This is a genomic window from Pseudarthrobacter sp. NS4 (assembly GCF_024758005.1).
In the GTDB taxonomy this organism is placed as follows: Bacteria; Actinomycetota; Actinomycetes; order Actinomycetales; family Micrococcaceae; genus Arthrobacter.
On record NZ_CP103288.1, the window covers coordinates 3247102 to 3474039 of the forward strand.

A 226938-nucleotide genomic window follows, 5' to 3' on the forward strand; every position below is an offset into this window, starting at 1 on the left:
GTCGCCGAAAATATTGTCAAGGCGGTGACCGGCGGGATGCCGGCAGCCCGGTTTGATCTGCCGGCCCTTGCGTAGGCGCAGTGCATGTGGACTAAACAGAGCCAGGGTTTCTGCCCGGCATGCGGCAGGACCACCAACCACGTGACGCACTATCACAAGGACGACGGCGGTACGCTCGTAGCCCGCGTCCATTGCGCGGAGTGCCGGGAACCTTCCGGGATGACGGCCAGACACCACAGTTCCGGGCTGCAGTGGAAATCCACCGGCGTCGGGCAGTCTGACATGAGTACTTGAAGCAGGGTTTGAGTCCCTACCTGACAGTTATGGGTGCCGGCGCACCTTGCACGTCCGGTTAACGCAGCCGCGTTAGCCGTTCGATGAAGTCGTCAGCCTGCGCCAGGTTTCGGGCCATCTTTGCTCGCTCGTGCACCGCCCTTTCCAGGAACTCCGCGAGGCGGGCCGGGTGACCCGCATCGGGGGGCGCTTCAGAAAGCGAAGCGAGCATCGCCAGGATCTCCGCCATCTCCTCCAGCGAGAAACCCAGCGGCTTCATCTGCTTGATCACCATCAGGCGCTCGAAGTCGTCCTCGCTGTAGACGCGGAAGCCACCGTCGGTGCGGGCCGTCGCCGGCAGCAGGCCGACGTCGTCGTAATGCCGGATGGTCCGCAGGGACAGCCCTGTCCGTTCCGCCAACTCGCCGATATGCATGGTGTCGCTCCCGGTCCTGGCCGTCATAGGGCCCTCCGTTCCTTGTCCGGGGTCAAACTCTACCATCACGTTAGGGTAGAGTTTTTGGTGAGCGGTGAAACCTTCGAGGGTCATTCCCCTCTTCCGGCGCGCTGCCGCGCCCCCTTCATTCTTTGAAAAAAGCGAAGACACCGTAGTGTCTTCCTGACCATGAACGGAGCCAGCAATGGCCGTCAAAACCGCCGGGGAAGCCCCTGCCTACACGCCCGAACAGCTCCAGTCGGTCCGGGAAACCCTCAAATCGCCCAGAAGGCTCAAGACCGAAGTCCTCGCCGGCCTGGTCGTCGCGCTGGCGCTGATCCCGGAAGCGATCGCCTTCTCGATCATCGCCGGCGTCGATCCGCGCCTGGGACTGTTCGCCTCCTTCACCATGGCCGTCACCATCGCCTTCGTCGGCGGCCGGCCGGCCATGATTTCCGCCGCCACCGGCGCCGTCGCCCTGGTCATTGCCCCGCTGGTGAAGTCCCACGGCGTGGATTACTTCATCGCCGCCGTCATCCTCGGCGGGATCTTCCAGATCATCCTGGGCCTATCCGGGGTGGCGAAGCTGATGCGCTTCATTCCACGCTCGGTGATGGTGGGCTTCGTCAACGCCCTGGCCATCCTGATCTTCATGTCCCAGGTCCCCGAACTGATCGGCGTGCCGTGGCTGGTCTACCCGCTGGCGGCACTGGCCCTGCTCATAGTCTTCGGCCTGCCCAAGCTCACGAACGTCGTTCCGGCCCCGCTGGTCGCGATCGTGGTCCTCACGCTCATCACCGTCCTGGCCGCCATCGCCGTTCCCACGGTGGGCGACAAGGGCGACCTGCCCGAGTCGCTGCCGTCGCTGTTCATCCCGAACGTGCCCTTCACGCTTGAGACCCTGCAGATCCTCTTCCCCTTCGCCCTGGCCCTGGCCTTCGTTGGCCTCCTCGAATCCCTGATGACCGCCAAGCTCGTGGACGACGTCACGGACACCCGCTCGCACAAGACCCGCGAAGCCTGGGGCCAGGGCGTGGCCAACATCGTCACCGGCTTCACCGGCGGCATGGGCGGCTGCGCGATGATCGGCCAGACCATGATCAACGTCAAAGCCTCCGGCGCCCGCACCCGCATCTCCACCTTCCTGGCCGGCGTCTTCCTGCTCATCCTCGTCGTCGCCCTCGGCGGCGTCGTGTCGGTGATCCCGATGGCAGCCCTCGTCGCGGTGATGATCTTCGTCTCCTGGGCCACCTTCGACTGGCACAGCATCCATCCCCGCACCCTGAAGATGATGCCCAAGAGTGAAACCATGGTCATGGTCGCCACCGTCATCGTCACCGTCGCCACGCACAACCTCGCCATCGGCGTCGGCGTCGGCGTGCTGGTGGCCATGGTGCTGTTCGCCCGCCGCGTGGCCCACTTCGTCACCGTCGAACGAACCGTAACCACCACGGACGGACACGAAACCGCCACTTATGTGGTGGACGGCGAACTGTTCTTCGCCTCCTCCAATGACCTGTACACCCAGTTCGAATACGCCCTGGACCCGGACCACGTCATCATCGACATGCACGCCTCCCACCTCTGGGACGCCTCAACCATCGCCGCCCTCGACGCCATTACGGAGAAATACCACCACCACGGCAAGGACGTGAAGATCATCGGCCTCAACGACGCGAGCATCACCATGCGTGAACGCCTCGGCGGCAAGCTCGGCGCCGGGCACTAGTGCAACACGTACGACGGCGGCACACGGCCGCCGTCGTACGCCTCTGGTTCAGAAAGCACGGGTACAAGGCCCGCCGCTGCCCGGCCGGCGTATCCGCCGCTGATGGACAGGGGCCAGGGCCAGGTTCACAATGAGGGTGTGGTGCACTGCCCCTGATGTTCACATTACCGGCGGCCTCGGATGCAGCTGGTCACGGAGGAGGACTAATGCGGACGACACTGTTGAGCGCCGCTGTTTTCGCTGCTTTTCTTGGAAGCATGTTGTGGATTCCCGTTGCGGCCATCGCCTCCGGGGGCTTCGGAAGCACCACTTCCCAGGTTTTGTCCGCCTCACCGGGAGTTGGCCAGGGACAGCAGCCTTCTCCTACTGACGCTCCGACGGGCCCCACTCCTGCGCCGACCGGAACGGCAACTCCGCCCGAATCTTCGCCGCCTCCCCCGGAAGGTGCAGGTGGCTCCGGAACGGTGCAGGCGGACAACAGCACGGCCCTCGTGATCGCGGGTGCGGTCATCCTGGTGGTTCTGCTCGTGGCGTTTTACCTGTGGCGGCGCCGGGGTTCGGTGCGAGATCTGTAAACGGCACAAGCGTGAGGCGGAATAGATGAAAGCGTTAGTAGTGGCGATCCTGGTTGTCGCCGCGGTTCTCTTCATCGTCGGTTTGACGGTCAGGACCCTGGGGTTCCTCCTTGGGGTGGCCCCGGTGCTGTTGCTTGTAGCCCTGGTCCTTCTGCTCCTGAGCCGGTTCAGGGGACGGCGTATCCCGCGCTGACCGAGGTCACGTGAAGCTCAGACGGGATGGTTGCCGTCCTGTTCCTCAGGGTCCTGGTGCTCTCCGTAGCCCGCCGCCGAGGCCAGCCCGGCCACCTGCTGGCCGGCATTCGTCTGGCCTGGCGTGAAGTCTTTATCGGGCAAAGGAGCCTGCTCTTCGGCAGGTGCGGCGGAAATGTCCTCCCGCAGGTGGTCGTCGGTGGGCAGGTTCTCGGTACGCGGATCCTTTTCGCTCATGCCTCCAGCAAACCATCTGAAGCGTTCCTCCGGAAGGAGGAGGCATTGTGGTCAACCACAAATTTGCAGGCCCGTTCTTCCCTTTGACCGCAGGGTCCGTATTATTCATGCATGTGGACTAAACAGCACCAGGCCTTCTGCGCTTCCTGCGGGAGGGTCACAAATCATGTGACGCACTACCAGAAGGACGACGCCGGCTCCCTGCTTGCCGAGGTCCGCTGTGCTGAGTGCCGCAAAGCATCCCAGGCCGCCGCCTGAGCTATCAGGCGCCCGGCACCAAAAGGGAAAGCCCCTCCTAGGAGGGGCTTTCAACGTAGTGGTCAATTGTCTTTCGGTCTAGGTCAGCGGTGATGCACTCCCCCCTCCCGGACGCCCCCTGGCGCCCATCCGGACTATGACAAGAACTGACTTTAGTAACCGATTCCTGCGCAGTAAAGGGTTTCCCACAAAATTTTTCGGGGCGGCCCTGCTCCTCGAGCCAAAATCGGTGCCCTTCGTGGTGCCGTTCATGCACGCTCCAGGAAGCGCAGGCATATGCTGAGTCGGATGAACGCCGGAAAGTCCAGGAGATGATTGCCTCGTTCCGCGAGGGCAACGACCAGGACGCTTCCCCCTACCTGGAGTTACCGATGCCCCTTCCACCCGCCAGCAGGACCAGACGCTATGCAGTGCTGTCCGCCGCAGCGGCAGCCCTGCTCGCCCTTGCAGGATGCACTCCCGCCACAAGCCCACCCGCCGGCACCACGGCCACCAGCGGCGCCGCCGGGAGCGTGATGCCCAGCTCCCACGTCCACGGACTGGCCGTCAGCGGCGAAAGCAGCCAGGTACTCCTGGCCACCCACGACGGCCTGTTCGACGTAACCACCGTCCCGGCCAGAAAAATCGGTGAGACCAACGACCTGATGGGGTTCACCCCTGGCCCCTCGGACGGAGTCTTCTACGCCTCCGGGCACCCCGGTCCGGGCTCGGACCTGCCCAACCCGATGGGCCTGATCAAATCCTCCGACGGCGGCAAAACCTGGGAACAGCTCTCGCGGCAGGGCGAATCCGACTTCCACGCGCTGGCCGCCACGAAGTCAGGAATCGTGGCATTCGACGGAATATTGAGGACCAGCCCTGACGGCAAGGTGTGGGACACCGTCGCCGCAAACTTCGCCCCGGCCGTCCTCGCCGGGCACCCCGACAGCAACACGGTCCTGGCGACCACGCCCGAGGGAATCCAGCGCTCCACGGACGGCGGTACCACCTGGCAGCCGCTGGCCAACGGCCCGGTGATCCAGTTCGCGGCGTTCGCCCACCCGGCAGAAGCCGTCGGCGTCGAACCGGACGGCACCGTCCACTACTCCGCAGATGCCGGAGAGACCTGGACCAAAAAAGGCCGCATCGACGCCGAGGTGATGGCAATCGCTTCCATCAAGGGCGAGGACGGCCGCCCTTGGGTTTGGGCTGCCACCCCGGACGGGGTGGTCGTCTCCACCGACGGCGGGATGACCTTCCGGCCCATAACTGCGGACTGACGCCGGAAAGCAGGAGGCCGACGGCGGCGCGCGCCCGCCGTCGTCGGCCTCACCTTGTGCCCCCTCCGGTTGGACTCCTTGCCGGTTCTTGGGCTGGTGTTCAGGTTCCGTTCGCTTTTGCCTGATAAGCAGAACCCGTGGCCCTATCCCTTACGTTCCGCCCGCGCTTTGAAGCCGTCCACGCCCACGCTGGGTGATCTCGGCTTTGAGGCGATGGTCCTGCGGGGCGACACGCCCTCGGGAGAGATTGAAGCGTTGTTCCGGGCCGACCGTGGGCTTCGGGCTGTCGTTGTCGAGGTCAAAGGTGAGTTAGCCCTGTTGACCCGGGACCAGCTTGATCACCGCATGACGGGGCGGCTGGGCTACGGGCGGGCGCTCAACGCCCGCGCGACAGCGGAAGCGTTGCTGCCACGCACCACCTTCAGGCTGCCTCCGTCCTTGGACCTTCGGGCGGCCGCCGCCGCGCTGCTGGACCGGCCCGAGGAAAGCAGGTACCAGGATGTGCTTGTCGTTCCCGCATCAGGGGCGCCCCGCGTCGTTCCGGTTTCGCAGGTTTTCGAGGGTCTTTCCGATGTGTTCCGGCATGCGGCCGTCCATGACCCGCTGACCGGCCTCGCGAACAGGCTGGGGCTGGAAGAATCCTGGCAAGCCTTGCTGACCGGCAACGGTTCAACCCGTACGGCGGCGCTCTACATCGACCTGGATGATTTCAAGGTCATCAACAACACCTTCGGGCACAGGGCCGGCGACAGCGTGCTCACCGCCTTTGCCGCCAGGCTCAAGGCCTGCACCAAACCGGCGGACAGGGTGGCACGTCTGGGCGGGGACGAATTCGCCGTGTTACTGGCCGACGTCGACGAAACCATGGCCCGCACCCTCGCGGACCATATCCTCCATGACCTCAATGAGCCCTTCGCCCATGACGGGCACGCGCTCCGGGTTTCCGCCACCCTGGGGCTGGCCATGGCCAGCGACGTCGACGCCGACGGGCAGGGCCCCGGGACACACCTCGAAGACCTGCTCCGCCAGGCGGACGCTGCGATGCTGCAGGCCAAACACGAAGGCAAACGCCGGCTGGGCCGGATCGACCCCTCGCAGCCTGCCAGCCATTTCGCCCGCCAGGCCCTCATCCGCCGCCGCCTGCCGCACGCCCTCAGCAACGCAGGTTTCAGCCTCCGCTACCAGCCGCTGATGGACATTCCCACCGGCTCGTGCCACGCCGTGGAGGCGCTGCTGCGCTGGGAAGACCCGGAACTGGGCGCTGTCTCCCCGGACGAGTTCATCCACGTTGCCGAACACACCGGCATGATTCACGCGGTGGGCCGGTGGGTCATCGACGAGGCCTGCGCGCAGGCCCGTGCCTGGGAGGACGCCGGCACGCCCCGGGCAATTTCGGTCAATATTTCGCCACTGCAGCTGGCCGCCGGGAGCCTGGTCACGGATATTCGAGCATCCCTGCAGCGGCACGGCGTGCCAACGTCACTGCTGAACATCGAGATCACTGAAAGCGCCGCCATCGTGGATCTCCCGTCCGCCGCGGCACAGCTGCGAACGCTGATCGATTCCGGCATCGGGGTGGACCTGGACGACTACGGGACGGCCTATTCCTCCCTGTCGCTGCTGCGGGAGCTTCCCCTCACCGGCTTGAAGCTGGACAAGTCGTTCATCGATGCCATCGATACCGATCCCACCTCGGCGATCCTGGTGGCTGGCGTCATAGCCCCTGCCAAGGCGCTGGGCCTCAAAACCACCGCGGAGGGCGTGGAACGCGAAACGCAATTGGCGGTCCTGCGTGAACTGGGCTGTGACACCGCACAGGGATACCTGATCTCACGGCCGCTGGCTGCGGCGGATTGCGGCAAGTCCTGGCCTGCCGGACCTCCACGGCGGGCAGGTTGGTCCGCCTAGCGTGTCAGGGCGACGGCCGCGACCGCCAGGACAACCAACAGGAGGGCGGAATCAGGCCCTGGCTCTCCGCTTCATCCAGCCCCATACCGCCGTGGCTGCGAACAGGACCAGGCCGATGACGGCCAACCAGAGCAAGCCCTCGAGGATGAAGCCCAGAACCGAAAGAACGAGCCAAATGATAAGCAGTGTGATGATAATTCCCATGCCTGAAAGCCTACGCCACCCGGGAACCGCAGAGACGGTCCATAACGGGAGAGTAAATCTGCCGGGAACCCTGTTGCATATCAGTTACATGCGTTGATAAGGCCGCCGCCCCTGCCTAGCGTGGAAAGTGTCCTCAAGCCTGATTCAAAAAACCGAGGAGGGGCTCCCATGCCGCTGTCGGATGAAGAGCGCAGGCGCCTTGAAATACTTGAACAGGAACTAACCTCCAGCGATCCGGACCTGGAGCGCAAGCTGCACTCCGGAGCACCCGGCCACTTCCAGAATTCAGCGGCGAGCACTGTCCGGGGAGTTCTGATTGTCATTGCCGCTTTCGCACTCGTCATTGCAGGAATTGCGACCGAGATCACCATCATCGGAGTAGTCGGCTTCCTGCTGATGGTTGCGGGCGCGTACTGGTTCCTTAAGGACTTCGGCCCCCAGGACGGGCCAGGAAAGCCCTGATGAACTACTGCTTCGGCGCGGGTGTTGCGCTTCGTCCTTGACCTTTCGAGTCGAGGGCGGTGTCGCGTTCGGCCCTGGAAACATCCCCGCCGGTGCTGCCGCTGTCGGGGTTTTCATTCCACGCTTTGATGGCGGCCCAGCCAACGGCTGCTGTGGGGACTGCGAGGATGGCGCCGATGATGCCTGCGAGGATGGTGCCGGCGGTGAGGGCCAGCAGTATGACCAATGCGTGCACACTCAGGGTGTGGCCCATGACCACTGGTTGAAGGAAATTGCCTTCGAGCTGGTTGACCAGGATCACGGCAATGATCACTATCACCGCGGTGGCCGGCCCGTTGGCCACCAGGGCCACGAGTGCGGCCAGGGCGTCAGCCACGGTGGCCCCAACAAGCGGGATGAAGGCACCGGTGAAGACGACGGCGGCCAGCGGCAGCGCGAGCGGAACCCCGAGGATGATCAGGGCCAGGCCGATGAAGAATGCGTCAACGGTGGCCACGATGGCGGTCCCGCGAAGATAGCCGCCGAGTACGGCCAGGCTTTCCTGCCCTACCCGCCTGGCCCTGACCAGGCGGGTCCCCTTGAACGCGCGCAGGACGAAAGCCCAGATACGTTCGCCGTCCTTCAGGAAGAAAAACAGGATCACGGCCGTGAGCAAGGCGCCGGTAAGGAACGTGCCTACCGCACTAAGCCCGGTGACGACACCGGAAGCGGCGGTGCTGCTGGTGACGAAGTCAAGGACGGCTTCCCTCGCCTGATCAACCTGCTGGTCATCCACCGGAATGGGGCCGTTCCGAACGAACGCGTACAGCTGGTCAAATCCTGCAACAGCGCTGCGCGCAAGTTCCCCTGCCTGTCCCATCACGGCGAAGACCACGGCGGTCACCAGGAAACCGAGCACCAGCAGCAGTAACACAAAGGAAGCGCCTGTGGCAGCGGCACTGGGCCACCCCCGCTTGCGCAGCCAGTTCACCAGGGGTGCGATGGCCGCAGCGAGTATCAGGGCCAACATCAGGGGAATGACCACCAGCCGCACCTGGACCATCGCGTAAACGAGCACCGCCGCGAGGGACAGCAGCAAGAGCGTCTGACCCGCCCGAATGCTCACGCGGCCGTAGCCATCCTGCCACGGGTTTTTCCGTTCCAGATCCTGCATTTGTTTGTCTCCCCTGAATCCAGGCGTCGCTGTTACGGGCCGGATACAGGCACTACGCACAGTTCAGCAACCCGTCAACCGTCTGCCGGCCCAGACTCTAAACCTCTCATGGAATCCGCAATTTCCACGGCTCGTCCTGCCTTGCCGGCGGGCCACGTCGATCTGCCCCGGGCCTGCGGATATCCGCAGACTTCCAGCATTTTCCTTCCGTCAATTACTCGCGTTCGTATGATTCATACATGCATGACCGGTTCAGGAACGTGCAGGGTTGTTGGTCCTCCATCCAGGCAGGAGCGGTAATTGATGCTGAAAAAAACTGAAACCCAGGCGCTCACGGATGTGGTGAACCGACTGGCCGAGCGCTTCCCTGGTGAGCCACGCTCCGTCATCGAAGACCTCGTTGCCCACGAACACAGCCTTTTTGATGAAAGCCGTGTTCGTGACTACATCCCGATCCTCGTTGAACGCGCCGCGAAGCTCCGCCTTGTTCACCGACAGCTGCCCGTGACCCACCCGGAACCACTCCGCGTCTAGCTGGCGGCACCAGGCCGTCCCCGAGGCGCCGTGGAGGCGCACAGGGACGTCCTTTGCCGCGTACTGCGGCGGCACTGTCAGTGCTGCTGGCCCAAGAACGTCCGCTGGCTAGCTTTTCGTCCAGATCCCTACCCAGTCCACATACACATGGCCGCTGGTTTCAGGTGCAGGACAGCCTGTCAGGCAGGCCTCCGTCTGCAGGATGTAGTGCATTGGCTTGTCCGGCACGGGTGAAGTGACAACGCCAATCGATTTTCCATCAAGGAAAAACTCGATCTTCCCGGGACTCCACTCAGTGGTGGCTGTATGCCAGGAAGTGAATGCGGCATTGGGGCGAAGAACTTCGATTACGTGCGTCCCGCTTGCGTCAAGGCCGTGCACGGCAGCGTAGATGACCTTGGACAGGTCCCCCTCCGGAAAATCGATTTCCCCGTCCTGCGGCCACTGCTTGCTGTCGGGCCAGAGCAGCCAGGCCAGCTTGAATCCCGGCAGGGCGTCAGCCTTGAAGCGTACGGAGATGCGCCCATACACCAGGCTGTTCCAGGGCCGCTGGGTGGCTCCGCCGACTATGGGGGACGGTGCCGCGCCCATTGCTACGCCGTTTTCCGAGTGCAGATACATGTCCAGGACGCCGTCATGGACACTCAAGACCTTTGACGGGTAGTACCCGGACGTTCGCTGCCCCTTTGGTTGCTGCTGAGCAGCCGTGTCCGGCCAGCCGTCCTTGTAGTTCTCGCTCCACCTCGTGCCATAGATGGGGCCCGGGAAGCCGCCAAGGGGGACATCTCCCTCGGTGAAGTCTTCTGCAAATACCTGCGTCCAGCCGGGCAGGTCGCCCACCGGCAAGGCATCGGAGGAGGAAGAACCGGTAACTGCAGTCGGCTCCGCAGAATCGCTTTCCTTAGTTGGCTCTGGTGAGCCGGGCTCCGCAGGACCGGCATCCGCAGTGGGCTCCGCAGAACCGGCATCGGCACTTGGCTCCGGTGAGCCGGAATCAGCACTTGGCTCCGGAGAAGCAGCTTCCGCAGTGGGCTCTGCAGAACCGGAAACGGGGGCCACCGGGTTCCCGCCTTCCGCTTCAGCACCTTTGCTCCGCGAAGAATCTGCAGCAACGCTGATCGTGCCGCCGGCGAGAGCCAGCAAAGCGATAAACACGATGAAAATTCGAATTCGCGAACCGCGCTGATTTGCCTTCACGGATGCCACTGCACCGTCATCGAGAGGAGGCCGCGCCTTCCGGGATGCGCCCAGCCAGGCAAATAGGGAGTTGCGACGACTGCTTGCCAAGGTGTCCTCCCAGGGTGGTCCGGCAGGGATTACGGGCAAGAACGGAGTGCCAGCCTCATCCCCTTTTGTTCAGCCTAGGAGTGGGGTCACAGCATGTCACGAGTACCGAGTACTCTATTTCGCTACTTACGCTCGGCCAAATACTTGTTTTGCCTCCCCATCTGCCGCTGTCGTCCACCCGTCTTCCGGAGGACGTGGGGTTGGATGGCGGCCAGGAGGGTGGTGCAAGTAGCGCCCCAGGTGGTGCGGACATCGATGAATTCTATATTCAAGAGCAGGTCCGGGGTGGCGGGCCGTGATGCAGAAACGTCGGGTCAGATGCGGGTAAGTGCAGCGGCAACGACGGTTGCAGTGAGGACCAGGAGGATGCCCAGGACGGCGTAGCCCTGCCACTTGGGGCGGCCTTTATGCGGGTTGATGTCAACGTACGGCATGGCTAGCGGCGCATACCTCGTGGCGCGTCGGGGACCGAAACCCGGATAGCGCGGCGCTTGAGCCGGAGCATCTGGTACAGGACGGCAAAAGGAATCAGCAGGGTGCCCAGCAGCATGCAGAGCGCCAGGACAAAGTCGGTTACAGCCACAACAGACCTCCGGTGGTGAGCAGTGATCCCCCATGTCAGATCCCTTCGGACGGTACCCGTCCGTCACAGCATTGACAAGTACAGTCAAGCCCGGAGCATCAACCGCTCCATTCCGGTCGGCGGTTCGCAGCCCACCAGTTCCGCGGAAACACAGGGAAGTAAGGGTACTTCCCTGTTCGTTGCATAATGGGGCAGCGGGATCAAGTCATGCCCTGGATGACGCGTCATCGCTGCCCAGTGCATGGTCCTGCAGGGATGCGCTTTATGAACTCAGTGCCATCAGCACGACAACCAGGGTTGCCACCGCAAGCAGTGCCAGCAGAACGTAGGAAAGTAACCGAAACTGTCGCTGGCGCAATTCCCGCCGCGATTGACGACCGTAGTAGGTGCCCCCATATCTACCCATGCCGAGATGCTACAAAACCCAGCCTCAAGGATTGATCAAGTCACACTGTTTGTGACGGACTTCAACGCCGTGTCAGTGCTCCCGGCGGGTCTCCTGGAGCCGCTTGATGAACCAGCGGGACTGCTCGGGCCCGTAGGGCAGGACCGGGATGGCCTTGGTGGCGTCGCTTGGGGTGTCCCGGATGGACTGGCGTGCCTGGCGGACTGCGGTGCTCATGGTGTTGGCCATGGTCTTGACGAACTGGTCGCCGCACGGTTTCCCGTGCCCGGGAATCAGGAACTCGTAGCGGTGGCGCAACGCTGAAATGTGCCGGAGCGCATCCGCCCATTCCTCGGGGTAGGAGTCCTCGAAGGACGGGTGGGCGCCCTGCTCCACGAGGTCGCCCACGAACAGGGTGGTGGGGGTGCCCACCACCAGGTCGCCGTCGGTGTGTCCCCGGCCCAGGTAGAACAGGGTTGCGGTGAGCCCGCCCAGGTTAACCAGGACGGGCTGGTCCTTCACGATGGCGTTGGGGACCACGAGTTCCACGTTTTGGCCTTCACCGGCGGACATCTCCGGTTCCAGCGTCCCGACGAAACGGCGTTGGAGGTCCCCGCGCTCATCGATTTCGGCGGCGCAGTTCTGGTGCGCCCAGAATTCAGTGACGCCGGCTTCAGCGAACACCGCATTGCCGAAGAAGTGGTCGTAATGCGCGTGCGTGTTCACGACGACGAGCGGCAGCCCGGTCTTCTCCCGCACGGCGTCCAGGATCTCCCGGCCCTGCCGGGGACCACAGCCGGTATCGATCACCATGGCCCGCTCGGATCCCACCACCAGTCCCGTATTCAGCAGCGATCCTTCGGTGACCAGCACGTAATTGTCCGCGCCGACTTCGAGCCATTCTGACATTGTTTCTCCGTACCTCCGGGTAAAGGAGTGTTCGTTCGTCCAGGCGTCGATTCTACCCAGCGGGCCTCGGAATTTCCGGGAGGCAGAGAGAGTACGACGGCGGCACGCGGCCGACGTCGTACGCCTTACGTTCCTGGGGCGGCCGGTTTCGACGCACAAACCATCACTCGACGCGCAAAGTGGATGACGCTACCCATATACGGGTAGCACCATCCACTTTGTCTGTCGGAAAAATTTATGCGCGTCGAAAACGACCGGGGTCAGATGTTCGGGCGAACCTCCACGAGGGGTGCAATAAGGGCACCTTGCCGCCCGCTCAACGCCGGCGGTAGCCTGAAAAGCGGATGACGGGCGGCGCCGCCACTACCAGTTGGGCGTACCGCCCGGGGCGGCGTAACCCAGGGGTTCGGCCCGCCGCCGGGAACGGGAGACGCGATGTCCGCACTCGCAGATGGCCGGGAAGCCTACGCCCAACGGCGCTGGCCAGACGCCATAGGGCTCTACACCGCTGCCGAGCAGGATGCCGAACTGACCGCCGGTGACCTTGAACGGCTGGCCATCGCCGTCATCCTCACCGGCCGGGGCCCGGACGGGGTGGACATCCTGGGCCGGGCCCACCTGAGGTACCTCGCCGACGGCGACCACTCCGCCGCCGTCCGGTGCGCCGCCTGGACCGGACTGAACCTCATCCTGCTGGGAGAACCGGCCCGCAGCGCCGGCTGGCTGGCCCGCGCCCGCCGGATCATCGACGACGTGCCCCAACCGTGCCCCTACGAGGGGCTGCTGTTTATCCCCGCCGGGTTGGGCGCCCTCTATGGGGGCGACGGCACCGCCGCAGCCGAAGCCTTCACCCGGGCCGCTGACCTCGGGCGGGAGCGTGGCGATGCGGACACGGCGGCCCTTGGCACGCTCGGGCTCGGGCAAACCAAGATTCTGCTCGGCCAGTTCCCGGACGGCCTGGCCCTGCTGGACGAAGCCATGGTGGCCGTCACCCTTGGGGAAATTTCCCCGGTCCCCGCCGGGATCATCTACTGCGCAGTCATTGAAACCTGCCGCCTCGCCTTCGACCTCAACAGGGCGCACGAGTGGACCCGGGCGCTGGACCGGTGGTGCGGCGCGCAACAGAACCTGGTGTATTTCAGCGGCCAGTGCCAGATGCACCGGGCCGAGCTGTACCGGCTGCACGGCGCCTGGGCCGAGGCCCTGGACGCGGCCCGGGCGGCGCAGGAGCTGGCCTTCCGCGGCGACCGGATGGCCACCTACGGCGGGTTCTATGAACAGGGCGAAATCCACCGGCTCCGGGGCGACTTTGACGCGGCCGAAACCGCCTACCTGCACGCTGAGGAGACCGGCTTCCCGGCGCAGCCCGGGCTGGCGCTTCTGCGCCTTGCCCAAGGCAGGCCTGACCAGGCCCAGTCCCTGCTCCGGCAGGCCATGGACACCGTGGACCCCGCGTACCGGCGGCGGATGCTGGCCGCCCGGGTGGAAATCGAGCTGGCAGCAGGCGACGCGCGGGCAGCACGGGCCGCCATGGAGGAACTGGCTTCACTCTGCGCCTCGCTCGACATGCCCATGCTGCACGCCCTCGCCGAGCAGTCCGAGGCTGCCGTCCTGTTCCACGAGGGCAGCCCCGAGGCTTCCCTGGTCCTGCTCCGCCGCGCGTGGTCCCGCTGGCTCAGCCTCGATGCCCCGTTCGAAGCGGCCCGCTGCCGCGCCCTCCTGGCCAGCCTGTGCGCTGCGCTCGGCGATGAGGAATCCGCGAGGCTGGAGCGTGATGCGGCCCGGGCGGTATTTTTCGAACTGGGGGCCGTGCCGGCGCTGCCGGTGCTTGAACGATCGGCGCCCGCCGGGCTGGCAGCCCCGCCGGCTCCAGTACCAGTCTCAAGGAACCGCGGCGACGACGCCCCCGCCGGTCCGCTCACCGCCCGCGAAACCGAGGTTCTCCGGCTCGTCTCCGCCGGACTGGGCAACCGTGACATCGCCGCGGAGCTGTTCATCAGCGAGAAAACGGTGGCCCGGCACCTGAGCAATATCTTCACCAAGCTGGATCTCACCTCGCGGACCGCAGCCACGGCCTATGCCTACCGGCACGGGCTCGTCTGACCTTGGCCCCTGCATAGAATTACCCACTCGCTCCACCGGCTTTCCCATGGAAATGGGTAATTCGCCCGATCCGCCCCGCCGGGACCGTAAATAGCGTTAATGGCATGAATGTTGCAGTACTCGCAGGAATGGTCTCCACCACCCTCTTCGCGGTGAGCTATGTGCCCATGCTGCTCAAGGCCCTGCGGACCAGGGATCTTGACTCCTACAGCCTGGGTTACCTGGCGCTGAGCAACGTGGCCAACGGGGTACATTCCGTGTACGTTTTCAGCCTTCCGCTGGGGCCGATCTGGCTGCTGCACTGCTTCTATGCCGGCGCCTCGCTGCTGCTGCTCATTTGGTACCTGCGTTTCCGGTCCAGCCCGTCCGGCCGTCCGGTGCCACAGCAGGCACAGCGTTCATGACCCACCCAACCGCACATGCTTTACAAGGAGGCACCACCATGAACACCACCCAGGCAGCTGGCACCGGCGGCACCACCGGCGCTGCCGCCGTCGACACCGTCATTATCGGAGCCGGCCAGTCCGGGCTGGCGCTCGGCTACTACCTGGCGCAGCAGCACCGGACCTTCGTCATTCTTGACGCGGGGGCACGCGTGGGCGACGCGTGGCGGAGCCGCTGGGATTCGCTGCGCCTGTTCACGCCCGCCAAGTACAACGGCCTGCCCGGCCTGCCCTTCCCCGGCGACGGCCTCGCCTTCCCCACCAAGGACGAGCAGGCGGCCTACCTGGAGGATTACGCCAAGCAGTTCCACCTGCCGGTCCTGCTCAACACGGCCGTCACCCGGTTGACCCACGACGGGCAGCAGTTCCACGTCGCGGCAGGCGCCCGGCGCTGGGTGGCGGCGAACGCTGTCCTGGCCACCGGCGCCTGTTCCCTGCCCAGGACGCCGGGCTTTGCTGCCGAACTGCCCTCCGGCGTCGTGCAGCTCCACTCCCACGAGTACAAGAACCCCGCCCAGCTCCAACCCGGCCCGGTCCTGGTGGTGGGGGCAGGCAATTCCGGGGCGGAGATCGCCCTGGAGACCAGCCGAACCCATGAGACGTGGCTGGCCGGCAAGCCAAGCGCCCAAATTCCGTTCCGGCACGGCCGGACAGCGGCCCGCTTCTTTTTCCCGGTGGTCCGCTTCGCCGGATTGCACGTGCTGAACACCAGCACTCCGGCGGGGCGCAGGATGCTGGCCAGGACCACTGCCCAAGCCACTCCATTGATCCGGACCAAGCTGGCAGACCTCACCGCCGCGGGCGCCCAGCTGGTGCCGCGGGTCAGCGGCGTGCAGGACGGCCAGGTACTGCTCGACGACGGCCGGTGCCTGCCCGTAGCAAACGTCATATGGTGCACCGGCTTCAGGGAGGATTACCCATGGCTGGACATCCCGGCCCTGCCGGCGGACTGGCGGCAACGGCAGCACCGCGGGGTCGTGGAAGCGCTGCCGGGCCTGTACCTGCTGGGGAAGGCCGCCATCTTCGCGGAAGCATCGGAAGCCCTTCCCGGCGTTGGCCGGGACGCAAAGTACCTGGCGAGGCGGCTGGCCGCCGCTTCAGCCCTACGGGACGAAACGGCAGCCAAGACCCGGGTTGCGGCATGACAGCGCCCTGGTGATAGAGGGTTTGAGTTAAACCGGCATCAACCGATAGAGGGTTTTGAGTTAAACCGGCATCAACCGATAGAGGGTTTTGAGTTAAACCGGCATCAACTGATAGAGGGTTTTGAGTTAAACCGGCATCAACTGATAGAGGGTTTTGAGTTAAACCGGCATCAACTGATAGAGGGTTTTGAGTTAAACCGGCATCAACTGATAGAGGGTTTGAGTTAAACCGGCATCAACTGATTGAGGGTTTGAGTTAAACCGGCATCAACTGATTGAGGGTTTGAGTTAGACCGGCAGTAAGTGAGAGAGCGTTGGGGTTGGTTAAATGTCCGCCAGGAGTGAGTTCGGGTTTTCGATCGCATCCGCCACGAACCGCAGGAAGCCGGCCGCCGTCCCGCCGTCGCAGACGCGGTGGTCGAAGGTCAGGGTCAGCTCGGTGACCTTCCGGACGGCCAGTTCGCCGTTCACCACCCAGGGCTTGTCAATGATCCGGCCGACGCCCAGGATGGCCACCTCGGGGTGGTTGATGATCGCCGCGGACCCGTCCACGCCGAACACCCCGTAATTGTTGAGCGTGAACGTTCCGCTGCCGAGTTCGGTGGGGGTCGCCTTGCCCTGGCGGGCTACGTCGGTCAGGCGGCGGATCTCCGCATCCAGCTCGCGGGCACTCAGCTTCTCCGCTGCGCGGACAGACGGCACCATCAGGCCCCGGTCGGTCTGGGCGGCGATGCCCAGGTTGATCCCGTCAAACGCGACAATCTCCTGGGACCCGTCCTCCGCGGTTTCGATGCGCGTGTTCAGCTCCGGGAACTTTTTCAGCCCGGCGGTAACGAACCGGGCAACGAACGCGAGCAGGCCGGGCACCTGGGAGGTGCCGGACTTGAGTCCCTCGCGAAGCTCCAGAAGCGCGGTGGCATCGACGTCCACCCACACAGTCGCCTCGGGGATCTCCGAACGGCTGCGTGCCATGTTGGCGGCAACGGCTTTGCGTACTCCCCGGACAGGTGTCCGTGCAGAAACGGCCAGGCCGGTCCGCGCATCCACGCCTCGGCTTTCGGCGGGCTTGGCCCCGGCAGGCTCCGCCACGGGGGTCGGTTCAGCTACCGGGCTCGGTTCAACGTCCGGGGCAGCCGCAGTATCCGGCTCGGCGGGGTGGATTGCCGCTTCAACGTCGCGGCGCATGATCAGGCCGCCCTCGCCGGAGCCGGGGAGCTCGCCAAGATCGACGCCGTGTTCCCGCGCCATGCGCCGGACCAACGGTGAGATCACCGCGCCAAGCCTGCCGGGGACCCGGGTGCGCAGGAGCGAAAGGTCCACGTCGGCATCCGCCGCCGGACCGGCGTCGGCCGCCCCATCCTCCAAGGGATCGGCGGCCCCGTCCTCCAAGGGAAGGGTATCGACAGGTCCGGCCGCAGATGCTTTCCGCGCCCGGGTGCGGCGGGCCACGCCGTGCCCGCCCGGGGTTCCGTAGCCAATCAGCACATTGCCGGACCCCGCCTTTTCCTCCTCGCGGTAGGTCTGGGCCGCCGCGGAGGTTCCGGCGGGCTCAACCACCCGTTCGGGAGCCTCCCCCAACTCAGTTTCCTCAGGCTCCACCTCCGGCTCGGCAGGCTCAGCCACGGGAGCAGAAGGAGCGGCAGCAGCCCCCATCGGCGTCACGGAAATCAGCGGCTTTCCCACGTCCAGGGTCTCCCCGGGCTGCCCGTGCAGTTCGGCAACTATCCCGGCGTACGGGGAAGGCACCTCCACCGTGGACTTGGCGGTTTCCACCTCGGCGATGGGCTGGTCCACGCGGATCTCGTCCCCCACGGAAACGTGCCAGGCCACCAGTTCGGCTTCGGTGAGGCCTTCGCCCAGGTCCGGAAGCAGGAATACTTTGGTTTCACTCATGGTCAGTTCTCCCACTGCAGGTCGTCGACGGCGTCGAGGATGCGGTCCACGCCGGGCAGGTAGTACTTCTCTAGTTTCGGTGCCGGATAGGGGATGTCGAATCCGGTGACGCGGCGGATGGGGGCGGCCAGGTAGTGGAAGCAGCGTTCCTGGACCCGGGCCACGATCTCCGAGGACACGGAGGCGAACCCATGGGCTTCGGCGATCACCACGGCCCGGCCTGTCCGCCGCACGGACTCACACACCGTCTCGTCGTCGAACGGGACAATGGTGCGCACGTCGATGACTTCCAGCGAGCGCCCTTCCAGGGCGGCGGCCTCGGCAGCGGCGAGCGCCGTCGGGACGGAGGGCCCGTAGGCGATCAACGTCGCGTCGGTGCCGGGACGGGCGACGGCGGCCCGGCCTTCCGAGGACTGCCCCGCCCGGGCAGCGGAAGAGTGGGCGGAACGGAGCTCGTCCAGGTCCACCATGTCCTTGGACCAGTACAGCTTCTTGGGCTCCATGAAGACCACGGGGTCGTCCGAGTCGATGGCTTCGCGGAGCATCCGGTACCCGTCCGCCACGGTGGCCGGGGTGAAGACCTTCAGGCCGGCGGTATGGGCGTAGTAGGACTCGGAGGAATCGCAGTGGTGCTCCACTCCCCCGATGCCGCCGCCGTAGGGAACCCGGATCACCATCGGCAGTTTCACGGCGCCCCTGGTGCGGTTGTGCATCTTGGCCACGTGGCTGAAGATCTGCTCGAACGCCGGGTAGGCGAACGCGTCGAACTGCATCTCGATCACGGGGCGCATCCCGTTGATGGCCATGCCCAGCGCCATGCCCACAATTCCGGACTCGGCCAGCGGAGTATCGAAGCAGCGCTGCTCGCCGAAGGTCGCGGTGAGCCCGTCGGTGATGCGGAAGACCCCGCCCAGCGTCCCGACGTCCTCGCCGAACACCAGGACGGAGGAATCAGCGTGCATGGCGTCGGCCAGTGCGGTGTTGAGGGCCTTGGCCATGGTGACCGGCTGGGGGCCGGAAGCTTCGGCGGTAGCGGCGGCGGAGGCGGCTGCGCGGGCGGTGGCGGCGCTGACGTTGCCGTTGGCCTCGGACGAGGTGGTGATGGTGGGGCTCACTTTGCGGCCTCCTGGGATGCGGGGTTCTGGGATGCGGCGTCGCGGGCGAGTTCGTCGGCGAGCAGGGCGGACTGTTCCTTCAGCTGCGGTGTGGGCTTTTCGAAGACGTGGCGGAAGAGCTCCTGCGGGTCCACCGGAACCTCCTCGCTGAGTCCGTCACGCAGCTGCGTGGCCACGGCTTCGGCATGCTCGAGAATCCGTGCCTCGGCCTGGTCGTCCAGCAGACCGCGGTCCGTGAGGTAGGTCCGCATCCGGTTGACCGGGTCCTTGGCCTGCCATTCGGCAACCTCGCTGTCCTGCCGGTAGCGGGTGGCGTCGTCGGCGTTGGTGTGGGCCTGCATCCGGTAGGTGTTGGCTTCCACCAGCAGGGGGCCGGAGCCTTCCCTGGCCAGTTTCACGGCCCGGTCCAGGACGGCGAGGAGCGCGACGACGTCGTTGCCGTCCACGCGTTCGCCCGCCATGCCGTAGCCCACAGCCTTGTGGGCGAGCGACGGCGCCACGGACTGGTGTGCCAGCGGCACCGAGATGGCGTACTTGTTGTTCTGCACGAAGAAGATCACCGGCAGGTGGAAGACCGCCGCGAAGTTCAGGGCCTCGTGGAAATCGCCTTCGCTGGTGGCGCCGTCGCCGCACATGGCCAGCACCACGGTGCCCTCACCGCGGAGCTTGGCTGCGTGGGCAACGCCGACGGCGTGGAGCAGCTGGGTGGTCAGCGGGGTGCACTGGATCCCCACCTTATGCTTGAGGGGGTCGAACCCGCCGTGCCAGTCGCCGCGGAAGATGGTCATCACCTGGACGGGGTCCACGCCGCGCGTCATCACGGCGACGGCGTCGCGGTAGGTGGGGAACATCCAGTCTCCGTCGGAAAGGCACAGCGCGGCGGCCACCTGGCAGGCTTCCTGGCCGTGGCTGGAGGGGTATACGGCCATGCGGCCCTGCCGGACGAGCGCCGAGTTCTGGTCATTGACCCGGCGTCCGACGACGAGCTGTTCGTAGGCTGCCATCAGTTCGTCATCGCCGGGCAGCGGGTACTCGTGGCCGGGTTCTGTGCCCTGTTCCTCCTCAGGCTTGAGCCGGCCGTCCGGGTCCACCATCTGGATCTGGTGCCGGGCCGGCAGCATGTAGTCCTCAACCGTGATGCCGAACTTCCGGACAGCTTCGGAGACGGCGTCCACCGCCGGTGCCGTGCCGGCCTGGTTTGCGTTGGCAGTGTCCCTTGCGGTGTGGTCTGCGGAGATCGTCATTGGTCCATCCTTAGAAAGCCACTATTTACTCCCAGTATTGACCCGCGGAAGGTTTCGTATCCAGCTTCTGCGGAAACCGTGGAGAAGCTGCCTGATTCTGGCTGCGCTGGAAGACAAATTGCAGGTGTGACCCACATTACGCGCAAGGACTGTGGACAGAATGACAACCCCGGCTATCGAGGCCTGTTCCGGATGGGCTTCAGCACCCGGAGCCAGGGAGGCTGCGGGCTGCCCGAGGTACTGGTTTGACTGTTTTGGAAGAGGTCTTGACCTCACCCTCCCGGGGGGATCACACTCTTATGACCGCGATTGACGATAACGTCTATCGGTCAATGTTCGGCAGGATCTTTTCCGCTCGTCACAGGGAGAAGATTCCGCACCAGGTGGCAGGGTTCCCTTTGATGGGGGCTCCTGGCGCGGCGGCAGACGCGGAGGGGACAGTGCGGTCCCCTCCGTCTCCACATCATTCATGCACAGCAAAATTACAAAGGGTGGGGTATCTGTAATGGACATTGAGAAGCTGTGGGACCGGCTCGAACCAGAAACGCGGCAGTGGCTGGTGGATAATCCCGGGTGCCGCATCCTTCCCCGAACCATTGCGGCAGAGATCAAAAAGGCCACCGGAGCCCAGTTCGAGCAGGACCGGCACGGTGAAAGTGTCCTCTCCCCCAGCGACTGCGACTTCATCCGCAGGGCAGCGGGACTCCATGATGCCCAGCGGCAGTGAATCCCCGCTTCCGCGTCCCTGAGGGGATTTGTATTCAGCTTCTGAGCTGTTCACAGCAAATGTGTCCGGTTACACCTACACTGAAAGACAAATTGTAGGTGTGACCTAGACAGGGGCCGTGGAACATTGGCTACCAGGGATGCCGGGACGGAGCCCGTTCCGCTGGACGACATCGACCGCAGGATCATCTCGGAGCTGACCCGGGACGGCCGCATGTCCGTTACGCAGGTGGCCGAGAACGTCCACATCTCGCGGGCGCATGCGTACACCCGGATTGCCAGGCTCACCGGCGAGGGGGTGCTGTCCAGGTTCACGGCGCTCGTGGATCCGATCAAGGCCGGGCTCCGCTCATCCGCCTACGTGACCTTGAAACTGAAGCAGGACTCCTGGCGCGAACTTCGCGACCAGCTGGGAGCCATCCCGGAGGTGCACCACATCGCCCTGGTGGGCGGCGACTTCGACGTGATCCTTCTCGTCCGCGCCGTGGACAACATAGACCTGCGGCGGGTCATCTTCGACCAGCTGCAGTCCATGCCCGGCGTGCTAGATACGCAGACGTTCCTTGTATTTGAGGACGTAGACACTCGCTGAGGTGTTGCTCGGCGCGGGCTCCCCTCCCCCGGGCCGACGCTGGCCTATCTTGGCACAGCAAGTAGTCGGCTGGGCAGGCAGGACATAGGTTTACTCGTATTTTCCCCGGGGTACATCTCAGATTCGAATAAAGGGCCGCAATGCTGTAGTGCGGGACCGACCGTCGAGTGGGGCAGGGTGGGAGTACAACTGGCAGCCGAGAGCACGAGGACGGAACGCTCTGGGTTCCTGCTGACCTGATCACAGGCGCGAAGGCGGACCTGGATTCGGTGCAGCGGGCGGCGGATGCCACTGCGCTGGGCCTCGAGTGATCGGCGGGAACGGAGGTTGGCTGTGCCACCACAATAGTGTTCGCGAGAAGTTCCCCCTCACCGCCGCCAGTACCAGCACGGCCGTAGATGTAGCGTCCTCGGAACCCCGCTATGGCGACAGTCCCATGACTGCCCCGTCCCAGCGGTGGCAGGTGTACCAGCGCCGGCTCGTTGGAGCGGGATATGTTGGGGCTTGCTGTTCCGCTGGAGCTTGAGGCCTACTCGTCCTGCACCTAGTGTTCCTGCGACTGGCAGGATGCACGCCTGAACTGTGGGCGAGGCACGTGGCTGGCAAGGGTTGTGGCGTAGAGGTACTTCAACGGCCGAAGGGTAAGTGACGATCTGTCCTGATGACGAGGCCTTTTTGATGCCTACAATGCGTTTCGCCTGACTGGCGGAGCGGGTAGGCGAATGAGGGTTCTCGGACCGATTTTCCTTCTACAGTGCGGGGTGGGGAGGACAGTTCATTGCGACCTCGTTGAGCTTGACCCAGATGGCGTGCATGAATCCGTCGCTGTGAGCGCGGACATAGGCGCAACGTACCCCTTGCCTGTCCAACCGCTCAACCAGTAGGGTTCCGCCGTCGCAGCGAGTAACGAACACGTCGTCAGCCACCCAAGCCGCACCATCTCTGAAACCAAACAGCGCATCAGGCGCCCCCGATTCTCCACTCATAGCCTCAAAGTAGATCCTGCTCCACAGCCTCCACACCCGTGCTCACTACCTGCATTTCAAAGATTGGGACACTCGGATACTCAGTACAAGCGACAGGGTGAAAGGGCCGACAAGACCGGTTACTTGAGCCCAGCAGGTCATGACCGCGTCATCCCAGCATTCAACCAGCAGATGCCTTCTTAGCGATCCTGCGGCTTGCAGATTCCGGTGATTACTCGACGTCGATTGGGGACACGTTGCACGAGAGAAGGAGCATTTTCGGCGAGGAGGCTTTACCGGTACCCGTCCACAATCGCCGCGGCGATCTCTTTGTAGGCGCGGCGGGTCTCAGGTTTCAGAACATCCAAGGTCACCAGATCACCGTCGGCCACACCGCGGTCATGCGGAACGGCGATGAGTTCACGGCAGATGCCAGCAAGGTGCTCCTCGATTGCGTCCTTGTCCACGCGCGAAGAAACCTCGTCCTTGTCCGTAATCACCACGATCGCGTTCCGGGCCAGGTCCTCGTACCCGTGGCTCGCCAGCCAATGCAGGGTGCTGCGGGCACGCTTGGCTCCGCTGACTGCGTAGCCAGCGGCAATTACGAGGTTGTCCGCGGACTGCAGTATTCCGCTCATCGCGTTGTGCGTGACGCCGGTGCCGCAGTCAGTCAGGGCCACGGAGTAGTAGGCGGCGATGAGCTTGCGGATCCGCAGGTACTCTTCGGCAGTCAGCGAGTCAGAGACCTCCGGGTCCTGCTCTCCTGCAATCAAATGCAGCCTGCCCGCATGGTGCATGTATCGGGCGAGGGCTGTTAGGGAATCAACGGAGTCGATGTTCCGGAGCAGGTCCGAGATGGTCCGCGGACTGGACTGCTGGTAGATGCCCTCGCCCAGAGCCCGCTCCACCAAGTCGCCCGAATCCGGGTTCGCATCGATGGCGCAGGGCGCATCACCCCGGAATTCAGCCAGCGTGAGGCCTACTCCCACAGTGGTGGAGGTCTTGCCGATGCCGCCTTTGAGGCTCAGTACGGCGGTATTGTAGCTGCCCTGCAGCTGGCGTGAAATGCGGCGCCCCAGTTCTTCTTCCTGACGCTGCTTTGCACCCGGTCCCATATTCCAGGCACCGCCGGTCATGTTATAGATGGCGCCACGGAAACCCCCGACCGGCCTCGGCTTCTGTTCCTTCACGAAGAGACCTGGTGAGCTGATGAAGTCCGACATGGGTGTGTCGGCAATGACCTCGGCCATGGTCGGCCGGGCCCGGCGGAACGCAGCCGTTTCAACAGGGGCAGACGACGGCGCCGAAGCGGTTTCCACCTCAGGCGAATTGGGGACGAAGGTGATGGCGTCCTGCTCCTCCACTTGCGCCGGTACCGGCGTGAAGGCCGGCGCCCGGGTGGGAACCGGAACGCGAGTAGCAGGCTTTGCGGCATCGGCTGCGGCGGCCGCCTCCGCCCAGGAGGCCCGGCGCGTTGTCAGGTTTCCCGCGTCGGGCGTGCTGGATGGGCTGGGAGTTACAGCTGGCATGGTTCCTGTCCGGACATCCGTCAGCTCACCGTCGGCGCGACGAACGTCGCGGCGTCGGCGCGGCAGCGGCTGCCCTGTATCGTCTGCATGGGCGCGTGCGTTCTGATCCTCCGGATCGGGCATGTCTGTCCCCCAGGACGTCTCGGCAAAAGGTTCTGCGGCACTGGTTCAAACAGTAAGTCTAAAGGGAGAACGCCGAAGCCAGGCTCAGATGCGGGTGAGCGCGGCAGCAACCACGGCCGCAGTGAGGATCAGCAGAAAAGTCAAAACGGCGTGGCGCTGCCACTTGGGTCGTCCTTTGTGCGGGTTGATGTCAACGTACGGCATGGCTAGCGTCGCCCTCCTCGGCATGCCGCGGCAGGAGCGGCGATTCGGATGAGGCGGCCCTTGAGCCGGAGCATCTGGTGACGGACGAGAAAGGCAACCAGCAAGGTGCCCAAGAACGCAACGAGAGCCAGGGCAAAATTGAAAACAGCTATAACAGCCTCCATTGGTTACAGTGATCCCCATCGCCATGAACTAATCACGAGACAGCTTGAATGACAAGTCACGTCAAGAGTCGGTCATGCCAATCAATGACTGACGGCCAGAAGACTCACGGCCAGCAGAGCTAGCAAATCGCGTTGGCCGGCGGCTTTCGTAAGCCCCCCCGATCAACCTGTCCGCGCGAAGGTGAAGTGTGTGCATCTGGCCCCCCTTACCACACAAGGCGAGACTCGTGCCCTTCGCCTGCTTAGTCACGAACATGGTTGGAAGAGTGCCAACGTGCTCACCATGCAGTGTCACACAACACGACCACGGATCATACTTCGGCGTTGTTTTACGGGCGATCTGAGAATGACAGCCCAACGACAAAATTGGCCATTGCTGGCACCACACAATTCCAAAAAATCGTGGGCCTATCGCTACACAAACGAGGCCGCAGCATTCGTCAAGGGGGTCGTCAACAACAAAGAGTGCTGATGGTACGGCGATAAGGAACTGCTGAACGGTAAAGCGGGTTCCCTAGATAGCCAGTGCTCGGCCCGGCGTAAGATGCTCAATTACGAATGCTGCCTAGCTGACAAAGGGTGCCAAACAAGCGGAAATGGTCAACAACAGGTGGCGGAACCTCCGAATAGCTCCTAGCGCTGCATTAACTAAGCAAACTCTATTAGCAAGGCATCACCTTCGTAGACCTCTGAATTATGCCTTTGTAGCTGATGGTCTAAGGTATAAAATTCTGACGGTCTTTGTGGGTGATTTAAGTTCCGATAGCTGAGCGCAAAGCGGTCAGAATTCTTCCAGTTGTAACGTGTGCAGAGAGGTTACTCTCGTAGTAGCTAAGCCCAGACTTGCCGTACGATGACAAAGCGCCCTGGCCTGACCTCGATAGCCGCAAGACGGCCTCAGCAAGTCCAGTAGCATCACCCGGGTCAACTGCCACGCCCGCACCTGCATCTCGTATCAGCGCAGCTCCATCGCCGGCGAGCTGCCCTATGATCGGCAGCCCTGATGCCATGATCGACGAAATCTTGCTGGGAGTAGTGAAGCGAAGAAAGTCATCGTTAGCGAGGGAAACAAGTTGTACATTAGCAGAGGCCATCATTGAGGGAACTTGCGCCTTTGGGATACGGTCGTGGAAGACCACACTTGAAATACGTTCAGTCGTAACTCGCTCCTGCAGCCGTCGCTTTGCGGTGCCGTCTCCCACGATGACAATCCGAACATTATCACTGGGGGCAAAGAGCTTTGCTGCCTCCAGTACCGTGTCCAGTCCCTGAGCTTCTCCGACCGCCCCCATGTACATAACACTAAAACTGCTTTGCCAGAGGTGTCGGTGGCTCCCGGTGTCTTCGGTTACCTCCGGCAAGAAGATCGTTTCGTCCGTTGGATTCGGCACATAGACGATCCTGGAAGGGTCCACATCGGGATTACGTTCCAAGATGAGGCTTCGCACCGATGGCGAAATCACGCCTATGTACGCAGCACGATTTTCCATCAGCCGGACGACCGAACTGATTCGTCTGCTGATCATTTGGCCCAATAATCCTCGAGGAACCATCTTGCTGTTTATCAGCGAGTCCGGCCAAAGGTCTTGCACGTGCAGGAAATATGGCTTTCTCCCCAGCCTCGTCTCGGTCATGAGTGGCAAAGCCACACTCACAGGAGAGTTATACACCCACACTGCATCCGTATTGGACAATGTGCGTGCCCCTAAAATTGCAGCGGACAATGCGAAGCTTGAGTAGTTGACTGCACGGCCCAATCCTGACGAGTCATGGCTTGCGTATAGCGGAACCCTCGTTACTCTGGTTCCGCCTTCTGTCCGCGTGCTGCGCGGACGCTGGCTATAGCCATCGTAAAGGCGCCCCTGCGGGTAGTTGGGAAACCCCGTTAGGACCGAAACCTCATTGCCTTGGCGGATCATCTCGCGTGCGAAGACGCCAGGAAGCGCAGCAGGTCCCGTTTCAGGGTCAAACCACTGAGTGAGCATTCCGACTTTCATGAGTCCCTCCAATTTGGTTCTCGGATTGAAGAACCGGAAAGAGCGCGAACAAGACTGTCAGTCATTCCACAGTTTGCCGATAAGGTGCCATCCTGAGCCTGGCCAAACCACATCAACTCCAATCGGCGGATATGTCCTGATAGCTGGCCGCCGAGAACGCGGGAAAGGTTTCGTCCTACAAACAACACAGACCTACATAATCCAGCAGGGAGCACTAAGGGCTGTTTGCCTCCACTGGCCGCAGCGAGGACAGAGGAAACAGTTCCACCTTCCCAGGGCTGTAATTGAATTCTGAGTAAACCATCAGGGCTAAATGCAGTCCTGATGACAAAATCGACGAGGCCATCGATGGAACTCACCGACGTCGGCTGCGTTCCCGGCGCTGCAACGCAGGCAAAGGGCGAGCGTGCAACAGCCTGCAAATTCTTGGTCGTCTTTCGATCGGAACCCTGAACAGAGGTCGCTCGCACTATCGTTGTGGCCAGATTCCCAGAAACTGCGGAGACAACAGACTCCCCGAGGGCCTTTGACCTCGAATAAGGTGAGAAAGGATGCGTCGTCGGTGAGGCATCGAGAACGCTCGCGTTTCCTTGGACGGCCGCCGAACTCAGATGGACGTAGTGTAGTACCCTTGATTTTTTCGCGGCCAATGCCAACACGCCTGGCAAGAGTGCGTTAGCACCGAAGAGTTGAGGCGTGGCGGCAGAACCTGGTTCAGCGAGTCCAGCAGCATTGATGACAATATCGCCCGGCAGTAACTGTTCAGAAAGCTCCTCGACCTCCTTCTTGAACATCGCCAACCTTGCAACGTAGTCAGGCAGCAAGAGCCCACCGGGCGCTTCCAACCTAGGAGCACGGAGACGTACGACTCGTGCTTTTTGGCTTTCGAGCTCGGCGCTCAGATGACGCCCAACGAATCCGCTCGAACCGAAAATAACCCAACGCTGGGCGGAGTCTCTTGGATTGATGTACAGACTCAATATCAGTCCTTATATTTGGATTTAATTAACTTCAGGCATCTTGTGACGCAGATGTCGTCTAATCGTCATAGGCATCAGCAGATACCCGACGGTCAAAGCAAGCAAAAGGATTACTGCAGTAGCTGACTCAATCAGTCCCCCACCGAGAGCCAGGAGACCAACCATCCCGGCGATCAAGCTGAAAACACTCACTATTGAGGAGACAGTTATGTGTGATAGAGATTGATCGGTCAGGCGCTGATATACGTGACTTCGATGCGCTTCCGCCCAATTCTCACCGGCGCGGATGCGCCTAATTAACGTGCTAGCTACATCGGATATATAAATAATTAAGGGACCCGCGACTGAGATTGGATTTATTCCGGTGAGCAATGCAGCGATGGCAATGGTGGCTATCGAAGCTCCCAGCAGGTAACTCCCGGCATCGCCCAAGAACATCCTGCCACCCATGAGGTTCCAAGGAAGGAAGGCAGTAAAAACTGCGGCAATGAGTACTCCCCCCACCAAGAGCCAATCTTGATCCGACCGTGCCCCCAATAAAACAAATATTGTACCGACGACTAGCCCATGTAGAGCCGAGATACCGTTTATTCCGTCCATGAAATTTGCAGCATTAGTGTAGGTGGCAAATGCAAATGCGCCGAAAACGATCCACCACCATTCCGCCCCCGTAAGCGCCACAAGGAACGCGCTCGAGGTGATTCCAATCCCAAGCTGGGATAGAAAGCGCAAAGTAGCTCTCAATCCCCACAGGTCCTCCACAGCTCCTACAACAGACGCGAACACGGCAGCTAAGAGGCATATCGTCAGCAGCCAACTCGCGTCGATGTGCTGTCCGTTAAGCGAGATGTAGATAGTCATGACCAGTACTGCGGATGCAAGGGCCATGCCGGCCCCCCTCAGTACGGGGACAGTATGGGACGAGCGATGGTTGGGAACGTCCACCACACCCAGCCGCTGCAAAATCGGTCGGACTAGGGATAGAGTCCCGGACGCCAACAGAAACGTGGCGCCTGCCACGAACCATATATATCCGCTCACGAGGTGAATCCTGACAAGGATGTTTTATTCTTAACCATTGCCCTGCAATCTCCGTACTAAGGCCTTCGTAAATCGAGTAACCAGTGGTCGTCACCGTAGTATCTAGCAGCGACGGCGCGAGTTAATTATTGGACCGGCACTAATTTGTTTGAAACTCGTCGCGGGTGCATCCGGAGCTCTTTCCTGTGCGCACAACCCGATCGGCAGTCGTTTAGCCTCGCCAACGGTAGGCGCATTGGAATCAAAGGAAAGCATGATTTCGTCGGTTCCCGGCGCATCGGCACTACTCTACGGTGACGCTTTTGGCGAGGTTGCGTGGCTGGTCCACGTCGTAGCCCTTTGCGGCGGCGAGTTCGGCGGCGAAGATCTGCAGCGGGACGGTGGTCAGCAGCGGCATCAACAGGGTGGGGGTTTCGGGGACGTAGAAGACGCGCTCGGCGTAGGCCTTGACGGCTTCGTCGCCTTCCTCGGCAATGACCAGGGTGCGGGCGCCGCGGGCGCGGACTTCCTGGATGTTGGAGACCACCTTGGCGTGCAGGGAATCCCTCCCGCGCGGGGACGGGACCACCACGAACACCGGCTGGCCCTCATCGATCAGCGCGATCGGGCCGTGCTTGAGCTCACCGGCGGCGAAGCCCTCGGCATGGATGTACGCGATTTCCTTCAGCTTCAACGCACCCTCCAGGGCCACCGGGTAGCCCACGTGCCGGCCCAGGAACAGCACGGATGTTTCGTTGGCCATGCTCCTGGCGAGCTCGCGCAGCGGGCCGGCGTTGTCCAGGATTTTCTGGATCTTCGCCGGGATCTTGTTCAGATCCGCCAACACGTCCTTGATCTGACCGGAGAAAATGTTCCCGCGCAGCTGCGCCAGGTACATCCCCAGCAGGTACGCCGCGGTGATCTGGGCCAGGAACGCCTTGGTGGAGGCCACCGCGATTTCCGGCCCGGCATGGGTGTACAGCACGGCATCGGATTCACGCGGGATGGTCGAGCCGTTGGTGTTACAGATCGAGATGGTCTTCGCGCCCTGCTCCCTCGCGTACCGGACAGCCATCAGGGTGTCCATCGTTTCACCCGACTGGCTGATGGACACCACCAGGGTGTTCGCATCCAGGATCGGGTCACGGTAACGGAACTCGTGCGCGAGTTCGACCTCGGTGGGGATCCGGCACCAGTTCTCGATCGCGTACTTCGCCACCGTCCCGGCGTACGCGGCGGTGCCGCAGGCCAGCACGATGATCTTGTTGACCTGCTTCAACAACTCCGGATCGATCCGGACCTCATCCAGGGTCAGCTTGCCGTTAAGGTCCGAACGGCCCAGCAGGGTCTGCGCCACCGCGTCAGGCTGGTCATGGATTTCCTTCTCCATGAACGAACTGAAACCACCCTTTTCCGCCGAGGCCGGATCCCAGTCCACATGGTATTCCTTGCCCTCGGCCGGGTTGCCGAAGAAATCGGTGATCTCCACCGTCTCCGCGGTGATCGTCACGATCTGGTCCTGGCCCAGCTCCACCGCACGGCGGGTGTAATCAATGAACCCGGACACGTCCGAGCCCAGGAAGTTCTCCCCCTCCCCCAGGCCCACCACCAGCGGAGAATTCCGGCGCGCGGCGACGACGACGTCGGGCTGGTCGGCGTGAACCGCCAGCAGCGTGAAAGCACCCTCCAGGCGCTGGCAGGCCAGTTCCATCGCCCGGGTCAGACCGCCCTCGGAGATGTCCCCGCCCAGCTTGTTCCGGAAAATATCCCCCAGCAGCGCAGCAGCCACCTCGGTGTCCGTCTCGGACAGGAACTCCACGCCCTTATCCAGCAGCTCAAGCTTCAACTCGGCAAAGTTTTCAATGATGCCGTTATGAATCACCGCGAGCCTGCCCCCATCAGCCAGGTGCGGGTGCGCGTTCCGGTCCGTCGGCCCGCCATGGGTCGCCCACCGGGTATGGCCGATACCCGTCACCGTCTCCGGCAACGGCCGGGCCTCCAGCTCGGCAATCAGATTGCTCAGCTTCCCCGACTTCTTCCGCGACTCAATCGAACCTTCAGACACCACCGCCACCCCGGCGGAGTCATAACCCCGGTACTCCAACCGGCGCAACCCCTCCAGCACAACATCCAAAGCACTGTGACCGGCAACAACACCGTCAACCCGACGGCCCACATAACCCACGATTCCACACATAACAAACCCTTAATAGTTCTTCCACAGCCGAATCCAAAAAAGATAATACAACAGATCTGAGGCATGAAATCTATTACGTCGACATACGGCTTCAGCGGGTACTTACTAAATGTTTTACTTAAGAAAATATGGCCTTTGCACTCAGAGAATAGGCCACTGATCTGTTGCGGGCCGTTTTAGGAAGTGCCTCGATCACACAAGACCATAGACTTTCAAAGCCTGTTTATACCAGCCAGACTATGCGACTTATCGCGTAGTTTATCGCCGTAAATACGGAGCTGGTTCAAAATCGGCAACGCGGTCCCCCACATTCAACAAATGGGCAATAGCTGCGATTGATCTTTCAGCAGCCTTCCCATCACCATACGGATTGACAGCATTGGCCATCCGAGCAAAATGATCCTCATCATGAAGTAGTATATTTACTTCTTCGACGATCGTGTTCTCATCGGTGCCTATGAGTTTTACCGTTCCGGCTTCCACCGCTTCAGGACGTTCGGTGTTCTCTCGCATTACTAGCACTGGCTTTCCCAGGCTAGGGGCTTCTTCTTGAACTCCACCGGAGTCGGTCAGAACAATGTGCGCGATTGACAGGAGTCGCGTAAATTCGCCGTACCCCAGGGGTTCAGTCACAAGGACGTTAGCCTTGCCAGACAATGCGGGCAGCAACGCTTCCCGCACCACCGGATTCTTGTGGGCCGGGAGTACGATAACCAGATCGCGTTCTCTGTCAGCGATTCGTGCCAAGGCTCGTCCTACGCCCTGCATCGCGTTACCTTGGTTCTCCCGTCGATGGGTAGTGACCAACAGGATACGTCGCCCGCTTTCTGCAACTGCCTCTAAGCGAGGGTCAGAAAAGGAAGCTTGCTTGCCCACGCTGTCGAGCAGAGCATCAATAACAGTGTTACCGGTCACGACAATTGCACTTGAGCTGACCCCCTCGGCAACCAAGTTGGACCTACTTTCAGACGTAGGGGCCAAATGCAGACTAGCGAGTTGGCTTGTCAGCTTTCGGTTTGCTTCCTCCGGAAACGGAGAAAGAAGGTTCCCACTCCGTAAGCCTGCCTCAACGTGAACTATTGGAATCCCATGATAAAAGGCAGCTATAGCTGCTGCCGTGGAAGTCGTAGTGTCGCCTTGCACGATAACGGCATCAGGCTTGGAAGCAGTAAAAAGTTTTTCTAGTCCGTCCATGGTTCGGGTCATTATCCCGGAAAGAGACTGACGCTGCTCCAAAATGTTCAGGTCGTAGTCCGGAACCACGTCAAAAAGTTCGTTCACTTGATCCAGCATCTCGCGATGCTGCCCCGTGACGGTTACTACTGAATCAAGGGCGTGGGAACGCTTGAGCGCGCCTACGATCGGAGCCATTTTGATGGCCTCGGGTCGTGTACCGAAGATCGACATAACAGTGGGCATGTATTGATCCTTGAAATTCGCAATAGCTGTTGAGATCAGCTCTTTGGAGGTGGTATAGGCAGTCTAAAAATGAGTGCAACTTGTTCAGCGAGAACGTCCGGCAGCTGGCGGCCTCACGCTCAGCGGTGACGGTGCAACTAATTCCATATACCGCGAGTGTCAACAAGATGCTTGCCGCTTAGTTCTTCCTTGTGAATTTCCTTAAAAGAATCATGATCCACGAGCAGCACCACGGCATCCGCCGCCGCTAGTGAGGGTCCAAGATCTCCCAGCGTAACGTTAGCGAGTCCCGCGAGAGTGCGAGGGAGAGACTGGACATGAGGTTCTACGACGAGTATTCGAGAGCCATCCAGCTTGCGACTCAGATTCTCCACGATGTCGACTGCAGGGGATTCTCGAAGATCATCAATATTTGCCTTGAATGCCAAGCCTAGGACAGCAACAGTAGGCGAAATATAATCGGCAAGCAGATCAGCGACCTTATTAACAACCCAATTAGGTTTCGCATCGTTAGTCTCCCGGGCTTGGCGAATCAGTCGCGCTTCCTCAGGCGCTGCAGCAATGATGAACCAAGGATCAACCGCAATGCAATGTCCTCCAACACCCGGCCCAGGCTTCAAAATGTCGACGCGAGGATGATGATTAGCAAGTTCAATCAGCTCCCAAACGTTGATACCTAGTTTGTCACTTATTACCGATAGCTCATTAGCGAAGGCAATATTAACGTCGCGATAAGAGTTTTCGACCAGTTTTGCCATTTCAGCCGTCGCTGCGTCGGTTAGTAATATCTTGCCTTGGCAGAAAACTGAGTAAAGGGATTTTGCGAGTTGGGCGGCGGTAGCCGTTAGTCCTCCGACAATGCGATCATTAGTTACGAGCTCTACCATAATGCGACCAGGTAAAACTCTCTCCGGGCAATGAGCGACGTGAATTTCGGGTTTGCCATCTGCACCGTCAAGCGTGAGGTCCGGACGGAGATTCACTAGGAAGTCCCCTAGGAACTGCGTGGTTCCTGGCGGGGACGTTGACTCAAGTATGACCAGCTCGCCGCCGCGCAGTTTAGGCGCTATCGCCTCGGCAGCAGCCCTGATGTAACTCAGGTCTGCCGAACGATCGGTTTGGAAGGGAGTGGGTACGGCCACAATGTAGGCCTGCGCCGCGGGCATCTCCGTCGTCGCTTGAAGGTTTTTCAAGCTTACAGCGCCCGAGACATAGGCGGCCAAATCTGGCTCGACGAAAGGAACATCTCCACGATTAACAGACTTTACCGTTTCTTCATTAACGTCTACGCCAACTACATTTAAACCGTTGCTTGCCAAGATTGCCGCCGTGGGCAGCCCAATATATCCGAGGCCTATAACGGCAACAGTATCGATATTATTCACAATTCCCCCATACTTCTGAAAAACGGCGACACCTCATCCACAACAGCATCGTCGTACCAAAGGTCCGACAATCGCCATGGACAGGGCGCGGTTTTCGTCGAATCCAAAAACGCCACCCGGGCCGTGCTTTCGTCGATGCTTTCCAAAGTATCGACCCTGCGCATATACCGCCAACCAAGCGAACCAACTTGCAGCGTGAGAGACCTCAAGGAGACGAGCGAGCACCGGTTAGCAGAATCACCCCGTGGAGCATCGTAGCAAACAAACAGTGAAAGTCAGACCTGAATGTCAACGTCCTCCAGCATCTCGTCGAGGCGGCCTCGACCAGGCTCTGCTGGCTGTGTCGAATTCGGTTGACTTAGGTGCGGAAACCTTCGTTGCATAGAAGAAGCATCGGTACGGCTTGATCTAGGTACGTCTAGTCCAAAGCCGCCATACCAGAGTGAGAGCAAGTAAAGAATTTGCCAACAACACTCCCAAGGAAGCCCCCGCGGCTCCAGCTGCTGCAGAGAAAAAGAGCACAAGAACAAGAGCCAGCGCCACCTGAGCGGCTAGAGCGCCAGCAGCAAACTTATCGTCGTTCCAACCTTGTATGACAGCGACTAACACGCGGCAAAAAACAATCAACAGAACGTTGAGTAACGCTAGCCTTACAACCCAAGTTGCTTCAACATATTCGTCCCCCAAAAGGAAGGGAACCCACCAGTCAGCCGCGACAAGTGTGACGACTAGAGCCGCCAGGGCCAGCGCTGCGAGAGATGCGCTCCTAAGAGTCCAGCTGACATTGATGCGTCGCCTCCCGCTTGTAGCTGCTCTCGGCAGAACTACGGCAGTGACCGAAGTAGCTAGAACGTTCAACGGTGCAACAAGTCTAGACGCAGCAGCGTAAAGTCCGGCCTGAAAAGCTCCTGCTGAAAACAATACTACCGTTACATCCAGCAGCATTACGGATGGAGAAACAGTCGAAATACCAGTGTAAAAAGAGTGCCAAAGCTTCACGGGCTTCGTTGTCAAGTATCGACAAAAAACCGAGAAACTTATGCCGTAAAAGTAGAGACTCAGGGTCCCACCGACGAGAGCGCCCGTGCCCTGAAGCCAGGGAAGTGTTAAGTAGGTGGCACCGTATAAGGCTGAAAGCAGCATGAAAGCAGCAAGGACAAAAATCTTTTCGGCCAACAACACGACTCCGGCACTGAAGTAGCGTTTGCGAGCTGCTAGGTATGCTCCGTTGCTCAGGCTCACAAAGGCTCCACAGGCGACAATTATTACGGCTCCCGCGAAAGGGATGCTCCATGAAATGATCCCGGCCGCTACTAGCGCTACGTAGGCGTACCGCAGCCTGGTCGTCGTGTCTGCTGCAGCCATGCCGCGTGCTTGCAAGCCTTTAAGCCGACTGTAAATACGCAGCTTGTCGATAGAAGATCCAAAGTTCAGCATCGATCCGATTACCTGGCCCACGCCCAGAATCGCCGCGCTCTGTGCCCAGTCCTGCGGGGAAAGCGAGCGAATTGCAACAACGAGCACCACTCCGCTTAGTAGGGACGCAAGGATGTTGAACGCGAAGGTAGTCCGTAAAGACCTCCAAAGTGAATTCACAACTTCCTCAACGGGGGGGTGTAGGTTGGTCAGGCCGGCGCTCAGGCACCTCCGTAAAGGCAATAGAATGGAGGCTCGGTGTAACAGTATCCGAGGGCAGTACGGAGTCGAAACTGAACTCCTAGTCCTCGTCGCGACGAAGTTCCGGTTATGAACCACCTCGGACGCAAGGGTCAGCGCAAGCGAACTCCAGGCCACCGATACCTCGGACTGCTCGTGGTAGGTGCCTTAGCCACTGCGTGGTAGCTACACGGCACACCGTAAAATACTTTTCGACACGTGCATCGAACCTGCCCCTGGACTGGTGGATGGAACGAGCTATCAGACTTCACGGTGTAGGAGATAATTATGGATATAGGCGCTTCAGTTTCTAGACTCGTAAGAACCACTCTGCTCGGACTAATTCGGTCCTCGCGAAGATACGTATTTCATTTGAAAGCTGCAGGCGGAGCCAGAGTTGGCCAACGATTTGTCGTCGGTCCCGGTTGCAGAATCGCACCGAACGTCCGGCTAGAAATTGGAGACCGAGTAAATATCGGCGCGGACTTTACATGTCAAGTAAATCTCGTAATCTCTGATGACGTCATGATCTCGTCAGGAGTCGCCTTTATAGGCAATGATCATCCATTCTCAGATCCAGGTAGAACCATCCAAGAGGAGCATCCCAGTCCACCACGCTCCGTTCGCCTTGGAGGCGATAATTTGATAGGACACGGAACGATCGTCATAGGTGACGTTAGCATCGGTAGAGGCGTCATCGTAGGTGCTGGCTCACTAGTAACCCACGATCTTCCCCCAAATACGATATGTGTAGGACGGCCTGCCCGACCTGTACGAGGCCGTTACGAAGAGAGTGCTTAGTGGAAGCGGAAAAGAAGAAAGTCCTCGTAGTTTATCCATGGTTGCCGCATTACAGGTACGGGGTATTTCATTGCCTGGAAAGTTCGACTGACATCTCCTATCATTTTGCGTCTGATGTGACATCAGAAGGCGGCATAGCGACGATCCCTCCCACATATGTACGCAGTCACATACTGCTTAAGAATGTAGGGATCGGGCGGGGCATGTGGCAGCGAGGGCTGTTGGGACATCTAACGCGACATCGCTATAACGCCGTTATATTCTTGGGTGATGCGTCTACCCTTAGTACTTGGTTTGGGGTTTTGATTGCGCGGCTTAGAGGATCGACGACTTACTTTTGGACCATCGGCTGGCACCGCCCCGAAGAGGGCCTAAAAAGGTTGTTGCGTCTGTCGTTTTACCGCCTAGCCGATCACCTCCTGATATATGGCGACGTGGGACGTAAAATCGGCATCGATTTGGGATTTAACCCCGAACAAATGACGGTCGTATACAACAGTCATGAGTCGCATGCAGCGGCTACACAGAGCACTCCGCGAAAAGTTGATGATTCGTTTCTTGAGAGCCTTTGCCTTCCGGTGATCGGCGCAGTAATTCGCCTCACACCGGCCAAAAATTTGCCGCTGCTGATCGAAGCGGCTCGGATCCTGCGTCAAAGAGGTATCCCCGTAACGGTCGCGATTGCTGGCGAGGGCCCTATGCGTGAAGAGTTGGTCACGGCAGCAGAGCAAGCAGAAGTAGACCTCAGGCTCCTAGGTGCGGTCTATCATCCGGAAGACCTGCAGGCTATATATAAAAAGCTGGCCGTAACTGTAGTCCCGTCAACCGCTGGTCTAACGACGGTTCAAAGCATGTCGTATGGCGTGCCCGTCATCACCGACGACGACATATACGGTCAGGCTCCTGAATCTGAAGCCATAATCCCGGGTGCTACTGGGGACACCTATACCAAGGGAGATGCCAATGACTTGGCGAACAAAATCGAGCATTGGCTCCAAAAAAGTGACGAAGAACGTCTACAAGTCCGCGAAGCCTGCAGGGCCGAGATTTCTGCAAAGTGGAACCCGGAGAGCCAGTCACGAATCATTGAGCGCGCGATTAGGAGTGGATTCAAGGACAGTAACGGGCAGGGATCATAGCAACCCACAAACTGGCTCGATGCACCAACGATTGCTAACGCTGGCCTTCGTGGCCCTAGGAATGGGTAACCTCGTATTGCCTGCTCAGTTTAAAGCAATTCTTCCAGTCGATTACCTACTGCTGTGCCTCGCAATATTTGCCGCGACGATGCTCTTCAACCTCCAAAGGATGGTAGCCCTCCGAGGCGTCACCTCCCCGATAGTGTACTTTGGATTGTCGATTGTTCCTGGGTTTTTTGTCGGCCTCGTAACGACCTATGGGCAAAGCAAACTGACCGCCTTCCTAATCTTTTTCTTACTTCTTGGCGCATTTGCTGCGGCGAAAGAAAAAGCTTGGATTTCAAAGACGCTCGTTATATATTTTGCCGTCGTATCACTGGCGATTTGTCTGTTGGCATTGACGTTCGGCGAATCAGGTGCCGGTGGTAGAACGATACTTTGGGACCTAAATCCCATCGGTATTGGACGAGCTACAGGTCTTTTGGGTACCGTATGCCTCACTGCACTATTGGTGAGCAGAAAAAGAAACATTAGTTTCAGAATATTAATGCTTTGCGGTGCTACATTGAGCTTCGCGCTAACTGTTTCAACTGGTAGCCGAGGGCCTCTACTATCCGCCGGGCTGGCTTGCGTAGTCGCCTATCTGTCGATGATCGCCTTGGACGGACTAAGTAGGGCCAAGTCGTCTCTTCTACTTGGTACCACCGCGGTATCAGTCGCAGCTTTCGTACTCCTTGCCGGACCAGAGAATGCGGGTCTCGTCCGCATTCAAGAAGGCGGTGACTCCGGTCGGCTCTCACTCTTGTCCGAGACTTGGCGGGTTGTTGCGGAGCACCCGCTCGGAATTGGTTGGGGCAACTATGCGCGACACATACATGGCTTCGTGTCAAACGATGGGATTCTCTACCCGCACAACATCTTTGTCGAGTTTTTAGTTGAGGGCGGCGTTTTCGGCCTCCTGGGTTTTACATTCCTCGTAGTTATCGGGCTTAGGCGCGCTTTTCGTTTATGCCGGTCAGTTCGAACGTACGGCCTCATGATGCTAGCCTTACTAGTTTTTTCATTAGCGAACGCTCAACTATCAAGCGATATCGTCGGAAACCGTATGCTCTGGGTGTTTTTGGCTGCAGCGATAATATTTGGCGCGCCCACGAAGTCTAATGCCCGAAATTTACGTTTGCATCCAACCGCCGAAGGGGAACCCTTTTCACGATTGAGTACGCCGTAGTTAGTTCTTCGTGCCTTGGCAGCAATTCAGCTCCGTGTCCTAAAATCTAAAGGGCTTGTTTCTACTAGCATTGATCAAGCCTACGGCCCCGCGCCTGGACGGTCGCCGCCACCTTCAACTTGCGCGACTGCCGTGTCCACGACACTGAGATACTGGCTCTTCAAGGTTCCCGGGGAATGGTCTGCTGAAATGAATGCTCATGCTGCCATTCGGGCGGCACTTCTCAAGAGGATGCGCGATCTGTAGTTGTCCCGATTTCTATATCCTCGAGCGGTTCGCTTGATGTGTTTTATTGCAGTGTTGTTGGCTTCTACTTGGGCTGTGGTTGCACCGGTGACGATGAGGACTTTGATCTCGCCCACCAGCGGCACACAGTCCGGTAGAGCCTGTTTGTTTCCAGCATCATGGCGCGTGCCACGAGGGCAGCAAGCGCGTTGAGGAGCTGCTGTTCAGCAGGGTACGGAGCTGTTCCTTGACCTGCCCTGCGGCTTGGAGGCTGTCGGTCGGATCATCGGCGGGGAATACGCCGGCCAGCCGGCGCTGGCCCCGTTCTGAAAGGTTCTCGTCCGCTTTCAGCAGCAGCATCCGGTTCGCCCACGCCGGATTCGTGGCCCTGCCCGGCGGCCCCGGACCTGCTTTACAGGCCCTGCCGGACCGTGGTAAACATCTCGTTGGCCAACATGGTCATGTGGAACAGATCCACCGAGACCGCGGTGCGTGGCAGCACATCCGCAGCGTCTTCCGGAACGCCCCGGACGGGTCGACTGGGACGATTTGCAGGCCGAGCCGCCACTCCAGGGGCCGGACGAAGAGCCAGTCGCCGACGCCTTTGTGGTCGCGTCCGTCCACGATGCCCCGGACCTGGCCGGTGTGCAGATCAACGATCGTGATCGTCCACCGCTCGTACCGTGTCCAGACCTTCCTGGCAGGGTCCTGGAAGAACGGCACGGACCGGTATCGGTGCGCATCGATACCCAGCATCCTTGGCGCCAGGAGGTCCACGTCCGGAAGGCGGAGAGCGGCGTCACCGATGACCTGCAGGACCAGCCACCACGAGATCCCTAAGGTCGTGGCTGTCTCGGACACAGCACGTCCGGAATCGATGGCCGCGCTCATCAGCGTCTCCCGGAGCCTACGTGTAGATCGTGCCCGTCGCGGGACCTGGGGTGTCGCTTCGCAAAACGATTTCCGCTCACACAGGTACTCGTCACAGAACCAGCACCGCTGCCCCAGAGAAAGCACTACCGCTCCGGCGACGGGAATGTCACGCAGTTTCTGGCAGCGGCGCTCCTTCACCCGGGAAGCGATCATTCCGCAGCTCGGGCACCCCGGCGGGGACGTGGACTCCACGATGCCGTGGCGGATCGCGTCAAGGAGCAGGACGGTGCTGGCGACTCGGTAATCGGGCAGGTTGAAGATCATGCTGACAGCGTCATGGCCAGATCCAGTAGGCTCTAACAAGGCTAGTGGTTCCTGTTCAGGTTGAATGCGTAGTAACACTCAGCCCAGCAGGACCGCGAGTCCTCTGCTAGCTACAACACGAACCTATTTCCCCTGGGAACCTTGAAGAGCCGGCATTGACGAGCACCGGTTCCGGTCCGTGCGGTTCTTCAGGAACCCGGGAACGGGCTCCTGGGTTCGGTATGAGCCGTGGATGACCACCATCGTGGACCTGGACACCGGTCAGGTCCTGGGGGTTGTAGACGGGCGGGACCACAAGGGCGTCGGGGACTGGCTCTTCGCCCGGCCTCTGGCCTGGCGGTTGGGCGTGCAAGTCGTCGCGATCGACCCCTCGGCGGCGTTCCGGAAGGCGCTGCGGATGTGGCTTCCGCGCACTGCCGTGGCCGTAGACCACTTCCATTTGGGGCTCTTCGCAGATGAGCATGGGTAGGGCGGTCTGAAGCTGGCGCTCGTACGTTGGCTGCGGCGTGGTGCAGGGGGAATGAGGTCAGGGCCTCTTTGAATTGGTAGCGACCAAGCAAACCAATACGCAAAGAGACCCTGACATGAATAACTCTATGTCTTGTTCCGGCGGGCGCTGGTGCATGCGGGCAGATGCCTTGCTCGATGTCGAGGGCGTCCACATCAGTGCCGTCACTGCAACCGTGACGGGCTTGCTTCTGCACGTCGAGACCGGCGAGGACCTCACCGGGTGCCCTGACTGCGGCGTCGTCGCTGTGGGGCACGGCCGCCGCCAGGTCCGCCTCCATGACATTCCGTGTTTCGGCCGGCCAGTGCAGCTGCTATGGGCCAAGCGCGTCTGGCGATGCCCCGACAATGACTGTCCGCGAACGACGTTCACCGAGGAGCATCAGTTGGCCGGACCTAGGGCGAAGCTCACGGCCAGGGCCGCCAGATGGGCAACCGATGGGGCTGCAGCGTTTCGATACGTCTGTCTCTGCCCTGGCCCATCAGCTCGGCGTTTCGTGGCATACAGCGTGGGACGCCATCAGGGCAGAAGCCACACGGCGCATCGCTATCACCGAGCGGCTGTCCGGGGTGAACGCGCTTGGTGTTGACGAACATGTCTGGTCCCACACAGGTCCGCCGGGGTCCGGCATGGTCACCGGGATCGTGGACCACACCCGTGACGCCCACGGTCGAGTTCATGCCCGGTTGCTGGACCTCGTTCCGGGCAGGTCGGGGAAGGCCTACGCTGACTGGCTAAAGGACCGAGGCGCCGGGTTCACCGCCGGCATCAAGACCGCGGCGCTGGACCCGTTCCGCGGCTACGCCAACGCCATCCGCGACGAGCTGCCCGAAGCGATCACCGTCCTGGACGCCTTCCACGTCGTGAAACTGGCTCTTCGCAGATGAGCATGGGTAGGGCGGTCTGAAGCTGGCGCTCGTACGTTGGCTGCGGCGTGGTGCAGGGGGAATGAGGTCAGGGCCTCTTTGAATTGGTAGCGACCAAGCAAACCAATACGCAAAGAGACCCTGACATGAATAACTCTATGTCTTGTTCCGGCGGGCGCTGGTGCATGCGGGCAGATGCCTTGCTCGATGTCGAGGGCGTCCACATCAGTGCCGTCACTGCAACCGTGACGGGCTTGCTTCTGCACGTCGAGACCGGCGAGGACCTCACCGGGTGCCCTGACTGCGGCGTCGTCGCTGTGGGGCACGGCCGCCGCCAGGTCCGCCTCCATGACATTCCGTGTTTCGGCCGGCCAGTGCAGCTGCTATGGGCCAAGCGCGTCTGGCGATGCCCCGACAATGACTGTCCGCGAACGACGTTCACCGAGGAGCATCAGTTGGCCGGACCTAGGGCGAAGCTCACGGCCAGGGCCGCCAGATGGGCAACCGATGGGCTGCAGCGTTTCGATACGTCTGTCTCTGCCCTGGCCCATCAGCTCGGCGTTTCGTGGCATATACAGCGTGGGACGCCATCAGGGCAGAAGCCACACGGCGCATCGCTATCACCGAGCGGCTGTCCGGGGTGAACGCGCTTGGTGTTGACGAACATGTCTGGTCCCACACAGGTCCGCCGGGGTCCGGCATGGTCACCGGGATCGTGGACCACACCCGTGACGCCCACGGTCGAGTTCATGCCCGGTTGCTGGACCTCGTTCCGGGCAGGTCGGGGAAGGCCTACGCTGACTGGCTAAAGGACCGAGGCGCCGGGTTCACCGCCGGCATCAAGACCGCGGCGCTGGACCCGTTCCGCGGCTACGCCAACGCCATCCGCGACGAGCTGCCCGAAGCGATCACCGTCCTGGACGCCTTCCACGTCGTGAAACTGGGATCGGCCATGGTCGACGAGGTCCGCCGCAGGGTCCAGCAGGAGACCCTGGGCCACCGGGGCCGCAAGGGAGATCCGCTCTACGGTATCCGGCGGACTCTGCAGACCGGCGCGGAACATCTGACCGAGAAGCAGGCCGCCAGGCTCGATGCGAAACTCACCGCCGGGGACCACGGCCACGAAGTCACCCTGGCCTGGCAGTGCTATCAGAAGCTACGGAACATCTACCACTCCCGCCCGGAACGCGGCAGGGGGCTCGTCAACGAGGTCATCGCATCGTTCCCGTCCTGTCCGATCCCGGAAGTCGCCCGGCTCGGTCGAACACTCAAACAATGGAAGGCCGCGATCCTGGCCTACTTCGACACCCGCGGCGCCTCCAACGGCCCCACAGAAGCAATCAACGGCGTCATCGAAACCACCCGCCGTATCGCCCGTGGGTTCCGTAATTTCCCCAACTACAGACTCAGATGCCTACTTGCCGCCGGCGGCCACCGACCCTACCGAATCAAACAGACGAACCATGCCTAAATGCGAAGACCCGTGAAACTGGGATCGGCCATGGTCGACGAGGTCCGCCGCAGGGTCCAGCAGGAGACCCTGGGCCACCGGGGCCGCAAGGGAGATCCGCTCTACGGTATCCGGCGGACTCTGCAGACCGGCGCGGAACATCTGACCGAGAAGCAGGCCGCCAGGCTCGATGCGAAACTCACCGCCGGGGACCACGGCCACGAAGTCACCCTGGCCTGGCAGTGCTATCAGAAGCTACGGAACATCTACCACTCCCGCCCGGAACGCGGCAGGGGGCTCGTCAACGAGGTCATCGCATCGTTCCCGTCCTGTCCGATCCCGGAAGTCGCCCGGCTCGGTCGAACACTCAAACAATGGAAGGCCGCGATCCTGGCCTACTTCGACACCCGCGGCGCCTCCAACGGCCCCACAGAAGCAATCAACGGCGTCATCGAAACCACCCGCCGTATCGCCCGTGGGTTCCGTAATTTCCCCAACTACAGACTCAGATGCCTACTTGCCGCCGGCGGCCACCGACCCTACCGAATCAAACAGACGAACCATGCCTAAATGCGAAGACCCCCATTTGGTCTCGCTTGCGAACCAGACAGTGACCGAGGCCCGACAGAACCTGTCCCAGCAGGTCAAGGGCCGGCGGGGACGCGATCGACAAGGCCTGGGCGCACCGCATGCTGCTCCTGCGCGCCGGCGACACCCTCACGGACAACGCCGTCATCCGGGAATTAGCTTCCCCATGAACCACGAAGAGCCGGTAAACAGATCTAGGGAAAACATTGGAGGGGGCCATGAGCCTGCATGGCAGCGGGGCATCTAAGCCCCCCGTCATGGCCGGTGGCCGGCGAGTGCACGAGTGTACTTGAAGCGACCACAGAAAGGGCCGCCTCCTGCATTCCCTGCAGATGGGACTACACCTGTGCCTGCCTAATACCGGCCCGTTGACGGTGGCTGTGAACCGTTGAACGGATGAAGTTGACAGTGCGGCGGGAGACATCAGGTACTGAGTACTCCCAAGGGGCCTCGGGAGTACCGTGCTGGTCAAACTGATCTAATGCCACTCGCACCGAATCAGTAATAGCAGCCGCACTTACTCCAGTAGTGATCATTCCCCCCACGTCTAGAGATTCCGGCCGTTCAATAAAATCACGTAGTGTAACCGCGGGAAACTTCAAAATAAGGGATTCCTCACTGATAGTTCCGCTGTCGGATAGAACAAGCTTCGCTGCTTTTTGAAGTTTGATGTAGTCATTAAAACCAAACGGGGCGTGAAAGCGAAGGTTCCTTTTCAGCTCCTGCGGTTGTGACTCTAGCCTCTTTCGGGTACGAGGATGTGTAGAGATCAGTACTGGTAGGTTATAGCAGCGGCCCAGTTCATTTAGCGCCTCAAGAACTTGTTGCAGCCTTTCCGGGTTGTCCACATTTTCTTCGCGGTGAATGCTTACCAAGAAATAGGCATTAGGAGCCAAACCTTCGCGGCTAAGCACATCGCTCTGATCAATATCCGCGCGATTCGCTTCTAGCACCTCAGCCATCGGGGAACCAGTCAGGAGAATCCGGGAAGGATGAATCCCCTCTGAAAGCAAGTTACGCCGAGCATGTTCGGTGTACACCAAGTTATAGTCAGCGACATGATCGACGAGGCGCCTGTTAACTTCCTCCGGTACGTTTTCATCGAAACATCTATTGCCTGCTTCCATATGGTAGACAGGTATTTTCATGCGTCTTGCCATTACTGCAGAGATGCAACTATTAGTGTCTCCAAGTACCAACATCGCATCCGGCTTCTCTGCGGACAAGACCTTTTCAATCGACACCAATATGGTCCCAAGTACGGCACCTAGGGATGAAACATCCGCTTCAAGGAAATGGTCCGGCCGACGGAGGCCCAGATCGTGGAAAAACACCTCATTGAGTTCGTAGTCGTAGTTTTGTCCTGTATGCACCAGAACGTGATCCATATATTTTTCGAGGCTTTTAATCGTTGCGGCAAGCCGAATGATTTCGGGCCGAGTGCCTACCACGGTCACCACTTTCAGCCTACGTCCTGTCATCGTCATACGTCCTCCGCGAAAGTGTCTGGTTCTTCAGGATCGAATACTTCGTTGGCCCAAAACAGGGTATAGAGAGTTTGCGAGCCTGTGTTAGTTATGTTGTGAGCCCACATCGTGGGCATGTCGATGGCAATCGGGTTGGCCCCATCGACATCAAAGTTAATAGTTTCACCAGTAAATAGCCGTCTCATGGAGATGCGCGCTGACCCGGATAGCACACTGAAGCGTTCAATTTTCCTGAGGTGGAAGTGATTTCCGCGAGTAACACCTGGGACAGTGGTGGAAAAAGATGTTTGACTGCTACTACCAGCGGCCCTAACAACCTCAAAAAAAGAACCACGGGCATCCGCTTTAGGATCTAAAGCAATTGCGCGGCGTTCGGATGGCAGATATGACCTATACGTATTGAAAAGATCTCTTTCAAAAGGAGACCCCAACTTTGGAATGGTCCCCGTCCGGTAACTGGCGGCCATCGAACTAACACTACCCAACAAGGAACTGACGGTCACACGTGTCTGAAGCGCTTCCAACTCCTCGACGCGCAAAGTACCAAGCAAAATTTCAGCAGCGCGTTGTGCGTGCAGCAGCGACAACTCTTTGTCGTCTTTTACTTGTGCGGTTTGTTCTCGTGCCGCCAGATGACAAAAAGTCGCTGTTACCGAATTATAGAAGGGCTGGCCATGTTCGCCGAACAAATTGGGTAGCCGAATCTCAACAAATGACGCACCGACTCTTTCTGCAGCAGTGCGTAGAATCTCGGCAGCATGCTGCTTAGCATCGCCATACGATGTCCCATTTCCGGACTGGATTGAATTCGCGAAGACGACAGTCGGTGGTGGAGCTGAACATTGGAGAAGGATGCCAGCTAACTGCCTGGCAAAGGTGACGTTTCCTTCCCTAATTTCAGCCGCGGTCCCCCGGTTTACGCCAGCCAGATGAACCAGGCGGGAAGAACCATCAACAGCGGACATGGCGGTCCTGGCATCGAATGAATCTCCCAGAGGGATGGCTACCACACCGGCACTCCTCGCGCGAAGGGCTGCACGAACATGGAAGCCGAGAAATCCTTGGGCACCCGAAACGGCCACTTTTTGAAGCGACATGGTCATACCATTAGGCCAATTCTATCCTCAAGTCCCGCCGACTTGAGCTCTCTTCGAACCTCAGGCAGCGTCAGGAGTAGCTCCTCTATTTCGGGAATCGTCAACTGACTTGTCGTATGAGAGTCATAATCCACGTAGGAGGATTGTTCTGGAACGCCTTCACTAAAGTACAGCTTGTAGTTGAGATCACGGTTGTCAGCCTTTATCCGAAAATACTCGCCCATGTCTTCGGCTCGAGTAAGTTCTTCCCTGCTTGCCAGCGCCTCGGACATTTTTTCAGCATGTCTTGTGCCAATAATTTCAATATCTGGAGCAACCTCAAACAAGTTACAGACAGCGGCAGCAAGATCCCCAATAGTGGAAGCTGGCGCCTTCTTAACGAACAAGTCTCCCTGCTCAGCGTTATGGAAAGCAAAATCCACGAGGTCGACCGAGTCTGCTAAAGACATGAGAAAACGGGACATAGCCGCATCGGTGACAGTGATCCTCTTCCCTTCCTTGATTTGGCGTATGAACAGTGGGATAACGGATCCGCGAGAGTACATGACGTTGCCATAACGCACACATGAAACAATTGTGTTCGTGTCGGGGTTGTTTAGTCCGTACGACTGCGCGACTTTTTCCATAAGCGCCTTCGTCATTCCCATCGCGTTCACGGGGTAAACGGCTTTGTCGGTACCGAGACAAACCACGGATTTAACATTATTTGCATCTGCCGCACGTACAACATTCTCGCTGCCGATTATGTTCGTGCGCACCGCTTCCATCGGAAAAAACTCGCAGGACGGCACCTGCTTCAGAGCTGCTGCATGGAAGACGAAATCTACGTCTCTAGAAGCCCGGCTGACACTGTCAAAATCCCGAACATCCCCAACGTAGAACTTAAGGCGGGAGTCTCCCATTTCATGTCGCATTGCATCCTGCTTAGCTTCATCGCGGCTCAGGATACGAATCTCGTCGACCTCGCTCTGCAGCAACTTGTTTGCCACCGTATGCCCGAAGGATCCTGTTCCTCCAGTGATTAATAGCTTTTTGCCGGCATACTCATTTCGGTTCATTTTTTCCCCTTCTATGCATGGTGCTTGACAAGCGGTATAAAAAATTCAATGGAAGAGCACTTTTAGCAACAGCTGCTATGCTTCCAGGAAATTTTAGAGTATTTGCCTACCGCCTTGCCTTACTTGGTTTTCGGACTATCGTCCGCGCTATTTTGATAAGTGCATCAGGAGTAAAGCCTACTTTTTAGGAACCTTGACGCGCCGAGATCGGAATTCTAGTACTCGGTGAATCCCACACTGCGGGCTCCCGCACTGTCGTGGGCCCATTCCTCTACTAGCCTTCAATGGGAGTCAGCGCTGACGCCGAATATGGCTTCGTGGTCATGACGTTCTTAATGGCACTTGCTTTCCACGTCTCGTGGTCGAGAGCAGCGGGGGCAAGGGGAGGAACTGCAGTATGACTAATCTTTGAGTGGAACGGCCGTTCGTCATGCTCATTACTACTCATCAACTCTTCGTGTAGCTTCTCCCCCTCCCGCAATCCCGTGAAGACGATATCCACGCTTCGGCCAGACATGGAGATCATGCGCTTCGCTACCTCGAGAATCCGGACGGGAGTACCCATGTCGAGGATAAGAACTTCTCCAGGGCGTCCAATTGCCCCCGCTTGTATAACCAGTTGGCAGGCCTCAGGAATGGTCATAAAGTATCTGGTCACATCTGGATGTGTCACTGTCACTGGACCGCCAGACTCGATCTGCGCAATGAAGGTTGGCAGCATCGACCCTCGGCTTCCTATGACATTTCCAAATCGGACCGACAGGTACTCTCCGTCGAAGTCACGAGCCGCCCAGGCTGTCAGTCTTTCGGCAACTCTCTTCGAACGGCCTAATACGCTGGTCGGATTTGCCGCCTTGTCGGTGGAAATATTAATAAAGGTCTTCACACCAACCTGTCGAGCAGCCGTCAGAACATTGCGTGTACCTAAAACGTTTGTCTTCCAAGCCTCTTCTGGATACTGCTCTAGCATGGGCAGGTGTTTTAGAGCAGCGGCGTGAAAGACAACTTCCGGTTTACGCTTCTCGAATATACTTATCAATGCATCTGGATCTCTTATATCCGCCAATACGACATCATCGCTGTCAAGTAATCCGTGACCTGAGATACTCATCTGAACGCCGTGAAGGCCAGATTCATCCCTGTCGAGCATAATCAGCTCGCGGGGAGAAAATTTCGAAAGTTGGCGGCATAACTCAGAGCCAATAGATCCTCCTGCGCCCGTCACAAGAACCCGTCGATCTGAGATGTAGCTCGCAATTGAGTCGATTTCAGTGTCTACAGGGTGACGCCCGATGATGTCTTCGATTGCCACGTCACGGAGGTCACCCAGCTTCATCCCGCCGTCCAGAATTTCGGACAACAGGGGGAGCACGTACATCCGAAGGCCACTCCTATCCGCTTCGTCGGAAACCTCACGGATGAAGTCCGCATCAGCGCGCGCAATACATAGAACAATGGCGGTGGCTGCGGATTGTTCCACAATGCGATGCAATTCCCTCCTAGTTCCGAGTACGGGCACATTCGACAGCCGTAGCCGACGTTTGAGTGGATCATCATCAACAAGGCCTACAGGAACAAAGGGGGAATTAGGGTCACTTAACATGCGCCTAACGAGGTAAGCACCCATCTTTCCAGCGCCAAAAATCAGAGCACGTTCAGCAGATTCACGTGGCCTAACTTTCCGCTCCGCGACTAGCCTTTGCAGATATCTACTTCCACCCATCAATACGAAAGCAACCGGAAGTGCTACAACAGACGTACTGCGAGGCAGCCCTTGCGGATCCAGCCAAAAAAAGTTAATCAAGAACAATGCAGCGGCAACGATAAGCAATGTAGCCAAAAGAGTCTGAGCCTCATGAAACGCTGCATGCTGGTGACGACCGCGGTATAGGGCCAACAGCCATCCCACAATCGCCTGAAGCGCTATGGCCGCTATAGTAAGCGCGCCCAAGGACCACCAGTTCACCTGGCTCGCAACAAAGTCAAACCTAAAAAGCACCGCGAACGTCAGGGCAATTAGCCATGCTTCGGCATCAACTGCGTACTGAAGCAGTCGAGAAGCCCACCTTTCAGCGCGATCGCCAGTAGATTGAACAGGCGCGGCTTTCCCTACTGTTCCCATACAAAAATTCCCCCACATTCATGACTGCCAAGTCCACCCAGACATTGACCAGATAGAGCATGCCACCAAGCCCATCATCGACGATACGAGTTGGGCGGCCGTCTAAGTGGCTGTCAAGCGTCGAGACTCATACGCCCTGGGCGACATGCTCAACCATTAAAGCACTTTGTGGTTCCTCTCCGAGATCGGCGAGGAACAATTTGACGGCCTGGCAGTCCGCAGTCAGTGTAGTTTCGGTCCCAGATTCAGGACTTCGTGCTCGGGAAGCGTGCGCCGCGCCTTCGCAAGGAGCATGAAGACTGCAAGGACACAACCGGAGAATGACGCCAGGCCTCAACAGTAGTAATTGAGGCAGCAAGAGCAACTGCGGTTGATTAGCAACCTAATTAACCGTGGTTCGATGACCACGTCGGTCAGTACCAGTACCCGCCTTTCAGTACGACTGTGCCTAAAATCTGCTTCCTAACCCGCCGTTAGCGCTTGTGCCCGCAGGCTTCCCAAACAGCCCCCACCGTGCGGTGGTCCAGCGCTTGTACAAGTGCTGCTTCTCCTTCAGTCGAGCGTTAGAGGAGTTCCCTAGCGAGTAGGATGAGGGAAACCACCCCCGAACCAACTACCCACCTCCGAAGGGGTTCGATTTTGGAGCTTAAGGATTACTTGCGCATTTTGCGGCGCAACTGGATTACGGTTGTCGCCTGCGCGCTCATCGGCCTCTTGGGTGCCGGTTCGGCGTCTCTCCTTACGAGGCCGACGTATACGTCTGAAACTAAGCTGTTTGTCGCCCTGCAGAACTCTCAAACAGTCTCGGAGCTTCAGCAGGGAAACGTGTTCACACAGGCGCGCGTTCAGTCATATGTAGAAACCGTAAGCACCCCCACGGTGCTTCAACCTGTAATCGACAGCCTTGGTCTGGACGTAAGTCCGCAGGTCCTTGCCCGAAGCATAGTTGCTAATTCGGATCCAAATACGGTCCTAATAACCATTTCCGTATCCAATGAATCTCCAGTCCGGGCTGCGGCTATAGCTCAGGCTGTCGGCGGCAGCCTAGTTGATGCGGTTGACCAACTGGAGCGGCCTTCACGGGGTGGCGACTCCCCTGTAAGGCTCTCCATCGTTACGCCGGCCAGTGCCCCAACGTCACCTACGGCCCCGAACGTGCGTCTTTATCTTGTTGTGGGTTTGCTCGGAGGCTTAGGAATGGGCTTCGGATTTTCGGTGCTCCGTGCCCTACTCGATAGCAGGGTGAGGGGCGAAGCAGACTTACGCAGGGTTAGCGACGCCCCCGTTCTCGGAGGAGTAAGTTTCGACTCCGACGCAGCAAAAAAGCCGCTGCTCACACAAACAGCCCCACAGAGCCCAAGGGCTGAGTCTTTCCGACAGCTAAGGACTAATCTTCAATTTGCTAGGGTCAGCCACACATCCAAGGCAATTCTCATGACGTCGTCCCTTCCTGGCGAGGGAAAAAGCACAACCGCTACTAATCTCGCCATCGCCCTTGCTCAGGCAGGCCAGAAGGTGGCTCTTGTCGACGCCGACTTACGGCGGCCCATGATAGCCGATTACTTGGGCTTAGAACGAAATGCGGGTCTAACTACTGCCCTCATAGGAAGAGCGGAGGTAGATGACCTCCTGCAGCCGTGGGGAACGGATCAGCTCTATGTATTGACGGCTGGGCAGATACCTCCTAACCCCAGTGAGCTGCTTGGCTCAGAAGCAATGCAAAGCCTAATAGCTCGGCTCGAAGCAAGATTCGACGCGGTTATTATCGATGCCCCGCCGCTCCTCCCAGTCACTGATGCAGCCGTATTGGCGCAGCAAGTTGGTGGCGTAGTTCTAGTTGTAGGTGCCGAGAAGGTTCGCCTGACAGACCTTCAAAAGTCGCTGGCAGCGCTAGATATGGTTGAGGCCGATGTGATGGGTGTGGTCCTTAATATGCTCCCGTCCAAGGGGCCAGATGCATACACTTACGGCTACTACAGCAGTGTCAATTCCCCGCAGACAAGAGCAAGGGACACAATGATGCCCGAGCAGTCCACACCAGCATCAACCGACTCCTATAGTGATCAAACCCTGCAATTCCACGACTCCTCGCTGCCCGCTAGATTGCGAACAAACAGGGATCGCAGTGCCCGATAGAAAGCCAAAAGCATCGGTCACAGCGGTACCAACCCGCGATGATACAAAAGGACCTAGCAAATCAGCTCGCTTGCGCAAGCATCGTTGGAGCGTTAAGGCTCGACTCTTCGTCTTTGCAGGAATTTTGCTTGCCGCGGGAGGAGCGGGAAGCATTTGGCTTACCTACAACGGGATGTTACTTCGATCGGAGTTGCTGACTGCCAGTTCGCTTATCCCGTCGTTCAGAACCCAGGTACTTCAGAAAGATTTCGTTTCAGCAGAGGCCACGCTCAACGACATCCGGGAACATGTAAAAGTTGCCGAGTCAGCAGCCACGGACCCCTTGTGGAAAGTTGCCACTGGTCTGCCATGGCTTGGACCGAACCTGTCCGCTGCTACCGAGATTGCGCTCTCAGCAGATGATGTGGTCGTAGGTGCTGCGGCCCCGCTCCTACGGGTGGCAGACTCACTCGACTGGGACGCGCTAACGCCGCGCAATGGAAAAATTGATGTTAGACCGCTAGCAGGAGCAGCACCGGATGTTGCCTCCGCCGCCCATACCGTACAACTCACCCATGCAAGACTATCCAGCATCGACGATGGCCAATTGCATGCCGAGGTGGCAGGTCCCCTTCGTCAGATGACTGACATTATGGCAGATCTGGGGCGGGGTCTGAAGGACGCGGCTAACGCCTCTGCACTACTCCCCCCGATGTTAGGAACTACAACAGACCCGCGAAATTACCTCGTGCTCATGCAGAATAGCGCCGAAGTCCGGGCAACCGGGGGACTCCCCGGCGCTCTCGCCGTGATTCGGGTTGAAGACGGAGCGCTGGAACTCACTGCCCAAGTTAGCGGTGCAGCCTTGGGTCGCTTTGTGCCGCCCGTAGAAGTCGATGCTAGTCAATCTGACATTTACAGCAGCAGACTTGGGGCCTACATAAGTGACGTTAACTTAACCCCCGACTTTCCTACGGCGGCGCTAACCGCGAAGTCGATGTGGGAGGATCGTTATGGAACGGTAATTGACGGTGTCATAGCTCTAGATCCAGTCGTCCTGGCTTACTTTCTGGCAGCGTCTGGTCCCGTCTCGGTTCCTCAAGTGGTGGCGCTCCCGGGCCAGGAAGGGTTACCCTCAACTCTTACTGCCGACAATGTCGTCCCAACTTTGCTTTCGGACGTATACCGGCTAGTTGACAAGAACGAGCACCAAGATGCCTATTTTGCTAGTGTGTCCCGCGCGGTCTTTGACGGAATCTCTTCCGGAAGCATCTCTAGTCACGCGCTTGTCGACGCAGTAGTTAAGAGTACTGCCGAAAATCGACTTCGCGTTTGGAGTGCACGAAAAAATGAGCAAGAGATCCTGCAGGAAACAACTCTTGGGGGATCTATTTCCGGGCCGGCTGCTGGGAGTGCGTCATTTGGTGTTTATTTCAACGACGGTACCGGCGCCAAGATGGACTACTACGTTCGCCGCACGGTACAGCTTGAGCAGGCCTGTCCGGTCGACGGGTATTCGCAGTACAGGGTTAAGATCACTTTGACGAACACGGCTCCTTCCGATGCTGCAACAGTCCTGCCTACGGCAGTAACGGGTGGAGGTGGGTTCGGCACTGCGCCTGGGTCTGTCCAAACCAACGTGATGGCTTACGGCCCAACGCTGTCCCACGTGGACAGCGTCTCGCAGGACGGAACGAGAGTGAGTTTCGGGTCCCACATTCATAGCGGGCGGCCGCTCGGCATGGTGGCTGTGAAGCTCGGCCCCGGCGACAGCACCACCGTGGAGATGGTCTTTGTGAAGGTCGTGCAAGAGGGAGCTCCCTCCCTATCTGTGACTCCTACAGTTGAACCTGTCAAAGACGTGACACTGCCGACAAAAATTGCACAGTGCGCGGCATAGTACGAACCTTTGCTTAACACCAGCTAAACCTTCTTGATTAACATTGCTGGCAACGGCCAATGGATGGTACCTTCTCTGTTGGGATATATATCCGTAATTCTGCGCAGGTCTCGCGCAGCGGGGAAGTTTCCTCAAAACGGGTACATCAAAACTTAAACGTCTCCGGGGGGACAACAATGAAAAAATCACTAGCAGCACTCGCGCTTGCCGGTTCCATCGCCCTGATCGGTTCAGCGCCCGCCATGGCAGCCACCTACCCGCCTCTTCCGCCGCAGGCTGCAGTTTCTGACGGCGTCGTCGGCCCAGGTGAAACCTTCATCTTCCGTGGCCAGGGCTTCCTTGCCGGGGAATCACTCACAATTCGCGTCACGCCCGGTAACCCGCCAGCCGCCTCTGGCGCCAACATCGCTGGTGGCCGTGCGGTTGCCGCTCGGATCAGCGTTGTGACCGAAGCGCAGACGCTGAAGGCGACAGCCGATGCCAACGGTGCGTTTGCTGTTCCGGTGGCAATCAACGAACCGGGTACTTACCTTCTGACCGCAACCGGCGACACCTCCGGCATCACTGTTGGTCCCGTCACCGTTACCGTTGCAGCTACGCTCGCCAACACGGGTGGCGCTCCTTTGGCTAACACCGGCGGAACCCCTCTTGCCAACACCGGTACCGACGCCAGCCTGCTCCTCTGGGGTGCAGCAGGCGTAGGCGCTCTGGGTCTGGGCGCGGCGGGCGTCATTCTCGTCCGCCGTAACAAGTCGGAAGCTGCTGCCTAACCGCAACATCTCCTAGTACCAAAGAAGGTGGGGGTCTCCGGGAAGCCGGGAGCCCCACCTTCTGTCTTTTAACCGTAATGCCCGCCCCAGTGGCTGAGGCTGTGGTACTTATAAGAACTATGGGGAGACATTGGCGACGAGTACCACGGCAATACGACTTCTCCCTACCCCTCCCAAGTCCTCAGGTGCTCAGCTACGCTCTCCTGGTGCTGCTAGCGGTTGCCGCCCTTGGCGTCGCGGCGTTAGCCCTTCTACAGAGCGCCTGAGGGCTAAGTGAAGCTCCTCCACAACCACCGGCTGTGGCGTGTAGTCCTCGTAGCCATGATGGTTCCCTTGGCCCTCATCGCCTTCTGGCCCAGCCCGGTGGACGAACCGATCCAAGGCCTGCTGGCCCGCATCCTGAGATTCCTCCACCGCAACGGAATTCCGGACTGGTTCAGTTACAGGTTTGTAGAGGCTTCGGCCAACGTTGCGCTTTTTATCCCCATCGGATTCGTAAGTTCGCTTGCTTTTCCAAAAAAGGCTTGGTGGCGGATAGGCGCTTTTGGCCTGCTGATTTCCGGCTTTATCGAGCTGGGACAACTCCTGTTTCTTCACGACCGATTTGCAAGTCCTGGAGATCTTGTAACAAATGCGTCAGGGGCTGTCATCGGGGGGCTGTTGGCCATTGTGGCGCTTAAAAAAGTACAGGTCCGCCGCCTTTCGGCAACGGACCTGTAAATAGTAAGGAGCGTCAGTTAGTTGACGAAGCCCTTCATCCAGGTCTTCAGGTCCTCGCCGAACTCCACGCGCTCGGACGCCAGGGTGATGACTGCCTTGAGGTAGCTCAGCTTGTCGCCGGTGTCGAAACGACGGCCCTTGAAGACCACGCCGTACACGCCGGAGCCTTCGCCCCCGCCGGCTGCCAGGGTCTGCAGGGCATCCGTCAGCTGGATCTCGCCGCCGCGGCCGGGCTCCGTCTCCTCCAGGATGCCGAACACGGACGGGTGCAGCACGTAGCGGCCGATCAGGGCCAGGTTGGACGGCGCCTCCCCTGTGGCAGGTTTCTCCACCAGGCTGTTGACGCGGACGTAGTCCTCACCGTCCACCGGGGTGATGTCTGCGCAACCATAAGCGCTGATCTGGGACGGGTCCACCTCGATCAGGGCGATCACCGAGCCACCAGTCTTCTGCTGCACCTCCATCATGGTGGTGAGCAGGTCCTCGGCCTCATCGATGAGGTCGTCGCCCAGCAGGACGGCGAAGGGCTCATTGCCCACATGCTGTGCAGCGCACAGCACCGCGTGGCCCAAGCCCTTGGCCTCGCCCTGGCGGACATAGTGGATAGGACCGAGCTCGGACGCGTGCTCCACAGCGGCCAGGCGATCGGTGTCGCCCTTCCTCTCCAGTGCACGCTCCAGGCCCGGCTCGCGGTCAAAGTGGTCCTCGAGGGAGCGCTTGTTGCGCCCCGTGATCATCAGCAGGTCGGTGAGGCCGGACTTGACGGCTTCCTCCACCACATACTGGATGGCCGGACGGTCGACCACCGGCAACATTTCCTTCGGCATTGCCTTGGTGGCGGGCAGGAAGCGAGTTCCCAGTCCGGCAGCAGGAATGACGGCTTTGGTTATAGCTTTGCCCGTTGTCATATGTGAACCTTACAAATCGGCCATGGCGGATGGCAATTTCCTGCCGGTACATCTCGGCTCACGCACCGTGCGGCGGGCAGGGCTGGTTGTACACCCTACACGCTCCGCGCCGGGGGAAGAAGGATCTTCGGCACCTGGCTCTAGCCTTGGCGCGCCTTCATTCGCGGGTTTTTCTTATTGATGACGAAAGTACGGCCCCGGCGGCGGACGAGCTGCGCACCCGGAATTTTTTTCAGTGCCCGCAGCGAGTTTCTTACCTTCATGTTGTGCTCCTCAGTGGTGTTTCCGTTGGTTGGTTTAGGCCGAAAGGATCAGGGAACGAGGCGGTGCCGGATGCCATTTCCGTATCGGTTAGTTCGCATGCCTTCAGTAGTGCGCCGATTTCTGCGGCGTCGAGGTCGTCGCCGGTGATGGCCAGGACGGTTCCCCGGTCGCCGAACTCCGGATGCCACCCCAACGCGGCGTCGCGGGATTCAGCCGCCGACACACCGGGCAGGGAGGTTCGCCCGGCCTGCCAGGGGCCCGTGTTTTCCAGCCAGATGCGTGGTCCGACGCCCTGGACGGAGATCCGGCAGGCCGGTGCTGACGCCACCCAGATCCGCCCCCGCAACCAGCAGCACCCCTGGGCGAGGGCTGCCAGGGCATGCCGGAAACGTTCCGGGTGCAGGGGACGCTCAACCCGCTGCACCACCGTGGTGAAAGGTGCAGACGAGGCAACAGGGACACGTACCGAGCCGGGTACGGTCCGGGCTAATGCGTCCGCCAGGTCATGCCTGCCGAGCCGGATGTCGCCGCTGGATTCGGTAACTTCAGCGTGCGGCGCCAACTCTTTGATGAGCTGGACACCGCGGGCGCGCTCATAGGCATCCACCGGCACCAGGGCTGGATCGGCCAGCACCACCGAATCGTTGAACAACAGCTCCCCCATCAGGAACTCCCCCGGGGTACGGTCATCCTCGGGGACGGGAGTAAAACCGGATTCGAACAGCGTGTGGTGGTCCCAGATCTGGTCCTCCACTGCGTCAGGTGCGCAGGCCAGCACCACTGAATCAATGACCAGGGAATCCCCAAGACCTTTCCGGAGGGCCTGCACCGCGGTTTGTGAGGCCACTGCCGGAGGCAATCCCAGAATGATGCGCGGACCTGCCCTCAGCAGCCGGGCCACAGCGGGCACGACGTCCAGCCGCACGGTGCAGCTAAGGCAGCCGTGCTCCAGCGTGGATTCCTCCCGCTCAAAACACCGGCCATCCTGATAAACCCGGCGGACGACCACGCCGTCCTCCAGCAGGTCATGAAGGACGACAAGCGCGCCGGGCGACCCCGCCGCCAGTGCGGCGCACGCCTGTTGGCGGCTAAGGATGTCAAGGGAGCTCACAACAGTCACATGCATAGCCGAAAGCATACATGAGAAAGATTCTCATTATCAACAGCTCGATGCCGCACTCCGGCCCATCAGCCCCCTGAGCCGGTCCAGACCTCGGAGCAAGGCCTTCATAATTGACACTGATTCTCATTTGCATGAGAATCGCTGTCATGAAATCCCGTACACGGCTTGTTCTTGCCATGCCCCTTTTGTCCGCTCTTTCACTGACAGCCTGCGCTTCCGGCGCCGGGGAGGCTTCCCCCTCGGGCACGTCCGGGGCTGGGGCTGGGGCTGCGCCCCTGAAGGTCATGGCGTCCTTCTACCCCCTGCAGTACGTGACGGAGCAGGTGGGAGGGGACAAGGTGGAGGTTGAATCACTTACCCCTCCGGGGACCGAGCCCCATGACCTTGAGCTCTCCCCGGCAGCCGTGGCGTCCCTGGAAAACGCCGCCGCCGTGGTGTACCTGTCCGGGTTCCAGCCCGCTGTGGACGAAGCCATCAAGCAGGCGTCCCCCGCCCGCGCCCTGGACGTCTCGGAGGAAGCAACCCTGCCCGCCGGACACTCCGAACATGACCACGGCACGGAAACACACACCGAGGCCGCCGCCGAGGAAGAAGGGCACGCGGAGGAAACGGAAGCGGGCCACTCCGAGGAAGCGGAAGCCGGCCACGCCGAGGAAGGCCAGGACCTGCACTTCTGGCTGGATCCTGAGCGCCTGGCCCACACCGCCCACGCCGTCGCCGAGGAACTGGCCGAAGCCGACCCTGCGAACGCCGCCGCCTATGAGGCCAACGCCGAAGCCCTGTCCGGGAAATTGACGGCACTGGATGGGGACTTCAGCCAGGGCCTGAAGACCTGCAAGAGCCGGACAATCGTCGTCTCCCACGAGGCCTACGGCTACCTCACGGCCAAGTACGACCTGAACCAGGCCGGCATTTCCGGCCTGGCACCGGATACCGAACCGTCACCGGCACGGCTGGCCGAAATAGGCCAGGTGGTCAAGGATGAAGGGGTGAGCACCATCTTCACCGAAACCCTGGTCAACCCCAAGGTCGCCGAAACACTCGCCGCCGACCTGAACGTCAAGACCGCGGTCCTGGACCCGCTCGAAGGGCTGACCGACAACAGCTCCGACTACGAAAAAGTGATGCGCAGCAACCTCGAAGCCCTGCGCACCGCCCTGGACTGCGCCTAGACCGTGACCGCTGACCAGCCGCCGATCCGGACACGGCAACTGCATGTGTCCGTGGAAAGCGGGACCATCCTGCACGGCATCGACCTCACCGTCCCGGACGGCGAAGCCGTTGCACTGCTGGGAGCCAACGGGTCGGGCAAATCCACCCTGGTCAAAGCACTGATGGGCATCGTCCCGGTGACCTCCGGCACCGCCGAGATCTACGGCGCGGATGTCACCGCAGCCCGCCGCACAGTTCCCTGGTCCCGGATCGGCTACGTCCCGCAGCGGCTGGGGCCAAGCTCCGGGGTCCCGGCAACCGCCGTCGAAGTGGTGGCCTCCGGGCTGCTGGACAACAGGCGGCTGCGGACCGGCCGCGCTGCCCGCCGGAAAGCACTGGAGGCGCTGGAGCAGGTGGGACTGCTCGAACGCGCCCATGACAGTGTCCAGGTGTTCTCCGGCGGCCAGCAGCAGCGGGTGCTGATCGCCCGCGCCCTGGTGCGGGAGCCGGATCTGATCATTCTCGATGAGCCGCTGGCGGGAATCGACCGGGCATCCAAGGAGGCCCTCGCCCGCACCCTGGAGCGGATGCGTGAAAGAGGCACCACCATCCTGGTGGTGCTTCACGAGCTGGGCGAACTGGCCGGCATGGTGGAGCGGGCCGTGGTGCTGCGCCGCGGACGGGTCATATTCGATGGCCCGCCGCCGGCCGCCGCACCGGGACACGACCACCCGGACCATGACCACGTACACGCCCACGGAGACCCTCCCCTGCCCGGACATACCGTCCCTGACCTGCGATCGGAGTGGTAGTGGCTTTCTTCGACGCTATGGCCACCATGCTTTCCAGCCCGCTGATGCAGCGCGGCCTCATGGTCGCCGTGCTTGTTGGCATCTCGGCGCCCGTCATGGGCACCTACCTGGTCCAGCGGCGCCTTGCCCTGCTTGGTGACGGAATCGGGCACGTGGCACTGACCGGCGTGGCCATGGGCTGGCTCGCCGGAAGCGCTGCAGGGCTCACCCCCCACGACCTGCTCGCCGTACCGGGGGCCGTCATCGCCGCCGTCATCGGGGCGGTGCTGATCGAGCTGGTGCGGGAAAAGGGCAAAACCAGCGGCGACGTGGCCCTTGCCCTGCTCTTCTACGGCGGCATCGCCGGCGGAGTGCTCCTCATCGGGATCGCCGGCGGTACCGCGGCCAACCTCACCGGCTACCTGTTCGGATCCATCTCCACCGTCACGGCCCTGGACGTCTGGCTCGCCGCCGGCCTGGCCGCACTCATCCTGGGCATCGGCCTGGGACTGCGGCCCGCCCTCTTCGCGCTGAGCCATGATGAGGAATTCGCCCGCGCCACCGGCCTTCCCGTCCGGGCACTGAACATCCTCATCGCGGTGCTGGCAGCCCTGACGGTTTCCGTGTCGATGCGGGTGGTGGGAGTCCTGCTCGTCTCGGCGCTGATGATCGTACCGGTCGCAATCGCCCAACTGACCGCCAAATCCTTCCGTGCCACGATGGGCACCGCCATGATCATCGGTGCCGCGGTCTGCGTCACCGGGCTGTCCATCACGTACTTCCACCGCCTGTCCCCCGGGGCCACCATCGTGGTCCTCGCCATCGGCGTCTACGCTGTTGTGGCCCTCGCCCGGCCCTTCCTTCCGCGGCCCAAGCATGCCACCGGCCCGCACCTGGACGCCGAGGACGACCTGCGGCTGCACGAGGCAGCCTAAGGTGGAGCGCCGGACCCGGCAGCGCTCTGCCCTTGATGAGCTGCTGGAGCGCACACCGGAGTTCCGCAGCGCCCAGCAGCTGCACGCGAAACTGCGCGAGAACGGCGAATCGGTGGCCCTGGCCACGGTTTACCGGCTTCTGCAGTCCATGGCCCGCGAAGGCGAAATCGACGTGCTGCGCAGCGAAGACAATGAAAACCGGTACCGCCGCTGCCAGCGCCAGGAACACCACCACCACCTGGTATGCCGGCAGTGTGGATACACCGTGGAAGTCACGGAGACCACCATCCAGCGCTGGGCTGACGCGACCGCCCGGGAACACGGCTTCACGGTGGTCTCACACGCCGTAGAACTCCTCGGTGTCTGCGCCGGCTGCGAGGACAGCAGCAAGGCGTAAGCGCCAAAGCACCGGCTCACTCCAGCTGCCGGAAGCCTGTAAACCCTGCACGCCCTCCCCTAAGTCCCCGCAGCGTTCTTGGGCAACGCATTCATGAGCATTTGGTAATGATAATCATTTGCAAGTAGCATGGCGCGTTGGAACTTGAACATTTGGCAATACAAAAAGGAGCGGACCATGCTTGGGCGCACGATGAGAATGGCCGGGGCGTCAGCGGCCGCGGTATTGATGATGGCCGGATGCGCTGCGGAAGGCTCGTCAAAAAACCAGGCCCCGCAGCAGCCATTGAAGGTGGTGGGGCAGTTCGAGCTTCACGGCCTTGACCCCTCAACCACAGGGGGGTTCTTCACCCGCCTGCAGGTGGTCGAAACCCTTGTGGACGCCGACAACCAAGGGGTACTGCAGCCAGGACTCGCCACCGGCTGGGAGGCCTCCCCGGATAATCGTTCCTGGCGTTTCACCCTCCGCGAGGGTGCCAGCTTCCACGACGGAACTGCCGTCACCGCAGAAGCCGTCGCCGCTGCGCTGGAAACCGCCCGGAGCAAGGCCGCAAGCCCCTTCTCCACCGTCCCGGTAAAGGCCGTAACGGCCGAGGGCGGCGCGGTCCGCGTGGACCTGACGCAGCCGTACGCCCCGCTGCCCGCCGTGCTGGCCCACACCAGCACACAGATTCTGGCCCCCAGCTCGTATGCGGCGGACCGGACGGTCACCGACGTGGTGGGCTCCGGCCCTTACAAGGTGACCCGCCTGGAGCAGCCGGGCACCATCGAACTGGCTGTCTCCGAGCAATGGCAGGATGAAAAGCCGCCCATCACCGAAGTCCACTACCAGGCAGTAGGCAGGTCCGAAAGCCGCGCACTGATGGCCGAAAGCGGCCAGGCCGACGTCACCTTCGGGATGGACCCCACCAGCCTGCAGCGGATCAAGCAGGCCGGCAAGCAGGACATCGAACAGGTAACCCTCCCCCGGACCATCCTGTTGAAGGTCAACGCGGGCCACGAGATCCTGGGTGACGTCCGGGTCCGCCAGGCCCTGAGCCTGGCCCTGGACCGCGAAGCGATGGCAACTGCCTTGCTCAGGGACCCCGAGATGGCCGCTACCCAGCTGTTCCCGCCGTCGCTGCCCGAATGGCACCAGGACAACGTCACGCCGCTGACCCACGACGTGGAGGAAGCCCGCAAGCTGCTCACCGAGGCGGGCTGGGTGCCGGGAAGTGACGGCACCCTGGAGCGCGAGGGCCGGAAATTCTCGATCAGCCTGCGCACCTTCCCGGACCGGCCCGAGTTGCCTCTCCTGGCCACCGCCATCCAGGCGAAACTCAAAGAACTGGGCGTTGCCGTTGACGTGAAGGTCGGCAACTCCAGCGAAATCGCCGCCGGCCACCAGGACGGTTCCCTGGAACTGGCACTGTTTTCCCGGAACTACGCACTCGTACCCGACGCACTGGTAACCCTCGCGGACGACTTCGCCCCCAACGGCGCGGACTACGGTTCCATGGGCTGGAACAATGCAGACCTCACCTCGACATTGAACACCATGGCCACGGGCGCCGGCACCGGCAGCCTGGAGGAGAACCGGCGGACGGTGACCGAAATTATGCACGCTGAACTGCCCGTGATCCCCGTCGCCTGGTACCGGCAAAGCGCCGTGGTGAGCAAGCGGGTTGACGGCCTGGTCCTTGATCCCCTGGAACGCTCCTGGCGGCTCACCGACCTCAGCTGGGCAAAGTAAAAGGGGAACGAAAGTCCGTGCAAACACCCACAGCGAGGCTGCAGGTCCCTTCCGGACCTGCAGCCCGCATCCTTCGCCAACGCACCGTGCAGGCAGCCGCCGTCGTCCTGCTGGTCTCCACCGCGTGCTTCGCCATCGTGCAGAACCTGCCCGGAGACATTGCTTTCCGCATCGCTGCCGGCCGCTACGGCTACGACCAGGTCACCGCAGCATCAGCGGACAGCGTCCGCGCTGAACTGGGACTGGACCGGCCTATCTGGCAGCAGCTCCTGGACTGGATCGCCGACCTGCTGACCTTCAACCTCGGAAACTCCCTGGTGACCGGGGCCGACGTCGCCGGGGAGCTGGCCTTCTATCTCTCCAGCAGCACCCAGCTTGCCGTGGCAGCGCTGGCCATCGCCTTCGTCACGGGTGCCACCGCCGGAGCCCTTGCCGCCGCCAGGCCCGGCGGAGCGATGGACCGGATCACCAACCTGTGGGTCTCCGGAGCACGTGCACTTCCGCCGTTCCTCCTCGGGCTGGTCCTGATCCTGGTTTTCTCCGTCCACCTTGGGGTGCTGCCGGCCGCAGGCCACGGTGAAGCAGGCAACATCGTGCTGCCGGCAGCCACCCTTGCCGTGGGCCTCTCCGGGCTCTTCGCCCGCGTCACCCGCGACACCGTGGTGCAGGTCAGGGAATCCGGGTACGTCCACTTCGCCCAAACCAAAGACCTCAGTGCCCGCCTGGTGTTCTTCCGGCACGTAATGCGGAATACCGGAGTGACCCTGATCGCCTATGTGGGGGTGCAGGTGCTGATCCTCATCGAAGGCGTCGTCATCGTCGAAAGCCTCTTCGCCTGGCCGGGCCTGGGACACGCACTGGTGCACGCGATTTTCTGGCGGGACATCCCCATGATCCAGGCCACCGCCGTGGCACTGGCCCTCCTCGTCGTCGCCCTTAACACGGCCGTTGACCTGGGCTCGGCCGCCATCGACCCCCGTCCCCGCCGCCGCGAGGTGGTCCTGTGATGACTCCCTCCACCCTCAGCAAGCGGCCGCAGCCGGCCAGTGCAGTTACCTCCGCACCGGTCCGGGACCGGACCGGCTGGCTTGCCGCTGCCTCCGGGGCCCAGCGTGCAGCGGCCGTGCTGCTGGCCGCGCTGGTGCTCTTTGCCCTGGCCGGCCCGTTGCTCTGGCCGGGCCACGCAGTCCAGGACCTGTCCCGGTTCCTGGAAGCCCCCAGCCTGGCCGAGCCACTGGGCCGGGACCACCTGGGCCGCAGCGTCATCGCGCGGCTCGCCCACGCCACCCGCCTGTCCTTGCTGATGGCCCTGCTGTGCGTCGGGACGGCGCTGCTGCTCGGAACACTGGCCGGCATCACAGCCGCCTGGCGGGGAGGATGGGCAGACACCGTCCTGCACGGACTCTCCGAAGCGTTCATCGCGCTTCCGGCGCTCCTGGTGGTCCTGATCTTCTCGGCCCTGGCCAACGGTGAGCTGTGGTCGCTGTACATCGGGCTGGCCCTGGCCCAGTGGGTGGAGTACTTCCGGATGATCCGGTCCCGCAGCGGCCTGGTGCTGGCCGGTCCGGCCGTTGAGGCAGCCGGCCTGCTCCAACTCGGACCCGTGCACATCGTGCGCCGGCACCTCTGGCCCGAGCTGCGGCCCCTGCTGACCACCATGGCAACCTTCGGCGTCGGATCCTCGATCCTGGCCCTGTCCACCCTCGGTTTCGTGGGCGTCGGAGTCCGGCCGCCCACACCGGAACTGGGGCAGATGATCACCGAAGCCTTCCCCTACTACCATGAGGCGCCCTGGATGTCCCTGGCACCTGTCCTGGTTCTCATCACCATCCTCACTGGGCTCCTGGGCCTGCGAAACAAGGAGTCCCGCCCGTGACGATGCGCCTGAAGAACCTTGCAGTAACCCACGGCCAGACAACCCTGGTTGAGGCCGACAGCCTGCACTTCACGCCCGGGCGTCCCGTGACCATCGTTGGCGAAAGCGGTTCGGGCAAGTCACTGCTCGCCCACGCGATCATGGGGACCCTCCCGGCAAACCTCACGGCGCAGGGAAGCCTCAGCATGGACGGGCAGGACTACGACCTGTCCGAGCCCGGCAACAGGCGCAAGCTCTGGGGCCCGGTCATGTCCCTGCTGCCGCAGGAACCCATGCTGGCCCTGGACCCGACAATGCGGACCAGGGAACAGGTGGCCGAAGCGGCGGCCACCTTCAGGACCGACAGGAAAAACGCCAGGAGTACCGCCGGGAGCCTGTTGGCGGCCCTGGGCCTGGCCCACGCGGCCGGCGCGTTCCCGCATACCCTCTCCGGCGGCATGGCCCAGCGGGTGGCTTTCGCCGCCGCCACCATCGGCGGAGCACAGGTCCTGATAGCGGACGAGCCCTCCAAAGGCCTGGACGAGCGTGCCCGGACGGAGTTGGCGGCACTGCTGAAACGGCATGTCACTGACGATGGCATCCTCCTGACCATCACCCACGACCTGGAACTGGCCCGTGAACTGGGCGGCGACGTCCTGGTGATGAAAAACGCCAACATCATCGAACAGGGGCCCGCCGGGCAAGTCCTCACCGAACCTGACCACCCCTACACCCGCCGCTTGCTCGCCGCGGAACCCTCGAACTGGCGCCACCCCTGGGCAACAGCACCAGCAGCGGCACCGGAGTCAACGGCTCCCGCCCTTATCCAAGGTGAAGGGCTCGCGAAGGCGTTCGGGAACCAACAGCTCTTCTCCGGCCTCGACGTGGCCATCCACCCCCGGGAACGGCTGGCACTGAGCGGGCCGAGCGGCAGCGGCAAAACTACCCTGGGAAACGTCCTGCTGCGCCTGCTGCCCCCCGATGCCGGGAGAGTCCAGCACTCCGAGGCACTCCAGGGAGGACGGCTGCAAAAGCTCTACCAGGACCCCGCCCTGGCCTTTCCATCCCGCGTGGCACTGAGCGATTCCTTCGGCGACCTCATCCGGCGCCACCGGCTGGACCCGGAACGCCTGGAAGAGCTCATGGCCTCGCTACGCCTCGCGCCGATGCTGTTGACCCGCACACCCGGGCAGGTCTCCGGCGGGGAACTGCAGCGCCTGGCGATCATCCGGTCGATGCTCCTGGAACCGGCCCTGGTCTTCGCCGACGAACCCACCTCGCGCCTTGACCTCATCACCCAGGAGGAAACCATGGCCTGCCTCATGGAACAGGTGGAACGCCAGGGCTGCGCCCTGGTACTCGTCACCCACGACAGCAGCCTGGCCGGCGCCGTGACCCACCGCAGCATCCCACTGGGAACAACAGAAGAGTCCGTGGAAAGGACCAAAGCCTTCGCCTAGGCAGCAGACGCGGCCGCGCACCGTTTCCCGTTGCTGGAGACGGTGCCCGGCCTGGGTTTGCGTGCCCGCAAGCAGAAGGGGTTATCCCTTGAACGCAGGCTCCCGTTTCTCCTGGAAAGCCCGGAAACCCTCGGCGTAATCGTCGGTCTTGCAGAGTCTTGCCTGTTCGGCGTTCTCCTCCTGCATGGCCTCCCACAGGCCCAGGCGCTGGTCGCGGATGTGCGCCACCAGCTCCTTGCTGGCGGTGAAGGCGCCGGTGGCGCCTGCGGCAACCCGTTCCACGATCCCCCGCGTCCTGTCCAGGAGTTCGTCCGCAGGCATGGCCCGGCTGAACAGCCCCTGTGCCACCGCTTCGGCGCCGCTCATCAGCTCGGCCGTGTAGATCAGGTCCAGGGTGCGGTGCATGCCCAGCCGCTCGGTGAAGTACCAGTGCCCGCCGGAGTCCAGCGTTGCCCCCAGCTTCGCGAACGGGGACCCGAACTTCGCGTTCTCCGCCACGTACACCACATCCGTGGCCAGCAGCAGGCCCAGCCCCACGCCCAGGCAGGCACCGTGTGCTGCGGCGAAGGAGGGTGCCGGGAACGCCGCCATCTTCTTCAGCAGCGGCTCCACCAGCCCGCCCAGGTACGCGGCGGCGTCGTCGCTCTCCGGCGTTACGTTCTGGATGTCCCGGCCCGCGCAGAAGGCGCGGCCCTCTCCCCTCAGCAGCAGCGCCCGCACCTCACCGCGTGAGGCGGCGGCAGCAGCGTCGTCGTACGCCTGTGCTAAATCCGCCAGCGCCTGCTCGTCCAGCGAGTTCAGCTTGTGCGGGGCGTTCAGGACCACCTCGGCAACACCGTTGCTGATGGAGAGGGAAATCATGGGGCTCCTTGGGGTTGAAAAGACTTAGACGTCGAAGTCGACGGTGACTTCCTTGCTGGTGGGGTGCGACTGGCAGGTCAGCACGTAGCCCTTGTCCAGCTCATCCTGCTCCAGCGCGTAGTTTTCGTCCATGGTCACGCTGCCGGTGACCAGCTTGGCCCGGCAGGTGCCGCACACTCCCCCGGCGCACGCGAACGGCACGTCCGGGCGGACCCGCAGCGCGGCGTTGAGGATGGACTCGCGGGCGTGCGTGGGGCTGGCCACCTCGCCCTGCAGGCCGTCCAGCTTGAACGTGATCTTGTACGTCTCCTTGGACTCGTCCACCACCACGGGACGGCCGGCGTTCCCCTCCGGCCGGTCCGGCTTGCCGCTCGTGAACAGCTCGAACCGGATGTTCTCCGGCTTCACGCCGCGCTCGGCAAGGGTGTCCCGGCACAGCTGCACCAGCTCGAACGGCCCGCACAGGAACCACTCGTCCACGTCATCCGCGTGGATGGCAGTGCCCAGCAGCTGCTGGAGCTTCCCGGCGTCGATCCTGCCGCTCAGCAGCGGCGCGATCCGCTGCTCGCGGGACAGCACGTGGTGGATGGCCAGCCGCTGCGGGTACTTGTCCTTCAGGTCCGCCAGCTCCTCCAGGAACATCACGTCCATGGCGGCCTTGTTGGCGTAGATCAGGTCGAACCGGGACTCCGGGTTGGCGGCCAGCAGCGTGCGGGCGATGGCGATCACCGGGGTGATGCCGGACCCGGCGGCGATGGCCACGAAGCTGGCTTCCCCGTTGGAGGCCACATCCCCCGCCAGCTCCTCCGGGTTGTTCATGGAGTTCATCCGGTTCTGCTCCACGGCTTTGCCGTCCCGGCCGTGCCTTGACACGAACGCGCCCATGGGGCTCATGACGTCCAGCGTGTCCCCCGCCTTCAGCTCCGAATTGGCCCAGGTGGAAAAGACACCGCCCAGGTCCTTCTTCACGGCAACCCGGATCTCGCTGCTGCCGTCCTCGAAGCTGCGCGGCTCGGCGCAGATGGAGTAGCTGCGGCGCACCTCGTGCAGCTCGCCGGTCTCATCCGGCAGCTTGGTGCGCAGGGCCACGTACTGGCCGGGCAGGTAGTCGAAGTGGCCGGCAAGCTCCGCCGGGACATGGAAGGAGACCTCGATAGCGTCCTCGGTGAGCCGGCGCACCTCCTTGACCGTGAGCGTGTGGAAGGACGGACGACGGCGGCCGGCGGCCTGCGCCTCTTCGGCGGCGGTCTGGCGGACAACAGGCATGGGGCTTCCTTACAGGACCTTGAAGTAGTCGAACGGTTCCTTGCAGTCCTGGCACACATACAGCGCCTTGCAGGACGTGGAACCGAACCGGGTGAGTTCCTTGGTGTTCAGGCTGCTGCACTGGGGGCATTTCACGGCCAGGCTCAGCCGGACGGGGCCTGCGTGGCGGGCGGCTCCTGCTTTGCCCGTCGGCGGCGCGATGCCGTACTCCTGCAGCTTCGCCTTTCCGGCTTCGGTCATCCAGTCCGTGGTCCAGGCCGGGGCGAGCACCAGGTCCACGTGGACGTCCTGGTAGCCCTCCTTGGCGAACGCGGCCTTGAGGTCGTCGCGGATGGCGTCCATGGCCGGGCAGCCCGAGTACGTGGGCGTGATGGTGACTGTCACTGTTCCGCCCTTCCCCACCTGCACGTTCCGGAGGATGCCGAGGTCCTCGATGGTGAGGACGGGGATTTCGGGGTCGCAGACGGTGGCGGCGATGTCCCACGCCGTCTGCCGCGGCGTCCGGGTCCGGGTTTCGAAGTCCGAGATGTACATGGCGGTCACCAGCTTGCTCCGGGGTACTCGCGGGCGAGGACCTGCATCTCCGCGAGGATGTAGCCCAGGTGCTCCGAGTGCCTGCCGTACCGGCCGCCGCCGGGGGCTGCCGGAACGTCCGGCACGTCCAGTTCCGCTTCGGCCAGGACCTCGCCGGTGAGCCGGTCGAAGTCCTCCCGCAGGCTGGAAGGCGCGACGGCGGCGCCCGCCCCGGCGAGGCGGCGCGTCAGGTCATCGTCCTGGAACAGTTCGTTGACGTACGGCCACATCAGGCGCAGGCCGTGGATCATCCTGGTGCGGGACTCCTCCGTGCCGCCGGCCAGGCGCAGGATCCACTGGGCGCTGTGATCCCGGTGGTAGTCCACTTCCTTCACGGCCTTGGCGGCAATGGCTGCCAGCGTGGCGTCCGTGGATCCGGTGAGGCGGCGGTACAGCTCGAACTGGTAGTAGCTCACGATGAACTGCCGCGCGATGGTCACCGCGAAGTCGCCGTTGGGCTGCTCGAACAGCTCGGCGGAGCGGAACTCATGCTCGCGGCGGAAGTAGGCCAGGTCATCCTCGGATTTATCCCAGGCGCCGCCGGCGTAGCTGAGGAAGCTCCGGGCGTGGCCCAGCTGGTCCAGGGCGATGTTGCCCAGCGCCACGTCCTCTTCCAGCTCGGGGGCGCGGGAGATCCAGTGGCCCAGGCGCTGGGCGAGGATCAGGGCATCGTCGCCCAGGCGCAGGGCATACTCGGCCACGTCCTCGCTCGGCCTGGTGATTCCGGTGCGGACCTCGAGGGCGATGTCCTCCGGGCGGAGGGCGTTGCCCGGGGTGATGCGGGTGGCACTGGCGTTGGAGTCGCCGCCGGCCACACCGTTGGAAATGTCGCCGTGGCCAGTTGTCTCTGGTGCATTGGTGTTCGTTGGGGGTGTGCTCACAGGTGCTTCACCCCTTCGCTCTTGGTGTAGTACGTGGCGTGCCGGTAGTCCTTGCCCTGCGGCGACTCGAAGAAGGATCCCTTGGAATCCGGGTCGCTGGCGGCGATGGCCTCGGCCGGGACAACCCAGATGGAGACGCCCTCGTTGCGGCGGGTGTAGAGGTCGCGGGCGTTGCGCAGGGCCATGGCGGCATCCGGTGCGTGCAGGGAGCCGGCGTGGACATGGCTGAGGCCGCGGCTGGACCGGACAAAGACCTCCCACAGGCCCCAGGCGCCGCGGTCTGTGTGGTCAGCCGCGGGCTGGTTGTCCGTGACCTGGGTTGTTGCGGCGGCCTTGGCCTCGTTGGCGGCTGCCTCCGGGGTGGGGGCGCCGGCCGGCACATGCTGCGCGCCGCGGATCACTTCACTGGCCGAACTTGCGGGAACTTCCGGGTTGCCGTGGGGACTCATGCTGCGTATTCCTTCGTCTTCTTTGACTGTTTTGCCCGCTGCTTGTCCGCATACGCGGACGCTGCCTCACGGACCCAGGCGCCGTCGTCGTGCGCTTCCCTCCGGCGCTCCAGGCGCTGGGCGTTGCAGGGGCCGCGGCCGGCCAGGACTTCCTGGAACTCGTGCCAGTCCAGCGGGCCGTGCTCCCACTTCTTCGTGTCCTCGTTGAAGCGGATCTGGTCATCCGGGAGCGTGAGGCCCAGGACCCTGACCTGCTCCACCATCATGCCCACGAAGCGGCTGCGGAGTTCGTCGTTGCTGAAGCGCTTGATGTTCCAGGCCATGGACTGCTTGGAGTTGGGCGAATCGTCGTCCGGCGGGCCGAACATCATCAGGGCCGGGGCATACCAGCGGTTCACGGCGTCCTGGGCCATCTGCTTCTGCGCGGGGGTGCCGTTGGCGAGTTCCAGGAGGATCTCGAAGCCCTGGCGCTGGTGGAAGGACTCCTCCTTGCAGATGCGCACCATGGCGCGGCCGTAGGGGCCGTAGGAGGCGCGGCAGAGCGGGACCTGGTTGCAGATGGCTGCGCCGTCCACCAGCCAGCCGATGGCGCCCATGTCCGCCCAGGTCAGCGCAGGGTAGTTGAAGATGCTTGAGTAGCGGGCCTTGCCGGCGATGAGGTCCGCCATCATCTTGTCGCGGCTCTGGCCCAGCGTCTCGGCGGCCGAGTAGAGGTACAGCCCGTGGCCGGCCTCGTCCTGGACCTTGGCCATGAGGATGGCCTTGCGCTTGAGGCTGGGGGCGCGGGAGATCCAGTTGGCTTCGGGCTGCATGCCGATGATCTCGGAGTGGGCATGCTGGGAGATCTGGCGCAGCAGGGTCTTGCGGTAGGCCGCCGGCATCCAGTCCTTGGGCTCGATGCGTGAGTCCTCGGCCATGACGCGGTCGAAGTTGGCCTGGGCTTCCGCCTCCAGTTCCTCCTGCCCGACTTGCTTACGGGGGGTTGGCTCGGCGGGCACTGACTGCAGGTTCTGCGCTGCCATGGTTGCTCCTATGCAATGACCTTCTGGGACGTGCGGAATTATTTACCGACCGTTCGTTCAGGATATGCGGAAGCGTTTGGGGGCGTCAAGCGCGTGGTGTGTTCCCCTCCCTCGGAAGGTGCGCGCCGCCGTCGTACCCTCCCTGCGTCTTGCCCCCTCCAGCTCCTCCCTCCCCGCGACTGGCAAATCCGGTTTCGACGCGGACATTCCCCTGCGCGGCCCACATATCGGGTGCGTCAGGGCATGTGCGGGTCGGGAGGGAACAACCGCGTCGCCAGCACTTCTGCACATAGCGGCAGGCACCACTTCCACCGGGTGGCGCACAGCTGACAAATTCGGTCCATGCCGGATCTTCCACCACTCCTGTTGTCCCGCGACCGTCTCCTGCACGGGCTGACCCCGAATGAACTCACCAAACGCGTGAAGGCCGGAACGCTGGTTCGCGTCCGGCACGGCGTCTATGTGAACGGGGTGGTGTGGCGGAATCTGAAACCGTGGGAGCAATACCGCCTTCGCGTCCAGGCGGCTGCTGAAACGTTCGAGAAACCCACAGTCTTCGCCCGGCGCTCTGCCGCCAGCGTGTGGGGAATACCCACCGTTGGCCTGCACCACCCGGTCCAGGTCCTCACGACGAAGAACGACGGCGGGCGGTCCCGTGCCGGCGTCAGCCGCCACTTTGCGACACCTGCGGGCATGAACGTAGTCAGGCGGGAGGGCCTGCTGGTCACCGACCGCATCCGCACCGTCCTGGACCTGGCGGCGTTCATTCCATTCGCCGAAGCCGTAGCGCCCATGGACCATGTGCTTCAGCCGGACCGTGCCCGGCGGCTGCCCGCCTTGACGAAGGCGGAACTGGAGGCCGGCATCGGATCGATCTATTCCGCTGCCGCGGGGCGGAGGATCCGGACGGTTATCGATTTTGCTGATCCTGCTTCCGGCTCGGCCGGGGAGTCGTTAAGCCGGGCACTGATCCACCTGGCCGGCTTCGAAGCCCCCGCACTCCAGCAGGAGATTTACGACGCCAGCGGCCTGGTGGGCTACGCAGACTTCCACTGGAAGCAGTCCAGGGTAGTTGGCGAGTTCGACGGCGAGACGAAGTACGTCAAACCCGAATACCTCAACGGCCGGACCCCGTCCCAGGCTGTTGTGGCCGAAAAGAACCGCGAAAACCGCATCCGCGCCACGGGAACGGGCGTGGTCCGCTGGGACTGGGCGGATCTCATGGCGGGGACGCTGGAACGTAAGTTGGCAGCGGCCGGTGTGTCCCGCCGTCGTACGCGCTCCGCCGTTATCGACGCGCAAATGCAACGGTGACGCGCAGATTCCCTCGCGCTACCGGTATTTCGGTCTCGTGAGGGAATATGCGCAGCGAAGGCCGCAGATTTTGGGGTACCGCGTTGCAGAAAGTTGGAAGGCTTGCGCCTCACCCAGGAGCCCCGAGTACACAGCCACCCGCTCGGCATGGAAGAAGGCACGAGGCTTCCTGCCGGAGGGGACTACACTGTCGGCCGCAGAAGGTCCAGGTCCTGTCCCATACATGGAAGAAAATCTCTGGACCTCAGCAGACACCCGGACCCCGGGCTTACGTCTGCAGGCGTGCTTAGACGCCGAACTCGTTGTCCGCGGTGTTGAGCAACCATCCGCCAAAGCGTGTGCCGTTCGGCTTGATGACCGGGTTACCCAGCGTGCTTCCGGCCTGCTCCAGGATGCCGATGCCCCAGGGGCTGGTCACCAGGATCTCCGCCCGCCCGTCCCCGTCGAAATCGGAAAGCGCACCGGGGCGGTTGTCAGCGGTGTTGAGCAGCCACCCGCCAAAGCGCGTGCCGTTCGGCTGAATCACCGGATTGCCCAGGGTGTTGCCCTGTTGCTCGAGGATGCCGATGCCCCACGGACTGGTCACCAGGATCTCCGCCCGCCCGTCCCCGTCAAGGTCGGCCACCGGGCCGAACTCGTTATCTGCCGTGTTCAGCAGCCACCCGCCGAAGCGGGTGCCGTTGGGCTTGATCACCGGGTTGGCCAGGGTGTTGCCCTGTTGCTCGAGGATGCCGATGCCCCAGGGGCTGGTCACCAGGATCTCCGCCTGCCTGTCGCCATCGAAGTCGGCCGCGGGACCGAACTTGTTGTCAGCGGTGTTGAGCAGCCATCCGCCAAAGCGGGTGCCGTTGGGCGCGATCACCGGATTGCTGAAGGTGTTGCCCTGTTGCTTCAGGATGCCGATCCCCCACGGGCTGGTCACCAGGATCTCCGCCCGCCCATCGCCGTCGAAATCCGCCACCGCAGCGATGTGATTGTCTCCGGTGTTGAGCAGCCACCCGCCAAAGCGGGTGCCGTTGGGCGCGATCACCGGATTGCTGAAGGTGTTGCCCTGTTGCTTCAGGATGCCGATCCCCCACGGGCTGGTCACCAGGATCTCCGCCCGCCCATCGCCGTCGAAATCCGCCACCGCAGCGATGTGATTGTCTCCGGTGTTCAGCAGCCACCCGCCAAAACGGGTCCCGTTCGGGGCGATCACCGGATTGCCCAAGGTGTTCCCTGCCTGTTCGAGGATGCCGATGCCCCACGGGCTGGTCACCAGGATCTCCGCCCGCCCGTCGCCGTCGAAATCCGCCACCGGCCCGATGAGGTTGTCCGCAGTGTTCAGCAGCCAGCCGCCAAAGCGGGTCCCATTCGGGGCGATCACCGGGTTGCTGAGGGTGTTGCCCTGTTGCTTCAGTATGCCGATGCCCCACGGGCTGGTCACCAGAACCTCCCCGCGGCGATCCCCGTCAAAGTCCCCTGCCCGGATACTCAGCCGTTTCATCCCCGTCAGAAGGTGTTTGGCGTCAGGCCGGTGGCCGATGCGCTGGGTGACGGGACGCGAGGGAGCTGCCTGTTGGGGCGATCCGAGCATCCTCAGCAGTGACCGGGCCCGGGCTGGCGTCAGGCGCAGCGGTCCCCGCCCGGTGGCGATGCCCTGCACAGCCGCCAGGGCGCCAAGCACAATGGGGGACGCGCTGGAGGTTCCGGCAAATCCGGCGGTGTACCGGCGCTGCGGATCGCCGCCCTGCAGGTCCCCATAGCCGGTGGTTACGACTTCCCGGCCCCAGCCCTGCGCGTCCACCCGGCTCCCGTAATTGGAATAATCCAGGCGCGACCGGTCCGGGCCCCAGGAACTGCCGTTGAAACCGGCCGGTGGTGCGCCCGCCCCCACCATGACAGCCCCGGACTGCGGGTTTGCCGTGTTGAACGGGTTGCGCCAGGTGGACGGGAACCCGCTCCGCGGGGTGTTGTAGACAGCATCATCAAGGTTCTGGAACCCGTTGCCGGCGGCCTCAATGACGATGATGCCGCGGTTGCTGGCTGCGCGGATGGCGGCAAACAGGTCCGGCCACCATTCCAGGGCGATCAGGCCCACATCCGAATTCGAATTGGTGTGGTTGGGTCCACCCAGTTGGCCTTCAAGGAGCAGGAAATCTCCCGGCCTCAGCCTGTTTGCGGCTTCGGTGATGGCGGTGGCCGCCGCCTGGGCAGTCCAGGACGACGCCGCCAGCCAGGCGTCGGCCGCAATACCAGTGACTCCCTTGGCATTCCGGTCTCCCCCGAGGATGCCAAAAACGGCGGTGCCATGGTCATTGGAGGCGTTGTTGGTCCCGCTGACAACGCCCCCGTTGTTGACGATCAGGTCCTCGTGGTCCAGCAGCCAGCCGTGCTCGCAGTCCACAATCCGCAGCCCGGCACCCCGGCCGCCTGCGATGGTCCAGGCAAACCGTGCGTCCACCCCGGCCGGCGGGGGATCCAGGTAGCCCTGGCGCGGAGTGAAGTCCGGGGTGGTGGGCGCCGGCTCCTCAGGCCTGGGAACCATCGTGTTCAGTGGAGCAGCCGTAGCCTGGATTGTCGGCAGCAGGATGGGCGGCCGCACGTACGCCCCTGCCACCCCGTCACTGCCCCGGAGTTCCTGCGCGATGGTCTCCAGCTCCTCGGCCGGGGCTTCGACGCGGAAGAAAGTCTGCAATTCCTCGTTGCTTTGCGTCCCCGGCACTGCCGGGCTGCCCTCGTCGATGCCCTCCGGGGTTTCCTCTGCCGGGTCCGACGGCGTCCGGCCGCTTTCAGCGAAAGCCTGCGGGAAGAGGGGGATTAGCGCAGCATGATGTGAACCCAATACATCCGACAGCGGCCCTGCCAGGGCGGAGAGCCCGGATTCAGGCACCGGCCCTGGTCCCTCTTCTGCGGCAGCTTCTGGGACAGCTTCGGCAAGCCGGCGCGCGTTCCCCGGCTCAAGCACGACGATGAGCTCCGGCTCGGAACGAGGAAGTTCCCCCTGGCCTTCGCTGCTAAGTGTGTTCACGGCGTTTCTCCTGTCCATACATCTGTTTCCCCTGGCACCCGGGCCATCGGGCCGGGTTCGGCGGCCACGCGCACGGGGCGGGAGGTCGCTTCCGCCTTTGCAGCGGAATCGTTCCAGGAACAGGCTGCCAAGGGGCGCGTTACTGCGCCGTTACTGGAAATTGAGGTCGCGGCTTATTACCTGAACCACCTCAGGAAATGTTCTTTTGCCTCACATTCTGGCCATCGTCATGGGCCTGGTGTTGTTCGTCCCCGCCGCCCTGGAGACTCCGTGGCTCGCGCACCTCGAACCCTAAAGTGTCTTCGCGAAGCTCATCGTGCGTGCACGCTCATAGGCCGGCGAGTATCCTGGCTATCGGCTGCCCGACCGGGCCGAGCCAGGCGATCAGGGTTTGGATGGGCCCCCCGAGACTTGCAAGTGCACCTGCCGCACCCGCGATTTCCGTAATTTTCCTAAGGGGGTCCACGACTTTCTCAGGCTCGGGATGTGTGCTGCTGACTTCCGCCTTTATGTCCTTGATGTGCCCCGATAGTGCCGCGAGCTGACTACTAGGGAGGCCTTCCCGCGTGCTGGTTCTCTACCTCGTATTGACCCTGTATGCGCACTTCGCGCGGCCGTGGACGCGGTTCCCCCTGAACGGGCAGGGCAGCCGTGGCTTCCACGTTTTCGATACTGGAATCGTGCTCCGCCGAAGGAGACAACATCACCTGACCGGAGGAGAACCCGCCCAGATGCGAGACGTCCGTTGACGGCCGTTCCGGAGCTGGAGCCAAGATCCTGAACGGACACACGTCCGTCAGGGTGCACTGCCAGTGCCGCGTGCACCCTGCTCACGGTCGGGTCTCACTGCCCACGGTGCAGGCCGCCAGTCTGTGGAGCATGCTGGGCCGCGCTCCGGGGCCACGGTAACGCAGGAATAACGCGGCGGGTGGTGCACTCGATGCACGAAGGCCTGCACCACAGCGCGCAGGCCTTCACGGCAACGCGGCCTTAGCCAGAACAAGGGAGATCTGCCATGGGCATTGATGCGAGGTTGAATGTCGACTTTCTGAAGCGGGCGTGGTGAGGGCAGGGGAAAGGGGCTATCCCATGGAACTGGGGAGCATCAAGTCCGGGGGGATCAGCACCGCTGCCAGGCCTGTTGAAGGGGGGACGGCCGGGACGAGCCCCGGGCACTTCGGTGGGGCCGCACTGGAACTTCGGCTCCTGGGCGACTTCCGGCTGCGACTTGGCGGGACAACCGTGGACTTGGCCCCGCGGGCTGAGCATTTGCTCGCCTTCCTGGCGTTACGGAACGACCTGAGGCGAACCGCAGTCTCCGGGCAGCTGTGGCCCGACCTGGACGATGTGCAGGCGCGGGGGTGCCTGCGGTCGACACTGTGGAGGCTGCCACGGCCCGACGGGCTCCCGCTGGTGGCAGCATCGGGTGACAGGCTGTACCTGGCTGCCTTTGTGCAGGTTGATATCCTCTGGCTGCGCGAACGCCTGGATCAGTGGTTGTCCGGTGAGGCGCCCCCCGTGGAGTTGGGCCCGCTCAGCTGGGATCTGCTGCCCACCTGGTACGACGACTGGCTGGTCCTGGACCGCGAACGTCAGCGTCAGATCCGGCTCCACGCCCTGGAACGAATGTCCGCCTGGTACGTGGGCGCAGAGCGGTTCGACAGTGCGATAGAGGCGGCGCTGCAGGCGATTGCTGGTGATCCGTTGCGGGAGAGCGCGCACCGCTGCCTCATTCGCGCCCATCTGGCCGAAGGAAATGTGAGCGAGGCCCGACGGCAGGTGAACAGCTACGTGGGACTCCTTGCCGACGCTGGAATCCCGACTCAGCTCTCCGAACGCATGCACGAACTCCTGTTGACCGCCGCCGGCTCAGCCAGCGCCCGCTGAAACCGTGAGCGCAATCCCAGCGGCGCCTGCAGGAAGGGGTCTGGTGTGCAGCCACATGCCGATGTAGCGATCATCGGCGGCGGGCCGGCCGGGCTGGCCGCCGCGCAGGTGCTCGGCAGGCAGCGCAGGCACGTGACTGTCGTCGACAATGGCCAACGGCGGAATGCTGCCGCTTCGAGCGTGCACATGCTGTTGGGACGGGAGGGTATGACGCCGGCGGGGCTGGTTCACGCGGGCCACCGGGAGCTTTCAAAATTCCCCACCGTTTCACTCCTGCTGGCGGAAGCTACCAGGGTCCTCGTGGAGGATTCGACGTTCGTGGTGTCGACAGCAGGGCACACATTCTCTGCGGACTACCTGATCCTTGCCACCGGAGTTGTGGATCAGCTCCCCCTGATCCCCGGCATTGACGCGGCCTACGGCACATGGCTGTTCCACTGCCCGTTGTGCGACGGCTACGAGGTCAGGGATCAACCGCTGGTGGTGCTCGGCGGCACAGAACAGGCAGCCTTCATGGCCGCCTACGTGCATGACCGCATCAGCCAGGATGTACAGCTCTGCTGCAACGGGGAGCAACGCCTATCCCCCGGGACACGAAGCAGGCTCCAACAAAACAACATCCGCATCATTGAAGACGAAGTCACCGGCATCCAGGCCGCCCGCAACAGCTTGGTCCTGAGCATGGGAAGTATCACAACACTGACCTACCGTGCAGGCTTCGTCGCTGCCAAATACTGCCAGCGATCCCAACTGGTCCACGAACTCGGATGCACATTGCGGGACGATGGCCGCGTGCGGGTGGATCATTTCCAGCGGACTTCCGTGCCCAACGTCTTTGCCGTGGGGGACATGGCCAAGGCGTCACCGGCGGGCGGGAACATGGCCTTCGTAGCCACTGCCATTGCCAGTGGCGTCACGGCGGCAGCATTCCTGGACGAGGACATCTTCGCGAGGAGTTGGGACAGCCAGGGAACCTCAGGGGAAAGCTGAACTGCTGCTACGCCAACAAGGGATCAGATATCGAACTCATTGTTCTTGGCGCCGGCCAGGAACGCACGCCATTCTTCCGCGGAGAACGCAATCCGGGGTCCTGGGTCCTGGGAATTGCGTACGAAAACCCTGCCCGCTTCAGGTAGCAGGGCAACCTCAAGGCAACAACTGTTGGCACAATAGGAAGAGCGTTCAAAGCTCAGTTCGTCATCCACTTCTACTCCCTTGAATGTTCGTGGCGCTTTAATTCGTGGGGGCCGCCTGTGCCGACCCAGGAGCGGCCCGGGTAGTTGCTACTGCTCCCCCGGGCCGTTGTGGAGGCTGCCCTGCAAAGGCGTGACGTCAGACGCTTACGGGAAGCACTTGCTTACGATCTGTTCGCCGCCGACATAGAGCTTGACACACACGCCGGTGGGAATGCCCCACTTGGTGCGGGTGCTCAAACAGGCGCGGACTGCGGTCCCGTTCCGGACATCGAACGGCACCGGGACGCATACCTGCCCGATCCCCAGTGGAAGCTTCAGGCAAACTCTCTGGTTGCCGGAAACGACGGAAATGCAAGAGGCGCGGAGTTCCAGCTCGCCGCCATCCACTGCGGAGAGATCGGCCGCCGCCCGCGCATCCCTTCCTTCAAACGGCTGCCTCGCCGCCTCAAGCGTTGCCGAGACTGCCTGCTCGTCGAACTCGGAGTACTCTTCGTTGGTTTCAGTCGTGGCATTTGTCATGGTTCTCCCCTTCGCGCGCCTTGTGCGGACCCGAATTGACCCGCTTATGGCATGGTGCCAAGGGCTCGTCACCGCAGCGTCACGTCCCAACCACGGTGGTCCGGGCGGCATCCGGCATCCACACCGGTGACGCGAACGTGATGCTGATGTGACGCGGACGCGGCAGACTTTTTTCTGATCACTCAGTCCTTGACCTGGGACGAGGCAGAGACCAGGAAACTACAGTGGTCAGGACCGGCCCGACCACTGAATGGAGGTGGCACATGATCCCGGACGATTATCACGCCCTTTATGACCGCGGGGTTCAAGTAGCACGCAGCGCCGAACGGCCGTCCGCGGAGTCCACCACCAGCGGACGGGACCAGTTGTCCGCTGACGTACCGGACCTGGTCATCGAGGAGGATGAAACCACCGGGCTCCCCAACCGGATCATCAGCCGGCAACCCAGCGGCCGCCTGTCTGCCCCCGGTCCTTCGGACCCGGGTGAAGCTGTGCGTCAGTTCGTCCAGGACAGGCGTGCCGTCTGGAACCTCGCGGAAGAGGACGCGGCGGCTGTGGAGGTACGGTCCGTCAGCCGCACAGGCCTTAAAACGGCGCAGCTGCTCCAAACTGTCGGCGGGGTTGAAGTATTCAATTCGGACGTGACGGTTGCGCTCGATGACGCGAACGGCGTGATCTCATTATCCGGGCAGTTCTTTCCGGGGGCGGCCGTCGCTGCCCGGCAGTCCCGCGCTGCGCGGGCAAGGACCCCGGAAGATGCGATCGCCCGGGCAGCCTTCGACCTGACCCGGGTGGTTTACCAGGCCGCTGATTTTGTGCGTGCTGAAACGCAGCCGGACAGCGGTCCGTACCTGCATTTTGAGTTCAGGGCCGGTGAGAACGACCCCCGGCCCCGGTTTGAGCGGCCGATCAGGCTGAAAGAGGTGATGTTTCCGCTGGGAAACCAGCAGTTCGCCGCCGGCCACTACGTTGAGCTGTGGATTGTCGGATTTCCAGCGTTCAGCTACGTCATCGATTCCGTGGAAACCCCATTCGTCCTGTTCCGCAAAAACCTGTCCAGCGAAAGTGCCTCCTTCACCTATCGCGTGCATAACACCGGAGACACGCTGTTCAGGCCCCATGACGGGCCGGCTCCAGGGACCCCACACCCCACTGGGAAACCGGACGGCTTCCAGGCAGACACGGTCGCGGAACGTCTGGTCACGCTGGAGAGCCTCCCGGGCCGGGACCCATGGCTTCCACCGGAGGCAACCACAACCCAGGGAAACAACTGCGTCGCCTACGCCGACCTGAAGGCGCCAACGGGACTGGACCACGGCGATATGTTGGGAAAGATTTCCGGACCCGGCACCTTCGACTACACCTACGACCACACCCGGGACGCCAGCGACCCGACAAACCTCCAGAACAGCCTTGTGGGCATGTTCTTCCACGTCAACTGGCTCCACGACCGCTGGTACGACGCCGGCTTCGACGAGGCGGCCGGGAACTCCCAGGCTGACAACTTTGGCCGCGGCGGCATCGGAGGCGATCCGATCCTGGCCGAAGGCCACGATTTCAGCGGCACAGACAACGCGAACATGTCCACCCCGGCAGACGGGGCAAGCCCCCGCATGCAGATGTACGAGTTCCTCGGCCCGCAACCGGACAAACCCACCCGCACCAGCAACCACGAGGCGCTGATCACGTTCCACGAGATGGGCCACTACATCACGAACCGGTTAGTGGGGAATGCCAATGGCCTGACCAACCAGCAAGGCCGCGCCATGGGCGAGGGCTGGGGTGACTTCTTCGCCATCTGCATGACGTCCCAACCCGACGATGACTTCACCGGCGGGATCTTCCCGGTGGGTGGCTGGACCGACTTCACCCCCACCTTCAACGACAACTACTACTACTCGATCCGGCGGTACCCCTACAGCGCGGACATCTCCAAGAGCCCGTTGACCTTCCGCCACATCAGCGCCGGACAATTGCTCCCGGCCGGTCCGCCCATCAGTCCGAACGCCGGCGGTTCGAACAGCGCTGTGCACAACGCCGGAGAGGTCTGGTGCGCAGCACTATGGGAGATCTTCGTGAACCTGGTGGCCAAGCACGGACACGAAGAAGCCGAACGGCGGATACTGCTGGACGTAGTGGGTGGCCTGAAGCTGACGCCGTCGCGGCCAACGTTCATCCACGCCCGCGACGGAATCATTTCGGCGGTAACCGCCCTCGACCCCGGGGACCTGCCCGAAGTCTGGGAAGGCTTCGGCAAACGCGGAATGGGAGTGGGGGCAGTTGCACCGGCTCAAAACTCCACCGACCTGACCGGTGTGGTGGAGAGCTTCGAGATACCGGACAATTAGCGGCCCACAGCCGCCACATTCCCTCCACCAGCCGATCACGGGGAGCGCCATGAAAGTACCAGTGCCGCCTTCAAGTTGCCGCCGAAGGTTGAACGGGCGGCCGCGCCCCGTACTGCTGCCGCGGCAGGAGCCAAGCCCGCGGCGCGAAGCCGGAATGGCGGCAACCGGGCTGGTGGATGAGGTATCCGCCGACACCTATCGGAAGGTCCTCGAAGACCTCACCGCCCACCCGACCCGGCATTCGTTCTCGACGACGTACCGCGAGGCGGCACGAACGGTCGCCGACCTGTTGACCGGGCTTGGCTACGCCACCCGCGAAGAGCCGGTCGCCGTCGGCAGCCGCGAGACGCTCAACATCGTCGCCGAAAAGCCCGGCACCGACCCCGACGACGAGCGGCGGCTGGTATACGTCGTCGCGCATCTCGACTCGGTCAACGAGGCCGGCGGCGTCAACGCACCGGCACCCGGGGCAGACGACAACGCCTCGGGCGCCGCCGGAGTCCTGGAAATCGCCCGCGTGCTGGCCGCCGTCACCGCCCGGCACGACCTGCGCCTGGTGGTGTTCGGCGGGGAGGAACAGGGGCTGCACGGAAGCCGCATCCACGTGGCCGGCCTGACGGAAGCTGACCGGTCAAGGATCACCATGGTGGTCAACATGGACATGATCGGCCGGCTCAACACCGCCACGCCCTCAGTCCTGCTGGAGGGTGCAGCGGTTTCCCAACACGTCATCGACGCCTTGGCACAAGCGGCCCAGGACACGTCGGACCTGCAAGTCTTCGTCTCGCTTGAGCCCTTCGCTTCGGACCATGTGTCCTTCATCGACGCCGGTCTTCCTGCCGTGCTGACCATCGAGGGCGAGGACCAACTGAACATCGACGAGCACACCCCCAGGGACACCCTCACCGGACTGGATGTTTCGCTGGCCATCAGCATCCTTCGGATGAACACTTCCGCGGTGGCGGGAATGCTCGGTGCGTCGGCCTGAACACCGCAGGGATTGCACCCCTATGGCCCGGAGACTGCTTCATCCCACCATTCGACTGAGAGGCAAGCACATGGAGGACCTTATTGGCCGGCTCAAGGCCGCCAACGCCCGGATCGAACGTCGGGACAGCGTGCTGGGCGAGGAAATGCTCGAACGCCGCGCAGCAACGGACGTAGCCCCGGAACCAGGCAGCCGTGTCCTCGAAGGAGCTGAGCCGGGTCCCGGACCGACGCTCGAGGTGGATGGACAAACGGTCGATCGGATCCAATTCGCGCAGGAGACCATCGTCCTGCGGACCGGGCGGCCCGTGCTCGCCGTCGTCGACGATGAAGCGCAACTCGTCTTCTCCGATCCGGAAAGCAGCGTGTGGGAGTCACGCCTCCGGGACGCTTCTCCGCGCCTGGTGCGCGCAGCGCGGGCGGTGGGACGCATCGAGGTCGAGGGACATTCCCTGGCCTGGCTCGGCACAGGCTGGCTGGTGGGCCCGGATGTTGTGGTCACGAACCGCCACGTGGCGGCCGAGTTCGGGCGCCACGACGGCACAACATTCGTGTTCAAGCAGGGAATTGGCGGCAGCAGGATGCAGGCATCAATCGACTTCCTGGAAGAAATCGGAAGCACCAGCGAACGGACGTTCCGGCTGAACCGCATCCTGCACATCGAGGATGCAAACGGACCCGACCTGGCCTTCGTGCGCGTCACCCCCACCAGTGCGCACTCCCTTGCAACGCCGATAGGCCTTTCCACCCATTCCGACGACGACGGGATGGTGGCAGTGATCGGCTACCCGGCCCGGGACAGCCGTATTCCGGACCAGCAGCTGATGGCCGAAATCTTCGGGAACGTCTACGACAAGAAGCGGCTCGCTCCGGGACAGCTGATCGGGTCGGATTCGACGTCGGTCCGCCATGACTGCTCGACGCTGGGCGGCAATTCCGGATCTGTGGTGCTGTCCCTCACGACGGGCGAGGCTGTGGGTTTGCATTTCGCGGGCCGTTTCCTTCGAAGCAACTTTGCAGTACCCAGCACCATTGTGGCGGAGCGGCTCGACGAGGTCCTGAACGGCAGGAGCCGGCCGGCTCCTGCCCATCAGACGGTTCCGGACCGCCCCACGCCGGCACTACAGCAGGCGTCCGTGACTCCCCCGGCGGCCACATTCTCGTTCGTGGTTCCCCTGCGGGTGACGGTGGAAGCCGGAACCCCATACCCCGACGATGGCAACGGCCACCGCGGCCGGGCTACCGACGGGTCATCAACAGCGGCCGATACCAGTGATGAAGTATTCACGGAAGGCGTTCCGGCCGACTACCGGGACCGGCTGGGCTACGAGGAAACTTTCCTCGGCGCTACCGTACCCCTGCCCTCGGTCACCAGCCGGGGCGATGACGTCCTCACGTTCACCGTCGACGGAAAAACCGACGACGTGCTGCGGTACGAACATTTCGCCGTCATGATGAGCAGGAGCCGCCGGCTGTGCCTGTTCAGTGCCGTGAACATCGACGGGCTGCACTCCATCTCGATGCCCCGCGTGGGGTGGCGCACGGATCCGCGCGTCCCCATCGGCGCGCAGATCCACAAGGAGTGCTACGGCGCCGAGCCGAAGTTCTCGAGGGGCCACATGACCCGGCGCGAAGACCCGGTGTGGGGTCCCCTGGAGTCGGCGTCGACGGCGAATGCGGACTCCATGCACGTCACCAACGCTGTCCCCCAGATGCAGCCCTTCAACGGCGGGATCTGGCTCGAACTCGAAAACTACGCGCTCCAGAACGCCCGCAAGGACGACATGAGGATTTCCGTCTTCACCGGCCCGTTCCTCACAAGCGAGGATCCGATCCGGTTCGGGGTCAAGATCCCCACCGAGTTCTGGAAGGTCATCGCCTTCATCCACGACGAGACCGGGCAATTGTGTGCCACCGGCTACACAATGTCCCAACAGGATTTCCTGCGGGAAGAGGAGTTTGTGTTCGGCAAGCACAAGACTGCCCAGCGGTCCATTGCCTCGATCGAACAGCGCACTGGCCTCTCGTTTGGACCGCTTGCCGCACTCGACCCCATCGAGGACGTTGAAGGCGTGGTTTCCGAACTGACCGACGTCCGGCAGATCCGGTTCATCGGACGCTAACGGCGTCAGAACCAGGGTGGAACCTTGCCTGGAAGAGCCATGAGGTCCGTAACGCCGGAGTAACGCCCGCTATCTACAGTCTTTGCATGATGTGTGGATGCCCCGTCGCAGGGACCGGCCGCGTTCCTGCCTGGGAAAGTGGAGGTGGGGCGCATGAACCCGGACACAACGGTTGAGCGGGTTGCCTGGCACGCGGCCGACGCTCTGCGGCTGGACCTTCTGAACCGCGCCTCCGGCCACTCCGCTGACGCCGGGGACAGTGCATCCGCGGCCATCTCATACCTCCGCGCGATGATCGAGGACGCAGCAAAGGAGCAGGGCTTACTTGCCACACCATGGGCGGAACTGCAGCGAACGCCCGCTGATGATCGAGCTCTTGACGCGTTCTCGCATGCGCTCGAGGAGGTGTTGCGGCAGGATCATGCCCTGGCGCAGCGCCTCGAAAACTGGATCGGGCAGAATGCCCCGCCCAGCCGCGCTGAATACGGCAGCGACGAGGGCGAAGTCCTGGAAGGGATGCCGGGTGGTGAAGAAGCCGCGCCGCCGCCGTCGAACCCGGTGCAGGCGTGGCTGAACGCCGAACTTGAGGATGCTGACCCCTCCCAACCCCTGGCTATCGGCGACACCTACACCCTCGCGTTCAGCCTCGACCAGGCGGCTAAACATACGTTCATTGCTGATGGGGCGCCCTTCAAGTTCCTGTTTCCCCCGGAAACTGACGAGGTCATCCTCACTGTGCAACTGGACAGCGAAAATTTTGACGTCCTCGAGCGAAGCCGCCCCCTGCGCTTCCGCCGGCCGGGCGTCGCCCAGGGCAAGGCCAGATTCGACATCATTCCGCGCAGGAACGGGCGGCACCAGCTGGTGGCGACCGTACATCACGCAGGAAACTTCCTGCAGCAGCTGACTGTGACCATCGATGTAGGGGTCGCTGCTGACCATCCCCTGGAGACGTCCTCGCTCGGCCGGCCCATTGCAGATGCCGCCGTGCTCCAGCCACGCGACATCGGTCTCGCCATCGAACCGGCGCCTGGGGGAGGTTACAACTGCACCGCGTGGGGAGCGACGGCGGCCCGCGTACACCTTCCGATCCAGGAGCAGGAGCTTGCATCGGCCATCGACCAGGTGCGCCGTACGCTCCTGGACGTCGTGGGCAAGCAAAAATTCCGGACCCAGCTCGACATCCCTCCGGAGGACCGCGAGGCTGCCTTGCGGCTCCTCGCCAGGGAAGGATTCCGCCTCTATCAAAAAATCTTCTACCACCCCGCCGGTGGTGCGGACGCCCGGCGCCTCGGGGACTGGCTGCGCCAACAGACCACCGGCACGGACGAGGTGCTGAAGATCCAGCTCGTGACCCGCAACTTTCCGGTGCCCTGGGGACTTCTTTATATCGACGACGGGTGGAAGGCCGACGCCATCGACTGGCAGCGGTTCCTGGGGATGAGTCACGTCATCGAGCAGATTCCGCTTCAAACGACCTTGTCGACGCTCAACGGTGTCATCGACAGCGGGTCGGCAGGGCTGTCCGTCAGTGTGAACTTCAACGAGAGCATCGACAAGCAGATGCACGCTGATTTCGTAGCCCGCCAGGTGTCCTACTGGGGAACCGCCGTCGACTTTGAACCACCTGTCAACGTGGTCAGCCGCACCAAACGCGAGGAGCTGGTCAATGCACTAAAAGACGGCGCGACGCCGGACCAGATTCTCTACATCTACTGCCATGCGGTCGCGGCCGGGCTAGTCGCCGACGGGCCTGACGCTTCGTACATGGTGCTCTCCGGCGATGAACGCGTCACACTCGGGGACCTGAACCTGGAAGCACCCACAAGCGTGCAGCTGGTGGGCAACCCGCTGGTGTTCATCAATGCCTGCGAATCCGCGGAACTGTCACCTCTGTTCTACGACGGGTTCGTGCCGTATTTCATGGCCAAGGGTGCTCGCGGCGTCATTGGAACCGAATGCAAGACTCCTGCCCTGTTCGCCGCGGAATGGGCCAGGACCTTCTTTGACCGGTTCCTGGACGGTGGCTCCCTCGGCCAGGTTTTCCTCGGCATGAGGCGCGAATTCTTTGAGCAGCACGGCAATCCGCTCGGTCTCATCTACGGTGTGCACTGCGACGGCGACACACGGGTGCAGCCCGCCATGAGCCGCACCAGCACCTAATTTCCTCTTCGAACTATTCCCCAGCCCCAGAAAGGACACCCCATGGCAATCAGGCGCATCCCTGACAGGACCGACCTGTCCTACCACCTTATTCACTACGACAAGCACGGTTCTGAAATCCTGCAAAGCGGAGACACGCTGGACAGCGACGCCGTACGCACCGAGCTGGCGTCCGCGGGGGCTGGTATCACCGACGTCTTCCTGCTGAGCCACGGCTGGAACTCCGATGCCATGGGCGCCATGGCCCAGTATGACGCGTGGGTGGCGATGAGCAGGGACTGCCGTCCTGCCTCAATAGCACGCCCCTTTCGAGCCCTGATCATCGGGTTGCACTGGCCGAGCAAAGCATGGGGCAACAACACGCTCACTGCTTCCGGACATAACGGATTACTGGGCGGGGAAACGGCAGCACCACCGGATGCGATTACCGTGGACGATGCCGTGGACAGATACGCCAACATCCTGACCGATACGCCGGAAACGCGGGTGGCCCTGCGCACTATTTTTGAAGCCGCCGCAGCTGATCACAGGGACGACGCGCATCTGGCCGACGAGGTCCAGGCCGCGTACTTCACGCTCCGGCGTGAGCTGCAACTCGGTGAAGTTCCGGATGAGGACCACGCGCCCGCCGGTGCGTGGGATGCGGAGAAGGTTTTTCAGCAAGCGCTTGAAGACACCGACAGCGCGTCGGGCCTTCTCGGCGACGACTTTTCATCCGACCGGATAAAGGACGCCATCCTCGCTCCTTTCCGGCAACTCTCGTTTTGGACAATGAAAGCCCGCGCCCTGACGTTCGGCGAGAACGGTGCGGCGCAGCTGCTTCGCGAACTGCAGCGCACGGCGGACGAGAGCGTGCGCTTCCACCTCATGGGCCACAGTTTCGGTTGCATCGTGGTCAGCGCAGCGGTGGCAGGCAAGGACGGAGCCGGTGCAGTCCGCCCGGTGGATTCGCTGTTCCTGGTACAGGGTGCCTTGTCCCTCTGGGCCTATGCGCGGGCCGTGCCTGACGAGGTACAGCCCGGACATTTCCACCGGATCGTGCGCGAGGAACTGGTGAGTGGCCCCATTGTCACAACCCGGTCCACCTTCGACTACGCAGTGGGGCGTTTCTATCCTATGGGCGCTGGAATTGCCGGGCAGGTCCTCCTCGGGGACCTCCCCCGCTACGGCGGCCTGGGGGCCTTTGGCATCCAGGGCGTGAAAGACGCCAACAACGCCGGGATCGGCGACGAAAACACCGATTACCGGCTGAAGCCCGGAGGAATCTACAACATCGACGCGTCGTCCGTGATCAGCAGGATCAGCGGTCCGGGCGGCGCACACAGCGACATTACGCACCCGGCCATGGCAGCCTTGGCCTGGCAAGCCGCCCTGGCCCGGAACTGAGTGCCCGGAACTGAGTGCTGTGTTCCCCGGACGAAGCCGAGCTGGCCCGGGGAGCACAGCTACCCCGCGCTCCTGCCCTCCAGTTCGGCCAGGAGCCGGTAATGCGCGTCGTCCCAGCGGTTGAAGGCCCGCACCAGGGAGCCAAGGCGGCGCGGCTGCGGGTGCGCTTGCTGCGCTGAGTCCAGGAATTGCCGCATGATGCGTGAACGGTCCACGTATTCCACGAGGGTGACGAGCGTTTTCCGGGAAGTGGGTTCGGACAGCAGCGGAAGCGCATCCGGGCGCAGGTCCAGCACCGGAACCGGCAGCAGTGCCGCCGCGACATCCCCCAGCGTCTTCAACCACTCGTCGCCCGGCGCCACAGACTGCAGCACGTGCCGGATCGCCGGACGCAACTCCGGGTTGTCACCACGGAGGGCAGGTATTGCGTCACGGACCGAAATGTCGTCCAGGGACGCCGGCGACCCGAACCGGTTCTTCGCGATCCGCGCGGCCAGGGTACCGAGTACGTCGTGCGACTGCACACCGGACGTGTTTCCCCGGCGTTCGGACTTTGCGCGGGAAGCGAGGTCTTCAAGTTCACGGGCCACCCGGTCAAAACCCGAGTTCACAGTGAGCGAGCTGAATGCCTCCATCACCCGCGGATCGGGCACCAGCAGGCCGGCCAGGTCGGGGAAGACCGGGGTTTTACCGCCGCGCCAGGGAAGCGGGGCACCGGTGAGAAGGTGGACGATGAACTGCCGGAGCTGGTCGACAGGAAAGGCCAGCGACGGGATGTCCTTCCGACGCGACATCGCGGGCGGCCGAACCCCGTGCACGCCCCGGCCTGCCTGTGCCCTGCCCAGGGCGACCATGAAGGCACGGAGGAAGCCGCCGTCGTCGTCCGTTGATCCGTCGTCTGCGGGCAGGAGCAGCCTTGCCCGCGCGGACTCATCCCCAGCGACCATCAGGTTCACGAAGTCGTGGCGGCCTGCCGGGGCGATGTCCCACATGTTTGCCGTGGCAGCGTAATCATCCCACCGGGCGCTGTCGCAGAACGCTTGGGCAAGCCAACCTGGCCGGGCTGCAGAACCCGGCCTTTGCCTTTGCAGGTAGAGCTCAATGGCAGCGCCCGGCTCATCGAGCTCAACAAGGGACGCTCCGGTCAGCTCCACATGGCGTTCCCATAGGAAATCCGGGAGCAACTCCGCCAGCTCGGGCGTCAGCCGTTCATCGCGGAGCAGGCGCAGCTGCGCTTCAACGGCCGGAGACATTTCAGCCACGCTCTCACCGAGCGCCCATGCGAAGCGTGCGTGATGATCCTGCTCAGCCGATGGATAACCGCGCAATGACCAGTCTCCAACGATCGGCGGCTCCCCGGTGCTCAGCATCATCCGGTGGTAGAACGCCTCTACGGTTCCCGTGCTTGGCTGCTCCATGAGGTCCGGGTGCGGGTTGTACCAGAGTGCGGCGCGCTCATGGATGCTCCTGATCTGTTCCCGCATCTTCGGATCGCGTGACATCATGGCGAGCATCGGCCGCCGCACTTCCGGCTGATGCTTCAGGCTGCCGTCGTCGGAACGCCGGACCAGCCATACCTCGTCTGCCAGCCGGTCAACAAGCCGCTCGGATTGCTCCTCACTCATGCTCTTGAACCCGCAGGGCCCGGCCAGCACTTCCTTGACGATCTGTGGGGTAACGCGCCGGATCAGCAGCCCTGGATGGGCGAGCCGCTTGACGTCCTCGTCGCCGATGTGGTGCAGGAACCGGTCGTAAAGCACGGCCCGCCGAAGCACTTCATCAAGTGCCGGATCGAGCCTGCCGCCGCCCAGGAAGGACTCACGCCCGCCCGCCTTCAGCCTGCGCACGAACCGCGCCGCAACATGCAGGCTGAGCGGGTTGCCGCCCACCATGGCTTCGAGCCGGGGTGCCGCATCCTCTGCGACGCCGAGCCGCACCAGGAGGTCCCTGGCTGATGGAGCGTCGAGATCGCTCAGCTCGATGTCCGCACCGGGCACAGAGCCGAACTGCGCACGGCCGGATACGATGACGCGAAGTCCTTCAAGGCCCATGTTGTAGCGCAGGCCCTGCAGCCATTCAGTCATCACATACTCGGGATTGTTCCAGCTGTCCCGGGGGCCGGCGAAGGGACGGGTGCGCTGCCACTCCTCCAACGTGTCCAGGATCAGTGTCACCGGCTCAGAGCCGCGGTCCGACCCGCTCAGGACTTCCCTGATCCTCCACTCGAACGAGGAACCGCTGCGGGAGGAGGTCTCGGCGTCGGGGCTCGCACCGGCGGCGAATTCCCGGCGCTCCAGACGCAGTTCTGTCTCCGCGGCCCTCGCCTCGGCCATCTTCTTGGCAAGCTCCGGCCAGGCGACCTCAAGTTGCCGGCTCACCTCATAGCTCAGCTCCGTCTCGGCATGCGGGCGGAAGGCCAACCGATCGAGGTCGATGACGACGACGCCTGAGGTCCCGGCCCCGGAGAGGAGCGCTGTGAGGCGTGGGCGGAGGATATCGGCCAGCAGCGTTGACTTCCCGACGCCGCCGATTCCGGTCAGCGTGAGGATCGGGACGTTCCAGTCCCCGGTTTTGCGGGGGGCGTCCATGAACGCCTCCACTTGCGCTTTTGCCTGCTCCCGCCCCACCAGGCCGTGCTTGAGGAGGCCGGCGTAGCTGTTGAGGATCGTTTCGGTGTGAGCCCGGCTGGTTGCCCTTTCCAGGTCTGCGCCAAAGTCCCCGAAGTCGGCTGCCCACAGCAGCACCTGGGCGAGGTCGGCATTCGACACGCCAGCCGTCACTTCCTGTGGGAGCTGCCCGCCGTGCCAACGATCCGGCGTTCGCTCGAGCAGGCGCCGCAGGAGCCGCCCGGCCGGGTCAGTCTCGATCCTGGTGGCCTGGTGGAGGACGTCGGCGAGTTCAGTGCGGTGATCGCGCAGCCGACGCAGCACTGCGGACCGCGGCTGCAGGCGGAGTGTCCACGTCATGTGGCCCGCCACCACGGAGCGATCAAATTCGTCCGCAATTTTCCCCAGGAGTTTGGCCCCGTCCGACGGGTCCTGATCCGCGATCAGCGCACCGGGCCGCACCGCTCCGCTCACCGCCGCGACCGCCCGGACCCGGTCGGCGTCGGAAGATCCCACCCTCTGCGGCGTCTGCGGCTGCACATCCAGGGCCAGGCTCGCCGCGAAGGCCGCGATTTCCGCGGGTGGCCGCGCCGACCACGCCTCTACGAACGCCCGCAAGGCCGGATCTGCCGGCATCGGTTGTCCCTGGGGTCCGATGCCGCTGTGGTTCTCCCTCATCTGGAATCACTTCCGGGTACGTCGAGCAATGCACGGAGGAGGGCGCCGGCATCACCGCTGGCTACTGCCGCCCGGGCATGCTCGGCGAGCTCGTAGGGACCCGCCGCCGGAAAGGATTGCCGGGCTTCGGCGAGCTTGTGCTCGATGAGCGAACGCAGTGATGCCAACATGTCCGGTGACGCTGTTGCCGGCAGGAGCGTTCGGGCAATGTCATCAGCCGATGGCTCATCCAGATACTCGGCGCTGGCCTCGAAGCCGCTTGGCAGTGACTCCTGCCACCCGACGAGGACGAGCCGGACCCCGGGCATCCGTGGCAGGTCCTGGATCAGCTGCCGTACCAGGTCAATCACAGCTGCGGACGGGCGGGAGGCTGCCCTGTTGAATCCTTCGAGGACCAGCCAAACCCCTCCGTGCTTCGCGATCGCCGCCAGCGTCTGCGCGAGGGCGGGGGCCGTCTGGTTCCTCACCTCACGCTGCTGGGTCGTGAGTCCGCTGGTGGCACGGACCCTGGTCTTGGCTGCGAAGGCACCTGCGATCTTGCCCGCGAAGGTCACGGCGTCGTCGCTCTGGCAGTTGGCGACATCGATTGATGCGTAGGCTCCTCCGATCTTCGTAACGAGCGCGTGTACGAGGTACTTGGTGAAGCGCAGCCCCAGGCCCGGTTGCCCGAAGACGGCAACGAGCCGCTCCGCCGGGGTGGCGAGCGGGGACCCGCTGCGCCAGATCCGCACCTGGGTCTCATGCCGGCCGATGACGTGGCGGGTTACAGTGCTGCCGTTCTCGTCCGTTGCCTGCACCGTCATCACGGCCGGTGGCGTGTCGGGGAGTTCCAATGCGGTGAGCATTGGTGCCCAGCGGAGGATCGGCACGGCCCGGTTGCACGCCTTGTCCTCGGCGCCTTGCCCGGGAGGCATCCCCCCTTGATGCAGCCCGATCACCCGGAATTGGGCGTCGAACATCGGCGCACCTGAAGAACCTCCTGCTGTGTTGGCTGAGTGGAGGAGCCGCAGGGGCGGTTTGCCGAGCCTGCGGTCCACCCGGCCGGTGGACCACAGCAGGGGCAGGCTCTTGCCTGTGCCGTCGTCGGGATGGTGCAGTACGTGCACCTGGAAGGGGCGGACCGGGAGCCGCTGGCTCGGTGCCATGGGACGAACCGTTTTCGCTTCCGCAAGCCGCAGGATAGCAAGGTCCCAGGGCCCCAGTTGCGGGTCGATGCCCTCGATGCTGTCCAGGACGAAACCTGTACCGGCGGTCTCGTGCGAGGTGGGAGGGCTGTAGAAGGCGAGCCAGTCCGTGGCCAGTGGCGCAACCGTGCCAGGGAGACGGATCGGCGGCTGCTGGCCGTCCAGCAGGTCGGCCACATCCCCGAACGTCACCGTAATCTGCCTCGTCGAGTCGGACGTCGCCGCCGCGACACCGTGCTCGTCGATTTCAACCAAATCCTGTACAACATGACCGGCGGTGGCGATCAGGGTGGGTGCCACGAGGATGCCGCTTCCGTGTGTATCATCCACGTCGATGCGGCAAACGAGGTCGGACGCCAGGAGCATCCGCCGTGCGGCCACCCTCGCGTCCACCGGAGTGAACACGCTGGAGGAGAACGCCTGGAGCGAGGCGAGCCGGTCGAAGAGCCCGCGCTCGATATCGACCGGGCCTCGATGCGCACCGCTTTTTGTCAGGCCCGCCTTGACGAGCGCCGCTTGGAAGGCCAGCGCCTTCCCCCTGCCCGCTGCGTTGACGAATGCGCTCGCAACGTAGTCGGCGGGGTCTTCGTAATCGGCATTGAGGATACCCAGCTGGTCAAGGACCGCTCTGATGCGTGGGATGTCGGGCTCGACCGACCGCGACAATTTGAGGACGTCTTCAGGCCACGATGCCGGCATGCTGATCACTGTCCCGGGAGGACTGCGGCGAGTTCTGATGTGGCCCCTTCGAGCCCGTGGGCCCAATTGACCCGGCCCGGCAATCCGGCGAAGTGGAGTCCCAGAACGAGCCGTCCTTCTGCCTCGAGGTCGACGACGAGGGACCCGGAGCTGCCGCCCAGGGTGCTGGAGTCGTGTCCGATGATCCAACGCCTCGGATCGTTTTCCACTTCGCCGCGGCCCTGCGACAACAAGCCAGGGGTCAGTCGCTTAACGCCCTTGACACCGGCGAACAAACTCCCGAACACGTCGGGCGTGGTGGATGCCGGGTTGCCTGGGAACCCCACGACATAGATGCTCCGCCCCCGCGAGGCCAGCGCACCGTGAGTCGCAGGATCGTCGCCCCGCGCGACCTCAACGGGCGTCGGGAATGACTGTCCGCTTACCTCACCCAGCTCGAGCACCGCCAGGTCCAGGCCGTCGAAGTTGATTCCCGGCAGGGTGGGGTGCGTGTGCTCCGGTGCGCCCGGAGGACCCACTGCCAGCACACGGCGGACGGGGAACCGCCGGTCCGGAGGCCCACCGCCCACCTCGGCCCCGAAGTCCACCGCGATGCCCGGCTTCAGCGCGCCCGTGAACACGCCGTTAGCCCGGAATGCATTGGTGGTGACCGCCTCCAGGACATGGTAATTGGTGACGACGACGCCTTCGCCGATCGCCCACGCAGTGCCTTGGTATCCAAGAAGGGAGCCAGGGTCGTTCACCCTGCCGGCGGCCTGGCAAGCGATCCTGACTTCATCCTCCACCCTGGACAGGGCCGCCGCGAAGTTGGCGGCGGCAGGCGCGCGCACATCGATAAAGTCGTCCTCCACAAAGAGCACCGGCCGGGACCCGTCACTGTGCACCACAGCCTCGAGTCCTGCCAAGTCCCGGCGGTCGAGCCTGGCTTCCGCACCATGGTGGGCTACTTCCTGCAGCCCATGCTCCGCTCCGTCGATGAGGCGGGCCAGGATTTCCGGATCTGCGTGTTCCCCGAGCCGGTCCTCCAGGTAGTGGATATCGTTGATCAGCTCCCCCACAAGCAGGTCCTCGTCCAGACCGCCTTTATCGCCATTCCCACCGGCTCTTTCGAGCACGCCGGCGCCCGGTCTGGAAAGCAGCTGTTCGTACTCGGATCCGGCAGACATGATGCACCGCCATTGACCTCAGTCGGCTGCCCGGGCCTGGGCGCCGATGAGGTCTTTGGCCCTTTCGCGATAGGCGCCGGCGATGCCGTCCCCGGTCCCCGGCAGTCCTTCGTTCCCGGCCGTGATCGATTCCAGTGCCGTCTCCGCGCGGGACTGCAGGTCCGCCAGCTCCGCCGCTACATGCGGGTACAGCACGTTCAACCCACGCTTGTCGCCCTCAGACAGATTGATCCCGTCGCCGCTCGGCGCGCAAGTGCTCGGCGTCGATTTGTAGAAGAAATCCGGGAACCGGTACAACATCACCGATTTCGGGTCGAAGGGACCGGCGATAACGTCCGGATCGTCTTCGGTCCGCAGGTTGTGGTCCACCTTCGCCCGCGACCATCGGTTCGGCGCACCAGCAAGATAGGTATAGATGCCAGGGCGTTGCCCACCGGCGTCGGGTATGAATACGCCGCGCGGATCCTGCGTCGGGATGTATCCAGGGTCATCGTCCCAGCGGAACTCTCCTTCGCAGATGCCGCGCATGTTCTGGTGTGAGTGGTGGAAAGCGAGGGCGTGCAGGAACTCGTGGCGGACGGTGCCCTCCCAACCAGACGGCCGGTTCACGGTGTAGCCGCCGAGGTTGAGGCTCCGTTGGCCGGGGTTGCCCCCAACCGGGCCTCCCGCCGCCCCGATGGTCCGGTCCGTGCTGTCAGTGCCCACCAATGAGAAGTAGCCGCCCAAGTCGAAGCTGACGCGGATCTCGGCGGCAAAATCTGCATCACCCAGTGTCCATCTCCGGTATTCGCCGCTTGATGTGTTGAGGCCGAAGTCGAGAACGAGGTTGCAGGCGTTGGAGATCTGCTCTGTGGCAGCTTCGATGTCCGCGTGCAACCGGCTATCACCATCGAGGAAGGCAACCCGCACGGTGGAACCAGGCCTCCATCTCGCGATGTCGGAAACCAAGAATTCCAGTCCTCCGCCAGCAGACGTCCTGCGGCGCCAGCGGTCCCTGACTTCGATCGCCGCGACTATATCGTCCGGAAGTGATTCGAGCTCCATGATGCATCCTTTCGCAACTTTTCGCTCCCACCAGTAAACCGGTCCCCCGTTACTGCAGCGTTATTGCTTGGAGCGCGGCCATGTCGATTTTCAGCCGGTCGTCGTTGTTCGACCAAGGCGCCGTTCCCGGCGGCTGGCCTGCCGCCCGGGCAGCAGGGCCGGATTTTGGAGGCACCGTCCGCACGGTCGTATGAGTCCAGCGCACCGTCGCGCCTTCCTGCTTGCTTGAAAACTTGGGCCTATGTCTTATCGACGCGTAAATGCGACGGTGAGGCGCAGATTCCCGCACGCGACGGTATATCGGTCTCGTCAGGGAATATGCGCAGCGCAGGCCGGTTGTTCCCGGCGGCCGTGCCCTTCCCCGCCGGAACGTCCCGGCCTACGATGAACTCCTGAGGGGCCCCAGATTCCAAGGGATAGCCGCGAACATGAGAGCTGACACCAGAAAGGGAACATTCACCATGGCCGAAACTCCCAACCCGATCCAGATTCAAAAGTTCCTCGGCGGCGTGGACTATCCCGCAAGTCGCGGGGCCTTGTTGTCAAAGGCCAAGGACTCGGGCGCTGACAGCAACGTGATTGAGGCCCTTGAGGCCATCCCCGACCGGGAATACGACAGCCCAACGGCCGTGAGCTCAGCGGTTTCAGACAACAACTCGTAGGCAGGTCCAACTGGGAGTTCCCGGCAGTGAGTAACGGAGACCGCGGTCTTCACGTGGTCCGGCCGTCGTCGCTCCCGCCCGGTTACCTCTCGTGCCTCACTGGCGGCGCGCAGTTCACGACGGCGTGTCCCGATGATCAACCGGGCCGGAACGCGCATCGCCGCCTCAAGGCCCGGGCGTGACCAGTTAGAACGGAAAACCACCGGGCAGGTCACCTGCCCGGTGGTTCGCCGGTGGGTTGCCGGCAGCGTCTGCCTGTGGTTTGGCTCTAGTAGCGGTTCCGCGGGGGCCGCCGGGTCTGGGCGGCGCGGGCCTGCTTGGCCTTCCGGGCCTGCATCACCCGGCTGATGATGGTGGGGAGCAAAGCGAAGAGCAGTTTTTTCATGGCATGGTCCTTTAGGTTGATGGCGTCTGCGCTGTGATTCTCTGCATTGAGCGTTGGCTCTTACGGCTGGCGCTCTGCGCCCCGGACCTCACTGTAGGGATCATCCGGATCCCGTAGCGGAACTCCGCCCTCCACAGTGCCCGAGTAGGCGGGCCGACCAGGTTCGCCGTAGATGGTTTCGCCGTAGGTCACGGGCGCCGAAACCTGTTCCCGGTACACGGGCTCCTCGCCCCATGGCGCAGCAGTTGCCGCGGCAGCCGGGGCCTGCGCCGGCTTGGGCGGGATTGCAGGTTGCGTGCCCGGAGCTCCGGCTTGAAGTCCCCGTGCAAGGCGGCCCACCAGGACGCCGGCGCCGGCAGCGAGGAGCAGGAACGTACCCGGCTTGCGGCGGGCGAAGGACTGCACGTCATTCAGCAGCGCCCCGGGTTCCTTGCCCTCGATCCAGGACGCGACCGAGGATGCACGTTCCGCGGCCTGCCTGACGAGGTCGCTGGCGGCGCCCTGCTGTTCCGGAGCATCAGCCATGGTCTGCAGCTGGCTGGAGATGGTCCTGATACCGTCGGCGGCCTTTTGCTGCTGCGCGCCGGCCTGGCTGCCCAGGCCGGATTTCGCCTGGTGCAGGAGGCCCTGCGCCTGGGACTTCGCCTCGGAAGCTACATTCCCGGCTTCGAGCCTGGCGGCCTGAGCCACATTTTGGGCTCCACCGGCCGCCTGCCCGGCAACCTGGGATGCCTCTTCCTTGGCTGCTTCCTTCTTGGTGACGTAGGTTTCCGGCTCCGCCGAAGCATTGGCGGGCGCCTTCCCGTACTGGTCGAGAGGGGGCCGGGCAGAACCCTCTGGCCACTGGTTCTCAGTCATCGTCACTCGCTTCCACTGGTCTGGCAGCCGGGCCTGGAACCCGGCGCGACCAATTAGTAAGTAGGGTTACTAATTAGATAGTAAGCACACTTTCTACCTGTCGCGCAAGGTGGTCGTCGAGATTTAACGGGTTCCGGGCCAGCCCGCCGCACGGCGTGACTAGCCGCGAACCTTGCGCCAATCTTTCAGGAAAGCCAGCGCGTTCCTGATGCTTGTGCCGCATGATCGGGGCAGGTTCAGGAAGGAGGACTGGGGACATGAGGATGGACGACGGCGGCGCGGCGGCTGGCGGGACGCTGGTCATCCGGACCTGGTTCGAGCTTGGCCGCGAGCCCGGCTTCCGGGCACGGATCACGTACAGCCACCCGGCGGGCAGGCAAAACAGTGTTGCCGCCGGCGATCCGAATGAGGTCCTGGAGGTTGTCCGCCAATGGCTGGAAGCCCAGCACGCCGATCGCGACACCGGGGGCAGTATCCAGGATCCCCCGGCCGGACTCTAATTTCCCCGACGCAATACCTGCATCGCTGCCCGTGGCTAGAGTGAATGCTGAACGGAAGGCGGGCAGCATGAGCGAACACACGGAAACCGGTATGGCCGGAACCGTCCTGCACGAGCGTTACCGCGTTGAAGAAGTGCTGGGGCGCGGCGGCATGGGAAGCGTCTACCGGGGAACTGACCTGGTTCTCAGCCGGGAGGTGGCACTGAAGATCTTCCGTGACGACGTCACAGATCCGGAGGAATTGGCCAGGCAGCAGTCAGAAGCCCGGATGCTGGCGCAGTTGAACCACCACGGCCTGGTGACGCTCTTCGACACGGGGACGCTCCTTCGCGGCCAGCGGGAAGTGCCGTTCCTGGTCATGGAGCTTGTCCCCGGAACCGACCTTCGGCGCCATCTTGCAGCCGGACCACTCACCGGGGAAGAGGCCGCGCGGCTGGGAGCTGAACTGGCTGAAGCGCTGCACTACATCCACCACCGCGGTGTGGTGCACCGCGATGTGAAGCCGGCCAACATCCTGCTCACCCGCTACGCCGCGGATTCCCCGCTGCGGCCCAAGCTTGCGGACTTCGGGATCGCACGGATGCTCGACGGCGCCCGGCTCACCGCAACCAACATGGTCCCCGGAACAGCTGCCTACCTGAGCCCGGAACAAGCCCGCGGAGACAAGGTGGGACCGCCGGCCGACATCTACTCCCTGGGCCTGGTCCTGCTGGAAGCCCTCACCGGGACGGTGGCATTCCCCGGACCGCCGCTTGAAGCCGCCGTGGCCCGGCTCTCCCGGCTTCCCGACATTCCTGATTCCCTCGGCCCCGAGTGGAAATCCCTGCTTACCGCCATGACCGCCCGGGACCCGCAGGACCGGCCGGACGCAGCGGACGTCGCCAGGGCACTTGCCACCGCCGTCGATTGGAGCCTGCCGGCTGCAGAAGCACGTGGGGCACAAACCGCCCGGATACCGTCCCACCCGGCTACGCAGGTCCTGGACGCGGCCAAAGCCGGGACTTCCCGGCCGGGGGACCCCGTTGAACCGCCGGGCACCCGGCTGCCCGCCCTCCCGGACAGCCATGCGACCAATGCGACGTCGTGGCAGCCCGCCCCGCAAAGGCCATCGCGGAAACCAGCATCAGCGGACCCGAAGCCTGCCCGCCAGCGTCCCCGGGAGAAACCCGGGCACGTCCGGGGCCGCCGGCTGTGGGTCCTGGCTGCGGTCGCCGTCGTCGTGCTAATCCTCGCGGCAGTGCTGCTGGCGTCCATGCAGGGGCCGTCGCCCGCGCCGGTGGACCCGGGGCCGGCTATCCCCGGGCAGTTGGGCGAACACTTCAAGGAACTGGAAGAAAGCGTCAGGCCATGAAACCATCCCCCCTCCGAATGTGGCTGACGGCCGTCCTGGGCGCATGCCTTGGCGTGTCACTGCTGGCCGGCTGCTCCCCTGCCCCTGACCTGGACGGCGCGGTGGCCGGCCAACTGCAGACGCGCGTGGCTGCAGCAAAGCAGCTGGCCGCGGCGCAGGATTTCCCCGGTGCGCTGGCCGAGCTTGAGCAGCTGAACCAGGACGTGTCGGCGGCGGCGGACCAGGGCAAGGTGTCCCAGCAGCGGAAAACCCGGATCGAGGCCGCCATCAGCACCATCAGGAACGATTTGGAAACAGCACTGGCGCCGGCTCCCCAACCTGTGCCAACAACCCCTGGGGCTGATCCCCCGCTCACCGAGGACGAAAAAGAGCGGGCGGAAGAGGCACAGAAGGAAGCCCGGAAGCAGCGCGAGGAAGCCCAAAAGGAGGCTGACAAGCTGCTGGAGGAGGCCGAAAAGGAAGCCGAAAAGCAGCAGGAAGAAGCCGAGGAGCAGCAGAAGGACTGACCTCCATGAATGAAGCAGTGGCGGAAAGGCGCATAGTTGGACGATGACTAGTTCTTATACGCGGGGCAACTCCATCAGCGGCGGGGCTTCCCGGGAACATATCGAAAGGGCGCTCCTCGCATACGGGGCGACGAATGTCCTTTTCAGTCAGCGTGGAAACCGGAGCGCTATCGCGTTCAGGGGTGACGGGAGGCAATTCCGCATCGTCCTTTCATTGCCGCAGCCGGACGGGACCTTGACAATCCGGGGGGATACAGCGGAGACCCCTGCCCAGGAAGCCAAGGCAAAAGTCCTCGACCGCGCCACCCGAAAGTTTTGGCAGGCCCTGGCACTGTCCATAGACGCCAAACTCGGGGCCACGGCGTCGGGCGTTGCCACTCTTGAATCCGAATTCCTGGCCCATGTGGTCCTCCCCGGGAACCGGACCGTACTCGAAGAACTCGAACCAATCATCGATTCCGCCTACCGGTCCGGCCGGCATCCCTCATTCGGGGAATCGACTCCCACTTAGCCTTCCCGAACTGTCAGCTAAGGCTATTGGCGACATGATCCTGCTGCTCTGTACAACGCTGTAGGCTCGCCCCATGAGTGACAGCCGGATTGCGATCGACTGGGATTCTGCGCGTGCGGTCAACCGTGACAACTGGGAAGACCGCGTTCCCCTGCACGAACAGGCGTACGGGGTCAGCGAGCTGGACGATCCCAACTATTTGACCGGCGTCGTCCGGACGGACCTGGCCGCACTCGCGCCCTTCCTCCCTGACGGTACGGTTTCAGGCTTGGACGTGTGCCATCTTCAGTGCCATATAGGCACGGATACGCTTTCATTGGCCAGGGCAGGGGCGCGGGTCACCGGCGTGGACTTTTCCCCGGGAGCCTTGGCATCCGCTGCCAAGCTGGCGGAACGCCTGGGCCTTACGGCGACATGGGTGGAGACCGACGTCCTCGAGGCCCGTGCCGCCGTCGACGGTGACTTTGAACTTGTGTACACCAGCATCGGAACCATCAACTGGCTGCCAGACCTGAACCGCTGGGCGGCCCAGGGGGCCGGGCTTTTGCGGGCCGGTGGAACGTTTTACATCCGGGACGGGCACCCTGCCCTCTATGCCATTGATGAGCATGCCGACGGGCTGCAGCTGCGGTACCCGTACTTTGGCAACGGCGGGGCCCAGCTGTGGGACGACGAATCAACCTACGCCGGAGACGGCAAGGTCACCCACTCCCGGACGTATCAATGGGCGCATCCCTTGTCCGAAATCATCAATGCCCTCATCGGGGCAGGTCTGCAGATTCTTCATGTCAATGAGGACAAAACAATCCCGTGGAAGTTTGCGCCCCGCATGGTGGAGGTACCGGGGGGCTTCGCCTGGCCGGAATCCGAGCGGGAGCTCGTGCCCTGCACCTACACGATTCTTGCGCGGAAGGCGCACGGGTAGTTGGTGACGGGCCCGCCGGGCTTCGGGCCCTGTTAAAGTCAAGTCATATGATGAGACAATGACGCCCCCAGCTGAAAATGACCATTCAAACCAGCTTCAGTCCATTCTGGTGGGCACGGAAGACGCAACCGAATTCCTGTCCGGACTCTCCAAGCTCGCCGCAGCCGCGGTTTCCGAGGCTGCCGGGGATCGTATCGACTGCGCAGTTACGGTCAAGATGAACCGCAAGCCTGCTACTGCAGCAGGCAGCAGCCAACGCGCGGTGGACCTGGATCAGCTGGAGCAGGCCATCGGCGATGGCCCGTGCATCAAGGCGCTCCGGGACATGAACCCGGTGGTTATCGATGACGTCTCTTCGGATCCGCGGTGGCCTGAGTTGAACCGGAAATTCGCGGAGTTGAACGTCTACAGTTCGTTGGGCGTGCCCCTGAAAATCAGCAGCCAAGCCAGCGCCGCGCTGAACTTCTTCGCAACCAAGCCCAGGGCGTTCACGCCAAACGTCTACGACAAGGCTTTGGGCTTCGCCGCTGCCGCGCACGACGCGCTGCTTCTGTCCGTCCGTATTGGGGCTGCCCAGGGGCGGGCAGAGGACCTGGAGGCAGCCATGGAAAGCAGGACCGCCATCAACCTGGCATGTGGAGTGATCATGGGGCAGAACAGGTGCTCGCAGGCCGAGGCGATGGAGATCCTCACCAAGGTCTCCAGCAACCGCAACCGCAAACTGCGCGATGTGGCGAGCGAACTGATCGAGCAGTTGTCCGGCACGAACGTCCACACCCACTTCGACGCGTAGACCAGCCGCAGGCGGTCAGGCCGGCGGGAAGGCGCTAGGTCCGTGCGTCTATGTCGATTTGGATGATCGCGGCGAGTTCCCGGAGTACCTGTTGCTCGGACGGGCGGAAGGTCCTGGGTTCCTGGTCGATAATGCACAAGGTTCCGATGTTCCAGCCGCGCGGCCCGTGCAGGGGATAGCCGGCGTAGAACCGGATGTAGGGCTCCCCCACCACCAGCGGGTTTGAAACGAACCGGCCGTCGGTGTGCGTGTCAGGGACCACCAGCATCGCGTTCGCCTCCACGGTCTGCGTGCAGAACGCTATGTCCCGGGGCGTCTCCTCCCGCAGGGGCCCGACTGCTGACTTCAGGAACTGGGCGTCTTCGGCAATGAGTGACACAGAAGCAGTACTCACCCCAAAAAATTCCTTGGCCGCGACCACAATCCGGTCATACATTTCCTCCGCGCCGGAGTGCAGGAGTCCAGTCTCACGCAGGGACTGCAGACGTTCCGCCTCTGCCCGTTCAGGGGTGAGGAGACCACGTCCCGCGGCTCCCAAGGCCGCCAAAAGATCCTCGTCAGCCACCTTTGGACCCTGTGATGAACGTGCGGGGCTGTCTGCACTGCGCTCCGTTGCCGCCGCCGGCTGGCTGCCCTTGCCGGGACCCCCGCCCCTCACAACGCCATGAGGATGCTCGGAACCGGGCAAGGACAGGGCTCCATGAAGGTACGCGGACAGCTCAAACTCCGAGCACCTGGCCTGGCTGAAATAGGACGGCCACAGCATGGCCGGGTCCAAACCGGCATGCACCACGGCCGCGAGTTCCCGGCGCCGGCCGGCCTGTTCATCCATGCCGGCGACCCCGCGCCCCAATGCGGTCAGGGGAATGTGCTGGCCAACAGTTACAAGGCATGGTGATCAGTATACTTACTACTTTGTCTGGCGGGTATACACAGTGCCGGAGGAGTTCGCCCACGGCGCACAGGCGCCCGGAGCTTCTGCGGACACCGTAAAGTGAAGGGCATTATGGATGACCCTCCTTCACATATGCCCAGGCCCCTCAACCTTTTGACCGGTTCGCCGGTTACCACGGGAGAGGGGCGCCCGAATGTATGAATGGATCATGCTGGGCATCGGCCTTGTCCTCACGGTCGGTACCGGATTTTTTGTTGCTTCCGAATTCGCGCTGGTCAACCTTGACCGCAACGACCTCGAAGCCCGCCAGGCGCGCGGCGAAAAGCGCCTTGGGCCCACCATCAAGGCCCTGAAAATCACCTCAACACACCTCTCTGGTGCCCAGCTCGGCATCACGCTCACCACGCTGCTGACCGGATACACGTTCGAACCAGCCATCAGCAGGATGCTCAGCGGACCCCTGTCCGCCGCCGGACTTCCTGAAGGCCTCGTGCCCGCGGTGGGCTCCGTCGTCGGAATTTTCCTCGCCACCATCTTCTCGATGGTGATCGGTGAACTGGTTCCCAAAAACTTCGCCCTGGCGCTGCCCCTCGCCACGGCCAAAGTGGTGGTGCCGTTCCAGGCACTCTTCACCGCCGTGTTCAAGCCTGTGATCCTGCTGTTCAACAACACGGCGAACACGATCATCAGGTCCTTCGGCATCGAACCGAAGGAAGAACTCTCCGGCGCCCGCAGCGCCGAGGAACTCAGCTCGCTGGTGCGGCGCTCGGCACTGGAAGGCATGCTCGACGCCGACCACGCCGTCCTGCTGCACCGCACCCTTCGCTTTTCTGAACACTCCGCGGCGGACGTCATGACGCCGCGCGTGCGGATGACCGCCGTCAACGACGATGACACCGCCGAACAGATCCTGACGTTGGCCCGGTCCACGGGATACTCGCGGTTCCCGGTCATAGGGCAGGACCGCGACGACGTCCTGGGAGTCCTGCACCTTAAGCAGGCTTTCGCCGTGCCCCTGGACCAGCGGGAGACTGTGAGGGCTGCCGACCTGATGATCGAACCCCTGCGGGTGCCGGAATCCATGGGCGTCGATTCGCTTCTGGTCCTCTTGCGCAAGCAGGGTCTCCAGGTGGCAATCGTCTCCGACGAGCACGGCGGCACCGCAGGCATCGTGACGCTCGAGGACCTGGTGGAAGAGATCGTCGGCGAACTTGAGGACGAGCACGACCGCGCGCGCGTCGGCGTGGTCCGGGTGGGACGCTCCATCACGTTTGATGCTTCCCTGCGCCCGGACCGAGCTCCTGGACCGGACTGGCATCGCCGTGCCGGATGGCGAGGAATACGACACCCTTGCCGGTTTCGTCTCGGACCAGTTGGACCGCATCCCGGAACTCGGCGACGAGGTGCCGGTGGACGGCGGAACCCTGCGCGTGGAACGCGTGGTGGGCACCCGTGTGGAGCGGCTTCGGTTCACGCCCGACGAATCGCTGGAACCGCCCAAGAGCGCCCATGACCGCCTCGTCGACAACCTCACCTCGGAGCTGACCCAATGAGCGAATATCTCCCCGGCATCATCTGGCTGGTGGTGCTCCTGATGGTCAACGCGTTTTTCGTGGGCGCCGAATTCGCCGTCATCTCCGCCCGCCGCTCCCAGATCGAGCCGAAGGCAGAGGCAGGCAGCAAGGCCGCCAAAACCACGCTGTGGGCCATGGAGCACGCCACCCTGATGCTGGCCACCAGCCAGCTGGGCATCACGGTCTGTTCCCTGGTGATCCTGAACGTCTCCGAACCAGCCATCCACCACCTGCTGGAAATCCCGCTGGGCCTGACGTCCCTGTCCTACGGGACGATCAGCATCATCGCGTTCGTCACTGCACTGCTGCTGGTGACCTTCCTCCATGTAGTCCTGGGCGAGATGGTCCCCAAGAACATCTCCTTCTCCGTCCCCACCCGCGCGGCGCTGATCCTGGCCCCGCCGCTGGTGATGGTTGCCCGGGTGTTCAAACCGGTGATCTGGACGCTGAACGGCCTTGCAAACTCCATCCTGCGGCTGTTCAAGGTTGAGCCCAAGGACGAAGCCACCAGCGCCTACACCCTGGATGAGGTGGCAAACATCGTGGAGCAGTCCACCCGCGACGGCATGCTCACCGACACCAGCGGCACGCTCACCGCAGCGTTTGAGTTCACCGCCAAGACCGTGGCGGACGTGGAGGTGCCGATCAACGAGATGGTGCTCCTGGCCGAATCCGCCACGCCGGCGGACATCCAGCGCGCCGTGGCCGAGCACGGCTACTCCCGCTACATCCTCACTGATGACGACGGCGGCCCTTCCGGCTACCTGCACCTTAAGGATGTGATGGACCTGGTCACTCCGGAGAAGTTCGTCCGGCCCGTCCCGGCCAAGCGGATCCGCCGCCTCGCCTCCGCCTACAGCGGCGGCGAACTTGAGGACGCCCTGGCCACGATGCGCCGCACCGGAGCCCATGTGGCCCGGGTGTTCGACGCCGACGGCAACACCACCGGTGTCCTCTTCCTGGAGGACATTATCGAAGAGTTGGTGGGCGAAGTGCAGGACGCCACCAGCGCCTGACCGCCTGCTATCCCGGCGGGCCGCCGCCTCACACTTGGGCGGTTGATCAGTCCCGGGATTGGGAAAGCAGGGAGTTGATGGCGGAAGCCACGGTTTCAGGGTGGTCTTAGGGGGTGAAGGAGGACGACGGGCGCGCCGGCCCCCTGTTCAATCCATTTGCCCCGGAGGTCTTCCTTCACGGGTAGGGATTCGGCCATAGCTTTAGCGCGGCTTTCTTTTGGTGCCGTTGTTCTGGCGTCCGACGATGGCGGGGAAGCCTAACCAGAGGAGAGCGGCGACACTCAACAAAATGACCAGCACCGTTACCCCTGCTGTTCGATTAAGCGCGACGTCTACCACCAGGGCCGCACCGCCCGCTGCAAGCAGTGCCGTTCCCAGCAGGGCCAGGCGCACCAGTCCCGCGCTGTGCTCGACGATTTCCCATTTGAGCCGTTGCCGGAACAATGACCGGTGAAGACTGATGGGCGCAAGGAGCAGAATCGTCATCAGCACGGCGAATATCACCAGGACTATGTAGCTGACACGCTGGACGTCATCAAGGTCGGCGAATTTGGGCTGGAACGGGATGGTGAACAAGAAGGCGACAAGGATTTGTGTTCCTGTCTGCATGACGCGCAGTTCCTGCAGCAGTTCATTCCAGTTCCGGTCCGACTGTTGTTCCCGGGTTTCCTGCCGGTCCTCATCCACCACGGGCTTTTTCACGGGTTCCTTCATGCTTGCCTTCCTGTCAGTCATCCAGCCAAGGAAAGCGGAACCGAACGTGATCGGGGCCAGCCGAAGGGGCAGGAGACGTCAGCGGGGATAGTAGGGGTATGCGGGGTAGGCGTAGCCGGGGGTCCAAAACGGTGGAACGCTGTAATAACCGTAGACACCCTCGTAGTACGACCGGGTGTCTGCCAGCTCCGGGTCATAGTCGGGAGCTCCCGCAATGTCTTCCCGGGTCCGGTCAATGAGGACTTCCCCGTCGCCCGCGTTGATGCTTTTCACGGTGTCGACGGGGATAAATGTCTTATCCTTCCCGATCCCCAGGAACCCTCCCGAAGCGATGACGAGGAAACGGACTTTTTCCTCCTCCTGGTCAATCAGCAGCTCCTCCACCTTGCCGATTTCCTCGCCTGACCGGTCCTTGGCGGTGTATCCACGGATATCTTCCTGCTCGGCCGCCACGGTTTTGCCGGTATCTTCCAGCTTCACCAGTTCGCGGGTTTCATGGGTGGCCATGATTTTTCTCCTTTTCAGTCGTCCGCTGCCACCGATGTGTCAATGGTTGATGCCTGCAGGTAGGGCTCACCGTCCCAGTCCTCAAAGAGGGCGTCGTCGAGGTCCACGTCAAGGTCCTTCTCAACTGCCATAAGATCGAACGCAGTGTGGACGGTGCCGGTGACCTTGACAGTCAACTCAGGCTGCAGCTCAGGCTGGGCATCTTTGTGCACAACCAGCAATGGATCGACGGTAGTGTCTTCGGTTCCTGCGATGGTGAACGCTTCCGGAGTAATAATGCGGTTTACATTCGCGGACACGGTTACTTCCTGTCCTTCACGCAAATCCAGGTCATCGAAGAATTCCTGGTTGTAGGGGCCGTCAAAGGGGTTGGCGGTGTTGTTGGTCTCTGTCTGTTCAGGGAGTTCCTGAACGTCTTCAACATCGACTCCGGTTTCGGGGCCTTCGGTACCACAGGAGGTAAGTCCTAATGCGGTGAAGGATAGGGCGCCGGCCAAAGCCCACCTCGCGAGCAACTGCGGCTTACGGTTCAACATGGGATCCTCCTCAAGTTTCTGCAGACCGCCGGTTGCCGGACTGCTTCGGTTTTGGGACTCCCCCCGCTTTCCACGCTAGGCAGGGCTAACGAGGCCGATCAACGCATGTAACTGATATGCAACTGGCTTTCCCGGGGGATTTACTCGCCTGTAATCCGCGCTGGGCTCGACCCTTAAAACACCCCTCCGCCTCCCTCCCGGCTCCGAGGTAACGATCTGCGGAATCGGGGTTTCAGTGCGGTTGCAGTTGGGCAGCCGGCATTGATACCACGCTCTAAGCCTGCTTACGGTCGAGATGACGAGGCCCACCCTCAACCCGGAACGGTCCCCAGCCTGGGTCTCGCCCGTTCCGCACCCAGCATCAACACCAATCCATAGCGAGCGAACAAAACAATGTCTGCGTCACCAGCACATCCGGGCGCACATGCCCGCCACCATCGAACGCCGATCGAGACTGCAGCCCTTGCACTGGCAGGCGTTTTCGCCCTTGTGGGCTTCCTCGGTTTCATCCCCGGCATCACAACCAACTATTCGGAGATGGCCTTTGCGGGGCCTGGCTCCAGCGCCTTGCTCTTGGGGATTTTCCAGGTTTCCGTTCTGCACAACACCGTCCATGTGCTCTTCGGTGCGGCAGGGCTAATCCTGGCCAGGACCGCAGCGCAGGCGAAGTATTACCTGATCGGCGGGGGCGCCGTATACCTGGTGATCTGGCTGTATGGGCTTCTGATCGACAAGGCCTCCGCCGCCAACTTCATCCCGGTCAACACGGCGGACAACTGGCTCCACGCAGTACTGGGAGTTGTCATGGTGGCACTGGGCCTTGTTCTTGGCCGCAACAACGCCGGTCGCGGCCGGGAGCTGTGAGAACAGGGGCACACTGTGCTCCCCCGCCGACGCTGGGTCAACTCCCCGGAGCTGTAGTTTCCGTCTTTGCCTGCCGTTTGCTGAATTGCCGGGCTATCACAACGTCCGTGGAGGAATGGGAGAGGATGGAGAGGACGATGACCAGCGCAACCAGGTGGTAGATCTGGTCAGCCAGAGCAATGCCTGACTCAAGGATGATCAGCCCGTACACCACGGAGGCGAAGCCCTTCGGACCGAACCACATGGCGGTGACCTGTTCGCGGAAACTCAACCGTGCCCCGATGAAGGACACCAGGAGGGCAAGAGGGCGGGCAAAGAACAAGGCCAGAAGCGCAAAAATCCAGCCGTTGAAGGGGATCTCCTGGAAAAGGAAGGCAGGGGTAATCAGCGCGCCGAAAACCATGATGGCGGCCAGTTTCAGCAGCTCGGTGACCAGTTCCCCGAATTGTTCGAACTCGTGCCGGAGCTCCCTGCCCAGGCTAGCAACGGTGATTCCGGCAGCAAAGGCGCCCAGGAAGAGGTTGGCATGGGTGGCATGGCAAATCGCAAGCACCAGGAGCCCGATGGATACCGCCAGCAGTGGCTGCAGGGAGGACGTTGCCTGCAGGAAGGGCAGGCGTTCGAGTGCAAGCACGGCGGCGGGCACCACCACGCCAACCAGGATGCCCAGGAAAATTTCCAGCAGCAACTGCTCACCGTGTGCGTCATGGCCGCCTGTTGCGGCCAGCAGGACGAGCACGATGGGCAAGGCCATGCCGTCGTTCACACCGGACTCGACATTCAGCAGATGGCGCAGCCGGCCAGGTACTTCCTCCCTGCCCACGATGGCGGCAGCGAAAACGGGATCGGTGGGGGCCAGGACGGCGCCAAGGAGAAAGGATTCGAGCCAGGGCAATCCGGCGACGTAGTGGGCGAACAACGCCGTCAGCGCCAGGGTCAGCGGCAGGCCGAGCAGCAGGGCCCGCCCCGGCAGCCGCCAGGCCGAGCGCAGGTCCCGGTAGCCGACACGCATCCCGTCCGTGAACAGGACCGCAAACAGCGCAAGCTCTGCCAGGCCGCCCACGATGGGGTCGCCCGTGGACACGGTGACCACGCCGAAGGCTCCCTGCCCCAGCAGGAATCCGCCCATAAGGAAGAGCACTGCCGTGGACAGCACTGTCCGGTGCGCGCGTTCGGAGATCAGAACCCCGATCAGCAGCAGGGCCGCGAAGGACAGCAGCAGGGCAGTTGGCATGGGCCTCCCCTCTGGTTCCAGCGGAATACCTGATGTTCCGATCATCGCCGCAGCTGACGAACGAATCTACCCCGGGGCTTCCGGGTTCCGGCCCGCGGTCCCGGCGCCGTCAAACCGTCAGGTCCCTTCCCCGCACCAAACGGGCGGCTGCTGCCGCCGCCACCACGGCAACAGCGGCCATCAGCACGGCGCCCTCCGGCTGGAAGGCTTCAACGGGCATGGCGGACGAGTGCCTGAACGGGCTCAGGTCCTGAAGCCAGACGGGCAGGCCCAGGAGTTCCCCGAACTGCCCCAGGACCAGCGCAACGGCCAAAGCCCCCCAGCCGACGGCGCCGCTCCACCGGGGTGCAAGCGCGAACACCAGCAGGGCCAGGGCCGGGAAGACGAGCGCGGCCGGAACGTGGGCCAGCGCCGCGGCCAGTACCGTGCCGGGGCTGCTGCCACCTGCCTGCGCCAGGGCGAGCACGACGGCGGCCGATACTCCCGCGGCGGCCGCGACGGCCGTCGTCGAAATTGCCGCGACGGCGATGGTCCCGCCCAGCCAGCGGACGCGCGACGCCGGCACGGCCAGGAGCAGTTCGGCCCGCCCTTCCGCTTCTTCCGCCCTGAGCCGCAGCACCGCCTGGATGCCCGCCGCAGCAGCCATAATGCCGGCCATGCCAAGCATTGCCGTGGTGAACAGGTCAACCATGCCGGCGTCGCCGGGAACCAGCCGGTTCATTAGCTCCATCAAGGACTGGTTGCCGGCCAGCGCGTCCCGGACCACAGGTCCCAGCCCGCCGGCCACGGCCCCCAGGAGGGCAGCGGTGAAGCACCAACCGGCCACGGTTCCGCGCTGCAGCCGCCACGCCAGCCCCAGCATGGATGCCAACCCGGTTCCGGCCCGTTCCGACCCCGACTCGTCGGCCGCAATGTAGCTGGCCCCAAGATCCCTGCTGGTTCGGAGCATCAAGGCAGCCCCTGCCAGGACGAGGGCACCGGTACCGATGACCACCAACGGCAGCGCATCGGAGTCGGTGAAGGGCCGGATGCGCTGGCCCCATCCGATGGGCGAGAACAGCGAAGGCCACGCGGCGGTGACCTTCAGCAGTGACGCGTCTGCCGTGCCGAGCGCATCCCCCGCGCCCCTGATCAGGTAGGCCCCGCCCACCAGCGCCGCCGCTGCGCCGTTGGCGCTCCGCGCGGAGGGCATCACCTGTGCTGCCAGCGCGGCGGCCACCATGAAGAACAGGCCCACCGCCCCCACGGCTGCCCCCGCCAGGAAAGATCCGGCAACCGGGAGCCCTGCGCCGATGAAACCGGCGGCAACAGCAAGCGCCAAGACCACGTTGGCGCAGGTGCCAAGCACCAGGGTGGCGTACAAGGGCGTCACCCGGGTTACAGGGGTTGAACCGACAAGCTCAAAACGGCCCTGGTCCTCATCCGCACGGGTGTGCCGGACCACCAGGAACGTACTCATCAGCCCTGCCAGCACTGCAGTGAAGGAATAGCCCTGGAAGAACGTGACCGCCCCGGAACTGATGCCGTCCGGAAGCCCCCGGAGGAAGAGGAATGCCGGGCTGGCCGCAGCCACCGCAACCAGGGCGGCACGCTCGTTGTCGGCGCCAAACTGTGTAGTGACGGCGGTGGCGGCCGCATACCCCAAGCCGGCAATGCCCAGGATCCAGGCGGCGAGGATTGCGCGGTCCCTGCGGGCCTGGAGCAGGGCGAGACGGACGACGGCGGCCATCACCGAACCTGGCTTCTCGGGGCCTTGGGCTGTTCGCTGTAATGGCGCATGAACAACTCCTCCAGGGAAGGGGGTGCGGCAGTGATGCCCGTAACGCCGGCGCCGGCCAACGCATCCAGGACTGGCCCCAAGTCCGCTGCATCGGCGTCGAACTCCATGACGGTCCCGTCAGCGCGGAGGTCGTGGATGCCCCGCAGCGTTGCGAGCGCCTCCGGCTTCACCTGCGAGATGACCCGGAAGCGGGTCCTGGTGAGATGCCGAAGCTCGGCCAGCGTCCCGGATTCCACCGCAGTCCCGGACCGGATAATGGTCACCCTGTCGCAGAGCTGTTCCACCTCGGCCAGGATGTGGCTGGACAGCAGCACTGTCGCCCCGTCGTCCCTGACCCGGCGGACATGCCGGCGGAACACTGCATCCATGACCGGGTCCAGGCCCGAGCTTGGTTCGTCCAGCAGGTAAAGCCTGGCCGGGCGGGAAAAAGCAGCTATCAGGGCCGCCTTCTGCCTGTTGCCTTTGGAGTAGGTCCGCGCCTTTTTCCGTGGTTCGAAGTCGAACTCGTCAATGAGCCGCCGGCGCAGGCCTTCGTCCGCGCCGCCGCGCAGGCCGGCGAGCATGTCGATGACCTCGCCGCCGGTCAGGTTCGGCCACAGCGTCACGTCCCCGGGAACATAAGCCACGTCCCGGTGGGCCCGGACCGGTTCAGCCCACGGGTCGATGCCGAACACCCGGGCCGTTCCCGACGAGGGACGGATCAGGCCCAGGAGAATTCGAAGAGTGGTGGACTTTCCGGCCCCGTTCGGCCCGAGGAAGCCGTGGACCTCGCCGGGCAGGACGGAGAGGTCCAGGCCGGCGAGCGCGGCTGTCCGTCCAAAGTTCTTCACAAGTTCTGTGGTGGAGATGACGGGAGATGAGTCTGTAGGCATGGCCGGGTCCGTTCCGTGCTGGCAGCAACTACACCCAGGGCGGGGTGCCAGGGGCATGCCGCAGGCGTTTCCGCATGCGGGCCGACCAGGCTTCCCGGCTCTCCGGTCCACATCATACAAGCGGCCAATCGGGCGCGGAAGAGGCTGCCGGAAGGGGCAGCCGCCGCTCCCGGCGCGGCTGCCCGTGGCGCCGCCGTCGGTCTGCTGGTGCTAACGTGACCGCTATGCACCTGAAGGCTTACCAGCGAAGCCAGGCACCGCGCCGCCGGAGAAAAAAGCCGAGTATGCTCCTTGCCGGCTACAGCCGCTCCGTCTCAGCCTTCCAGGAACGGCAGCTGTCCACTTTCCAAAGACTTTCCCGCCGCCTGGTGCCGCGGCACCCCGCACAGCTGATCGTGCTGGGCTTTGTCCTGGCCATTGCGGCCGGAACCGGGCTCCTGATGCTGCCGGTGGCAAAGAACGGCGTGGGCGGCGCTTCGCTGCTGGAGGCTTTGTTCACAGCCACGTCCGCGGTGTGCGTCACCGGCCTGATCACGGTGGACACTCCAGTGTTCTGGAGCGGGTTCGGGCAGGCAGTCATCCTGGTCCTGATCCAGGTCGGCGGCTTCGGGGTGATGTCCTTCGGTGCGCTCCTGGGCGTGCTGACCGCGCGGCGGCTGGGGCTGCGGTCCAGGATGCTTGCCGCCGCGGAAACCAAAAGCAGCGGCTTTGGTGATGTCCGCCGCGTCCTGCTGGGTGTCCTGCTGATCACGGTGATCGTCGAGGTGGCCCTGGCCTTAATGCTGACGCTGCGTTTCCAGTTTGGTTACGGCTACCCGTTCATCGAGGCGCTGTGGCATGGGCTGTTCCACTCCGTGTCCGCGTTCAACAACGCCGGATTCGCGTTGTACTCGGAAAGCCTGATGGGCTTCGTCAGCGATCCCTGGGTGTGCCTGCCGATCGCCGCGGCGGTGATCGTCGGCGGCCTCGGCTTTCCGGTGCTGTTTGAGCTGCGGCGCCAGTACCGCCGTCCCATCCACTGGAGCATGCACACCAAGCTGGTCCTGGTGGGCAGCGCAGTGCTGCTTGTTGCCGGCACCGTCTTCATCACCGCCGCGGAGTGGACAAACCGCGCCACCCTGGGCGCGCTTCCTCCCGGGGACCGCATCCTGGGCGGATTCTTCCAGTCGGTGATCACCCGCACGGCAGGCTTCAACAGCATCGACATCACGCAGATGCACCCCGTGTCCTGGCTGGGCATGGACATCCTGATGTTCATCGGCGGTGGCCCGGCAGGAACCGCCGGCGGCCTGAAGATCACCACCTTCGCCGTGTTGTTCTTCATCCTGACCACCGAACTGCGCGGCGGCACTGCGGTCAACATATTCGGCAAACGCCTATCCCGCGCCGTTCACCGGCAGGCCATCACCGTGGTGCTCCTGGCCATCGGCCTGGTGGTGGCCTCCACCATGTTCCTGATGCTCATCACCGACTTCGGGCAGGAGCGGATCCTCTTCGAAGTGGTCTCCGCCTTTGCCACCGTGGGCCTGTCCACCGGCATCACGGCCGGGATGCCACCGGCCGGGCAGGTGGTGCTGATCCTGCTGATGTTCATCGGCCGGCTTGGCCCCGTCACGCTGGGCACCGCCCTGGCCCTGCGCAGCCGCCCCGTCCTCTACGAATACCCGAAGGAAAGGCCCCTCATTGGCTAAGGACATCTTCTCCCGCAAAACCGCACGCGTGGCGCAGGCCGACTCCGTTGCCGTTATTGGCCTGGGCCGCTTCGGCGGATCACTGGCGCTGGAACTGGAAGCGCAGGGAACCGAGGTGCTGGGCATCGACAGCGACGAGGAAATCGTGCAGTCCTACAACGGCAGGCTCACCCATGTGGTCCGGGCCGACTCCACCAAGGAAGAAGTCCTGCGCCAGCTCGCGGTCCACGAGTTCGACAGGGCCGTGGTGGGCATCGGCTCAGACCTGGAAGCCAGCATCCTCACTACGTCCCGGCTGCTCACGTTCAGGCGCCCGCAGATCTGGGCCAAGGCCATCAGCGATCCGCATGCCGAAATCCTGGCCCAGCTCGGCGTGGAACATGTCATCCGCCCCGAGCACGACATGGGCAAGCGGGTGGCCCACCTGGTCCGGGGTTCCATCCTGGACTACGTCGAGTTCGAGGACGACTTCGTGATGATCCGGACCGGGCCGCCGGCAGAGGCGCAGGACCGTCCACTGGGGGTGCTCGGCCTGCGGGACAAGTACGGCATCACCATCGTTGCGATGAAGCGGCCGGGAAGCATCTGGACGCACACCACCGCCCAGACTGTCCTGTACGACGACGACCAGATCATCGTCCAGGGGCCCAAGGCCCTGGCCGAGGGGTTCAGCACGCTGGCCTAAGCTTGCCCGCTGCGGGGTTCCTGCCCCTCCAGCGGTGGACATGCCCTGACGGGACGGGCACACTGAAAAGCCAGGTACTTCCAGGACTTTCACCGGGAGAGGACCCGATGGAGCACCTTAACCGATTCGCAGGCGAATTCCTCAAGGCGCTCAAGAACCTCCTGCCCATCGTGCTCGTGGTGGTCCTGTTCCAACTGCTGGTGTTCCGCTCCATACCCGATGACCCCCTGCAACTCGTGGCCGGGCTCGTAATTGTGGCCGCGGGCATCGCGTTGTTCCTGCACGGCCTGGACCTGAGCATCTTCCCGGTAGGCAAGAACCTGGCCAACCAGTTCGTCCGGCGGGGCGCCCTGGGGCTGCTGCTGCCCTTTGGCTTCGCCATCGGGTTCGCCGCCTCCGTCGCAGAGCCGGCCGTGATCGCGGTGGCAGAGCAGGCACAACTGGTCAGCCAGGGACGGATCAGCGCGCTGGTGCTGCGGTTTGTCATCGCAGTTTCGGTGGGGCTTGTCATGGTTTTGGGCGTCCTGCGCGTCCTGCGCGGGTGGGCGGTGTACAAGCTCCTGATTGCAGGCTACGTAGTGGTGCTGCTGCTCACTTACGCCGCGCCGCCGGAAATCATCGGCATTGCGTACGATTCGGGTGGGGTCACCACCAACATCGTCAGCGTGCCGTTGATCGCCGCGATTGGTTTGGGGCTGGCGAATTCGATCAGGGGACGCAGCCTGCTTGCGGACGGGTTCGGGCTTGTGGCGCTGTGCGTGATGGTGCCCATGATCGGCGTCCAGCTCTACGGAACCTGGGTCTATACCTTCGGCGGCGCCGGAACGGCGCCGTCCGCCGCCGGGTCAGGCGGGGACCCTGGAGACTGGGTGGTGGGCATGATCCTGGGCCTGGCGTCCATGGTCCGGGAGGTCCTGCCGATCGTGGGCGTGGTCCTGTTCTTCCAGTACGTGGCACTGCGGCGCAGGCTGGCACACCCGCTGCGGGTGGTCGTCGGGTTCGTTATGGTCCTGGTAGGCCTGTATGCCTTTGTGGTGGGGCTCAAGCTGGGCCTCTTCCCGCTCGGGACGCTCATGGCGGAGCAGCTGATCGAGCAGGGAGTCCCGGCGCTGATCCTGCTTTTCAGCCTGCTGATCGGATTTGCGGTCACCATGGCCGAACCGGCCCTGCTGGCGATCGGTGAGCAGGCGGAGGACGCGTCGCCCGGCAGGATCAGCGCCTTTGCGGTCCGCGTGATCGTGGCGGCAGGTGTGGCCCTGGGAATCGCCTTCGGCGTATTCCGCATCCTGACCGGCGGGCCCTTCCATTACTTCATCATGGCCGCCTACGCCGTGGCGATCGTCCTGGTGTTTCTTGCACCGAAGTACATCATCGCCCTGGCCTTCGATCTTGGTGGCGTGACGACGTCGGAAGTCACCGTGCCGCTGGTGACCGCCCTCGGCATCGGCCTGGCAGCCGCGGTGGACGGCCGGGACGTGTTGATTGACGGGTTTGGACTGATCGCTTTCGCCTCGGTCTTCCCGGTCATAGCCGTCATGGTGTATGCCATGGTGATGGAGAAATTTCCCCTGCTGAGGAGGGAACCGGCATGAAGTTCACAGCCGTTGTGGTCATCGCACCCGACGACCTGGAAGAGAAGGTCATTGAACACGCGCAACGGGTGGGTGCCACGGGCGTGACCATCCTTCCGGGCAAGGGCATTGGCGGGGAAGCCCGGAAGACGTTTTTCGGGCTCACCTTCGAAGGGACCCAGTCGGTGCTGCTGATGGTGGTGGGAACCCACCTGACGGCACCGATCCTGAAGGAGCTGCACACCGTCCTGGTCAAGGGATCGGAGTCGAGGGGCCTCGCGTTCGCGATTCCCATCGAGCACCTGACGGGTATCGACATGCGCCAGGTGGTCAGGTTTGAGGAGCATCTGCGCCGAGAGGGCGCCTGAGCCGGTTCAACGTTTCGCTAGGAGGAAGACAATGCTCACTGTCAAAGACGTCATGGTTTCCCAGGTGGTCACGATCTCCCCCTACAGCACGCTGCGTGAGGCGCTGTCCATGATGAAGGAGCGGCAGGTCAAAAGCCTGGTGGTGGACCGCCAGCACGCACACGACGCCTACGGCATGCTGAGTTACCGGGAACTCCTGGACACCGTCGTGGCGCAGGAAGGCGATGTTGACCTCCTGAACGTCTACGACGCCGCCACGATCCCTGCCATCACCGTTAACGAGGACCTGTCCGTGCGGCAGGCCGCAGCCCTGATGAGCCGTTACCACCTCAGCCGGCTGGTGGTGGTGGAGGGCAACCAACTCGTCGGCCTGCTGGCGATGAACGACATCCTGGCCCGGCGGATGGAAGAACTGACGGTCAGTCCTCCCCCTTATCAAAGCTGAACCCGCAGGCGCACCGGTAGGTTAACACGCCGCCGTCGTTCATCCCCTGCTGTCCTTCCGTTGATACAGGCTGGCCTGCCGCGACCAACTGCATGACCTCGCCGCAGTGAATGTGTGTGGCGAGCATCCGCCGCAGCTGCGGATCTTCCGCGAGCCTCTCGGGTGCGGCTCCCCATAGCTGTGCCATGACCGGCTCCCTTACTCAGCCCAGCGATGCCAGGAGGTCGGCGCAGGCCTGCTCGCAGCGGCGGCAAGCCTCGGCGCACAGCTCGCAGTGCCGGTGCATCGAGGCATGCTGTCCGCATTCATCGGCACAGGCCCGGCATGCGATGCGGCATGCCTCCAGCACTGCACGGGGGGTCCCGGTGTCACTGGCGTGGCGGGAGAGGATTTTTCCGGTCGCCGCGCAGATGTCCACGCAGTCGAGGTTGGTGCGGATGCACTTGGTGAGCTCGGCGACCATCTCTTCGCTGAGGCAGGCGTCGGCGCAGGCGGCGCACGTCTGCGCGCACTCAAAGCACGCCTGGATGCATTCGGCGAGCTTGGCCTTATCGATGTTTCCGAGGTCCCGGGGGTGGGCGTCCAGCATGGACTCTACATGTGTCATTGGTTTCTCTTTCCAGGTCAATCCGGCAGTAAAGGGTGTGTGAAACGGCGGGCCGTTTCTACGTCCTACTGATGGAAAGCTGGACAACCGACAGCGATGGAAGATCCGGCGCTGCCGGGACTGCGCCGAAAAGAACAGCATCCCCCGGCTGCCGGTGCAGCGAGGAGGGCGGATCCACCGCCCCAGTCCTCACCGGTGCCGGTTCGCTTCGCGGAGCCTGCCGGCGTTCGCAGCAGTCCCCCTCCAACTCCTCCGGCTCAGCATATGGAACGGCCTGGTGGACAGCGCGCACTGCCCCGGAAGCAGGCAGCGACGTCTCGCCTGCACCGACTGCGGCTTCCGCCGGCGGCGGCACAGCTGCCGGGCCGGCTGACTGGGCAGCCGCCGGTTGGAACGGGCCGTGGCCCACAAGCTTGTACCGGCTGCCGTGGGTGTAGGAGGCTGCTCCCGCGACGAGAACAGCCACGAGTACCCACACGAAAACGCTCCGCAGCGAAACGAGGCAACGAAGCTTTCCGAGCGAAGACCAGCGTAGCGTGGCCATCCCCACTTCCTGATGGACGTCTTTTTATCAGCCTAGCTTCGCATTTCCGTGAAGACGATCACACGTGTATTACTTTTGGGCCTCGGCCCCGGTAGCCAGCACCCAGAAGCCGCCCTGCCACCTATGCCTGCCTGGAGCTTATGGAGTCCGCCTTGTCCAGCAGGATTTTCCGTTCCGTGGTGGCGTAGTCCCCGGCGCCGATGGCGTTCCGCATCCGGCCCAGGTGGTCCAGAACCTCCGCCCGGTATTGGCCCTCCCTGTCGCACCACGCAAGCTCCGAAAGCAGCCCAAGGAGGCGCTCCACGACGGCAGGATCCATGGCTCCGAATTGCCTGGGTTGGTTCATCGCCACATCGAGAAAGTCCCGGAATACAGGAAGTGCCAGCACTACCCTGACCCGGCCGTCATCGTCTGTAAGGTGCTCCGGGCCGGGATCCCTGCCCGTGAGCCGGCACAGGAGTGCCGAGAGGTGCCCGATGACGTGCACTGCCGTGGTGGGGTCGTTGATACCAGGGGAGAGCGCACGGGCTGCAACATCCACCAGCTGCCGGAAGCCGAAGCCGACGTCCTGGACGTTGGTGCGTTCAAAACCCGTTGCCACAGCGGCATTGATGTCCTTTGCCAGCTTCTCCCGGGCTTCGGGGCTAAACGTTGCTCCCGGTGCCACTGGCCAGGCGGTAGCAAAGGGAACGCCCTCCACCAGCGAGCTGCCCGGTTCCCGGTCCATCCGTACCACGGCACCTGAGTCTTTCGCGGCCTGCAGCAGTGCGTCCTTATCAAACGAGGTCAGGAAACCTGAGGAACTGGCGTTGACGGCGAAGCTGCCGGACGACGGAAAGGGCTCCGGTCCGCGTTCTGGCCGGTCTTCGGGAAAGACCCGGTCCATGGTTTCCTGGGTTTCCACGTTCACCCTGCGCATCATTGTTTCCACCCGGATTTCCCGGGTGAGGTGCGCCAGGAAGAGGACCAGCCCGACGACGCTGGCGATGGCGAGCCCAAACGCGACGGTGACCGAGATTTCCGGTACGAAGGCCGTGTTTCCGTTGCCTTCGTCACGGACGCTTCGCAGGACGGTCAAGGCGAAGGCGAAGGCGGCCAGGAATAGGGCCAGCGTCCCGTGCACGAACCGGTCCGAGGTAAAAGTCCTCAGCAGCCGCGGCGAGAACTGGCTGCTGGCCAATTGCAGGGTAACCACGGTAAGCGAGAAGGTCAGGGACGTTACCGTGATGAGCGACCCCGAGATGGCCTGCAGGACCGACCTTGCAGCTTCCGGGCCTCCGCTGAAGAGAAACACCGTGACGCTCTCGGGCATTTCACCGTCAAGTGCGGAATCAAGGGCGGGCAAGGCCATCCCCATGACCACGGCCAGCGCAACTGCCAACGCCGGAAGCGGCCACAGCTGGGTCCGCAGGGCATCAAGCCAGGGCGCAATGCGCCCGTTCATCGGCAACAATCCGGCCGCGTTGATGGTGCTTCAGTCATAGTCTCCTGCTCTCGTCCGAGGACCAGATACCGACGGCGATTAAGTTCCCTTCCGGTCCTTCCCGCCTGGCTCCAGGCTGGCCGAACCGGAAATACTCAGCGTACTGTCAAAAGCGTTCCCCTGTCCGTGTTCCCAGTCCAATTCCCTTATTGAAGGAGCCTGACGCTGATGTGGTTTGATTCCTGGCCGGAGGTTCTTCGTGTCCTGATCATCGGTTCAGTTTCGTACGCGGCCCTGGTGCTGGTCCTGCGGGTGTCCGGCAAGAGGACGCTGGGGCAGCTGAACGCATTTGATTTCATCGTCACCGTGGCCTTCGGGTCCACGCTCGCGACCATCCTGCTCAATTCCGACGTCGCCTTCCTTGAGGGGCTGACGGCGCTGGCGCTGCTCGCGGGGCTGCAGTTCGTCGTCGCCTGGGCGTCCGCCCACGTGCCCGGAGCCCGGGCCGCCGTAACGGCCCGGCCTGTGGCACTGGTAGTGTCCGGCGAACTTCAGCACAACCAGCTGCGCCGGAACCGCCTCAGCGAATCCGAGGTGCTGCAGGCTGTACGCGGCACCGGATCCGGCGACCTGTCCAATATTGCTGCGGTGGTGCTGGAAACCAACGGGACCCTCAGTGTCATCCCGGAGGGCAAACTCGGGGACGCGTCGGCGCTTGAGGGTGTCCAAAACGCTCCCGGCCCGGAACGTCCATGACAGAACCCCGACGCGGCCCTGACGCCAGCACCGCATCCGAGCGAAGCGGCCGGCTTCGCCGGGCGGAAGAGTTGGCCCGCCGCCTGGACAAGCCGATGGGAATCCTGGGCGTCATCTTCCTCTTCGTAGTGCTCGGCCAACTGATAGCAACGGAGCCTGGACTGGCGGGCGCCTTCGTCGTGGCCGGCTGGCTGTTCTGGGCAGTGTTCGTGGCTGAATTCCTGTTGCGCGCCTACATCGCCGGGTTCAGCAAGGACTTCTGGCGCAAGAGCTGGTGGCAGGTCATCTTCCTGCTCGTACCGTTCCTGAGGTTTTTCCGCGCCCTGCAGGCCCTTCGGCTGGTGCGCATCGCCAGGCTGGCGCGCTACGGGTCGATCCTTTCGGCAGGAGTACGGGGTTCACGTTCCGCCGGAAGGCTGTTGACCAGCCGGATCGGCTGGTTGACGGCTGTCACCGCGGTGGTCATCCTGGCCTCAAGCCAGCTCCTCTACACGACAGGGGAGCACAGCTCCTACGCCGACGCCCTCTTCGAATCGGCGATGGCCGCCATCACCGGCACCGGCATCACCGGCACCAGCCTCTTCTCCCGGGTCCTTCAGGTCCTTCTCGCCATCTATTCGGTGGCCGTTTTCGCCACCCTGGCCGGCACGCTGGGCGCGTTTTTCCTGGGGCGGAAGGATGAGCCCGGCCGCCGGTTACCCTAGCCCGCCGCCCCGGGACGGCTCGAAGGCTGGCCGGCAATTCCGGTTCCTTGTTGCCGGCCAGTCATGGAGCTTAGGGTTTCTGCGCCTCACCCCTGGAACGCGGCGTCCGGTCTTGCCGGGAAGCCCGGCCGGGCTGGTCTCCCTCCCCCTGCTGGTACACGTCCGGTATTCCGTCCTGGTCTGCATCGGCCGCCTCTTCGGCCTCAATGCGGCGGTAACGCCGATTGCGCGCGCGCAGAATAATGGAGGCCAGGACGGCGGCGAGGAGTGATGCGGTCAGGATGCCGACTTTGGCGTGGTTGTTCGTGGCAGGGTCTCCGGCGAAGCTCAGGTCCGCGATCAGCAGGGAGACCGTGAATCCGATGCCGGCCAGCAGCGCCACGCCGGTGAGATCGATCCAGCGAAGCGACGGATCCAGGCGGACCTTTGTGACTTTGGTCAGCAACCATGTGATGCCAACAATGCCTACGGGCTTTCCCACAACCAGGCCAAGGATGATGCCGATCGTCACGGCGTCTGCAAGGGCCGAACCTAGTCCCTCCCAGCCGCCTACAGCCACGCCTGCTGAGAAGAACGCGAAGACCGGAACGGCGAAACCGGCCGAAAGCGGGCGGAACCGGTGCTCGAAGACCTCTGACAGGCCCGGACCTGCGGCGGGTCCACCGCTTGCCTGGCTGCGGATCACGGGGACGGCGAAACCCAGCAGAACCCCAGCCACCGTGGCGTGGATCCCGCCGGCATGGACCAGGGCCCAGACCACCGCGCCGATAGGCAACAGAATGAACCAGGCAGCAGCCGGCTTCATTTTGAAGAACCGGCTGAACTTCTGCGCCAGGACCGTGTAGACAGCGAAAGGCAGCAAGGCCCACAGAAGGGGCACCGGGTCGACTTTATCGGAGTAAAAGATGGCGATGATGGAGATGGCCATCAGGTCATCGACGACGGCCAACGTCAGCAGGAAGATCCTCAGGGCGGCCGGCAGATGGGACCCCACGATGGCCAACACGGCAACAGCGAAGGCAATGTCAGTTGCTGTCGGGATCGCCCAGCCGCTGACCGTCTCGGGCCTGGTCAAGTTGACAGCAACGTAGACCAGCGCCGGAACAGCCACCCCGCCAACAGCGGCGGCCACCGGCACGACTGCACGATTTATGCTGCGCAGGTCTCCGGCCACGAATTCCTTCTTGAGCTCCAGGCCCACCAGGAAGAAGAAGATTGCCAGCAGCCCGTCCGCCGCCCAAGCACCCAGGCTGAGATTCAAATGCCACGGTTCATAACCAAAGCGGAAGTCCCGCAACGCGAAATAACTTTCGGAAGCCGGCGAATTAGCCCATACCAACGCCGCAGCGGCGGTGATGACCAATAAAATTCCGCCAACCGCCTCTTTGCGGAGGATCTCACCGATACGGAGCGCCTCTGCGTAACTGCCCCGGGCCGGGATGCGTGGTGTGGACTCGTGAGCGGAATTTCCTGCCATCCGGTCTCCTGCTGAATCGGGGCCGGCCAAACCTACACCGGCCGGTTTTCCTGGCCAACCTAGCCTTTACTGTATCCACCCCGCCTGCGGTGGCGGATCAGCACGACACAACCCCCGTCACCTTCTTGCCAGGACAATTTCCCGCTTTGTAGGCTCCTGCCATGCTGCCTCTCGGATTCCCGGACATTGCATCACTCGATCCCCGCCGCTCAGCGGCCTTCTACGAGGCCGTCCTCGGTTTCACAACCACACGCGGCCCCCACACCCGCTTCCGGGCAGGAAACATCGAGGGAGGTTTCCCCGACCTCAAGGACGGGTTCGCTCCCGTGGCCGGGGTCCTGGAGCCTGGAGCCTGGAGCCTGGAGCCTGGAGCCTGGAGACATCGTGCCGTACTTCGAACCGGAGGACCTGGACGCGGCGCTGGAGAACGCCGTGAACCACGGCGGGAAGATTCTCCTCGATCCTGTGGAAGCCGCCCCCGGCCACTGGGTGGCGATAGTGGCTGACCCGTCAGGCGCGAAAGTCGCGCTGACCCGCATCAGCCGCCAGGACCCCTGACCGGTACCGCCACGGCCGGCCATCCACGCCGCGCGGCTAGGCTGGGCTGATGCCCGACATCGCTGCCCTGGTGCCCACCCTCGTGGCCCTCGCCATCCTGATGGCACTTACGGTGACCGTGCTGTGGGGCTCGCGGACGCCGTCGTTCATTGCCCCAGCCATGGCCGTTCTCCGTGGCGCCACCCAGCTCGCGCTCATCAGCCTGGTGCTGGGGGGCATCATCACCGACCCCCTGTGGGTTGCAGTGGCGCTGCTTGTCATGTTCACCGTGGCCGTCGTGACAGCGACCCGCCGGCTGACCTGGTCCTGGCAGCGCTTCACGGCGGTGGCAGCCACCATGGCGGTGGGCATAGCGGTGACCCTGGCCGTGGTGTTCGGCACCGGGGCCATCGAGTTCACCCCCCGCTATGTCCTGGCCGTGGGCGGAATCGTGATCGGCAACTGCATGAGCATCGCCGTACTGGCCGGGCGCCGGTTCTTCGAGGCAGTCCATGAGCAGTGGCACGAGGTGGAAGGCTGGCTGGCGCTGGGGGCCATGCCGCGCCGCGCAACCCTCACCCAGGCCCGCCAGTCGGTTTACTCAGCCCTGATCCCCTCCATCGACCAGACCAAAACCACCGGCCTGGTCACCCTGCCCGGGGCATTCGTTGGCGCGATCTTCGGCGGGGCGTCCCCGCTCGAAGCGGGCCGGTTCCAGGTGGTGGTCCTGGCGTCCATCCTCACAGCCGGGTCCATCACCGCTGTCGCACTGATCCGGTCCCTCCGCGCCGTCAAGGTGCGCCCCGAGCCGCTGTAGGAACCAGGCACGAGCCGTCCCTGGACGGATGCTAAGCGTCGAAATGCGTCCGGACATCGCCGTCACCGGTCAATGACGCAACCACAGATGCTGCTATATCCCGCAGTTTGACGTTGCGGGAGCTGGACGCGATTTTCAGGATTTTTATCGCCGATTCCTGGCTGCACCGGTTTTGCGCCATGATGGCACCGGTGGCCAGATCTATTACCGTGCGTGACTCCAGCGCGGCTGAGAGGTGGTTTTTGGTCTCGGCCAACTGACTGATCCGGACTGCAAGCCGGAGGGCCTTGGACGCATGGTAGGCATCGGATTCAACGCTCGTGATGTCCTCGGCAGTAAAGCCGTGCGCACGGGTGGAGTACATGTTGAGGCCAGCTTCCGCTTCCCCCTCCAGCACCAGGGGCACCGATAAGCTTGACCCCACCCCCTCAACCAGTGCCGCTGCGGTGTATTCGGTCCAGCGGGGTTCCCGGCGCAGGTCCGGCACATGGATGACCATCCGTTCCCGGATAGCTGCCAGGCATGGCCCCTCGCCGGAGCGGTATTGCGTTTCATCGAGCCGGAGCGCACCCTTTTCACTGCTGGCCACCGTCACTGGCTTCTTTCGGCGCAACAACGTGATGCTGCAAAAGGCAACGGCGGGGTCGGAGAGTGTCAGGGCCGTGAACTCCGCGAGCTCCTCCAGCATCTCTTTTACGTCCTGGGTCTTCAGGACGAGGTCCTGCAGGTGATCGACGACGAGTTCCGGAGGCAACTGGCGTGATTCGTTGACCATGGTGGTCTCATTCCTCTAATGCCCAAACAACAACCCCCTGGCAAGGGAGGGGCACCGGAGGACGTTCGAACCGCACAGGCGGCCTCCTCTGAGTATGCGCGCACAGATGGGAAACGGACAGCCGCCCGCGCGGCAGCATGCCCCCTCTTCTGAGTGGCTGGGCGCTGGACCTGTAGATGTGCCCGGTTGGACTCACCGATTAGGCGCCCACAACGTGCAGTTGGCCGCGTCATCCACCACGTCCTCGAGGTCTCCGGTGCGGTGCAGCACTTCCAGTTGCCGGACGGCGCCGGTTCCGGCCTTCAGCAGGTCGTCCACCAGCTCCTCCACCCGCTGCAGGTCCCCGATATCCTCCAGCGCCTCATGGATATGGTGCACGAGGGAGTTGACGACGGCGAGCGCCGGCACCGGGCGGTGCGTGTGCGGGTCCAGCAGCTCCCCCCGCAGCCCCCAGCGGCTGGCCTTCCAGCCCGCCAGCCGCAGCAGGGTGGTGGGGACGGCCGGCGGCTCGATCCCGGCACGCCATTCCCGCGCAGCGGTCTCGACCAGCCCTCGGGCAATGCCGGCCAACAACACGGTGTTCCAGGGCCGCAGGCACACGTCAGCGATGCGGATTTCCACCGTTGGATAATGCCGGGAGAGGCGGGCGTCAAAGTAGATCATGCCTTCATCGAGTGCGACGCCGGTGCTCACCATGTCATGCACCAGCTGGTGGTAGGCGTCGGGCGAACCGAGGATCTCCAGCGGGCCTGCGGTTGGCCACCGGCTCCAGACCTGCGAGCGGTAGCTGGCGTAGCCGGTGTCCTCCCCATGCCAGAACGGGGAGTTGGCACTGAGCGCGATCAGTACCGGCAGCCATACCCGGATCCGGTCCAGGACGGCCACGCCTTCTTCCGCCGACGCAACGGAGACGTGGATGTGGCAGCCGCACGTGAGCTGCTCCCTGGCCGTCAGCCCGTATTCCTCCGCCATGGCCGCAAACCGCCGGAGCCGCACCGGATGCGGATCGCAGGGCAGCGGGGAGGTGCCAAGGGCGGCTGCCCTGACTCCGACATCCTGCGCTGCCCTGTCCGCAATGGCCCGTCCGGCGATGATGTCTGCCTCCAGTGACGCCATGGTGGGGTGCGGCGGGGTGACCACCTCGATCATCTCCTGCTGGAACTCTGCAGTGAGGACCGGGCCGGAACCGGAGTCCATGGGGCGGACATACAGGTCGAGGAGCGCGCCGGCCATGGGCACGGGCTCCCCCTTGCCCGGGTCCACCAGGAGCAACTCCTCCTCTATCCCGAACGTCCTGGTGCGTCCGGGACTGCCCGTGCCGCCGTGATCCTGCGTGCCCATGTCCGCCTTTCCGTCATTCCAGCGGCTTTACCGCGGCACTAACGGGGCTGGGACGGATTAGTGGGAACGCCCTGCGACGGCGGGTTGACCGGCGGGCCCGGCACCTGGGCCGACTGCGGTGTGTCCGGCTGGGCGGTATTAACCTCCGGCGTGCTGGGGGCCTGGGGACCGCGTGGCACGGCGCCGCCCTGCAGATCGTGGAGCCGCTTTTCGAGGATCTGCAGGATGGGCAGCCGGTTCCCGTGCGCCTTCTCGTACATGATCAGCTGCGCCACGTCCGCCTCCTCCAGGCCGGAGATCCGCGATGGCAAGGTGCCTGCCGGCAGGTGGTCGTAGTCGGGCAGCGGCAGTTCGCTGTGCTGGGGAACATTCTGAAGGGGTGCGTCATTCATAATGGACTCCTTAGGCAAGTGAGGTCATCAGGTCGGCGCATGCCTTTTCGCAGCGGCGGCATGCTTCAGCGCAGACCTGGCAGTGGTCATGCATCCCGGCGTGCTGTTCGCATTCGTCCCCGCACGACTTGCAGGCGGCGCGGCAGGCTTCCAGCAACGCGCGGGTGACATTTGGGTCGAAGCCTGTACGCCGGGACAGCACGTTTCCCGTGGCGGCGCAGATGTCCGCGCAGTCCAGGTTGGTGCGGATGCATTTGGCCAGGTCCGCCACCATGTCCTCAGCCAGGCAGGCGTCGGCGCAGGCAGTACACGTCTGGGCGCATTCAAAACAGGCGCTGATGCACTGCGCAAGCTTGGTGAGTTCGAGGTCACCCAAGTCCTTGGGGTAGGTGTCGATCATGGACCGTATATGGGTCATGCCTGTTCTCCCTTAATTGACTCAGCGTTTGCGCTTAGTAAGCACACTTACTTGTTTCACGGTACCCGGATGATTGCCGTTGGTACAGGCTTCCCGGGGTGCCCGTTCCGCCTTATGCGGTCGCCTCCGCCCCGACCGGCTCCGGCTCCTGGAGGCTGGCTGCAAACACGAACCGGGCCATCTGTGCAGCTATGGCGTCCCAGTGATACTTCTTCAGCAGATCCCGGGTCCGGGCGTTCGGACCCCGCGACGGATCCCGCTGCCCCAGCTGCCGGCACAGTGAGGCAAACCCGGCAGCGTTGTTGCGCAGGTGCACGATGGACGGGAAATCCGCCACCACATCCCGCACCCGGGTGGAGACGACCGGCAACCCCGCGGCGAGGTACTCGAGCGTCTTGGTGGGGCTGATGGAACGTGTTGCCTCGTTCAGCGCGAACGGCATAAGCGCCACGTCCAGCCCGGCCATGGCCGCGGGGAGATCGGCGTAGCTGGTGTACCCGAGGTAGCTGATGTTGGGCGCCTGCGGCAAGCTGGCCGGATCGATCTTTGCCACCGGCCCGTACATCCGGATGTCCCACTCCGGCAGGGCCCGGGCGAGCCCGTCGATGAGGCCGAGGTCCAGCCGCTCGTCCAGCACCCCCACATACCCCGCAACGGGACGCTGCCCGGGCGCCCGGCCCGACGTCGTCGGGCAGCGGTAGTGCTCCGGCTCAACACCGCTGGGGAACAGCCGGGTGTCCTTCCGGCCCTGCCGGACCATGGACCGGTGCAATGAACGGCCGCCGGCAAAGACGACGTCGGCCCGGCGCAGTGCCTGCCGCTGCCGCACCACCAGCTCCGGCGGGGCATCCTTGAACGCGGCGAGATCGTCCATGACGTCGTAGACCAGGGTAGTGGGGTTCAGTGAGAGGGCAAGTTCCAAGGCCAGCGGGGTGTACAGCCAGACCACGCGTTCCCCGGCCGGTTCGCCCAGCAGCCCGGGGAGCTGGGCGATATAGTCCGGCAGGACGTCGTCGAAAAAGCCGACGTGGTGGCCCTGCTCCGGGATCTCCAGCCAGGCGCGGTTCAGCCCGTCAACACGGGTATAGTTCATCCGGTTCTTCCCCGAGAAGTCCGGCGAGGGAGTGAGCGGCTCCTCCACGTACCAGGTGGAACAGCGGGAACCCAGGCGGGAGACAAGATGCTGGGGCCGCTGCCAGACCCAGTCCCAGCGGAGATGCGACAAGACGATCAGTTCACTCTGCATTGACTATCCTCAATTCCATTCGTGTCTCCGTGCGGGGAAGGCTGTTTCCCTGGTCCGCGTCAGGGGCCTGCGTCCAGTTCCAGTGCGTCATCTGGGGCTGGTAGCCGCGCAGCCAGGTGGCCACGGGTTCGCCGAGCGTATAGGCGGGAAGTTCGTTGGAGGGGGTCCCCGCGGCGGCTTTCGAGTAGGACTCGGACATGATGGACGGCTGCCGGGCCAGTTCGGAGTCCAGCCAGTACACCCCCACAGGATCGATGTGGCCGTCGTTGCGGTACAGGAGCGAATCCCAGTCCGTGGAATCGATCACGGGGAACCAGCACAGGCCCTCCAGCGGCACGCCCATGCTCCGTGCCCGCTCACACTGCTCCAGCACGTACTTGAACCAGGTGGCGCGGTCCGAGGTGCGGCCGCGGACATTGGTTTCAGTGACCATGCATGGCATCCGGTAGCGGTCCCAGTAAAGGTAGATCTGCTGTGCCAGTGGCAACGGGAACGGGGTGTTGGGAGCGCCGCCCTTGTCATCAAAATGCCATTGGCAGTGGGCGTAGTAGTCCAGTCCCAGTACATCGATCCGGCCGGGCACCAGGTCCAGCAGCGCCTCTCCCCCGGATTCGCGGAGCGGCGCGGCCATGGGCCCCTCGGGGTCATATCCCCGGCCCAGGAAGCTGTCCAGCACCAGGAACCGGCGCTCGTTCGCCATACGTGCGTACGCTGATCCGTTCGCGCCGGACCCGGTGTGGTGTTCGCAGGTGTCCACCCATACATGCCTGGCACCGGGCAGCAGCTCCGCGTAGGCGCGGCTGGCTTCGGCCACCGCAGGCAGGACGTTCAGGATTTGCGCCACGAAGTTGCCCAGGCCCTTTTGGTACGGCGGCCAGATGGCCTCGTGGCCGGTGAGGAACAGCGTGGAAAAGGGCTCGTTGAACAGCGTGTATTCCTGCACCCAGGGGTAGCGCCTGGCGAACTCCGCGGTGTACCGCAGGTAGGCGTCCCCGAAACGGGGGTCCGCGAAGCCGCCCTCCAGCCAGCGCGGGTAACTGGTGTGGTGCACCAGGTCCACGATGGGCTGGAAGCCGTGGTCCCGGAGGTGGTGGAGGACCTTATCCGTGTCCGACCAGTCGAAAACCCCTTCGTCGTACTCCACCCGGTGCCAGCGCACCGGATAGCGCAGCCGGGTGACTCCGCAGCCGGCCAGCAGGCCCAGGTCCTGCTTCCAGTTCACGTCATGCGCAGTGGACTCGAAGATGTCCGTGTCATGCCGCGGCAGGTACGTGCTCTCGAACGCGCCGATCAGCTCAAGAGGTGTCTGTGGCTGCAGTGCCTTTTCCGCAGTCACGTCGCCGCTCCCGCGGCGGTTCCCGATGCAATTCCCGATGCGGCTTCTGCCGCAGGGGCGCCTGGCGCAGGGGGGCCGGCCAGGTGCTCGTACACCAGGTCCAGCAGTTCCGCGGCCCGCAGGTTCAGTCGCCGCGATTCGTCCAGGTCCCGGTCCAGCCTGGCCACTTCCGCACGCAGTTCGGCAATGTCCGTGGCGGCCACGGCCAGCCGCAGGTTGATCTCCTCCAGCGGGTCAGCCAAGGGCTCAATCAGAGGGTCGTTACTGGGGTCTTTCATGGCAGGGCCCTCACTTTCAGTCGAAGGGTGGAGACGGCGCCCGGGTCGAGATGCCCGGGGTGTGGTGGAACTTCCTTTGTTTCCAGGCCAAGGGCCGCGAGCGCCGCCCGCAGCGCAGCCGCATCCACCGCATGGTGGAAGCGCGCCCCAGGGAACGGTGGCCCGGCCGCCTCCGCCTGGAACTCGAGGAATGCCGTGGCAACTGCGGCCTGGTTGCGCAACAGGTGCCCCAGCAGCGTCAGGGTGTTCTCCTGGCCCTGCTCGTTGAGCGAGTTCAGGAGAAACCGGGCATAGACGTGAAGCGGACCGGTGCCCGTGTTCGCCAGCTTTGCCAGCGGGGCTGTTTGCCGGAGGCTGTTCAGGTTCACCCGCCGGACGTGCAGGGACCCGCCGGAATCCGTGCGGAACGTCTCCAGTGCTTCGATGGCTGGCCTGCTGTAGTCCACCGCCACCACGTGGTGCCCCTGATCGGCGAAGTGCCGGGCATCCGCGCCGAGGCCGCAGCCCAGCTCCAGGATCCGGGAACCCTTTCCGAGTTCCCGTGCCAGCTGCTCCGCCCAGGCTGCCGGCCGCTGGCCCCCGCCTGGCTCCCCAGCCGGAAGCCCGCCGGCAAGCAGTGCCCGGTGATGGTCCTCCCAGTTCTCCCGGTCCCCGTCCAGGCTGCCCAGCCAGTTGTCATAGCGACGCCGGGCGGCTGGCGGCGTAACGAAGCGGAACGCCGGGTCCGGGGTACGCCAGCCGGGCCCGTAAATGGCCGCGAGCATGGCTTTCGGATCGGCAGGTGCGGGCAGCTGCCGGCCATTAATGGTGAGGGTGCCCAGCGGGAAGATGGGCACCTTTTCGCTGCGCTCCCGGGCGTGGAACGTGCCGTGGAACCAGCCGCCGGCGATGAAATAGGTGAAGATGTCCAGGTAGAACCGGTCCGTGCCGTCCGTCCCCGGGAACAGCAGCTGCAGGTGGCCTGCCGAATGCCGGACCGTTTCGTAGCCCTGGGCGTGCAGGGCCCGTTCCAGCTCGAAGCCCTCCAGCACGATGTCCGACGGGTTCCGGTGCCGGCTCAGGTAGGCCAGGTCCACATCGTCATCGCCGGGCATGATCCGGCCGTCACGCACCGGGCCCAGCAGGGTTCCGCCGGTGACAAAGAGCTCCTGGCCGCGGCTCCGCATCCACTCGATGACCGTGCAGGCCTCGTCCAGGGCCTCATCCACCAGGTGCGCCCGCTGCCCCTCGAAATTGCGGGCAATCCGGCCCCACTTGTTGACGATCTGCGGCATCCCGGTGCCGGGCTCCTCCAGCGAGAACTCGTGCGGTGCCCCGTCAAAGGCGACTGCCGTCATCGGGCCCAACGGCATTCCATCCCGCAGCACGGTGAGCTGTGCCCAGCCGGAAAGGCGCCCGGCCAGGGCCGGTGGCCAGTCGATCACGCTGCCGCCCCCGGGACCGGGGCGCGCGGCATCGCCGGCGCGGATGTTCCAGATGGGCCGGCCGCCAAGCAGGATGGACAGTTTGGCGTCCGCGGGAATAGGCGGCCCGGCCAGGGTCAGTGAGAGCCGGTCCGCGTGGATGCTGTGCGTGGCCGTTTCCACGTCCTGGCTCATGGCTGGGCCACCAGCTGGGAATCGTGCGTAGTGTCCGTGTACGGCAGCCGCACATCCACCACCTGGCCCGTCATGGCCGAGGCCAGCACCTGCAGGTTCGCGGCGGCCACCACCGCCGCCGGCAGCAGCGAGCCCTCCTCCTCCACCCCGAACGCCCGGCTGCGCATCGGCGTGGCGGTCCGGCTTGGACTGATGCAGTTCACCCGGATGCCGTCCGCGCTCCACTCGTCCGCCAGCGCCTGGGTGAGGTTCACGATGGCTGCCTTGGTGGCGGAGTAGACCGTGTAGTTGGCCCGGCCCCGGGTGTAGGAGCTGGAGGCGAACAGCGTCAGAGAGCCCCTGCTTTCGGCCAGGAACCGCTGTGATTCCTGGGCAACGATGAAAGCCGCGGTGAGGTTCACGTCCACGTCATGGTGCAGCTGCTCATCCGTGAGCTGGGCCAGCGGCCCCACGCTGAGGACGCCGGCCGTGAGGATCACGTGGTCCACGCGGCCGTGGGTGGCGGCGGCGCCCGCCAGAGCCTGGACCACACAGCCGCGGTCCTCCACAAACGTGCCGCTGCCGGTCCGGCTCTGTGCGACGACGAGCGCCCCTTCCGCTTCCAGCTGCTGCACCAGCTCCAGGCCAATCCCGGAGCTTGCCCCGAACACCAGAACCGTTGATCCGCGCAGGCCCTCAATGCTGCCGCCGGGAAGCGCGGTCTTGTGCTTGAGCTGGAACAGCTTGTCCGCGATGTGGATGTCGATCGGCTGGGTGATCTTGATGTTGGCCTCGTCCCCCTCCACGACGTAGATGGGAACGTCCGGGCAATACTTGAGCACCACGGAACAGTCATCGGTGGCGGCGAAGTCCGGGTCCTGGCAGGCGCGTTCATAGGCCTGTGCGATCACCGGCATGCGGAACGCCTGGGGCGTCTGCCCGCGGCGGAGCTTGGCCCGAGGAGGCACGGCCCGGATGAAATTGTCCTCGTCCACTTCGATGATGGTGTCCGCCGAGGGGATGGCGGTATCGACGGCGGCATAGACGTCGAGTGCGCGGATGCATGCACCGATAATGTCGCCGTCGAGCAGCGGGCGGACGGCGTCGTGGAAGATGACGTTCGCGTCCTTGTCCGCGACCGCGTCCAGGGCCAGGCGGGAGGTTTCGCTGCGGTCCCCGCCGCCGGGAAGTATCGCGGTGATCTTGCTGTGGGCGCGTTTGTCCAGCAGCAGTTCCCGGGCTTTCGGAATGTAGGCAGGGGTCATCATGACGATGATCTCGTCCACCAGGTCACAGGATTGGAAGAGCTCCACCGTGTGTTCAAGGCTGGTACGCCCCGCGATGGGGACGAACTGTTTAGGGATGTCCAGGCCCATCCTGGCGCCGATGCCACCGGCGAGGATGACGGCCGCATTCCATGGCCGGGAGGTGCCGTGCGGGCGTTGCGCGGCGGACGTTCCCGGCGGGGAAATCGGTGTCTGCTGTTCCATGGCTGGTCCTTCCACTACTGGTGAGCGGCTGCTATTTGCAGCCGCTGAGGGTGCCTCCCGGGGGGTTGGTGGCTTTGTCAGGAATGGTGATGGCCGCTGCCTCGAGCCGGCGGCGGGTTTCGTCTGCGGAGATGGGCGTCCCGAACTCGCGGTAAGTGCCCACCGGCACCACGGCCGTGACGAAGGTCCTGCCGTGGAGGCGGACCAGGTTGAAGGAGCGGGCGCCGTCCCGGCCCTGCATGGCCCCGGACGGCAGCCCAAGATCCTGGGTGTAGCTGGTGGACGCCGCCACTGAGACCGGGATGCCGGCAAACGCCGAGAAGACGGAGCAGTGGGTGTGGCCGGAGAGGATTCCGACCACGTCGCTGCCTTTAAGGACCCGGGCCAGGCCCTCCTGGTTCCGGAGCTCGGACAGCACCCCGAGGTCCTGAACCGGGGGCACCGGCGGGTGGTGCATCACCAGGAGGGTGCCGTCATCGGCCGGTGTTTCCAGCTCGTCCGCGAGCCAACGCAACTGGTCTTCGCCGATCTCGCCGTGATGGAAGCCCGGGATGGAGGAGTCCAGGACCAGGACCCGGAGGCCACCCAGGTTGTAGCGGCGGTCCACCGGACCCGGCTGCGGCTCCTCGTCCAGCATGAAGCGTTGGAAGTTGGTGCGCTCGTCGTGATTTCCCATCGCCCAGATAATCCGCGTCCCCATCCGGTTGGCGTAGGCCTCGCAGATGGTCCTCAACTGCCGGTACGCCTCGCCCTTGCCTTTGTCCGTGAGGTCCCCGGAAAAGATGATGGCCTGGGGATTGATGCCGCTCACTTCAATGGCGTCCAGGACCTCCACCAGCCCCAACTGCGGGTCCATTTCCCCGTACAGCAGCCCTTCCGCGACAAAATGCGGGTCGGTGACGTGCACCAACACGTGGTTGGGGGTGGGGTATTCCGCCTTGAGGAGCTGCTGCATGTGAGCCTTTCAGCTGGTTCGCGAGTGACACTGCCAACGCGCAGGATCTGCCGGACGGGCTCTGCTTGCCGTCGAAAAGAACAACATAATAAGCACGCTTATAAATTGGTGGGAAGAGTTATCTTGACCAGCGGCGCTCCGGCACCGGGTGAAGCGCCGGAAATACCTTGAATTAGCGAACATTATTGGGTCTTTTTGATTGGGCTGGACGGGCTTACGGTAGAGCCACAGAGCCGCCCGTCCGGGGTGGCCGGCCCAGGAGGACTTTCCAATGACAACGCACGTCGCGGACTGCAGCGTAACGAACTGTTCCTTTAACGACCACACCAACTGCAACGCCGCCGCCATCACCGTGGGCGGGGCCGAAAACCATGCCCATTGCGCCACGTTTATCGATACCGGTGCCCACGGCGGCCTGCCCAAGGTCCTCGCCGACGTCGGAGCCTGCCAGCGCAGCGAGTGCGTGCACAACGACCACCTGATGTGCAATGCCGCCGAAGTCCATGTTGGTCCGGGCAAGGACAATGCCGACTGCCTGACCTACTCACACACGTAAACCAAATCCACAAAGGAATTCGGAGCGCCGGGGCGGGCAAAGCCCCCCGGTGCTCCGTCTTTTTGTACCGGAGATCACCATGGACCGGCCGCTGCGGGCTCCAGCTGCCGGCCCTCCCGGCTGTACAACCACTGGCATCGCGAGTAGATTCGAAATGTGACGGGCATCATGGCCCGTCCTCCCGGCCCTTTCTGCACAGGCCGTGGAACCAGCTGCTGTAGTACAACGGCGGCGCAGGATGCAGAAGCGGAATGAGCCAACAGTGGCAACCTCGCATTTCCAGCAGTTCCTTCAGGAAGCAACCATTTTTGATCCCGCCAGCGATTCCACGCTTGGCCCTGACTGCCTTTACGGCCTGTATGTCAGTTGGGCGACGCTCCACGGACTGACCCCCAAGCCCGACCAGGCCTTCCGGGCCGGAATGTACCGGTGCGGCGTGGATGTCAACAACAGTCGGCTCCACATGACCGGCCCCGCCGCGGCTGACTATATCCTCAGCAGCTACCCGGCCGTGGCCTGATGTCCATCCATCCGGACGGCTACCATCGACGGAGCACACTGGACGTACTGTTCAGCGACGGGCACTACATCCACTGCGGGGAACCCATGAGGACCGCCGGCGCCGAAATGCGCAGCATCCACGGCACCTACAACAGCAGGCAACTGCCGGAGACCCTGGGTGTCTACCTGGCAACCAGGGTGTTGCGCTGCGTCTGTGGTTTCCAAATGGAGATCCCGGACCAGGCGTATACGGTCACGGAATGAATCAGCTGCCACTGGATGACCTGACCGCCACCATCGCGCGTATCCAGGGACTGCTGCTCACCGAGGAGAAGGTGGACCGCGCCGTCTCGCTCCTGGCCCAGGCCATCAAGGAATCCATGCCCGGCACGCCGGGTTCAGGGGTTTCGCTCATGGACGCCGAGGGCAAGCGGACCAGCAGCGCGTCAACGGATGCATTGGTCGCGCGGGCGGATGCCGCCCAGTATGAACTCGGCGAGGGTCCGTGCATCACTGCGTGGGCTTCGGAGCAGGTGGTCATCATTGACGACGTCCATACGGACCCGCGGTGGCCCCGGTGGCGGGACTCCGTTCTCGGGTTGCCGGTGCGTTCCGTGGTCAGCGCGCCGCTGATGGCCGGCAAGGAAACACTGGGCGCACTGACGATCTATTCCGCACTTCCCGGACAGTATGACGAGTCCACCGGCCGGGTCCTGACCCTGTTTGCGGGCACGGCTGCCACCTTGCTGGCGCACATCCAGGGCCACGAGGCACCGCTGCGTATGACGGAGAGCCTCAAAGCCAGCCTGGCCAGCCGGGACGCGATCAACCGCGCCTGCGGGATGCTGATGGAACGCCATGGCATCGACCATGACCAGGCGATGCGGCAGATGATCCACAGCGCTCGGGCGGCAGGTGCCACCCTGGTTGAGGTCAGCGGCCAGCTGACCACCAGGGTGCCGCCTGCAGAGGCGTAAAGGGAGGCCGGCCGTGGGCTTTGAGCCGCATGAACCAGAGCAACGCAGCCAACTCAAGGACGCCCTGGACGCGGCCGACATCACCGTTGGGGAGCTATGGCTCCGGTATTTCAGCATGACCGGCAGCGCCGGAGAGTATGAGGTGCGTGCCTACCTGCAGGGCCTCATTTCCCTGCCCGTTACCCAGCGGGACCTGCTGGCGATGGCGTGCAATGAGATCATCGGCGAGACGCCGCCGCTGTACGCGCCATTCGCGGACCAGATGTATGGCGCCGGCACAGGCTCCGATGGCGGCGGATCCGAGGACCGCCGGCAGCGGCGGGACGGCGCAGGCTGACGACGGCGGGAACGCCCGTCGTGGTCTTTTACCCTTTTGGCATTAGGCGTCGAAGTGGGTGGTGACGGTTGGGTCGTCAGTCACGGAAGCGACACGGTTGCAGCGGCTTGCGCCGCCCAACGTGAGGGAGCGCAGGAGATTTCTGGGCCGGGCAAGGAAAAATCGGCCGCAGCCGCTACCGCGCGTGCAAATGCCGGCAGGTGCGGAACGTCGTCAGGGCAGGGGTTTGGGATGGGGCACGACGGCGTAGCGGCGGTTTGCCAGCACCGGCACCCGGCTGCGCACCTGCTCCAGCCGGTCCCGGTTGAGGTCCGCCAGCACCAGCCCCGGCTCCTCCCCGGCGTTGGCGATGACCACCCCGGCAGGGTCAACCACCATGGAGTAGCCCGTAGCCAGCGCTCCTGTCTGGTTGGCAGCCAGGACATATGTGGTGTTCTCGATGGCCCGGGCCTTCAGCAGGGTGGCCCAGTGGTCCTCCTTACCCGGGCCGCGGATCCACATGGCCGGCACCAGCAGAATCTCAGCCCCGGCGTCCACTGCGGACCGGGCGCTCTCCGGGAAGCGAAGGTCGTAACAGGTGAACGCGCCGAACCGGAAACCTCCCAGGCGGAACACGAGCGGCTCCTCCGGGCTCCCGGCCGAAATTCCATCGCTTTCCCGGTATCCAAAAGCGTCGTAGAGGTGGACCTTGCGGTAGTACCCCAGGACATCGCCACTGCTGTCCAGGGCCACCAGGGTGTTGTAGGGAAGCCCGCCGGGCCCCTTCTCGTAGGTTCCCACCACCGCCGCAATCCCGTGCCGCTTCGCCATGCTTGCGATGGCGGTGACGAACGGCCCGTCCAGGTCCTCGGCGGCTGCGGCGACCGCACCTGCGCCGTCGCTGGTGGCAAAAAGGCTGGACTCCGGGAGCACCACAAGCTCCGCCCCGGCCTCCGCGGCCGACTCCATAAGCAAGCCCGCCGCCGTCGTATTTTCAGCAGGGTCCGTTCCTGCACTGAACTGGCCCAATGCCACTTTCATGGCTGTCCCTCCTGTCCCAAAGCAGCCCGCTGTCCCAGCCTCTTTCCGGTTGGGTTCCAGCCTCTTCCCATCAGCATCCTCCCCGCGTTAGTGTTGGCACACAACCGCCCGGCCATGAGCCGCATGTTTGGGCTCATGCAGTTGGGCCTCTGGAGCACTCCGGAGGGAAACGCGTGAGTATCACATCAGGAAACAAGCACCCGATGCGGCGGGGAGCCGCTATATTGACCGGCGTCGGCGTCCTGGCGGCACTGACGTCCTGCAGTGCGGAGGTGCAGCGCGGCTACCTGCCCGGCGAACGGGACACCACGGACAACACTCCCCTGATCACCGATCTGTGGGTCAACTCCTGGATCGCGGCGGTCATCATCGGCGTGATCACCTGGGGCCTGATGATCTGGGTGATCATCGCCTACCGGCGCAGGAAAAACACTGTCGGGTTCCCGGCGCAGATGAGCTACAACCTGCCGCTGGAGGTTTTCTACCTGTCCGTGCCGCTCATGATTGTGGGCGTCCTCTTTATCTTCACTGACCGGGAACAGCGGGCCATCGATGCGCGGGACCCCGATCCTGACGTGATCATTGACGTCCGCGGAAAGCAATGGTCCTGGGACTTCGGCTACGTCAAGGAAGATGTCCATGAGGACCCGGGCGTCCAGGCCCACCTGAACGGCGAATGGGGCACTCCGGACCGGCTGCCCACCCTGTACCTCCCGGTGGGGAAAAAGGTGGAACTGCAGCTGAACTCCCGCGATGTCCAGCACTCGTTCTGGGTGGTGGAGTTCCTGCAGAAGCGCGACATGTACCCGGGCGAAAACCAGTACCACCGCTTCATCAACATCACCCCCAACCGCACAGGCGAATTCACCGGCAAATGCGCGGAGCTCTGCGGCGAATACCATTCCGAGATGCTGTTCAAGGTCCGTGTGGTGAGCCAACAGGAGTACGACAGCCACATCGCGGAACTCCGGGCCCGCGGCAACACCGGAATTTTGGGTGACGAATACGACCGGAACCCGGCACGGCCGGCCCTGGAAGAAGGACAGCAAAGGACGGAACCGTAATGACAACCACCCGCAACACGGGCGTCACATCTGCCACTGCGGCGCCGTCAACGGTCAGGCGGCCCAAGGGCAGCATCGTGGTCAGCTGGATCACCTCCACGGACCACAAGACCATCGGGTACATGTACCTGATCGCGTCCTTCGCGTTCTTCCTCCTGGCCGGCGTGATGGCGCTGCTGATCCGGGCGGAGCTGTTCCAGCCCGGCATGCAGATCCTGCAGACCAAGGAGCAGTACAACCAGCTGTTCACGATGCACGGCACCGCGATGCTGCTGATGTTCGCCACCCCGCTGTTCGCCGGGTTCGCGAACGTGATCATGCCGCTGCAGATCGGCGCCCCGGACGTGGCGTTCCCGCGCCTGAACGCCCTGGCCTTCTGGTTCTTCCTGTTCGGCTCCACGATTGCGACGGCAGGGTTCATCACGCCGCAGGGCGCGGCTTCCTTCGGCTGGTTCGCCTACGCGCCGTTGTCCAACACCACCTTTACTCCCGGGCTTGGCGGAGACCTGTGGGTGTTCGGGCTTGCCCTGTCCGGCTTCGGCACCATTTTGGGTTCGGTCAACTTCATCACCACCATCATCTGCATGCGCGCTCCGGGCATGACCATGTGGCGGATGCCGATCTTCACCTGGAACACCCTGGTGACGGGCATCCTGGTCCTCATGGCCTTCCCGCCGCTGGCAGCAGCCCTGTTCGCGCTCGGGGCCGACAGGAAGTTCGGTGCCCACATTTTCGACCCCGCCAATGGCGGGGCCATCCTCTGGCAGCACCTGTTCTGGTTCTTCGGCCACCCGGAGGTGTACATCATTGCGCTGCCGTTCTTCGGCATCGTGTCAGAGATCTTCCCGGTCTTCAGCCGCAAGCCCCTGTTCGGCTACAAGGGCATCGTGTACGCCACGATCGCCATCGGCGCGCTCTCCGTGACGGTGTGGGCCCACCACATGTACGTCACCGGCGCGGTGTTCCTGCCGTTCTTCGCGTTCATGACCATGCTCATTGCAGTACCGACGGGCGTGAAATTCTTCAACTGGATCGGCACCATGTGGGGCGGCTCCATCACCTTCGAGACCCCGATGCTGTGGAGCATCGGGTTCCTGGCAACCTTCCTTTTCGGCGGCCTGACCGGCATCATCCTGGCCTCCCCGCCGCTGGACTTCCACGTGTCCGACTCCTACTTCGTCGTGGCACACTTCCACTACGTGGTGTTCGGAACCGTGGTGTTCGCGATGTTCGCCGGGTTCTATTTCTGGTGGCCCAAGTTCACCGGCACCATGCTGAACGAGCGCCTGGGCAAGATCCACTTCTGGATGCTTTTCCTGGGTTTCCACGCCACCTTCCTCATCCAGCACTGGCTGGGCGTCCTGGGCATGCCCCGCCGCTACGCGGACTACATGCCGGAGGACAATTTCACCCTGATGAACCAGTTCTCCACCGTCGGCTCATATCTGCTGGGCGCCTCGATGATCCCGTTCTTCTGGAACGTCTACATCACCTGGCGGACCGGCAAGAAAGTCAGCGTGGACGATCCCTGGGGCTTTGGTGGATCACTCGAGTGGGCCACCTCCTGCCCGCCGCCGCGCCACAACTTCACCTCGCTGCCCCGCATCCGCTCCGAGCGGCCGGCACTGGACCTGCACCATCCGGAGCTGAGCGTCCGTGAACACGCGCCGGTCCACGGCGTGGCGGCGGATATGCTGGGCGCGGCCGATATTGGCCCCCGCGACGTCAAGGATCCAGATCCCAACAAGTAGCGTCACAAAATACCCGCGACACTATCGTGCTTCACCCCGGCCCGGTTATCCCCGTTGTTTTCCTTGCTTGAACAGAAGCCAGCCTCCGGCCAGGAGGACAACATTCAGGCCCAGGAAACCCAGGTCCCAGGCCAGCGGCCCGCCCAGGTCGTCCCGGACGTGGTGGATACCGAGCAGCTGATGGTTGACCAGGCCCTCGACGATGTTGAACACGCCCCAGCCAGCCAGGACCAGGCCGGTGTGGAACCGCAAGTCCGCGGACAGCCGGCCCTGTCGCCGCGCACGGATGGCCAGGATGGCTGCGCCCACCACCAGTAGCCACATGGCGCTGTGGAAGAGGCCGTCCGCCAGGGTGTTCAGCTCCAGCCCTGCCACGGTTTTGGTGTTGCCGCTTTCGGTGTGGCTGAGCATGTGGTGCCACTGCAGCAGCTGGTGCAGGAGGATGCCGTCAACGAAGCCTCCCATGCCCATCCCGAACACGAAGGCCGGCGCCGCGGCAGGCGGCAGCCCTCCGAACGGCCTGGTTGATGGACCCTGGGATTCCCGTGGCACGTTCCGTTCCCCCTTCGTCTGGTGCACCCTTCACCGTGTCCCCTACCCGCCGTCGGGCGCTGTAACCGCCCAGCCCTCCCCTAACGGTCCCCTGATCGGAACCCTTGACCTCACCTGCCGGAGATGGAAGCCTGTGAAGCACTGCGGTGGAACCTCGAGCAAAGGGGCGGCTCCCGGACAGGGCCCTGCCACTGCCAGCCAACATTGAGGCGGCACCCCTTGCGAGCAATGGTCTACCGCGGCCCGTACAAAATCCGGGTCGAGGAAAAAGACATCCCCAAAATTGAGCACCCGAACGATGTGATCGTGCGGGTCACCACCGGTGCCATCTGCGGCTCCGACCTGCACCTTTACCACGGCATGATGCCGGACACCCGGGTGGGCATGACGTTCGGGCACGAGTTCGTGGGCGTGGTGCACGAGGTGGGCCCGTCGGTGCAGAAACTGGCCGCCGGGGACCGTGTGATGGTCCCGTTCAACGTGTACTGCGGATCCTGCTGGTTCTGCTCCCGGGGCCTCTACTCCAACTGCCACAACGTGAACCCGAACGCCACCGCGGTGGGCGGCATCTACGGCTACTCCCACACCTGCGGGGGTTACGACGGCGGCCAGGCCGAATTCGTCCGGGTCCCCTTTGCGGACGTGGGGCCATCAAAGATCCCGGACTGGATGGACGAAGAGGACGCGGTGCTCCTCACCGATGCCCTCCCCACCGGCTACTTCGGCGCCCAGCTGGGCGACATTGTGGAAGGCGACACGGTGGTGGTGTTCGGGGCCGGACCGGTTGGCCTGTTCGCTGCCAAGTCCGCATGGCTGATGGGCGCCGGACGGGTGATCGTGATCGACCACCTGGAGTACCGGCTCGAGAAGGCCCGAAGCTTCGCGCACGCGGAAACGTACAACTTTGGCGAGTACGACGACATTGTGGTGCACCTGAAGAAAGCCACCGACTACCTGGGCGCCGACGTCGTAATAGATGCGGTGGGCGCCGAGGCGGACGGCAACTTCCTCCAGCACGTCACCGGCACCAAGCTGAAACTGCAGGGCGGCTCGCCTGTTGCCCTGAACTGGGCCATTGACGCTGTCCGCAAGGGCGGTACGGTGTCCGTGGTGGGGGCCTACGGGCCGATTTTCAGTGCCGTGAAGTTCGGCGATGCGGTGAACAAAGGGTTGACGCTGCGGATGAACCAGTGCCCGGTGAAGCGGCAGTGGCCGCGGTTGTTCGACCACATCAGGAACGGGTACCTGAAGCCCAGCGACATTGTGACACACCGGATTCCGCTGGAGCACATCGCCGAGGGATACCACATGTTCTCCGCAAAGCTGGATGACTGCATCAAGCCGCTCATCGTTGCCGGCGCGTCCTGAAGGGAAGAGCATCATGTCTGAGGCAGCAACGCCGTATACCGCTGGAAAGTCTTCCGGACGGGAGTCCGCGGAAGCCCTGCGGGCCCGAATTCCTGGATGGGGCGTGGACCTGGACCCTGCGGACCGGCCATCGTTTCCCCGCGAGCAGCCCGGCATCGAGACCGGGGCGCACTGGGATTTTCCGGAGCGCCAGCCGGAGTCCTGGCCGCGCGAGCGTTCCATTGAGCACGCCATGCTGCCGCCCGTCTTCGGCACCTCCGCGCCGCCGAAGGGAGCATCAGGGGCCATCCGGAAGTACGCCTACCGGAAGTACAGCGAGGGCCGGGCGGCACACTGGCTGCTGCTGATTGCCGGGGACCGGGTGGACGCCTGGGAAGAACACCTGAAGTCCCTTGCCACACCGCGCCCGGACAACCCGGTGACGGAAACCGGGGTGCTCAGTGAGTCCTCCCGCCACGGCTTCCGCTCCCGCATGGGCAGGCGCCGGGTGGACACGAAGCACTCCTGGCTGGACCCGGTGGTCGTGGGTGGACCCTGGGTGCTGGCCGGGTTGGGGGCCCTGGGCGCTGTGCGGGCGCTCGTCCGGCGGAGCTGAGCCGGCCGGGGAATCCGGGCAAGGCTAGCCGAAGAGTCCGAGCAGGACCCCACCTGCCGCGCCCACCAGAACCACTGCCCACGGCGGCGTTTTCCAGGCGATGAGCAGCACGAAGCAGACCAGGCCCAGGCAAAACGGGCCCGGTCCGGTTATCGCCGTGGTGAACACCGGGTTGTAGAGGGCGGCGGCGAGGATTCCGACCACGGCCGCATTCGCCCCGCGCATGAGCGCCTGCGCCTGGGGCCTGGACCGGAACCTGTTCCAGAACGGCAGCACGCCGGTGAGGAGGAGGAAGCCCGGAAGGAAGATCCCAACAAGGGCGATGCCGGCACCGGCGACGCCTCCCGGACCGAAAGCCGAAAGCGTACCCAAGTAAGCAGCAAACGTAAACAGGGGGCCCGGAACGGCCTGCGCCGCGCCACAACCGGCAAGGAACTGTTCGGAAGAGACCCACCCCGGATCCACCACGCCTGACTGCAGCAGGGGCAGGACAACGTGGCCGCCGCCAAAGACCAGCGCTCCTGCCCGATAGAAAGCGTCAAACAGGGTGAGGCCGGCCGAGCCTGTGGCCGGCGACAGCAGCGGCAGCCCGAGAAGCAGGACAAGGAACAGGACCAGGCACGTGGCCCCGGCGGTCCGGCTCACCGGGAAGCGCATCATCCCCGTCACGTCCCCGGTCCCCGCACGGCAGACAAACAGCCCCGCCAGCGCGCCAATGAAGATGGCCGCCACCTGCCCGAGCGAGCCCGCCAGCAGGATCGCGGCCAGTGCCGCCACCACGGCGATGGTGGCACGCTCCCGGTCCGGCGTCAGCGCTTTCGCCATCCCCCAGACAGCCTGGGCCACAATGGCGACTGCCACGATTTTCAGGCCGGTGAGGATTCCCGAACCGATAACGCCCTGAAACAGGGACGCGCCGGCGGCGAACGCCACAAGCAGGGCCGCCGACGGCAGGGTGAAGGCCACAAAGGCCGCCAGCGCGCCGAGGGGGCCCGCGCGGTGCAGGCCGATGCCGTAACCAACCTGGCTGGACGCCGGGCCGGGAAGGAACTGGCACAGGGCCACAAGGTCTGCGTATTCCTTGTCGTCAACCCACTTGCGGCGTTCCACCAGTTCGTCCCTGAAGTAGCCCAGGTGGGCGATCGGTCCGCCGAAAGAGGTGAATCCCAACTTCAGGAAAACCCGGAAAACTTCCCAGACAGAACCCCGGGCAGTGGCCGTCGGAGGGCTGCCGGCAGGAGCCGTCACAGGGCTGTCACGAGTCCGGCCGCACGCTCCAGCGCTCCCGGAACTACGGAGTAGTAGGCCCAGGTGCCGCGCTTCTCGCGGTGGAGCAGGCCGGCGTCCACCAGGACCTTCAGGTGGTGCGAAACGGTGGGCTGGCCAAGGTCCAGCGGCTCGGTCAGGTCGCAGACGCACTGTTCGCCCGACTCGCCGGCTTTGACAAGCGACAGCAGGCGCAGCCGGTTGGGATCGGAGAGCGCCTTGAAGACGAGTGCTGCCTCTTTTGCATCCCCGGCACCCAATGCCGGATTGGCAGGCGGGGGGCAGCAGGAAGGGTCCAGCGCCGGATCGGGTGTCTGTGAAGCCTTCATAGGTCCATTATGCGTCCATATTGACGCTCATCAATGAATGCCTGGCGCGGTCAGGCTTCCGCAGCTTCCGAGCCGTGCGGAATGACGACATCGTCCGCCGCCTGGCCGGCAGACGGAAACAGAACCAGCAGCAGGCCCAGGCCGACGGCGGCACCAGCCACCTGGGCCAGGATGAACCCGGGAACCGAGCCGGGTGCGATCCCGGCGAACGTGTCGCTGAAGATCCGGCCTACCGTCACTGCCGGGTTGGCGAAGGATGTGGAGGAGGTGAACCAGTACCCGGCTCCGATGTAGGCACCAACGGCCGGTGCGGCCAGGACGCCCCGGCTGGTCCGGGCCAGGGCGAAGATCAGCAGGATCAGCCCTGCGGTGGCAACCACCTCACCCAGGACATGCCCGCCACTCAGGCGCTCTTTCGTGGAGAAGGAGGTCCCGACGTCGAACATCGCGTTGGCCAGGACGCTGCCACCGATGCCGCCGGCAACCTGCGCTGCCACATAGGTGCCAACTTCCGGCAGGGTGAGGCCGGCCCCGCTGCGCCTCCCCAGCGCCCAATCAGCCAGGGAAACCACAGGATTGAAGTGTGCCCCGCTGACCGGGCCCAGCATCAAAATCAGCACCGTCAGCCCCAGGACCGTGGCCGTACTGTTCTGGAGCAACTGCAGGCCCACGTCGCCCGGGGAGAGCTGCTGGGCGGCGATCCCGGAGCCTACAACGACGGAGACGAGAAGGCCGGTGCCGAGCAGCTCAGCCACGGCACGGCGCCACAGCGGCGGTTGCGATGAGTTCATGCAACCAGCTTGACCCACCGAAATAGCTCAGTCAAACTTGAGTCAATGCATACTGAACCCAGCGCAGCATTCCGCCGGCGGGTCGCCCGGCACGCGGCCCTTGCCGACGCCGGCCGGCTGCGCATTGTGGACCTCCTGACACTCGGGGACCTTTCCCCGTCCGAGCTCCAGTCGGAGCTGGGAATGCCCTCGAACCTGCTCTCCCACCACCTCCGCATCCTTGAGGAGGCAGGACTGGTCGCCCGCCAGCGCTCCGAGGCGGACCGGCGGCGCAACTATATCCAGCTGCTGGCTGGCGGGCTGGACGGCCTGATGCCGGGGACTGAACACGGCGCCCGGCGTGTCCTGTTCGTGTGCACCCGCAACAGTGCCCGTTCGCAGCTCGCAGCGGCACTGTGGCAACAGGCAAGTGCAATTCCCGCCACGTCAGCCGGCACCCACCCGGCAGACCGTATTTCCCGTGGAGCCCTTGAGGTGGCCGGCCGCCACGGCCTCGAACTGCCGGACACCGCGCCGCGCCTGCTTGACCAGGTGATGGGCGAAGGGGACTTTGTGGTCACTGTCTGCGACAACGCCCATGAAGAAGTCCCCGGCCTGAAAGGCGTCCACTGGTCCATCCCGGACCCGGTGCGGCTCGGGACTCCCGAAGCTTTCGATGATGCTTTTGAACACCTCGCGCACCGCATCCGCGATCTGGCGCCCCGGCTGACCGCCGCATAGCGGGCGCGCGCAATAACATTGACAACCATCAATATTCAAGGCAATACTCCCTATATCGACATTCATCAATCTTTGCAGTGGTGATCCGGACGGGAGTCCAGCCACCATCAGGACGGCCCCTCCGTCGTCGAGATCAACCCAGGAGAACAGCGTGACCACCGAAACAGCCAAAAAGCCCTCCGTCCTCTTCGTCTGCGTCCACAACGCCGGACGTTCCCAGATGGCGGCAGCGTTCCTGACGTCCCTGGCCAAGGGCGCCGTGGAAGTGCGCTCCGCCGGCTCCCAGCCGGCCGAGAAGATCAATCCTTCCGCCGTCGAGGCCATGGCAGAGGTGGGCATCGACATGTCCGCGGAGGTTCCCAAGGTCCTCACCACCGAGGCCGTCAAGGAGTCCGACGTGGTGATCACCATGGGCTGCGGTGACGAGTGCCCCTACTTCCCTGGCAAGCGTTATGAGGACTGGGTGCTGGAGGATCCGGCCGGCAAGGGCGTAGACTCCGTGCGGCCCATCAGGGACGAGATCAGGACGCGCATCGAGGCCCTCATCACCGAACTGGTGCCGGCGCAGCACCCGGACGCCCAGTAACTCCAAAGGAGATTTCCATGACGAACGAACAGCTGATCATCATCGGCTCCGGCCCGGCGGGCTACACCGCGGCCATCTACGCCGCACGCGCCGGCCTAGAACCCCTGGTGCTCGCCGGCTCGGTCACCGCCGGCGGCGCGCTGATGAACACCACCGAGGTGGAGAACTTCCCCGGGTTCCCGGGCGGCGTCCAGGGCCCCGAACTCATGGACGGGCTTCAGGAACAGGCCGAGAAATTCGGCGCCAAGGTAGTGTTCGACGACGTCACGGAAGTCCAGCTTGCCGGTCACCTGAAGACCGTGGTCACCGGCGCCGGTGAAACCCACCAGGCCCCGGCCGTTATCCTGGCCACCGGCTCGGCCTACAAGGAACTCGGCCTCCCCGAGGAGAAGCAACTCAGCGGCCACGGCGTCTCCTGGTGTGCCACCTGCGACGGCTTCTTCTTCCGGGAACAGGACATCATTGTAGTGGGCGGCGGTGACTCCGCCATGGAGGAAGCGACGTTCCTGACGCGGTTCGCGAAGTCCGTCACCGTCGTCGTCCGCAAGGGTGAACTGCGGGCTTCCCGCATCATGGCGCAGCGTGCCAAGGACAACCCGAAAATCAGCTTCGCCTGGAACTCCGCCGTCACTGCCATCCATGGCGACGGGAAGGTCACCGGCGTGACACTGGCCGACACCCGTTCCGGGGAGAGCCGCGAGCATGCGGCTACCGGAATCTTCGTGGCCATCGGCCACGTTCCCCGCACCGAACTTGTGGCCGGACAGGTGGACCTGGACGGGGAGGGCTACATCAAGGTGGACTCCCCCACTACGGTCACCAACCTCTCCGGCGTCTTCGCCTGCGGCGACGCGGTGGACCACCGCTACCGGCAGGCCATCACGGCCGCCGGAACCGGCTGTGCCGCCGCCCTCGACGCCGAACGCTACCTCGCCGCCCTGGACGATGCAGACAGCATCGCCACGGCCCTGGTGGAAGAACCAACCCACAGCTGAGCATAGGAAAGGGAAAGGAGTGAGCTGGATGGACAACGGATGCTGCACCGGTTCCGGAGAAAGCCTTCCCGTCGCCGTGATCGGCGCGGGCCCGGTGGGGCTCGCAGCCGCCGCGCACCTGCTGGAGCGCGGCCTGGAGCCGGTGATCTTCGAAGCGGGCACGACGGCGGGGGCGGCCATTGAGCAATGGCGGCACATCCGGCTGTTCTCGCCCTGGCGGTTCAATATCGACGCCGCAGCCGTCCGGCTCCTCGAAGGCTCCGGCTGGGAGGCGCCGCGGCCCACGGCCCTGCCGTACGGCAGGGAGCTCATCGAGAACTACCTCGCGCCCCTGGCCGCGCTGCCGCAGATCGCCCCGCGGCTGGAGACCGGCGCCCGGGTCACCGCCGTCACCCGGCAGGGCCTGGACAAGACCCATGTCAAGGGCCGGGACGCCACGCCCTTCACCGTCCGGGTCCAGCACTCTGACGGCGAAACCCGCGACCATACCGTGGCCGCCGTCATCGATGCTTCAGGTACCTGGTCCACCCGCAACCCGCTGGGGACCTCCGGCCTTCCGGCCATCGGCGAAGACACCGCCGGCCGCCGGATCTCCGCGCCGCTTCCCGACGTTGCCGGACGCGACCGCGATGCCTTCGCTGGAAAACGCGTCCTGGTGGTGGGCGCGGGCCACTCCGCGGCGAACACCCTCCTCAACCTTGCCGGCCTTGCCCGGGAAGAAGCGGACACCCGGATCATCTGGGCCATCCGTGGCGCCTCGGCGTCGAAGGTCTACGGCGGAGGGGACGCGGACGGACTGCCTGCCCGGGGCCAGCTCGGTTCCCGGCTTCGCCGCCTCGTGGAGGCCGGAACAATCGAACTGCACACCGGCTTCGGCATCAGCTCCATGAAATCCCTGGACTCTTCCGTCACCGTGGGCGCCGTGGACGGCCGCACCCTCGAAGCCGACGTCGTGGTGCCCTGCACCGGCTTCCGGCCCGACCTGGACATCCTGCGTGAGCTCCGGCTGAGCCTTGACCCCGCGGTCGAGGCGCCTGTGGAGCTCGGCCCGCTGATCGACCCCGAGTTCCACTCATGCGGCACGGTCCCGCCGCACGGGGCCAAGCTGCTCGCCCATCCGGACAAGGACTTCTACATCGTGGGTATGAAGTCCTATGGCCGAGCCCCAACGTTCCTGCTGGCTACCGGCTACGAGCAGGTCCGCTCCGTTGCCGCCGCATTGGCCGGGGACCGCGAAGCCGCTGATACTGTCCGCCTTGCACTCCCGGAAACCGGCGTCTGCTCCACGGATACCGGCACCAGCTGCGATACCCCTGCCGCTGCCGAGCGGGATCCCGGCGCGGACTCCGGCTGCTGCGCGGCGCCCGAACCCGTCCTGGTCGGCTTTCCCACCGGACTCGCCCATGGCCGCTCCGGCAACAACTGACCAGCGCCCGGCACCAACTAAAAGGAACATTGTCCCCCATGACTGAAAACCCGGCCGGAACCAGCCCAAAGAAGCCCGCCGTCCTGTTCGTCTGCAGCAAGAACGGCGGCAAGTCCCAGCTCGCCGCCGGGCTTCTGCGGCAGCTCGCCGGCGGCAGTATGGACGTGTATTCAGCAGGGACAAAACCGGGCAAGGACCTCAACCCGCTCGCCGTGGAATCCCTGGCCGAGCTGGGTATCACTGTTGAAGGGGAGCACCCCAAGCCCGTGACGGAGGACGTCATCCAAGCCGTGGACGTCGTCGTCGTCCTCGGCACCGAGGCCAAGCTGGAACAACGCGAGGGCATCCGCTACGAACTCTGGGAAACGGACGAGCCGTCTGAACTCGGCATCGAAGGCATGGAACGCATGCGCCTGGTGCGTGACGACATCCTTGGCCGGGTGCGGAACCTGCACGGGGACCTCGCCTCTTCCTGACGGCCTTGTTCGGAGGGAACCAGAACGAAGCCGACGGCCGCGGACCGGCAGCCGCCCCGCCGGCAAAAATGCTTGGCCTACCCGAGCGCGAATACGTACACTTATCACATTCAACCGGCGGACTGGGGACCGCAATTATGCTCCTCCTGAGGGAGCCTCGTAAGGCGCGAAGGCGGCACCCATGGACGCGGACCGGACGTTTTCCCGCAGCATCCGCCAAGAACTGCGCCACCTGGAACTGCAGCTCCAGGTTTTGGAGATCATCGATGAGATCCTCAGCGGAACCGCCCCCGACGAAGCCGACGCCCGGAGCTCCCTGAGAATGCATGTCAGCCGCAACCCCGGCCAGCCGCAGCGCGCCCTGCTGCTGCACATGTTGAGCGTTGAACGCTCCGACCACGGCTGACTCAGAAAAAACACCCTCCTGAAACACTCCGGCAACTTCGTCAGGGCAAGCGGGGCCTACGGGGACACAACAGCAGGAGGCAGCCCAATGGAAGCACAAGGAGTACGTACCGGTCAGCTCCGCATCGGAGACCACATCGAGGCGTGGCACAGGGGCAAGCTGTTCCACCGGGGCCGGGTTACCGGCGTCGTACCCGCCCTGGAACTGTTCTGGATCCTGGACACGAGGACTGGCACGCGCAAGCTGCTGGACCCCGAAGCCCTTGAAATCCGGCACGTCGAGGCACCCGCCGAAACACTAAACCGGCTTTCACCGGCATAAATCCCGGGCGGGCGGGTACGGTCAGTGCTTAGAATGATGCCGTTGCGGCAGAAACCACGACCAAGGAGCACACCGTGATTGGATTCATCGTTGCCGGCCTGATTATCGGCGCACTGGCCCGCCTCATCAAGCCGGGCAAGCAGAACCTGGGACTGCTCGCCACTCTCCTGCTGGGCCTTGCCGGCTCGGTGATCGGCGGAGTGGTGGCGTCCCTGCTGGGAACCGGGGACATTTTCGAGCTGAACTTCCTGGGCTTCATTGTGGCCGTCATCGCCGCGGTGCTCCTGGTGGGCACAGCCGAAGCCATTGCCGGCCGCCGGAAGTCAGTGCGCCGCTGAGCTGAACCAAAAACGCGGGTCACTCCCCGCCCATTTCCAGAAGGAATTGGGCGGGAAGTGACCCGCGTTGCTTCTTAAGTGCCAGCCTTCGGGAAGGCTGTCAGGAGCGGTCCTGGTAAACGTCCGGGATGCCGTCCTGGTCCGCATCGATTTTCTCGAGCTCCTCGGCCTCCCGGTACTGGCGGTTCCTGGTCCGCAGCACCACGGTTGCCAGCACGGCCGCGAGCACTGACGCGGCGAGGATCCCCACCTTGGCATGGTCGTCATGCAGGCTGCCGTGGCCAAAGCTGAGCTCGGCCACCAGCAGGGAAACCGTGAACCCGATGCCGGCCAGGAGCGCTACGCCGAAGACGTCGATCCACTTGAAGGAGCTGTCTAGGGTGGCCCTGGTCGCTTTCGTCAGGGCCCAGGTGGTGCCCAGGATGCCGACCGGCTTGCCAAGCACCAGGCCCACGATGATGCCCAGGGCCACCGGGTCAGCGAGAGCTGAACCGAGGCCTTCCCAGCCACCCACGGCCACGCCGGCGGAGAAGAACGCGAAGATGGGCACCGCAATGCCTGCGGAGATGGGCCGGAACCTGTGCTCAAAGATTTCGGCCAGTCCGGGACCGGCTCCGGGACCCCCGGCAGCCTGCGAGCGAATCACGGGGACGGCAAAGCCCAGCAGCACACCGGCCACCGTGGCGTGGATGCCGGAGGCGTGGACAAGTGCCCAGGTGACAATCCCGATGGGCAGCAGAATGACCCAGGCTGCCGGGGCTTTCAGGCCAAAGAAGTAACGGAATTTGTGGGCAAGGAAAGCGTAGAGCGCCAGCGGAATGAGGGCCAGCACCAGCGGCGTGACGTCCAGGTCACTGGTATAGAAGAACGCGATGATGCTAATGGCGATGAGGTCATCCACCACAGCCAGCGTCAGCAGGAAGATACGCAGGGCGCTGGGCAGGTGGGAACCGATGATCGCCAGGACTGCCACGGCAAAGGCGATGTCCGTGGCGGTGGGGATGGCCCAACCGCGCAGGGTCTCCGGGCTGGTGAGGTTGATGATCACGTAGAACAGCGCCGGAACAACCACGCCTCCTGCGGCAGCCGCCACCGGGACGATCGACTTGCTGATCTGCCGCAGGTCGCCCGCTACGAATTCGCGCTTGAGCTCGAGGCCCACCAGGAAGAAGAAGATGGCCAGCAGTCCGTCAGCTGCCCACGCCCCCAGGCTCAGTTCCAGGTGCCACGGCTCGTAGCCCATCTTGAAGTCGCGGAGGGCAAAGTAGCTGTCCGACGCCGGGGAGTTGGCCCAGACAAGGGCGATGACGGCCGCGATCACCAGGAGGGCGCCGCCTACGGTTTCCTTGCGGAGGATTTCCCCGATCCGCAGAGCCTCCGAATAAGAGCCCCGGGCAAAGACTGTGCCCCGCGGGGCGGCGGGAGGCGGTGTTGATGGCGGGGTGGAGTTCATAAAGGAGTCCTAACATGTGGGGTCGACAAAACCATGCCGACCAGACTTCCCGGCGCACCTTCGACCCATTCTACGGGCCCGCCGCCGGCACTGGAAACGCGGAACCAGCCGGGCGCCCGGCTCGAACTGTGCTTCATTTCACAAATCCACCCATCCATCCCGCGCACGGCTCCGAAGCACTTATGTCCCTCACCTGGGACAACAACGTCACTTGTATGAGGAGACTGCTTTCCGATGAACAAGACACTCCGCTTTATGGCTGTTCCCACTCTCGCTTTGGGCGTCCTTGCCCTTTCCGGTTCCCCGGCCATGGCCGCCGACCAGTCCTACCAGACCACGCTCGGCCAGCTCAACGGCAGCTCAGCGTCCGGCACCGTCACCGTTGACGTCACGGGCAACCAGGCCCACGTCGTCCTGAATGTTTCCGGCCTGCCGGCAACGTTCATGGACGCCCCGTACCCGCACGTCCAGCACATCCACGGCGGCAAGCAGGGCACCTGCCCGGACCCGTCCGCTGACAAGGACGGTGACGGCGTCATCAACACCACCGAAGGCGACCCGGCCTACGGCCCCATCCTCACCACGCTCTCCACGAGCGGGGACACCAGCCCGGCAGCCGGTACAGACCTCAAGCTCGCCGGCCAGGGCGCTGCCTACACCGTTGACCGGACGTTCGAACTGAATGCCGAGACCAAGGCTTCCCTGGAAGCAGGCACCGCAGTGGTGGTTGTCCACGGCCTTGACCCGGCCACGTTGAGCCCTGCCGCGCAGGCGGCGAAGAGCGACATCGTTCCGAGCCTTCCGCTTGCCGCCACCTCCCCCGCCCTGTGCGGGACCTTGACGGCCGGGCAGATGAAAATGCCCGCAGGCGGAGCAGCAACCGGTATCCCCACCGAAACCGGCACCGACACCGGAGCCCTCGCCATCGGTTCCGGCCTGGCCCTGATCGCCCTCGCCGGCGGAGCCTACGTCGTCCGCCGCCGCAGCACCACATCAGCAGCGTAACGACAGGCTGAACGGATCAATACTGTGACAACCAAGAACCCCGGCCACCGCAGAGGCCCCCGTGCCTTCGCGGCGGCCGGGCTTCTGCTCGCTTTGGCCTTGGGCGGGTGTGGCGCCGGCAGTACAGGAACGCCCGACGCCGGCTCATCGCCTTCTGCTTCCGCCGCACCAACCGCAGCGGCTGCCTCGCCCGCGGCCAGTCCAACAGCTGCGCCTGCGCCCCCTTCTTCAACTCCCGCGGCCCCGGCAGCGCCGCCCGCCGGATCCACATCCCTGTCCAGGTCCGAACCGGTAACCCTCGAGATCCCGGCCATCGGCGTCCGCAGCGATCTGCTCCACCTGGGACTGGAAGAGAACGGCTCCCTTCAGGTGCCCCAGGACGACGGCAACGGCGCCCCGGCCAGCTGGTACAACGGCTCCCCCACACCCGGGGAACCCGGACCCTCAGTGCTGCTGGGCCACGTCAACTCACCAAACGGGCGCGGCGGCGTTTTTGCGGACCTGCGCAAACTCACCCCCGGCGCCGAAATCAGCGTTTCCAGGGCCGACGGCAGCACCGCCGTGTTCACCGTTGACCGCGGCGCCCTCTACCCCAAAGACCAGTTCCCCACCCTCGAGGTCTACGGCAACACCGCTGGCCCCGAACTGCGGCTCATCACCTGCGACGGCTACGACGCCGCCACCGGGGAATTTGACGACAACTACGTCATCTACGCAACACTCAAAGCCTGACAAGCGGCCGCAGAAACCTGAAAGGGCAGCGGCCAGGACGGAAGAGCCATGAAAAACCGCACTCCCCTGCTGGCGTCCCTGGCACTCTCGGCCCTGCTGCTCGCCGGCTGCGCCGCTGCGGTGGGAGCCCCGGGAACCGCCGGGCCGTCGTCGGACGCCTCTTCCTCCGGCGGCGCACCATCAGCCGCTTCGCCGTCGTCCGCGCCAACCTCGTCACAGGGCGGCGGCCACGGCGGAGGGCATCACGACGGCGGCACCTCTTCCCCGCGCCCCAACGCCGACGGTCCCAGCGAAGCTGCCCTGATGGTCTGCGGTGACCAGCCCAAGGACCGCCTCACGTCGATCCTGGACCTTGAGCAGGCCCCGCACACCATCAACGACTGGGCGGACAGCACCTTCACCTGCACCTACCACCTGGACGAAGGGGACCTGGTCATCTCCGTCCAAGAAGCCAAGGACAAGGCCACGGCACTGACCTACTTCGATGCGAAGCAGGCCCTCGCAAAGGACGCCACACCCATCGAAGGCCTCGCCAACCTCGGCTTCCCGGCCTACGAAACCGCCGACGGATCAGCAGTCTTCCAAAAGGACAGCTTTGTGCTCCAGGTGGACGCCACCGATCTCCCGGCCAACCTCGGCCCGGACAACATCACCAGGAACGCCCTGGCCTACCAGCTCTCCACCACCATCCTTGCCTGCTGGATCGAACACCCCTAGCCGGCGCACGCTTGAGGTGAGGCGCCGAACAGGCAGCGCGCGAGCTAGCTGTATTCACCTGAGACGTTGGTGACGCGGCTGGCCGGTGGTTGACCTTTGAGTGAGGTGTGGCCTCGATGATGATTGTAGTGATGGAGCCAGTCGGCGAAAGCGGCAACACGCTCGGTCTCTGATCGGTACGGACGGGCGTAGGCCCATTCGTCGAGCATGGTGCGGTTGTAGCGCTCGACTTTGCCGTTTGTCTGTGGTCGGTACGGGCGCGTGCGTTTGTGCTTGATCTCGGGGCCCAGCGCGTCTTTGAACGCGTAAGAGCGGTAGCAGGAGCCGTTATCGGTCAGGACCCGTTTCACAGTGATTCCGTGAGACTCGAAATAGGCGTTGGCACGTGCCCAGAATCCGGCCGCGGTGTCCTTTTTCTCATCGGGCAGGATCTCCGTGTAGGCGAGCCGGGAATGGTCATCGACGGCGTTGTGCAGGAAAGAGTAGCCCGGGCGCCGATTCGCCGCGGTACCGGTCTTGTTCCGGTTTCCGACGCTTCTGCCGACGCTGCGGTGTCCGCCGCCGTCAGGGATCCGTCCTAGTTTCTTGATGTCGACGTGGACCAGGTCCCCGGGGCTGTGGTGCTCGTAGCGGCGAATCACCCGGCCCGTGGCCCGGTCCAGCCACGACAGTCTCGCCAGCCCAAATCGGGACAGCACCCGGTGCACGGTGGAGGGATGGATGCCCAGCAGATAGCCGATCCGTGCTGGTCCCCATAGGCGGTTGATCCTGATCGCGATGATCCGCCGCTCCCGCCGCATGGAGGTCCGCCGCGGGCACCTGACCGGCCGGCTGGAACGGTCCGCCATCCCGGCCTCACCAAGAGCCCGGTAACGGGCCGCCCAGCGCGCCGCTGTCGTAACAGATACCTGGAATCGTTCAGCCGCCCTGCGAAGGGACCACCCGTCCTCGACCACGCACCGGGCCAGCCGGAGCCGTCCCTTCGGCGTCAGAAGCGCGTTAGCATGGGACATTGAAGACCTCCTTGTGGATCGGACTCTTAGACAAGCCCCACTCCACTTGGAGGTCTTCTTTTTGTCACCTAACCACGCCGCATGTTCCTAACGTCCGTGGTCAATGCACCTAGCCTGCGCGGCGCCGGCCCGCGGACGCGGAGCCCTGCGAGTGGATGGCCCTGACGGCGTTGTCCAGGTAGTTCCGGGCGTTCGGGGAGTTGGCCAGCTGCACCAGCTCCGCGGCCACCACCACCAGCTTGACGTTCCGGTGGCTGCTGGTGCTGACCAGCATCTTGAACGCGTCATCGGCCCCCATTTTCAGCTGGCCCATGAGAATGCCCCGGGCCTGGTCAATGACGCTCCGGGTGGAGGTGGCACCGAGGACGGCGTCCCGGGCTGTCTGCTCCGTCTCGCGCTGCAGGGTTGTGGTGAGGTCCACCATCACGCCCTCCATCTCCGCGACCCTCCCGGCGTCATCAACAATCCCCTCACCGGATGTCAGTACCCGCCGCGTACGCCCGCGGGAGTCGATTATCCGGTGGTACATACAGAAATAGCCGCCGCTCTGCATAACCTGGGCCACGATGGCCTCGCATTTGGGCCGGTCCTCCGGATGCTTATGGGCGTACAGCAGTTCCAGTGTGGGAACCACCTCGCCCCGCTGGTATCCATGCAGCTCGAACATGCCGTCGGACCAGTCGATCTTCCACCCGTCCACATCCACGTGGAATGTTCCGGCGACGCACTCGTTGTCCCCAAGGGCACTCGAAAACGTGTAAGGGCCGTTCAGGTCCGTCACAGGGGCCACCTCCTTGTAGCATCCAGGGCGCCGGCAGAGGGCTCAAGGCTCTGCGGGCGTTCATACAAGTATGGCGGGAGCGGGCTGCAGTTGATAGGGCCGGACGTCCTGTGACCTGAACAGGGGATGCGAAACGGTATCCACTTTCTTGACGATTATACCCCCTGGGGGTATAATCGAAGTGTTGTCAGTGAAGTGGTATGTCCCGGCAGGTGCCCAGCGCCGCCTTCACAGCCGTTCAACCCCAGCGCCCTGCTCTTCCAGCACGGAATCATCCTTCATCAAGGAATGGAACTGACATGAACATCGAAAACCGCACCGCGCTCCCCTTGGCTTCCTCCTCCGGCTGCAGCTGCTGTTCGCCCGCAGCCAGTGCACACAAGGCGCCTGCCGCCGTCGGGATCCCCGCTGCCGGAACATCCGACGCCGGCGCCCCTTCCGATGAGGCCGTCCACGCAGCTGTTACCTCGGCCGGATCTTCCCGGGCCGCACACTGACCTTCCGCGCCCGGCCATTCCGGGCAGCGACACTCCTCCGAGGAGGAAACGATGCAAAACCACACCCAGCACCACCATCACGACGGCGGGCGTCCGGACAGCGCGACGCTCACCGAACCACACGGCCATCCGGATACCCGGCCTGATGACCACACCGTCCACAGCCACGGCCAGCATGCCGGGCACAGCACCGCCATGTTCAAGAACCGGTTTTGGCTCACCCTGGCGCTCTCCGTTCCGGTGGTCTACTTCAGCCCCATGGTGGGGCACATCCTGGGCTACATGGCCCCGATGTTTCCGGGGTCCACCTGGATCCCGCCCGTCCTGGGCACCGTCATTTTCCTCTACGGCGGGCAGCCGTTCCTGAAAGGCGGGCTGCATGAGCTGAGGAACCGGCGGCCGGGCATGATGCTGCTGATCGCCATGGCCATCACCGTGGCGTTCGCTGCCTCGTGGACCACCAGCCTTGGCATCGGCGGCTTCGACCTCGACTTCTGGTGGGAGCTCGCCCTGCTGGTGGCCATCATGCTGCTGGGCCACTGGATCGAGATGCGGGCCCTCGGTTCGGCGCAAGGCGCATTGGACGCCCTCGCGGCGCTGCTGCCTGACGAAGCCGAGCGCGTCACGGACGGCGGCACCGAGACCGTTCCCGTGTCCGACCTCCGCCCGGAAGACCTGGTCCTGGTCCGCCCCGGCGCCCGGATGCCCGCTGATGGAACCGTGGTGGACGGGCAGGCCGAATTCGATGAGTCCATGATCACCGGCGAATCCAAGACCGTGGCCCGCGGCCCCGGTGACACGGTGGTGGCCGGAACCGTCGCTACGGACAGCAGCGTCCGCGTCCGGGTCACGGCCGTGGGCGACGATACGGCGCTGGCAGGAATCCAGCGGCTCGTGGCGGAGGCCCAGGCCTCGTCCTCACGGGCACAGGCCCTGGCCGACCGTGCCGCTGCCTTCCTCTTCTACTTTGCGGCCGTCGCCGGTGTGCTGACCTTCATCGCGTGGACCCTGCTGGGCAGCATTCCGGAGGCCGTAACCCGGACCGTCACCGTGCTGGTGATCGCCTGCCCGCACGCACTGGGGCTGGCCATTCCGCTGGTGATCGCCATCTCCACCGAGCAGGCTGCCCGCGCGGGCGTCCTGATCAAGAACCGGATGGCCCTGGAACGCATGCGCACGGTTGACGTGGTCCTCTTCGACAAGACCGGCACGCTCACCACGGGCGAGCCCGAGTTGAAGGACATCGCAGCTGCCGGCGGAGTGGATCCGGACGCCCTGCTGGCACTGGCCGCCGCCGTCGAATCGGACAGTGAGCATCCCGTGGCACGGGCCATCGTCCGGGCCGCCCGGGAGCGGAACCTGGCCCTGCCCGCAGCTGGCGGCTTTAGTGCACTGACCGGGCGCGGTGTCCGCGCTTCCGTGGACGGGCGGACGGTGCACGTCGGCGGGCCCGCGCTCCTGCGCGAACTGGCCGCCGTCGAGCCTCCCGCCCTGGCTGAATCAACCCGGGGCTGGACGGACCGCGGCGCAGCCGTGCTCCACGTGATCGACGACGGCGGCCGCGTACTGGGAGCGGTCAGTCTGGAGGACGCGGTCCGGCCGGAATCGCGGCAGGCCGTGGCCGCCCTGCAGAACCGGGGAGTCAAGGTAGGGATGATCACCGGCGATGCCCGGCAGGTGGCGCAGGCCGTGGCCACGGACCTGAACATCGACGAGGTGTTCGCCGAGGTCCTGCCCGCGGACAAGGACAAGAAGGTGGCCGAACTCCAGGGCCGCGGCCTGAAGGTGGCCATGGTGGGCGACGGCGTCAACGACTCCCCTGCACTGGCACGGGCCGAGGTGGGCATCGCCATCGGTGCCGGCACGGACGTGGCCATGGAGTCCGCCGGGGTGGTACTGGCCGGCAACGACCCGCGGGCCGTGCTGTCCATGGTGGACCTGTCCCGGGCGAGCTACCGGAAGATGTGGCAGAACCTGGTGTGGGCCACCGGCTACAACATTCTTGCCGTGCCGCTGGCCGCGGGCGTCCTGGCCTTCGCCGGGATTGTCCTCTCCCCAGCAGCAGGCGCCGTGCTGATGTCCGTGTCCACTATTGTGGTGGCGTTGAACGCCCAACTGCTCCGGCGCCTGAAACTGAACCCCTCGGAGGTACGTTAGAACGACGCTCTCTCACCTTTCGCCGCTTTATCCACGACGCTCTCTCACCTTTGACCACCGGCGCTAATCTGCAGGAAGGAGGAACCGCCAGTGACTGCAACCACCCGCCGCCTGGCGGCCCTGCTCGGCAGGACCGGCCTGCTGGCTGTTGTGCTGGCCATCGCGGCCGGAATCCTGGGGATGCACGTCCTGACCGGCGACCACTCCGCGCACGGCGCCGGCTCCCACGTCCCCGGGCACGCCGCCGTCGGCCATCCCCCTGGTGACCATGCCCATCCTGCAACCCACCACGCTGCGGAGGAATCCTTCACTGCCTCCGGTTCCTGCGGCTCCGGCTGCCCGGGAGTGCACGACGCCGGAGTGTCCTGCATCCCGTCAGCCAAGGCGGGAGCGCTCGCCGTCTTCCCGCCGCAGGCCACGGCTGCGGCGCAGCTTGCCCTTGAAGCAGGCACCCGTCCTCCAGCTGCCTACTCCTACATTCCAACAAGTCCCACGCCCTGCGAACTGTCCATCAGCCGGACGTAAACCGGACTGCGCCGCGTGATGCGGCACGCCAGATCAGCCCGGTTAAACTACTTTCCTGAGGACACATCCACCATGAACACGCAGATCAAAACGCTGTCCGTCGCCGCCGCCCTGGCGGCCTCGCTCGGCCTTGCCGGCTGCGCCGCCGAGTCGGGAACCTCCGGCGGCAACGGCATGCACACAAACCACTCCAGCTCCAGCCCCATGTCCAGCATGATGCCGGACGCCGATGCTGCGCATAACCAGGCCGACATCATGTTCGCCCAGATGATGATCCCGCACCACGCCCAGGCCGTAGAGATGAGTGACATCATTCTTGCCAAGCCGGACCTGCCCGCTGAGGTCACCGCCCTTGCCACCAGGATTAAGGACGCCCAGGCTCCCGAAATCGAGACCATGACAGGGTGGCTGGAGAGCTGGAAGGTGCCCACCATGATGAGCGACCACTCAGGGCACGGCATGTCCGGCATGGTGGACGAAGAAGGCATCGACAAGTTGAAGGCAGCGACGGGAACGGATGCCGCCCGGCTCTTCCTCGAGCAGATGATCGGACACCACGAAGGCGCCGTTGAGATGGCACAGCAAGAGATCGGAGCCGGGAAGTTTCCCGAAGCCGTCCAGCTCGCCCGCGACATCGTCGCTGCACAGGAATCCGAGATTGCCGAGATGAAGCAGCTGCTGACCACTCTCTGACCCCGAAAGCTCTCTCACTTCCTGCCACAAACCGCCAGCCCTCTCTCACCTCCTGCAAGGTGGGTGGGAGAGGGCCCGGGTGGGACCCGCCAAAAGGCTCCGGTGGGAGTACCCCCGATCAACCCTTACCGGTGTTGACGTGTTCGGGGCGGATGCCTATGCCGACAAACCGGGCCATGACGCGGCGCAGCAGCGGTGAGGCAACCCGGAGAACCCCAGGGACCCAACGGGGCGCGACGCGGTTGCCGGTGGTTGCCCGTGCGAGCGCCCTGTGTCCGGCACGCTGAAGCCGCTGCATGATCTTCACCGGCTTTTCGCGCCGCCGCTGCACGCCCGCGAGCTTTTTGCGTGGGGCGGTCCCGGCCGCGAGGTCTTCCGTGATGGCGTTGGAGAGCGCAACGGCGTCCTGGATGGCGAAGTTCACCCCAACGCCAAACATTGGTGACATCGCGTGGGCGGCATCGCCGATGGCGATAAACCCGGGGCGGTGCCAGCGCCGGAGCCGGTTGATCCGGACGGAGAGGAGCTTGACCTGGTCCCAGTCCTTCAAGGCATCGACCACCGGCAGCAGGACGGGCGCGGCGTGCGTGATCCGTTCACGGAGGGCGCCCAGCCCAGCCTTTTCCAGTGCTTCAAAACCGCCTTTGGGAATGACCATGCCCGCCTGGTACCTGTCGCCACGGTCAATGGTGAGGACCATCCCCTGCGACGAGATATAGCCGAGCGTTACAGGCGGCGGCTTGGGCGGTTTGGGAAGGCCGAACCACAGCACGTCGATAGGGACACCGAACTCTTCAGGTGTTAACCCGGCCGCAGCGCGCAGGACCGAAGCACGCCCGTCCGCAGCGACGGTCAGCGTCGCCCGGATCTCACTCCCGCCGTCGGGTTGGGTGGTCCGCACGCCCCGCACCTGGTCCTGGTCCATGATGAGTCCGGTGGCCTCTGTGCTCATGCGCAGCTCGAAGTTGGGGTAGGCGGCCGCCTCCCTGGAAAGGAAGTTCAGGAAGTCCCACTGCGGAGCGAGAACCAGGAAGTTGTCCGGAGTCGGCAGGGTGCGGAAGTCAGCGATTGTGATGCGCTGGCCGTCCACCACGGCATCGATGGTGGACAGCTGCGTGAGTGGCAGTTGCAGGAACTTCCCGCGGAGCCCGAGTTCGCCCAGCAGGGTCACGGTGGACGGATGAACGGTGTCGCCCCGGAAGTCACGAATGAAATCTGCGTGCTTCTCCAGCACGGTGACCTTCAGGCCGGCCCGCGCAAGCATGTAACCGAGTACCATCCCGGCCGGGCCGCCCCCGGCAATCACGCAGTCACGTTCGGGACGGTCCTCATCAGCCATGTCGTCCTGCCTGTTCTCCGCCTCTGATCTGCTTCCATGGTGGCGGCAGTGGGACTGATTGGGTAGAGAGAGCGTCCGGGGAAAATCTGCAGGACGTGAGAGAGCATCCCTGGCGGGTTCAAGGGGTCATTGCAACACCTGAGTGATTGGGGTGTTGTTATGGGCTTTGGTCGGCCTGAGATCTTGCGTGAGGTGGCTCGGGTTTTCTGGGAGGCGAGGTCTTCTGGAGCATCTGATGAGTTGGCGGCGGAGGCGGCCGGTCTTTCCCCGTCAGCGGCCCGGGTGATCGTCCGTCAGCATGGTGGGGTGAATCCTGCAATTAGGCCTGCCTGCCGACGGTTCTTGTCCTTCCATGAACGCGAGCTGATTGCCGTGTGGCGGGCCGCCGGATGCGGGACACGTGAGATCGGCCGGCGTTTGGGCCGGAGCCCGTCCACCATCAGCAGGGAACTGGGCCGGAACATCCGCAATGAAGGCAAGCGCCCCTACCTGGCGTCCTCGGCGCAGAACCGGGCGCAGAAGCTGGCACGCAGGCCTAAGACCCGGAAGCTGGCCGTTAATGAGGCCCTGGCACTCTACGTTGCCGGGATGTTGACGGCCCGGGAACGGTTGTCCCCGGAGCAAATCAGTGCCCGGCTGCGGATCGATTTCCCCGATGATGAGAGCATGCGCATCAGCCCCGAGACGATCTATCAGTGCATCTATATCCAGGGCCGCGGCGGGCTGAAGGCCGAGCTTGCCGCTGCCCTGCGGACGGGCCGGGCCGTGCGCCAACCGAACCGGCGGGCCGGGAACCGAAAGCCCCGGGTCCCGAAGGAACTACTGATCAGCGAACGCCCCGCGGAGGCCGAAGACCGGGCTGTGCCCGGACACTGGGAGGGCGATCTGATCATCGGTACCCCCGGCACCGGGGCGATCGGAACACTCGTGGAACGCAGCAGCCGCTTCGTGATGCTCCTGCACTTGCCCAACGGACACACCGGCGAGCAGGTACTGGCCGCCATCCATGAAACCTTGCCTACGCTCCCGGCTCAGCTGCGCCGGACCCTCACCTGGGACCAGGGCGCGGAGATGGTCGGCATTCACGAACGCGTCAAGATAGCCACCGGAGCGGACGTCTACTTCTGCGACCCTCACTCACCCTGGCAGCGCGGCACGAACGAGAACACCAACGGACTCCTGCGCCAGTACTTCCCCAAAGGCATGGACCTCAGCACCGTCACCCCCGAGGACCTCGACTACGCCGCCGCGGGCCTCAACGGTCGCCTACGCAAAACCCTCGGCTGGAAAACACCCGCCCAAGCCCTCCAACAAATACTGGAAGAATCAGCAGCATAGAACGTGTTGCAACCACCACTTGAATCCGCCCCTGGTAAAACCGCGATAAGTGAGGGAGCGTCGGGCGGTTGCATGTTAAGTTGAAAGGCACGGACTCACTGGTCCGCGCACCAGCTGGAAAAGAGACATCTCCTTGGACACATCCGCACCAGTAAGAATCTTGACCGTCTGTACCGGCAACATTTGCCGCTCCCCCGTGGCCGAACGGCTGCTGCAGGCAGGACTCGACCAGGTGGTGCTTGGCGGCTTCCAGGTGACCAGCGCCGGCACCCGGGCAATGGTGGGATACCCAATGCAGCCCATTTCCGCCAACATCGTCCGAACTTTTGGCGGCGATCCGGAGGGCTTCCTGGCACGCCAGCTAACCCCCCAGATCCTGCGCGGGGTGGATCTGGTGCTGACCATGACGTCCGGGCACCGTGGTGAAGTGCTTCAACTGGACGCGTCGCTGCTGAAGCGGACCTTCACCATCCGGGAGTTCGCGCGCATGCTTGACGTCTTAGACGGGCAGGCGTCCGCCTCCGGGGGGCAGGTCCCCGTTATTCCTGCCGCAAAAGGGACCGACGACAACGATTCGCTGGCTGCCACCGCGGCCTTTTGGAAGTCCCTGCCCGCCAGGGCCGCCGGGGTGCGGCACCTCGCCCTGCCTCCGGATGCTGCCGATAACGACATCATCGACCCCTACCGGCGTTCGGCCGAGGTGTATCGGCAGATGGAGGACGAACTGGCTCCCGCCATCGTCTCCATCCTCCGCCACGCCCGCCTCAATGCCCCGGTTCGCGGGAGCCGCGCGGGTTCGCTGTAACGTTCCGGCGGACCCGGCACCTCCCGCGAACCCGTTAGAAGCCCGGTTGGCCCGCGTCCGCCGTCGTAATGTTGCCCTGCCGTCACTGCGGATTTCTCTGCGGGTTTTCTGCGGATTTCCCCGATGTGTGGCCAGGCGGGCCGATGCTAATTTTCGGGAATGGCCATACAGCCGAACCTTCTGACCAGCGAACCTTCGACTCCCCCCACGCCAGGGGACCGGGGCAAGAGGCACGTGCTCCGGAACACCGTCCTGGTGCTCGTGGCGGTAGCAGTCCTGGTTACTGCCTCCGCCGGCGCGTACCTTTTCAACCTGGCACAGATTTACGAATCCGGAGTCACCACCATCGAGGATGCCTTCCCGGATGAGTCCACGCGCCCCAAGCCGCGGTCGCAGGCAGCTGGCCCGGGAAGTACGGCCGGCGAGCCGGGAGGAGTGGCGGTCGAGCCTGGAAACGCGGCCGGCGAGCCGGGCAATGTTCCCGGAGCCGGACCCGCGGCTGCGGAAGCGCCTGGCGCCGGAAACGGCAACTCCGTCACCATCCTCGTGATGGGCAGCGACAGCCGCGGCGCCACCATGGAGGAGGCGTTGTCCGGAGCCAACTCGAACCAGCGCGCGGACACCCTGATGCTGGTCCACATTCCGGCAGACCGCTCCAGGATTTTCTCTGTCTCCCTCATGCGCGACCTCTGGGTCGGCATTCCAGGCCACCGCGAGGCCAAGATCAACGCCGCCTTGGCCTACGGCGGGGTACCGCTGATGGTGCAGACGGTTGAATCGCTCTTCAACCATCGGATCGACCATGTGGCCATGATCGACTTCGAGGGTTTCGTGGGCCTCACTGACGCCCTGGGCGGGGTAGAGGTCAACATCACGAAGCCGTTCGTGTCCAGCCACGAGAGCTACAGGTTCAAGCAGGGCCCATACCTCCTGGACGGGGAGCACGCCCTCGAGTTCGTCCGCGAGCGCTACGCGTTTTCCGACGGCGACTACCAGCGGGTGCGGAACCAGCAGGCCTTTGTACAGGCCCTGTTCGCCAAGAACCTCAAACCTGAGACCCTCCTCAACCCGGTGAAGGTCCACAACGTCATCAGCGCCATTGCCCCGTTCATCAGCGCGGACCGGGGACTGGACGCCGCGGCCCTCGCCCGGCTGGCACTGGAACTGCGGGAGGTACGGTCCGGGGACATGAAGATGTTCACCCTGCCTACGCTGGGAACCGGGACCTCGGCGGACGGGCAGTCGATTGTGATCCCCGACCGCACGGCCATTGCGGGGATCTCCCGGGCCCTTGCAGATGACAGTTTGGATACGTTTGTAGCCAACAAGGGGCTCGCGGGCGGACACTGATCCCACCCCTATTCAAGAGGTGGAGGCATCATGAGTACCCCAGGCGGTTCTGACCCATCCGGGGGCACCGGCCCCTCCGACGCAGATCCTCCCGGGGGCAGCATGGTCGCCCATGGGCGGCGCCGGTGGATCGCAGCACTGCTGGCGTTGGTGCTGGTGGCCGCAGCCGTCTTCGCGGTAGTCAGCCTCAACCAGGCCGGTTCCGGGGCGCAGCCGGCGGCGGCACAGAACGAATCCCCCAGCCCTGCGCCGTCGGAGACGCCTACGGAAACAACACCCGCGCCTCCGCCACCTCCGCCGCCACCGCCGCCACCGCCGATCCCTGAGCATCCGGCCGTGCCGATGAACGTGCTGCTGATCGGCAGCGACCTTAGAGGCATTGCGAAAGATGCAGCAGCCCATACGGCGGCGACCGGCGAACCCCAGGACCACCGCGCCGACACCCTGATGGTGGTCCACGTACCCGCCGACCGCCGCACGCTCTACATCATCTCCATCAATCGGGACATGTGGGTGGACATCCCCGGCTTCGGCGGCGCCAAGATCAACTCCGGCCTGCAGTACGGCGGCATCGACATGCAGGCCGCCGCTGTGCAGTCGCTGCTGGGGATCACCATCGACCACACGCTGATGGTGGACTTCGGCGGGCTCAAGGTGCTGGTGGAAGGGTTGGGCGGGATCGATGTCAACGTTCCGGTCCCGTTCCAGTCCACCCACGACACGGGACACGTGTTCGGGCCGGGTGTGAACCATCTGAATGGGCAGGCGGCCCTGGAGTTTTCCCGGGAGCGTTACGCCTTTTCGGACGGCGACTTCCAGCGGGTGCGCAATCAGCAGGTCCTGCTCCGCGCCATCCTGGCCCGCCTCACCGCCGGTGGAGCGCTGAACGATGTCACCGCAGTTCGGTCCCTCGTGGATTTGGCTTCCTGCTGCCTTACCGTGAACAAGGGCTTTGACCCGGTGCAGGCGGCCATTCTGGCCTACAGCCTGCGCAACCTCGACCCGAACGCCATCGGCACCATGACGCTGCCGACAGCCGGATCAGGTTTTGTCGCCGGCCAGTCCGTGCTGTTCCCCGATTACGGCGGCATCAACGCCGTGGCGGCAGCGCTGAGGGAAGGGCGGATCGGCGACTTCGCGAGACCGTAGCCGGGTTCGCGGGACCGCAGGCGGCAATCCGCGCTGTTCAACCCGGGCTTACCGGGCGTTCACCCGCGGGAAAGCGTCCATGCGCCGGGCGACGGCACCCTGAGGGCATGACCTCCAACTCCCGCACTGAAATCTCCCGCCGCACCATCGTCACGGGTTCCGTCCTGGCTGCCGCAATGGCCTCCGCTCCGGCCGCAGCCCAGGCAGGTGTCCCCCGCCAGTCCCCAACCGGCGTGGCCCTGGTCCGCAACCGCCTCACCCTCCCGAGCGGCATCGCCACCGGCGACGTGACATCGGATTCCGCCGTGCTGTGGTCCCGCGCGTCCGGGGCAGGCCGGATGACGGCCGTCCTGCGGGCAGTGAACGACGGCGGCGGGATCCTGCGGGGGCGCGGCGCCTTTGAGCGCACCCTCCGTGGGCCCAGGGCCACCCAGGCCTCGGACTTCACTGCCAAGATCCATGCCGGGAACCTGCCGTCCAACACCCGGTTTGCACTTGAGATCAGCTTCGAGGACGACGGCGGTGCTGCCGGCGAAACGGTCCGGGGCACCTTCCGCACCGCCCCCGACGCCGGGACGTACCACGGCAAGGGCCGCACCGGCGGGACGGGCAACGGCGGTGACGTCCCGTCGTCGTCCGCCCAAAGCTTTGTCTGGACCGGCGACACCGCCGGGCAGGGCTGGGGCATCAACGAGGAAATTGGCGGGATGCGCGGCTACCGCGCGATGCACCAGACACGGCCAGACTTCTTCATCCACTCCGGCGACACCGTCTACGCGGACGGGCCGCTCGCCGAAACCGTGGTGGAAAAGGACGGGCAGGTGTGGCGCAACCTGGTCACAGAGGAGGTGTCCAAGGTGGCCGAGACGCTGACCGAATTCCGCGGCCGGCACCGCTACAACTCCATGGACGCCAACATGCGGGCCATGTTCGCCGATGTTCCCGTCGTTGCCAACTGGGACGACCACGAGACCACCAACAACTGGTATCCCGGCGAGATCCTGGACGATCCCCGTTACACCGTACGTGACGTCAACACCCTCGCGGCCCGCGGCCGCCAGGCGTGGCAGGAGAACATGCCCATCGCAGACAGCGCCGCGCTGTGGCGGCCGGGAACGTTCGACGACGCCGGCCAGTACCAGCCTGCGCGCATCTACCGGAAGGTTTCACGCGGTCCGCAGCTGGACATTTTCTGTCTGGACATGCGCACCTTCAAGTCTCCCAACACCGACGGCAAGGAGCAGTACGCCACGTCCATTCTGGGGCAGGAACAGGCGGACTGGCTGATCCGCGAAGTGTCGGCGTCGAAAGCCACATGGAAAGTCATCGCCGCCGACCTGCCGCTGGGCATCATCGTGCCCGACGGCGCCGTCAACCAGGAGAGCCTGGCAAACCGTGATCCGGGTGCACCGCTGGGCCGCGAGCTCGAGATCGCGGGAGTGCTCAGCGCATTCAAGCGGAACCGGGTGAAGAACGTGGTGTGGCTGACCGCCGATGTGCACTACTGCGCGGCCCACCACTATTCGCCCGAGCGCGCGGCATTTACCGACTTCGACCCGTTCTGGGAGTTCGTGGCCGGTCCGATCGCCGCCGGGTCTTTCGGCCCCAACGCCATGGACGGCACGTTCGGGCCCGAAGTGGTCTTTTCCAGGGCGGGCCGCTTCCCGGGCGAATCACCGCGCGGCGGCGAGAACCAGTTCTTCGGACACGTCCAGCTGGATGAGGAAACCTTCACAGTGAGCCTGCGGAACGCCAACGGCGCCACCGTCTTCTCAAAGGTGCTGAACCCGGAGCGGTAGCCGGATAGCTTCCCGGGTTCGGCTTTCCGGGCCTTCGCGGGAGAATAGGGCTCCTAGCGGAGGTCCGGGAGGCGCCTGTCCAAGTATTTTCCTGTGAAGACCAGCACCGCTGTCAGCACCAGGACCGCGGCGAAGTAGTTGAGGGTCCCGGTCACGCCGAAGCTGACCCCCACCATGCCGCGCAGCACCAGGTACAGACCCAGCATCAGGATGACGAGCCCTGCGGCAATGTGACCCACCCGAGTGCCCTTGGATACCGAGGTTCCGGCCGGGAACGAGGCCGCATACTCGCGGGGCTGCCCAAAGGCCGCCTCGCCGCTTTCGCCGCTCTCGGCCAGGTGGCTGCTGACTTCCTGCAGGGTGCTGCTGATCATATCTTCGTTGTGTTTCCGCTGGCGCAGTTCGTAGGCCAGGGCCTTCAGATATTCCTGTGACGACATTTAGTGAGCCTTCTTTTCCTCTAGCAGGTCCATGACGAGCACAGCGAACCGGGTCCAGTCACCCAGTCGCTCGGCCACCGCTTCTCTTCAGTCATGGCTAGATAGGTCACAGACTATGTTGCCTGCCAACTATCCTTGCTCCCGCGGCAAACCGTCCTCGTCCGTTTATCTTTCCGCCCCTTGGGTACGCCGCTGGTAGTGTTCCTGCATTCGGCAAGGCACATCGACGGGGTGATTTCTCTTGAAAGACGACGGGCTGACACAGGCAGTGCAGGAGGCCGGGGCGGTGGAGCTGCTGCTGATCCGGCACGGTGAGAGCGAAGGCAACGTGGCCGCCACCGAGGCGCGGCTGGCGGGAGCCGAGGTCATTGAGGTACCCGCCCGGGATGCTGACGTGAATCTGTCCGATACCGGGCGGGAACAAGCCAAGGCGCTGGGAACCGCGCTGGCCCGGATCGCCGAGGAGTTCCGGCCGGATGCGGTGGTCTCCTCCCCCTACGCCCGGGCCTGGCAAACGGCGGAAATCGCAGTGGAGACAGCCGGCTGGCCGCTCAAGGTCCGCACCGATGAACGGCTGCGCGACCGCGAACTCGGCATCCTGGACCGGCTGACCAGGCGGGGCGTGGCGGCCCGCTTCCCTGAAGAAGCCGAGCGGCGGGAGTGGCTGGGCAAGATGTACTACCGCCCGCCGGGCGGGGAATCCTGGGCGGACGTGGCACTGCGGCTGCGCTCGGTCCTGGACGAACTGAACAACCTCAGCACGGGTCACCGCGTGATGCTGGTCTGCCACGACGCCCTGATCATGCTGTTCCGGTACGTGCTGGAGGGTATGACCGAGCGGGAGATCCTGGACCTCGCCGCCGGCACGTCGGTGCTCAACGCTTCCCTGACACGGTACGTGCGCCCGTCCGGCGAAGGGCCCTGGAAACTGGAGAGTTTCAACGTGGCAGACCACTTGGCCGAGCAGGGCGTGACCGTCACCGAGCACGCCGGAGATACCAGTGTCCACCCGAAATGATTCCAACGGCGCTCCAGCCGGCGGCTCTGGAGTCACCACCCTGGTGACGCCGTCGCTGCTGCGCGACTGGCCGTTGCCTGCACCGGGCGAGGACAAGTACTCGCGCGGCTCGGTGCTGGTGATAGGCGGGGCGCGGGCCACACCCGGCGCCGCCCTCCTGGCGGGGGCTTCCGCCCTTCGTGCGGGTGCCGGCAAACTCACCCTGGCGGTTGCCGGGTCCGTGGCGGTGCAGGTAGGGGTTGCCCTGCCGGAATGCGGGGCCATGGGCATGCCCGAGACGGCTGACGGGTCCTTGACCGGGGAAGGGCTGGACCGCATCTCTACCTACCTGGACCGGGCCGATACCGTGCTCATTGGTCCGGGCCTGGACGATCCCGGTTTGGCGGAGGACCTGCTGCGGGCGCTTCTGGAGCGGGAGGCCTCCGCCGGTGAGCCGGACGACGGCGGCGGTTCCGCCGTCGTGCTTGATGCCTATGCCCTGGGCGGACTGGTCAAGCTTGAGGATCAGCTCGACCCGTGGCGGGGCCGCCTGATCCTCACCCCGAATCCCAAGGAAGCAGCCATTCTGCTCGGCCGCGAGGTGGAGGACCTCGAAGCGGATGTGGCCGAAATTGCCCGCCGGTTCGACGCTGTGGTGAGCTGCCAGGGCCTGATCGCGCGGCCACCCGGTAACGCGCCCGAGGAATCTGAAATGTGGAAGATCACCACGGGGTATGGGGGCCTGGGCACGTCGGGCAGCGGTGATGTCCTGGCCGGAGCGATTACGGGCGTCCGCGCCCGGGGAACCAGCGGTGCGCAGGCTGCATGCTGGGGTACGCACCTCCACGCGGCTGCCGCCGACCGCCTCGCCAGCAGACTGGGCCCGCTCGGATTCCTGGCCCGTGAACTCGCTGACGAGCTTCCCGCGCTGATGCTGGAACTGAACACCTGAAGCCCGCATGGGGATGGCCCCCGGCCGAAGCCGGGGGCCACCGTATCGGTAAGTTCGGGCGTACACTGCCGATGCGCTGTTTAGCGCTGTGGCGTGCTCAGAATGGCGAAACGCCCTAAGAGGCAGTCAACAATCAATACCCGACTTCCGATCCTATGTTGAAACTAGGCGGCAATCTCCTGCTTTGCCCCCTTCGTTTCGATCTCGATCTTGCGCGGCTTGGCCTTTTCGGCGACAGGAATCCGCAGCGTCAGAACACCGGCGTCGTAGCTGGCCTTCACGTTGTCAGTATCCAAGGTGTCCCCGAGGATCAGCTGGCGGCTGAATACGCCGCGCGGCCGCTCGGAGGCGATCAGCTCGGTGTCCTTGCCCGTGGGTTCGGGACGCTCGGCCCGCACCGTCAGGACATTCCGTTCCACATCCAGATCCACTGAATCCACTGTGACGCCGGGCAGATCAAAGGCGACTACAAATTCCTGGTCCTCCCGCCACGCGTCCATCGGCATCGCTGCCGGACGCGCTGCCGTGCCGAGGACCTGCTGGGCCAGCCTGTCCAGCTCGCGGAACGGATCGGTTCGCATCAACATGGCTTCCCTCCTCGTAAGAGACGGTCCAACACATTTTTTGGTACCAGCCGATCTGTATTGGCTGATATAGATTTTTTAGCACTGGACAAGGAGATCCGCAAGCGGTCGGGACGGAATTTTTGAATCTTTTTTGGCGTACGGGGACATGGCTGAGGGGCCCTCCGCGGTAGGCGGAAGGCCCCTCAGGACGTGCAGTATTAGCTCCTTGTGGGGTCCGGGCGGAGCGGCGCCGGGCCCGGATCCGGCACCGGCAGCGGACCGGGCGGTTCGGGCGTCGGGAACGGATTGGGGGGCGGCGGACCGGGCTGGGTGGGATCAGGCTGGGTGGGCCCCGGTTCCGGTGGGAACGGCTCGGGTTCGTGCACTGGCGGGATGGTCATAAACTTCCCCTCTCACGCTGGGCGGATATGCCTTGGCGTGAACAGGATACTCCTGCCACCTGAACCCCACTAGGGCACGACGGCGGCACGCGCCGCCGTCGTCCTGGCATAACCTGCGGGAGGGTTCGGGAAAAAGAGGCAGGACCTGCGAGAGGGTCCGGGATGGGGCGGGGGTTCGTGGGGCGGCGCTCCCCCGGTAGCGAACGCGCCCGCTCATTGTCCGGGGCGGTGGCTATATTGAAGGAATGACCCAGACTCCGCTGCAGGATTCCACCAGCACCTCCGCGACCGCCGCCACCCCGCCTGTGGCCAAGAGGGTCCCCCTCGAACGGACGCACCACGGGGACACGTTCGTGGACCACTACGAGTGGCTGCGGGACAAGGAATCCGCCGAGGTGGTGGAGCACCTGAAGGCCGAGAACGCCTACCAGGAAGCAGTGACGGCGCACCAGGAACCGCTCCGCGAGGCCATTTTCCAGGAAATCAAGGGCCGCACCCAGGAAACCGATCTTTCCGTCCCGCACCGCAACGACGATTGGTGGTACTTCAGCCGCTCTGTGGAGGGCAAGGAGTACGGCATCCAGTGCCGGGTCAGGGCCGCGGACACCGAGGACAAGATCGCCGACTGGACCCCGCCCGCCGTCGAGCCCGGTGTGGAGATCCCGGGCGAAGAGGTCCTCCTGGACGGCAACGTGGAAGCGGAAGGCAAGCCGTTTTTCTCCGTCGGCGGTTCCGCTGTGACAGTTGACGGCAACCTGTATGCCTTCGCCGTGGACAACTCGGGCGACGAGCGCTTCACGCTCCGGATCAAGGACCTCCGCACAGGCGAACTGCTGCCCGACGTCATCGAGAACGTGTTCTACGGCGTCTCCTTCTCCCCCGACGGCACACGCATCTTCTACACCGTGGTGGACGATTCCTGGCGGCCCTACCAGGTAAAGGCCCACGTCCTGGGCACACCTGTCACCAATGATGTGGTCATCTACCAGGAGGACGACGCCGCCATGTGGCTGGGCTTCGAGCTCTCCTCCGACCGGCGCCACCTGGTGCTGGGCATCGGCTGCTCCGAGTACAGCGAGACCCGCCTGCTCCGCTTCGACGACCCCGCCCAGACTGTCAGCGCGGTCATTTCCCGCAATGAGCGTGTCCTCTACGAGGCCGAGCCGTTCCTGCTCGACGGCGAGGAGCGGATCCTCATTACGCACAACCGCGGCGCCATCAACTCCATGGTCTCCCTGGCTGACCCGGCGGAGCTGCAGAAGCCACTGGCCCAGCAGCAGTGGCAGACCGTCGTCGAGCATTCCGACGACGTCCGTGTCAATGGCGCGGGCGTTACGTCCACGCACCTCATCGTCTCGATCCGCAAGGACACCATCGAGCGCGTGCAGGTGATGGGGCTGGCCGGGCTGGGCACCCCCGCCCAGCAGGCGCCGGTGGAACCGGCCTTCGATGAGGAGCTGTATACCGCCGGCGTGGGTGGTTCCGACTACGAAGCGCCCGTGATCCGGCTGGGCTATACCTCCTACTTCACCCCGTCCCGCGTGTACGACTTCGTGTTGCCCACCCCGGAGCGGCCCGCCGGTGAACTCCTGCTCCGCAAGGAAAGCCCGGTACTCGGCGGCTACGACGGCAGTGATTACGTGGCCACCCGCGAATGGGCCGAAGCCCGGGACGGCACGCGCATCCCGCTTTCGGTGCTCCGGCACAAGGCCGTCAAACAGGACGCGACGGCGGCCGGCCTGGTGTACGGGTACGGCTCCTATGAAATGAGCATGGACCCCGGCTTCGGCATCGCCCGGCTGTCCCTGCTGGACCGCGGCGTGGTGTTCGTGATCGCCCACATCCGCGGCGGCGGCGAGCTGGGCCGGCACTGGTACGAGAACGGCAAGAAGCTCACCAAGAAGAACACCTTCACCGACTTCGTGGACGCCACAGACTGGCTGGCGGACTCCGGCTGGGTGGATCCGGCCCGGATCGCTGCCTTGGGCGGCTCAGCGGGCGGCCTGCTGATGGGCGCAGTGGCGAACATGGCGCCCGAGAAGTACGCCGCGATCGTGGCCCAGGTGCCGTTCGTGGACCCCCTCACCAGCATCCTGGATCCCGACCTGCCGCTGTCCGCCCTGGAATGGGAGGAATGGGGCAACCCCATTACCGACCCCCAGGTGTATGACTACATGAAGTCCTACTCCCCCTACCAGAACGTTCGGGAGGTGGCCTACCCCAGGATCGCCGCCGTCACATCCTTCAACGACACCCGGGTGCTCTACGTCGAGCCGGCCAAATGGGTGCAGGAACTCCGGAACAGGAACACCGGCTCCGAACCGATCCTTATGAAGATCGAGATGGACGGCGGCCACGGCGGCGCCTCAGGCAGGTACGTCCAGTGGCGCGAACGGGCCTGGGACTATGCCTTCATCGCCGATTCCCTGGGGGCCACCGGGCTGCTGCCCGGCGCCGGCCTGAAGTAGGACGTTTGCGTACGACGGCGGGTCCGCCGTCGTACGGCTGCCTCTACCCCCGCCAAAGGTGTGCTGGACGTCAGGCCTGCGGATGCTCAACCAGCCACTCGGCCAGGGTTTCGAGGTTGGCACGGACAGTACGCCCCTGGGCCCGTTCCACCAGCGGATCGGCGAACTTGCCAAAGATGCCGCCCAAGCCGGATTCGGCGTCGATCCTCTGCGTTAGCCGGGTGCCGCCATCGGCCGGTTCAAGCGTAAAGGTGATGGTGAAGTCCAGCTTGCCCTCGACGGAACGGGACACCATGCGCCGGGGCGGATCGAACTCGGTGATCTCAACGGTCCAGTCGAACTGCCGGCCCATGACTTTGCTGGTCCCCCGCCCGCGGGCACCGACGCCCAGGGGGCCGTCCCCCACCTGCTCCGAGGCGGTGACCGAGGAATCAAAGACGGCAACGTTCTCGAACTTCGACACGAAGTCAAAGACTTCCTGCGGCGGCCGGGCAATGACGACGCTTTCTTCTACAACAGGCACGGGATTCTCCTTTGAAGGGCACCTGGCGCCGGCATGGCTCTGCCGGCGGGAAGGCAGGCACAGCGACAGCTTGGACCGCCGGCCAGCCAGTGTCAATGCCCTCTTTACGGGGCCTCGTAACTCTCCCGACAGCGGTGCCCAAAGATGCTAACCATGCTTACTATTGACTGGCACCGGGAACACAGCCCGCCGCGGGCGACCAGCTGCCGTCGTTGAGCCACCGGGCGCCCACGGCGGACACTGAGGGTGTGGCAGCGCCGCCGCAACCCACTGCCAAAGGAGATCGAATGTCGTTGAGCAAGGGAACGTCCGTGGAATGGAACACTCCGCAGGGCAAGACGCACGGCAAGGTCGTGGAGAAGAAAACCAGCGACTTCGAGCTGGACGGACACACCCACCGGGCCAGCAAGGACGAGCCGCAGTACGTGGTGGAATCAGCCACGACCGGGGCCCGGGCCGCGCACAAGGCCTCCGCCCTGACCGAGAAGAAGTAGCGGCATGGCTGCCCAGCACGAGGTCCTCATCATCGGCGGCGGAAACGCCGGTGTTTCCCTTGCCGCCCGGCTGGAACGCTACGGCGTCAAGGACGTGGCGCTGATCGAGCCCAAGGACCACCATTTCTACCAGCCGCTGTTCTCCCACATCGCCGGGGGACGCGCGCAGGCCCAGGAAGCTGTCCGGACCCAGGAGTCGGTAACCCCCAAGGGAATCACCTGGATCCACGACGCGGCAGTTGACGTCGATGCGAACGCCAACACCGTTACCCTCGCGTCCGGGAGCACCGTTGCCTACGGGCAGCTCGTGGTGTGCCCGGGGCTGCAGTACGACTGGGACACCGTGCCCGGACTCGCCGAGGCCGTCCACTCCCCGCACGGCGCATCGCACTACGAGTTTGAACTGGCGCCCAAGGCCTGGACCCTGCTCAGCGGGCTGACATCCGGCACGGCGGTGTTCACCATGCCGGCCGGCCCCATCAAATGCGGCGGGGCGAGCCAGAAGCCCATGTACCTGGCCTGCGACTACTGGAGGGAACAGGGCGTACTGGACAAGATCCGTGTGGTGATGGTCCAGCCCTACCCCACAGTGTTCGGGGTGCCGGAGGTGGACCGGGAGCTGGACCGCAAGATTGCCGAATACGGCATCGAGCTGTGGACCAACAGTGAACTGGTCTCGGTGGACACCGCCGGGCGGGCTGCAACCATCCGGAACACGGAATCCGGCAGCGAGGAAACCCTGCACTACGACGTCCTCAACGCCGTTCCGCCGCAGTCGGCCCCGGACTGGCTCAAAGCCACGGACCTGCCGGCCGCCAGCGACAGGGGCGGTTTCGTGGAGGTGGACCGGCAGACGCTGCGGCACCTGCGTTTCCCCAATGTCTGGTCCCTCGGGGACGCGGCCGGCACCACCAACTCCAAATCGGGTGGTGCGCTGCGCAAACAGACCAAGGTACTGGCGAAAAACCTGGTGGCCGCCCGGAAGGGAAAGTCGTTGCCGGCGAAGTACAACGGCTACTCTGTGTGCCCGTTCACTGTTTCACGCGACACGGTGGTGTTCGCCGAGTTTGACGACCGTTTCCGGCCCATGCCCACCATCCCCCGGGTTCCCACCTGGAACGAAAGCCGGCTGTCCTGGGTGGTGGACCGGGACATGTTCCCGAAGGTGTACTGGAACCTGATCCTCAAGGGGCGAGCCTAGGGCCGGCGGCGGTTGAGCCGGTCCAGTTCCCTGCATACGCGCCATTCGTCGGCAAGGATGGCGTAGATCAGCTCCGTGGCCCACTGGCCCTTGTAGTGCCACTTGTCCACGTGGCGCGCCTCCAGCCGCATGCCGAGCCGGCAGCACAGTGATGCCGACCGCTGGTTGCGTTCATCCAGGCGCGCCTCGATCCGGTGGAGTCCGAGCTCCTCGAAGCCCAGTTCGAGCATGGCCTGGGCGGCCTCCGTCCCGTAGCCCTTGCCGCGGGCGGCCGGGGCGAGCGTCCAGCCCATCTCGCCCTGCCGGTGGCCGGGCAACCACTTGAGCACCACCTCGCCCTGCAGCCCGGGCTCGCCTTCAGCCTCGATGGCCAGCGCCACCCAGTCCCCCTCCTTCTCGAAGACGAAGTTCGCGTAATAGCCTACGCGTTCCATGGACTGGGTATACGTCTTCGCGGGGCCGGGCAGGAAACGGGCGGTCTCCGGCAGGGAATGGTAGGCGTGAAACGCGTCGAGGTCGCCGCCGTCGAAGCGGCGCAGGACAAGCCGCTTAGTGCGGATGGGCAGGCGGATGTCTGGCATGGAGGGCTTGCCGGAGCGGGGCTACTGGCCGGAACCGACGACGGCGGCAGTGGCCTCCGCGATGGCCCGCTCCTCATCAGTGGGAACAACCAGGACAGGGATGGCGGACTGCGGCGTGGAAATCACGCGCGGTTCCCCGGACCGCCCGGCGTTCAGGCCGCCGTCGAGCTCGATGCCCAAAGCACCCAGCTTGTCGGCGACCAGCGCGCGGAACTGGTGCGAGTTCTCGCCGATCCCGGCCGTGAACACCAGGGCCTTGGCCCCGCCGACGGCCACGTGGTAGCCGCCGATGTACTTGGCCAGCCGGTAGGAGGTGACGGCGAGCGCCGTGGCCGCCTTGGCGTCGCCGTCCTCGGATGCTTCGACCACTGAACGCATGTCGTTGTTGCCGGCCAGGCCCTTCAGTCCGGACTCCCGGTTGAGCATGGTGTCGATGTCTTCCGGGCTCCAGCCTGCGCGGCCCAGGAACACCAGGATGGAAGGGTCCAGGTCGCCGGAGCGGGTGCCCATCACCAGGCCCTCCAGCGGTGTGAAACCCATGGAGGTGTCCACCGAGTGGCCGCCCCGGATGGCGGTGACGGAAGCCCCGTTGCCCAGGTGGGCGATGACGCCGTCGAACTCCTCCAACGGAAGGTCCAGCAGGGCGGCGGCACGCCGGGTGACGTACTCGTGGGAGGTGCCGTGGAAGCCGTAGCGGCGGATGCCGTGGTTGGTGTAGAGCTCATCCGGGACTGCATAGCGCCATGCGTGTTCGGGCAGTGTCCGGTGGAAGGCGGTGTCGAAGACGGCCACCTGCGGCATGTCCGGCCACTTTTTGGTGATGGCCCGGATGCCCAGGACGTTGGCCGGGTTGTGCAGGGGCGCCAGGGGGTTGAGCCGTTCGATGGCGCGGGTGATCTCGTTGTCGATCAGGACGGGCTCGGCGAACCGCTCACCGCCGTGGACTACCCGGTGCCCCACAGCGGCCAGCTCCAGGTCGCCCACCTCCTGGTGGATGGCCGCCTCCACCTGCTCCAACGCCGCCGCATGGTCCCGCGGGCCCTCGATCTCGCCGTCGCCGCCGCCGCCGTTGCCCATGCCGATCTTCTCGATCAGTCCCTCGCTGAGGACGGTACCGGCCGCAACATCGCGCACCTGGTACTTGAGGGAGGACGAGCCGGAGTTGATGACGAGCACGAGCATGTGGGGCCTCCTGAGCCTTGCGACTGCGGTTCAATCCCCACTATATGTGCCGCGGCGCGGCGTCCAATTCCTTGCGGATGGGTGCCGGCTGTGCCTAGAGTCGGCGGACAGGCTGGACCACGCCCGAGAGGACATTTCCACATGACGAACGAGCCCGCTTCGATCGACGAGAACGATCCCACCAACACGGGATCCAGCAGCACGGCACCCCTCAATCCGCAAGCGGATACCGACGCCGGCTCCGGGGCCGGCAGCAAGGACCCCGGCGGGGCGGAGGGCGCCAACCCCGCCCTTGATGACACGGGCGGCCCCAAGGCTGCCGAGACGGGCGAAGCACCGCAGGCGCCCGGAAACACCGAGGACCTGGACCTGACGCCACAGGGCCTCTCCGACGAGCCGGCCAAGCAGGAGGAGGACGGAAGCCTGGCCAAGCCGGACAACAGCTGACCCAGGCAAAAGGACGACGCCGGCGCCCAGGCCGGGTGCCGGCGTCGTCCTTTTGCTTGGAGAAGCCTGTGCCGCGCGTGCTATGAGGCCGGCGCCTGCGCCTGGATTGCCGTGATGGCCACCGTGTTGACAATGTCCTCCACCGTGCAGCCGCGGGAGAGGTCGTTGACCGGCTTCCGGAGTCCCTGCAGGACAGGCCCGACGGCGACCACGCCCGAGCTTTGCTGCACCGCCTTGTACGTGTTGTTGCCGGTGTTGAGGTCCGGGAAGATGAACACGGTCGCCTGCCCGGCCACCGACGAGCCCGGCATCTTGGACTCGGCAATGGACGCGTCCACGGCGGCGTCGTACTGGATGGGGCCTTCGACGGCGAGGTCCGGGCGGCGCCGGCGCACCAGCTCGGTGGCCTGCCGCACTTCGTCTACGGCCGAGCCTGCGCCCGAGCCGCCGGTGGAATAGGACAACATGGCCACCCGCGGCTCCACCCCGAACTGCGCGGCCGTCTCGGCCGAAGCCAGGGCAATGTCCGCCAGCTGCTCCACGTTCGGGTCCGGGTTCACCGCGCAGTCGCCGTAGACCAGCACCCGGTCCGGCATGAGCATCAGGAACACCGAGGACACGATCTTCACGCCCTCGCGGGTCTTCACGAACTCCAGCGCCGGCCGGATGGTGTGGGCGGTGGTGTGCGCCGCGCCGGAGACCATGCCGTCCACCACGCCCAGCTGGACCATCATGGTGCCGAAGTAGCTGACGTCCTGCATGATCTCGAGTGCCTTGGCCAGGTCAACGCCCTTGTGCGCGCGAAGCTCCGCATACTGCTCGGCGAACTTCTGCCGCAGGTCAGAGGTGGCCGGGTCCACCACGTTGATCCCGGTAAGGTCGATGCCCCGGGCGGCGGCCAGTTCGCGGACGTCCGATTCCGGGCCCAGGACCGTCAGATCGCAGACGTCGCGGCGGTGCAGGATTTCCGCGGCCCGAAGGATCCGCACGTCCGTCCCCTCGGGCAGCACCACATGGCGGCGCTGAACCCGGGCCCGCTCAATGAGGTCATGCAGGAAGCGCAGCGGAGTCATCCGCTCAGCCCGCGGCAGGTGCAGGCGCTCCACCAGCTCGACTTCGTCCACCTGCCGCGACCAGAGGCCGAGGGCCGAGGCCACCTTCCGGCGGTGCCCGGACCAGATCTCGCTCCGGACTTCCGAGACGCGCCGGGCCGTGGTGTACGTGTCCTCCGGCGCGGCGAACACCGGGAACGGCGCCTGTGCCAGGAGCGGGTAAATGTTGGCATCCGGAGCCAGTCCACCGGTCAGGATCAATGCGGACGCCACCGGGAATTCGGGCGAGAAGGACGAAGCCAGGCACGCCACCATCACATCCGCGCGGTCGCCCGGCACGATCACCAGGGCGCCCTCGTCCAGCACGTTGAGGAAGTTGCCCACATTCATCGCGGCAACCTTGATGTCCTTCACATCGCGCTCCATGTCCGCCCGGCCCGCGATCTGCCGCACGCCCAGGGCAGCGGCCACCTCGCCCGTTGTGGGCCGGGCGATTTCCTCAAGTTCAGCCAGGACATACACGGGCCGCCCTGAGGCGCCGGGCTTGACGGCGGCGGCGATGGCCTCGACATCGTCCGGGTCCGCACGGTTGACCATGATGGCCAGCAGCGCACACTTCTCGGCCGACAGTTCCTTACGGGCAACCTCGACGGCGGCCACGGCCTCCGCGACGGTTCTTCCCTTGGCGCCCACCACGGCCACCACGGGGGCGGCCAGGTTGTTGGCCAGCCGGGCGTTGAGGTCGAATTCGACGGCGGCGTCCTGGCCTGTGAGGTCCGTGCCCTCCACGATCACCACGTCGCAGTGGCGGGAGATTTCGGCAAAGATTTCCACGCAGCGGGCATCAATGTCGGCGCGTTTGCCTTCGGCCAGCAGCGTGCGGACCTCTTCATGGGTGAGGCCGCCGCGGCAGCGCTCGTCCTCCAGGGCGAACCGTGACTTCATCAGGGCCACCATCGGGTCATCGTTGGCGTCCGGCCCGTGGACCACGGGCTTGAAGAAGCCGATCCTGTCTGCGTGGCGGTGCAGGGTGTCCGCCAGGCCCAGGGCAACAAGGGACTTGCCCGATCCGGGAGTGGTTGCGCTGACGTAGATGCCTCTGGCCATGGTCCGCCCTTTGCTTGTGCTGGTGCAGGTCCCTCCATCCTTGCACTTGCAGCCCTGCTTCCTGCAGCCTTTGGGCCTTCTGAGGGTGTGGTGATGGGCACTGTAGGTGGGCCAGCGGGCGGCAGGTCCGGGGCCGCCGTCGTACGCTCCCTCCCGGTTGCTTTTCCCGCACAGCTTCGCCCCGCCGTGCAGGCCAGCGTGTCCGCCGCAGCCACCCGGACGGTCGAGAGAAACCGGGCAGGAAGGCGCGCCCTCTCCGCCTCCGAGGGAAGGCGTTCCCCTTGACACCGGACCCCCGAATGGGATTACCTAATGAACATTCGGTAAATAAAGCTGGAGGCAATGACGCATGGCTGAAACAACTGTTTCCGGGGCTATCCACCCCATCCTGGAAAACGACTACGCCTCCGAATGGATGGGGATCGAGGTCCTCTCGCTGAGCGACGGGCACGCCACCATCCGCATGAAGCTCCGGCAGGAAATGCTCAACGGCTTCGGCATGGCGCACGGCGGAATGATCTTCGCCTTCGCGGACTCCGCCTTCGCCCTGGCGTGCAACCCGGTCAACCCGGCACCGGGCGAGGAAAACAACATCACCGTGGCCGCCGGCGTCGACATCAACTTCCTCAAACCCGCCTACCAGGGCCAGGTGGTCACCGCCGTCGCGGACCGCCGCTCAAGTTCCGGCCGCAGCGGCCTGTACGACATCCAGATTTTCGCCGCCGACGCCTCCGCACCGGCCGGCCACCACGGCCCCACCCCCGGCTCCGGTCCCGGCGAGCTCATTGCCGAGTTCCGCGGACGCAGCCGCACCATCCCCAAGAAGTAGGAAAACCATGACCCTGCATGCCCCCGAAACCCCCTCCGCAACACCAGCGGCACCAGACGCCGTCCTGGACCGCGAGGAGACCATCTCCCGCGATGAGCTGGAGGCCCTTCAACTCAGCCGCCTGCAGCACACGGTTGCCTACGCCTATGAGCGCGTGCCCCTGTACAAGCGCAAATTCGACGACGCCGGGATCCACCCCGGCGACCTCCGTGAACTCAGCGACCTGGGCAATTTCCCGTTCACCACCAAGGAAGACCTTCGCGCTGAATATCCGTTCGGCATGTTCGCCGTGCCGCAGAGCGAGGTGGCCCGCGTGCACGCCAGCTCCGGCACCACCGGCCGCCCCACCGTAGTGGGATACACCAAGCAGGACCTAGCCGACTGGGCAAAGCTGGTTGCCCGCTGCTTCCGGGCCTCCGGCATCCGGCCCGGCATGAAGGTCCACAACGCCTACGGCTACGGCCTGTTCACCGGCGGGCTGGGCGCACACGCAGGCGCCGAGGCCCTGGGCTGCACCGTCATCCCGATGTCCGGCGGCCAGACCGAGCGCCAGATCCAGCTGATCCAGGACTTCCAGCCGGACGCCATCCTGTGCACCCCCACGTACCTGCTGACCATCGCTGACGCCATGGCGCACATGGGAATCGATCCCGCCTCCACCTCGCTGAAGTACGCGGTGCTGGGCGCCGAGCCCTGGACCCAGGAAATGCGGCACGAGCTCGAAGTCACCATGAACATCAAGGCCTGCGACATCTACGGCCTGTCCGAGGTGATGGGCCCCGGCGTCGCGGGCGAGGCCGTGGAGACGCAGGACGGCAGCCATATCTGGGAGGACCACTTCCGCCCCGAGATCATCGATCCCTTCAACCCGGTGGCCGGCAAGGAAAACGTCCTGGGCGACGGCGAACACGGTGAACTCGTCTTCACCTCACTCACGAAGGAAGCGCTGCCGATCATCCGCTACCGCACCAAGGACCTCACCCGCCTCCTCCCCGGCACGGCACGGCCCGCGCACCGCCGAATGGGCCGCATCACCGGCCGCAGCGACGACATGATCATCCTCCGCGGGGTGAACCTCTTCCCGTCGCAGATCGAGGAAATCGCGCTGCGGATCCCGGAGCTCAGCCCGCATTTCCAGCTTGAGCTCACCCGGCCGGAAGGCCAGCGGATGGACCAGTTAACGGTGAAGATCGAACGGCGGGACAACGTGACACCCGGGCAGAGTTCGACGGCGGCGCGCACCTTGAAGGAACAGATCAAGATCCATGTGGGTTCTTCGTGCACGGTGGACGTTGTGGAGCCAGGCTCTCTTGAGCGGTCCAACGGCAAGCTGCGCCGGATCTACGACCTGCGGCCGAAGGGCTGACCGGACGGTGGTGCCGGGCCTGTCCCGGACTGACCGACCGTTCGTGAGAAACTAGCCACTATGCGCAGCACCACCGAAACCTCCAGCCCCGGCGATCCAGCCAGTACCGCCGGCACCAGGCGCGGCCGGCCCGGCTACGACCAGCAGTCCGTGCTGCGCATCGCCGTGGACGTCTTCAACCGCCACGGCTACGACGCCACGTCCATGGGGATCCTGGCCGAAAACCTGGGCATCTCCAAGTCCGCCATCTACCACCACGTGCCCTCCAAGGGAGACCTCCTCAAGCTTGCCCTGGACCACGCACTGGGCGGTCTGGAGGCCATCCTGGAAGAGCCGGAGGCTACGTCCGGCGCCGCCGATGCCCGGCTGGAGTTCGTCCTCCGGCAGACGGTGGCCGTGCTGGTGGACCGGCTGCCGTTCGTTACGCTGCTGCTGCGCCTGCGCGGCAACACGGAGATCGAGCGGGATGCGCTGGAGCGGCGCCGCACGTTCGACCACAAGGTAGCGGGCCTTATCTCCGCGGCCCGCGATGAAGGTTCGCTGCGCCAGGACATCGATCCGCGGACGGTCACCCGGCTCCTGTTCGGCATGATCAACTCCATCGTGGAGTGGTACAAGCCCGGCGGCTCACTCTCGCCGGAGCGGCTGGCCGACGACCTGATCACCATGGCGTTCGACGGACTGCACGCAAAGGCACACTCCGTTGCCGATTAGCCCACGGGGCCCTTCTCCTGCTCGTCCCCGATAAATACTAAGCGTGCTTGGTATTTTCGCTGCTCCCCGGCTACGGTGGTAGGAAAGCCACCATCGCAGGGAGGTTGTACATGAGCCCGGCCATCCACCCGGCACGTCCTGGCCGGCCAGCCTTTGGACGCCCCAACTTCAGCCGACGCAGGGCCGCCGCAGCCGCCGCCATAAGTGCCGCCGTCGCACTTTCCGCCTGCACCGGCCCAACCGCGCCCACCGAGACCACTGCCACGGCCGGAAACACTGCGGCTGCCAGCCCGGCAGCATCCGCGCCGGCAACCGGTGGCGGGGCCATCGAGGCCGGAAACCTCCCACAACTGGTGGAGAACCTGGCCCCCTCGGTGGTCACCATCTTCACCCAGGGCGGACTGGGCAGCGGCGTGGTCTATTCCGAGGACGGCCTCATCATCACCAACGAGCACGTAATCCGGGGCAATACCACTGTTGGGGTGGGCTTCGCGGACGGGCAGCGGGTGGAAGGCACCGTCCTGGCCACCGACGAAGTGACGGATCTGGCGCTGGTCCAGACTGACCGGACAGGCCTCCCAAAGCCCACGTACCAGACCGATCTGCCCCAAGTCGGCGAAGGCGCACTGGTGCTCGGTTCCCCGCTCGGCTTCGAGAACACCGCCACCGCCGGCATTATCTCCGGGCTCCACCGGTCCATCCCCGGCTCCGCGTCCAACAGCCTGTCCCTGGTGGACCTGATCCAGACGGACGCCCCCATCAGCCCGGGCAACTCAGGCGGCGCCGTCATCAACATGCGGGGCGAAGTCATCGGCATCAGTGAGGCCTACATTCCGCCCTCCGCCGGAGCAGTGTCACTGGGCTTCGCCATTCCGGCCGCCACGGCCGTGGAAGTGGCGGAGGAACTGCTGGCGGACGGCACCGCGAAGCACTCCTATCTCGGCCTGACCCCCGGCGCACTCACGCCCCAGATTGCCCGGCAGCTGGGTACCGACGCCAGCACCGGCGTCGTGGTGTTGGCAGTGGATGACGACGGCCCTGCCGGACGCGCGGGAATCCGTCCGGGCGACGTCCTGGAATCGATGGAAGGCGTGGAACTGGCAACACCGGAGAAACTCCTGGCTGAACTCCGGAACCGCAACCCCGGCGAGACCGTAGCGGTCAAGGTCAGGCGGGAGGACCAGAGCCTTGATCTCAAGGTGGACCTTATCGAACGGCCCCCAAGTAACACCCAATAGGAAGGTAAGACAATGAGCCACCCCAAAGAAGAACCAGACGCAGGATTCATCGTTCCTGACCCCTCCACGGTCCGTGAGGACATTCCCGGTGACGCCGGAGACGAGGCAAACGTGATCCGCTTCAGCGAGGAGCAGGCCCTGATCGAGGAACAGTCCCATGGCATCCGCCCGGACACCTACAGCGTGCCCGCCGGTGGCCCCACCATGGATGAGGCCCGCGGCAACATGGACCTTTCGGACCAGACCGGCGCCGGCCCGGAGGACGACAGCAGCGACGACGGCCTGCACGGCGGCGCCGAATCCTGACGCCTTAACCGGCCTATCAAACGCCAGGGGCGCACCGGAATGTCCGGGGCGCCCCTGCCGTCTCTGTTGGCCGTTCCTGTTGGCTAGAGCTGGTATTCCATCTTGTTGCCCAGGCTTTCATGGATGCACAGGATGTTGTGCTCGGTGTCCATGAACCACGCGCACTTCTCGGAATCCGTGGTGCAGATGTGGTTCTCGGTCCTCAGGTTGGGCAGGTCGTAGTCCTGGAACTGCACACCCTTGGCTTCCATGTCCCGGACCGTCGCTTCGATGTCCGTTACCTCGAAAGTCAAGGCGGTGTGATGCGAGTGCTTGCCGTCCGAGACCCGCTTCAGCTGCAGCCTCGGGCCGCCGTCACTGCCGAGCAGTTCGCTTCCATCCTCAGCCGTACCGCAATGCGGGAGCCCCAGCTTTTCGGTGTAGAAACTGTGCGCGCGCTCTGCATCATCGACTGGCAGGACGGTTGTGGCTGTGTTCATTTTAAGGCTCATGTGGCCACCTCCTACGGGCAGAATTTTACGCTTCCGCCAGCCAAAAAGCCCCGGCCCTCCAAACGCTCTCTCACCTTTCGCGCCCCAACCACAAACGCTCTCCCACCTTTGGATGAAAGGTGAGAGAGCGATTGGGAAAAGGGCGCAGGATGTGAGAGAGCGTCTACTTCTCGACGAGGGTGAGGACGTCGTAGGTGGCCACGATCTCGTCGTTCTGGTTGGTGAGCAGGGCGTCCCATGCCACCTCGCCGTACTCGTCGGTTTCACGCGGCGTGATCCGCTTGGCCGTGAGCGTCACCCGGATGGAGTCGCCGGCAGCAACCGGGGTGATGAAGCGGAGGTTTTCCAGGCCGTAATTGGCCAGGACCGGACCGGGCGCGGGCTCCACGAACAGGCCGGCGCCCCAGCTCAGCAGCAGGTAGCCGTGCGCCACGATGCCCGGGAAGAACGGGTTCGCCTCCGCGGCCTCCTGGTTTGTGTGTGCATAGAACGTGTCGCCCGTGGAGTTGGCGAAAGCCGTGATGTCCTCCAGCGTGACCTGCCGCAGGTCCGAGCGGATGGCGTCGCCGATCCGCAGGGTCTCCAGCGACTTCCGGAAGGGGTGCGTCCCCTCCGTCTCAAGCGTGAGGTTCCGGTCGGCCCCGGCATGCCAGACGCCGGTAACGGCGGTGAGCATGTTTGGAGAGCCCTGGATGGCGGTGCGCTGCATGTGGTGCATGACGGACCGGATGCCGCCCAGTTCCTCGCCGCCGCCGGCACGGCCGGGACCACCGTGGACCAGGTGCGGGACAGGTGAACCGTGCCCCGTGGAACTGCGGGCGTCCTCGCGGTTGAGCATCAGGACGCGGCCGTGATGCGCGGCGATGCCCGTCACCAACTCACGGGCAACGTCCGGATCATTTGTGCACACGGTGGCCACCAGGGAGCCGCTGCCGCGGGCGGCCAGGCGGACGGCGTCCGGAAGGTCCTGGTACCCAATCACCGACGAAACCGGGCCGAACGCCTCCAGCGAGTGGACCGACTCCGCTTCCGGGTCCTTCCAGCTGAGCAGGACCGGGGCCATGAAGGCGCCACCTTCCACTACACCGGTGGAACCGTCCGCGGAGGTTACCGACGGCGAATCCAGCGTTCCGTACGCAAGCTCACCGCCGGCGTCGAGCATTGACTGCACTGCCGCCCGAACATCCTCAAGCTGCTCCACCGAGGCGAGGGCCCCCATGGTGACGCCTTCCGCCCGGGGATCGCCCAGGACAACACGTTCCTGGAGGCGCCTGCCCACGGCCACGGACACGGCCGGGACCAGCTCCTGCGGCACGATGGCGCGGCGGATGGCGGTGCACTTCTGCCCTGCCTTGGCGGTCATTTCAGTCACCACGGACTTCACGAAGGCATCGAATTCCGGCGTACCTTCCACCGCGTCCGGGCCCAGGATGGCGGCGTTCAACGAGTCCGTTTCAGAGGTGAAGCGGACGCCGCCCTGGACCACGTTGGGATGGGACTTCAACGACAGCGCGGTGGATGCGGAACCGGTGAAGGCCACCAGGTCGCGGTAGTCCAGCACGTCCAGCAGCCCGCGGACTGAACCGGAAATCAGCTGCAGCGAGCCCTTGGGCAGGATGTTGGATTCGACGATGGCCTTAACCACGGCCGCGGCCACGTAACCGGTGGGCGTGGCCGGCTTGACGATCGTGGGGACGCCGGCGATGAACGCGGGCGCAAGTTTCTCCAGCATGCCCCAGACGGGGAAGTTGAAAGCGTTGATCTGCACGGCAACGCCGGGGATGCGGGTGTAGATGTGCTCGCCGGCGAAGGAGCCGTCCTTGGACAGCACCTCCATGGGCCCGTCCACCACCACCTGCGAGTTGGGCAGTTCACGCCTGCCCTTGGATCCGAAGGTGAAGAGGACACCGATGCCGCCGTCGATGTCGATCATGGAGTCGACCTTGGTGGCGCCGGTCTGGGCGGAGAAGGCATAGAAGTGTTCCCGCCGGGCGTGCAGGTACTGCGCCAGTTCCTTGAGCTTGAGCGCACGCTGGTGGAAGGTGAGCTGGCCAAGTTCCGCCTGGCCCGTGGTGCGGCCGTAGTCAACGACGGCGGCCAGGTCCAGCCCTTCAGTGCTCACCTTGGCCAGGATCTCCCCGGTGCTCGCATCCCGGACCGGCACGGCGGAGCCGGCCGATCCGGCGTCGGGTGTCCACCAGGAGTCCTGGATGAAGCTGGGCACTGTTTCCACGGTGTCGAGCGTGGCCTGGGGAGCTGTGGCAGTGGTGGTCATCGTTGACGGTCCTTCCAACAAGGGGGCAGGAAACGGCAGCTGATCATTACTGACCGTCCGTTCGGTAATATATTTACCATACATGAATGTGCCGTGGTGCACACTAGAACGCTGCAGACTGGAAGCACGTCCTGCCCAGAAGGAGAGCACATGACCGACGCACCCCCGAACGAACCGGCCACCGCCGACCACCGCGCGATGGACCACAAACTGTGGAAGATCACCCTCGGCGAGCTCGACGAGAAGATGGGCGTAAAGATCATTGAAGAATCGGTGGAGCGCGTGGTGGCCACCATGCCCGTTGAGGGGAACCGGCAGTCCTTCGGCCTGCTGCACGGTGGAGCCTCCCTGGCCGTCGGCGAGGCTGTCGGCTCATGGGCTGCGGTGATCCACGCGAGCACCATGGGCAAGACTGCGGTGGGGGTGGACGTCTCAGCCACCCACCACCGCTCGGCCCGTGAAGGTCAGGTGACCATCACGGCCACCCCCATCCACTTGGGCGGAACCATCACCACCCATGAGGTGGTCATCGCCAACGAGGCCGGCCAGCGGCTCTGCACCCTGCGCATCACCAACCTGCTGATGAAACGCCACAAGTAGCATCTATTCCGCGGCGCGGCGCTTCCGGCGCCGAACGAGCGCCATCAGGACTCCCCCGACGGCGATCGCCGCTGCGGCAGCGGCGGCAGCCGGAAGGAGCGCCGTTGAGCCGGTGTAGGCCAGGCCGCCGGTATGGGCCGGGGCATTTCGGCTGGCTCCCGTGTCGGCAAGATCGGCCGGAGGGCTGCTGGCAGGCGGGTTTACGACGACGGCGGCACCATCCGATGGATCTGCCGGCGCCGTGGGGGTCGGGTCAGCCGGAGTTGGTTCTGTAGGCGCGGGAACCGGGCCAGCCGGAGTTGGTTCCGGTGGCGCGGTCGGCGCGGGAGACTCCGTTGCCGCCGGGGCGAACTCGAAGCTGCCGGCGCCGGACACACTGAATCCGTTCACCGTTTCAGCGGTGAACTTCAATGCTCCGTTGCCCTCCGGTGCCGGGAAGGTCCAGTTTCCGGCGTCATCGACCGGCACCTCAAAGGGGTCCTCCCCCTGAACGGTGATCCTGACCTTCGAACCGGCAGCCACAGCCGACGCCGGAGCAGCCGGAACAGTCCCGCTGACCAACTGCCCCGGCTCGTAGGTGGCACCAGGCGCGGGAGCGGTGACCGCGGGCTTGTTGAGGAAGAGCTCCAGCTCGTATCCGGGCAGGACGGCAAGGCTGTCCCGGAGAGTGGCCCCGACAGCGAAGTTCTCGATGACGTTGCCGTTTTCATCGGGGGTGTCCCCAGCTGCGTGCGTCCCCACGGCGTAGTTGCCGCTGAGGTATGGCCCGCCGGAGTCGCCGCCGCTGGACTGTACGGCAAAGGACAGGAACCCGTGGAATGCGCGCAGGTCGGTGGGATCTGCCGCGTACGCGGGACCGGGGACAACAAAAATGCCAACCGCGTCCACAGTCCCGCAGGACCACGCCGAGGTCCGCCCCGATCGGCAGACCGGCATGCCCGCCACCGGATCGGTGCTGCCGATGACCTTCACGTCCGGGCCGGGCTCGGAAGGGTTGCCCCAGGTACTCGCGGCAGGCAGCGGGTCAAGGTCGGGGCGGAGCGATTCAATCACTGAAATGTCCGTGCCTACATTGCCCAGGTAGTCCGGATCCAGCGGATCCTCAATGATGGGTGAGTTTCCCGGGCCCCCGAACTGGCTGAATCCAAACTCGCCCAGCAGCCCGGCCGGTGTTCCCTGGAATTCGAGCGTTGCCGTTAGGGCCGCGCCGTCGGAAGCGCAGTGCCCTGCAGAGAGGACGGCGGGCAGCCCGGCGGGATCAAAGGCTGAGAAGCCCGTGGAGCAGATATAGAGGAAATCCGTTCGATACCCGACTCCCCCTGGAACGTCTGCCTCGGGCGCAAGGGGGGCGCCGCCGTCGAGCTCAACGTTGGCGTACCTTGCCACGAACGCGGCGGGTGACAGTTTCCCGGAACCGGCCGATGCGGCGCTGCCGGCACCCGAGTCCCCTGTCGATTCCGGTGAGTTGATTCCGCCGGTCCGAATGACGAATTTCCCGCCGGATGCCATCACGGCCTGCAGGCTTTGGGGTCCAACCTCGCGCACGTAAGCCTGGAACAGCTGCTCGGCACTCACGGCCAGCTCTACGCCTTCTGCCGGCGAAGAGCTGGGGGCAGGGTCCGGGTCAGCGGCGGCGCCGGACGCCTCAGTCTTCGCCTCAAGCGCCGGCGCCGGGGAAGGTGCTTCAACAGCCAGTTCGGGGGTGGTTGCTGCGAGCGCAGCCACTTTCCCAAGCAGTTCGGAACCCGATCCCGACACAACGATCTGCCCGGCCTCCAGCCTGATGCCCACATAGCCGGGCACGTCCCTCAGCTGTACTGCCACAGCTGCCGCCTGGGCGCCGAGTTCCCCGGCGGCGGTGAACTCCTCCGGAGTAAGCCCGAGGTCGCGCTGCACCGCGTCTGCGAGCGCAGATTCGGACAGGGCGGTGGTTGAGAGGGCAGAACCGTCAGTGGTGCTGCCGGAAGAGGTACCAGTCCCGGGCTCCCCGGCCGCCCACGCCGGCGCAGCCAGATATGTCGAAGACGCCAGCACACCTGCAGCGGCACCGAGGGAAAGGACCTGACGCAGTTTGGCCGCGGTCATCGGGATACCCCCACCCCGCACAGGGAAAGCACGGACTCAAGCTCAGTGGGGTGCAGGCCGTTCCGCAGAAGGAAGTTCCGCGTATCCAGTGTCCGCACGAACTCCACCACCGCCGCGCCGCGCTGCTGGAGCAGGGGTTCCAGTTCCGCGTCCTCCACGTACCGTTCGCGGTCATGCGGCGGACCGTGGGTGCGGTAGCGCTCGTTGATGCCGCGGGCGGCACGGCGGTACCCCTCGGCGATGTCCTGGTCCGGGACGCCGGCCAGGTCCTGCACCATTGCGGCCACCATGCCGCTGCGGTCGCGTCCGGCCGCACAGTGCAGTACCACACCGCCCCGGGTGGAGGCTGCCGCCAACGCCCGGAAGACACCCACGAGCTTCTCCGGGAAAATCCGGGCGTTGTCTGCGTAATAGGCCGGGTCGTTGAGGTACGGGCCCGTCACCGCGGCCAGGCGGGGATCGCCGGGCTCCTCGGTGGGTGCCGACACCACAGCCATGCCCTGCCACACCGCGCCTGACACCACCGGATCGGTGTCCCGGCGCCGCGCCTCCGCAGCGTTACGGAGGTCAACAACGGTGCGGATGCCGTCGCCGAACGCCTGTTGCCAGCCCGCCTCCGTCAGCCATTCCCGCCGCCCCATCCGATAGACACCGCCGGCCACGTGCCAGGCGTTGACAGCACCATCCCAGTCCATGGACCTGCCCGGTTTCTTCATTCGCACAGCTAACCACAAGGGCCACAGGAGGCGCACGTCACAGCCAGGTACGTGCGCAGGAATACGGCCTCCGGCTGGTGACCGCCAGGGCGGACGAGCGGACGGTAACTGCAACCAGCTTCTGCTCCAAGTAACGTTCGAAGGAGAACCAAAATGGGTGAGCAAACATCACGACGACGTCACGCAGGTTTCGCGGCCGGCCTCGCCAGCCTGGCAATGGCACTTGGCTTCACGGCTCTTCCCGCTGACGCAGCGCCATCCAGAATCGACTACGTCGCGCTGGGCGACTCCTATCCCGCCGGGACAGGAGCAGGCGCTGCGGAGCGTCCTCCCGGCCTGGACTGCTGGCAAAGCCACCCGGGGTACGTTGACTTTCTCCGGCGGACACGAGACGTGAGGCTCAGGGCAAACGCTGCTTGCCATGGAGCCGTCCTGTCCGAACTCAGCCCCACATACGACCGTGAGATCTACACGCCCACCGTCCGCGAGCAGATCGAGTTCCTTGTCAGGAGCAGGGCACTCTCGCCGGAAACCGAACTGGTCACTATCACCGCAGGAGCCGAGGTTACCGACGGGCGAGTTGTGCCGGAACTGCTTCCAAGACGGCCGCGGCATACGCTCGATGCCCTTCGGGAGTGGGGTGGAAGTTGTAATCGGCCATGAAGTCATTTACATCCAGCTGCAGCCAGGGATCCGGTGAGTTGACTGCGTGGCCGGAGAAACGGGCGCTGACATCAACGTACCGCGCGTCCGTTCCGTATAGGGTGTTAGCGGTTTTCGCGGCTGCCGCAATCGTTGCATTCACCGTCAAGGTGGCCTGATTCATCAGAATTTGGTTTGCCACCGGGATGGGAGCAAACGAGCTTGAGGGGTCAAAGAGCAACGGGTATCCCAATACGGCAATCCTGGCGTTGGGGGCAGCTTCCTGGATAGCAGCGTAGGCCTGGATCAAGCTGGCGGCCGGTGGTCATGCCGATGATCCGGCCCGGGCCGCCGGAGGCAGGATCGATCAGCCGTGTGGTGAACGGCAGCATGGAACCCTCATCCTGGAGCGCCAGGCGCCGCCGGATCTCGGCAGCCATCTCTTCGGGCGCCGGCACCGAGGTGTACCAGAGCTTCCACAGCTCGCCGTCCCGTCCCGCATCAACAAGGCCGTCGTGGTGTTCCCCGGCCAGCGGCTCCAGGATTACATGCCGCCCGGTCAGGGTAAGGGGTTCTAGGAAAGTCACTGCACCAGCCTAGGTCCACCACCAGGGCCGGTTACGCTGGGGACAGCACCAGGACGGCGAGCAAGGGAGTTAACGTGTCAGGAAGCAATCCGGACCCGGAGGATGACAAGGTCACAGGACTGGAGCCCGGTGGTGGGGTGCCGCCGCGGGAAACCCCGCCGGGCGAGGCCTCCACCGCCGGCCCGCAGGGCCATGACGAGCACGGGACACGCAAGAGCACCCAGTTCTTCTGGATCGCCATCATCGGGGTTGTGGTCCTGTTGTGCCTCCTGTTCTTCATCGGCTACATAGTGGGCTTCTTCGGCTAGGGCGTGTCTGCTAATTATTTGGCTTGTGGTGTTCAAAGCTGGATGGATGGTTCGTTCGAATGTGATTTCAGATGAGTTGTGGACGGTTATCGAGCCTGTTCTTCCGACTGCGCAGAGCCGGCCAGGTAGGCCGTGGAATGATCACCGATTGACGCTGGAGGGCATCTGTTGGCGGTTCCGCACCGGTTCACCGTGGCGGGATCTGCCGGCAGTTTTCGGTGCCTGGCAATCGGTGTGGGAGCGGCATCGGCGGTGGTCTGCCGATGGATCGTATGAGCGGATGTTTGCCGCTGTGAAGGAATCCACCGGGGTAAATGACATCGAGCTGGAGTCGTTGCTTTCGGTTGATTCCACCAGTGTCCGGGCACATCAGCATGCCGCCGGAGCGCCAAAGCTGAAGGCTGATACCGGCCATACAGGGGGCAGGGTCGAGTTACAAGTTTCTGCCCAGTGAGCCTTCTGATCACGCCATTGGACGCTCCCGCGGCGGGCTGACAACCAAAATCCACGCCCTCGCTGACCGGGCCTGCGCACCGGTCACTCTGCTGCTCACTCCCGCCCAGGCGGGAGATAATCCGCAACTATTACCGCTGCTTGAAGCCCATAAGAACCAGGACGCCAACCCATTCCGCCTGCTCGCCGATAAGGCCTATTCGCATCCCTCCACGCGCAGCGAACTGCGCTCCCGCCGGATCAAGCACACCATCCCCGAACGCTCAGACCAGATCGAACGGCGCAAGGCCAAAGGCTCCGCCGGTGGCCGGCCACCGGCCTTCGATCCGGCGCTCTATAAAGACCGCAATACCGTCGAACGCGGATTCAACCGCCTCAAGCACTGGCGCGGCATCGCAACCCGATACGACAAATACGCCACTACGTTCCTCGGCGGAGTACTACTCACCGCGACGGTCACATTCCACCGAGTCCACAATTAACAGACACGGCCTAGGTGGGAGCCATGCCCGTCACCGGTCAGAATCGGTCGTTATTGACAGCGCACCGTCGCCAATGAGTGAGCGGTTCACGACAATGCTTCGCCCTGATTTCTGGGTCACTCGTCTGCCTTGGTCCTGACTCGCCCAACGCGCCGCGCCGCCTGTACGCATCAAGGCGTAGTCCTGTCTCCCTTTTATTAGTGACTGAAATAGGGGGCATGGGCCCTTTCGCGCCTTGCCGCCCGGGGCGTAAGGTCTTACCACCTTGAGACCAGACAAACGCCACGGTGTAGGGCGTGCATTGACACCAGAGGTGCCGTCCTGCGGGACCCACCTCATTTAAAGGAAACAATCATGAGAGATTTCATCACACGGGCCCGTTACGGGATGAAGGCGGCTTGCACGGTCCTGGCACTCCTTGGGCTGGTGGTCACAGGAATGACTCCGGTGGCGGCTGCGCCGCCATCCAAAAATACGGACCTTGTGGGCAACGACGTTTCCTGGCCCCAGTGCGGTAAGACCCTTCCCACCGGGCAGGCATTCGCGATCGTGGGCGTGACCGGCGGACTGGCCAATAACACCAACCCTTGCCTCGCTGAGCAACTCGCTTGGGCCGCTCGCTCTACCGGGGGAACTGTGCAGCCCAAGGTTGCTTTATACGTGAACACTGCCAATCCAGGACATGAGGGCACTTGGTGGCCGGCGTCCAACATCTACCCCGACGTGGAAGTCCCGAACCCTTACGGAGAATGCCGGGCGCCCGCTGGCGAGCCTGAAGGCCCAGTCGACCTCCCCTGCTCATACATGTACGGCTACGCAAAGGCTTATGACGACGCAACCATCCGAGGCGTCACGGACCCCGGCACCTATTTCTGGTGGCTGGATGTGGAAACAGACAACAGCTGGCAAACCGGCGCAGACGACAGCACAGCCTTGAACAGGGCGACCCTTGAAGGGATGGTCAACTACTTCAAGAGCATCACAGCCGGAGGTAAGGACGCCGAAGGTAAGGCCGCCGGTGTCGGTATCTACTCGACAAGCTATCAATGGGGAACCATCGCCGGGACCGTGCCATCCAGCAGCCCCCTCACGGGGCTGCCCAGTTGGCTTGCAGGAGCAAAGACCCTGCGGGGAGCGAAGTCGAACTGTTCTTTGCCTGGCTTGACCCCCGGCAGCCCGGTAACAGTAACGCAGTATGTCTCGGCCGGGCTCGACTACGACTACTCCTGCAAAGGCTGAACGCGAAGGCCGCAGCTTGGCCACAACTCACCATGAGGTGATCAGGCAGTGCCGCTAGGACGCCTCCTACCTCATAAGCGGTCGTTATTGACCTTCTAACCATCAAGATTGAGAGGTGGCTCTCCTGGACGTTGTCGCTGCGCTCTTGCCGGACGCAAGGACGTGGTTGCTGGCCAAGATACAAGAAGACACGGTCTTCGATTTCAGTGGAGGGCCGGCAAGTCACTAATCTTCGGATATGACACCCCCCCTGGTTCACCCGCAGCCGGTCCAATCTCGCGTCTGATCAGCAAATACCGGAACGGCAGGACTCCGACTCAGACTCGGACACTCAAGGGCGACAAGCGAGAGCTACGGTAAAGGCCGCCCAAATAGCCGCAGCTGCAACCATTGCCACCGTCATTGGGACAGGAGTCGCGCCCTATTTTCAAATAGAGACCCCAAAAGATGCAGCAAACACATCTTTCACCCCTTCACACAAACAGCACAAAAATTACTGGCCCAGTTCGATCAGTGTCAGGTGCTGGAAGCATCAAAACAACCCCCGGTACCCCCCCCATTGTGATGACCCTGAAATCCCCTATCGTGATGGCCTGTGTGCAAAACCCGCCGCACAGGACAGCCGTCGCAATTTCCCCCGGCTTTTTGCCGGAGGAGCGCCACAGAACGGTTGTATTTGATCTGCATGTACATGATTGGCTTTGATGCAACCTTCGTCCCTAACGCTGGCAGCAAGCGCTTCTTTGACATAGCGGAGGACCCAACTGGGTAGCGCCGGCGCCTCCTACACACTTTTCGCTCCGCCTTCAGTGGGGTTACCCGCAAATCGTGGACAGTTGATCAGGCGGCTTGTGCCGGCTGAGGTTTATTGCTGGTGAGGAACTGTTCGTGTTCCACTGGCGTGGTGTAGCCCAGGGCTGAGTGGAGCCGTGAGCGGTTGTAGAACTCCTCGATCCAGCGTCCGGTTTCCCGGATCGCGTCCTGCCTGGTTGCCCACCGGCGCCGGTCGTAGAACTCGGTCTTCAGGGTGGACCAGAACGATTCCTGCATCGCGTTGTCCCAGCACACGCCTGTCCGCCCGACGGACTGCCTGATGCCCAGTCCGGAGCAGACGGCGTTGAGCTGGGACGAGGTGTACTGAGTGCCCCGGTCGGCATGGAACACGACCCCGGCCGGGCCGCCACCGCGCAGGATGTAGGCCATCCGCAGCGCCCGCTCCACCAGGCTGGTGGTTTGGACCGAGTCCATTGCCCCATCCGATCACGCGCCGGGAACAGGCATCCCTGACAGCACACAAGTACACCCAGCCTTCACCGGTGCGCAGGTAGGTGATGTCCGAGATCCACACCGTATCCAAGGCCCCGGTATCCCACTTCCTGGCCACCAGATCCGGGATCGAATGCACCCGCGCGTCACCGATCGGCGCTACCGGCCGGAACCGCCGCGGCGAGATCCCTTCCAGACCCTGCCGGCGCATAGAGGCGGCCACACTCTTCCGGTCAACGCCGGTCCCGTTCCTGGCCAACGCGGCCTGCACCCGCGGCGCCCCATAGGTCCCGTACGATTCGGCGTGAGCCCTCCGTACCATGGCGTCAAACTCCGCCCGCTCTGCGATCCTCGCCGGTGACTCTGACTCACGGCGCCGGCGCCAGGCGTAGAACCCGGAGCGGGACACCCGCAAAAGCCTGGCCATCCGCTGGACCGGGTAATTAGCCTTCTCGGCCTCCATCAGCTCGAAGCATTCCGATTCTGCTGCTTGGAGGCGAAGAAGGCTGCGGCTTTTCCCAGGAACTCGTTATCCATCCGCAACTGCGCGTTTTCCCGGCGCAAACGCTCCAGCTCAGACTTCTCCGTCTCAGCCGCCGCGAACTCCTCAGGAGCCGCCAACCGGGCCCGTTCCTGGGCAACCCACCGGCCCAGCAACTGCTCACCCAGGCCCAACTCCCGGGCCACCGGCGCGACCGGTCTGCCCGTATCGATGACAAGGCGCGCAGCCTCCCGCCGATACTCCGGAGTGAATTTACGTCGTGTCGTGCTCACAAGAACACCTTCCCGCAGAATCCCAGGATCCCGCTACTTCAGGTGTCCACCAACAGAGGTTAACCCCATTCAGACCGAAAGAAAGGCGAGGTGAGTGCTCTCGGGCCGTATGAAAACCCGGGCACTAGCGCATGTTTTGCACACGCGATTCCCTGTGTCCACAGGAATTCTGCAGGTTCGACACAGGATCCTCCTTCAACTGCATAACATGCGATATTTTGAAGTTATCGGCGAGGTACCCCGCATATTTGGAAGCTTCCCAGCCACGTTTTGAAAGGCACGGCAATTGGTCTCAGCCACAAGCCATTCGATAGAAAGTACTCTCAATGGCCAGATTCACCAGGGTCTGCGGTATGGCGTCGGTCGCTCGTCCGAAACAGCGCCCCTACCTTTGCCATCTCGGATATGGGGCTGCCGCGCATCGACGGGGTTTAACGGTTTCACGTCGTATTCGTGCACTCAGCGGCACCTACTAATCATGCCCACGGGTGTGTGTTGACCGTGCGATTAGACACTGCAGGTCGCAGCCGCATCTCCGTTTGAAGTCCGGGCCGCTCTTTTCTGCGGGACGGACTGCGGTCGCCCGTTCTCAGTCGCGGCATATTTGCCGTTTTGAGGGACGTGTGTTGCCTCTACGTCCAGCTTCTTCTGCATAAACATCCACTTGTTCAAGCTCGGCCGTCGGTCGATAGGAGGACACATGTCATTACGGAAACGCCTCGAGTGCTCGATTGGCGTCGTACTGGTTGTGACGGCTGCTGTTACGCTCATGGCCCCTCCGGCTATGGCAAGCACCCCGACGGTGGCGGTCGATCCGCTCCTCTGGCCCGGAGGAAACGACAAAGTGCTCCCGTCTGTCTCCGGCACGTCCCAGACACCGGCGCCGGCGCCTATCCCCGCGTCTGCCCCCTCTGCCGAGGTTCTCGCACCTGGACCGCTGATTCCCGTAATAGAGGCACCGAAAGAGACCGCTGGTAAGGGCACAGCCCCAACTGCCGCCCCCTTGGCCGGTGACAGTAGCCGGTACCTGGTCAGCTTCCATAAAGGTGCCAGCGTAGCTGAGGAGGCCAAGTCCCTACGCTCACAGGGGGTTGGCGTGGAAAGGACCTTCTCCGCAGCGGTACAGGCAGCGGTCATCACCGCCACCAAAGAACAGGCTGCCTCCCTGGCCCACTCTGCCCGGGTGTCCGCCATCGAACTCGACGCTCCCGTTTCCCTATACGAGACCCAGCAGTCGCCACCGTGGGGCCTGGACAGAATTGACCAGGAGTCACTCCCGTTCTCTGGCACCTTCACGCCACCAGCCACCGGATCGGGCGTGAATGTGTACGTTATCGACACTGGCGTGTTGGCTGCCCATACTGATTTCGGTGGCCGGGTAACTGCGGGCTGGACTGCAATTGTCGACGGCCGGGGCAGCAGCGACTGCAACGGCCACGGCACCCATGTGGCCGGAACCATCGCCGGAAAGTCCTATGGGGTAGCCAAAGCGGCCACCATCATTCCCGTGCGTGCCCTCGCCTGCGACGGCTCGGGCTTCTACTCCGACGTCATCGCTGGCCTTGACTGGATAGCGTCCCACCATGCTGAAGGAACACCCGCCGTGGTCAACCTCAGCCTTGGCGGTCCCGTCAGCGCTGTGTTGGACGCTGCTGTCCGGGGAGTCATCAGCGACGGCGTTACAGCTGTCGTGGCTGCCGGCAACGCCGCGATCGACGCCTGCAACGCTTCCCCGGCGCGGGTGCCTGAAGCCCTGACTGTCGCAGCGAGCGATTCCTCGGATCGACAGGCATCGTTCTCAAATCACGGGAGCTGTGTGGACCTGTACGCGCCCGGCGTCGGCATTCAGTCCGCTGTCCACACCTCGACGACGGCGATAGCCACAATGAGCGGGACCTCCATGGCGTCTCCGCACGCTGCAGGTGCTGCCGCCGTTGCCTTGTCCTTGACGCCTGGATCGACGCCGGCAGGGATAACTACCGAATTGACCTCCGCGGCTATTTCCGGTCTTATCACAAACACCTCAGCCGGTACCCCTAATCGCCTGCTCAACACCGGAACAGTCCCCCGATTGTTGGCTCCCTCTGCGGCAGCAAGGGACTTTACCGGCGACGGCATGGCCGACCTGCTGTCCCGGGACAGCAGCGGAGTCCTCTGGACCTACCCCGGGACCGGAACCGGCCTCTTCGGCTGGCGCATCAAAGTCGGCGAAGGCTGGAACGTCATGACCGCCATCAGCGCCGCCGGAGACCTCACCGGAGACGGCAAACCCGACCTCACCGCCCGCGACACCAACGGCACCCTCTGGACCTACCCCGGCACCGGAACCGGCCTCTTCGGCTGGCGCATCAAAGTCGGCGAAGGCTGGAACGTCATGACCGCCATCAGCGCCGCCGGAGACCTCACCGGAGACGGCAAACCCGACCTCACCGCCCGCGACACCAACGGCACCCTCTGGACCTACCCCGGCACCGGAACCGGCCTCTTCGGCTGGCGCATCAAAGTCGGCGAAGGCTGGAACGTCATGACCGCCATCAGCGCCGCCGGAGACCTCACAGGCGACGGCAAACCCGACCTCACCGCCCGCGACACCAACGGCACCCTCTGGACCTACCCCGGCACCGGAACCGGCCTCTTCGGCTGGCGCATCAAAGTCGGCGAAGGCTGGAACGTCATGACCGCCATCAGCGCCGCCGGAGACCTCACCGGAGACGGCAAACCCGACCTCACCGCCCGCGACACCAACGGCACCCTCTGGACCTACCCCGGCACCGGAACCGGCCTCTACGACTCCCGCATCAAAGTCGGCGACGGCTGGAACGTCATGACCGCCATCAGCTAATACTCCGGATTGGTTAGGAGAGACCTGCAGCACGAAGCCAGGATCAAAGTTCTGAAACTGCGCTCATCCTTGACCCATCGACCGCCGCCACCTCGGAAGAAGCTCATCCCGCCTTGCCAGGCGTTCCTGGTACAGCGTGCCTTCTTCAGGGCATACCGCTGACCTGATAGCCACTTGCCCAGCGCGAACTCCTCAGTTGGCGTGGCTGAGCCCATGGTTGGAAGCTGGCCCTACCTCTGCACGTGCTCCAGAATTTGTTCCAACCGGCTGTTCCAACATCCGCTGTCACGGGCAGGACGGCGGCGCCAGCCTGGCAGCACGTTGTTCAACTTGGCTATACGTTTCCGTATGCTGACGGTCGCGGTTTGCCGTCCGGGTTGCAGCTTGACGGTACAGCCAGTTCGCCAGGCTACGCTCGGCATCGTTGGGAGACACGCTCGATGGCCACCTGCCGCGGTCGGTTTTGAATTGAACCACGCGGGCCAGCATCTGGTCCCAGCTGGGACGTACCCGGTAGGGCGAGCTCCAGCCGGGCAGCGCCCTTTCCAACTTTTCACCCCTCTCCGGCAGGAGCAGCCCGTTCCGCAAGCTGGCTTTCTGAGGCCGGAACCAGAAAGTCAGCAGTCGCTCCCCCGGGTCTTCGGAGTATCGCGAAGGAACCCGGTTGTGCTCCCTGACGAAGCGAACGTAATCGTCGAGCTGTTCGTCCCAATCACGCCGAGGAGCTACACCCGGATCTCGGGCTGAGGCCCCCACGGCCCCCAATTTCTCCACATCCTGATTCCTGCCTTCCCCGGCAGAACGGGTACCTCGTTCCGTGCCGCTGTGCCTACTAGGCCCTGTCCTCTCTGGGATGCAGGAGGCGTTCCAGGCCGTCCTGGCACAGTGATAGGCCGACCGACACAAAATCCGTGTGGCCATAAGGAGCGCTGCGTGGTGCTGAATACGGCCTCTTCGCCTTTGATGCCGCCTCAGGCGGTTCGAGCCTTAGTTGCTGGGGCCAGTGGGGTGGTTCCCAGTCCTGGTGTTCGCTTTTGTATTGTCTGCCGGTGGGTGAGGTCCAGCCGGGTGGTTCGTTCTTTGTTGCCGTTGTTGGTTTCCATCCGCTGGCGTGTTTGAGGCGGTGATGTTTGGGACAGGGCTGGCCGAGGTTGCTGATCCCGGTGGTTCCGCCCTGGTGCCAGGCCAGGACGTGGTCTGCTTCGTTGTCCAGGGAGTGGTTGGAGCAGCCGGGGAACGGACACTTGGCGTCCCGCATCTGCAGCCAGCGCCGGATGGTCTTGGTGACCCGGTAACTGCTGCGGCCGATTTCCAGCGGCGCCCCGTCCCTTGGGTCAACCAGGACCCGGTGAAACGAGTCCGCACCGTCCGCGACGAGTCTTCTTGCCATCGAAGCCGGGATGGGCCCGTGCCCGTCGAGCACTGCCGGTTCATCGGTGAGACCGAGCAGGGAAAACACCGGGACGGTAACAAGCACCTGGGCTTGCGGGGAGGGGACGTCCGCTGGGCCGCCGCCGAGGCCCTGGCCGTTCCTGAGGACCGCGACGGCGAAGATATCAGCCCGGAGCTGGGGAAGGGTGCGGGCCTCCTCCGGGCCCTGCATGCCCCGGGCGATGGCGGTGCTGCGGTTCCACATCGCCGACGCTGTATCAGCCGGCAGGTAGGCGTTGAACCAGGCCATCCCGTCCTGATCCGGACGGTGTTCAACCCGCCGGTCCGCCACACCTTTGGCATAGCGCTTCTCAAGACTTTCCGGGTGGTGGCGTTCGCGCCAGGTCCGGGCCTTGTGCCGGAACCGGTGAGCCACCAGCTCACCCGGAGCCACACCCCGGGCCGGGTTATCTGCTTTCAGGCCCAGTAAATGCGCCTCCAACGCCGCGGCACCGGCAGGATCCAGGGTGGCGGTTTCCTCGACCATCGCCTTGGCGTGCGCCCATGACAGGCTCCCGTCCTGCAACCCCGCCAGCGTCAGCGGCAAGATAGTGGTCAGCACCCGGGCCTGGGTCAGCAAGGCACCCGCGGCCCTCTCACCAATAGTCAGCACGCCGGCAACCTCCGCAGCCACCGCCATCTCCCGCGCCTGCGGCGACAGAGCCGCCGGCGCCACGGCCTGGGCGCACTCCGCGTACTTTGCGGCAGCCTGGGCCTTCAGCGCCGCCATCCGCGCCTCCGACCCCGCAACACCAGCAAGGATATCCAGGCAACCATCCGCCAAACCACGCAAAGGATCCACAACCGAAAACTGCCCCGAACCCGCATCAGCTACCTCCGCAGCAAGCACAGCGAGAGCGGCATGGATGTCCTCAAATGCCCGCACCACCGCTGCGCTTCCCATAAAGACATCATCCTGCGAGGGTCTGACATTCCGAGCTGAAGTGCCCAGGCAAACGCGAAGGACCTAGTCCGAAAATGAGATGCGGCGCCTGTGGTTGGCGCGGGTGTGGGTGTCCGGGGCAAAGTAGAGCCGTCGGCGAGTCCTGAAGATTGGAACTTAGGCTGCCCGGGTCAGGGTGACGGTGTAGCCGAGGGCTTCGAGTTGGCGGACGTGGTTGCGTTTGCTGGTATCGGGGTTGGTGTGGCGGCTGAAGTGATCGGCGCCGAGGTCGCGGAAACGTACATTGGGATCCTGCAGCAGGTGCCAGACGATGACGAGGATGGAACGTCCGATGGCGACTATGGCGCGTTTCCTGCCTCGTCGCCGGGCGATCCTTCGGTAGCGTTCGCCCAGGAACGTATCTGTCTTTCCGGCCACGACGGCTGCCTCTCCCAGGACCCGGGCGAGATAGCGGTTGCCATGCCCGGTCGAGCCGTTGCCCTTAGTCTTCCCGGCGGAGGAATTGATGCCTGGAGAGAACTTCGACCAGGAACAGAGGTGCCCCGCGGTTGGGAACCGGGTCATGTCGGCCCCGATTTCGGCCAGGATAATGGCGGCGGCGACGGGGCCGATGCCCGGGATCTCATCCAGATGCTCCGCCGCCCCCGCGAAAGGGGCCAGTTGCACCTCGATCTGTTCATCGACCGCCGTGATATCGGCATCGATCCCGTCGATCCTGGCCAGCATCCGTGCCAGCAGGAAGCGGTGGTGGTCATCAAAGTGGCCGCTGAACGCCTCCTCGAGTTCGCTGATCTTCTTCCGCATGCTTGCCCGCGCCAACTGGGCGAGCACTTTCGGATTCCGTTCGCCGGCGATGAGCGCCGCCATCATCTCCCGGCCGGACACCCCGAAAATATCCGAAGCCACGACGGAGAGTTTGATGCACGCGTCCTCAAGGAGTTTTTCGACCCGGTTCTTTTCTGCCGTCCGCGCCCCGACGAGGTCAATCCGGTACCGGGTCAGGTCCCGCAGCCGCCGGATCGGGGCGGCGCGGGACAAAACTGGGCCGCAGCATCTGCCGTTCGGCGACTTTGCACAGCCAGACCGAGTCGAGCACGTCGGTTTTGGGACGTCCCGGCAGATGCCTAACGTCGCGCGCGTTGACCAGCCACGGTTCGAGCCCGTGAGCCTCGAGGAGATAGAACACCGGCTTCCAGTAATCGGAGGTTGCCTCCATCACCACCCGCTCGATCCGGAGATCGACCAGATGGTTGGCCAGTTCCCCCAGGGATCGGCTCATGGTCGAATGCGTGGACACCTCCTGTAACCGCTTCTGCGGGTTCCCGACCGCCGGGACCCGGACACAACACACGAGTTCGGCTTTGCCTATATCCAGGGCCGCGACCCTGGCAATGATCTGCTCCTCATCCTGGGATTCGGCCAGCATGGCCTACTCATCTCCTCACCCGACGCCCCGCTGAATGGATAAGCGGCCGCCCGTGGGATCACCGGGAAAATCGGAATCTAGTCCTCGTTCTCGGCTAACGAAACAGTGAAGGGCCCACAGCGTGATCCCCAGCGCCCGGCTAGCTGACGGCCTGAATGAACCATAGAACCACGGCGTCGGCAGGCGACCACAAGGACATTTTCAGCCCGGAACGGGCGTCCCGCAAGGGACACAAAGGCTAGCTGGACCAGTCAAAAAAACCCTTGCCGGTCTTGCGGCCCAGTTCGCCGCGCGCCACCTTGTCCCTGAGGATCTGCGGCGGGGCGAAGCGCTCCCCCAGCGTGGAGTGCAGGTACTCCGCGATGCCCAGCCGGACATCCAGCCCCACGATGTCAGTGGTCCTGAGGGGCCCGGTGGGGTGCTTATAACCCAGGACCATGGCGGCGTCGATGTCCTCCGCAGAGGCAACACCCTCCTCCACCATGCGCATCGCCTCAAGGGCGATCGCTACGCCCAGGCGCGAGGACGCGAACCCGGGGGCATCATTCACGACGACGGCGGTCTTGCCGAGTGCCTCCACCCACCCCTTTGCCGCAGCGGCGAGGGCGGGGGAGGTGCGTTCGCCGAGCACCACTTCGATAAGGGTGGACGCAGGCACCGGGTTGAAGAAATGCAGGCCCAGGAAGTTTTCCGGCCGTTCCAACTGACCGGCCAGGCCATTGACGGACAGCGACGACGTATTGGACGCCAGGTATGCGTCGTCGGCCAGCCGTTCCTCAATGCCCCGGAGCGCTGTGACCTTCAGGGCCCAGTCCTCCGGCACGGCCTCGACCACGAGCTGCCGGCCTTTGAAGGCGTCGTAATCCACGCCGACAGCCAGGCGGGAAGCCATCTCGTCCAGGTTGGCGTCCGTGGCGCCCCGTTCGATGCTCTTCGCGGCGGCTGTTTCAACCCGTTCACGGGCAGCCTCGGCGGACTGTTCGTCGCGTTCGACCACCAGCACGTCGGCGCCCTTGACCAGGAAGGCGTGGGCGATTCCCGCACCCATGCGGCCGCCGCCCAGGACGCCAATCTGCGCGGGCAGGCCTGGAGCACGTTGGGAAGTATTCATCAGTTCTTCTTTCCGGTCTCGTCCGTGGCCGCCCGGCCGGCTTTCTTTTCGGCATTCCTGTCGAGGAATTTCTGCATTCTGTCGAACTTGGCCTGGGACTCAAAGAGGATGCCTTGGGCCAGCTGGTCGATGAGGGGATGGGCTTCCGCCGGGGCATGGAATACGGACTTGGTGATCCGGACAGCCAGCGGGTCCTGCCGGCCAATGCGGTCCGCGAGGCTGTGTGCTGCCTCCAGGAGGCTGCCCGCGTCATGTATTTCGGTAATGAGGGTGGCTGCCAGGGCCTCCCCGGCATCGAGGACCCGGCCGGCGAGGAGGATCTGCTTGGCGATCGGCTCCCCCACCAGTTCCTTGAGCCGCCAACTGGCGCCGGCCGCGGCAAGGATGCCAAGCCCGGTCTCCGGGTTGCCGATGCGGACGCTGGGCGTCCCGATCCGGAAGTCCGCGGCGTACGCGAGCTCCGCCCCGCCGCCGAGGCAGTAGCCGTCCAGGGCGGCGATGACGGGCAGGGGGAGCTTTGCGATCCGGACGAAGATAGTGGAGTTGATGCCCTGCAGCGCGTCATCCCTGCGCCGCTCACGCAACTGGGCTATGTCCGCACCGGAGGCAAAGACGCCGTCCACGCCGGCGATGATCAGGACTTTGGGATTCTGCTCAAGGGCGGTGCAGACAATATGCAGCTCGTCCACCATTTGCTGGTCGATGGCGTTGCGCACCTCGGGCCGGTTGAGCAGCACCACCACGCGGTCGCCGCGTTCCTCCACCAGGAGCGCATGGAACTTTTCGGCTGACAGGTCCACTGCGTCCGGCATCAGACCTTCTCCAGCAGCATTGCGGTGCCCTGGCCCACGCCGATGCACATGGTGGCCAGGCCCACCTTGGCGTCCTCACGCTCCATCCGGCCCAGCAGCGTAATAGCGATCCGGGCCCCGCTGGAACCCAGCGGGTGCCCCAGTGCAATGGCACCGCCGTCGAGGTTCACAATGTCCGGTTCCAGTCCGAGCCGGCGGATGCAGGCCAGGGACTGAGTGGCAAAGGCTTCATTAAGTTCGACGGCGGCCAGGTCATCTACGCTGAGGCCGCTCCGCTTGAGGACTTTCTGCGTGGCGGGCACGGGGCCGATCCCCATGATTTCGGGCTCACAGCCGGCAGAGGCACCGTCGATGATGCGGGCCCGCGGCTTCAGGCCGAGCCGTTCAATGGCGGCTTCCGACGCCACAATGATGGCCGAGGCGCCGTCGTTGAGGGACGAGGAGTTGCCGGCGGTGACCACGGAGCCGCCGTTCGCCACAGGTTTCAGGTTCGCAAGGACGTCCATGGTGGTGCCGGCCCTGGGCCCTTCGTCCGTGTCCACCACGTGTTCGGACTTGCGGGTCTTGACCGTGACCGGGACAATTTCGTCCTTGAACCGGCCTGCTTCGATGGCGGCGAGGGAACGTTCGTGGGAGCGGACGGCGAAGGCGTCTGCGTCTTCCCGCGAGATGTTGTCCACGCGGGCCACTTCCTCCGCCGTTTCCGGCATGGAGTACGTCATTTTGCCGTCGCGCGACAGCCCGCCGTGCTGGAAGTGCGGGTTGGTGAACCGCCAGCCGATGGAGGTATCAAAGATCTGGCCCGGCTTGGCGAAGGCGCTGGTGGGCTTTTCCTGCACCCAGGGAGCGCGGCTCATGGATTCCACGCCACCGGCGATGACGATATCCGCAGCCCCGGCCTTGATCATGTGGCTGGCTTGGATGATGGCACTCAGGCCGGAGGAGCAGAGCCGGTTGACGGTGATGCCGGGGATGTGGAGCGGGAGCCCGGCCAGCAGGGTGGCCATCCGGGCCACGTTGCGGTTCTCTTCGCCGGCGCCGTTGGCGTTGCCCAGAATGACTTCGTCGATGCTGTCCGGGTCGAGGCCCGCGCGGTTCACCGCTTCCCGGATCACGAGGGCCGCCATATCGTCGGGGCGGACATACGACAGGGCGCCGCCGTACTTGCCGACCGGCGTTCGTACCCCGCCTACAAGGAAAGCTTGCGGACCTGCGGTTGCAGCCATGGAAACACCCTTCACGCGATAAACAGCACTGTCATCGGCGCCCGGCACAGCAGATTCCTCCACTTACCGACCGTTCGTTCTGTAAATAGTACACGGAGAGGCTGCCGTTGCGTACCTCCGGTGGTGCGGTTAGAGGACCGTCATGCCCAGATGGGCCGCCAGCAGCGGCGCGGCGACCTTCGGGCCGGCTGCCTTCTTCGCCCCGGTCCGGGCATCAGCCACTACAGTGATTCGGCCTTGCCCGCGATCTCCGCCAGGTCCTTGGCAAGTGCTTTGCGGGTGACCGCCATCCCGATCTTCCCGAACAGCGTCATCATGATGCCGCTTGCGGCGGTGGGCTTGAGGACCTCCGCCCCGAACGTGAGGGTAAGGTCGGTTCCGCCGTCACGCGGGGAAAGGCTGAACCGCGTGCTGTAATCCGCCCCACCCTGGACGGCCTTTACCGTGGTGCTGCGCGGCGGATCGGCCTGGGCCACCCACATTTCCACAGTTTCCGACCGGCCCAGCATTTTCCGGGTCTCCTTCCACCGCGTACCTTCCCCATAGGGGCCGTCGGTGAGGAGCTGCACTGCCTCCACCCCTGACAGTGTTGCCGGCGAACCGGGAATGTCCGTGATGACGGACCACACTTTTTCAGGTGGCGCCTGGATGTGCTGGGTGAGGCTTGTAGTGTGGTCCATGAATTGAGCCTAGCCGCGGGCACTGACAATCCCCCTAAAATAGTAAGCCAGCTTCGTGTTACCGTGAAAATGCCTGTTTGATCAACGGAAACGAAAGGAGGCCTCACCATGGGCCTCGGAGACAAGATCAGTAACGCAGCAGAAGGCCTGGGCGGCAAGGCCAAGGAGGCTGCGGGCAACGCAACCGGCAATGACCGCCTGAAGGCAGAAGGCCAGGCCGACCAGGTCAAGGCGGACGCCAAGAAGGTCGGCGAAAGTGTCAAAGACGAGTTCAAGCGCGACTAACGCCCGTCACCATCCGCTGCGCGTCGGGGTGTGCCCCTGCCTGGACTCTTCGGGCATCGTCATTTCGGCCCGCAGCCCGAGGAGCCGGATGGGGCGGCCGGCCTCGATCTTCGCCACAAGCTCCAGCGCGCGGGCAAGCACTTCTGCGGGGTCGGAAGTCTCGGGGATCTTCCGGGCGTAGGTCTTGGTGAGGAACGGGGCGTAGCGGACCTTGAGCGTCAGCCCGACCACCGGCCGCCCCTCGGCGGCGACATCCTCCAGCACGCGCGCCGCCAAGTCCCTGATCGCGTGGTCAATCTGCCCGGATTCGGTCAGGTCGCGCTGGAACGTGGTCTCCCGGCTGTGCCCGCGTGCCACCCAGGGCGTGTCATCGACTGTCCGCGCGCCGTCGCCCCGTCCGAGCTGCGCATACCAGGGACCCATCTTCGGGCCGAACTCCGGGACCAGGTCATCAGGATCGGACGCCGCAAGGTCGGCGACCGTTTCGATGCCGAGCGTGGCAAGGCGGCGGGACACCTTGGTTCCCACACCCCACAGCTCAATCGTCGGCCGGCTCCCCATGACATCGAGCCAGTTGTCTTCCGTGAGCCGGAAGACGCCGGCGGGTTTGCCGAAAGACGTCGCTACCTTGGCGCGGACCAGGGTGTCACCTACCCCCACACTGCAGTGCAGCCGGGTCTCCTCAAGTACAGCCCGCTGCAGTTGCCGGGCGTAGGCCTCGGGATCCTCCGCCTGCACCCCCACGAACGCTTCATCCCAGCCGAGCACCTGGACCGTAGCGCCCGGTTGCGAGCGCAGCACCGACATGACTTTTTCGGACGCAGCGAGGTAGGCGTCCTGGTCGACGGGCAGGATCACGGCGTCCGGCACTTTCCGTGCGGCAACGCGCAGCGGCATCCCCGAACCGACGCCGTACGCCCTGGCTTCGTAGGACGCCGTGGACACCACCGCCCGTTCGGTCGGATCGCCGCGGCCGCCAACGATCACCGCCTTGCCCGCGAGCTCGGGCCGGCGGAGCACTTCGACGGCAGCGATGAACTGGTCAAGGTCCACATGCAGCAGCCACGGTTTGCCCACACGCCCCAGTCTGCCGCGGCCGGGCGCTCCGCACCACCGTTTCCCGCACCGGCTCGATACGACGACGGCGGGATCCCCTCCCAGGGAATCCCGCCGTCGTCGTACTGCTGCGGGCGAACCGTTAGCTGTACAGGGCGTTCTTCGGCTCGTTCTGCTTGACCTTCTGCCAGCCCAGCCAGAGGAGCAGGGCGAAGAACGGGATGGTGGCCAGGGTCCACAGGCCCAGGTAGAACACCTCGCCGCTCTTGCTGGTCATCGTGTCGAAGCCGATCAGCACGACGATCACCAGCAGCGCGACCAGGCCGGCCCAGCTGGTCCACGGCGAACCGGGCATTGGCAGGCTGGAGGTGATTCCCTTCTTGTGGCGCAGTGCGATCTGGCTGGCGAAGATGGCGCCCCAGGTGAAGATCACGCCGATGGAGGCGGTGTTCAGCGCCAGATCGAAGGCGTGGGAGCCGCCCAGCCAGATGTTGAGCAGGATGCCGACAAGGTAGAAGGCAGCGATGGCCAGGATCGCCGCGTACGGGACGTGCCGCTTGGACATCCTGGTGAGCCACTGCGGGGCGTGGCCATTGTTGGCCATGGTGCGGAAGACGCGGCCGATCGAGTACAGGCCGGAGTTGCAGGAGGAAAGGGCGGCGGTGATGACGATCATGTTCATCACGTCACCCACCCAGGCCAGCCCCATCTGCCCGAAGACCGTGACGAACGGCGACGTGCCGGCCACGTACTGGTCGGAGGGCAGCAGCATTGCCAGCAGGGTCACGGAACCGACGTAGAACACCACGATGCGGACGACGACGGCGCGGATCGCCTTGGGCACTTCGCGCTGCGGGTTCTGCATTTCGCCGGCGGTGATGCCCACGAGTTCGATGCCGTTGTAGGCGAAGATGACGGCGTTGAGGACCAGGACCATCACCAGTGCGCCCTTGGGGAACATGCCGCCTTCTTCGGCGAACAGGTTCGCCACGGAGGCGTTGCCGTCACCTACCTGGGCGTTGGTGACGACCATGAACGTGCCTACGGCCAGGAAAATAAGGATTGCGCCCACTTTGAGGCAGGAGGCCCAGAACTCGAATTCACCGAACGCCTTGACGCTCAGCAGGTTCACTGCCACCAGGAGCGCCAGCGCGGCGATGGCCGAGGCTTCCACGGGAACGTTGGGGAAGAAGAACTGGAAGTACAGGCCGATCGCGATGAGTTCGGCGATGCCGGTCATGCCCCAGTTGATGAAATACATCCAGCCGGACAGGAACGCGCCCTTCTTGCCGAACATCTCGCCCGCGTAGCTGACGAACGAGCCGGAGGTCTGGCGGTACATGATGAGTTCACCCAATGCCCGCATGAGCAGGTAGGCGATGACGCCGGCGATGGCGTAGGAGAAGATCAGGGCCGGGCCGGTGGAGGCAAGGCGGCCGCCGGCGCCCATGAAGAGGCCGACGCCGATGGCGCCGCCCATGGCGATCATGGTGACGTGGCGCCTGCCCAGCGTCTTGCTGTAGCCCTCGGCGCTGAGGGTGGGGTCGACGGCGGTGGATGGTGCCGTGCGGTTCTGGAGATCTGCGGGGGTACTTTGAGGCACAACGGTTCCTTGTGGGTTGGGGGTTGGCCGCACCCGGAACACACATGATTCCGCTCACAAATTCGGTGATACGCCCTGTTGGGCAACCGATATGAGCGGAATCTCTTGTGGCGCCGAAGCTTCGAGCGGCTCGTCCATCCTACAAGACCACAAGGGGTGCTACGTGACCCGCACTACAGGGTCCCCGTCTCCAGGACCAGATACCCCTCCCCGTCCACGCTGATCCGGTAAACGTCGAGCGGTTCAGCCCCCGTGGTCGAGCAGCCGCTGAGGAGGTCGAAGGCGTGCTGGTGCAGCGGGCAGATGACCACCTGCCGGTCGATGGTGCCGTCCGCAATGGGCCCTCCGCGGTGCGGGCAAACCGCCGACACCGCCCTCAGGGACCCGTCCCGCAACCGGAAGACAGCCACCTGTTTCCCCTCGACGGCAAACGCCCTGCCCTCCCCCGGCGGTATCTGGTCCGCCGGGCCAAGGTTGCAGGTCCGGATGGCGGACTGGAAGCCGCTCATCGGACCTGCACTTGCGGAAGGACAGTCAGCGGCAGAGACGTACGGAACTGGCCCGGAGTCTGCGGGTCATCACGCTCCCGCCACGGATCCACGTAACTGTCGACCGAGGCCTGCATCGCCTGGTCCAGATCGCCCGCGATGCCTTCCGAGTTATCCACTATCACCGCGCGGAGGTGATCAATGCCCACCCGCGGCACAAACGAGTACGTCCGCTCCAGCCAGTTGGCGTGCTCGCGGTAGTACTGCATGAACCGGCCGGTCAGTAGTGTGACCTCCCCGGGACTGTCCACGGTGGCCAGCAGGTCGCCCTTGCGGATGTGGGCTCCGGCCGCTCCCCCGACATAGATTTCCCAGCGGCCGCCCTCGACTGCCACCACGCCCACGTCCTTCACCAATGATTCGGCGCAGTTCCGGGGGCAGCCGGACACCGCCAGCTTCAGTTTCGCCGGGGATTCAAGGCCCTGGAAACGGGATTCGATATCGATGCCCAGCATGGTGGAATCTCCCGTGCCGTAGCGGCAGAAGTCCTTGCCCACACAGGTCTTGACCGTGCGGAAGCTTTTGCCGTACGCGTAGCCGGAGGGCATGTCCAGGTCCGCCCACACCTGCGGCAGGTCCTCCTTGGGGATACCCAGCAGGTCGATGCGCTGGCCGCCGGTGAGCTTGATGAGCGGCACGTTGTGTTTCTCCGCGACGTCGGCGATGCGGCGGAGCTGCTGGGCCGATGTCACCCCGCCCTTCATCTGCGGCACCACCGAAAAGGTGCCGTCGCGCTGGATGTTGGCGTGCACCCGGTCATTGATGAACCGGGCGTCGCGTTCGTCGATGTACTGGTCCCCGAGCATCATCTTCAACAGCGAGGCCAGCCCCATCTTGGATCTGGCGTCCTCCGTGCTGCCCGGAGCAAGCGCCTGGAAGACCTGGGACACCGACCGCAGCCCGCGTTTCCGGATCTCGTCCATCAGGGCCGGTTTGTCCAGCGGGATGCCCGGGACGTAGTAGCTGGCGGCCGGGTCCTCCTCCACCGCACCGCCGGCCGCCCATTCCACCACCTGCTGCACCAGCAGCTTGCAGGAGCCGCAGCCCTTGCCTGCGCGGGTGGCGTCCATCGCACCGGCCAACGTGGTGCAGCCGCCCTTCACCACGTCCACCAGCGCCTTCTTGTTGACGCCGTTGCAGTTGCAGACCTGGGCGTGGTCGTCGAGTTCGGCCACGCCCACGTCTCCGTCCGGCGTACCCAGATCAAACAGCAGACTGTGCCGCTCTTCCGGCAACGGCAGGCCGCGGTCGAACGCCTGTGTCAGGTAGGCCAGCTTGCGGCTGTCGCCGAGGAGCGTGGCGCCCACCATCTTGTTGTCCCGCACCACGATGGACTTGAAGACCCCGCGGCTGGGCTCGGAGAAAACAATATGTTCATCCGTGTCCAGTTCCGGCCCGTGGATGCCCATGGAAGCAACATCGACTCCTGCCACCTTCAATTTGGTGGCCGTACGCGAGCCCAGGTACGCGGCGCCTGTATCAGTCCCGGTCACATGTTTGGCAAGCACCACCGCCTGTTCCCAGAGCGGTGCCACCAGGCCGTACACCTCGCCGCGGTGCTGGACACACTCCCCCACTGCGTAGATATTGTCCTCGTCCTGGACCCGGAGTTGGTCGTCCACCACAATGGCCCGCTCCACCGGCAGCCCGCTGAGGACCGCCACGTCCACGTTGGGGCGGATTCCGGCAGCAACCACCACCATGTCGCAGGCAATATCCGGCTTGTCCCGGAGGCTGACCCCGGTAACCCTGTCGGTGCCCAGCACTGCTGTGGTCCGGCTGCCCGTGTGCACCCCGATCCCAAGGGCCTGGACGCTCCTGCGGAGCACCGCGCCGCCGTCGGGCCCCATCTGCGCGCTCATCAGGTGGTTCCCTGAATGGACCACTTCCACGTCGATCCCGTGGCTGCGCAGGCCGTAAGCGGCCTCCAGCCCCAGCAGCCCGCCGCCAATCACCACGGCCCGGCGGTGGTGGTCCTGCTGTGCGTGGGAGACCATTTTCCGCGTGTCATCGATGGTGCGGAAACCGAACACCCCCGGCTTCACCGACCCGGCAGGCGTGTGCAGCCCATCCATTGGCGGCATATGGGAGCGGCTGCCCGTGGCGATTATGAGGGTGTCGTAGGGTGTCACGCGGCCGTCGCTGGAAAACACGTGCTTGGCGAAACGGTCGATCCTGTCCGCCCTTACCCCGGCGTGCAGCGTGATGCCGTTGTCCTGGTACCAGGCCAGCGGGTTGAGGAAGATGTCGGCGTCGCTTTCCTCGCCCGACAGGACGTGGCTGAGCATGATCCGGTTGTAGTTGCCGTAGGGCTCGTCGCCGAACATGGTGATGCTGAATTGTTCCGCTCCACCCCGCGCCAGGATCTCCTCCACCGCACGGGCTCCTGCCATGCCGTTGCCTATCACCACCAGGCGCCGGCGCGGATCCCTGCCGGTTTTCCGGGCCCGGGGCGTGTCCAGGACACTGGTCATCAGTGTTCCACCATGCCCAGGTCGATGACCACGGATCCGCGGACGCCTTCCGGTGCCGCCAGATACAGGTCGATGACGGAGCCGCCCTCGATGTCCTCCACCACCCGAAGCGGCACATGGACCTCGCTCTTCGCCCCAATGGGGAAGTACCGCATGGGAACCCCGTTGCGGAGCAGCACCACGGCGATCAACTCTGCGCTCGAGTTGCCGCCGCGGAAGTACAGTGTCTGGTTGATGACACCGTCCGGGACGTAGTGCGAGAGCTCGCTGTGGATGGGGACGGGCTTTTCCATCCCCACGCCCTGGAAATGGTAAATGCCCTGCAGGAAAAGGTTCTTGGTCAGCACGCGCGTGATCCTTTCGGCCGGCAAACAACTGGCACGGCCCATCCTGCAACACCGATGTTTCCGCCCGCCGGTTCCCCGGTAAAGATCCCTTAACGCAAACCTCACCGCTTTCGCCGGGCCGGGTTTCACCGTTTCATCTGAGCAGGCCCTTTTCCATGGAGTAGCTGATCCAGCGTCCGTGAGCGGTTCCCGTGTTGCCGGGAGCACTCCGCCGGCAGCGGGCAAACCACTCCCGGAGGGCACGGTCATGGCTCACCATCACTACAGTCCCGGTGAAATCCGCAAGCGCCGCCTCCAACTGCTCCACCAGCACGGGCGCCAGGTGGTTGGTGGGCTCGTCCACGATCAGGGTGCCGTAACCGCCCAGCAGCAGCCGGGCCAGGGCCAGCCTGCGCTGCTGGCCCGCGGACAGGCTGCCCACCGGAACGTGGAACTCGCTGGTCCGGAACAGGCCCAGGCGAAGGAGGGCCTCGGCGTGCTCGTCTATGTTGCCGCCCAGGCCGGCCGCGAACGCGGGCAGCAGCCGGAGGGCGGGCCGCTGCGGCAGTTCGAGTTCCTGCTGCAGGTAGCCCACGCGGTCCGGCCGGGAAACACTCCCCGCGGCGGGCTCCAGGGTTCCCGCCAGCACGGACAGCAGCGTTGACTTGCCCGCTCCGTTGGGCCCGGTGATGAGGATCTTCTCGCCGGCGCCTGCCTGGAAGTCGGTGGTTTCCAGCCGGCCGGGCACACTCACCCCGCGCGCAGCCAGCACCGGCGCACTGTCCGGCATTCCTCCGGATGGAGTTGTTCCGGAGGGAACAAAGTCGGAGGGAGCAGCGTCGGAGTCCATGGCCAGGTCGACATTCAGCCGTAAGGGTACCGGCGGTCGCTCCACCGGGCTCGCTTCAAGCCTGCGGAGCCGTTCCTGGGCATTCCGGACCTGGCTGCTGGCCGCCTTCTGCCAGGTGCCCGCCTTGAAGTCGAAGGCCATCTTGTCGCCGTCGCGTTTGCGGCCATAACCCATGGTCCCTGCCACAGTCTCTGCCTGCCGCTTTTCGGACTCCATCGCATCAATCCAGGAGTGGTACTGCTGGACCCAGCGCTGGCGTTCGGCCGCCTTCTCCCTGAGGTAGCCGTCGTAGCCGTTCCCGTAGCGGGTCACGGCGCGGCGTTCGGCATCTACTTCGATGATGGTGTTGGCCACCTTCCGGAGGAGCACGCGGTCGTGGGACACCACCACTACGGTGCCGCGGTGGGCGGCCAGCCGGTCCTCCAGCCAGGCGGTTCCGCGGGCGTCCAGGTGGTTGGTGGGTTCGTCCAGGAGCAGGACGTCCGCCGGATCGGCGAGGACGCATGCCAAGGCCACGCGTTCCTGTTCCCCGCCGGACAGCGACCCCAACACGCGGTCCCGGTCCAGGCCGCCCAGTCCCAGCCGGTCGAGCGCCGCCTCCACCCGGGATTCCGCGGCATATCCTTGGCGCAGCTGGTACTCCGTCTGCAGCCTGCCATAGGTTTCCAGTTCATTGTCCTCAGCGTCGGCAAGGTTGGCCTCGAGCCGGTCAAGCTCGGCTTCGAGGGCACGCAGCGAGGCAAGGGAAGCGTCGATGGCGGCGCCCACGGTGAAGGATTCGGGCAGGCCATGGGCCTGGGCAAGGTAGCCCACCCGGCCCTGGATAACCACCGCGCCTTCGTCGGGAGTTTCGAGGCCGGCCATGATCCGGAGCAGGGTGGATTTTCCGGCGCCGTTTTCGCCCACTACGGCCATATGTTCGCCGGGTGCGATGACAAGGTGGATGCTGTCCAGGAGTTGGCGGTCGCCGTAGCCGTGGGAAACGCCCGTAAGGGCCAGATGTTCAGTCAAGGGAAGTCCTCGCAAAGTTCCGAAGTGTGTGGCCGCGGGAGCTGAACCGGGGGTTCCGGTGCTCGACGGCGGCCCTGGCTTTGGGGAACAGCCCGGCGTGGCCGGGCTGCGGGTTAGGACTTCATCGCTCCAGCCTGCCCGCCGCCCGGCGCTGCGTCAAGCCGCAGCAGACGTGGGCCCACTGCACCCACCCGTGTCCGCCGTCGTACGCCGTTTCGATGGTTCCCTCGAACCGGGCCCCGGGGCCAGGCTAAACAAGGCCCTCCTGGACGGCTGCGACAGCGCGCCTGCGCCGGGCTTTGGCCAGCCGGGTCCCGATCAGGCCATGCCGCGGGCTGAACAGGTAGACGAGGGCGAACACCACGCCCTGCGTCAGCACCACCATGGCGCCCGACGCCGTGTCCAGGTAGTAGCTGATGTAGATGCCTCCGATCGAGCACACAGCCGAGACCGTGGGTGCGATAACCAGCATCCGCGAGAACCGGTCCGTCAGGAGGTATGCCGTGGCGCCGGGAATGATGAGCATAGCGACCACCAGGACCACGCCCACGGTCTGCAGCGCCACCACGGAGGTCAGGGCGAGCAGGCCGAGCAGCAGCGCCCCGAGCCGTTCCGGTGACAGTCCGATGGCATGCGCGTGCGTGGGGTCGAAGGCGTAGAGGGTAAGGTCCCGCCGCTTGAGGATCAGGACGGCGAACGCCACCACGCCCAGCACCAGGACCTGGATGAGGTCCGGAATGCTCACCCCCAGCAGGTTGCCGAAGATGATGTGGTTTAGGTCCGTCTGGCTGGGCGTCACGGAGATCAGCACGAGGCCCAGGGCGAACAGGGAGGAGAACACGATGCCGATGGCGGCGTCCTCCTTGACCCTGCTGGTGTTGCGGACCACCCCGATCAGCGTCACCGCAATCAGTGCAAACGCCAGCGCCCCCAGGGCGAACGGGGCACCCACGATGTAGGCGAGTACGACGCCGGGCAGCACCGCGTGCGAGACGGCGTCACCCATGAGGGACCAGCCGATCAGGACCAGCCAGCAGCTCAGCACGGCGCAGACGACGGCGGCGAGCGCCGTGGTGACAATGGCCCGCACCATGAAGTCGTAGGTCAGGGGTTCAAGGAGCAGCTCCATCAGACGGCCCGCCGTCCGTTGGCCGGCAGCCCGTCGCGTGGCGGGGTTGCCGGATGAGGCGCCTCCCGGTTCAGCACATCCAGGCCGAAGGCCATGGCCAGGTTTTCGGGCTGCAGCACCAGTTCCGGGGGCCCGTGCATGAGGACCTTGTGCATCAGCAGGACGGCTTCGTCGCAGAGCTGCGGGAGTGCGTGCAGGTCGTGCGTGGATATCAGGATGGTGCAGCCGTCCGCGGCGAGCTCGCGCAGGAGCCGGGTGATGGTGGCTTCGGACCTCTTGTCCACCCCCGCGAAGGGTTCGTCCAGGAGCATGGTGGTGGCCCCCTGCGCGATCCCCCGGGCCACGAAGGCGCGTTTCTTCTGGCCGCCGGACAGCTGGCCGATCTGCCGCCCGGCGTACTCCCCCAGTTCCACGCGGTCCAGCGCTTCGTCCACGGCGGCGCGGTCGGCTTTGGAGGCGCGGCGGGTGAAGCCCTGGTGGCCGTACCTGCCCATCATCACCACGTCCCGGACCGACAGCGGAAACTGCCAGTCCACCTCCTCGCTTTGCGGCACGTAGCCGATGCCGCCTTCCCGCCGGGCCCGGGAAGGTGACTGGCCGTTGATCCGGACGGTGCCGGCGTCAGGCCTGATCATTCCCATGATCACCTTGAACAGGGTGGATTTGCCGGAACCGTTCATGCCCACCAGGCCGCAGATCCTCGCCGTATCCAGGGACAGTGACGCGGCGTCCAGCGCCAGGACCTCGCCGTAGTGGACGGTGACCTTGTCAACCAGGATGGCGGGGGTGGTCATGATCCCGCTCCGGTGAGGGCCTTGGTGATGACGTCTGCGTCGTGCCGGATCAGGTCCAGGTAGGTGGGCACGGGCCCGTCAGCCTCGGACAGCGAGTCGACGTAGAGCGTGCCGCCGAACGTGGCACCGGTGGCTCCAACCACCTGCTGCATGGGGGCGTCGGAAACGGTGGATTCGCAGAAGACGGCCGGGACGTTGTTGGCTTTGACGTATTCGATGGCGCGGGTGATCTGCTGGGGTGTGGCCTGCTGTTCGGCGTTGACTGCCCAGATGTAGAGCTCCTTCAGCCCGGCGTCGCGTGCCAGGTAGGAGAAGGCCCCTTCGCAGGTGACCAGGGCCCGCTGGTTTTCCGGGACACCGGCAAGGCTGGTGGTCATCCGGTCCTGTACGGCCTGGAGTTCACGCTTGTAGGCTTCCCCGTTGGCCTTGAAAACCCCGGCATTGTCCGGATCCAACTCCGAGAACGCCTTCACCATGTTGTCCACGTAGACCTGGACGTTCAGCGGCGACATCCAGGCGTGCGGGTTGGGCTTGCCCTGGTAGGCGTCCTCACCGATGGACATCGGCTCCACTCCCTCACTGACCACCACGTGCGGCACATCCAGGCCCTCCACGAACTGGGCAAACCAGGCTTCCAGGTTCAGGCCGTTGTCCAGGATCAGGTCCGCCTTGGACGCCTTCCGGATGTCGCCCGGTGTCGGTTCATAGCCGTGGATCTCGGCGCCCGGCTTGGTGATGGACTCCACGGTGAGCTTGTCCCCGGCAACGTTGCGGGCGACGTCGGCCAGGACCGTGAAGGTGGTCAGGACTACCTTCCTGCCGTCACCGTCACCGTCGCCCTCCGCTCCGCCACCGCAGGCGCTCAGGAGGAGGGAAAGCACGACGGCGGCAACGGCTGCAGCGCGCAGGCGAACCTTCCGTGGGCCGCTGGTCCGGGCGGCTACTTTGGCGCACCGAAACATAAATTTAGGCATACCGAACATTCTAGGCGACGCCCGATTCCCCCGGCAACGCAGCACCCCCTGTTGGCCTATCACTCGCCGTCCCCGAAAGGGCTCCCTGGGAGCGATACCTGACAGGGCAAACGGGAGTGGAGGGTGAACCGCAGCGGGTTAGGCTGAAGTATGGCTACCGCCCACCGCTTACCGCCCCCTCCGCAGCCACAGCTGTACCGCTTTTCGCCCCTGGATTTCGCCACCCTGGCCATGTATGTGGCAATCGCCGGATTCTTCGCCGTGGCAGGGAACCTCCTCGCACCGCTCCTCCAGCAGGTTGCGCCGGGTCCGGCAGCTGCTTCCTACGCAGTGAACCTGCTGTTCTACAGCTCGGTTGGGTTCCTGGCGCTCCTGGCCGCCCGACGGGTGGTGTCCCGCGACCTGAAGGTCCTGGCTACCCGGCCGTGGTTCACGCTGCTGATGGTGCCCGCAGCGGTGATCGCCATGATGATCCTGACCGCGATAGTGGTGGCCGTAGGCGGCGAGGTGCAGACCTCGGCGAACCAGGCCGGCCTGCAGGAACTGATGCAGCAGGTCCCGGCCTGGCTCATCGTGCCGGTGGTGGTGGTTATTGGCCCGTTCGTGGAGGAATACATCTTCCGCCACCTGCTGATCGGCAAGCTCAGCCGGCGCATCAACATGTGGGCGTGCTGCGCGCTTTCCGTGGTCCTGTTCGCCGCCCTGCACATCGTGGGGCAGGAAGCGATCACGCTCACCGCCCTGCTGCCGTACCTGGCCATGGGGGCCACCCTGGTCTTCGTCTACGTCTGGACCGGCAAGAACCTGATGTTCTCCTACTTCGTCCACGCCGCCAAGAACCTGCTGGCCGTGGTGTTCATCTACGCCATCCCGCCGGAACTCTTGGACCAACTCCAGCAGGTGCCCGCCTAAGCCGCTGCCTTGGCTGGGACGGCAGGGAAAGACCTACCGCCGGAGCACCTGCCGCCGTACCTTGGTTGGATGGGACTGAACATCCAGATGGTCATCGACTGCAGGAAACCTCATGAGCTTGCCGACTGGTGGGCTGAAACGCTGCAATGGGCCATGGAGACCCAGGACGCCGGGTTCATCCGCTCCATGATCGACCAGGGCTTCGCCACCGAGGACCAGACCATGACCCACCGGGGAAACCTGGTGTGGCGCGACGGCGCCGCCATCCGGCCGCCGGAAGAAATCGGGGCGGAAGCGCCCAGCCGGCGCCTCCTGTTCCAAACCGTGGCGGATGAAAAAGTCGTGAAGAACCGGGTGCACTGGGACATCAACCTTGACGGCCGGGACAAGGACGAGGTCCGCAGGGAGCTTGAAGCGAGGGGCGCGTCCTTCCTGTGGACGGCCAACCAGGGCCCGCACTCCTGGCACACCATGGCGGACCCTGAGGGCAACGAGTTCTGCATCAGCTGAAACCGATTACTAGACTTGGACAGTGAGCAACCAAATTCCCGCCCCGGTGTCCGACGTCTTCGATCCCACCCGCTGGCGGGTTGTGTCCGGCTTCGAGGACTTCCAGGACATGACCTACCACCGCCAGGTGGAGCGCGACGCCGACGGCGGCTGGGTGCGTGACCTGCCCACCGTGCGGATCGCCTTCAACCGGCCTGAGGTCCGCAACGCGTTCCGGCCGGGAACGGTTGATGAGCTTTACCGGGCTATGGACCACGCCCGGATGACCCCGGACGTGGCCACCGTGCTGCTCACCGGGAACGGCCCCTCCCCCAAGGACGGGGGGCACTCCTTCTGCTCCGGCGGTGACCAGCGGATCAGGGGCCGCGACGGTTACCGCTATGCCGACGGAGAGACGCAGGAAACCATCGACCCCGCCCGCGCCGGCCGGCTCCACATCCTGGAAGTCCAGCGGCTCATGCGCACCATGCCCAAGGTGGTTATCGCCGTCGTCAACGGCTGGGCGGCCGGCGGCGGCCATTCCCTGCACGTGGTGTCCGACCTCACCATCGCCTCGCGCCAGCATGGCAAGTTCAAGCAGACCGACGCCACCGTGGGAAGCTTCGACGCCGGCTACGGCTCCGCGCTGCTGGCGCGGCAAATCGGGCAGAAGGCCGCCCGGGAGATCTTCTTCCTGGCCCGTGAATATTCCGCTGAGGACATGGTTGGGATGGGCGCTGTCAACGAGGCCGTGGACCATAAACGCCTCGAGGAGGTGGCCCTGGAGTATGCTGCCGATATCGCCCGGCAGTCACCGCAGGCCATCCGGATGCTGAAGTTCGCCTTCAACCTTGCCGACGATGGCCTCGCCGGCCAGCAGGTGTTTGCCGGTGAAGCCACCCGGCTGGCTTACATGACGGACGAGGCGGTGGAGGGCAAGGAAGCCTTCCTGCAAAAACGCGACCCCGACTGGTCCAGCTTCCCGCACTACTTCTAAGGCAGGAACGGCATTGAACAGCGGCCCCCTCAACATTGATCCGGCCCTCAAGGCCCTCGCGGCTGCCCTCCATGGCGAGGGCCCCGCCGTCGAACTGTCCATTGGCGGGGACGGCTCCCTGGTGGTGGGACATCTGGAAACCCCCGGCTGCGACGACGCGGTAGCTGTGGTCCGCACGTCCGGTTCCACCGGATCGCCCAAGGCAACCGTCCTGACGGTCGAGTCCCTGGCGGCTTCCTCCATGGCTACGGCACTGGCGCTCAAGGGTGAAGGGCAGTGGCTGCTGGCCCTGCCCGTGCAGTACGTCGCCGGGATCCAGGTCCTGGTCCGTTCCCTGTTCGCCGGCACCCGCCCCTGGGTGATGGACATGTCCGGCGGTTTCACGCCCGAGGCCTTCACCGAGGCGGCGCTGGAACTGACGGACAAGATCCGCTTCACCTCCCTGGTCCCCACCCAGCTGCAGCGGCTCCTGGACGATCCGTCGCCGGAGACACTGGCTGTGCTCCGCCGTTTCAATGCCGTCCTGCTGGGCGGCGCCCCGGCACCGGCACCGCTGCTGGCCACAGCCAGGGAAGCCGGCATCCGGGTGGTCACCACGTATGGTTCAGCCGAGTCATCCGGCGGCTGCGTGTACAACGGCTACGCGCTGGAAGGCGTCTCGGTCCGCGTGGACGGGGACGGCAGGATCCTGCTGGGCGGCGACACCATCGCCGCCGGCTACCTGGAAGCCCCTGACCAGGAGTCCGGCACGTTCTTCGAGGAGGACGGTGTCCGCTGGTACCGCAGCAACGATCTCGGCAGCATCGACGACGACGGCCGGCTCACCGTGCTGGGCAGGGCCGATGACGTGATCATCACCGGCGGCGTCAAGGTTTCCGCACTGCAGGTGCAGGAAGAGCTGGAAAAGTCCGACGCCGTCGCCGCGGCTTTCGTGGCCGGGGTCCCGTCTGTGGAGTGGGGCCAGGCCGTGGCCGCGTACGTCGTGCTGACGGACGAAGGTGCCCTGCAGGGAGCCGTGGGCGTGGCTGAAAGCGGGGACCGCGCCGTCGTGCTTGAACAGGAATGGCGGCGCACGCTGGGGATCCTGGCCCCCAAGACCGTCCTGGCCGCCTCCTCGCTGCGGATGCTGCCCAACGGCAAACCCAACCGGCTGGCCATGACCGCAGAACTCAGCGCCCTGCATCAGGGAAAGTAGAGTGGACGTGCACCAATGCGGCGGGCGCGTGCTTTTCGCCCCGCCGATTTCCCGAACCAACATGAGGTACTGAACGTGGCCACAGCTGCACAATGGATCCAAGGCGCACGACTCCGCACGCTCCCGGCCGCGATTGCGCCGGTTCTGATCGGCTCTGCCGCCGCCTATGAAATGGATTCGTTCCGTTTGCTCAACGCCATCCTCGCAGCACTGGTGGCACTCCTGCTCCAGGTGGGCGTGAACTTCGCCAACGACTACTCAGACGGCATCCGCGGGACGGACGATGACCGCGTGGGTCCGCTGCGCCTCGTCGGCTCCGGGGCGGCGAAGCCGGAACACGTCAAAAGGGCTGCGTTCGGCACCTTCGCTGCCGCCATGGTCTTCGGCCTGATCCTGGTGATTATCACCCAAAGCTGGTGGCTCATCCTGGTGGGACTGGGCTGCGTCATGGCCGCCTGGGGCTACACGGGCGGCAAAAACCCTTACGGCTACATGGGCCTTGGCGACGTTTTCGTGTTCGTGTTCTTTGGCCTGGTGGCCACCCTGGGCACTACCTACACCCAGGCGGGCCAGATCAACCTGCCCGCCATCATCGGCGCGATCGGTACCGGGCTCATAGCCACAGCCTTGCTCATGGCCAACAACGTGCGGGATATCCCCACCGACATGCAGGTGGGCAAGAAGACCCTGGCGGTCCGCCTCGGCGACAAGCATGCGCGGGAAAGCTACGTGCTGATGCTCGCCGTCGCCATCCTGCTGGTGGTCATCCTGGCTCCGGGGCGCCCGTGGATGCTGATCGTGCTGCTGCTGATTCCGGCCTGCCTGATGCCTTCGTGGCTGATGATCAACGGCCGCAAGCGCAAGAGCCTTATCCCGGTCCTCAAGCAGACCGGCCTGATCAACCTCGGCTACAGTCTGCTGTTCTCACTGGGCCTGGTGCTCAGCCACGGATTCTAGGCTGCACGGAAACTAGCTGCGGGCGTTGGGATCCTTGGCGTCATTGCTGATGGCGATGTGCGGGTTCGCGTCCAGCAGCGAATCCTCAGCGTGGGCGTCCTGCACTTCACCGGCCGAACGGAGGGGCTTGGCCTTGCCGGAGAACCGGTGATGCAGGGCAGCCGCGGCCTCGTCCCGCTGCTTCTGGAAGAAGAGGTAGCTGACTGCGAAGGCGATGAGCGCAGCACAGATGACGGCCATGAGAACGCCCAACTGAAGGAGCGTGAAGAGCACGAATAACGGCGCGAAAAGCGCCAGTCGGATCAGGGAATATTTCAAAAAGGCCACATTCAAGTTTAGCCGCCTCCCGCCCGAGGTACCGCGGGCCTCCTAACGATAGACTTAATGACATGCTCCTCCGTGTGGCTTTGGCCGTGGCAGTCCTCGTCATCTTTGTGTATGGCCTCGTGGACGTGATCCGGACTGACGGCCGTCAGACGCGCGGGATCTCCAAACCCGCGTGGATCGTGGTCATGATCGTCCTGCCTGTACTGGGCGCCATTCTCTGGCTGCTCATTGGGCGGCCACGCGACACGTCCCCGCAGCAGCAGAGCTACCGCCACCCCACAGCTCCCGACGATGATCCGGACTTCCTCCGCAACCTTGAGGTCCGCCGCCGTAACGAGGCCGAGGCCGCCCGCCTGAAGAAACTCAAGGACGACCTGGCTGCCAAGCCAAAGGACCAGGACGACGGTGGTGGCAAAGACAAGCATGACACTGACGAGCACGACACCGACGGACTGAAGTAGGACCGGCAGCAGACCGGCGCCCTTAGCTGGGTTCCAGCCGGCGTCTGCCGTTACACGGGCTGGCGTTGGCGCCCGCGGGCCGAAAATTCGGCCAGCAGACCCTCACAGCTGCGAATGACAACCCGGCAGGCATCAAGTGCTGAGCGGTCGGTCAACGGGTTTTCAGCCACCGCCCGCCACCTAAGCAGATAGCGGCGGGCTTCGTCGGCCAGTTCGTCGAGGGTGGCGCCCTGGTCCATCCCCAACCGCACGTGGGAAGCAGCGCCCCAGCCTCCAACCAGGCCCTCGGCCTCCATGCCCAGCTCAGGGCTGAGCGGCACGCCTGCGGTCCGGAGCATAGCCAGCAGCCGCAGTTCCCGGAATTCATGCGCGTTGGCATGCAACCGCTCCAGGGTTGCAGCCAGATGTCCGGTCCCCGGGCGGGGCGATGTGCGCAGCAGTGACTCCACACCCACAAGGGCCGTCCGTGCCTTCAGCACCTCAGCGCGTGCCTGGAACTGTCGGCCAAGCAGGTCCAGCAACGAATCCAGGCCACTGCGCCTGACGAGCTCGTGTGCCAGCGGCGTAGGTTCATCGAATCCATTCGGAATCAGGACTACCGCCAGCCGGATGCCGAACAGCCCGTACCTTGCGAGCAGGGAGCTCCTGGTCCCGGACGTCAACCCTTCCGGAATGGTTGACCGGAGGAACCTGTCTGCGGAGAGCAGCATCTTTTCGCGGTCAGCACGGTTCAGGCCGGCCAGCAGTTGGAGTGCCGCAAAGTCCTGCTGGCGCATCGTCCGGGCGCTCTGGGCAAGGAGGCCTGCAACCGGGACGACTCCCAAAGCCAGCTTCCGCAGGCCTTGGTCCCTACGGTACCTTTCCGCAATTTCCCCTGCCGAAAGCAGCGAATCAATGCGGCCGGCACCCATCTCATCGGCCCTGGACAGCACCGCGATTGCGTTGACTGTGCCCGATTGGCCCGCTTCCGTATCCCGGAAGGATTCGAGGAACCGCATGTCTGATGCGTGCATGTGGCGCATCAGGTAGATGATGGCATCCGCTTCCGACGGAGTATCCGCCGGAGCCAGGAAGCTGTGGGACCGGGCAGATACGTCTTCGGAGAGCGAGGCGAGGCCGGGGGTGTCGATCAGGGTCATGTTCCGCAGGGTTGGCGACGGCCACTCCACGTCCAGCCTGTCGACGTCCCCGGCCTGTGTATCACCCAGCACGAACACAAGGCGTCCATCCACGCGCTTCAGCGGCAAAGACCGGGGACTGCCGTGCGTGGGGTACAGGGTGATGCGGGGAGTTTGCCCGTGCCGGTACCACGTCACTATCCGGGTGCATTCCCCCGTGTCCGTGGGCGCTATCTCTTCGCCGATAATGGCGTTCAGAAGCGTGGACTTGCCGGCTTTCACCATGCCGGCGACGGCAACCCGCAGCGGCTCCGCAAGCCTGCGGGCAAAACCCTGGAGCACAGCGGTAATTGCGGGATCATCGTCATAGGCTTTCAATGCCTCCTGAACCAGGGCGGCGACCCCGGCGACGGTTGTACTGCCAGTCATTGTGCTCCCGCAGACTTCAATCCATCGACATCCCGGACCTCCACAGAGACAGCCTCTGCTGCCCGGCGAAGTGCGTCCACTTTCCTGAGTTCCGCTTTGATGTTAGAAATGCGGGCGTCCCTTTCCAGTGCATAGATCGTGGCAGCTTTTTGGGCTGCCGCCACTGAATCGGTCAGCGACCGGTGGTGCTCGTCCGCTATCTCGGTGAAGTGATCCCGGATGGCGCGCTGGACGAGCCGCAGCCGGTCTTTCAGTTGCTTGCCAACCTGGAAGGTTACGTCGTCGAGCTGCCGCCTGATCAGGGCCTTGGCTTCGTTTTGCCGGCGCTTGAGCCGCGCTTCCTGGTCCTCCCGGTAGGCCTTGCGTCCGAGCAGAAGGCCTGCGCTTAGGGAGAGTGGGTTGATCAGTGCCATGCCGAAGATGCTGGTCAGGAGCCCGAACATGAGCACGCCGCCGTAAGACCCGCGCATGCCGATCAGCACTTTTTGCACAGGGTTAAGGTGTCCATCGTCCATGTCCGGCATGACATCCACCGGGTCCAGGACGTCACCGGAATCGGAGACGCGCATCTCGGGCAGCGTAACGTCCTCCGCGGCGAAGTGTTCAGCCACCTGGGCAGCCAACTCCTGCGCACGCTCGCTGGTTAAGACGAAGGTGTCGGAAATGGCGGCGGCAGCGCGTTCCTCCAGCCACTTGGAAAACTCCACCCAGATGGGTCCCGGGTCCCCCTGGTCAATGGCGGTCTCAGCTTCCCGCTGGATCCGGCGAAGGCGGTCCCGAAGGTCGTATTCCATATCGGCGATAAGGTCGCTGATACCGTCGTTGAGCGTAATTTGCCAGCGGGCGGAGCGTTTCCGGAGGTCGTCAGCCTCAGACTTCGCCAACTCCAGTCGCGCAATCATCCGAGGGGTGTCCTGGGGATTTTCGAGTGCCTGGACCTCGGATTGCAGGGACAGGCGAAGATGTTCAGTGACCGAGAGCAGGTCCTGGCTGACGGACCGGCGTTGAAGGCGCTGCGCCTTCCCCAAGATTTCGGTGCGAAGGTGGGTAATCAGCTCGGGGAAGCCGGATTCCGCGTTCAACTCACTGTCCTGCAGGCGTGCTGCCTCAAGGCGGAGGTCGGAGGACACGGGAAACAGCGGAATATCGGGGGCAAGGTTAGCCAAGTGGCCGCGATCCGTCTCTTCCACCCGCCGCCAGTCCGGGTAGAGGTCTGTCTTGGACAGGACTGCAAAAACGTTGGGGGTGATCCGCATGGCTTGGCTGAGGAAGCGCAGTTCCGGTGCCGTGTACTCCTGCGAGGCGTCCGAAACCAGGAGCATTGCATCCGCTGTGGGCAACGCGGTGAGCGTGGTCAGGGTGTGCGAAGACCCCATGCCCCCCACGCCCGGTGAATCTATGACGGTGAGACCGCCGGCCAGGATCCTGCGTGGCAGGGATACCTCTGCAGCAATGAGCTTCTTGTTGTTGCCCGGATTCCCCTGTTCGGAAACATAGGCGGGAAGATCGCCAATAGGGATTGGCTGGCGTTCAACAGTACCTTCGTCACTGCCGTCCCCGTCTGCTTTGGAGACCAGTATCGCGGCGGAGGCCGGATCCCCATAGCGGACAACCGTGGGGACGGAGGTGGCGATGTCGTCGTCAACGGGGCAGACGGGTGCAGTGACCAAGGCATTGATCAGCTTGCTTTTACCTTGCTTGAATTCACCCACCACGATGACCCGGACGCTGGGATCCTTGAGCCTCCCCAGAGTCTGGTTCAGGCGTTTGCGGAGATCCGCACGCTCCCCGGTGCCCACCAGTTGGAGGCCGTGATCCACCAGTCCGATCAGATGCCCGGCCGTCACCGAAGTTGTCGGTTTTGCCGGTTCTGCTTCTGCCACAGCGTGTCCTTAGCGTGGGTCTCCTGCCGTAAGGTTACAACCTCCAGAGCCGGCCGTTAGAGATCAATCACCGAGTGGTCCTCTTCCTCGAAGTCACCGCCCGTATCCGTGTCATCGATTACGGGGTGGTCGTCTGCGGTGAACTCAAGCTGGCTGTCCGTAACCATATCCTCGTTGTAGGCCACCTGCGGCTCGTCGGTGGTGTGTCCGGCATTTTCCAGATCGGCATTGACACTGGCATCCGTGGTTTCGTCCTCAGTGAAGGAATCGACGATGGAGTTCTCCCAGTTGTTCACATCACCCAAATCGTTCAGGCCGGCATTGATGCGGGCATCAGTGCCGAAGGCGTCCTCAAGCCAGACATTGCCCATGTTCATATCGCTGTCGGAAGCACCGGCACGATCGCTCGAGGCAACCACTGAGTAGTTATCGAACCATTGCTCCACGTCGCCATCCGCCCAGATGTTCTGGCTCGCGGACTGGTCGGTGATGGTGCTGGGGTCGTAGGCGGTGGAGGGGTAAGAGTAGTTGTTCACTACGTGCTGGAGCTGTTGGACCGCGTGGCCATGATCGTCGTGGCCGTGTCCGCCGCTGCCTGGAAACGGGCTCCAGGCGCCCCCGACGTGGCCGTTGCTGGAGTCACCGCCGCCCGTGCTGTAGTCCCGGTCGAAGCGGGCGGCGTTGATGGTGACTGGTGCGTAATCCAGGACAACGGGCATCGCGGCGTCCACGTCCGCGGAGGAGACCTCACCCAGGCCGTGTTCCTCTAAAACGCCTTCCGGATCATTCAGGAAATCCTGCGCCGCCTGGCGGTCAGCAAAGAGGTTCATCAGGAACTGGACGACATCCTTTGCAACTGTCATATGTTGGTCCTCACATCTTCTCGGTGTTGCGGTTCGCAGGGGTTAGTCTTGGCGCGGATTATCGGAGTTCAGGGCAAGGCGCAGCTTCGCCAGCAGGTCCGAGCGGTTTTCCGCTCCCAGCCGGCGCCGCATCCGGGCAATATGATGCTCGGCGGTCCGGGGGGAAATATAGATGGCTTCGCCAATTTCCCGGTAGGTCTTGCCGTCGAGTACAAGCCTGGCGACTTCCTTTTCCCGCTCACTCAGCCCCGAGGTATCCGGCTGCATGCCGTCACCTGTCTCAGCGGTGTGGGCATTACGGGACTCGGATGTTACGGACGTGCCGGGGTTCGCGGAGCCTCCTTGCGGATGGAGGTCCCGGGCGCAGGACAGCAGGCGCACCATGTCCTTGCGTTCATCTGCCTTGGCGGCGGCGTGCCCGGCAAGCCTGGCTCCTTCCCAGGGCATTCCCACCCTGCCGAGGCCGCGTGCCGCCGTCTCTACGTCGGCAGGATGAAACCTCTCGGCCAGCACGGTAACCCATGCCCTGCCGGCGGCGGCGAATACGGCCGCGAGGTGGCTTTGTCCTGCGTCCCGGGCCAGCGCCGCCGCATGGGGTGCCAGAGCGCCGGGGCTTTCGTTCAGCAGGGCCGCCTGCACGGCCGACCAGTGGAACGGTACAGCCCACAAGGGTGGATCTCCCAGCCTCTCCAGCAGGGTCCACACCTCATTAAGATAAATGTTTATCCTGTGGCTCTCCCTAAGGCGCGCTGCCGCGATCATCAGTTCACCCCACGGCAGGAGGCTGTACAAATCCACCGCCGTGTGAAGTGTCGCTTCACGTGCCCGGCCCCAGGCCTTGACGAGCACCGGAATATCGCCGTTAC

The 226938-nt window shown here is 64.1% G+C and carries 213 protein-coding genes and 9 pseudogenes (2 of these 222 cut by a window edge); 114 read left to right on the forward strand and 108 right to left on the reverse strand.

Annotated features, from left to right (window positions below; all coding sequences use genetic code 11):
- Positions 1-75, forward strand: partial view of an ANTAR domain-containing protein gene (locus tag NXY83_RS15355; protein WP_258803059.1) — the 3' end only. 681 nt of this gene lie to the left of the window's left edge; 75 of the gene's 756 nt are visible here — the last part of the coding sequence; the start codon falls outside the window, past its left edge; it ends in the stop codon at positions 73-75.
- A gap of 277 nt (positions 76-352) precedes the next feature.
- Here NXY83_RS15355 and NXY83_RS15360 read toward each other — a convergent pair whose 3' ends face one another.
- Positions 353-736: a MerR family transcriptional regulator gene (locus NXY83_RS15360; RefSeq protein ID WP_258803060.1), complete on the reverse strand. Its 384-nt coding sequence runs from the start codon at positions 734-736 to the stop codon at positions 353-355.
- Between the two features lie 178 nt (positions 737-914).
- Here NXY83_RS15360 and NXY83_RS15365 point away from each other — a divergent pair, with 178 nt between their 5' ends.
- From NXY83_RS15365 to NXY83_RS15375, 3 genes are all read left to right on the forward strand, one after another.
- Entirely contained in the window at positions 915-2438 is a 1524-nt protein-coding gene (locus NXY83_RS15365) for a SulP family inorganic anion transporter (protein WP_258803061.1), read from the forward strand.
- A 257-nt stretch (positions 2439-2695) separates the two neighbouring features.
- Entirely contained in the window at positions 2696-3013 is a 318-nt protein-coding gene (locus NXY83_RS15370) for a hypothetical protein (RefSeq protein ID WP_258803062.1), read from the forward strand.
- A 25-nt stretch (positions 3014-3038) separates the two neighbouring features.
- Positions 3039-3206, forward strand: a complete 168-nt coding sequence (locus NXY83_RS15375; RefSeq protein WP_258803063.1) for a hypothetical protein — start codon at positions 3039-3041, stop codon at positions 3204-3206.
- 17 nt (positions 3207-3223) lie between these two features.
- Here NXY83_RS15375 and NXY83_RS15380 read toward each other — a convergent pair whose 3' ends face one another.
- On the reverse strand, positions 3224-3442 hold the full coding sequence (locus tag NXY83_RS15380; protein ID WP_258803064.1) for a hypothetical protein: 219 nt from the start codon (positions 3440-3442) through the stop codon (positions 3224-3226).
- A gap of 629 nt (positions 3443-4071) precedes the next feature.
- Here NXY83_RS15380 and NXY83_RS15385 point away from each other — a divergent pair.
- Positions 4072-4959: a F510_1955 family glycosylhydrolase gene (locus NXY83_RS15385; protein WP_258806264.1), complete on the forward strand. Its 888-nt coding sequence runs from the start codon at positions 4072-4074 to the stop codon at positions 4957-4959.
- A gap of 117 nt (positions 4960-5076) precedes the next feature.
- Entirely contained in the window at positions 5077-6867 is a 1791-nt protein-coding gene (locus tag NXY83_RS15390; RefSeq protein WP_258803065.1) for a putative bifunctional diguanylate cyclase/phosphodiesterase, read from the forward strand.
- Positions 6868-6918: 51 nt separating this feature from the next.
- Here NXY83_RS15390 and NXY83_RS15395 read toward each other — a convergent pair whose 3' ends face one another.
- Positions 6919-7071: a hypothetical protein gene (locus tag NXY83_RS15395; RefSeq protein WP_258803066.1), complete on the reverse strand. Its 153-nt coding sequence runs from the start codon at positions 7069-7071 to the stop codon at positions 6919-6921.
- 168 nt (positions 7072-7239) lie between these two features.
- Between NXY83_RS15395 and NXY83_RS15400 the strand changes: the two genes are divergently transcribed.
- Positions 7240-7533 (forward strand): DUF3040 domain-containing protein, encoded by a 294-nt coding sequence (locus NXY83_RS15400; protein WP_258803067.1) that lies wholly within the window; start codon positions 7240-7242, stop codon positions 7531-7533.
- A 4-nt stretch (positions 7534-7537) separates the two neighbouring features.
- On the opposite strand, the gene NXY83_RS15405 is transcribed toward NXY83_RS15400, so the two are convergent.
- Positions 7538-8686, reverse strand: coding sequence for an AI-2E family transporter (locus NXY83_RS15405; RefSeq protein WP_258803068.1), 1149 nt, complete (start codon positions 8684-8686; stop codon positions 7538-7540).
- Positions 8687-8989: 303 nt separating this feature from the next.
- Between NXY83_RS15405 and NXY83_RS15410 the strand changes: the two genes are divergently transcribed.
- Positions 8990-9220: a three-helix bundle dimerization domain-containing protein gene (locus tag NXY83_RS15410; RefSeq protein ID WP_258803069.1), complete on the forward strand. Its 231-nt coding sequence runs from the start codon at positions 8990-8992 to the stop codon at positions 9218-9220.
- Positions 9221-9328: 108 nt separating this feature from the next.
- On the opposite strand, the gene NXY83_RS15415 is transcribed toward NXY83_RS15410, so the two are convergent.
- The 3 genes from NXY83_RS15415 to NXY83_RS15425 form a co-directional block, all read right to left on the reverse strand.
- On the reverse strand, positions 9329-10375 hold the full coding sequence (locus NXY83_RS15415) for a family 16 glycosylhydrolase (protein ID WP_258803070.1): 1047 nt from the start codon (positions 10373-10375) through the stop codon (positions 9329-9331).
- Positions 10376-10943: 568 nt separating this feature from the next.
- On the reverse strand, positions 10944-11090 hold the full coding sequence (locus tag NXY83_RS15420) for a hypothetical protein (RefSeq protein WP_258803071.1): 147 nt from the start codon (positions 11088-11090) through the stop codon (positions 10944-10946).
- A gap of 478 nt (positions 11091-11568) precedes the next feature.
- Complete coding sequence (locus tag NXY83_RS15425; RefSeq protein ID WP_258803072.1) at positions 11569-12384, reverse strand: MBL fold metallo-hydrolase; 816 nt, start codon at positions 12382-12384, stop codon at positions 11569-11571.
- Positions 12385-12819: 435 nt separating this feature from the next.
- On the opposite strand from NXY83_RS15425, the gene NXY83_RS15430 reads away from it, so the two are divergent.
- The 3 genes from NXY83_RS15430 to NXY83_RS15440 all read left to right on the forward strand — a co-directional run bounded on the left by NXY83_RS15430 (position 12820) and on the right by NXY83_RS15440 (position 16075).
- Positions 12820-14487, forward strand: coding sequence for a helix-turn-helix transcriptional regulator (locus NXY83_RS15430; RefSeq protein WP_258803073.1), 1668 nt, complete (start codon positions 12820-12822; stop codon positions 14485-14487).
- Positions 14488-14591: 104 nt separating this feature from the next.
- Positions 14592-14891, forward strand: coding sequence for a hypothetical protein (locus NXY83_RS15435; protein ID WP_258803074.1), 300 nt, complete (start codon positions 14592-14594; stop codon positions 14889-14891).
- Positions 14892-14929: 38 nt separating this feature from the next.
- Complete coding sequence (locus tag NXY83_RS15440) at positions 14930-16075, forward strand: flavin-containing monooxygenase (protein ID WP_258803075.1); 1146 nt, start codon at positions 14930-14932, stop codon at positions 16073-16075.
- Positions 16076-16399: 324 nt separating this feature from the next.
- Here NXY83_RS15440 and NXY83_RS15445 read toward each other — a convergent pair whose 3' ends face one another.
- From NXY83_RS15445 to pdhA, 3 genes are read right to left on the reverse strand one after another with little or no spacing between them, the layout of a single operon-like run.
- The gene (locus NXY83_RS15445; RefSeq protein WP_258803076.1) at positions 16400-17968 is read right to left on the reverse strand and encodes a dihydrolipoamide acetyltransferase family protein; all 1569 of its coding nucleotides are present in this window, start codon (positions 17966-17968) and stop codon (positions 16400-16402) included.
- A 2-nt stretch (positions 17969-17970) separates the two neighbouring features.
- On the reverse strand, positions 17971-19083 hold the full coding sequence (locus tag NXY83_RS15450; protein ID WP_258803077.1) for an alpha-ketoacid dehydrogenase subunit beta: 1113 nt from the start codon (positions 19081-19083) through the stop codon (positions 17971-17973).
- Entirely contained in the window at positions 19080-20327 is a 1248-nt protein-coding gene (pdhA, locus tag NXY83_RS15455; RefSeq protein WP_258803079.1) for a pyruvate dehydrogenase (acetyl-transferring) E1 component subunit alpha, read from the reverse strand. The genes NXY83_RS15450 and pdhA overlap by 4 nt, the downstream gene beginning before the upstream one ends.
- Before the next feature lie 505 nt (positions 20328-20832).
- Between pdhA and NXY83_RS15460 the strand changes: the two genes are divergently transcribed.
- Both NXY83_RS15460 and NXY83_RS15465 read left to right on the forward strand, forming a co-directional pair.
- The gene (locus NXY83_RS15460; protein ID WP_258803080.1) at positions 20833-21054 is read left to right on the forward strand and encodes a hypothetical protein; all 222 of its coding nucleotides are present in this window, start codon (positions 20833-20835) and stop codon (positions 21052-21054) included.
- A 126-nt stretch (positions 21055-21180) separates the two neighbouring features.
- The gene (locus tag NXY83_RS15465; RefSeq protein ID WP_258803081.1) at positions 21181-21645 is read left to right on the forward strand and encodes an Lrp/AsnC family transcriptional regulator; all 465 of its coding nucleotides are present in this window, start codon (positions 21181-21183) and stop codon (positions 21643-21645) included.
- A gap of 1258 nt (positions 21646-22903) precedes the next feature.
- Here the strand turns inward: NXY83_RS15465 and NXY83_RS15470 are convergent.
- From NXY83_RS15470 to NXY83_RS15505, 8 genes are all read right to left on the reverse strand, one after another.
- Positions 22904-24262: a MinD/ParA family ATP-binding protein gene (locus NXY83_RS15470; protein WP_258803082.1), complete on the reverse strand. Its 1359-nt coding sequence runs from the start codon at positions 24260-24262 to the stop codon at positions 22904-22906.
- Positions 24263-25382: 1120 nt separating this feature from the next.
- Positions 25383-26627 (reverse strand): glycosyltransferase family 4 protein, encoded by a 1245-nt coding sequence (locus NXY83_RS15475; protein ID WP_258803083.1) that lies wholly within the window; start codon positions 26625-26627, stop codon positions 25383-25385.
- A complete protein-coding gene (locus tag NXY83_RS15480) occupies positions 26624-27607 on the reverse strand; it encodes an NAD-dependent epimerase/dehydratase family protein (protein WP_258803084.1) in 984 nt (327 codons plus the stop codon). Before NXY83_RS15480 ends, NXY83_RS15475 begins: the two co-directional genes overlap by 4 nt.
- A gap of 21 nt (positions 27608-27628) precedes the next feature.
- Positions 27629-28468: a UDP-phosphate glycosyltransferase gene (locus tag NXY83_RS15485; RefSeq protein ID WP_258803085.1), complete on the reverse strand. Its 840-nt coding sequence runs from the start codon at positions 28466-28468 to the stop codon at positions 27629-27631.
- A 463-nt stretch (positions 28469-28931) separates the two neighbouring features.
- Complete coding sequence (gene glmS, locus NXY83_RS15490; protein ID WP_258803086.1) at positions 28932-30824, reverse strand: glutamine--fructose-6-phosphate transaminase (isomerizing); 1893 nt, start codon at positions 30822-30824, stop codon at positions 28932-28934.
- 258 nt (positions 30825-31082) lie between these two features.
- Positions 31083-32243 (reverse strand): non-hydrolyzing UDP-N-acetylglucosamine 2-epimerase, encoded by a 1161-nt coding sequence (gene wecB / locus NXY83_RS15495; RefSeq protein WP_258803087.1) that lies wholly within the window; start codon positions 32241-32243, stop codon positions 31083-31085.
- Positions 32244-32380: 137 nt separating this feature from the next.
- Positions 32381-33628 carry a UDP-N-acetyl-D-mannosamine dehydrogenase gene (gene wecC / locus NXY83_RS15500; protein WP_258803088.1) on the reverse strand — a complete coding sequence of 416 codons (1248 nt, stop codon included), beginning with the start codon at positions 33626-33628 and terminating at the stop codon, positions 32381-32383.
- A gap of 408 nt (positions 33629-34036) precedes the next feature.
- Complete coding sequence (locus NXY83_RS15505; protein ID WP_258803089.1) at positions 34037-34993, reverse strand: hypothetical protein; 957 nt, start codon at positions 34991-34993, stop codon at positions 34037-34039.
- Between the two features lie 816 nt (positions 34994-35809).
- On the opposite strand from NXY83_RS15505, the gene NXY83_RS21095 reads away from it, so the two are divergent.
- From NXY83_RS21095 to NXY83_RS15515, 3 genes are all read left to right on the forward strand, one after another.
- Positions 35810-36085 carry an acyltransferase gene (locus NXY83_RS21095; protein WP_397427604.1) on the forward strand — a complete coding sequence of 92 codons (276 nt, stop codon included), beginning with the start codon at positions 35810-35812 and terminating at the stop codon, positions 36083-36085.
- Between the two features lie 434 nt (positions 36086-36519).
- Positions 36520-37224 carry a glycosyltransferase family 4 protein gene (locus tag NXY83_RS15510; protein WP_258803090.1) on the forward strand — a complete coding sequence of 235 codons (705 nt, stop codon included), beginning with the start codon at positions 36520-36522 and terminating at the stop codon, positions 37222-37224.
- A 19-nt stretch (positions 37225-37243) separates the two neighbouring features.
- Positions 37244-38452, forward strand: a complete 1209-nt coding sequence (locus tag NXY83_RS15515; RefSeq protein WP_258803091.1) for an O-antigen ligase family protein — start codon at positions 37244-37246, stop codon at positions 38450-38452.
- A gap of 197 nt (positions 38453-38649) precedes the next feature.
- Here NXY83_RS15515 and NXY83_RS15520 read toward each other — a convergent pair whose 3' ends face one another.
- From NXY83_RS15520 to NXY83_RS15530, 3 genes are all read right to left on the reverse strand, one after another.
- On the reverse strand, positions 38650-38823 hold the full coding sequence (locus NXY83_RS15520) for a transposase (protein WP_309484084.1): 174 nt from the start codon (positions 38821-38823) through the stop codon (positions 38650-38652).
- A 31-nt stretch (positions 38824-38854) separates the two neighbouring features.
- Positions 38855-39037, reverse strand: a complete 183-nt coding sequence (locus tag NXY83_RS15525) for a hypothetical protein (protein ID WP_258803093.1) — start codon at positions 39035-39037, stop codon at positions 38855-38857.
- Positions 39038-39136: 99 nt separating this feature from the next.
- Positions 39137-39874: a helix-turn-helix domain-containing protein gene (locus NXY83_RS15530; RefSeq protein ID WP_258803094.1), complete on the reverse strand. Its 738-nt coding sequence runs from the start codon at positions 39872-39874 to the stop codon at positions 39137-39139.
- A gap of 151 nt (positions 39875-40025) precedes the next feature.
- Between NXY83_RS15530 and NXY83_RS15535 the strand changes: the two are divergent.
- From NXY83_RS15535 to NXY83_RS15555, 6 genes and pseudogenes are all read left to right on the forward strand, one after another.
- Positions 40026-40316: pseudogene (locus NXY83_RS15535) on the forward strand (transposase); the annotation flags it as partial.
- Positions 40317-40497: 181 nt separating this feature from the next.
- Positions 40498-40668 (forward strand): annotated as a pseudogene (locus NXY83_RS21100) (ISL3 family transposase); the annotation flags it as partial.
- Between the two features lie 151 nt (positions 40669-40819).
- Entirely contained in the window at positions 40820-41269 is a 450-nt protein-coding gene (locus NXY83_RS15540) for a transposase (RefSeq protein WP_258803096.1), read from the forward strand.
- Between the two features lie 164 nt (positions 41270-41433).
- Positions 41434-41604 (forward strand): annotated as a pseudogene (locus tag NXY83_RS15545) (ISL3 family transposase); the annotation flags it as partial.
- Between the two features lie 140 nt (positions 41605-41744).
- The gene (locus NXY83_RS15550) at positions 41745-42719 is read left to right on the forward strand and encodes an ISL3 family transposase (RefSeq protein ID WP_258803097.1); all 975 of its coding nucleotides are present in this window, start codon (positions 41745-41747) and stop codon (positions 42717-42719) included.
- Between the two features lie 42 nt (positions 42720-42761).
- Positions 42762-43268: pseudogene (locus NXY83_RS15555) on the forward strand (ISL3 family transposase); the annotation flags it as partial.
- Positions 43269-43624: 356 nt separating this feature from the next.
- Here NXY83_RS15555 and wecB (NXY83_RS15560) read toward each other — a convergent pair.
- From wecB (NXY83_RS15560) to NXY83_RS15575, 4 genes are all read right to left on the reverse strand, one after another.
- Complete coding sequence (gene wecB, locus NXY83_RS15560) at positions 43625-44773, reverse strand: non-hydrolyzing UDP-N-acetylglucosamine 2-epimerase (RefSeq protein ID WP_258803099.1); 1149 nt, start codon at positions 44771-44773, stop codon at positions 43625-43627.
- Positions 44770-45876: an NAD-dependent epimerase/dehydratase family protein gene (locus tag NXY83_RS15565; RefSeq protein WP_258803100.1), complete on the reverse strand. Its 1107-nt coding sequence runs from the start codon at positions 45874-45876 to the stop codon at positions 44770-44772. The genes wecB (NXY83_RS15560) and NXY83_RS15565 overlap by 4 nt, the downstream gene beginning before the upstream one ends.
- Complete coding sequence (locus NXY83_RS15570) at positions 45873-46928, reverse strand: polysaccharide biosynthesis protein (RefSeq protein ID WP_258803102.1); 1056 nt, start codon at positions 46926-46928, stop codon at positions 45873-45875. Before NXY83_RS15570 ends, NXY83_RS15565 begins: the two co-directional genes overlap by 4 nt.
- Before the next feature lie 274 nt (positions 46929-47202).
- Positions 47203-49050, reverse strand: a complete 1848-nt coding sequence (locus NXY83_RS15575) for a nucleoside-diphosphate sugar epimerase/dehydratase (RefSeq protein ID WP_258803103.1) — start codon at positions 49048-49050, stop codon at positions 47203-47205.
- A gap of 588 nt (positions 49051-49638) precedes the next feature.
- Between NXY83_RS15575 and NXY83_RS20925 the strand changes: the two are divergent.
- From NXY83_RS20925 to NXY83_RS15595, 5 genes and pseudogenes are all read left to right on the forward strand, one after another.
- Positions 49639-49896: pseudogene (locus NXY83_RS20925) on the forward strand (Wzz/FepE/Etk N-terminal domain-containing protein); the annotation flags it as partial.
- A 351-nt stretch (positions 49897-50247) separates the two neighbouring features.
- Complete coding sequence (locus tag NXY83_RS20930) at positions 50248-51186, forward strand: CpsD/CapB family tyrosine-protein kinase (protein ID WP_309484144.1); 939 nt, start codon at positions 50248-50250, stop codon at positions 51184-51186.
- Between the two features lie 70 nt (positions 51187-51256).
- Positions 51257-53065, forward strand: coding sequence for a DUF4012 domain-containing protein (locus NXY83_RS15585; protein ID WP_258803105.1), 1809 nt, complete (start codon positions 51257-51259; stop codon positions 53063-53065).
- 176 nt (positions 53066-53241) lie between these two features.
- A complete protein-coding gene (locus tag NXY83_RS15590) occupies positions 53242-53835 on the forward strand; it encodes an LPXTG cell wall anchor domain-containing protein (protein WP_258803106.1) in 594 nt (197 codons plus the stop codon).
- 324 nt (positions 53836-54159) lie between these two features.
- Complete coding sequence (locus NXY83_RS15595) at positions 54160-54555, forward strand: VanZ family protein (RefSeq protein WP_258806265.1); 396 nt, start codon at positions 54160-54162, stop codon at positions 54553-54555.
- A gap of 17 nt (positions 54556-54572) precedes the next feature.
- Here NXY83_RS15595 and galU read toward each other — a convergent pair whose 3' ends face one another.
- The 3 genes from galU to NXY83_RS15610 all read right to left on the reverse strand — a co-directional run bounded on the left by galU (position 54573) and on the right by NXY83_RS15610 (position 56838).
- Positions 54573-55463, reverse strand: coding sequence for a UTP--glucose-1-phosphate uridylyltransferase GalU (galU, locus tag NXY83_RS15600; protein WP_258803107.1), 891 nt, complete (start codon positions 55461-55463; stop codon positions 54573-54575).
- A 140-nt stretch (positions 55464-55603) separates the two neighbouring features.
- The gene (gene ykgO / locus NXY83_RS15605; protein WP_258803108.1) at positions 55604-55726 is read right to left on the reverse strand and encodes a type B 50S ribosomal protein L36; all 123 of its coding nucleotides are present in this window, start codon (positions 55724-55726) and stop codon (positions 55604-55606) included.
- Entirely contained in the window at positions 55723-56838 is a 1116-nt protein-coding gene (locus tag NXY83_RS15610) for a GTP-binding protein (protein ID WP_309484086.1), read from the reverse strand. Before NXY83_RS15610 ends, ykgO begins: the two co-directional genes overlap by 4 nt.
- 158 nt (positions 56839-56996) lie before the next feature.
- On the opposite strand from NXY83_RS15610, the gene NXY83_RS15615 reads away from it, so the two are divergent.
- The 8 genes from NXY83_RS15615 (at position 56997) to NXY83_RS15650 (ending at position 65171) form a co-directional block, all read left to right on the forward strand.
- A complete protein-coding gene (locus NXY83_RS15615; protein ID WP_258803110.1) occupies positions 56997-58022 on the forward strand; it encodes a metal ABC transporter substrate-binding protein in 1026 nt (341 codons plus the stop codon).
- 3 nt (positions 58023-58025) lie between these two features.
- Complete coding sequence (locus NXY83_RS15620) at positions 58026-58814, forward strand: metal ABC transporter ATP-binding protein (RefSeq protein ID WP_258803111.1); 789 nt, start codon at positions 58026-58028, stop codon at positions 58812-58814.
- Between the two features lie 17 nt (positions 58815-58831).
- The gene (locus NXY83_RS15625) at positions 58832-59728 is read left to right on the forward strand and encodes a metal ABC transporter permease (RefSeq protein ID WP_258806267.1); all 897 of its coding nucleotides are present in this window, start codon (positions 58832-58834) and stop codon (positions 59726-59728) included.
- 1 nt (position 59729) lies between these two features.
- Positions 59730-60125: a Fur family transcriptional regulator gene (locus NXY83_RS15630; protein ID WP_258803112.1), complete on the forward strand. Its 396-nt coding sequence runs from the start codon at positions 59730-59732 to the stop codon at positions 60123-60125.
- A 177-nt stretch (positions 60126-60302) separates the two neighbouring features.
- Positions 60303-61856: an ABC transporter substrate-binding protein gene (locus NXY83_RS15635; RefSeq protein ID WP_258803113.1), complete on the forward strand. Its 1554-nt coding sequence runs from the start codon at positions 60303-60305 to the stop codon at positions 61854-61856.
- A 17-nt stretch (positions 61857-61873) separates the two neighbouring features.
- Complete coding sequence (locus tag NXY83_RS15640; RefSeq protein WP_258803114.1) at positions 61874-62863, forward strand: ABC transporter permease; 990 nt, start codon at positions 61874-61876, stop codon at positions 62861-62863.
- Positions 62863-63732, forward strand: a complete 870-nt coding sequence (locus NXY83_RS15645) for an ABC transporter permease (protein ID WP_258803115.1) — start codon at positions 62863-62865, stop codon at positions 63730-63732. Before NXY83_RS15640 ends, NXY83_RS15645 begins: the two co-directional genes overlap by 1 nt.
- A gap of 2 nt (positions 63733-63734) precedes the next feature.
- On the forward strand, positions 63735-65171 hold the full coding sequence (locus NXY83_RS15650) for an ABC transporter ATP-binding protein (protein ID WP_258806273.1): 1437 nt from the start codon (positions 63735-63737) through the stop codon (positions 65169-65171).
- An 81-nt stretch (positions 65172-65252) separates the two neighbouring features.
- On the opposite strand, the gene NXY83_RS15655 is transcribed toward NXY83_RS15650, so the two are convergent.
- Genes NXY83_RS15655 through paaA form a run of 6 tightly spaced genes read right to left on the reverse strand, consistent with a single transcriptional unit; the run spans position 65253 to position 70223 of the window.
- A complete protein-coding gene (locus tag NXY83_RS15655) occupies positions 65253-66032 on the reverse strand; it encodes an enoyl-CoA hydratase/isomerase family protein (RefSeq protein ID WP_258803116.1) in 780 nt (259 codons plus the stop codon).
- Between the two features lie 24 nt (positions 66033-66056).
- Entirely contained in the window at positions 66057-67298 is a 1242-nt protein-coding gene (gene paaE / locus NXY83_RS15660) for a 1,2-phenylacetyl-CoA epoxidase subunit PaaE (protein ID WP_258803118.1), read from the reverse strand.
- 9 nt (positions 67299-67307) lie between these two features.
- Positions 67308-67832: a 1,2-phenylacetyl-CoA epoxidase subunit PaaD gene (paaD, locus tag NXY83_RS15665; protein ID WP_258806275.1), complete on the reverse strand. Its 525-nt coding sequence runs from the start codon at positions 67830-67832 to the stop codon at positions 67308-67310.
- Positions 67833-67837: 5 nt separating this feature from the next.
- Positions 67838-68752: a 1,2-phenylacetyl-CoA epoxidase subunit PaaC gene (gene paaC, locus NXY83_RS15670; protein ID WP_258803119.1), complete on the reverse strand. Its 915-nt coding sequence runs from the start codon at positions 68750-68752 to the stop codon at positions 67838-67840.
- Complete coding sequence (gene paaB, locus NXY83_RS15675) at positions 68749-69201, reverse strand: 1,2-phenylacetyl-CoA epoxidase subunit PaaB (protein ID WP_258803120.1); 453 nt, start codon at positions 69199-69201, stop codon at positions 68749-68751. Before paaB ends, paaC begins: the two co-directional genes overlap by 4 nt.
- Complete coding sequence (paaA, locus tag NXY83_RS15680; protein WP_258803121.1) at positions 69198-70223, reverse strand: 1,2-phenylacetyl-CoA epoxidase subunit PaaA; 1026 nt, start codon at positions 70221-70223, stop codon at positions 69198-69200. The genes paaB and paaA overlap by 4 nt, the downstream gene beginning before the upstream one ends.
- Before the next feature lie 342 nt (positions 70224-70565).
- Here paaA and NXY83_RS15685 point away from each other — a divergent pair, with 342 nt between their 5' ends.
- A complete protein-coding gene (locus NXY83_RS15685) occupies positions 70566-71537 on the forward strand; it encodes a hypothetical protein (protein WP_258803122.1) in 972 nt (323 codons plus the stop codon).
- Positions 71538-71823: 286 nt separating this feature from the next.
- On the opposite strand, the gene NXY83_RS15690 is transcribed toward NXY83_RS15685, so the two are convergent.
- Together NXY83_RS15690 and NXY83_RS21105 are read right to left on the reverse strand one after the other, a co-directional pair.
- Positions 71824-74547, reverse strand: a complete 2724-nt coding sequence (locus tag NXY83_RS15690) for an FG-GAP-like repeat-containing protein (protein ID WP_258803123.1) — start codon at positions 74545-74547, stop codon at positions 71824-71826.
- Positions 74548-75054: 507 nt separating this feature from the next.
- On the reverse strand, positions 75055-75381 hold the full coding sequence (locus NXY83_RS21105; protein ID WP_397427383.1) for an FHA domain-containing protein: 327 nt from the start codon (positions 75379-75381) through the stop codon (positions 75055-75057).
- A 255-nt stretch (positions 75382-75636) separates the two neighbouring features.
- On the opposite strand from NXY83_RS21105, the gene NXY83_RS15695 reads away from it, so the two are divergent.
- Both NXY83_RS15695 and NXY83_RS15700 read left to right on the forward strand, forming a co-directional pair.
- Positions 75637-76434, forward strand: coding sequence for an AfsR/SARP family transcriptional regulator (locus NXY83_RS15695; protein ID WP_258803124.1), 798 nt, complete (start codon positions 75637-75639; stop codon positions 76432-76434).
- Between the two features lie 45 nt (positions 76435-76479).
- Positions 76480-77424 carry an NAD(P)/FAD-dependent oxidoreductase gene (locus tag NXY83_RS15700; RefSeq protein WP_258803125.1) on the forward strand — a complete coding sequence of 315 codons (945 nt, stop codon included), beginning with the start codon at positions 76480-76482 and terminating at the stop codon, positions 77422-77424.
- A gap of 23 nt (positions 77425-77447) precedes the next feature.
- On the opposite strand, the gene NXY83_RS15705 is transcribed toward NXY83_RS15700, so the two are convergent.
- On the reverse strand, positions 77448-77639 hold the full coding sequence (locus NXY83_RS15705) for a DUF397 domain-containing protein (protein WP_258803126.1): 192 nt from the start codon (positions 77637-77639) through the stop codon (positions 77448-77450).
- 135 nt (positions 77640-77774) lie between these two features.
- Positions 77775-78149, reverse strand: coding sequence for a hypothetical protein (locus tag NXY83_RS15710; protein ID WP_258803127.1), 375 nt, complete (start codon positions 78147-78149; stop codon positions 77775-77777).
- 263 nt (positions 78150-78412) lie between these two features.
- Here NXY83_RS15710 and NXY83_RS15715 point away from each other — a divergent pair, with 263 nt between their 5' ends.
- The 5 genes from NXY83_RS15715 (at position 78413) to NXY83_RS15735 (ending at position 87156) form a co-directional block, all read left to right on the forward strand.
- Complete coding sequence (locus tag NXY83_RS15715; protein ID WP_258803128.1) at positions 78413-80497, forward strand: M36 family metallopeptidase; 2085 nt, start codon at positions 78413-78415, stop codon at positions 80495-80497.
- Positions 80498-80651: 154 nt separating this feature from the next.
- A complete protein-coding gene (locus NXY83_RS15720) occupies positions 80652-81485 on the forward strand; it encodes a M28 family metallopeptidase (protein WP_258803129.1) in 834 nt (277 codons plus the stop codon).
- Between the two features lie 70 nt (positions 81486-81555).
- Entirely contained in the window at positions 81556-83607 is a 2052-nt protein-coding gene (locus NXY83_RS15725; RefSeq protein ID WP_258803130.1) for a DNA/RNA non-specific endonuclease, read from the forward strand.
- Positions 83608-83760: 153 nt separating this feature from the next.
- A complete protein-coding gene (locus tag NXY83_RS15730; protein ID WP_258803131.1) occupies positions 83761-85770 on the forward strand; it encodes a CHAT domain-containing protein in 2010 nt (669 codons plus the stop codon).
- Between the two features lie 42 nt (positions 85771-85812).
- Entirely contained in the window at positions 85813-87156 is a 1344-nt protein-coding gene (locus NXY83_RS15735) for a hypothetical protein (protein ID WP_258803132.1), read from the forward strand.
- 59 nt (positions 87157-87215) lie between these two features.
- On the opposite strand, the gene NXY83_RS15740 is transcribed toward NXY83_RS15735, so the two are convergent.
- Genes NXY83_RS15740 through NXY83_RS15755 form a run of 4 tightly spaced genes read right to left on the reverse strand, consistent with a single transcriptional unit; the run spans position 87216 to position 94533 of the window.
- Positions 87216-90398 (reverse strand): ATP-binding protein, encoded by a 3183-nt coding sequence (locus NXY83_RS15740; protein WP_258803133.1) that lies wholly within the window; start codon positions 90396-90398, stop codon positions 87216-87218.
- A 38-nt stretch (positions 90399-90436) separates the two neighbouring features.
- Entirely contained in the window at positions 90437-92323 is a 1887-nt protein-coding gene (locus NXY83_RS15745; protein WP_258803134.1) for a trypsin-like serine peptidase, read from the reverse strand.
- A 5-nt stretch (positions 92324-92328) separates the two neighbouring features.
- Positions 92329-93489, reverse strand: coding sequence for a trypsin-like peptidase domain-containing protein (locus tag NXY83_RS15750; protein ID WP_258803135.1), 1161 nt, complete (start codon positions 93487-93489; stop codon positions 92329-92331).
- Positions 93490-93507: 18 nt separating this feature from the next.
- Entirely contained in the window at positions 93508-94533 is a 1026-nt protein-coding gene (locus NXY83_RS15755) for a hypothetical protein (protein WP_258803136.1), read from the reverse strand.
- Between the two features lie 461 nt (positions 94534-94994).
- On the opposite strand from NXY83_RS15755, the gene NXY83_RS15760 reads away from it, so the two are divergent.
- On the forward strand, positions 94995-95195 hold the full coding sequence (locus tag NXY83_RS15760) for a DUF2795 domain-containing protein (RefSeq protein ID WP_258803137.1): 201 nt from the start codon (positions 94995-94997) through the stop codon (positions 95193-95195).
- Between the two features lie 445 nt (positions 95196-95640).
- Here NXY83_RS15760 and NXY83_RS15765 read toward each other — a convergent pair whose 3' ends face one another.
- Positions 95641-96438, reverse strand: coding sequence for a hypothetical protein (locus tag NXY83_RS15765; RefSeq protein WP_258803138.1), 798 nt, complete (start codon positions 96436-96438; stop codon positions 95641-95643).
- A gap of 257 nt (positions 96439-96695) precedes the next feature.
- Between NXY83_RS15765 and NXY83_RS15770 the strand changes: the two genes are divergently transcribed.
- From NXY83_RS15770 to NXY83_RS15795, 6 genes are all read left to right on the forward strand, one after another.
- The gene (locus NXY83_RS15770; protein ID WP_258803140.1) at positions 96696-96938 is read left to right on the forward strand and encodes a hypothetical protein; all 243 of its coding nucleotides are present in this window, start codon (positions 96696-96698) and stop codon (positions 96936-96938) included.
- Positions 96939-97005: 67 nt separating this feature from the next.
- Entirely contained in the window at positions 97006-98289 is a 1284-nt protein-coding gene (locus tag NXY83_RS15775; RefSeq protein ID WP_258803142.1) for a serine/threonine-protein kinase, read from the forward strand.
- Positions 98286-98795 carry a hypothetical protein gene (locus NXY83_RS15780; protein WP_258803143.1) on the forward strand — a complete coding sequence of 170 codons (510 nt, stop codon included), beginning with the start codon at positions 98286-98288 and terminating at the stop codon, positions 98793-98795. The genes NXY83_RS15775 and NXY83_RS15780 overlap by 4 nt, the downstream gene beginning before the upstream one ends.
- A gap of 43 nt (positions 98796-98838) precedes the next feature.
- A complete protein-coding gene (locus NXY83_RS15785) occupies positions 98839-99306 on the forward strand; it encodes a hypothetical protein (RefSeq protein WP_258803144.1) in 468 nt (155 codons plus the stop codon).
- Positions 99307-99379: 73 nt separating this feature from the next.
- Positions 99380-100231, forward strand: coding sequence for a class I SAM-dependent methyltransferase (locus NXY83_RS15790; RefSeq protein ID WP_258803145.1), 852 nt, complete (start codon positions 99380-99382; stop codon positions 100229-100231).
- Between the two features lie 58 nt (positions 100232-100289).
- Positions 100290-101024 (forward strand): GAF and ANTAR domain-containing protein, encoded by a 735-nt coding sequence (locus NXY83_RS15795; RefSeq protein WP_258803147.1) that lies wholly within the window; start codon positions 100290-100292, stop codon positions 101022-101024.
- A 34-nt stretch (positions 101025-101058) separates the two neighbouring features.
- Here NXY83_RS15795 and NXY83_RS15800 read toward each other — a convergent pair whose 3' ends face one another.
- The gene (locus NXY83_RS15800; protein WP_258803148.1) at positions 101059-101856 is read right to left on the reverse strand and encodes a GAF domain-containing protein; all 798 of its coding nucleotides are present in this window, start codon (positions 101854-101856) and stop codon (positions 101059-101061) included.
- A 256-nt stretch (positions 101857-102112) separates the two neighbouring features.
- Between NXY83_RS15800 and NXY83_RS15805 the strand changes: the two are divergent.
- Positions 102113-103472: pseudogene (locus NXY83_RS15805) on the forward strand (hemolysin family protein).
- Complete coding sequence (locus tag NXY83_RS15810) at positions 103469-104509, forward strand: hemolysin family protein (protein WP_258803149.1); 1041 nt, start codon at positions 103469-103471, stop codon at positions 104507-104509. Before NXY83_RS15805 ends, NXY83_RS15810 begins: the two are co-directional and overlap by 4 nt.
- A 201-nt stretch (positions 104510-104710) precedes the next feature.
- Here NXY83_RS15810 and NXY83_RS15815 read toward each other — a convergent pair whose 3' ends face one another.
- From NXY83_RS15815 to NXY83_RS15825, 3 genes are all read right to left on the reverse strand, one after another.
- Positions 104711-105223 carry a DUF6328 family protein gene (locus NXY83_RS15815; RefSeq protein WP_258803150.1) on the reverse strand — a complete coding sequence of 171 codons (513 nt, stop codon included), beginning with the start codon at positions 105221-105223 and terminating at the stop codon, positions 104711-104713.
- Positions 105224-105301: 78 nt separating this feature from the next.
- Positions 105302-105730 (reverse strand): PRC-barrel domain-containing protein, encoded by a 429-nt coding sequence (locus tag NXY83_RS15820; RefSeq protein WP_258803151.1) that lies wholly within the window; start codon positions 105728-105730, stop codon positions 105302-105304.
- Positions 105731-105744: 14 nt separating this feature from the next.
- A complete protein-coding gene (locus NXY83_RS15825; protein ID WP_258803152.1) occupies positions 105745-106266 on the reverse strand; it encodes a hypothetical protein in 522 nt (173 codons plus the stop codon).
- Positions 106267-106659: 393 nt separating this feature from the next.
- Here NXY83_RS15825 and NXY83_RS15830 point away from each other — a divergent pair, with 393 nt between their 5' ends.
- A complete protein-coding gene (locus NXY83_RS15830; RefSeq protein ID WP_258803153.1) occupies positions 106660-107130 on the forward strand; it encodes a DUF4383 domain-containing protein in 471 nt (156 codons plus the stop codon).
- Between the two features lie 37 nt (positions 107131-107167).
- Here the strand turns inward: NXY83_RS15830 and NXY83_RS15835 are convergent, their stop codons facing one another.
- The 3 genes from NXY83_RS15835 to NXY83_RS15845 form a co-directional block, all read right to left on the reverse strand.
- Positions 107168-108364: a cation:proton antiporter gene (locus NXY83_RS15835; protein WP_258803154.1), complete on the reverse strand. Its 1197-nt coding sequence runs from the start codon at positions 108362-108364 to the stop codon at positions 107168-107170.
- Positions 108365-108473: 109 nt separating this feature from the next.
- The gene (locus NXY83_RS15840) at positions 108474-110093 is read right to left on the reverse strand and encodes an ABC transporter permease (RefSeq protein ID WP_258803155.1); all 1620 of its coding nucleotides are present in this window, start codon (positions 110091-110093) and stop codon (positions 108474-108476) included.
- On the reverse strand, positions 110093-111016 hold the full coding sequence (locus tag NXY83_RS15845; protein WP_258803156.1) for an ABC transporter ATP-binding protein: 924 nt from the start codon (positions 111014-111016) through the stop codon (positions 110093-110095). Before NXY83_RS15845 ends, NXY83_RS15840 begins: the two co-directional genes overlap by 1 nt.
- A gap of 284 nt (positions 111017-111300) precedes the next feature.
- Here NXY83_RS15845 and NXY83_RS15850 point away from each other — a divergent pair, with 284 nt between their 5' ends.
- The 5 genes from NXY83_RS15850 (at position 111301) to NXY83_RS15870 (ending at position 115776) form a co-directional block, all read left to right on the forward strand.
- Positions 111301-112707 (forward strand): TrkH family potassium uptake protein, encoded by a 1407-nt coding sequence (locus tag NXY83_RS15850; protein WP_258803157.1) that lies wholly within the window; start codon positions 111301-111303, stop codon positions 112705-112707.
- Complete coding sequence (locus NXY83_RS15855) at positions 112700-113392, forward strand: potassium channel family protein (RefSeq protein WP_258803158.1); 693 nt, start codon at positions 112700-112702, stop codon at positions 113390-113392. Before NXY83_RS15850 ends, NXY83_RS15855 begins: the two co-directional genes overlap by 8 nt.
- Positions 113393-113499: 107 nt before the next feature.
- Complete coding sequence (locus tag NXY83_RS15860) at positions 113500-114984, forward strand: DUF1538 domain-containing protein (RefSeq protein ID WP_258803159.1); 1485 nt, start codon at positions 113500-113502, stop codon at positions 114982-114984.
- Positions 114981-115331 carry a P-II family nitrogen regulator gene (locus tag NXY83_RS15865; protein WP_258803160.1) on the forward strand — a complete coding sequence of 117 codons (351 nt, stop codon included), beginning with the start codon at positions 114981-114983 and terminating at the stop codon, positions 115329-115331. Before NXY83_RS15860 ends, NXY83_RS15865 begins: the two co-directional genes overlap by 4 nt.
- Positions 115332-115362: 31 nt before the next feature.
- Positions 115363-115776 carry a CBS domain-containing protein gene (locus tag NXY83_RS15870; protein WP_258803162.1) on the forward strand — a complete coding sequence of 138 codons (414 nt, stop codon included), beginning with the start codon at positions 115363-115365 and terminating at the stop codon, positions 115774-115776.
- Here the strand turns inward: NXY83_RS15870 and NXY83_RS15875 are convergent.
- From NXY83_RS15875 to NXY83_RS15890, 4 genes are all read right to left on the reverse strand, one after another.
- Positions 115751-115963 carry a hypothetical protein gene (locus NXY83_RS15875; RefSeq protein ID WP_258803163.1) on the reverse strand — a complete coding sequence of 71 codons (213 nt, stop codon included), beginning with the start codon at positions 115961-115963 and terminating at the stop codon, positions 115751-115753. The genes NXY83_RS15870 and NXY83_RS15875 overlap by 26 nt on opposite strands.
- A gap of 15 nt (positions 115964-115978) precedes the next feature.
- A complete protein-coding gene (locus tag NXY83_RS15880) occupies positions 115979-116383 on the reverse strand; it encodes a four-helix bundle copper-binding protein (RefSeq protein WP_258803164.1) in 405 nt (134 codons plus the stop codon).
- A 58-nt stretch (positions 116384-116441) separates the two neighbouring features.
- On the reverse strand, positions 116442-116927 hold the full coding sequence (locus NXY83_RS15885; RefSeq protein WP_258803165.1) for a hypothetical protein: 486 nt from the start codon (positions 116925-116927) through the stop codon (positions 116442-116444).
- 121 nt (positions 116928-117048) lie between these two features.
- Complete coding sequence (locus NXY83_RS15890) at positions 117049-118371, reverse strand: DUF2254 domain-containing protein (RefSeq protein WP_258803166.1); 1323 nt, start codon at positions 118369-118371, stop codon at positions 117049-117051.
- 207 nt (positions 118372-118578) lie between these two features.
- Between NXY83_RS15890 and NXY83_RS15895 the strand changes: the two genes are divergently transcribed.
- Positions 118579-119106, forward strand: coding sequence for a DUF421 domain-containing protein (locus NXY83_RS15895; RefSeq protein ID WP_258803167.1), 528 nt, complete (start codon positions 118579-118581; stop codon positions 119104-119106).
- Positions 119103-119810: an ion transporter gene (locus NXY83_RS15900; protein ID WP_258803168.1), complete on the forward strand. Its 708-nt coding sequence runs from the start codon at positions 119103-119105 to the stop codon at positions 119808-119810. The genes NXY83_RS15895 and NXY83_RS15900 overlap by 4 nt, the downstream gene beginning before the upstream one ends.
- Before the next feature lie 70 nt (positions 119811-119880).
- Here NXY83_RS15900 and nhaA (NXY83_RS15905) read toward each other — a convergent pair whose 3' ends face one another.
- The gene (nhaA, locus tag NXY83_RS15905; RefSeq protein ID WP_258803169.1) at positions 119881-121287 is read right to left on the reverse strand and encodes a Na+/H+ antiporter NhaA; all 1407 of its coding nucleotides are present in this window, start codon (positions 121285-121287) and stop codon (positions 119881-119883) included.
- Between the two features lie 384 nt (positions 121288-121671).
- Between nhaA (NXY83_RS15905) and NXY83_RS15910 the strand changes: the two genes are divergently transcribed.
- Together NXY83_RS15910 and NXY83_RS15915 are read left to right on the forward strand one after the other, a co-directional pair.
- The gene (locus NXY83_RS15910; RefSeq protein ID WP_258803170.1) at positions 121672-121845 is read left to right on the forward strand and encodes a VOC family protein; all 174 of its coding nucleotides are present in this window, start codon (positions 121672-121674) and stop codon (positions 121843-121845) included.
- Between the two features lie 49 nt (positions 121846-121894).
- Positions 121895-122641 (forward strand): ABC transporter permease, encoded by a 747-nt coding sequence (locus tag NXY83_RS15915; protein ID WP_258803171.1) that lies wholly within the window; start codon positions 121895-121897, stop codon positions 122639-122641.
- Positions 122642-122672: 31 nt separating this feature from the next.
- On the opposite strand, the gene NXY83_RS15920 is transcribed toward NXY83_RS15915, so the two are convergent.
- The 10 genes from NXY83_RS15920 to NXY83_RS15965 form a co-directional block, all read right to left on the reverse strand.
- Complete coding sequence (locus NXY83_RS15920; protein WP_258803172.1) at positions 122673-123416, reverse strand: GAF and ANTAR domain-containing protein; 744 nt, start codon at positions 123414-123416, stop codon at positions 122673-122675.
- A 192-nt stretch (positions 123417-123608) separates the two neighbouring features.
- The gene (locus NXY83_RS15925) at positions 123609-124757 is read right to left on the reverse strand and encodes a carboxylate-amine ligase (RefSeq protein ID WP_258803174.1); all 1149 of its coding nucleotides are present in this window, start codon (positions 124755-124757) and stop codon (positions 123609-123611) included.
- Positions 124758-124795: 38 nt separating this feature from the next.
- On the reverse strand, positions 124796-125149 hold the full coding sequence (locus NXY83_RS15930) for a hypothetical protein (protein WP_258803176.1): 354 nt from the start codon (positions 125147-125149) through the stop codon (positions 124796-124798).
- 10 nt (positions 125150-125159) lie between these two features.
- Positions 125160-125567 (reverse strand): four-helix bundle copper-binding protein, encoded by a 408-nt coding sequence (locus tag NXY83_RS15935; protein ID WP_258803177.1) that lies wholly within the window; start codon positions 125565-125567, stop codon positions 125160-125162.
- A gap of 112 nt (positions 125568-125679) precedes the next feature.
- Positions 125680-126813 carry a glycosyltransferase gene (locus NXY83_RS15940; protein WP_258803178.1) on the reverse strand — a complete coding sequence of 378 codons (1134 nt, stop codon included), beginning with the start codon at positions 126811-126813 and terminating at the stop codon, positions 125680-125682.
- Positions 126803-128149: a family 1 glycosylhydrolase gene (locus NXY83_RS15945; RefSeq protein WP_258803180.1), complete on the reverse strand. Its 1347-nt coding sequence runs from the start codon at positions 128147-128149 to the stop codon at positions 126803-126805. The genes NXY83_RS15940 and NXY83_RS15945 overlap by 11 nt, the downstream gene beginning before the upstream one ends.
- Positions 128146-128427, reverse strand: a complete 282-nt coding sequence (locus tag NXY83_RS15950) for a DUF6752 domain-containing protein (RefSeq protein ID WP_258803181.1) — start codon at positions 128425-128427, stop codon at positions 128146-128148. The genes NXY83_RS15945 and NXY83_RS15950 overlap by 4 nt, the downstream gene beginning before the upstream one ends.
- Entirely contained in the window at positions 128424-130025 is a 1602-nt protein-coding gene (locus NXY83_RS15955; protein ID WP_258803182.1) for a class I SAM-dependent methyltransferase, read from the reverse strand. The genes NXY83_RS15950 and NXY83_RS15955 overlap by 4 nt, the downstream gene beginning before the upstream one ends.
- The gene (locus NXY83_RS15960; protein ID WP_258803183.1) at positions 130022-131494 is read right to left on the reverse strand and encodes a bifunctional cytidylyltransferase/SDR family oxidoreductase; all 1473 of its coding nucleotides are present in this window, start codon (positions 131492-131494) and stop codon (positions 130022-130024) included. Before NXY83_RS15960 ends, NXY83_RS15955 begins: the two co-directional genes overlap by 4 nt.
- A gap of 31 nt (positions 131495-131525) precedes the next feature.
- On the reverse strand, positions 131526-132449 hold the full coding sequence (locus NXY83_RS15965; protein WP_258803184.1) for a metallophosphoesterase: 924 nt from the start codon (positions 132447-132449) through the stop codon (positions 131526-131528).
- A gap of 271 nt (positions 132450-132720) precedes the next feature.
- Between NXY83_RS15965 and NXY83_RS15970 the strand changes: the two genes are divergently transcribed.
- From NXY83_RS15970 to NXY83_RS15990, 5 genes are all read left to right on the forward strand, one after another.
- The gene (locus NXY83_RS15970) at positions 132721-133005 is read left to right on the forward strand and encodes a DUF1540 domain-containing protein (protein ID WP_258803186.1); all 285 of its coding nucleotides are present in this window, start codon (positions 132721-132723) and stop codon (positions 133003-133005) included.
- Between the two features lie 262 nt (positions 133006-133267).
- A complete protein-coding gene (locus tag NXY83_RS15975; RefSeq protein WP_258803187.1) occupies positions 133268-133525 on the forward strand; it encodes a hypothetical protein in 258 nt (85 codons plus the stop codon).
- Positions 133525-133770, forward strand: coding sequence for a hypothetical protein (locus NXY83_RS15980; protein ID WP_258803188.1), 246 nt, complete (start codon positions 133525-133527; stop codon positions 133768-133770). The genes NXY83_RS15975 and NXY83_RS15980 overlap by 1 nt, the downstream gene beginning before the upstream one ends.
- Positions 133767-134483, forward strand: coding sequence for a GAF and ANTAR domain-containing protein (locus tag NXY83_RS15985; RefSeq protein WP_258803189.1), 717 nt, complete (start codon positions 133767-133769; stop codon positions 134481-134483). The genes NXY83_RS15980 and NXY83_RS15985 overlap by 4 nt, the downstream gene beginning before the upstream one ends.
- 13 nt (positions 134484-134496) lie before the next feature.
- Entirely contained in the window at positions 134497-134820 is a 324-nt protein-coding gene (locus NXY83_RS15990; RefSeq protein WP_258803190.1) for a hypothetical protein, read from the forward strand.
- Positions 134821-135033: 213 nt separating this feature from the next.
- On the opposite strand, the gene NXY83_RS15995 is transcribed toward NXY83_RS15990, so the two are convergent.
- Positions 135034-135840, reverse strand: coding sequence for a carbon-nitrogen hydrolase family protein (locus tag NXY83_RS15995; protein ID WP_258803191.1), 807 nt, complete (start codon positions 135838-135840; stop codon positions 135034-135036).
- 203 nt (positions 135841-136043) lie between these two features.
- On the opposite strand from NXY83_RS15995, the gene NXY83_RS16000 reads away from it, so the two are divergent.
- Both NXY83_RS16000 and ctaD read left to right on the forward strand, forming a co-directional pair.
- Positions 136044-136904 (forward strand): cytochrome c oxidase subunit II, encoded by an 861-nt coding sequence (locus tag NXY83_RS16000; RefSeq protein ID WP_258806277.1) that lies wholly within the window; start codon positions 136044-136046, stop codon positions 136902-136904.
- Positions 136904-138655, forward strand: a complete 1752-nt coding sequence (gene ctaD, locus NXY83_RS16005) for a cytochrome c oxidase subunit I (protein ID WP_258803192.1) — start codon at positions 136904-136906, stop codon at positions 138653-138655. Before NXY83_RS16000 ends, ctaD begins: the two co-directional genes overlap by 1 nt.
- A gap of 45 nt (positions 138656-138700) precedes the next feature.
- Here the strand turns inward: ctaD and NXY83_RS16010 are convergent, their stop codons facing one another.
- Positions 138701-139207 carry a DUF2243 domain-containing protein gene (locus NXY83_RS16010; RefSeq protein ID WP_258803193.1) on the reverse strand — a complete coding sequence of 169 codons (507 nt, stop codon included), beginning with the start codon at positions 139205-139207 and terminating at the stop codon, positions 138701-138703.
- Between the two features lie 219 nt (positions 139208-139426).
- On the opposite strand from NXY83_RS16010, the gene NXY83_RS16015 reads away from it, so the two are divergent.
- Positions 139427-140575 carry a zinc-dependent alcohol dehydrogenase gene (locus NXY83_RS16015; RefSeq protein ID WP_258803194.1) on the forward strand — a complete coding sequence of 383 codons (1149 nt, stop codon included), beginning with the start codon at positions 139427-139429 and terminating at the stop codon, positions 140573-140575.
- Between the two features lie 13 nt (positions 140576-140588).
- Positions 140589-141170, forward strand: a complete 582-nt coding sequence (locus tag NXY83_RS16020; protein ID WP_258803195.1) for a hypothetical protein — start codon at positions 140589-140591, stop codon at positions 141168-141170.
- Between the two features lie 24 nt (positions 141171-141194).
- Here NXY83_RS16020 and chrA read toward each other — a convergent pair whose 3' ends face one another.
- The 3 genes from chrA to NXY83_RS16035 form a co-directional block, all read right to left on the reverse strand.
- On the reverse strand, positions 141195-142346 hold the full coding sequence (gene chrA / locus NXY83_RS16025) for a chromate efflux transporter (protein ID WP_258806279.1): 1152 nt from the start codon (positions 142344-142346) through the stop codon (positions 141195-141197).
- A gap of 68 nt (positions 142347-142414) precedes the next feature.
- Complete coding sequence (locus NXY83_RS16030) at positions 142415-142765, reverse strand: ArsR/SmtB family transcription factor (protein ID WP_258803196.1); 351 nt, start codon at positions 142763-142765, stop codon at positions 142415-142417.
- A gap of 50 nt (positions 142766-142815) precedes the next feature.
- Positions 142816-143556 (reverse strand): aquaporin, encoded by a 741-nt coding sequence (locus NXY83_RS16035; RefSeq protein ID WP_258803197.1) that lies wholly within the window; start codon positions 143554-143556, stop codon positions 142816-142818.
- Positions 143557-143601: 45 nt separating this feature from the next.
- Here NXY83_RS16035 and NXY83_RS16040 point away from each other — a divergent pair, with 45 nt between their 5' ends.
- The 8 genes from NXY83_RS16040 to NXY83_RS16075 all read left to right on the forward strand — a co-directional run bounded on the left by NXY83_RS16040 (position 143602) and on the right by NXY83_RS16075 (position 148824).
- Positions 143602-144276, forward strand: coding sequence for an ArsR family transcriptional regulator (locus NXY83_RS16040; RefSeq protein WP_258803198.1), 675 nt, complete (start codon positions 143602-143604; stop codon positions 144274-144276).
- A gap of 151 nt (positions 144277-144427) precedes the next feature.
- Complete coding sequence (locus NXY83_RS16045; protein WP_258803199.1) at positions 144428-144862, forward strand: arsenate reductase ArsC; 435 nt, start codon at positions 144428-144430, stop codon at positions 144860-144862.
- A gap of 17 nt (positions 144863-144879) precedes the next feature.
- Positions 144880-145857: a thioredoxin-disulfide reductase gene (gene trxB / locus NXY83_RS16050; protein WP_258803200.1), complete on the forward strand. Its 978-nt coding sequence runs from the start codon at positions 144880-144882 to the stop codon at positions 145855-145857.
- A gap of 28 nt (positions 145858-145885) precedes the next feature.
- Positions 145886-147283, forward strand: a complete 1398-nt coding sequence (locus tag NXY83_RS16055) for an NAD(P)-binding domain-containing protein (RefSeq protein ID WP_258803201.1) — start codon at positions 145886-145888, stop codon at positions 147281-147283.
- Between the two features lie 38 nt (positions 147284-147321).
- Positions 147322-147759: a low molecular weight phosphatase family protein gene (locus NXY83_RS16060; protein WP_258803202.1), complete on the forward strand. Its 438-nt coding sequence runs from the start codon at positions 147322-147324 to the stop codon at positions 147757-147759.
- 181 nt (positions 147760-147940) lie between these two features.
- Positions 147941-148165 carry a hypothetical protein gene (locus NXY83_RS16065; RefSeq protein ID WP_258803203.1) on the forward strand — a complete coding sequence of 75 codons (225 nt, stop codon included), beginning with the start codon at positions 147941-147943 and terminating at the stop codon, positions 148163-148165.
- Between the two features lie 87 nt (positions 148166-148252).
- Positions 148253-148486 carry a hypothetical protein gene (locus NXY83_RS16070; RefSeq protein ID WP_258803204.1) on the forward strand — a complete coding sequence of 78 codons (234 nt, stop codon included), beginning with the start codon at positions 148253-148255 and terminating at the stop codon, positions 148484-148486.
- Positions 148487-148560: 74 nt separating this feature from the next.
- Positions 148561-148824: a GlsB/YeaQ/YmgE family stress response membrane protein gene (locus NXY83_RS16075; RefSeq protein ID WP_258803205.1), complete on the forward strand. Its 264-nt coding sequence runs from the start codon at positions 148561-148563 to the stop codon at positions 148822-148824.
- Positions 148825-148924: 100 nt separating this feature from the next.
- On the opposite strand, the gene nhaA (NXY83_RS16080) is transcribed toward NXY83_RS16075, so the two are convergent.
- Positions 148925-150277 (reverse strand): Na+/H+ antiporter NhaA, encoded by a 1353-nt coding sequence (nhaA, locus tag NXY83_RS16080; RefSeq protein ID WP_258803207.1) that lies wholly within the window; start codon positions 150275-150277, stop codon positions 148925-148927.
- Between the two features lie 234 nt (positions 150278-150511).
- On the opposite strand from nhaA (NXY83_RS16080), the gene NXY83_RS16085 reads away from it, so the two are divergent.
- Genes NXY83_RS16085 through NXY83_RS16095 form a run of 3 tightly spaced genes read left to right on the forward strand, consistent with a single transcriptional unit; the run spans position 150512 to position 152731 of the window.
- Positions 150512-151282 carry a CHRD domain-containing protein gene (locus NXY83_RS16085; RefSeq protein WP_258803208.1) on the forward strand — a complete coding sequence of 257 codons (771 nt, stop codon included), beginning with the start codon at positions 150512-150514 and terminating at the stop codon, positions 151280-151282.
- A 24-nt stretch (positions 151283-151306) separates the two neighbouring features.
- A complete protein-coding gene (locus NXY83_RS16090; RefSeq protein WP_258803209.1) occupies positions 151307-152014 on the forward strand; it encodes a class F sortase in 708 nt (235 codons plus the stop codon).
- Between the two features lie 48 nt (positions 152015-152062).
- Positions 152063-152731, forward strand: coding sequence for a hypothetical protein (locus NXY83_RS16095; RefSeq protein ID WP_258803210.1), 669 nt, complete (start codon positions 152063-152065; stop codon positions 152729-152731).
- Between the two features lie 44 nt (positions 152732-152775).
- Here the strand turns inward: NXY83_RS16095 and NXY83_RS16100 are convergent, their stop codons facing one another.
- Both NXY83_RS16100 and NXY83_RS16105 read right to left on the reverse strand, forming a co-directional pair.
- Positions 152776-153744 carry an IS481 family transposase gene (locus NXY83_RS16100; protein WP_258803211.1) on the reverse strand — a complete coding sequence of 323 codons (969 nt, stop codon included), beginning with the start codon at positions 153742-153744 and terminating at the stop codon, positions 152776-152778.
- Between the two features lie 109 nt (positions 153745-153853).
- Complete coding sequence (locus NXY83_RS16105) at positions 153854-154525, reverse strand: PAS and ANTAR domain-containing protein (RefSeq protein WP_258803212.1); 672 nt, start codon at positions 154523-154525, stop codon at positions 153854-153856.
- A 299-nt stretch (positions 154526-154824) separates the two neighbouring features.
- On the opposite strand from NXY83_RS16105, the gene NXY83_RS16110 reads away from it, so the two are divergent.
- The 4 genes from NXY83_RS16110 to NXY83_RS16125 all read left to right on the forward strand — a co-directional run bounded on the left by NXY83_RS16110 (position 154825) and on the right by NXY83_RS16125 (position 158397).
- A complete protein-coding gene (locus NXY83_RS16110) occupies positions 154825-155022 on the forward strand; it encodes a hypothetical protein (RefSeq protein WP_258803213.1) in 198 nt (65 codons plus the stop codon).
- A gap of 51 nt (positions 155023-155073) precedes the next feature.
- On the forward strand, positions 155074-157179 hold the full coding sequence (locus NXY83_RS16115) for a heavy metal translocating P-type ATPase (RefSeq protein ID WP_258803214.1): 2106 nt from the start codon (positions 155074-155076) through the stop codon (positions 157177-157179).
- A 90-nt stretch (positions 157180-157269) separates the two neighbouring features.
- Positions 157270-157704, forward strand: coding sequence for a DUF6153 family protein (locus NXY83_RS16120; protein ID WP_258803215.1), 435 nt, complete (start codon positions 157270-157272; stop codon positions 157702-157704).
- 72 nt (positions 157705-157776) lie between these two features.
- Positions 157777-158397 (forward strand): DUF305 domain-containing protein, encoded by a 621-nt coding sequence (locus tag NXY83_RS16125; RefSeq protein WP_258803216.1) that lies wholly within the window; start codon positions 157777-157779, stop codon positions 158395-158397.
- A gap of 118 nt (positions 158398-158515) precedes the next feature.
- Here the strand turns inward: NXY83_RS16125 and NXY83_RS16130 are convergent, their stop codons facing one another.
- Positions 158516-159736 (reverse strand): FAD-dependent oxidoreductase, encoded by a 1221-nt coding sequence (locus NXY83_RS16130; protein ID WP_258803217.1) that lies wholly within the window; start codon positions 159734-159736, stop codon positions 158516-158518.
- A 159-nt stretch (positions 159737-159895) separates the two neighbouring features.
- On the opposite strand from NXY83_RS16130, the gene NXY83_RS16135 reads away from it, so the two are divergent.
- The 5 genes from NXY83_RS16135 to NXY83_RS16155 all read left to right on the forward strand — a co-directional run bounded on the left by NXY83_RS16135 (position 159896) and on the right by NXY83_RS16155 (position 166177).
- A complete protein-coding gene (locus tag NXY83_RS16135; RefSeq protein ID WP_258803218.1) occupies positions 159896-161074 on the forward strand; it encodes an IS30 family transposase in 1179 nt (392 codons plus the stop codon).
- A gap of 133 nt (positions 161075-161207) precedes the next feature.
- Positions 161208-161879, forward strand: a complete 672-nt coding sequence (locus NXY83_RS16140) for a low molecular weight phosphatase family protein (RefSeq protein WP_258803219.1) — start codon at positions 161208-161210, stop codon at positions 161877-161879.
- 234 nt (positions 161880-162113) lie between these two features.
- Entirely contained in the window at positions 162114-163229 is a 1116-nt protein-coding gene (locus NXY83_RS16145; RefSeq protein ID WP_258803220.1) for an LCP family protein, read from the forward strand.
- A 30-nt stretch (positions 163230-163259) separates the two neighbouring features.
- Entirely contained in the window at positions 163260-164378 is a 1119-nt protein-coding gene (locus NXY83_RS16150; protein ID WP_258803221.1) for an LCP family protein, read from the forward strand.
- Positions 164379-164485: 107 nt separating this feature from the next.
- Positions 164486-166177 carry an alkaline phosphatase D family protein gene (locus NXY83_RS16155; RefSeq protein ID WP_258803222.1) on the forward strand — a complete coding sequence of 564 codons (1692 nt, stop codon included), beginning with the start codon at positions 164486-164488 and terminating at the stop codon, positions 166175-166177.
- Positions 166178-166230: 53 nt separating this feature from the next.
- On the opposite strand, the gene NXY83_RS16160 is transcribed toward NXY83_RS16155, so the two are convergent.
- Positions 166231-166617, reverse strand: coding sequence for an HAAS signaling domain-containing protein (locus NXY83_RS16160; protein WP_258803223.1), 387 nt, complete (start codon positions 166615-166617; stop codon positions 166231-166233).
- Positions 166618-166858: 241 nt separating this feature from the next.
- On the opposite strand from NXY83_RS16160, the gene NXY83_RS16165 reads away from it, so the two are divergent.
- Together NXY83_RS16165 and NXY83_RS16170 are read left to right on the forward strand one after the other, a co-directional pair.
- Positions 166859-167635, forward strand: a complete 777-nt coding sequence (locus NXY83_RS16165) for a histidine phosphatase family protein (protein WP_258803224.1) — start codon at positions 166859-166861, stop codon at positions 167633-167635.
- Positions 167619-168566 carry an NAD(P)H-hydrate dehydratase gene (locus NXY83_RS16170; RefSeq protein WP_258803225.1) on the forward strand — a complete coding sequence of 316 codons (948 nt, stop codon included), beginning with the start codon at positions 167619-167621 and terminating at the stop codon, positions 168564-168566. Before NXY83_RS16165 ends, NXY83_RS16170 begins: the two co-directional genes overlap by 17 nt.
- A gap of 164 nt (positions 168567-168730) precedes the next feature.
- Here the strand turns inward: NXY83_RS16170 and NXY83_RS16175 are convergent, their stop codons facing one another.
- Positions 168731-169153, reverse strand: coding sequence for an Hsp20/alpha crystallin family protein (locus NXY83_RS16175; protein ID WP_258803226.1), 423 nt, complete (start codon positions 169151-169153; stop codon positions 168731-168733).
- 625 nt (positions 169154-169778) lie between these two features.
- Between NXY83_RS16175 and NXY83_RS16180 the strand changes: the two genes are divergently transcribed.
- Positions 169779-172001, forward strand: coding sequence for a S9 family peptidase (locus NXY83_RS16180; RefSeq protein ID WP_258803227.1), 2223 nt, complete (start codon positions 169779-169781; stop codon positions 171999-172001).
- A 70-nt stretch (positions 172002-172071) separates the two neighbouring features.
- On the opposite strand, the gene NXY83_RS16185 is transcribed toward NXY83_RS16180, so the two are convergent.
- Positions 172072-172524: an SRPBCC family protein gene (locus NXY83_RS16185; protein ID WP_258803228.1), complete on the reverse strand. Its 453-nt coding sequence runs from the start codon at positions 172522-172524 to the stop codon at positions 172072-172074.
- 287 nt (positions 172525-172811) lie between these two features.
- On the opposite strand from NXY83_RS16185, the gene NXY83_RS16190 reads away from it, so the two are divergent.
- Positions 172812-173018, forward strand: coding sequence for a DUF2945 domain-containing protein (locus NXY83_RS16190; RefSeq protein ID WP_258803229.1), 207 nt, complete (start codon positions 172812-172814; stop codon positions 173016-173018).
- A 4-nt stretch (positions 173019-173022) separates the two neighbouring features.
- Positions 173023-174219, forward strand: a complete 1197-nt coding sequence (locus NXY83_RS16195; RefSeq protein ID WP_258803230.1) for an NAD(P)/FAD-dependent oxidoreductase — start codon at positions 173023-173025, stop codon at positions 174217-174219.
- On the opposite strand, the gene NXY83_RS16200 is transcribed toward NXY83_RS16195, so the two are convergent.
- Complete coding sequence (locus NXY83_RS16200) at positions 174216-174800, reverse strand: GNAT family N-acetyltransferase (RefSeq protein ID WP_258803231.1); 585 nt, start codon at positions 174798-174800, stop codon at positions 174216-174218. The two genes, NXY83_RS16195 and NXY83_RS16200, sit on opposite strands and share 4 nt — an antisense overlap.
- A 21-nt stretch (positions 174801-174821) precedes the next feature.
- Positions 174822-175982, reverse strand: coding sequence for an acetate kinase (locus tag NXY83_RS16205; RefSeq protein WP_258803232.1), 1161 nt, complete (start codon positions 175980-175982; stop codon positions 174822-174824).
- Positions 175983-176123: 141 nt separating this feature from the next.
- Between NXY83_RS16205 and NXY83_RS16210 the strand changes: the two genes are divergently transcribed.
- Positions 176124-176429, forward strand: coding sequence for a hypothetical protein (locus tag NXY83_RS16210; RefSeq protein WP_258803233.1), 306 nt, complete (start codon positions 176124-176126; stop codon positions 176427-176429).
- Between the two features lie 80 nt (positions 176430-176509).
- Here NXY83_RS16210 and pta read toward each other — a convergent pair whose 3' ends face one another.
- Positions 176510-178588, reverse strand: a complete 2079-nt coding sequence (gene pta / locus NXY83_RS16215; RefSeq protein WP_258803234.1) for a phosphate acetyltransferase — start codon at positions 178586-178588, stop codon at positions 176510-176512.
- Between the two features lie 349 nt (positions 178589-178937).
- Here pta and NXY83_RS16220 point away from each other — a divergent pair, with 349 nt between their 5' ends.
- The 5 genes from NXY83_RS16220 to NXY83_RS16240 all read left to right on the forward strand — a co-directional run bounded on the left by NXY83_RS16220 (position 178938) and on the right by NXY83_RS16240 (position 183041).
- Positions 178938-179417, forward strand: coding sequence for a hotdog fold thioesterase (locus tag NXY83_RS16220; protein WP_258803235.1), 480 nt, complete (start codon positions 178938-178940; stop codon positions 179415-179417).
- Positions 179418-179424: 7 nt separating this feature from the next.
- On the forward strand, positions 179425-180783 hold the full coding sequence (paaK, locus tag NXY83_RS16225) for a phenylacetate--CoA ligase PaaK (protein ID WP_258803237.1): 1359 nt from the start codon (positions 179425-179427) through the stop codon (positions 180781-180783).
- A 60-nt stretch (positions 180784-180843) separates the two neighbouring features.
- Entirely contained in the window at positions 180844-181497 is a 654-nt protein-coding gene (locus tag NXY83_RS16230; protein WP_258803238.1) for a TetR/AcrR family transcriptional regulator, read from the forward strand.
- 110 nt (positions 181498-181607) lie between these two features.
- The gene (locus NXY83_RS16235; protein WP_258803239.1) at positions 181608-182735 is read left to right on the forward strand and encodes a S1C family serine protease; all 1128 of its coding nucleotides are present in this window, start codon (positions 181608-181610) and stop codon (positions 182733-182735) included.
- A gap of 12 nt (positions 182736-182747) precedes the next feature.
- The gene (locus NXY83_RS16240; protein WP_258803240.1) at positions 182748-183041 is read left to right on the forward strand and encodes a hypothetical protein; all 294 of its coding nucleotides are present in this window, start codon (positions 182748-182750) and stop codon (positions 183039-183041) included.
- 83 nt (positions 183042-183124) lie between these two features.
- On the opposite strand, the gene NXY83_RS16245 is transcribed toward NXY83_RS16240, so the two are convergent.
- Positions 183125-183520, reverse strand: a complete 396-nt coding sequence (locus NXY83_RS16245) for a VOC family protein (RefSeq protein ID WP_258803241.1) — start codon at positions 183518-183520, stop codon at positions 183125-183127.
- A 175-nt stretch (positions 183521-183695) separates the two neighbouring features.
- On the reverse strand, positions 183696-185807 hold the full coding sequence (gene paaZ / locus NXY83_RS16250; protein ID WP_258803242.1) for a phenylacetic acid degradation bifunctional protein PaaZ: 2112 nt from the start codon (positions 185805-185807) through the stop codon (positions 183696-183698).
- Positions 185808-185957: 150 nt separating this feature from the next.
- On the opposite strand from paaZ, the gene NXY83_RS16255 reads away from it, so the two are divergent.
- Positions 185958-186407 carry a hotdog fold thioesterase gene (locus NXY83_RS16255; RefSeq protein ID WP_258803243.1) on the forward strand — a complete coding sequence of 150 codons (450 nt, stop codon included), beginning with the start codon at positions 185958-185960 and terminating at the stop codon, positions 186405-186407.
- Positions 186408-186410: 3 nt separating this feature from the next.
- Here the strand turns inward: NXY83_RS16255 and NXY83_RS20935 are convergent, their stop codons facing one another.
- From NXY83_RS20935 to NXY83_RS16275, 4 genes and pseudogenes are all read right to left on the reverse strand, one after another.
- Positions 186411-188492: a S1 family peptidase gene (locus NXY83_RS20935; RefSeq protein WP_309484087.1), complete on the reverse strand. Its 2082-nt coding sequence runs from the start codon at positions 188490-188492 to the stop codon at positions 186411-186413.
- The gene (locus tag NXY83_RS16265; protein ID WP_258803245.1) at positions 188489-189208 is read right to left on the reverse strand and encodes a tyrosine-protein phosphatase; all 720 of its coding nucleotides are present in this window, start codon (positions 189206-189208) and stop codon (positions 188489-188491) included. Before NXY83_RS16265 ends, NXY83_RS20935 begins: the two co-directional genes overlap by 4 nt.
- A gap of 565 nt (positions 189209-189773) precedes the next feature.
- A complete protein-coding gene (locus tag NXY83_RS16270) occupies positions 189774-190034 on the reverse strand; it encodes a hypothetical protein (RefSeq protein WP_397427427.1) in 261 nt (86 codons plus the stop codon).
- Between the two features lie 121 nt (positions 190035-190155).
- Positions 190156-190437, reverse strand: a pseudogene (locus tag NXY83_RS16275) (GNAT family N-acetyltransferase); the annotation flags it as partial.
- 74 nt (positions 190438-190511) lie between these two features.
- Here NXY83_RS16275 and NXY83_RS16280 point away from each other — a divergent pair.
- The 3 genes and pseudogenes from NXY83_RS16280 (at position 190512) to NXY83_RS16290 (ending at position 192919) form a co-directional block, all read left to right on the forward strand.
- Positions 190512-190745, forward strand: coding sequence for a DUF6480 family protein (locus NXY83_RS16280; protein ID WP_258803247.1), 234 nt, complete (start codon positions 190512-190514; stop codon positions 190743-190745).
- A gap of 46 nt (positions 190746-190791) precedes the next feature.
- Positions 190792-191680 (forward strand): annotated as a pseudogene (locus NXY83_RS16285) (IS5 family transposase).
- Between the two features lie 354 nt (positions 191681-192034).
- Positions 192035-192919, forward strand: coding sequence for a hypothetical protein (locus NXY83_RS16290; RefSeq protein WP_258803248.1), 885 nt, complete (start codon positions 192035-192037; stop codon positions 192917-192919).
- Positions 192920-193759: 840 nt separating this feature from the next.
- Here NXY83_RS16290 and NXY83_RS16295 read toward each other — a convergent pair.
- A pseudogene (locus NXY83_RS16295) lies at positions 193760-194959 on the reverse strand (IS3 family transposase).
- Positions 194960-195659: 700 nt separating this feature from the next.
- Between NXY83_RS16295 and NXY83_RS16300 the strand changes: the two are divergent.
- Positions 195660-197801: a S8 family serine peptidase gene (locus NXY83_RS16300; RefSeq protein WP_258803249.1), complete on the forward strand. Its 2142-nt coding sequence runs from the start codon at positions 195660-195662 to the stop codon at positions 197799-197801.
- Between the two features lie 832 nt (positions 197802-198633).
- Here NXY83_RS16300 and NXY83_RS16305 read toward each other — a convergent pair.
- The 7 genes from NXY83_RS16305 to NXY83_RS16335 form a co-directional block, all read right to left on the reverse strand.
- Positions 198634-200136 (reverse strand): HNH endonuclease signature motif containing protein, encoded by a 1503-nt coding sequence (locus NXY83_RS16305; protein WP_258803250.1) that lies wholly within the window; start codon positions 200134-200136, stop codon positions 198634-198636.
- Positions 200137-200292: 156 nt separating this feature from the next.
- Complete coding sequence (locus NXY83_RS16310) at positions 200293-201174, reverse strand: IS110 family transposase (protein WP_258803251.1); 882 nt, start codon at positions 201172-201174, stop codon at positions 200293-200295.
- Positions 201119-201562 carry an IS110 family transposase gene (locus NXY83_RS16315; protein WP_258803252.1) on the reverse strand — a complete coding sequence of 148 codons (444 nt, stop codon included), beginning with the start codon at positions 201560-201562 and terminating at the stop codon, positions 201119-201121. The genes NXY83_RS16310 and NXY83_RS16315 overlap by 56 nt, the downstream gene beginning before the upstream one ends.
- Before the next feature lie 238 nt (positions 201563-201800).
- On the reverse strand, positions 201801-202673 hold the full coding sequence (locus NXY83_RS16320; RefSeq protein WP_258803253.1) for a 3-hydroxyacyl-CoA dehydrogenase family protein: 873 nt from the start codon (positions 202671-202673) through the stop codon (positions 201801-201803).
- Positions 202673-203485, reverse strand: coding sequence for an enoyl-CoA hydratase/isomerase family protein (locus tag NXY83_RS16325; RefSeq protein ID WP_258803254.1), 813 nt, complete (start codon positions 203483-203485; stop codon positions 202673-202675). The genes NXY83_RS16320 and NXY83_RS16325 overlap by 1 nt, the downstream gene beginning before the upstream one ends.
- Positions 203485-204711, reverse strand: a complete 1227-nt coding sequence (locus tag NXY83_RS16330; RefSeq protein ID WP_258803255.1) for a thiolase family protein — start codon at positions 204709-204711, stop codon at positions 203485-203487. The genes NXY83_RS16325 and NXY83_RS16330 overlap by 1 nt, the downstream gene beginning before the upstream one ends.
- A gap of 221 nt (positions 204712-204932) precedes the next feature.
- Positions 204933-205391: an SRPBCC family protein gene (locus tag NXY83_RS16335; protein WP_258803256.1), complete on the reverse strand. Its 459-nt coding sequence runs from the start codon at positions 205389-205391 to the stop codon at positions 204933-204935.
- A gap of 108 nt (positions 205392-205499) precedes the next feature.
- On the opposite strand from NXY83_RS16335, the gene NXY83_RS16340 reads away from it, so the two are divergent.
- Positions 205500-205676: a CsbD family protein gene (locus NXY83_RS16340; RefSeq protein WP_258803257.1), complete on the forward strand. Its 177-nt coding sequence runs from the start codon at positions 205500-205502 to the stop codon at positions 205674-205676.
- 6 nt (positions 205677-205682) lie between these two features.
- Here the strand turns inward: NXY83_RS16340 and NXY83_RS16345 are convergent, their stop codons facing one another.
- The 9 genes from NXY83_RS16345 to NXY83_RS16385 form a co-directional block, all read right to left on the reverse strand.
- Positions 205683-206738 carry a DNA polymerase IV gene (locus NXY83_RS16345; protein WP_258806280.1) on the reverse strand — a complete coding sequence of 352 codons (1056 nt, stop codon included), beginning with the start codon at positions 206736-206738 and terminating at the stop codon, positions 205683-205685.
- A 136-nt stretch (positions 206739-206874) separates the two neighbouring features.
- Entirely contained in the window at positions 206875-208335 is a 1461-nt protein-coding gene (locus NXY83_RS16350; protein ID WP_258803258.1) for an amino acid permease, read from the reverse strand.
- Between the two features lie 173 nt (positions 208336-208508).
- Positions 208509-208844 (reverse strand): Rieske (2Fe-2S) protein, encoded by a 336-nt coding sequence (locus tag NXY83_RS16355; protein WP_258803259.1) that lies wholly within the window; start codon positions 208842-208844, stop codon positions 208509-208511.
- Entirely contained in the window at positions 208841-211357 is a 2517-nt protein-coding gene (gene nirB / locus NXY83_RS16360) for a nitrite reductase large subunit NirB (protein WP_258803260.1), read from the reverse strand. The genes NXY83_RS16355 and nirB overlap by 4 nt, the downstream gene beginning before the upstream one ends.
- Positions 211357-211704: a molybdopterin oxidoreductase gene (locus NXY83_RS16365; protein ID WP_258803261.1), complete on the reverse strand. Its 348-nt coding sequence runs from the start codon at positions 211702-211704 to the stop codon at positions 211357-211359. Before NXY83_RS16365 ends, nirB begins: the two co-directional genes overlap by 1 nt.
- A gap of 133 nt (positions 211705-211837) precedes the next feature.
- A complete protein-coding gene (locus tag NXY83_RS16370; protein WP_258803262.1) occupies positions 211838-213544 on the reverse strand; it encodes an ABC-F family ATP-binding cassette domain-containing protein in 1707 nt (568 codons plus the stop codon).
- A 250-nt stretch (positions 213545-213794) separates the two neighbouring features.
- Entirely contained in the window at positions 213795-214673 is an 879-nt protein-coding gene (locus NXY83_RS16375; RefSeq protein WP_258803263.1) for a metal ABC transporter permease, read from the reverse strand.
- Entirely contained in the window at positions 214673-215467 is a 795-nt protein-coding gene (locus NXY83_RS16380; RefSeq protein ID WP_258803264.1) for a metal ABC transporter ATP-binding protein, read from the reverse strand. The genes NXY83_RS16375 and NXY83_RS16380 overlap by 1 nt, the downstream gene beginning before the upstream one ends.
- On the reverse strand, positions 215464-216441 hold the full coding sequence (locus tag NXY83_RS16385) for a metal ABC transporter substrate-binding protein (RefSeq protein WP_309484089.1): 978 nt from the start codon (positions 216439-216441) through the stop codon (positions 215464-215466). The genes NXY83_RS16380 and NXY83_RS16385 overlap by 4 nt, the downstream gene beginning before the upstream one ends.
- Before the next feature lie 150 nt (positions 216442-216591).
- On the opposite strand from NXY83_RS16385, the gene NXY83_RS16390 reads away from it, so the two are divergent.
- The 5 genes from NXY83_RS16390 to NXY83_RS16410 all read left to right on the forward strand — a co-directional run bounded on the left by NXY83_RS16390 (position 216592) and on the right by NXY83_RS16410 (position 220991).
- Complete coding sequence (locus tag NXY83_RS16390; protein WP_258803265.1) at positions 216592-217353, forward strand: CPBP family intramembrane glutamic endopeptidase; 762 nt, start codon at positions 216592-216594, stop codon at positions 217351-217353.
- A 69-nt stretch (positions 217354-217422) separates the two neighbouring features.
- Positions 217423-217863 carry a VOC family protein gene (locus tag NXY83_RS16395; RefSeq protein WP_258803266.1) on the forward strand — a complete coding sequence of 147 codons (441 nt, stop codon included), beginning with the start codon at positions 217423-217425 and terminating at the stop codon, positions 217861-217863.
- 22 nt (positions 217864-217885) lie between these two features.
- The gene (locus NXY83_RS16400) at positions 217886-218839 is read left to right on the forward strand and encodes a 1,4-dihydroxy-2-naphthoyl-CoA synthase (protein ID WP_258803267.1); all 954 of its coding nucleotides are present in this window, start codon (positions 217886-217888) and stop codon (positions 218837-218839) included.
- 13 nt (positions 218840-218852) lie between these two features.
- Positions 218853-220034 (forward strand): AMP-binding protein, encoded by a 1182-nt coding sequence (locus NXY83_RS16405; RefSeq protein WP_258803268.1) that lies wholly within the window; start codon positions 218853-218855, stop codon positions 220032-220034.
- A 75-nt stretch (positions 220035-220109) separates the two neighbouring features.
- Positions 220110-220991 (forward strand): 1,4-dihydroxy-2-naphthoate polyprenyltransferase, encoded by an 882-nt coding sequence (locus NXY83_RS16410; RefSeq protein WP_258803269.1) that lies wholly within the window; start codon positions 220110-220112, stop codon positions 220989-220991.
- Positions 220992-221003: 12 nt separating this feature from the next.
- Here the strand turns inward: NXY83_RS16410 and NXY83_RS16415 are convergent, their stop codons facing one another.
- Entirely contained in the window at positions 221004-221318 is a 315-nt protein-coding gene (locus NXY83_RS16415) for a DUF4229 domain-containing protein (protein WP_258803270.1), read from the reverse strand.
- Between the two features lie 62 nt (positions 221319-221380).
- Between NXY83_RS16415 and NXY83_RS16420 the strand changes: the two genes are divergently transcribed.
- Entirely contained in the window at positions 221381-221779 is a 399-nt protein-coding gene (locus NXY83_RS16420) for a PLD nuclease N-terminal domain-containing protein (protein WP_258803271.1), read from the forward strand.
- A 50-nt stretch (positions 221780-221829) separates the two neighbouring features.
- Here the strand turns inward: NXY83_RS16420 and NXY83_RS16425 are convergent, their stop codons facing one another.
- The 4 genes in view from NXY83_RS16425 to NXY83_RS16440 are tightly spaced (at most 56 nt apart) and all read right to left on the reverse strand, a layout consistent with a single transcriptional unit that may run on beyond the window.
- Positions 221830-223326 (reverse strand): dynamin family protein, encoded by a 1497-nt coding sequence (locus NXY83_RS16425; protein WP_258803272.1) that lies wholly within the window; start codon positions 223324-223326, stop codon positions 221830-221832.
- Positions 223323-225209 carry a dynamin family protein gene (locus NXY83_RS16430; RefSeq protein WP_258803273.1) on the reverse strand — a complete coding sequence of 629 codons (1887 nt, stop codon included), beginning with the start codon at positions 225207-225209 and terminating at the stop codon, positions 223323-223325. Before NXY83_RS16430 ends, NXY83_RS16425 begins: the two co-directional genes overlap by 4 nt.
- A 56-nt stretch (positions 225210-225265) precedes the next feature.
- Complete coding sequence (locus NXY83_RS16435; protein ID WP_258803274.1) at positions 225266-226072, reverse strand: IniB N-terminal domain-containing protein; 807 nt, start codon at positions 226070-226072, stop codon at positions 225266-225268.
- A 42-nt stretch (positions 226073-226114) separates the two neighbouring features.
- Positions 226115-226938, reverse strand: partial view of a helix-turn-helix domain-containing protein gene (locus tag NXY83_RS16440; protein ID WP_258803275.1) — the end only. 1249 nt of this gene lie beyond the right edge of the window; the window shows 824 of its 2073 coding nt (coding positions 1250-2073); the start codon falls outside the window, past its right edge — the gene reads right to left on this strand; it ends in the stop codon at positions 226115-226117.

Coding starts and splice junctions, on each gene's coding strand:
- NXY83_RS16150 (WP_258803221.1), top strand. CDS start 163,260: ATGAGTACCCCAGGCGGTTCTGACCCATCCGGGGGCACCGGCCCCTCC.
- NXY83_RS15540 (WP_258803096.1), top strand. CDS start 40,820: ATGGGGCTGCAGCGTTTCGATACGTCTGTCTCTGCCCTGGCCCATCAG.
- NXY83_RS15590 (WP_258803106.1), top strand. CDS start 53,242: ATGAAAAAATCACTAGCAGCACTCGCGCTTGCCGGTTCCATCGCCCTG.
- NXY83_RS15550 (WP_258803097.1), top strand. CDS start 41,745: ATGGGCAACCGATGGGCTGCAGCGTTTCGATACGTCTGTCTCTGCCCT.
- NXY83_RS16315 (WP_258803252.1), bottom strand. CDS start 201,562: ATGCTGGCCGAATCCCAGGATGAGGAGCAGATCATTGCCAGGGTCGCG.
- NXY83_RS16235 (WP_258803239.1), top strand. CDS start 181,608: ATGAGCCCGGCCATCCACCCGGCACGTCCTGGCCGGCCAGCCTTTGGA.
- NXY83_RS16110 (WP_258803213.1), top strand. CDS start 154,825: ATGAACATCGAAAACCGCACCGCGCTCCCCTTGGCTTCCTCCTCCGGC.
- NXY83_RS15950 (WP_258803181.1), bottom strand. CDS start 128,427: ATGAAAGACCCCAGTAACGACCCTCTGATTGAGCCCTTGGCTGACCCG.
- nirB (WP_258803260.1), bottom strand. CDS start 211,357: ATGACCAGTGTCCTGGACACGCCCCGGGCCCGGAAAACCGGCAGGGAT.
- NXY83_RS15385 (WP_258806264.1), top strand. CDS start 4,072: ATGCCCCTTCCACCCGCCAGCAGGACCAGACGCTATGCAGTGCTGTCC.
- NXY83_RS15425 (WP_258803072.1), bottom strand. CDS start 12,384: ATGTCAGAATGGCTCGAAGTCGGCGCGGACAATTACGTGCTGGTCACC.
- NXY83_RS16375 (WP_258803263.1), bottom strand. CDS start 214,673: ATGGAGCTGCTCCTTGAACCCCTGACCTACGACTTCATGGTGCGGGCC.
- glmS (WP_258803086.1), bottom strand. CDS start 30,824: ATGTGTGGAATCGTGGGTTATGTGGGCCGTCGGGTTGACGGTGTTGTT.
- NXY83_RS15955 (WP_258803182.1), bottom strand. CDS start 130,025: ATGAGCCAGGACGTGGAAACGGCCACGCACAGCATCCACGCGGACCGG.
- NXY83_RS16390 (WP_258803265.1), top strand. CDS start 216,592: ATGGCTACCGCCCACCGCTTACCGCCCCCTCCGCAGCCACAGCTGTAC.
- NXY83_RS15930 (WP_258803176.1), bottom strand. CDS start 125,149: ATGAATGACGCACCCCTTCAGAATGTTCCCCAGCACAGCGAACTGCCG.
- paaE (WP_258803118.1), bottom strand. CDS start 67,298: ATGCCTGTTGTCCGCCAGACCGCCGCCGAAGAGGCGCAGGCCGCCGGC.
- NXY83_RS15645 (WP_258803115.1), top strand. CDS start 62,863: ATGACTCCCTCCACCCTCAGCAAGCGGCCGCAGCCGGCCAGTGCAGTT.
- NXY83_RS15980 (WP_258803188.1), top strand. CDS start 133,525: ATGTCCATCCATCCGGACGGCTACCATCGACGGAGCACACTGGACGTA.
- NXY83_RS16000 (WP_258806277.1), top strand. CDS start 136,044: ATGCGGCGGGGAGCCGCTATATTGACCGGCGTCGGCGTCCTGGCGGCA.
- NXY83_RS16255 (WP_258803243.1), top strand. CDS start 185,958: ATGACCGACGCACCCCCGAACGAACCGGCCACCGCCGACCACCGCGCG.
- NXY83_RS15530 (WP_258803094.1), bottom strand. CDS start 39,874: ATGATCTTCAACCTGCCCGATTACCGAGTCGCCAGCACCGTCCTGCTC.
- NXY83_RS15890 (WP_258803166.1), bottom strand. CDS start 118,371: ATGAACGGGCGCATTGCGCCCTGGCTTGATGCCCTGCGGACCCAGCTG.
- NXY83_RS15825 (WP_258803152.1), bottom strand. CDS start 106,266: ATGTTGAACCGTAAGCCGCAGTTGCTCGCGAGGTGGGCTTTGGCCGGC.
- NXY83_RS15730 (WP_258803131.1), top strand. CDS start 83,761: ATGAACCCGGACACAACGGTTGAGCGGGTTGCCTGGCACGCGGCCGAC.
- NXY83_RS16135 (WP_258803218.1), top strand. CDS start 159,896: ATGGGCTTTGGTCGGCCTGAGATCTTGCGTGAGGTGGCTCGGGTTTTC.
- NXY83_RS15850 (WP_258803157.1), top strand. CDS start 111,301: ATGCTCCTTGCCGGCTACAGCCGCTCCGTCTCAGCCTTCCAGGAACGG.
- NXY83_RS16155 (WP_258803222.1), top strand. CDS start 164,486: ATGACCTCCAACTCCCGCACTGAAATCTCCCGCCGCACCATCGTCACG.
- NXY83_RS15405 (WP_258803068.1), bottom strand. CDS start 8,686: ATGCAGGATCTGGAACGGAAAAACCCGTGGCAGGATGGCTACGGCCGC.
- NXY83_RS16230 (WP_258803238.1), top strand. CDS start 180,844: ATGCGCAGCACCACCGAAACCTCCAGCCCCGGCGATCCAGCCAGTACC.
- NXY83_RS15865 (WP_258803160.1), top strand. CDS start 114,981: ATGAAGTTCACAGCCGTTGTGGTCATCGCACCCGACGACCTGGAAGAG.
- NXY83_RS15370 (WP_258803062.1), top strand. CDS start 2,696: ATGTTGTGGATTCCCGTTGCGGCCATCGCCTCCGGGGGCTTCGGAAGC.
- NXY83_RS15395 (WP_258803066.1), bottom strand. CDS start 7,071: ATGGGAATTATCATCACACTGCTTATCATTTGGCTCGTTCTTTCGGTT.
- wecB (WP_258803099.1), bottom strand. CDS start 44,773: ATGACGATGACAGGACGTAGGCTGAAAGTGGTGACCGTGGTAGGCACT.
- ctaD (WP_258803192.1), top strand. CDS start 136,904: ATGACAACCACCCGCAACACGGGCGTCACATCTGCCACTGCGGCGCCG.
- NXY83_RS15475 (WP_258803083.1), bottom strand. CDS start 26,627: ATGAAAGTCGGAATGCTCACTCAGTGGTTTGACCCTGAAACGGGACCT.
- NXY83_RS16160 (WP_258803223.1), bottom strand. CDS start 166,617: ATGTCGTCACAGGAATATCTGAAGGCCCTGGCCTACGAACTGCGCCAG.
- NXY83_RS16290 (WP_258803248.1), top strand. CDS start 192,035: ATGAGAGATTTCATCACACGGGCCCGTTACGGGATGAAGGCGGCTTGC.
- NXY83_RS15885 (WP_258803165.1), bottom strand. CDS start 116,927: ATGGCCACGCTACGCTGGTCTTCGCTCGGAAAGCTTCGTTGCCTCGTT.
- NXY83_RS15715 (WP_258803128.1), top strand. CDS start 78,413: ATGATCCCGGACGATTATCACGCCCTTTATGACCGCGGGGTTCAAGTA.
- NXY83_RS16040 (WP_258803198.1), top strand. CDS start 143,602: ATGCATACTGAACCCAGCGCAGCATTCCGCCGGCGGGTCGCCCGGCAC.
- NXY83_RS15935 (WP_258803177.1), bottom strand. CDS start 125,567: ATGACCCATATACGGTCCATGATCGACACCTACCCCAAGGACTTGGGT.
- NXY83_RS15870 (WP_258803162.1), top strand. CDS start 115,363: ATGCTCACTGTCAAAGACGTCATGGTTTCCCAGGTGGTCACGATCTCC.
- NXY83_RS16355 (WP_258803259.1), bottom strand. CDS start 208,844: ATGAGCGGCTTCCAGTCCGCCATCCGGACCTGCAACCTTGGCCCGGCG.
- NXY83_RS15775 (WP_258803142.1), top strand. CDS start 97,006: ATGAGCGAACACACGGAAACCGGTATGGCCGGAACCGTCCTGCACGAG.
- NXY83_RS16085 (WP_258803208.1), top strand. CDS start 150,512: ATGAACAAGACACTCCGCTTTATGGCTGTTCCCACTCTCGCTTTGGGC.
- NXY83_RS15650 (WP_258806273.1), top strand. CDS start 63,735: ATGCGCCTGAAGAACCTTGCAGTAACCCACGGCCAGACAACCCTGGTT.
- NXY83_RS21095 (WP_397427604.1), top strand. CDS start 35,810: ATGATCTCGTCAGGAGTCGCCTTTATAGGCAATGATCATCCATTCTCA.
- pta (WP_258803234.1), bottom strand. CDS start 178,588: ATGGCCAGAGGCATCTACGTCAGCGCAACCACTCCCGGATCGGGCAAG.
- NXY83_RS15575 (WP_258803103.1), bottom strand. CDS start 49,050: ATGGGAACAGTAGGGAAAGCCGCGCCTGTTCAATCTACTGGCGATCGC.
- NXY83_RS15460 (WP_258803080.1), top strand. CDS start 20,833: ATGGACATTGAGAAGCTGTGGGACCGGCTCGAACCAGAAACGCGGCAG.
- NXY83_RS15615 (WP_258803110.1), top strand. CDS start 56,997: ATGAAATCCCGTACACGGCTTGTTCTTGCCATGCCCCTTTTGTCCGCT.
- NXY83_RS15655 (WP_258803116.1), bottom strand. CDS start 66,032: ATGATTTCCCTCTCCATCAGCAACGGTGTTGCCGAGGTGGTCCTGAAC.
- NXY83_RS15595 (WP_258806265.1), top strand. CDS start 54,160: ATGGTTCCCTTGGCCCTCATCGCCTTCTGGCCCAGCCCGGTGGACGAA.
- NXY83_RS15810 (WP_258803149.1), top strand. CDS start 103,469: ATGAGCGAATATCTCCCCGGCATCATCTGGCTGGTGGTGCTCCTGATG.
- nhaA (WP_258803207.1), bottom strand. CDS start 150,277: ATGAACTCCACCCCGCCATCAACACCGCCTCCCGCCGCCCCGCGGGGC.
- NXY83_RS15750 (WP_258803135.1), bottom strand. CDS start 93,489: ATGTCTGCCGGATCCGAGTACGAACAGCTGCTTTCCAGACCGGGCGCC.
- NXY83_RS15755 (WP_258803136.1), bottom strand. CDS start 94,533: ATGGAGCTCGAATCACTTCCGGACGATATAGTCGCGGCGATCGAAGTC.
- paaK (WP_258803237.1), top strand. CDS start 179,425: ATGACCCTGCATGCCCCCGAAACCCCCTCCGCAACACCAGCGGCACCA.
- NXY83_RS15765 (WP_258803138.1), bottom strand. CDS start 96,438: ATGACTGAGAACCAGTGGCCAGAGGGTTCTGCCCGGCCCCCTCTCGAC.
- NXY83_RS15940 (WP_258803178.1), bottom strand. CDS start 126,813: ATGCAGAGTGAACTGATCGTCTTGTCGCATCTCCGCTGGGACTGGGTC.
- NXY83_RS16100 (WP_258803211.1), bottom strand. CDS start 153,744: ATGTCCCATGCTAACGCGCTTCTGACGCCGAAGGGACGGCTCCGGCTG.
- NXY83_RS15625 (WP_258806267.1), top strand. CDS start 58,832: ATGGCCACCATGCTTTCCAGCCCGCTGATGCAGCGCGGCCTCATGGTC.
- NXY83_RS15525 (WP_258803093.1), bottom strand. CDS start 39,037: ATGCTGCTGCTGAAAGCGGACGAGAACCTTTCAGAACGGGGCCAGCGC.
- NXY83_RS15965 (WP_258803184.1), bottom strand. CDS start 132,449: ATGCAGCAGCTCCTCAAGGCGGAATACCCCACCCCCAACCACGTGTTG.
- NXY83_RS15435 (WP_258803074.1), top strand. CDS start 14,592: ATGAATGTTGCAGTACTCGCAGGAATGGTCTCCACCACCCTCTTCGCG.
- NXY83_RS20935 (WP_309484087.1), bottom strand. CDS start 188,492: ATGACCGCGGCCAAACTGCGTCAGGTCCTTTCCCTCGGTGCCGCTGCA.
- NXY83_RS15725 (WP_258803130.1), top strand. CDS start 81,556: ATGGAGGACCTTATTGGCCGGCTCAAGGCCGCCAACGCCCGGATCGAA.
- NXY83_RS16330 (WP_258803255.1), bottom strand. CDS start 204,711: ATGGCTGCAACCGCAGGTCCGCAAGCTTTCCTTGTAGGCGGGGTACGA.
- NXY83_RS16060 (WP_258803202.1), top strand. CDS start 147,322: ATGACTGAAAACCCGGCCGGAACCAGCCCAAAGAAGCCCGCCGTCCTG.
- NXY83_RS16115 (WP_258803214.1), top strand. CDS start 155,074: ATGCAAAACCACACCCAGCACCACCATCACGACGGCGGGCGTCCGGAC.
- NXY83_RS15360 (WP_258803060.1), bottom strand. CDS start 736: ATGACGGCCAGGACCGGGAGCGACACCATGCATATCGGCGAGTTGGCG.
- NXY83_RS15505 (WP_258803089.1), bottom strand. CDS start 34,993: ATGGCTGCAGCAGACACGACGACCAGGCTGCGGTACGCCTACGTAGCG.
- NXY83_RS16020 (WP_258803195.1), top strand. CDS start 140,589: ATGTCTGAGGCAGCAACGCCGTATACCGCTGGAAAGTCTTCCGGACGG.
- NXY83_RS15740 (WP_258803133.1), bottom strand. CDS start 90,398: ATGCCGGCAGATCCGGCCTTGCGGGCGTTCGTAGAGGCGTGGTCGGCG.
- NXY83_RS15995 (WP_258803191.1), bottom strand. CDS start 135,840: ATGAAAGTGGCATTGGGCCAGTTCAGTGCAGGAACGGACCCTGCTGAA.
- NXY83_RS15860 (WP_258803159.1), top strand. CDS start 113,500: ATGGAGCACCTTAACCGATTCGCAGGCGAATTCCTCAAGGCGCTCAAG.
- nhaA (WP_258803169.1), bottom strand. CDS start 121,287: ATGGCAGGAAATTCCGCTCACGAGTCCACACCACGCATCCCGGCCCGG.
- NXY83_RS15845 (WP_258803156.1), bottom strand. CDS start 111,016: ATGCCTACAGACTCATCTCCCGTCATCTCCACCACAGAACTTGTGAAG.
- NXY83_RS16380 (WP_258803264.1), bottom strand. CDS start 215,467: ATGACCACCCCCGCCATCCTGGTTGACAAGGTCACCGTCCACTACGGC.
- NXY83_RS16245 (WP_258803241.1), bottom strand. CDS start 183,520: ATGAACACAGCCACAACCGTCCTGCCAGTCGATGATGCAGAGCGCGCG.
- NXY83_RS16175 (WP_258803226.1), bottom strand. CDS start 169,153: ATGTTGATGCGAACCGATCCGTTCCGCGAGCTGGACAGGCTGGCCCAG.
- NXY83_RS15895 (WP_258803167.1), top strand. CDS start 118,579: ATGTGGTTTGATTCCTGGCCGGAGGTTCTTCGTGTCCTGATCATCGGT.
- NXY83_RS15410 (WP_258803069.1), top strand. CDS start 8,990: ATGCTGAAAAAAACTGAAACCCAGGCGCTCACGGATGTGGTGAACCGA.
- trxB (WP_258803200.1), top strand. CDS start 144,880: ATGACGAACGAACAGCTGATCATCATCGGCTCCGGCCCGGCGGGCTAC.
- NXY83_RS16180 (WP_258803227.1), top strand. CDS start 169,779: ATGACCCAGACTCCGCTGCAGGATTCCACCAGCACCTCCGCGACCGCC.
- NXY83_RS16425 (WP_258803272.1), bottom strand. CDS start 223,326: ATGACTGGCAGTACAACCGTCGCCGGGGTCGCCGCCCTGGTTCAGGAG.
- NXY83_RS15440 (WP_258803075.1), top strand. CDS start 14,930: ATGAACACCACCCAGGCAGCTGGCACCGGCGGCACCACCGGCGCTGCC.
- NXY83_RS15900 (WP_258803168.1), top strand. CDS start 119,103: ATGACAGAACCCCGACGCGGCCCTGACGCCAGCACCGCATCCGAGCGA.
- NXY83_RS16055 (WP_258803201.1), top strand. CDS start 145,886: ATGGACAACGGATGCTGCACCGGTTCCGGAGAAAGCCTTCCCGTCGCC.
- NXY83_RS15470 (WP_258803082.1), bottom strand. CDS start 24,262: ATGCCCGATCCGGAGGATCAGAACGCACGCGCCCATGCAGACGATACA.
- NXY83_RS16300 (WP_258803249.1), top strand. CDS start 195,660: ATGTCATTACGGAAACGCCTCGAGTGCTCGATTGGCGTCGTACTGGTT.
- NXY83_RS15830 (WP_258803153.1), top strand. CDS start 106,660: ATGTCTGCGTCACCAGCACATCCGGGCGCACATGCCCGCCACCATCGA.
- NXY83_RS16435 (WP_258803274.1), bottom strand. CDS start 226,072: ATGACAGTTGCAAAGGATGTCGTCCAGTTCCTGATGAACCTCTTTGCT.
- NXY83_RS16030 (WP_258803196.1), bottom strand. CDS start 142,765: ATGAAGGCTTCACAGACACCCGATCCGGCGCTGGACCCTTCCTGCTGC.
- NXY83_RS16200 (WP_258803231.1), bottom strand. CDS start 174,800: ATGCCAGACATCCGCCTGCCCATCCGCACTAAGCGGCTTGTCCTGCGC.
- NXY83_RS15445 (WP_258803076.1), bottom strand. CDS start 17,968: ATGAGTGAAACCAAAGTATTCCTGCTTCCGGACCTGGGCGAAGGCCTC.
- NXY83_RS15565 (WP_258803100.1), bottom strand. CDS start 45,876: ATGACCATGTCGCTTCAAAAAGTGGCCGTTTCGGGTGCCCAAGGATTT.
- paaD (WP_258806275.1), bottom strand. CDS start 67,832: ATGTACATCTCGGACTTCGAAACCCGGACCCGGACGCCGCGGCAGACG.
- NXY83_RS15800 (WP_258803148.1), bottom strand. CDS start 101,856: ATGGATGAACAGGCCGGCCGGCGCCGGGAACTCGCGGCCGTGGTGCAT.
- NXY83_RS16325 (WP_258803254.1), bottom strand. CDS start 203,485: ATGCCGGACGCAGTGGACCTGTCAGCCGAAAAGTTCCATGCGCTCCTG.
- NXY83_RS15770 (WP_258803140.1), top strand. CDS start 96,696: ATGAGGATGGACGACGGCGGCGCGGCGGCTGGCGGGACGCTGGTCATC.
- NXY83_RS16240 (WP_258803240.1), top strand. CDS start 182,748: ATGAGCCACCCCAAAGAAGAACCAGACGCAGGATTCATCGTTCCTGAC.
- NXY83_RS16340 (WP_258803257.1), top strand. CDS start 205,500: ATGGGCCTCGGAGACAAGATCAGTAACGCAGCAGAAGGCCTGGGCGGC.
- wecB (WP_258803087.1), bottom strand. CDS start 32,243: ATGCCCACTGTTATGTCGATCTTCGGTACACGACCCGAGGCCATCAAA.
- paaZ (WP_258803242.1), bottom strand. CDS start 185,807: ATGACCACCACTGCCACAGCTCCCCAGGCCACGCTCGACACCGTGGAA.
- NXY83_RS16270 (WP_397427427.1), bottom strand. CDS start 190,034: ATGAATCAGGCCACCTTGACGGTGAATGCAACGATTGCGGCAGCCGCG.
- NXY83_RS15915 (WP_258803171.1), top strand. CDS start 121,895: ATGCCCGACATCGCTGCCCTGGTGCCCACCCTCGTGGCCCTCGCCATC.
- NXY83_RS16190 (WP_258803229.1), top strand. CDS start 172,812: ATGTCGTTGAGCAAGGGAACGTCCGTGGAATGGAACACTCCGCAGGGC.
- NXY83_RS15815 (WP_258803150.1), bottom strand. CDS start 105,223: ATGAAGGAACCCGTGAAAAAGCCCGTGGTGGATGAGGACCGGCAGGAA.
- NXY83_RS15710 (WP_258803127.1), bottom strand. CDS start 78,149: ATGACAAATGCCACGACTGAAACCAACGAAGAGTACTCCGAGTTCGAC.
- NXY83_RS16385 (WP_309484089.1), bottom strand. CDS start 216,441: ATGCCTAAATTTATGTTTCGGTGCGCCAAAGTAGCCGCCCGGACCAGC.
- NXY83_RS16395 (WP_258803266.1), top strand. CDS start 217,423: ATGGGACTGAACATCCAGATGGTCATCGACTGCAGGAAACCTCATGAG.
- galU (WP_258803107.1), bottom strand. CDS start 55,463: ATGACAACGGGCAAAGCTATAACCAAAGCCGTCATTCCTGCTGCCGGA.
- NXY83_RS15735 (WP_258803132.1), top strand. CDS start 85,813: ATGGCAATCAGGCGCATCCCTGACAGGACCGACCTGTCCTACCACCTT.
- NXY83_RS15635 (WP_258803113.1), top strand. CDS start 60,303: ATGCTTGGGCGCACGATGAGAATGGCCGGGGCGTCAGCGGCCGCGGTA.
- NXY83_RS16070 (WP_258803204.1), top strand. CDS start 148,253: ATGGAAGCACAAGGAGTACGTACCGGTCAGCTCCGCATCGGAGACCAC.
- NXY83_RS15745 (WP_258803134.1), bottom strand. CDS start 92,323: ATGCCGGCATCGTGGCCTGAAGACGTCCTCAAATTGTCGCGGTCGGTC.
- NXY83_RS15430 (WP_258803073.1), top strand. CDS start 12,820: ATGTCCGCACTCGCAGATGGCCGGGAAGCCTACGCCCAACGGCGCTGG.
- NXY83_RS15835 (WP_258803154.1), bottom strand. CDS start 108,364: ATGCCAACTGCCCTGCTGCTGTCCTTCGCGGCCCTGCTGCTGATCGGG.
- NXY83_RS16220 (WP_258803235.1), top strand. CDS start 178,938: ATGGCTGAAACAACTGTTTCCGGGGCTATCCACCCCATCCTGGAAAAC.
- NXY83_RS15880 (WP_258803164.1), bottom strand. CDS start 116,383: ATGACACATGTAGAGTCCATGCTGGACGCCCACCCCCGGGACCTCGGA.
- NXY83_RS16420 (WP_258803271.1), top strand. CDS start 221,381: ATGCTCCTCCGTGTGGCTTTGGCCGTGGCAGTCCTCGTCATCTTTGTG.
- paaA (WP_258803121.1), bottom strand. CDS start 70,223: ATGGCAGCGCAGAACCTGCAGTCAGTGCCCGCCGAGCCAACCCCCCGT.
- NXY83_RS16210 (WP_258803233.1), top strand. CDS start 176,124: ATGACGAACGAGCCCGCTTCGATCGACGAGAACGATCCCACCAACACG.
- NXY83_RS15840 (WP_258803155.1), bottom strand. CDS start 110,093: ATGGCCGCCGTCGTCCGTCTCGCCCTGCTCCAGGCCCGCAGGGACCGC.
- NXY83_RS15365 (WP_258803061.1), top strand. CDS start 915: ATGGCCGTCAAAACCGCCGGGGAAGCCCCTGCCTACACGCCCGAACAG.
- NXY83_RS16035 (WP_258803197.1), bottom strand. CDS start 143,556: ATGAACTCATCGCAACCGCCGCTGTGGCGCCGTGCCGTGGCTGAGCTG.
- NXY83_RS16320 (WP_258803253.1), bottom strand. CDS start 202,673: ATGAATACTTCCCAACGTGCTCCAGGCCTGCCCGCGCAGATTGGCGTC.
- NXY83_RS15875 (WP_258803163.1), bottom strand. CDS start 115,963: ATGGCACAGCTATGGGGAGCCGCACCCGAGAGGCTCGCGGAAGATCCG.
- NXY83_RS15400 (WP_258803067.1), top strand. CDS start 7,240: ATGCCGCTGTCGGATGAAGAGCGCAGGCGCCTTGAAATACTTGAACAG.
- ykgO (WP_258803108.1), bottom strand. CDS start 55,726: ATGAAGGTAAGAAACTCGCTGCGGGCACTGAAAAAAATTCCGGGTGCG.
- NXY83_RS15790 (WP_258803145.1), top strand. CDS start 99,380: ATGAGTGACAGCCGGATTGCGATCGACTGGGATTCTGCGCGTGCGGTC.
- NXY83_RS15985 (WP_258803189.1), top strand. CDS start 133,767: ATGAATCAGCTGCCACTGGATGACCTGACCGCCACCATCGCGCGTATC.
- NXY83_RS15960 (WP_258803183.1), bottom strand. CDS start 131,494: ATGGAACAGCAGACACCGATTTCCCCGCCGGGAACGTCCGCCGCGCAA.
- NXY83_RS15695 (WP_258803124.1), top strand. CDS start 75,637: ATGGAACTGGGGAGCATCAAGTCCGGGGGGATCAGCACCGCTGCCAGG.
- NXY83_RS16305 (WP_258803250.1), bottom strand. CDS start 200,136: ATGGGAAGCGCAGCGGTGGTGCGGGCATTTGAGGACATCCATGCCGCT.
- NXY83_RS15375 (WP_258803063.1), top strand. CDS start 3,039: ATGAAAGCGTTAGTAGTGGCGATCCTGGTTGTCGCCGCGGTTCTCTTC.
- NXY83_RS15380 (WP_258803064.1), bottom strand. CDS start 3,442: ATGAGCGAAAAGGATCCGCGTACCGAGAACCTGCCCACCGACGACCAC.
- NXY83_RS16265 (WP_258803245.1), bottom strand. CDS start 189,208: ATGAAGAAACCGGGCAGGTCCATGGACTGGGATGGTGCTGTCAACGCC.
- NXY83_RS15780 (WP_258803143.1), top strand. CDS start 98,286: ATGAAACCATCCCCCCTCCGAATGTGGCTGACGGCCGTCCTGGGCGCA.
- NXY83_RS15760 (WP_258803137.1), top strand. CDS start 94,995: ATGGCCGAAACTCCCAACCCGATCCAGATTCAAAAGTTCCTCGGCGGC.
- NXY83_RS15820 (WP_258803151.1), bottom strand. CDS start 105,730: ATGGCCACCCATGAAACCCGCGAACTGGTGAAGCTGGAAGATACCGGC.
- NXY83_RS15685 (WP_258803122.1), top strand. CDS start 70,566: ATGCCGGATCTTCCACCACTCCTGTTGTCCCGCGACCGTCTCCTGCAC.
- NXY83_RS15570 (WP_258803102.1), bottom strand. CDS start 46,928: ATGAACCGAAATGAGTATGCCGGCAAAAAGCTATTAATCACTGGAGGA.
- NXY83_RS15515 (WP_258803091.1), top strand. CDS start 37,244: ATGCACCAACGATTGCTAACGCTGGCCTTCGTGGCCCTAGGAATGGGT.
- pdhA (WP_258803079.1), bottom strand. CDS start 20,327: ATGACGATCTCCGCAGACCACACCGCAAGGGACACTGCCAACGCAAAC.
- NXY83_RS15785 (WP_258803144.1), top strand. CDS start 98,839: ATGACTAGTTCTTATACGCGGGGCAACTCCATCAGCGGCGGGGCTTCC.
- NXY83_RS15920 (WP_258803172.1), bottom strand. CDS start 123,416: ATGGTCAACGAATCACGCCAGTTGCCTCCGGAACTCGTCGTCGATCAC.
- NXY83_RS16065 (WP_258803203.1), top strand. CDS start 147,941: ATGGACGCGGACCGGACGTTTTCCCGCAGCATCCGCCAAGAACTGCGC.
- NXY83_RS15795 (WP_258803147.1), top strand. CDS start 100,290: ATGACGCCCCCAGCTGAAAATGACCATTCAAACCAGCTTCAGTCCATT.
- NXY83_RS16125 (WP_258803216.1), top strand. CDS start 157,777: ATGAACACGCAGATCAAAACGCTGTCCGTCGCCGCCGCCCTGGCGGCC.
- NXY83_RS16335 (WP_258803256.1), bottom strand. CDS start 205,391: ATGGACCACACTACAAGCCTCACCCAGCACATCCAGGCGCCACCTGAA.
- NXY83_RS20930 (WP_309484144.1), top strand. CDS start 50,248: ATGGGCTTCGGATTTTCGGTGCTCCGTGCCCTACTCGATAGCAGGGTG.
- NXY83_RS16095 (WP_258803210.1), top strand. CDS start 152,063: ATGAAAAACCGCACTCCCCTGCTGGCGTCCCTGGCACTCTCGGCCCTG.
- NXY83_RS16130 (WP_258803217.1), bottom strand. CDS start 159,736: ATGGCTGATGAGGACCGTCCCGAACGTGACTGCGTGATTGCCGGGGGC.
- NXY83_RS16195 (WP_258803230.1), top strand. CDS start 173,023: ATGGCTGCCCAGCACGAGGTCCTCATCATCGGCGGCGGAAACGCCGGT.
- paaB (WP_258803120.1), bottom strand. CDS start 69,201: ATGAGTCCCCACGGCAACCCGGAAGTTCCCGCAAGTTCGGCCAGTGAA.
- NXY83_RS16205 (WP_258803232.1), bottom strand. CDS start 175,982: ATGCTCGTGCTCGTCATCAACTCCGGCTCGTCCTCCCTCAAGTACCAG.
- NXY83_RS15925 (WP_258803174.1), bottom strand. CDS start 124,757: ATGGGCACGCAGGATCACGGCGGCACGGGCAGTCCCGGACGCACCAGG.
- NXY83_RS15720 (WP_258803129.1), top strand. CDS start 80,652: ATGGCGGCAACCGGGCTGGTGGATGAGGTATCCGCCGACACCTATCGG.
- NXY83_RS15485 (WP_258803085.1), bottom strand. CDS start 28,468: ATGACTATCTACATCTCGCTTAACGGACAGCACATCGACGCGAGTTGG.
- NXY83_RS15970 (WP_258803186.1), top strand. CDS start 132,721: ATGACAACGCACGTCGCGGACTGCAGCGTAACGAACTGTTCCTTTAAC.